Below are 230,686 nucleotides of genomic sequence, written 5' to 3' on the forward strand. Positions count from 1 at the left end.
CGAATTCCATTTTTCTTCCCGCGAAGAACTTGCCCGGTTTAGAGAACAGGAGATGCGCAGTGCCTGCTCGATTTTGGGTGTAGCCGATATTACGCTGTATCGTTATCCTGACGGCGGACTGCAGGAGATAGAGCCGAGGAAGTTGGCGGAGCGTATCGCTTCGACGATTGTGGAGCTGCGGCCGGACGCAATCGTGACCTTCCCGCCTGATGGAGTCACAGGACATCCCGACCATATCGCGATATCCGCAGCGACGCTTATGGCAGCGGAACTGGCGGAGGCGCATTATCCAGTGGATAAGCAGCCATCGCTCTATTATACGTCAATCCCGCATTATTACGATTACTGCAAGGATTCGGGTCCGAAGGACAAGTGCCCCATTTCAGCACGGATTGATATTAGCGATTATCGCCAGCATAAGGGGAAGGCGCTGCAGGCGTATCGCAGCCAGATTTACTCCGTGAACCGGGCCTATCCAGGAGTTATGGAGGATGATTATTCCGTCATTTGCAATTATGAATTTTATACGTTAGTTCGCGAGAACGGTCAGCCTAGACAGAAGAAGACGGCACTGCCGCTGGATGAGCTGCCGATGCTGGATTTGATTGACTAAAGTCTAGGTAGTTGATTCTTTTCCGTGAATTTCAGATTCCATCACATCAGCATATAGATGATACAAGCAAAGAAGCTGACCTCTTTGAAGAAGGAGGGCCAGCTTCTTTGTTCTTAGCAGGCTATTTTCAACCTCAATTTCTAAATAAACTTCCGTGAAACCTTCTTGCCATCGTAGGTGAACAGGACCTGCTTGTCATCGACGGTCGTCTCGACGTGAACCGGCTTGCCCCACAGGGTATATACATAAGGCAGGGTACGTTCGACGTATTTCAAATCCAGCTCCACGGCTTCATATTGGTGTACGAGATAGAGCTCGCCAGAGCGCTGGTAATCGCCATCCTCAACTGTAATGTAGGGGAAGCCGCCGTTGACGCGCGAATAGACGAGCTGATCGCGGATGTTCTGCCACGACTTGTCGGTAATTTTCCACTCCGGCCCCTTCTTCTCGAAGATGTATAGATCCAGCTCCTCGGTCAGCTTCTTCGTCAAATAATTGCGAAGGAATGACTGATCCGATTCCAGTTCACGCACTTCAAATATTTTGGCCCGGCCCTGACCAGGTTGACGTCCATACCGCTCTTGCTCTTCCTTCGTTGGCTCATCCCAGCGCTTCTCAATATCCTCGAACAGTTTGATGCCAAGGTAATAAGGGTTCAAGCTATGGCGCGACGGCTGTACGACAGAACTGTTCAGCTTCGCATACTCGACTGTTTCTTCGCTAGTTAGATCCAGCTCTCGTATAATCCGCTGATGCCAATAGGAAGCCCAGCCCTCGTTCATAATCTTCGTCTCGATCTGCGGCCAGAAGTAGAGCATCTCGTCGCGCAGCATGGACATAATATCGCGCTGCCAATCCTCAAGCACAGACGAGAATTGCTGTATGAACCAGATGATATCCTTCTCCGGCTCCGGAGGGAAGGGGCGATTTGACATGTCATGCAGGCTGAACTTGGATGACTTGGAGGCTTGGCTTCGTTTGTCTAATTCCCACAGGTCATCGTACCGTCCAGGCTCGCTTGGTTGTGCCTCGCGCAGTTCGCGCAGCTTCGCCTCCATATAGCGTTCCTTATCCAGATTGCGCGGCTTGATGACATTTGGATCGATATGCTCCTGAATGCCGAGTACCGCGTCGATGAAGCTCTCAACCGCCTGAGTGCCATACTCCATTTCATATTGATTGACACGTTCAGCCGTGACGGACATGCTGTCTACCATATTGCGGTTCGTGGCTGAGAACCGGGCGTTATTTTTGAAGAAGTCACAGTGGGCAAGCACATGCGCTACGATCAGCTTGTTTTGGATAAGTGAATTGCCTTCCAGCAGGAAGGCGTAGCACGGATTGGAATTAATGACGAGCTCGTAGATTTTGCTTAACCCGAAGTCGTATTGCATTTTCATCTTGTGAAAAGTCTTGCCGAAGCTCCAGTGGCTGAAACGTGTGGGCATACCGTATGCTCCAAAGGTATATATGATGTCGGCCGGGCAGATTTCATAGCGCATCGGATAGAAATCGAGCCCGAAGCCTTCGGCGATTTCGGTAATTTCGTCGATGGCATACTCCAGCTCCTGCATGTTATTTGCACTCATGTACGGCTACCTCCCGGCTGTTTTTTGAAAAAGTGCTTCAGCGCCCGGTACACCTCTCCCTTTTCCTTAATGACGTAGTGCATAAAGTTGGGTAGCTGGATATTGCGGTAAGCCGACATTAGGGTGCTGCTGCGGTTGTATTGGTTAACCTCACCGTATCCGAACATGTTGGCTTTCTTTAATATTTGGCCAATCAGCTTCACACAGCGATCGTTATCGCTCGTCAAGTTGTCACCGTCTGAGAAGTGAAACGGATAAATATTGTAGCTGGACGGTGGATAGCGTGTATCGATAATCTCAAGCGCCTTCACATAAGCGGATGAACAGATCGTGCCGCCGCTCTCTCCGCGTGTAAAGAATTCATCCTCGGTTACTTCCTTTGCCTCGGTATGGTGAGCGATGAATACCAGTTCGACCTTCTCGTACTGCTTGCGCAAGAAGCGTGTCATCCAGAAGAAGAAGCTGCGCGCACAATATTTCTCGAAGCTGCCCATCGATCCCGAGGTGTCCATCATCGCAATAATAACGGCGCTTGATTGAGGCTTAATAATTTCCTCCCATGTCTTGTACCGCAGATCGTCAGGACTAATGTGATGAATGCCAGGCTTGCCAGTGAGCGCGTTGCGCCGCAAATTTTCGAGGATCGTCCGCTTCTTGTCAATGTTGGACATGATGCCCTTCTTGCGAATGTCATTGAATCGAATGTCGGTAACCTCGACTTCCTCCTTATCCTTCTGCTGCAAGTTGGGCAGCTCCAATTCATCGAACAGCAGGTTTTCGAGATCTTCGATACTGATCTCCGCTTCAATGATGTCGGCACCGGCTTGATCTCCTGCCTGCTTGCCCTTGCCTTGCCCTTGTGAGCTGCTGTCCGTGCCGAGCACATCCCCAACCTGACTGTCTCCGTCCCCTTGACCGACGTGCTTCTTCTTATTGAAGTTATAGACGAATCGGAATTCGTCCAGACTGCGAATAGGGACTTTAATGATTTGTTTGCCATCTGACATAATAATATTCTCTTCAGTAACGAGATCGGGCAGATTCTGCTTTATCGCTTCACGCACCCTCTGCTGATGGCGTGCTTGATCTTGATAGCCTTTGCGATGGAGCGACCAGTCCTCGCGGGACACAATGAACGTCCGTTCGTTCAATGGCTGACACCTCCTGTTGGACGTATTAACTAATAGTTCGTGTTCAAAAAAGCCGGTTTTCAGCAACGAGAAAGTTGGATGAAGCTAGGGCCTGAGGAGCGGAGCGTACGTTTTGGGTACATGAGCACCGGAAGGTCCGGCTGAATTCAAGATTCGATGCCGAGTCCACTTCATGATTTGCTTCGTGATCAAAAGCGGACTTTTTGAACAACCTCTAATGACCTTTGCTGCTTGTTATGATCAATATATTCACGGGTTGCTAGGATAATGAAACGAGAGATGCACGCGTTCATTGAACTGAGGAAGCAGATTGAGGATCGGCTCATTCACTTATGATTGAGGTCTGGCAAGCAGGATGTGATACAATACAAGGTACTTAATTCTTATTTCATGAGTAACTTGAGGAAGTAGAAAGGGAGGTGCATGCGATGACAGCAGGCTCCAAGGAAGACGTAGAAGGACTGAAGGAGATTGGAAGGATTGTAGCATTGACCATCCAAGAGATGAAGAAGAATGCACGTGCGGGCATGACGACAAAGCAACTGGATGAGATAGGTGGGGAAGTGCTGAAGCGCCATGGTGCTGTATCCGCACCGATGAAGGCTTTTAAATTTCCTGGGCATTCTTGCATCAGTGTGAATACAGAGGTTGCCCATGGGATTCCAGGCAAGAAAGTGCTGCGGCCTGGTGATTTAATTAATGTAGATGTATGCGCAGAAAAGAACGGCTATGTTGCGGATTCGGGCCAGTCGTTCCAACTTGCTCCTCACAGCACGGAAATTACGGAACTGTGTCAATACACGCATGATACGATGATGAAGGTCATCTCTTCATTGAAGCATGGAGTAAAGCTGAACACGATTGGGAAAATGTTCGAGGAAGCTGCTGATCAAGGCGGATATACCGTAATTCAAAACTTGTGCTCTCATGGTGTGGGGAGAGCTGTGCATGAAGAGCCAAGTATTCTGCCGATTTACAATCGACTCGATACAAGAATCCTGAAGGAAGGCATGGTTATTACGATCGAGCCATTCCTGTCCACAGGCGCGGACTATGCGGTGAAGCAGGCAGACGGCTGGACATTAAGCACGCCTGATGGCAGTGTAGCTGCGCAATTCGAGCATACGATTATTATTACGAAGCAAGATCCGATCATTATCACAGTTGCATAGAAGCATCAGAACGATCTAGACTTTCGTCCGGTAAGAGGACGATAGTTCTGGATCGTATTTTTTTACTCGTTGAGTAGATCCTGACTGTGATACAATCCGTGTTTTTCAAGAAAAGGGGGAGCAGGAAAGGAAGGCATGTTTGACATGAAACCAATAGGTGTCATATAATGAACACTAATATGAAACCAAATGGTTTCGTAATAATGTCGATCTCGTTAGCACATGCTGACAGATATCGAATAGTTGGAGGAATAACATCTATGACAAATCATGCTTCTCAATCATCTCTCGATATTCAAAAAACAATTACGTTGCAAGCGCCGATCCAGAAGGTATGGGATGCGGTAGCTACATCGGAAGGCATTGCAGCCTGGTTCATGCCGAATGATTTCCAGCCTGAGCTTGGCTACGAATTTCACCTGAATGCGGGCCCCTTTGGAAACTCGCCATGCAAGGTTACAGAACTCGATCCTCCGAACCGCTTGTCATTCCGCTGGGGGAAGGATTGGACATTGACATTTGCCTTGGCTGAAGTTGATGGGAAGACGGAATTTACGCTCATTCATTCTGGATGGGATCCGGAGGGGATTACGGAGTTCGGCGAGACGCATACCGTTGTACGCGAGCGCATGAACAATGGCTGGGACGGATTGGTTCAGAAGCTTCGTTCTATCATCGAGGCGTAAGATGGGGTCATCCGCACCGAAGCATGATGTGTTCCAAGCGATTGCTGATCCTACACGCCGCAAGCTGCTGCAGCTGCTCGCAGATCAGGAACTTCCGGTCACGGTGATTAGCGGACATTTCCCGATGAGCCGGACTGCCGTATCCAAGCATTTGCGTATTCTGGCCGAAGCGGGACTCGTTAAGGATCGGAAAATTGGCAGAGAGGTTAGATACCGGCTGGATCCGGATCCACTGCTGGAATTGAAGCGTTGGCTAGCCTATTATGATCGTTATTGGGATAACAAGCTGTCTATGCTCCAGCATTATGTGGAAAGCTCAGGTGATTCAGGTCGCTCTGAAGGTAATGTCGGAATGCAGGAGCGATCAGACAGCAGTGAGGAATAATACTATTGGTTAGATCGCTAATGCAGGATATTCCTTACAAGTAATTTCTGCATGAAGGAAAGGACATCATCAACCGCAGTGACCTGCTAAGTAGCGAGCAGGATGCTGCGGTTATTTTTTTGTTGACAATCTAAAATAGACTTTTTCTAACAAAAATTTGAAAATAACCGATATATACAATGTATGACTTTGAGGGGTGGTGTGCACTTATTTTTGTCCCAATGGGAGCGATTCATTTACATGGATCGTTATCTTGTGGATGTGGGTACTGTGCTGGATGTTCTGTTATCAAAGTCATATCCGGCATTCCTGCTTCTCGATATGATTACATCATTAATGATGAGGTTGATTGAGATGGAAACAAAACAAGGGCAAGGTGAAATGCTGCCATCACCCTCGCGCCGTAAAGAGAACCACAAGCAGGAAGGGCCAAGAATCAAACGAGAAAAACGGACTGTTCTGCTCATGCTCCGCATATATTGTCATCATCATACACTGGAGCTGAATCCACATTCCGAGAACCGTTCAGAGCAATACGGATTATGCCCTAGCTGCGCTGATTTGCTTGCCTATGCTTGGAAGCGTCTTACCTATTGCCGCTTCGGAGAGCGCAAGACGACATGTGAACGGTGTGCTGTTCATTGCTATAAGCAAGACAAGCGTGATGCCATCAAACTCGTCATGCGGGAAGTAGGCCCTAAAATGCTGGTTAAGCATCCGATTGTCGCATTCCGTCATGTATGGGATAACCTTCGCGCCCCTGAAGGTGGTAAATAAAATCCCCCATCTCAGAATGCTCTATAGGATCATATTTGTAAGTGGAAAAACAGCAATAATTCAGATAATATATAATCGTATCGAATATAGTTAAAAATTGCCGAAATGTGGCTTGAAGGAGCGAACATCATGTTGCGACGCTATACGATTATAGGAAGTACAAATATGCTGTTATCCGTCGCTCTCGGTGCATTCGGAGCGCATGTCATGAAGGGGTTGTTGACACCTGAGCGGATGGCTACTTTTGAAACAGCTGTTCAATACCATATGGCGCACGCGCTTGGATTGCTTCTTATTGCGATATTGGCGGATAAATTGGCGGATCAGAAGAAGGTCGCATTGTCAGCTCGGCTGATATGGATCGGTATTATTGTGTTCTCGGGCAGCTTGTATCTGCTGTGCTTCACAGGAATTAAAATGTTAGGAGCGATTACACCGATTGGAGGAGTGGCATTCATCGCTGGTTGGTTGATGCTTGCTCTTGCTGCTCGTCGATGAGTGTTCGTACTGACTCCAACGCTGGAAGGAAGATACTTAGTGAGTGACCGTAAGGTACAGAATGAACGGCAATTGCAGAAGCGGGATCGCTCAATTCGATATGCTTTATATGTAATGGCTGTCTCTTTAATTACGGCAATCGTATGTACGGGGTGGGCTGTGCTGCAGTTGGAGGGATTGGCGCGATTGTGGGTGCTGATTCTGCTTACAGCGATGCTTGGATATGCTGCAGCTGCTAAGATTAGATCCTCACACTATCAACGGTTTGGAGTAGCACATAATCTGATTAGCACGATTGAGCCGCAAGCTGTCTCTGTTCAGCCAATATGGAAGTCTTATTACGATCACCTGCCTGTTCCGATGCTGTTTGTCCGTCACGATGGCAAGGTTGTCGGCATGAACCCAGCGTTCCAAGAGGTAACCGGTTTCGATGGGTCGCTCATCACTATCGGACAATGGATGGAGGAACAAGCTTGCTCGAAGCTGATTCAGGCCATGGATCAAGTAACAAGCGGGGGCGAGATCGAGCTGGAATTGGTCGGATGCTCGAAGGATGGCTTCCCGCAAGACTGGCTCATTCGAATGACGCAGCTTCCGGGACTGACTCATTGCCCAGAAGAGGAAGCCATTTTCTCAGTAAGTCTTCGAGACGCGAGTCCAAATCGATATATGGAAGAACGGATTCGCTACATGGCCTATTATGATGATATGACCGGCTTGCCGAATCGTCGAATGTTCATGCAACGGCTGGAAGAATCGCTAGAGATGGCTGCTCATGCCTCGTTTTCTATTGCGGTGCTGTACATGGATCTTGATCGGTTTAAGCGCATTAACGATACATTTGGTACTGATTTTGGCGATATGCTCCTCATGCAGATTGCCGACAGACTGCTGCGCTCGATGACTGAGAATGATGTCATTGCTCGCATGGAGGGGGATGAATTCATCTGCTTCATGACGAACGCAGGATCAGAGGAGGAAGTGAAGGAGCGTGTACGCCAACTGTTGTCGGTGTTTGAGGAGCCGTTCGAATTGAACGATATCCCCGTTCATGTGACGATGAGCATAGGCGTGAAGCTTATTCATGAAGATATGCGCATTCATGATGCAGGTCTGGCCGTTCAGCAGGCAGACTACGCTTTGTCTCGGGTGAAGGAACTGGGGAAGAACGGATATCTATTCTTCGTTCCAGAGATGAATGATCGTCCGCTTGAGCGTATTACACTGGAGCATGACATGCGCAAGGCGCTGACAAGAGGGGAATTCGAGCTCTATTACCAGCCGCAGGTAGATATGTCGACCTACCGAATTGTCGGGATGGAGGCACTTGTGCGCTGGAACCATCCGGAGCGAGGTCTCATTCCGCCAGGAGAATTTATCTCCTTGGCTGAAGAGAATGGCTTCATTGTAGCCCTCGGGACATGGATTATGGAAGAAGCCTGCAGACAGAATAAGCAGTGGCAAGATAAAGGCCTTGAACGTATACCGGTATCCGTTAATTTGTCAGTAAGGCAGTTCGAAATGAACAATTTGACGGAGACGGTACAGGAGGTACTGCAGCGAACAGGGCTGGAACCGCAATACCTTGACCTGGAAATTACGGAGAGCATGACGATGGAAGTATCGCGTGCGTCACAGACCTTGCGCAAGTTGAAAGATATGGGCGTAGCGATTAGTATTGATGATTTCGGAACGGGTTACAGCTCACTGCATTATTTGAAGAACTTTCCGATACACCGCCTCAAGATTGATCGCTCCTTTGTGCGTGATTTGCAGCAAGATCCGAATGATGCTGCCATCGTATCGGCGATTATTGCACTCGGGCACAATATGAATATGCAAGTTATTGCAGAAGGTGTAGAGACGAAGGAACAGCTTGTCTTCTTGCAAAATAATCAATGTGACAATATACAGGGCTATTACTTCAGCCCTCCGCTGCCACGCAGTGGGTTCGAATCTCTGTTCCGCAGATATTCGCTGCAATCAGGAAGCGATGCAATGCTTCGTACATAAGTGAATAACAGATATTCAACAGCCGCAATAGGAGTCGACTGATCTGACTTCATTGCGGCTGTTGTTGTTTGTTCATGTGTTATTGAGTTTAGGGCTGCATATCTTCGATCTCATTCAGGTTGAATGCGTACACTTGCTTCTCATCAACATGGTATACGTTCAGCAGCTGATTTGAGGCGTCATAATTGAGGATACGGCAGGGGAGATTCAATGTGATGCCTTTTCCTTTGTTAATGCGCAAACGTAATAAACGATTCTGTTCGATGTAGCTTCGGAGCTGATTCTCGACATCTTGAAGCCGGGCATCATTGGATTGCTGTTGGCTTGGCTCCGTATATTCGGCAGCTGCGGTGCGTGCTGGCTTGTTCATAGTTGCCATTGATTCTGGTGATTGTGCGGTCGCACCCCGCTTGTTATTTGTTCTCGGTGAGGAATTATCCACACGGTGATCAGCAGCTGCGGAGCTTGAATGGGCTGCGCGAACTGCCAGCTTGCCAAACGGTGACTGCTTGATATTGCGCTGCTGCATGGCTTCGGCAAGCTCCAACAAGGAACCGAGCTCATTACCGGATTGAACGCGTGCGTCCAGTACGTCGGGGTGTTGATGCAGCAATTGCAGCAAAGCTTCTAGCGCAGCCACGTTGGATTCGCCTTGTACAAGGATGTCAACATTGAACTTGAAGACGGATTGTTGAGATGAAGTAGGATAAAGCATTGTCAGTAATTCCTCCAACCTGGACATTTTGCCTAGATAAATACATTATAATACGGTATAAATTCCGACAAATATAGTTCTTTAGAACTAAATATCGTTTTGCGGGCACATACGCGCCAAAAAGACGGCGATTGCATAAGATGATACCATCCTGTAAGTCAGAAGGAGGCATTCAAAGTGATACGGTTAATACCCATGAAAATTGGTGAGAGAACCGTGCTAGGCGTTGAAGTGCTGCTGCCCAAAACGACACTTCTATCGATCTCCACCGATAAAGGCTATATTATGTGCGGTGCGCTTGATGTAGGGCTGCTCAATACGAAGCTGCATGATCGAGGGATCATCGCAGGACGCGCAGTCGGGGTACGGACACTGGAGCAGTTGCTTGAAGCTCCGCTTGAATCCATCACTCACGAAGCTGAGCGTCTCGGTATTACAGTTGGCATGAAGGGCAGCGATGCTTTGAACCTCATGTTCTAAGGCACTTCTAAATTAAGCTGTATGATCAATGCGCAGGGGACGCATAATATTGAAGTATTCCGATGTTTTATGTATCAAGCGTCATAGCTGATTTGAAGCAGCTTGCGTTACACTTATGACCTCTAGTCCTTATGGGACGCCGTGTTGCGATGATTCATTTCACGTGGACACGGGTACATATATATAGTAGGCCAGCAGAATAAAGTTGCAAGGAATCGATGAGAAATAGGGTAGAAAAGATTGGCAATCAACATTTGTACAAGAAAGACTTGAAAAATAGTTAATATTAATTTAGAATTATTATTAATAAGAAATTGATATCAATTAGGAGGCGTTTTGATCATGGCAAATAACGAAAAACTTCAATCTCTGTTGAATCAGCAAGTAGCGAACTTGAACGTATTGTATGTGAAACTTCATAACTACCATTGGTATGTAAAAGGTCCTCTGTTCTTCACGCTGCATGAGAAGTTCGAAGAGTTCTATAATGAAATCACAGCGAAAATGGATGATGTTGCGGAACGCTTGCTCACAATTGGGGGCAGACCATATGCTACTGTGAAGCAGTATTTGGAGCATACAACATTGCAAGAAGCGACAGGCAGCGAAACAGCAGAAGAAATGGTGAAGCAGCTTGTTAAAGACTTCAATCAATTGATAGCAGAATGCGGCGAAGCACAAGAAGCAGCGCAAGCTGCTGGGGACGAGCCTACAAATGACTTGTTCATCGGCATTCAATCTGACCTAGAGAAGCATGTATGGATGTTGAATGCATTCCTTGCATAAGGAATGGCGGATACAAATTTCGATACGTAAATGAAAATCATATAAGCGCATCCTGAAAAGGGTGCGCTTTTTACTGAAATTATATATAAATTGGTAAAACGATGATGCTCTAGCTAATAGGGCGCTTTTCTATAGAAATAGGGGGCTGTTATGCAAGAGGTATAAAGAGAGAGGACAGGGCGCTGGTTGATTTATACAAATGATTGTTTTAAAATTATATTGAGAATCAATGATAATCATTTTATAATGATTATAATGTGATAAATCTTATAGCGTGGATAAAGATTACTTGTTCTTTCAGTATACATCTTTTCTACAAATCCATCAATCTGGAGGTTACAACACAATGTCAACTCAATTCGTCATTAATGGTTTGAAGGCGACCATTGAAGGTAAAGAGATTCTGAAAGGAATCAACCTTGAAATGAAGGGCGGCGAGGTACATGCTATCATGGGTCCTAACGGAACTGGTAAAAGTACACTCGCTTCTGCTTTGATGGGGCATCCAAAATATGAAGTAACAGAAGGTTCTGCTACATTGAACGGTGAAGATTTGCTTGAGATGGAAGTTGACGAGCGCGCTCGCGCAGGTCTGTTCCTTGCTATGCAATATCCAAGCGAGATCGCAGGTGTAACGAACTCTGACTTCTTGCGCAGTGCCATCAATGCACGCCGCGGCGAAGGCAACGAAATCTCCTTGATCAAGTTCATTCGCCAAATGGAAGGCAAAATGAAAGAGCTTGAGATGAACGAAGAGTTCGCTCATCGTTACTTGAACGAAGGCTTCTCCGGCGGGGAGAAGAAGCGCAACGAAATCTTGCAAATGATGATGCTCGATCCGAAAATCGTAGTATTGGACGAAATCGATTCCGGTCTGGATATCGACGCCTTGAAGATCGTTGCAAATGGTGTAAATGCGATGCGCAGCGAAGAGCGCGGATTCTTGGTTATTACGCACTATCAACGTTTGCTGAACTATGTGAAGCCTGATTTCGTACACGTTATGATGCAAGGCCGCATCGTGAAATCCGGCGGACCTGAACTGGCTGAGCGCCTTGAGGCAGAAGGCTACGACTGGGTGAAGGAAGAACTCGGCATTACAGACGAAACAGTTGGACAAGACGAGTAATTCATTCTAGCAAACGATTGACAGGAGGAGCGATAGACCGATGAGCACGAATACGACATTGCCAGTGAGCCGTGAAGCGGTCGCAGCGCTTTCGAGCCGCAAGAGTGAGCCGGCATGGCTTGCTGAATTGCGCTTGCAGGCGTTGGATCAAGCAGCGGGACTGGATTATCCGATATTTGAGAAAACAAAAATTGAACGTTGGGACCTAAGTGCATATGGTGAACATGTAGATGGTCAATTGGCATCTACATTTGCTACTATTCCAGCAGAAGCTCGCAATATTCTAACAGGGGATGAGTCTTCCGAGCAGGTTGACAACGTGCTGGTTCAGCACAATTCCAGTGTTATTTATCGTCAGCTGCAAGCTGAATTGGCAGCGAAGGGTGTTATCTTCACAGACTTGGAGACGGCTGTTCGTGAGCACGAAGACTTGGTGAAGCCTCATTTGATGCAAGCTCTGAAGGCTGATGAGCATCAATTGGCAGCTGTACATGCTGCAGTATGGAATGGCGGCGTATTCTTGTACGTGCCTAAAAATGTAGAAGTGGATATTCCGCTTCAGGCTGTATTCTATACAGACAATGCAAAGGCTACATTTGCACCGCATGTGTTGATCGTGGCGGATGTGAACAGTCGCGTGAACTACGTAGACAACTACGTATCTGGATCTTCTTCTGATGCTTATGTCCATAATGGTGTAGTAGAAGTGTTTGTTAAATCCGGTGCGAAGGTAACTTATGCATCTGTCCATCATTTGGATGAGAAGGCTACGGATATCGCGATTCGTCGCGCAATTGTTGAGAATGACGGCCGCATTGAGTGGATTGTTGGTGAAATGCACAACGGTAACGCTGCGTCCGAGACGAACTCGATCCTGAAGGGGAACGGTTCTACTTCCGATACAAAAGTAATATGCGTAGGAAATGGCGAGCAAAAGCTGAACATTACGACGAAAGCCGTACACTTCGGCAAGAGCTCTGACAGCCAAATGATTACGCGCGCGGTTATGCGTGAATCTGCTTCCTCGATCATCAACGGAATTACGAAGATCGAGAAGGGAGCAACAAAAGCGAACGGTGAGCAAACCGAGCGCGTGCTCATGCTGAGCCCGAAAGCTCGTGGTGACGCCAACCCAATCTTGCTTATCGATGAGGACGATGTAACAGCGGGTCATGCTGCTTCTGCTGGTCAAGTGAACCAGGAGCAAGTACATTACATGATGTCGCGCGGTATTGCTCGTGAAGAGGCGGAGAACTTGATTATCCGCGGTTTCTTGGCGCCAGTTGTAGCTGAGCTGCCAAGTGAGCACCTGCAGCAATTGCTGAAGCGTTACATCGAAAGGAAGCTGGGACAATGATTGGACGCGAGCTTCGTGAGCAATTTCCGATCCTAAATCAGGAAATTAATGGTCATCCGTTGGTGTATTTAGACAGTGCGGCAACTTCACAGAAGCCGAGGTCCGTAATTGATGCGATACAAGCGTATTATGAGAAGGACAACTCGAACGTACATCGCGGCGTCCATACGCTCGGTTCCCGGGCGACAGACGCTTACGAAGGTGCGCGGGAGAAAGTTGCCCGGTTCATTAATGCGGCACGCACGGAAGAGATTGTGTTTACACGCGGGACGACATCTGCGCTTAATCTCGTTGCATCGTCCTATGGACGCAGCGTATGCAGGGAAGGCGATGAAATCGTAATAACGCAAATGGAACATCACAGCAATTTCATTCCGTGGCAGCAGGTCGCGAAGGCGACAGGGGCTGCATTGAAATTTATCCCGATGCAGGAAGATGGCACACTCTTGCTGTCTGATGTGGAGCAGACGATTACAGATCGGACGAAGATTGTATCGATTGCTTATGCATCCAATGTACTCGGAATCGTGAATCCAGTGAAGCAGATCGCGGAGATTGCACATCGTCACGGTGCTGTAATCGTAGTTGACGGCGCACAGAGCACGCCGCATATGAGGATCGATGTTCAGGATCTGGATTGCGACTTCTACGCATTGTCAGGGCATAAAATGTGCGGACCGACTGGAATCGGGGCATTATATGGGAAGATGGCGCTGCTTGAGAAGATGGAACCAATCGAATTCGGTGGTGAAATGATCGATTTTGTCGAGTTATATGATTCGACATGGAAGGATGTCCCTGCTCGATTTGAGGCAGGAACACCGATCATTGCGGGGGCTGTTGGACTTGGCGCCGCGATTGATTTTCTGAACGAAGTAGGGCTGGACAATATTCATAAGCATGAAATGCAACTGGGCGCGTATGCGGTCGAGCGCTTGTCTGAGATTGAGGGACTCTCGATCTACGGCCCTCGCAGCGAACGGATTGGGCTGGTTACATTCAATTTGGATGATGTCCATCCTCATGATCTAGCTACTGTTCTGGATGCGAAGGGGATTGCGGTACGTGCCGGACATCACTGCTGCCAACCGCTTATGCGATGGCTTAAGGTAAGTGCTTCGGCGCGCGCAAGTTTCTACTTGTACAACACGGAAGCAGACATTGACCGGTTGGCGGAAGCCTTGCGGGAAACGAAGGAGTATTTCAGCGATGCAATTGGATGATCTGTATCGTCGAGTCATCATGGATCACTACAAGAAGCCGCGAAACCGCGGCACGTTCGAGGATGACACGGTTACGGTTGACCTGAATAACCCGACTTGTGGAGATCGCATATCACTGCAGCTTAAGCTGAATGATGGCATTGTTGAGGATGCCCGATTCACAGGCGAAGGCTGCTCGATTAGCATGTCTAGTGCGTCAATGATGACAGAAGCGGTTAAAGGTAAGACGTTGGAGCAGGCACATGAATTGGCTGAGCGATTCTCTGCCCTGGTTAAAGGCGAGGACGCTGCGTTTGATGAATATGAAGATATCGAGGCTCTGTCCGGCGTGAACAAATTCCCGGCTCGCATCAAGTGTGCGACATTGGCTTGGAACGCGCTGCGCAAAGGGATCGAGAAGCCTGAATAGGCGATCAAGTGCGAGGTTCGCACGAAGGAGGTACAACAACAATGGCGAAGAAAATGCCTGAAATGGAAGAATACAAGTATGGCTTTCGCGATAATCACCAAGCAGTCTTCCAATCCGGTAAAGGGCTGACGCCGGAGATCGTTACCGAGATCTCCCGTATTAAGGGTGAGCCTGACTGGATGCTGGAATTCCGCTTGAAGTCGCTTGAGCAATTTAACAAAATGACAATGCCTCGTTGGGGCGGCGATTTGGATGAGCTGGACTTCAACGACATTCAATACTATGTGCGTCCTTCTGAGAAGCAAGGAAAGACATGGGAAGAAGTTCCGACTGAAATTAAAGAAACATTCGATAAGCTCGGTATTCCGGAAGCGGAACAGAAGTTCCTTGCCGGTGTATCTGCTCAGTATGAATCTGAGGTTGTCTATCACAGCATGCAGAAGGATCTCGAAGAGCAGGGCGTAATCTTTATGGATACGGACACAGCGCTTCGTGAGCATCCGGAGATTTTCCGTGAGCACTTCGCATCTGTTGTTCCTCCAGCGGACAACAAGTTCGCTGCCTTGAACAGTGCAGTATGGTCGGGCGGAAGCTTCATCTACGTGCCTAAAGGCGTGAAGTGTGAAATTCCGTTGCAAGCTTACTTCCGTATCAACTCCGAGAACATGGGTCAGTTTGAGCGTACGCTGATTATCGCTGATGAAGACAGCTTCGTGCATTACGTTGAAGGCTGTACAGCGCCTATCTACAGCACGAATTCCCTTCACAGTGCGGTTGTTGAGATTATCGTGAAGAAAAATGCGCGTGTTCGTTATACAACAATCCAAAACTGGGCGCCAAACATCTACAACCTGGTTACAAAGCGTGCCGTTGCAGAAGAAAATGCGAACATGGAGTGGGTTGACGGGAACATCGGCTCCAAGCTGACTATGAAATACCCAGCTGTCATCTTGAAAGGCCGCGGAGCAAAAGGCTCTGTGTTGTCCATTGCGGTAGCAGGTAAAGGCCAGCATCAGGATGCGGGTGCGAAGATGATTCACTTGGCTCCAGATACAACGTCGACAATCATCTCGAAATCCATCTCGAAGCATGGCGGTAAGGTTTCGTATCGCGGCTTGACTTCGTTCGGTCGTGATTCTGATGGTGCAAAATCAAACGTAAAATGTGATACATTGATCTTGGATAACGAGTCTACGTCCGATACGATTCCATACAACGAGATTCGCAATGACAATATCCAACTGGAGCATGAAGCGACTGTATCCAAGGTATCCGAGGATCAGCTCTTCTATCTGATGAGCCGCGGCTTGTCTGAAGATGAAGCGACTCAAATGATCGTTATGGGCTTCATCGAGCCGTTCACGAAGGAGCTCCCGATGGAATATGCCGTTGAGATGAATAGATTGATCAAGTTCGAAATGGAAGGCTCTATCGGTTAATGACTGCTTCTGCAGTCTGCCAATCGGCCTAACCTTCATAAGATTGTAGTCAGATACGTGCTCATTTGTTTGCTGTACATGGTACAGCAGGCAAGAGCACGTATTTTTTTGTGTGCTGATAGGCCTTATTGCGTTTCATTCCTCATTGTCTGTTCCCGTTTTTGCTGCATCCGCATGGTACACCCCAAATATGGCATACTAATCCCTATGCTGATGTTCAACTTGCTTGCAGCGGGTTCGCATCTATGTATTTCACTACGCAACAGGAGGATTGGAAATGGTGGACCCTATCCAACAGGAGCGAAAGTTGCGGCACATTCGTCGCAAGCACAGATTCCGTATCATGATGTTATTAGGCGGTATGGTAGTATGTCTACTTGCACCAGCCAATGCACATTCCATGTCCGTAGCATCACAAATCGACGCCCATCATGAGAGTGCGCCAGCTCGCAGAGATCGTGCCTATTATGAAGGGCGAGGAGATATCGTCTGGGAAGTGCCGTCTGCCGGCAAGCGGATTGCACTCACCTTTGATGATGGTCCTGATCCAACCCGCACTCCGGTTATCTTAGACCTGTTAAAGCAGTATAATGCCAAGGCTACCTTCTTCGTCGTAGGATGGAGGGTAAAGTCGCACCAAGAATTAGTGAAGCGCACAGTTCGTGAAGGACATGAAATTGCGAACCATACGTATCATCATAAATATTTTCGCAAGGGTGTAACGAAGGCCGAAATTGAAGAGGAAATTATGAAGGCGCATCGAGTGATTGAAGAGGTAACAGGTACGCCGCCTCAATTGTTCCGGCCACCTGGCGGGTATTATAATGAGCGGCTTGTAGAAATTGCACGGGAGAAGGGGTACCGCGTTATTTTATGGTCGTGGCATCAGGATACGAAGGATTGGCGTTCTCCAGGAGTAGATCGAATTGTCAATAAGGTGCTTGGACATGCAAGAAACGGTGACATCGTACTGATGCACGACTTAGTAGAAGGAAGCACACAGACCATTCAGGCACTGAAGAAAATACTGCCCGAATTGAAGCGGCGGGGCTATTCATTTGTCACCGTTTCTGAATTAATGGCGCACCGTGTCAAGGCGAAGACTTCCTAAGTTCATGTGCCTATCAGGCTAGAAGGGCGTGCAATGGCTTGACTGATCGCATCGGACAGAACAGCGAACTCCTCAATCGAGAACGTGTCCTCTCGGCGATTCGTTTCAATATGTGCTGAAGCGAGCGCTCCTGTCAGTCTGTCCCACAGCGAAAGGCACCATAAGTGTACGCATCATCATGTCATGTCAGTAAGTTACATGTACACTTCTTCAATATGAAGATCGCGGCATTGTGTCAAATCAACGAAACGATTATCAATTTGCACGAGCGGCCGGAAAAATTCAGTCTGATGATTCATGATGATTGTTCCGGTTCGCCCGTCGCTTAGGCGTGCCTGCTTATGGATGAAGTTAGGCAGCATATGGCGAATGAAGGTATGAACAATGTGGGGATCAAGTCCGCTGTAGCTCATCGAATCAAGCTCTTTCAGAACCGTAAATAAATCCTGCTTGTCCCGATAAATTCGTGTAGACGTCATGGAGCTATACACATCAGCAACTGCGATGATACGTGCTGTCGGATGGATCTCCTGCTCAGCAGCACCATAAGGGTAACCGCTTCCATCTAAGCGTTCATGATGCTGGAGGGCTGCCATCGCGAGCCAATTGTCGCTATAGGAGGAACGGATGATTTCATAGCCGATCACAGTATGCGACTTCATCTCTTCGAACTCCGAGCTCGTCAGCTGTCCAGGCTTGAGTAGGATCGACTTGTGAATGCGACTCTTGCCGATGTCATGCAGAAATCCTGCCTTGCATATGCGCTCCGCATCCTCTTCTCCGTAATGCATCCACTTGGCCAAATAGTAAGACAGCATGCCGACCTGTACGGAATGCTGGTACGTATAATTATCTTTCGAGTCCAGCAGAAGCAAGAGGGATACAACATCACGCTGCTTCTCCATCTGTTGAATAAGCGGTGTGATGGACGATTGTACAAGCTCATCCTGCAGAAATCCGTGCTGGATAACATCCTGAAAGATGCTCTCCACATTTCGAGTTGCCTCCATGTAGCCTTTCTGCATTTCCTCATGAACGATATGATTTGAACTTGGCGGCACATTGATCTGGGGTGGGGATACAGCCTCTTCATCGGTGAGTGGTCTTGCTTCGATGTCTACCATATCCATGTGATGACGAATAAGTAGGGCGATGTCCCTATGCTTCATAACGGTTCCAGCAGACAGAACCAACAGCCCTCTATCATTGAAAATATCCTTCGTGAGAATGTCCCCTTCGTGAATTTGCGTGACATGAATCCGCACCAAATGTCTCACCCTTCTAGTCATTTTGTACTACATGTATCATTTATCATATCAAAGCCAGTCACAAGATAACAGTAACATTTTCCAGGAAAATGTGAAGAATTGGTGCTGAAATGTTCCCTCTGCTCGTATACAAAGAACAAGATACTTTGTCCGAACGTGAAATGCTCGCAATCATTCAAATCATCATGCTGAGTATTTCTACGTATGGGGGAAATGAGGGGTTTAGCCATGTTCTATGTCATTGTTGCAATTGTACTGGGCATCGTGGAGGGACTGACAGAATTCATACCTGTCTCATCAACAGGTCATATGATATTGACGACGAAGCTGATGGGGATTGAGGAGCAGGCCAACTGGCTCAAGACATTCGAAATTGTCATTCAATTGGGGGCGACCTTAGCCATGACGGTTGTGTATTGGGATCGCATATTGGAGATGCTGGGATTGCGCAAGCGAACCGTACAGCAAGGTCATGTCATCTGTCCTCGTCTGAATCTGCTTCATGTCATTATTGGAATAGCGCCTGCATTAGCGGTGGCCTATATAGCGAAAGACCATATTAAGCAATTATTTGACAGCACGGAAGCGGTGTTATGGGCGCTTGTAGTCGGCGGTGCATTTATGTGGTTCGCAGAATGGTATGGGTCTCGCAGACAACCCTCGGCGAACACGATCGATGAAATTAGTTATAAGCAGGCCTTTTCAATAGGACTCTTTCAAATATTGTCTGTGCTGTGGCCAGGGTTTTCCCGATCAGGCTCTACCATGTCAGGTGGTATGTTGAGCGGTGTCAGCTACCGGGCATCTGCTGATTTTTCCTTTCTTATTGCGATTCCCATTATGTGTGCGGCAAGCGGCTATGAACTGCTCCAAAATTATAAGATGTTTACACTCGATATTTTCGCTTTTTTTGTACTTGGTTTCTTAGTATCCTTTGTTGTAGCCTATGTGATTGTTGTTGCCTTCCTCAAGCATATTCAGCGGATTAAGCTTCGTCACTTTGCGATATATCGCTTTGTTCTCGCAGCATTATTCTGGTACTTCATGATGTAGCAGATATTAGATATTGAACATTCATGAATATCTCTGTGTGAAGTTCTGAGTATTTCTGATAGGATCATTTCGAGGCATTTAGAATGTCAGTAAATTTCAGAAGTATGCAACAGTTGTGTGCTTTTATTCATCCAATTTACTTGGAAGGTGGAGAAGGGCGGGAGTGAAATCTGCCATATTTTCTACGTAAACAAAGGAATGTACGGTAGTGACTCGCTAGTCTAGCGAGAATTTGATATGATTAATTCGATGCATTTTAAGTGAATGTAAATATCATAACTTCAGGGGTTGACTCTGCTTGCGATGGGTACCTATACAAGCGTGCCGAGCTGGCATGCGATTAGCAAAACAAATATATAATGAAGAAGGTCTAGTGCTGCTCAAGGAGCAAGTAGAGCTTAATACCGCGTATATTCAGCGCTTGGAAGCGATGGGCGTATCATACGTATATGTAGAAGATGATCGGACAGAAGGTATTCATGCGCCGGATGTGTTGAGCGATGAGACACGAAGGCTGGCTAATATGACGATTCGCAAGCAATTCAAGCAATTGATTGATGAAGCCATGACACGGAAGCGTGCTGCCTCGAATTCTACATTGAATCGCGAGTTTTTCGATGTATTGGATGCCATCATTGGCGATTTGTATGGCAACCATAAGGCGATGGTAATGCTGAATGATATGCAGACAACTGATCATTATTTGTTTCGACATTCCCTTAATGTGTGTGTATATACGACCCTGCTAGGACTTCATCACGGATATCCCCGCAATGAACTGCGGACATTGAGCATGGGGGCGCTCCTTCATGACATTGGCAAGACGCAGATTAATCTCGAAGTATTGAACAAGCCAGGTTCGTTGTCTGATGCTGAATTTGCACATATGAAGCAGCATGCGGAGATAGGATACCGCATGTTGAAGGATGAGCCGAACATTCCGCTTCTGGCAGCGCACTGTGCTTATCAGCACCATGAGCGGTTGAACGGTTCTGGCTATCCGCGCGGCATTAAGTCGCCGGATATTCATGAATATGCGAAGTGGATTGGGATTACGGATTCATATGATGCGATGACAACCCATCGTGTATACCGTAAGGCAATGCTTCCACATGAAGCACTTGAAATTTTGTATACCGGATCAGGGACACAATACGAGCAAGGTATGCTGGAATTGTTCAGAGACCGTATGGCTGTCTATCCGATAGGAATGTCCATTCATTTGAATACAGGCGAGACATGCGTTGTTGCCCGCATTCATGCTGAGTGTCCACAACGACCAGTTGTAAGAGTACTGTACGACGCTGATGGCAATCCATTGAAGACCCCTCATGAGATCGATCTATCCAAGAAACTCCACGTTATGATCGTGGGCTATCACGCAGCTGATTAATGAGCGCGTAGGCAACACACAACGAAGCAAGTAAGCTCAGCACTTATTCATTATTATCATATTCCCTTTATTCAGTCTACAAGTGAGCAGGGGGTTCAACACGTGAGGGAAACAGCCAGAACAGGTTGGTTGTGGCACTGGGGAAAGTGGATGTATCGTTGGCGTCATGGGGTATTGATCATATGGACGCTTCTATTTGCAATGGCTTCGATATTGGCTATACAAGTGCCTTCCATGCTTAAGGATAATGGGTTTACGCCGACAGGAAGCGAATCTTATGTAGGATATGAGCTGCTGCGTGATGGGCTTGGTCTCTCTTCTACGACGATGGATATTGTCTATGAGAGCAGCGACGGCAGGTCGCTATTGACGAAAGAATCGATACAGCAGATTGAACGTTCCCTTACTGAATTGAAGCAGAATTCATCCGTCGGTGACGTTCAGCTGCGGACTCAGGATAGAACGGGAGTGCGTAGCGATGTAGTTGCTGCACATGTCCGTCTTAATATGGATACGGATGAAGCGCTGGATCGATATACCGATCTGCGTAAGCTTATTTCCGACATCCCGTTCGCGAAGGCCTATGTGACTGGTGCGACACCGGTCTACTATGATATTCAGACTGCGAGCAAGAACGATATTGTGAAGTCGGAACTAATCGGATTGCCAATCGCGCTGATCGTCTTATTGTTCGTCTTCGGAACATGGCTTGCGGGATTCCTTCCGCTCATTATCGGGCTGTTCAGTGTGACAACTACGCTCGGAATTATTTATGGAATTGCTCAGCTAACAGATACGTTAAGCAATTTTTTGCCGAATATGGTGTCCATGTTGGGACTAGCTGTTGGCATTGATTATGCGCTCTTCATTGTAAGCAGATTCCGAGAGGAACTTGCCAAGCAATCTTCTGTTGAGCAGGCTGTCGCCATGACGGCGCAGACCGCGGGCCAGTCCATTTTATTTTCTGGTGTTGCGGTGCTGATCGGCTTAATTGCTATGCTGTTTATTGATTTATCCTTGTTCCGCTCGTTGTGCATTGGTGGAGTTATCGTCGTCATGATGTCAGTTATAGCGGGGAACACGCTTCTTCTGTCACTATTAAGTGTACTCGGCGATAAGGTGAACAAGTTCCCTATCATTCCTGCCCGGTGGAGAAGTGCGGAGAAGACGAGTGGCAGTGAACTATGGAGCCGTATTGCGCATGGTGTGATGAAGCATCCCGTAGGGATCGTTCTGCTGCTCACAACTGCATTGGCTGCTTGTGCATGGCCGATAGGCAGCATGAAGATTGGGATACCGGATGCAGAGATGCTGCCGCCGAAGTACGAATCGCGCTACGGTGCAGAATTGATGAGAGAAGCTTATGATGAGCAGGCGTTGAATCCAATTCAAATCGTTGTGGAGACGGACAAGCCCTATTCTTCTATCGAGACGATACAAGCGATTCAAGGGCTAGCATCCCGTATTCAACTTATAGAGGGTGTACAGCGTGTTGATAGCTATGTGGATGCATTAGCTCAGTTGAATATTACAGGAGCTGAAGCGCAGGCAGCGGCGTTGTCCCGCCCAGAAGTTCGCACACAGATGGAGGCGAAGCTGCCGCTTCGTGACAAGATGCTTGTGGTGCAAGTGATTCTGAGGCCTGACATGAAGGGTGATGCTGCGTTCAAGGTAGTGGACGAGCTGCGTCAGATAGATTCAGGTTCGGGATTGAGCAGGAAGTATGTAACCGGAGGGCCAGCGGTTCAGCATGATATCATTGAACGCATCACGGCTGCGCTTCCGTATGTGATCGCGTTTATTTTTATCGTGACCTACATCGTGCTCTTCGTCGCATTCCGCTCGGTTCTTCTGCCGCTGAAGGCGGTCATCATGAACATGCTGAGCCTTGGCGCAAGTCTTGGCATTGTCGTCCTTGTCTTCCAGCATGGCTATTTAGCTGATCTATTGCATGTAACGTCAACAGGAATGGTGGTGGCGATGCTTCCTGTCATCATTTTTTGTGTCGTGTTCGGCATATCTATGGATTATGAGGTGTTCTTGCTGTCACGGATTGCGGAAGAGTATGATCGAACGAAGGACAATGAGCACAGCACCGCTCAAGGGCTGATGAAGACAGGCAGTATTATTACAAGTGCTGCTTTCATCTTGATTGTTGTTGTTGGTGCGTTTATTTTCACCGATAACGAGATGATGAAGGCTATCGGGCTTGGGCTTGCAGTATCTGTATTTTTGGATGCAACACTCATACGTGTTCTGCTCGTTCCTGCATTTATGAAGCTGATGGGGCATGCCAATTGGTGGGTCCCAAGCATGTTTCGACGCAAGGAACGGCGAAGTATGCTATAAATAAGTAAGCAATTATTTTCTGCAATAAAGATTGTAAGCAGGCAACTAGAAAGTTAGGTGGAATGAATCATGAATCAATTGCAAGCGGAGAAGGCAGCGAATACGGAGCAAAGAGGAACAGTAGGTCTTAAAACAATTAGTCCAGCCTACGATCCATGGGATCCGATTCGTTCTTTGCAGCAATATGGCCGTCATCTATTGACGAGTGTGGAAATGACTGTGGCCCAGGCATGCAATATGCGCTGCGAGCACTGCGCAGTAGGACACACACTCGTCGCAAATGAGCCTCCCAAGCTGCCGCTTGATCTAATGCTTCAACGTCTTGAAGAGGTTGAGCACTTGGAGACGATAAGCATTACCGGCGGTGAGCCGATGTTCCACGAGAAGACGGTCAAGGAGTATATCGTTCCTCTGTTAAAATACGCACGTGAGCGCGGGGTACGTTCCCAGATCAACTCGAACTTGACGATGGACATGCGCAGATACGAGATGGTTGCTCCCTATTTGGATGTCATGCATATTTCATTCAACTACACATGTATGGAGGACTTCCATGCAGTCGGCTTCACGCACAGCAGCCACGAAGTCAAATCTGGGGCCGCAGGTCGACTGTATGAGCGCATGATCGAGAATACACGCAAGCTGAGTGAGGCAGGCATGTATATTTCCGCGGAATCGATGGTCAACTATCGGACGCATGACAAGTTAAGCGAAATTCATCAGATCATCGATGAAATGGGATGCAAGCGACATGAGGTTCACCCGATGTACCCGAGCTCCTTCGCGGAGAACTTGCCGGTGCTTCCAATCGAACAATTGCGTACCTCTATTCATCGGTTGCTGGATACTCGCAATAAGGACATGTGGATGTTGTTCGGCACGCTGCCGTTCTTCTCCTGTAATTCGAATGAGGAGGATCAAGCGCTGCTCCGCCGCCTCCATAGGGAACCAATGGTGACTGTGCGCAACGATCCGGATGGCCGCAATCGATTGAATGTCAACTTGTTTAGCGGGGATATCTATGTTACGGACTTTGCAGATATTCCAGCGTTCGGCAGCATCTACTCAGGCAAGCTTGACGATACATTCAATGCTTGGCTGAATGAACATCCGCTCTCCAGAACGGTGGATTGCCATTGTCCGCAAGCATCCTGCTGCGGGCCGAACTTGCTCGTTGCGGATATGTACTATCGAGGTGTTAATTTCAAAGAACGGACAGCGGTGATGTCTTAGTTCATCCATAAGGAAGCGGGTGGGTTCATTGTACCCACCCGCTTCTCTTAACGGGATTGCTGCTCCAAATGATTCGCAATCAGCTTACCATGATGGCGGCCAGACTCTATAAATATCTCATTGGCATCCCGGCCTGATGAGATGACTCCAGCTACATACAATCCAGGGACATTCGTCTCCATCGTATCAGGATCGAATATCGGTTTCTCGCGATCGCTCTGCAGCTCAATTCCGCTAGCAGTCAGCATCGTTCGATCCGGTCTGAATCCGGTCAAGGCGAGGACGAAGTCGCTTGCGATGACATCCGTGCCCCCCTCATTACGCTCAATATGAACCTTATCAGGTTCGATGCCTACAACTCGAGAATGATAGTGCATGTCAATATGTCCCTTCGCGATCATACTCTCGAAAATGGGACGTACCCATGGCTTAATATGAGCAGTTAACTCATCACCGCGGTATACAACCGTCACCTTAGCTCCAACTCGCATAAGTTCAAGTGCAGCATCAACGGCTGAATTGTTGCCGCCAATAATAACAACATTCATCCCGGCATAAGGGTGAGCTTCTTGGAAATAGTGCGATACATGCGGAAGTGTCTCTCCTGGGATCCCAAGCATGTTCGGATGATCAAAATACCCTGTTGCAATGACTACATAACGCGCGCGGTGCGAGCTGGATAAGCCGCTGCGTGTCGTAGAATGGACGGTGAACGTGCCATCCTCTTCTTTGTGAACGTGCTTTACTTCTTCATAAGATCGAATTCGCAGCTGATATCGCTCCGCAACTTTGCGGTAGTAGACAAGTGCTTCATCCCGGTAGGGCTTGTCGTGCGGGCTGGCGAATGGCATGCCGCCGATCTCGAGCATTTCCGGTGTACTGAAAAATTGCAAATGGGTAGGATAACGATATATTGAGTTCACAACACAGTGCTTCTCAATGATGAGCGGATTCATACCAATCCGTTGTAATTCTATAGCAGCGGACAGTCCACATGGACCCGCGCCGATGATGATCGCCTGTTCCAATTGATTCGCCTCCGTATGACTAGTTGGTTGCTGTATAATCCAGTGCCTAGTATATTCAACATCCTTATCATATCGAACGTGAAGAGAATTGGCTATCCTCATCCTGACATATTGATTACAAAACATTTACAATATTACTAATGATTCGACGATCGATGTTGTGTACAATGATGTATAGTCTGTGCAATGTCAACCATAGAATTGGAGGGAAAGTAATGACTACAATTTCTGACGTATCTCGTACTGCGAGTACTTTGAAGCGCCCGGAGGCGATGATTTTTGATATGGATGGAACGCTGTTCAAGACAGAGACGTTGTTGATTCCGGCGTACCACAGAACATTTGACCAGCTTCGCAATGAGGGACTGTTCGAAGGGCCAACCCCGCCGGAGGAGCGCATCTTAAGCTCTCTTGGTATGCTGCTTGCAGATATTTGGGAGCGGGTTATGCCAGAGTCCAGCGAAGAGGCAAGACTGCGCGCAGATGATCTGCTGCTCGAAAATGAGTTGAAGGGCTTGCAAGAGGGTGGGACGGAGCTGTACCCGCAAGTGGAGGAAACACTTGCCAAATTGCGAGAAGCTGGTGTAAAGTTATTTGTGGCAAGTAATGGGTTGGAAGAATATGTGCAAGGTGTAGCTGCTGCGCACGGATTGACCGAGCTATTCACGGAGCTGTATAGTGCTGGAGGCCGGCAGACTTCGACGAAGGTGGAGCTTGTAGAGCTTCTGTTGAAGGAGCATGGTATCTCCTCAGCATGGATGGTTGGTGATCGCTCTTCAGACGTGGAGGCCGGCAAAGAAAATGGACAGACGGTTATCGGCTGTCAATATGCAGGTTTCGGTGCGGACGAAGAGTTGAAGGGCTCGGACGTTCTTATCCATAACTTCGATGAGTTGCTGGAATTGTATGCTTCATCGGAACAATAACAACAATTAACAATTACTGAAGGGAAGACAATAATGAAGAAGTAACGTAAGCATGTACCGTGGTGGGCCAGGCCGCCTCCATTGTTCATAGTAGTTGAACCAACAATGCGTTCGCGCGTAACTACTATTTAAACAATATGGAGGCTGATTGGAATGAGTAAACCTGAGATGAATGTTGCTATCGTATGTGGACCGGATTGTGATATGGAGACGCAAGCGCTTCGAGCTACCTTGGAGTACTTTGGAGCTCGGGTGTTCATGTATTGGGTAGGAAGACCGAATGACTTTATCGATGTATTATCCGGCAAGGATCTGTTCCCTAATACGGATCTCGTCATTTTGAACTTTCATGGCGACGAGGGCCGCTTTGTGATGCCTGAGATTGGGGACGAGGTATATGAGGAAGGGGAGCCGCGTGGTGATTTCGGCAGCGAGGCAGTTAGGCAATTTGCCAAGCTCGATGGCCGGACGGTCGTCTGCAACGGATGTGATCTGGGCAATAAGGAGATGGCCGAGGCATTCTTGGATGGTGGCTGCCAGACTTATATTGGGCCTGATGATTATCCATATGGGAACAGCACGTTGATGTTCGTCACCCGTTTCTGTTATGAACTGATCCAGAACAAACGAAGCGTTCAGCAGGCTTATGAACTCGCTCGTACCGCGGACGAAGATACGATGATGTATCAACTGTATACGAAGTAAGAGAGGAGATGCCGCACACTTGTGCGGCATCTTTGCTATGTATGTGAACATAAATAGGGTTGACCCAAGTGGTGAGTAGGGGTAAGATGGATGGAAAACTTTAGGGAGGCGGGGATGAATGATTCGTATGATGAAACCCAAAAGATTGAAGCAAGGCTCGAAACTTGCGGTGATATCTCCATCGAGTGGACTCCCATACTTATTTCCAGAAACCTTCGAGCTTGGGCTGAGCAACCTGCGGGAGATGTTCGGATTTGACATCATCGAAATGCCGACAGCTAGGATGGAGCCGACTGAATTGTATCGCTATCCAGAGCTGCGAGCGCAGGATATCAACCGATGCTTCGGTGATTCAAGCATCGACGGCATCATTTGTTCCATTGGCGGTTATGAATCAATTCGAATATTGCCCTATTTGGATACTGAAATCATCATGAACAATCCAAAGTTCATTATGGGATTTTCCGATGCAACAACGTTCCTCTCGTACTTGAATCAGCTCGGAATGATCACCTTCTACGGCCCATCAATATTGGCGGGAATAGCCCAATTGAAGCATCTGCCTGAAGCGTATTCAGAGCATCTTCGTGATTTCTTCTTCTCGGATCAATTTCCCTACAACTATGCTCCATATCGTCGGTGGACCAACGGATACAAGGATTGGGGCAATCTCGATACACTTGGAGAGTGCCAGGAATTTTACCCTAATGGGGATGGATGGAGGTTCTTGCAAGGAAGTTCTGTCCAGCAGGGTGAAGTATGGGGCGGCTGTATTGAAGTACTGGAATTTATGAAATCGACAACGTACTGGCCTGATCCATCGTTCTGGGACAATAAGATTCTCTGCTTCGAAACTTCTGAGGAGAAGCCTTCACCGATGCATGTAGGCTACATGCTGCGCAACTATGGGATGCAGGGTGTGTATGAGAAGGTGAAGGGAATTATATTCGGTAGAGCCAAGGACTATAGTGAGGAAGAAAATAAACAATTGTACGACATTATCGTCAATATTGTAGAAGGGGAATTCGGTGCCGGAGATCTGCCAATTGTTGTGAACTTCGACTTCGGCCATACGGATCCGAAGCTTATCTTGCCATTAGGCGGAAGAGTGGAGCTTCGCCCTCATACCAATGAGGTAGTGCTTCTCGAAAACCCATTTCGTGACTAGATGCGAACAACCCACATCACCGTATCCATAGGTACGCGCGATGTGGGTTGAGCGCTATTATTTTATTTCTGGTCTTTACCGGATGAGAGTGCTCCTTCAACAATGGAGATAGCCGCATCTCCTTGGCGCTTCCCCTTCTGGCGATATAGCCATGATGCATATTCCATTGGCCGTGCGATTGCATTCCGATAAGTATCCCGATCCCCGATTCGATGGAACACTTCCCGTGCAGGCTTCGGATTTACTTCGAGCAGCCATACTTGCCCCTTGCGGTCGATCGCGAGATCCAGTGCCAATTCACATAAGGCTCCATATTTCTCTTCTAGGAACTGTGCGATCTCGAGACTGATCCTCTCTGCGTCATCCTTCACTTCTGCAATTCGATGCTCATCGCCTATCCATCTGCGGAGCAGTTCATCCATCCGAACCGCCTCGCCGCCGCCATGCAGGTTGGACGTGATGCTTTTATTTGCTCCAACCCGACCCGCACAGCCTGTCACTTCCCATTTGCCTTCGCCATTTTTTTGCACGAGCATGCGATAATCATGCACGCGTCCGTTCGGCAGCTTCAATGCAATCCCTTGTTGGACGAGATAACGGTCTCTAGCTCTCCAGGCAGCCAGTTTCCTTGCTAGTTGGCCAATCGTGAGCTTCTGCGGACGAATAATCCGGCGCTGATGATCACGCCCTTGTACGAATACGGTGGTGGGATTGAGAGACGAACGCTCGATACGCATAATGCCCCTTCCACCTGTACCGTTTATCGGCTTTAAATAGATTAAGGAATGAGAGCGCAGCATACTCTGCAGATCCTGCATTGACTGATATAAGCGGGTAGTTGGCAAGTGCCCCTTGACCGAAGGGACGGTCGACAGCACCTGGTGAATCGTCCATTTGTTGCGCAGCGGCCGATTTAAGAACAGCAGGTGATTGTACTTGCTGCGGAATCGGCGAAGCTGAGTGAAGCGATGGCTGTTTTGGAGACGGCATCGATCAAATATCATATTCGGAAAACGCGTCCATTTCCGTGTCCAGCGCCTCGTTTCTGGATGATAACACATGGCGTGAATGCGTCGGTGTTGGTCATCAACATCCTGTGGAGTGAACACATACACGTCGAGTCCTATTTTTTTGCCGGCAGTGATCATGCGCTGATAGATGAGGCGCTCTTCCAGATGCTTTCGTTCATTCAAGTATAGCGTCAATATACCGAGTGTCGGTTGACTCAAGCTGTATCACCTTCTTCCCGTCCCTTATCCGCCTAATTTGGCAAGATATTGGCAGTATTGAAATATACGCTCGAGCGAACGTTGGCGGATATGAGGCTCATCGAACTTCATCGGTTTGGCATTTGCTTCGAAGAACCAAATGCTTCCGCCAGCATCGACACCTAAATCCATAGACATCTCTCCATGTAGATGCCCGGATGCACGCTCGATCTGTCTTGCGATAATCAGCGAAGCATGTCTGGCACGAATCATGATGCGCTTAGATTGCTCATTACCGAACACAGAGATTAAGAGCTTCTCCGGGTCGTCTATACTACCGCCGCGAGGCACATGTGTCGTAATGCTCATTGTACCTGCGACACGTGCGCCCACGCCTGTAACCTCCCATTGTCCCCGGCCGTTCTTCTGAATCAGGACACGAAGGTCGAAGGGGCGACGATTGCTGGCAGCAAGTGGAATGCCTTGTTGCACAATATAGTCGTGAGCGCCGGCTTCCTTACGGATACGGCTCCAAAGCTTTGAGATTGTAGCGCATTTATACGATACGCTCTTCTTTTTTTCCTGGATCTTCAGACGGTACTTGAGTGCCTTGGTATGATTCACGCGAAGAGTCATAATCCCTGCGCCTGCTTTGCCGGATTCCGGCTTCAAGAACAAGTAAGGATGTTTATGCAGCATTTTACCTAATGCGGCCGAGGTTTTCAGCCGTCTGGTTGAAGGGATATACTTTTTCGTAATTTTTGATTTTTTCAGCCATTCGAATAAGTGCCATTTATTGAAAAAGTATGGGTTGAACAACTTGATCGAAGGATGTGCGAGCACCTCTTTAATCTTGCTGCGAACCGCTGGAAGACTCTCATCCTCACGAAGGGGGATGCGATTATAGATAACGTGCGGAAGCGGGAACCACTCCTGCTTCCACACATTATTCTCATAGGAATAACCGATGACACGCTTCGCGTGAAGCTTCAAATCCCGAACTGTTAGAAGAAAAACAGTAAACCCCATTTCTCTCCCCTTTTTGATAATATCAGCAAAATTATCTCGGTTGCCGCGGAAGTACTCTCTGTCATCATCCATCGTTAGAATTGCAATGACAGGTGTTTGTGCTGCTTGTTCGTTCCCACTCACGTGATCTCCCCCCTGCGGAATTTGCTTAGGTACAGGCAGTGATCCAAGATATGTTCAATGGAAGCTTGCCCTTCATTCTTAAGGGAAGGGTGCTTGAATATCGAGCGTCCCGGCTTCGCATTTGCCTCGAACATCCAGACCTGCTCATCACGGTCAATCCCAATATCGAAGCCAAGCTCTCCGATCAAATGCGGATGATTGCGCTCAATTGCTTCCGCCAACTGGATTGCGATCTTCCTCGCCTTGTCGAGCACTTCGTCTGAGCGTTCTCCGAATGCACGTTGAAGTGCCTGGGAAGGAGTCATGAGTCTACCGCCATTTTTGACGTGAGTGGTTACACTGCCTTTGCCGGCCTTCTTGGCGCCTATGCCCACCACCGCCCACTTGTTATCTCCGTTCTTATGCATATGGAAACGGAAATCAATCGGACATCCGTCGATCTCGATAAGACGAACGCCCTGTTGAATGACATAATTGCGTAGGCTGCGTCCGTGTCTCGCTTCGAGCATGCGCATCAGACTGGAGAAGGAGCGGAAGCGAAGGAGTACGTTCTTGCCATTTGAAGTATACCGGGCGAAGAACCCCTTCTTCGGCAAGTAGGTCAGCCGATAGATACCGATGCCAAGACTGCCTCCAGAAGGCTTATAATACGCAAACTGATGTCGTTCCAGCATGGTTCGGATTGTGTCTGATGATGGATTCATGATGGATTCAGGAACATGCTGATTGGCTTCTAATTCATTCTTGAGCAGGGCATATACATCCGATTTATTGAAGAAGCTCCAGTTGAAGAACGGGATTTTTTTGCGTGTGAACCGTTCACGAAGCGTATTGTAAGAGCCGGATGTTTCGGCACGTCTGCTAGGCAAGCGGTTGTATACGACATCAGGCAGCGGTACGGTTCGCCTTATCCAGCCCCCCGAAGGACCAAGAAAATAGCCAAGCACCGTATCGTTATTCCAATTAATGTCGCGGGGAGCGAATGCGAACACATATGCTTTCTTATTGCCTGTGCGAAGGATCTGTCTAATAAATCCTGTACGGCTGCCGAAGGGAGTTGAAGATGAGCGGGACGTTCCGTCAGACATTATGCCAATGAGAGGGCCGATATGAATGTCGCCTTCAGCTTCATTCAGCAGATATACAGATCCAGATTTAGGGACGCGTACGGCTGAGCGTAATCCTGCCGTTACATAGAGATGCTTGCCGGGCTTCTGGATCGGTCTGACTGAAGCTGGAATGATCGTCTTTCCGAGCCTGAGCCGTACCGATCTTTTGCCGGCAAGTTTGAGCTGTTTTAATAAGGAGTTGGATACATATAAAATTTTTTCGGAATTTGGCGTCAAATGGACGTTGCATACCGTCAAACTCATGAACTGACCCTCCTAAGGTACCGAACCAACACATGGCGTGCGTACAAGATGGGATTTTCCACTGATTGCAGGGCAGCTTCGTATTCTTCGGTGTGTCTGAATACGGATCTGCCAGGTTTGGAATTGACCTCGAGCAGCCAAGGGCGAGCCTTGAGGTCAATTCCATAGTCGAGGCCGATCTCGCTTATTCGCCCATATTGGGCTTCCAGAAGCGGTGGAATGTATTCGCTGTACGTACTCAGTTGTTCTATAAGCCGATGAACATGATTCGGTTCGAATTGGCTTTCCAAGAATGGTATGACCGAGACGGCGCGACCGCCTCCGTGCAGATTAGATGTGACGCTGTCAGGCTGGCCGACCCTTGCTGCCATACCGGTTAGAACCCAATGGCCGTTTCCGTTTTTTTGCATAAGAACACGGACATCGAACGGCTCTCCTTCTTGGGTAACCAATGATAAATAGGGTTGTATGACAAATCTGCGCTTGCCGACAAATTGTTCGATCCAAGCGAATCCTTCCTGAGGCCGGGAGAAGCTGTGTTGTATGGGATGATTATCGTCGTCCCTTCCACGAAGCTCCAAAGTGCCGGGAAGAGCAGTTGATATCGAATCAGTCTTCTCCTTATCGTTGTCGCGGTAGCGAACATGCAATGTAGACTTTCCATGAGTGCCGCCATGTGGCTTCAGAAATAGGCCGCCATGATAACGATTCAACAGAGCTGCGAGACTGGAGATGCCTACGTACAACCGAGTGGGAGGCAGTATAGGAGACAGGGATGAATCCTTGCGCATTGAACGATAGATATCCCATTTTCCTCGTAAGCCGATGCCGAGAAGCGTGACGTTCGCCAACTGCTTCATACGGGTGATGGCAGCTTGTGTTTTACGGTATTGCTGCGGATTGCTGTAGGAGCATCTGTCATAAGCGAGCCGGGGAAGGGGGAATGTACGCCGTTCCCATCCTGACTTCCCATATACAAATGCATGAACGGTGCAGTCACCCCAATGTATCCATAACGGGGAGAACACGATAACACGGATACCGTGCTTACGACCGGCAATACAAAGTTTGCGGCAGTAGTCCGCTTCCGCAAATGGCAGCGTTCCTGTGCCTTCACATTGCAGAACGCCAAGCGTCAGCGCAGAAGGTTCTGACATGTTCATTGCTGCCACCTCCTTAGATCCCGGTTAGAAATCGAGAGTAATCCACGATTTTGCGCACAGAGGGCCGTATTTTTCGATCGCCTAAAGGCGTGTTGTCGTTTTTGGATGGTTTGGAATTGACCTCGAGGAGCCAGACCTTCCCCGAGTTATCTACAGCAAGATCGATGCCGAGCTCACCGAAATGAGCGGGAATATAAGTGTCTACACCTTGAGCGATGTCAAGTGCAGCTCGCCTCAGCCGTGCACTTACATCATTCTTCACCGAAGGAGGCAGGTTCGTACGGAATATGGCTTCCTTCACGGTACTGAGTGAGCCGCCGCGTGCCAGGTTGGATACAAAGTGCTGATTGCTCGCAATGCGGGCGACGATCGAAGTGATCGTCCATTTGCCGGAAGCGTTCTTCTGGACGAGTGCTCGGAAATCCACCGGACGCCTACTATGATCGATTAGCGTCAGTCCCTGCTGAATTTGGTAGTGGTTCGTTTTCAACTTGCCAGATAAGCTGGAGAAGACCTTAGTAAGACTGCTAAACTGCTGTCGTTTTGTTCCGTTTAAGGTGGAATATAAGGCTTGATAACTGTGATCCGGGAGCCGGGTGATGCGAATAATGCCTTTGCCAAGGCTGCCGCGTGCGGGCTTTAAGAACACAGTGGTATAACGGCTGCACATGCTTTTTAAGGTGGAGAAGGTACGGAGCGAGTAAGACTCCGGCAAATACTTGGATAGCTCTGCATGAGGTCTGAGTGCTTCGAACACTTCTGTTTTATCCAAGAATTTTTCATTGAAGACAACGGACTGATATCGCGATTTTACTTCTTTCATAAAATGCTGTACGCTAGGTTTGTTCTCCAGCTTGCGTGACGTCAATCGGTTGTTGATAATATCCGGTATCGGCATCGTAACTCGTTGCCAGCTACCATTGGTATTGACCCACGCTTTGACGTTGTGGAGGTCTTGGATATGATCGGGTGTGAAGAAGCATACCCATGCTCCTTGGAGCTGGCATGCATCGACCAATTCCTTGCAGAAAGAGGTAATAGAACCGAATGGCTTATCCGGCATGCTCGGATAATCACGGCTTACTAATACACCAATAAGCGGTCCAAGGCTCAAGATTTGGCTCGATGTCTTGTAGGCCGCACGCAGTGACTGGCCGTTCGTCAGCCCCATCTTTCGTGCAAGTGAGTGATTCATTCGTAGCCCGTCGAAGCGGGAGACGGATATTACTGTCACGCGCTGCTTGAAGGAACCGAACTTCAGAGTCAGCGGCTGGTTGACAGGAACCTTCCACAGCTTGACATAAGCCTCTCCCAACATGAGCACATCGTCTTGCAAGAGGCTGGAGCTGATCAACTGGAGCGTCACTTTTGATTTAGACATGGAGGTTCTCCTTCCAACAACAACTTGCAGTCATTCATACGATCCCATCTGCATGGGTCGATACAGATAGACCGTATACGTTAATTCATCATATGAGGACATATTTCCCTTGGTGATTGACCTATTGAAGGAAATAAAAAGGGGGAATAGACATGCCGGTATGGCTGTTTATCAGTTTTAGTGTTGTCGTTGCTGCTATCGTAGGTGGGGTTACCAACCATTTTGCGATCAAAATGCTTTTTCATCCGCGCAAAGCCATGTATATTGGCCGCTGGCGCATACCATTTACACCAGGACTTATTCCGAAGCGCAGAGAGGATATTGCCGCTTCTTTCGGTGACGTTGTAGCCGAATATTTAGTTACAAGTGATGGGCTCCGTACGATGCTGAATAGGCCCGATACTCGTGAGAAGGCGACAGAAACGGTTCTGCGCATGACTCAGAATTGGTCGGAAGATGACAGAACGGTCAAAGAGTGGGCGGTCAAGTTGTTTCCGGATAAGGAATGGGATGAGATTCGGGATCAATCTGCGCATCGATTGCAGGAATGGACGGCAAATGGGGTTAAGAAGTGGCTCGAGGGGAAAGGCTGGGATGAGCGCCCTCTGATTGAATGGCTTCCTGAAGGGTGGGAGCAGTCATCTGCGAAATGGGCAGACAAAGCCGCAGCTGTGATGCTGTCATCGTTCGAGAAGGAATTGACCTCGTTGCAGGGACAACTGCTCATGACGAAGCTGGCGAAGGATGTCATTGATCGTGCCTCAGGTTTCTTTGGCGCTATGGCAGCGATATTTGTGGATGAGGATAAGCTCGTAACCAAGATGATGCCTGTGCTCGTCGAACAGCTTCGCTCGCCTAAAGTTCGCGCGACCGTTGCAGGTTTCATTTTATCGAAACTTGGTGAATGGCTACAAGAGACACCTGCTCAGATTGTTCGCTCGTGGACGGATATACCCGAAGAGACGAATTCCCTTGATTATATTGCGAGCCAAGCCGCTGCGATGATTCAGTGGCCGAAGCGGATCGATCGACTTGGCGAGATTCAGCCGGCGCATCTGGTTGGCAAGTATGAAGCAGTGTGGAGCGGCTATATTCCACGAGCTGTGGAGGCAGCATTTGCGCTATTGGATCGCAATCTGGACGCTATTGTTCGCGCAGCCCGCTTGCAGGAAGTGGTACGCACTCAGGTGGAGCAATTCCCGATTGAACGTCTGGAGACGATCATTTTAAGTGTGTCGGGCAAGGAGTTCCGAGCAATTACATGGCTGGGGGCTTTGCTTGGAGGTATTATTGGATTGGTGCAGGCTTTTGTTCTGTTAGCTGTCGGATAAACGTCATATTTGGATGAGGACAGTAATATGGAACTATGATATGCTGAAGATTGTATTTTTTGCGGGAGGTAATGAATGATGAGCGTATACGACAAAGCGCACGACTTGGCACGTGCATTGCAGTCCTCTGAAGAGGCCAAAGCTGTAGAAGAAGCAATGATAGCAGTGGATGCGAACCCTGAAGGCAAGCAGATGCTGGATGATTTCCGTGCACGTCAGATGGATATGCAGCAAAAGATGATGACAGGTGAAATGCCAGATCAAGAAGAGATGGAAAAGATGGAGAAATTGTTCCAAGTGATCAGCATGAATGCGGATATTGCGAAGCTGTTCGATGCTGAACGCCGCCTTGCCGTTGTCATTCAAGATGTGAATAAGATCGTCTCTGAATCGCTAGGCCACCTGTATCAATAAGGACAAGAAAGAAGTCATGGGATTCATATAACCGGCATACGCTCTAGTATAGGACAAGAATAGAGATGATGCTTCAGATATCACGGCTCGTCTCAAGTAAGGAGCGTAACGGGATGAAAACGGAACATCATACGGCTATTGTGAAACCACGGAATAACTGGAAGCATGTCATATCCATCATACTGGTTGTAGCGATGCTGATTTATGTATTGCCTACATTGAGCTTCAAGGATGGCTGGACAGCAGCTTCGACGTTCGGCGTTGTATGGATTGCGTTTGCGTTGTTGATTGTGGCTGCTCATTTGCACCGCTTGCTGCGGGTGGATGAGGAGACGGAACAGCGTCTGCAGAAGATTAAGCGTGAGAAATATAGACGCCTGGAAGAGCGTATGAAGCGGCAGCCAGCCAGGTTGAAGTAAGCACAATAGCTGACGAATAGAGTCTCTCCATTAGGAGAGGCTCTATTTTTTTGGTTCTGAACCGCTGATTACGGTCATAATTGTGACATTGTGGGGCAGGAGAAGCATCGCTGAAGTGTTGGAAACAGCATTACTTTTTTTGAGTTGGCATTTGGAATATTTGTCTTGGAAAATGGGTTTCATTGGGAAAAAATTTAAAAATTGAAATTTGAAAAAGGCTAAGATATAATACTCACATCTGTCAAATGGGAACCGTATTAACAAAATGGTCATTCGGTCAATAAGGAGGTGACAGCGTGAATAGTATTCGTTTTTTCTGGTCGGAATTCGTGGCGAATATCCGTACCAAAGATGTGCTTGTACCCGTTTTGGGCCTGCTCATTATCCCGCTGCTGTATTGCGGCGTATATCTGGTTGCGAATTGGGATCCTTATAGCAATGTCAAGCATATGCCTGTCGCTGTCGTCAACGAGGATCGACCGGTGATGTACGAAGGGAAAGAGATTGCCATCGGCAGAGAGCTGATCGAGAAGCTGCGCGATAATGAGAAGGTAGAGTTTCATTTTGTAAGCAGGCAGGAAGCGGAACGGGGATTAAGCGAGAACAAGTTCTACTTGATGATCCGCATCCCTGAACAAATGTCGCATAATGCAACGACGATCCTTGATCCGCACCCGCAGCCGATGAACCTGATATACACAGAGAACAGCAGTTATAACTTTATTTCGGGACAGATCTCAGATAAAGTAGTGCAGAACATCAAGGCAGAATTGTCGCGAAAGGTAACGGAAACATATGTTGAGCAAATGTTCAATGCGATTGACAAAGTAGCGGATGGATTGAATGCTGCTAGTGAAGGTGCGAGCCAAATTGAGCAAGGCTTAGGCCAGCTAGGTGAGGGGATTGAGAGGTTCCGCGATGAATTGAATGCGGCGGTCGATTCGAAGACCTCTCAGGCTGGAACGATGGTGGAACGTGCCTTGGAGGAGAACAAAGAGAAGCTTGATCAGATGATTCATAAGGAAATCGATGAAGCGATCCGCAGCAATAAACCGAAGATGATGGATAAGATTCATCGTGAAATTGATACGCAATCTGATAAGTATTATGATATCGTGCACGATTCGCTGCATATCAAAATTGACGAGCTTGTTCGCACCAAATCTATGCCGGCTAAGGAAAAAGTACATGAACAAATTGATCTGCAAGCTAACAAGTATGGTGAGCAAATTCGGGAGAATATGCATAAAGAAATTGATCATGCTTATGAAGCGAACTTGAACAATGTACTGGCGAAGATCAGCAAGGAGCTTGATGATTCGATAACGAAGATGGAGCCTGCAGCTCGTGCCAAGATGCATACCATCATCGATAATGAGTACAGCAAGCTCGACAGCACGATTCGTTCGTCCATTCATCGCTACATTGATGAGAAGGTGGATGCGATCTTTGACGGTGCAATTCAGCGTGGCAAGGATGAGATGAACAAGATCCACGAGGATTTGAAAATACTTGAGGAGAAGCTTAAGCCCTTTGAAGAACAGATTCCGCCTGCTATGAAACCGCAGTGGGATGAGTTGAAGAAGAAACTGGGGGATGCTCGTGCGAAGGTCGAGGATCGCTTGAACGGCGATAATCTGTTGGCGCTCAAGAATAAGGTGAAGCAGGATCTAACGGAGCTTGCGGATAGAGAGCTGAGCAAGGTGGGAAGTTCGCTTGTGAAGAAGCTGCACGAGGCAGCGGATCAGAAGTTCGATGAAGTCTTCCCACAGATACGCTCCATGGCGAACCGCATGGTGATTGCGAAGGCGAATGAATTGGCTCCTCAACTGCGAGACAAGGCGCATGAGCTTGCAGAAAATATGTATCAGCAGAAGTCGAAGCAGCTAGTCGATACGCTGCATACGCTTGTTGATGAGAAATGGAAGGAATACGAGCCGAAAGTCGTTAACGGCATTCATCATAAAGTAAATGATGAGTTGAACCGATTGGCGCCAGAGATTACGAAGAAGCTGCATAAGGCAGCGGACGACAAAGTAAATGCGATGGAGCCTATGGCGCGTGATATGCTGCATAATTTGGCGGATATGAAGCTGAATGAAGCAGCCAGTCATGTGCAGAAGGTTATGTTCCAGAAGATGAGTAATATGCTGAATCAGGTAGAGAAGGCCAAGGCCTCGATTAACGACGGATTTGCGATGCTTTTAGATGGTCAGAAGCGACTGCAAGATGGAGGCGCAGAGCTGCGCGACAAGCTGAGAGAAGGTGCAGAGAAGGCGATGCAGCACCCGACCGACAAAACGTATGAGATGATCTCATCTCCGGTAGGCAGTGACAAGCTGGATAATCATGACGTCACAACGTATGGCGTTGGTATGGCCCCGTATTTCTTATCGCTTGGATTCTTCGTGGGTGCACTTATGTTCTCCATGGTCTATCCGTTGAAACAAACAAGCGGGAGGCCCCCATCTGGTATGGCTTGGATGGTAAGTAAATTTGGCTTTATGACAGTCGAGAGCATTCTGCAAGTGATCATCTGCGGTACAGTTGTACTTACGGTCATTACCCTGCCTGTAACCAATATACCGATGTTCTTCCTTGTATGCTTGACAACGAGCTTAACCTTCTTTGCCTTGATCCAATTTTTCATTACGACGTTTGGCAATGTAGGCCGGTTTATCATTATTATTTTGCTCGTGCTGCAGTTGTCTTCAACGGCAGGAACGTTCCCAATTGAGCTGACACCGCCATTTTTCCAAATGCTTCATCCATGGCTTCCGATGACGTACACAATACGGGCTTTCCGTGGTGTTATCTCACTAGGTGATATGAGCTATGTATGGATGAATCTCGGATTCCTGTCGGTGTACATTGGACTCGCACTGGCAGCAAGCAGCTTGTCGTTCCAAATGTTCTATCGCAAGCTGGTGAACAAGGAGAAGGCAGATTCATCCGCAGTGATTGCGGGATAAGGCTGTGTATTCCCTCGTATGCTTAGCTAACAAGCTGGTATCTGAATCGTCAGATGCCAGCTTGTTTATTTTGCAGTTACCTATAAATATATGGTAAACTAAGCACAGAATACAACAGTTCGGGATATAGGGGTGTAACAGATGGATGGCCATGATGCGACGCTAACGAAGCACGAACAATTGCTGCAGCATATTGAAAGTTTGAAGCCGGGGACGAAAATATCGGTTCGTAAGTTGGCGAAGGAAATGGGCGTTAGTGAGGGAACCGCCTATCGTGCCGTGAAGGAAGCAGAGAGCATCGGGATCGTCGTCACGAAGGAACGTATTGGCACGGTTCGGGTAGAGAAGAAGCCGCGCAATATGTCCGAACAGCTGACATTCGGTGAAGTTGTCGATATTTTAGGCGGTCATGTTCTTGGCGGAAGCCGCGGTCTGATGAAGACGCTGAACAAATACGTCATCGGCGCGATGAAGCTGGATGCCATGGCTCGTTATATTGATGCAGGGAGCTTGCTCATTGTCGGGAACCGCGAGGATGCTCATCGTCTTGCGCTTCAGCATGGAGCAGGTGTACTTATAACGGGTGGATTCGGAACAAGCCGAGAGGTGAAGCTGCTGGCCGATGCGCTGGACTTGCCAATTATCTCTTCGAAGTACGATACATTTACGGTCGGCTCTATGATCAACCGCGCGCTGTTCGACCGGTTAATTAAGAAGAAGATTATGATCGTTGAAGACATCGTTACAGCGAAAGACAAAATGATTGTGCTGCGTCCATCCAGCACAGTTGGCGACTTCCAACGACTGCGTGATGAGACAAGTCATACTCGATTTCCCGTCGTAGACGAGTGGTACCGGGTTATTGGTATGATTACATACAAGGATGTGCTGGGGGCTGAACCAGACACGAGCATTGAAAAGCTCTATACGCGGAGTCCGATCACGGCTACGCTGCAGACGACGCTCGCTTCGGCAGCGCATACGATGGTGTGGGAGGGCGTTGAACTGCTCCCGATCGTTGATCGCAACCGCAAGCTCATTGCTGTAGTGACCAGGCGGCAGGTGCTGCAGGCGATGCGTGATGCCCGTAAGGAGCCGCATCTCGGGGAGACGTTCGATGACCTGATATGGAATGGGTTCGAAGAAGAGCGGGACGATAAGGGGCAGCTCTTTTTCCGTGGTGTCATCACACCACAGATGGTGAATGGATTCGGTTCTGTATCGGAGGGCATCTTATCCACCATTATGACGCAGGCCGCTTTGCGGGCGGTGAAGGATGTTCGCAGCTATGATCACGTTATGGAGAATATGACAACTTATTACGTCCGCCCGCTTCAAATCGAGGATATCGTTACGCTGCATCCGGAATTTATCGAGATGAGCCGCAAGTTTTGCAAGCTGGAATTGTCCATCCGCCACGGAGAGCATCTCGTCGCCAAAGCAATGATGACCGCACAGTCGATCGATCACGACTAGCGCACAGCTATGCACCGCAGTAGGGACTTAATGTTTCGGAGAGAGAATGTATGTCTAGTTGTCTAATCCAAATGAATACGCAAAGAGCAACTGGGACTTAGGTATATGGATAGGGATACTTCACGACGAGCAAATAAATGGGATTGCCTCTGCTGCTGTAACGCGGCATATGAGAGGCAATCCCATTTTGTTGATGAGGCGATTATTTTTTACCTGCGGAATAGATGGCTTGATAATGGCTGTGATTGCGCAGCCCAGCGAACAAATTGAATAATCCGATTACGAGCAGTACAGCTCCTACAATGACTCTAACTGTCGATGCTGTGAACATGAAAATTTGGATCGTTGCGATGAGCAGCAGCATAATTCCCATACACATATTCATTCTAGCCGCATACAAGCCACGAAGCGCTGTGGCCTGCTCACGTCTTGAACGAAAGCTGTAATACACAGACATTCCTGAAGTCACACAAATCAGGATAATGAGCACCCATTGGATAGTTTCCATCGATTAAGCAACTCTCCTTCTTTGACAATATGGAAACGAATACAATCTAAACTCCTTTATATTACCATATTCCAGGGGGCTGTCCTACAAGATTTAGTGGGATGCCTAAGCGAGTGATGATTCTCTTAAGGGGATGTTGGTACATAAGGATGTACATCAATCCACACATGAAGCACTCCTTCGGTGACGAGCATTGTTCGGAGCTGAACCGTGTAGTCCTTGTCATTCACGTCGGGATATATTTTACGGGACAATAGCCCTTCCACAAGCTTGCTGTACTCATCAATTTTGAATACGTTGCGTCCCTTCAATACGGCTAAGTCCTTGAGCAAGCGCCGTCGCAGTTCCATTTCATCTGCTTGCGGGATGCTAGTGTCGTTCTGCTGTTTGTAGATGTGCAGGTCGATGCTTTTAATAATGGTTTTCCGATTTTTGTAGCGAAGCAAGTCTTCCGTTTCAGCCTTGTAATGGGCAAGACGGTCGCGCAGATCAATATTGATCATCATGACCTCATTAAATTGACGCAAATAGACCGCATGGTAGATTCCCGCACCGATGACGCTGCCGACAATAATGAGTGCGAGATTGCTGAGCCATAATGGGGTTGTACGCTGGCGCATCGTGCAAGCTCCTTCCTTCCCTTGACTCCTTTACGCGATGTTATGCGCGATTCCGGCGTAAGAAGTGGTTGATGCAGAATGAAATCGGTGGTGTATTGCGTTATACGCGTTCCCGGCAAATCCAGTGAACGAGCTCTGTGCTGAGGTGAGCTCCCAAGAATGATACGAAAATGAAGATAAGCTGCTTAAAGACTGGATTCAAGTTGCCCATCCAGAAGTTGCTCTCGATGACTCGGATCGGGTCGATCGTTCCACCTACGGCAGCTACGACTGCCCATATTTTAAGATGCTCCGCAATATGGCGCATCGTATCAGAAGGGGGTTGAAGAGCGATGACGGACCCTATGCCCGCCAGTATGGCACCTCCGAGTACAATGCCGAAGGCGATGAAGAAATCGAGAAGTGCTTTCGAGAGAAATGAACCCATCGTAACGCCCCTTTTCACATAGAATTGCCCTTTGTACATGTATAGGACTTGCTGGCGGAATTATGATACAATAAGAGACGAAAATATGTTCGTATAACATGGCAGGTTGAAGGAGTGAATGGTATGGATCAGTTCGTGCATTTGCACGTGCATAGTGAATACAGCTTGCTCGACGGAGCAGCGCGTATTGAAGCGCTTGCTGCACGAGCAGCCGCATGCGGAATGAAGGCGCTAGCCCTCACGGATCATGGGGTGATGTACGGAATCATTCCTTTCTATAAAGCATGTATGTCGCATGGCATTAAACCCATTATTGGCGTGGAAGCGTATGTAACGACAGGAGCGCTCCAGGAGAAGGTATCGCGCAAGGAACAGCCTATTTATCATTTCATATTGCTGGCGAAGAATGAGCAGGGATACCGCAATTTGATGAAGATTTGCTCGGTAGGGCACTTGGAGGGATTTCATTATAAGCCTCGTGTCGATATGGATACGCTCCGCAAATACGCAGATGGGATAATCGCGCTAAGCGCTTGCCTTGGCGGCGAGGTGTCGCAGCATGTGCTTCATGGCAATGAAGAGGCAGCGCGCAGCGCGGTAGAACGATATAAGGATATTTTCCGTGATGGATTTTATATTGAGCTGCAGGACCATGGCCTTCCGGAACAGAAGAAGGTTAACATTGGCCTTATAGCTTTAAGTGAGCAGACGGGCGTTCCGCTCGTTGCAACGAATGATGTGCACTATTTGCAGCAGGAAGATGCAGCGATGCAGGATGTCCTTATTTGCATAGGTACGGGGAAGTCGGTTGAGGATGAGGGGCGGATGCGCATGCATACCGACCAGATGTACTTTAAGTCGCAGGAAGAGATGGCGGCATTGTTCCGTCATGTCCCGGAAGCGGTTGCGAATACGGCTCGTATTGCGGAGCAGTGCAATGTGACGCTCGACTTCGGAGGGCATGTCCTTCCCGCCTATCATCCGCTCCCTGAAGGCATGAATGCAGGACAGTATGTGCGACAATTGTGCGAAGAGGGGCTGACGAGCCGCTATCAAGCACTGCCGGAATGGCAGGATGAAGCCTTCCAGCGAGAGGCGAGAGAGAGGCTTGTCTATGAGCTGAATACGATTGAGAATATGGGATTCTCTGATTACTTCCTTATCGTGTGGGATTTCATTCGCTTCTCCCATGAACAAGGCATTATGACAGGTCCCGGACGGGGCTCGTCAGCGGGTAGTCTTGTGGCATATTGTTTGCGGATTACGAATGTCGATCCGCTCAAGTATCATTTATTGTTCGAGCGATTTTTGAATCCGGAACGGGTGACGATGCCTGATATCGATATTGACTTCAATGATGAGCGGCGTGATGAGGTTATTGCTTATGTTGCGAATAAGTACGGCCATGACCGCGTGGCGCAGATTATTACGTTCGGTACGATGGCTGCGCGGGCAGCGGTGCGGGATGTCGGCAGGGCATTGAATGTGCCTTATAACGATACGGATCGGGTAGCGAAGCTGATTCCGAATCAACTCGGAGTCACGCTTGAGAAGGCATTGCGGGCAAGCAGCGAGCTAAGCAGTTGGAGAGAACGTGATTCGCGCATACGCGAGCTTATTGATATGGCATCTAAGGTAGAAGGCATGCCGCGCCACGCATCAACCCATGCAGCAGGTGTTGTCATCAGTGAGGAGCCGTTAACGCATTATGTCCCCCTGCAGGCAGGAACCGAGAATATTGCTCTCACCCAATACTCGATGGAAAATTTAGAATCGATCGGCTTGCTGAAGATGGATTTCCTCGGCTTGCGAACATTGTCGATTATTGAACGAACCTTAGAATGGGTCAATCTTCGCGGCGATGAACCGCTTGATCTAGGCATGATTGATGATGCGGATGAGGCGACCTATGAACTGTTGTGCCGAGGGGATACGACAGGGTTGTTCCAGCTTGAATCAGCTGGCGTACGGCGTGTTCTGCGAGAACTGAAGCCATCTGTATTTGAAGATATCGTATCCGTGCTTGCGTTGTATCGTCCGGGTCCAATGGAGTTCATCCCGAACTATATTCATAGCAAGCATGGGTTGAAAGCTGTCGAATATCCCCATCCCGATCTGAAGCCAATCCTGCAGGATACGTACGGGATTATTGTCTATCAAGAGCAGATTATGCATATCGCCTCCAGAATGGCAGGCTTCTCTCTTGGAGAAGCGGATTTGCTGCGGCGCGCGGTCTCGAAGAAGAAGCGGGAAGTGCTTGATCAAGAGCGGCGTCATTTCGTAGAAGGCAGTCTGAATCAAGGGTATACGGAAGTGGAAGCAAATCGGGTGTACGATATGATCGTTCGCTTCGCTGATTATGGATTCCCACGGGCTCACGCAGCTGCATACGGCGTGCTAGCCTTCCAGACTGCCTATTTGAAGGCTCACTATCCAACAGAATTTATGGCGTCCATGCTGACAGCGAATATGGGAAGCCATCGGAAGATTGCAGAGTACATTGAAGATTGTCGAAGAATAGGCATAACGGTATCGCCTCCGGATGTTAATGAAAGCTATGTTCGCTTTACGCCCGTTGATGGCGCAATTCGCTTCGGCCTTGGCGCGATTAAGAATGTGGGTACGCTTGCGATAGAGAGCATATTGAAACAGCGACAGGAGAAGCCATTTGCAGATTTGCTCGATTTCTGTCAGCGAGTTGATCTTCGGGTGTGCAATCGCAGAGTCATTGAATCGCTTATTCAAGCGGGGGCATTCGATTCACTTCCAGGTCATCGGGCACAGCTATTGGCCATGCTGGATGAGGCCTTGGATGCGGCTGCGAAATGGCGTAAGGAAAGAGAGGATCTTCAAATTCAATTGTTCGGCTTCGTCGAAGTAAACAATTGGACGATTGATTATCCGAATATACCGCCGTTCGCTATGGCAGAGCAGCTGGAGCTGGAGCGCGAGCTGCTCGGATTATACTTATCCGGTCATCCGCTGGATGACCATGCGCAGCTGCTGGAGTCCTCCGAGACGGATCGGCTTGTTGATTTGCATGAGGTACCGGACGAGAGTGAGTGTACCGTTGCCGGGATGGTTGTGTCGCTTCGAACGATAATGACGAAGAAGGGCAAGCCGATGGCATTCATTGAAATTGAGGATCGAATCGAGCGGGCTGAAGTGGTGCTGTTCCCCGAAGTGTGGCGCCGATCAGAGCCGTTGATTGGGAAGGGAGCATTGATTGCGCTGCGGGCGAAGGTGCAGCGTCAGGACGAAGGCTACAAGCTGCTTGCTGACGAGGTTGTACCGCTTGAGCCCCATGCGATTGCTGCGTTGACGAAGCGTGCTGCCCATCGCAGACGCTCCTCTGAGACGCGTGGTGGGCAAGCTTCTCAGTCGCGCATGGCCGGCGAACAACCGTCTGGACGAAGCCCGAATCAACGAGAGGCGGCGGTCAACCTACAACGTGGTGCTGAAGCGGCTGCCGACATGAACCGAGATGCGGGCAGCATGTCTGCGGATAGGACGGATAGGAGTTCATCCGCAGCTCGTCTGCGGAACACAGCACAGGGTGGGGGAACCGAAGCTCCTGCTTCCAGAACGAGTGGGCGCCAATCACAGCGACAGCGAGTATATATTAAGATTACAGCCGATCATGAGCGGCCAGATCTGCTGCAACAGCTGAAGGAACTCTTGAAGTCGCAGCCAGGGCCGCTGCCGACTGTATTGTTCTATGAGCGAGAACAGCAATTGCGGGCGCTTAGCGAGGCATATTCGCTGAAGCCGTCGCCGGATCTGTTCAAGCGGATCGAATCAATGTTCGGTGCAGGAACCGTACGCGTCAAATAACAAATGTCAGGGATCGAATCTCCTCCCGCAAGTAGCACAATTCCTTATCATCTCGCATAGAGTGGTCATACGCCCTATTCACGGGTAGGTGAAGTTGAAGGGGCGAAGGGAGGGGACGCCATGACATTCAATATGGCGGAACAATGGCTTGTTAAGCGCGGCGTATCACTTGAATCCATCGCGGAGATTGTGCTCCATCTTCAGCAGCCATACAATGCAGCGTTGACGCTGGAGGATTGTCTGGACAGCGTACGAGCCGTAACTCGCAAGCGCGAAGTTCAATATACGCTCATTACAGGCATTGCATTGGATTTGCTTGCCGAGCAGAAGCTGCTGCCGGAGCCGCTTCAAGCGATTATGGAGACGGATGAATCCTTGTATGGTGTTGATGAGACACTTGCTCTTGGCATTACGAGCGTATATGGAATGATCGGCCTCACCAGCTTCGGATACTTGGATAAGGCCAAGCTTGGCATCATTCATCAGCTCAATTCGGATCGTACGCGAATTCATGTTTTTCTAGATGATATTGTAGCCGGATTAGCTGCTGCTGCGTCAGCTAGAATTGCCCATCACGATAAGCGTGCTCAGCAGTATGGCGAGGGTGGAGCCTGCAAGCTTGACGATAAGAATGCAAATTCTTAAAGAATACGAATAGCCGAGATAGGATAAGGCTTGGCGCTGGTTCATCATTGCTTATTGGGCAGTGCATTGCAGCAAGTCTGTTGGAATTTGTTGCGATGAAATTGACAATTATGATATCATAATGGCATTATATGAGCCGTTTCTGGAACGTTAGGGGGGTCAATCGCGCGTGTGGACTGTTATCTACATCGCACCGACTGCCAATTTAGCAGATAAGATTCAGCGCAAGCTGACCGAGGAAGGATTCCTTATTCAGATCCGTCCAATCCATCTGTCTAAACAACAGTTTGAAATTCTAGTGCCTTCCGGAGAAGTTGAAGAGGTTCAGGAAGTGCTTAATTCGATCTTGCATGCATGATGCGGCTGATGAATGACGATGTTATCGTTCAAACAGCCGATTTTTGTTGTCTATGGTTAGGACAATCTCTAGTATGAAGCAATAGGATGATGTCCTGTATTTCAACTGGAGAAATCACGCCTAAAGAGGTGTATCGGGTGTTTAAAGACTTATTTCAAAAGAAAAAGTACGCAACGGTGCCGTCCGGATCTGTACACGATGACCGTCCCAAACGCGAAATACCCGAAGGTTTGATGAATAAATGTCCAAAATGTGGCTCGATTCAATATCATAAAGAGCTGGAGAAAAACCTGAAGGTATGTACGCAATGCGGGCATCATATGCGCTTGAATGCAAGGGAGCGCATTGAGATGACTTTGGATGAAGGCCGATTTTTTGAATATGATGCGGATATCGTATCCGCAGATCCGCTTGCTTTTCCAGAATATAAGGACAAGCTGGAACAGCAAAGAGCGAAATCCGGCATGGATGAAGCTGTTATTACGGGCGAGGGGACAATTGGAGGATTTCCGGTTGTCGTAGCTGTGATGAGCTTCGATTTCTTCACTGGCAGCATGGGTTCGGCAACAGGAGAAAAAATTACACGAGCTATTGAAACTGCTATGCAGAAACAATATCCGTTAGTCATCTTCTCTACATCTGGCGGCGCAAGAATGCAGGAGAGCATCTTGAGTCTGATGCAGATGGCCAAGACAAGTGCAGCGCTTGGGAAATTCCATGAAGCAGGCGGATTCTATATTTCGGTATTCACGGATCCGACTATGGGTGGAGTGTCTGCAAGCTTCGCTATGCTTGGCGACATCATTATAGCTGAGCCTGGGGCAAGAGTAGGCTTTGCTGGCCGTCTCGTAATCGAGCAGACGATTCGTCAGAAGCTTCCGGAAGAATTCCAAACGGCTGAATTCAATCAGAAGCATGGACAAATCGATCTGGTTGTGCAGCGCAAGGACATGAAGTCCACGTTGGCGAAACTTATCGATCTGCATACGGTGAAAGGGGATGTAGCTCATGGCGAATGAACTTCCGTTCGAGCAACCTTTGGTGGAGTTGAAGCAGAAGATTGCTGAATTAAAACGGTTCGGCGACGAGAAGCAAATTGACTTTACTGAAGAAATCGCCCGGTTGGAGGAGCGTTACGCCAAGTTAGCGGCAGAGATCTATGCTAGCATCTCCCCATCGCAGAAAATGCACTTGGCGAGACACCAACAGCGACCAACCACACTGGATTTTGTTCAGCATATATTTACTGATTTCATTGAGCTTCATGGTGACCGACTGTTCGGCAACGATCTTGCTATTGTGGGCGGATTGGCGCGACTGAACGGGGTGCCGGTAACGGTAATCGGACATCAGCGGGGCAAGGATACTAAGGACAACATTGCAAGATTCTTCGGCAGCCCGCATCCAGAAGGCTTCCGTAAGGCACTTAGGCTCATGCATCAAGCGGACAAGTTCGGTCGTCCGATCATTACTTTCATCGATACGAAGGGTGCATATCCAGGCAATACAGCTGAGGAACGAGGACAATCAGAAGCTATTGCACGCAATTTGCGGGATATGGCCATGTTCGGCGTGCCAATTATTTGCGTCGTCATCGGTGAAGGTGGAAGCGGCGGCGCGCTCGCGCTCGGCGTAGGCAACCGAGTTCTTATGTTGGAGAATGCAATCTATTCATGCATTTCCCCGAACGGTGCTGCATCTATCCTCTGGAAGGATGCGTCCAAAGCCGACCAAGCAGCAGAAGCGATGAAGATTACAGCTTCTGACCTGAAGGAACTCAATGTGATCGAGGAGATCATTCCAGAGCCTCAAGGCGGTGCGCATAAGGATGTTGAAGCGGCCTCTGCCAACATGAAAGATGCGCTCTGGCGTCATCTGACCGAGCTGATGGGGATGTCCCCAGAGCAGCTTCGCGAAGATAGATATGACAAATTTCGCAATATTGGCGAGTTCGGCATTCTGCAGCACGGATAAGTTCAGTGGCGTCTGTGTCCTGAATCCCGCGTCCTGACAGGGATGACACGGTTTTCATAAGTCAATTGACTTAAAATATCGTTCACTGGTAAAACTTATAAATATGATTATCTTCATATACAAATTTTATTGAGTATAGTAAATTAGATAGTTGAGAGCCTTGTTTTTAGCAATACAATATAGAGATACAGAGAGACACACATAATTGGAGGAAGCCCATATGCGTAAAACAAAAATCGTCTGTACTATCGGTCCTTCCAGCGAATCTTTAGAGAACACTAAAAAATTGATTATGGCTGGCATGAACGTTGCTCGTCTCAATTTTTCACATGGTGATTTTGAAGAGCATGGCAACCGAATCAAAAACATTCGTCAAGCATCCCAAGAATTGAACAAAACGGTTGCAATTCTCCTTGATACGAAAGGCCCTGAAATTCGTACAGGTAAGCTTGCTGTTGACTCCGTTGACCTCGTTGAAGACGAGTTCATCACATTGACAACAGAAGAGATCCTTGGCGATAAAGACCGCATCTCCGTAACTTACGAGAACTTGCCTCGTGACGTTGAAGTCGGTTCCACAATCTTGATCGATGACGGCCTCGTTGGTTTGACGGTTGTTGAGATTCAAGGTACAGAAATCAAATGTAAAATCGTTAACGGCGGCACAATCAAGAGCAAAAAAGGCGTTAACGTTCCTGGTGTGAAAATTTCCTTGCCAGGTATTACAGAAAAAGACGCGAACGACATCCGCTTCGGTATCGAGCAAGGCGTTGATTTCATCGCTGCTTCGTTCGTTCGTAAAGAGCAAGACGTTTTGGAAATTCGTGAATTGCTTGAGAAGCACAATGCAACTCATATCCAAATCATTTCCAAAATCGAAAACCAAGAAGGCGTAGACAACCTGGATGCAATCCTGGAAGCGTCTGACGGCTTGATGGTTGCTCGTGGTGACCTTGGCGTTGAAATTCCAGCTGAAGAAGTTCCACTCGTTCAGAAGCGTATGATCGAGAAGTGCAACTTGGCTGGCAAGCCAGTTATCACAGCTACACAAATGCTTGATTCCATGCAACGCAACCCACGTCCTACACGTGCGGAAGCAAGTGACGTGGCAAACGCAATCTTCGACGGTACGGATGCAATCATGTTGTCCGGTGAAACAGCTGCTGGTAAATACCCAGTTGAATCCGTATTGACAATGTCCCGTATCGCTGAAAAAGCTGAATCTGCGCTTGAATACCGTGAAATCTTGGTAAAACAAAGCTCGAGACAGCAAGCTACAGTTACTGATGCAATCAGCCAAGCAGTTGCTAACACAGCTCTTGATCTGGATGCAAAGGCAATCATCAGCTCTACACAAACAGGCTACACAGCGCGTATGGTATCCAAATACCGTCCGAAAGCTCCAATCATCGCTGTGACTCCTTCTGAGCAAGTAATGCGTGGTTTGTCCTTGACTTGGGGTGTTACTCCAGTTAAAGTCGATCAAGCTACTTCTACAGACGAAATGTTCGACGTTGCTGTTGCAGGCGGCGTGAAGACAGGCATCGTTGCAGAAGGCGACTTGGTTGTGATCACAGCTGGTGTTCCTACAAGCTGTGCAGGTTCTACAAACCTTGTTAAAGTAAGCCAAATCGGACAAGGCCGTTGCTAATAAGAATAGGCCTATCCAATTGAATATAGAAGCAATACCAGACAAGAGCAATGGTTGAACCATTGCTCTTGCTGTATTTGTGAACGTACCCTCGAATGCGCTACAATGGAGGAGGAATGAAGATGTATCATGACGCTAGGGAAGAAGATCAATCGGTATGGTTTGGTTATCCGCTGCGTGTTCGCTATCAAGAGACAGATCGAATGAATGTCGTATTCCATGGCAACTATGTGACGTGGTTCGAAGTCGGAAGAACGGAATGGATTCGAGCTCTCGGTATGAACTATCGGGATCTTGAAGCAAGAGGGCTGCTGCTCCCTGTGGTCGATTTGCAGGTGAGGTTCAAGCGTCCCGCATACTATGATGATCGAGTGATGGTATATACTCGCTTGATGCAGCTGTCGCCTCTCCGGTTGACATTTGAGTCACAAGTATGCAGGATAGAGGGCGGTACAGACACAGGCCTGCCTGAAGCAGGCTGGGTCTCTAAGCCATCCGGCAAGCTGCTCGTGGAAGGAACAACTACTCTTGCTTGGCTGAATGCGGATTGGCGGCCTATTCGTCTTGAGCGGGAAGCGGAAGATGTATGGTCATTGCTGGAGCGAATGCGCCCGACCTCTTAATTCATCTTCAGTATGAAGGATGTTGATTTCTCCATTTCAAGAGATGGATGGGAATGATTCTACTTAGAATGTCATCCATGAGAGTTGCATGATTGTAATGCAAGATGCAATGCATAAGTCATTATGCAAGGGAGGGAATGGTTCTTGAATCCGATGGTATGGGTACTCATTACTCTGACATTAATTCCTGCACTGGAAGTGTACGGTTTCGTACTGATGAGCAACTGGGTAGGGGGCTGGAATACGTTCCTGTTGATATTGCTTACCGGGGTTATCGGAGCAGTAATTGCGCGCTACGAAGGGAATCAAGTGTTGGCAGAAGCTCAGAAGCAGATGCAGGCAGGGCAAATTCCAGGACGTTCTGCGGTAGAAGGCCTATGTATTCTTGCAGGAGGAATCTTACTGCTTACACCGGGATTCTTTACGGATATTATTGGCTTCACACTTGTATTTCCGCTGACTAGACCGATCTATCGGCACTATCTGCTTAAGTGGTTGGAGAAAAAGATGAAGGACGGAAATTTTATTTATTTCCGCCGTTTCTAAACTTGAAATATACACGCCCGCTGAATGGTGAAGAACCATGTGGCGGGCGTTTTTGTGTACATTTGAACAGTGCGTTTTTTATTTTCTGCCGCTGATAATATACGTCTGTAAATCCAGAAAGACATTTGCTCGCTTCATGGCAGACAGCAGAACGAGGGAAACGGGACCGACAATAAGTCCGAGGAAGCCGAACAACTGCATGCCGACGAACATGGCAATTAGCATGAGGAGCGGATCAAGACCGACTGTTGACGCCAGTACCTTCGGCTCCATAATCTGCCTCGTGAGCAGGACGATGGCATATACGATAAGTAAGCCGATGCCAAGCGAACCTTGGTCAACGGCAAAGCAGTATACAATCCATGGAATCATGACAGCACCGACACCAAGGTACGGCAGCAAATCGATAATGCCGACGAGAAGGCCTATGGTGATTGCATAATCCACGCGCAGAACAATGAGTCCTGTTGTAATGATGAACATCGTAATGGAAATCAGAAATAACTGGGCTCGCAAGTAACCGAATAGGGCCTGCTTCAGATCGCCCCAGATCGTACGCATGGATTGATTAATGGAGGCAGGCATGGCACGTGCAGGGATGCCCATCCAACGCGACCAGTCCTTGCTTATGAAGAAGGCGGATAAGAGAATGATGATTGAGATGGATGCCACATTTGGAAGACTGGACAAGAGACGGACGATCGCATCCAGAAAAGAGGTGATGAAGTTGGTGATCACTGTCGTTATCTTTTCTGCAGTGCTCGATAAGTTACTGTTGATCGAGCCTTGAAGATTTGGATTATCTTTGTATAAGGAGCCAAGCGTTTCAAGAAATGTGCGAACCTTATCATTTTCGAACAGCTGAATAAAGAATTCCCTCCATAGACGGAGAAAATGATCCATAGAATTGGACAGATTATAAACCTCTCTCACCACACGCGTAACTACCGCTGCCGCAACCGTTAGCATCGACGTAATGAACAGGGTCAAGCATATCGTAACACTTAGCCAGCGCGGCATGCGGAACTGTTCTGACATCCACTCAACAACGGGATTGAGCATTAGAGCGATCAGCCAGGCAATGAGAAACGGATAGAGCAGGGGGACTAATAGATAGCAGGATAAGAGTATAAGTATACCAACGGTCAATACCCACCCTCCGCGAAGAATACGCTTGATGATGTGCTGCTCCATGATCTCAATCACCTCCATGAATCCTACTGTAAATCCTCGGTTTCCCAGCACGTCCGATCTGGGAGGACGACCCTCTCTATATGCTATGCGCCATACCCAATTTCCTTGATTTTTTCTTTTTATCCTCAATGATTTCAAGGTGTTTAAAAAACGTTTATACCTCTGATAAAGCATTTCTATCCATATTTTTCAACTGAAACCGTTCACATTTCCGACATTATCCATTATCATCTTAATAGAAAAACTTGCCTTTTTTTCCGGGGCGGAATACTTCGAAACACATCGAGATAACACAGGGAAAAGAAAGATGGGATGGTATTAGGTTACATATGCAAAGGAGAGAGGGCAGATGACAGCAACGAAAGGTTTGGAAGGCATAGTTGCAACGACTTCTTCTATTAGCTCAATCATCGATGGTGTGCTAACATACCGCGGTTATAATATCGACGATTTGGCCGATCATACGACATTCGAAGAAGTTGTTCATTTATTGTGGTTCGGCAAGCTGCCAAATCAAGAGGAACTTTCGGAGTTACGCACTCGTCTGGAGAAGAGCGCTGCAATTCCTTCAGCCGTTGTTGAACAAATGAAATTGTATCCGTCAGACGCGAATACGATGGCTGTTCTCCGAACTGCGATTTCTGCATTGGCTCTGTATGATGAGCAAGCGAATGACACGGGGCATGACGCTAATGTACATAAAGCCATTGCGCTGCAAGCACAGTTACCAACTGTGGTCGCGGCTTTTGCACGCGTTCGTGCAGGGAAGGAGCCGATTTCTCCGAAACCGGGTCATTCCATCGCTTATAATTTCCTATATATGTTAACTGGCGAGGAGCCTTCCGATAGCGCTGTATCTGCTATGGACAAGGCGCTTGTCCTTCATGCGGATCATGAACTGAACGCCTCTACATTCGCTGCCCGGGTTACGGTTGCCACCTTGTCGGATATGTACTCCGGTGTTGTATCGGCAATCGGCGCGCTGAAGGGGCCGCTGCATGGGGGAGCCAATGAAGCGGTTATGGTGATGCTGGAGGAGATTGCTGACCTTGATCGTGTTGATGATTATATTCAGTCCAAGCTTGACAACAAGGAGAAGATTATGGGCTTCGGACACCGTGTGTATAAGAACGGGGATCCTCGGGCGAAGCATCTGCAGAAGATGTCCCGTGAGCTTGGAGAAGCGTGTCAAGATATGAAGCTGTATGATATGTCGACACGCATTGAGTCTCTCGTTACTGGACAGAAGGGACTGAAGCCGAACGTTGACTTCTATTCAGCATCTGTCTATACCATGCTGGGCATTCCGAGAGACTTGTTCACGCCAATCTTTGCAATCAGCCGCGTATCCGGCTGGACAGCGCACATTTTGGAGCAGTTGGACAATAACCGTATCATTCGACCGCGTGCAGAGTATACAGGCCCATCCAGTCAGTTATTTATCCCGATTCAAGAACGGTAATTATCAACTCAATTGAGATAAATGTAGAAGTTTTTGAAAACATAGGTTGTCTTACAAATTGACGGGTTGCTACAATAGAAGAGTAGCTCCCGTTAGCTGTTTGTGTGACAATGAAATTGAAGGAGGAACATCTGTGATTCAATTGGACAAATTTGCACCACCAACCGAAGGCGAGAAAATTAAGATTGAGGATGGCAAGCTCCAAGTTCCTGTTCATCCAATTATCCCGTTCATTGAAGGGGATGGCACAGGTCGTGATATTTGGCGCGCATCCAAGCGTGTATTGGATGCAGCTGTTGAGAAGGCATACAACGGCGAACGCAAACTTGCATGGTATGAAGTATTCGCTGGCGAGAAGGCATTCAATGAATACGGTGAATGGCTGCCGAATGATACGCTGGAAGCCATTCGCGAGTACATTGTAGCGATTAAAGGTCCATTGACGACGCCAATCGGCGGCGGCATTCGCTCTCTGAACGTTGCACTTCGCCAAGAGCTTGATCTGTACGTGTGCTTGCGTCCAGTACGTTATTTCGATGGTGTTCCTTCTCCTGTTAAGCATCCTGAGCTGGTTGATATGGTTATTTTCCGTGAGAATACGGAAGACATCTACGCTGGCATCGAGTATGCTTCCGGATCGGAAGACGTGAAGAAAGTGATTCAATTCCTCCAAGAAGAAATGGGAGTGAAGAAGATCCGCTTCCCTGAGACATCAGGTATCGGCATTAAGCCTGTATCCTCCGATGGCTCCAAGCGTCTTGTCCGTGCTGCGATCGAATATGCGATCAAGCATAACCGCAAGAGCGTGACGATCGTACACAAGGGGAACATTATGAAGTTCACCGAGGGTGCGTTCAAGAACTGGGGTTATGAAGTGGCGGAGCAAGAATTCGCAGAGCACACATTCACATGGGGACAATATGACCGCATCAAAGAGGCTGAAGGCACGGAAGCGGCTAACAAGGCGCAAGCAGAAGCTGAAGCGGCTGGCAAGGTCATTATTAAGGATGCAATTGCAGATATCGCATTGCAGCAAGTATTGACTCGTCCGAAGGAATTCGATGTCATCGCGACATTAAACTTGAACGGCGATTACTTGTCTGATGCATTGGCTGCTCAAGTTGGCGGCATCGGCATCGCACCTGGAGCGAACATCAACTATGTGACAGGACATGCGATCTTCGAAGCAACGCACGGAACTGCTCCGAAATATGCAGATAAAGACGTAGTAAACCCAGGTTCTGTTATTCTGTCTGGTGTTATGATGCTTGAGCATCTTGGCTGGCAGGAAGCTGCAGACCTCATCTATAAAGGCATGGCAAACGCCATCAACAGCAAGACTGTCACTTATGATTTTGCGCGTCTGATGGAAAACGCGACAGAAGTAAAATGCTCGGAGTTTGCTGACCACATCATCAATCATTTGAACTAGGAGGTCGAATCCGAATGGCTATTCGACGCAACAAGATCACAGTCGTTGGTGCTGGTTTCACTGGAGCGACAACTGCTCTTATGTTGGCTCAGAAAGAACTTGGAGATGTTGTATTAGTAGATATTCCTCAGTTGGAGAATCCGACGAAGGGCAAGGCGCTTGATATGTTGGAGGCTGGCCCGGTTCAAGGCTTTGACAGCCGAATTACAGGAACATCGAACTATGCAGACACGCAAGATTCCGATATCGTCATCATTACAGCAGGGATAGCTCGCAAGCCTGGTATGAGCCGTGATGATTTGGTGACTACGAACGCGAGCATTGTGAAGTCGGTATGTGAGAATGTGAAGGCTTATTGCCCGAATGCCTACGTGATTATTTTGAGTAATCCGGTAGATGCAATGACATTTGCTGCTTTTGAAGCACTTGGATTCCCTAAAAATCGCGTAATCGGCCAATCCGGCGTTCTGGATACCGCTCGCTACTGTACATTCATTGCAGAAGAATTGAACGTATCCGTAGAAGATGTGCGCGGCGTTGTGCTTGGAGGTCATGGGGATGATATGGTACCGCTCGTTCGTTATACGAGCGCAGGCGGAGTACCGATTGAGAGCCTCATTCCACAAGAACGAATTGCAGAAATTGTACAGCGTACACGTGTAGGCGGCGGTGAAATTGTCAATTTGCTTGGCAACGGAAGTGCTTACTACGCACCAGCTGCTTCCATCGTGCAAATGGCGGAAGCCATTTTGAAAGACAAAAAACGGATTCTCCCGGTCATCGCATACCTCGAAGGGGAATACGGTTATGACGCTTTATTTATGGGCGTACTGGCTGTACTCGGTGGAGATGGTATAGAGAAAGTGATCGAGATCGAACTGACGCCAGAAGAGAAGGCTGCACTGGATGAGTCGGCCGAATCTGTCCGTAACGTTATTCAAGTGGTCGCTGGAGAACGTGTATAATGCAATGATTCCATTATTTATGAGCATTGTGACAAATCTCATAGAAATATCAAGAAAGACATCGAATATTTCGGTGTCTTTCTTTGTGTTAGTAAGTAAATTTTAGTATAATGGAACGAAGATTGAACCATATCATGTCTATGGAGGGAATGTATTTCATGTACAGTGCCTTTAGTCTTTTGCACATTTTAGGTGCAGTAGCAATGGGGTTCTATGCCATTGTTCCATTTATCGTAGGGAAATTAAACAAGTTGTCTACAGCAGGACAAGAGGGGCTGCTCGTGGGCGTGGGAACGGCGAATCGTCTGGGACAGTATTTCTTAATCGTTCAGTTCATAACAGGCGGTTATCTCATGAGCCAAGCGAAGTACAGTGTGCTCTGGATGGTATTGACAACGGTTGTCTTCCTGGCGATTGCTGCATTTAGCGGCATCATGGGCAAGCAAATTAAGCTTGCAGCGCAGTCCGCAAAAAGCGGTAAAGCGGATGCAGCAGCTACAGGCAAGGTTCGCACTTTCAGTACGCTTATCTTCGTATTGTTCATCGTCATTGTGCTTCTGATGGTTTATAGCTATAAGTTTATTACGGTAACGGCAGGATAATAGAATCGCCCGGTCAGACTTACGTCTAGCCGGGCGATTTTTTTGTTTTTTTGTTTGAATCACCTGATGAATGGTCTAAGATCGTTTACGCGTACTTATCCAACCTTAGTCAATGAGCGATACAGCCTGATCGTCTTCTTTACTGAAAAAGGAGCCGGTCATAATATAGCGCCATACATCCCTGAACACATGAGCTTTCTGCAACGCAGTAAGCACGACGAGAGCGAGGATCCCAATAATGATGCCGGGTACGCCAAACAGCTTCAAACCACCATAAAGAAAAATGAGAAGCAGAAGCGGATTCAGTCCAATGCTGTCCCCGTATACTTTCGGTTCAAAGGCGTGCCGAGTAACGAGAATAATAGGCCACATAATGAGCAGTCCTGTTCCTAAAAATACATTTCCTTCAACATAGGCGAATACAGCCCATGGCACAACGATAGCAGGGATGCCGACTAATGGAATCAGGTCTACAATGCCGCCAATAAGCGCGATGGTGAATGCATATTCTACTCCGAGTACAAGCAAGCCAAGAAAGAAGACAAATGCGGTAATACTGGAGAGAATAATATGGCCCTTAATATATCCGAACACGGCGTTCTGCAAATCACTTGTCACGACGCCAAGAGAGCGGCGTACCCGTTCAGGAATGAGTGTGTTGCTTTTGGATGAAATCGTATTCCACTGTTTGCTGATTAAGAATGTAGCTACCAAGACAATGACTGTGATGACCGCAAGCTTAGGCAGGAATAAGACGGTAGCTTTCAAGAAATGAAACAAGTAGGTGACAATTAACGTTCCTCCGCTAGCAATCGTACCTGTGTATTTTGACAGCGATGATTTCAAATCTGCAAAATTGAATGTATCATTCATGTCGGTGAGAAAATGCTGGAACTCCGCAGAATAGAAATAGGCTTCAGCCTGTATTCTCCATTCCACAATCTGATTCTGTACGATTCCCATAATATGCCATGATTCGGAAATGATCTTCGTCGTGAATAGGTACAGAATTCCTGCGATGATGGCTGCGAAGAGCAGTAGGGCCGTCATCACGGCGAATCCACGGCGGAACTTCCAACGCTTCTCCAAAAAACGAACGATTGGATTCATCATGTAAGCAAGCAGCCAGGCAATCAGAAACGGGCAAATGATCGAAAAACCGAAATAGAATACCGCTGTAAACGCAGCAATGATCAGTAGCACCCATGTTGCTCGGAAGATGCGGTGAACGAGAGTAGGATTAAAAATAGGCATTCATGACTTCCTTTCTATGAAATCAATCTGTGGTGTTGGTATTTCCATTATTGTAACAAACACATGAATTCATACTCGACTTCACATATGTGTCTATGACATCAGCTCTTAGGTATGCTCTTCTTCATCCGATAGAGATATTTCATCCAAAGTCATGTTGAAGCTCGGAGCGAGCGTAGTCAGGAAATATTGTACCTCTGGCATATTCAGCTGCTTCAGCTTCTGTTCCGTCTGGCGCTTGGCGACTTCGAACTCGCGATTGCCTGCAGCTAGCTCACTGATGCATTTAACGTAGGCATCCAGTAGATCGGCTGCCTTCACATAACTCCGCAACTCATGATCTCCTTGCGGATCTATGAGGGGCGTGTAGATGCTTTGCAGTTCGGGAGGAATCATGCCGACCAAGCGTTCGGCGGCCAACTGTTCAATTTCACGGAAATTGTTCAGCAGTCGGCTGTTGTGGTGCTTGACAGGAGTAGGAATGTCGCCTGTAAATACTTCGGTAGCATCATGAAATAAGGCCAATGCTACAGCTTGCCCGGTGTCTACTTGTTTATGGAACACCTCATTAGCAATCGTACACAGCATATGGGTAGTCATGGCAACATGGAAGGTATGCTCCGCAACATTCTCTTTGTCTGTATTTCGCATGAGACTCCAGCGTTCGATATGCTTGAGCCGGTACATATAGGCGAGAAAATGATGGGGTTTGGTTGTTGAATTCTCAGTTGTACTCATAGGTTCCTTCCTTTCAGGGGGATATCTAGACGCTCTACAATTGCAGCAATCAGTTGACTTCGGATTGTCGCAGGAGATAGGCGTGGAAAATGCTTCGATTAGGTGCACGCCTTGTGATATTATAATAGCATTGGAACTCATTTGACGAAATTGTAACAAAGACTACTTCCCGTTGCTTCCGAGATCTGCATCAAGAACACTCATTTCCCGGGATGATTAGAGATGAGAGGAGCAAGTTCATGATGACATCATTTTTGCAGAGTGTGTACGATTTAATTGTAGAAACGTCTACAAATTTGCCAGGGGATGTACGGCGCGCGATTCAAGAGGCACAGGCACAAGAGGATGCTGCAACGCGTTCCGGCTTGTCCTTGAGCACAATCGCTCGGAATATCACCATGGCTGAGAAAAATGTGTCGCCGATATGTCAGGACACAGGCATGCCAACCTTTATTGTACATACACCCATTGGAGCGAATCAAATCCAAATGAAGAAAGACATTCGCGAAGCGATTAGCCGCGCAACGAAAGAGGGCAAGCTTCGTACGAATTCAGTTGATTCCTTAACAGGAGCGAACAGCGGAGATAACTTAGGACCGGGCACGCCGGTCATCCACTTCGAGCAATGGGAACGTGAAGATATTGAAGTGAAGCTGATACTCAAGGGTGGCGGATGTGAGAATAAGAACATTCAATACAGCCTCCCTGCGGAATTGGAAGGGCTCGGCAAGGCAGGCCGTGATCTGGACGGCATTCGCAAGTGTATCCTGCATGCTGTCTATCAGGCTCAAGGGCAGGGCTGCAGTGCAGGCTTCATCGGTGTTGGCATCGGTGGCGACCGAACGACTGGATACGAGCTTGCGAAGCATCAACTGTTCCGTAAGGCAGATGATGTGAATCCTCATTCTGATTTGGCACAGCTGGAGCAATATATTATGGAGAAAGCTAACGAACTCGGGATTGGAACGATGGGCTTCGGCGGTGAGGTCACCCTGCTCGGATGTAAAATTGGCGTGATGAACCGTCTTCCAGCAAGCTTCTTCGTATCTGTTGCGTACAACTGCTGGGCATTCCGTCGTCAGGGCGTAATTATCGACAGCGATTCGGGAGCGATCCGCGAATGGATATATGAGCGTGGAACAGAGGTAGCTATGGCAGCTTCACAGAAATCAGAGAACTCTGGACAAGTCGCAGCTGCTTCTGAGCAAGGAGAGAGTCGTCAAGTCGTGCTGACAACTCCAATTACGGAGGAAGCGATTCGTTCCTTGCGTGTGGGCGATGTTGTCATTATAAATGGGGAGATGCACACTGGCCGTGACGCCCTTCATAAGTACTTGATGGATCATGATGCTCCGGTTGATTTGAATGGGGCAGTTATCTACCACTGCGGCCCTGTCATGCTGAAGGATGAGGAAGGCTGGCATGTCAAGGCTGCTGGTCCGACGACGAGTATTCGCGAAGAGCCTTACCAAGGTGATATTATGAAGAAATTCGGCATCCGTGCTGTTATCGGCAAAGGCGGGATGGGAGCGAAGACTCTGGCTGCCTTGCAGGAGCATGGCGGGGTGTACTTGAATGCAATTGGCGGTGCTGCGCAATATTATGCAGAGTGCATCAAGCGTGTAAATGGCGTTGACTATATGGAATTTGGTATTCCAGAAGCGATGTGGCATTTGGACGTAGAAGGATTTGCAGCAATTGTTACGATGGATTCCCATGGGAACAGCTTGCATGCAGATGTAGATCGGAGTTCGCTTGAGAAGCTTTCTCAGTTCAAGGCTCCAGTATTCTAATGAATCGAAAAATAAAGTTCGATCGTAATATCGGTCTGATCGTGAACGATTGGTTCGAACGGTATATGTACTTGCTTATCCCCAGCTGCTTGGTGCTGGGGGTTCTTTGTAGTGAGCCGTTGCTTCCGTTCGTGCCCTACGTTCCGTGGATGTTCGGACTTGTTACTTTCGTTATGGGGCTAGGATGTGGACGCCGTGATGTGATGGGAGCCTTTCGGCATCCGGTTCTATTCGCGGCCGTATTCATTCTGACGCATATCATCTCACCGATCGCAGCCTATGGGATAGGCACGCTTCTGTTCGGTGCAGGATCATCTTATACGGCTGGACTCGTTCTGTTCACGATTATCCCGTTAGGGATATCTTCTGTGCTGTGGGTGGAGATGGCGAGAGAATCTGTCCCTCTGATGTTGGCTCTAGTGGTCATGGACTCACTGCTTAGCCCCATCGTTGTTCCCGCATCGCTGTCTGCGATGTTCGGGGCTACCATTGCATTCGATGTATGGGCGATGCTGCTTGATTTGCTGTGGATTATTGTGGTTCCGACCGCAGCAGGCATTTGCATATATGAATGGACAGGAGGCAAGGCCAAGGCATCTGCTGCGCCCGTGCTTCTGCCTGCATCGAAGGCTGCATTTGTTGGTGTTGTACTCTTGAATGCAGCAGCGATTGGCCCCTATGTGCGGGCATGGGGGAGTGAGGCAATAGGGCTGTTCTTCGTCGTGCTGCTGCTCGTTGCCGTCTGTTATGCACTAGGCTGGGGATTGAGCTTTATGTTCAAGCGCAGCGGCACAGCAATTCAGGGGACATTGGGCTTCGCTTCAGGGATGCGCAATATCTCTCTTGGTCTAGTGCTAGCGATGAGGTACTTCGGGCCGGAAACAGCCGTTGCTGTTGTACTCGCCATATTGATTCAGCAGCCAGCTGCCACCGTGTATCACGCAATTTTACAAAAGATTAATAAACTTTCTGCTGGTCAAACGGAAAAGGGATAAGTAGGATTAATACGTAGACAGTAACAACAATGAATTGAAGCAGAGAGAAGGAGTAGAACCATGTCACGTTTTCGCACAAGGTTGACCTTTGTGTTTGTCTTGCTTATCGGTATTTCAGTGCTAACAGCGGGCATTTATATGGCATCTACATTCAAGACGAGTCATATTCGGCAGCTTGAGCAAAATATGTCCCGGGAAATTATGCTCATCGAACAGACCTTGGTCTGGAAGCAGGGAAACCGCTTCGAAGAGCTTGCCAGCTACTACACAGACTGGGCTCGCAAGCTTCATGATAGTGCTGATGCAAGGGTTACGTTCATACTGAAGGATGGAACCGTTGTCGGAGATTCTGACCGTCCAGTAGCTGAGTTGGATAATCACTTGAACAGAGAGGAGATCGCTGCTGCGAAGAAGGATGGACTAGGCTCCAAAATTCGCTATAGCGATACCCTTCGGCAAAATATGCTGTATGTTGCTAGTCCTGTTCATACTCCAGACTTCGATGGCTACGTACGCTTAGCGATGAGTCTGGCAGATGTAGAGAGCAGTGTACGAGAGTTGTGGGCTTATCTGTCGATAGGGCTCGCTATATTGTTCCTTGTCGCAGCTATTGTCAGCTATCGAATAGCGTATAACATGACACGGCCAATTGAGAATATGACCCGCGTCGCGATGCGTATCGCGCAGATGGACTATCGGGCACGAACTCAATCTGTCGGGAAAGATGAGATCGGGCAGCTTGGATCTGCGATTAATGCGATGGCTGATAGTCTGCAGGTTCAAATGTCGGAAATTCGCGAGAAGGAAAGCCGCCTTCAGGCAGTGCTTGAACATATGATTAATGGCATTGTTATGATTGATGCTCAGGGCCAAGTTGGTCTGTTGAATCGCAAGGCGGAGCATATATTGGGCATTAAGAGCACCGAGTGGATCGGACGTACCTTCGAGGATGTTCGAGCGCCACATGAGATGCAGCAAATGACTGCAGAGGTGCTGGAACGCAAAGTAGCGAGTCATGATGAAATTACACTGTATTATCCAGAAGAACGTCTGCTTGATGTGAGTGTAGTGCCCGTTTACTTCACAGACAATGAATGGGCAGGTGTACTGCTTGTCATGCAGGATGTATCTACAATTCGGCGTCTTGAACGAATGAGAAGTGAATTCGTGGCCAATGTGTCCCATGAATTGAAGACACCGATTGCTGCGGTGAAGGGATTCGCGGAGACCTTAATGAATGGCGCGATGAATGACCCAGAGATAGCAACGTCGTTCCTGCAGATCATCCATGATGAGAGTGAGCGGTTGAATCGCCTAATCGGCGATATATTGGAGCTGTCTAAGATAGAGTCGAAGCGGGTGCCGCTGCAATACTCCCCGGTTCAGGTCGATCTGTTCTTGGAGAAGACGGTGGAGATGCTCCAGAAGGAAGCTGACAAGAAGCGAATAGAAGTTCTTCTGAGTACAGAACAAGATATGTATGTGGAGGCTGATGAGGATCGATTCCGTCAGATTGTGCTCAATCTCTTGTCGAATGCGATTAATTACACGCCAGAAGGCGGTCATGTAAAAATTGTAGCAATGCCGATTGAACATAGCGACAACGGGGAAGCAGAGTGGATTCGTCTGACTATATCCGATACTGGCATCGGTATTCCGAAGAAGGATTTGCCGCGCATATTTGAACGGTTCTATCGTGTTGATAAGGCACGGTCTCGCAGTTCCGGAGGAACTGGCCTAGGCTTGTCCATCGTGAAGCATCTCGTTGATGCTCATCATGGATTAATTCGCGTAGACAGTGAACTTGGGGTGGGTACGACGTTCACGATCGAGTTGCCAGTCGTGCAAGATATTCAGATGCTATCGAATAGTGTAAAGTAGGCCACGCGATGAGATCGGCTGCCTTTCATTAATTTTCAACATTTTCAAAAAATGCTTGGTCAACATCACATGATATATGTTACGATAATGTTGAGAAACGATGAAGAAAGACGATTACGTATAATCGATTCGACTTTCGGAGGAAGATTATGTCAGAGATTAAAGTATTGGTAGTTGAAGATGAACCGACACTGGCGCGACTGCTGTCCTACAACCTGACTTTGGAAGGGTATGAGACAACGGTTGTCGATCATGGGACTCAGGGCTTGCAGATGGCGCTCCATCGCAAATTTGATCTTATCGTTCTAGATATTATGCTTCCGGGAATGAACGGTTTCGAAATATTGTCGCGAGTAAGACAGGCAGGGATTCGTACCCCAGTGATTGTTCTAACTGCTCGAAATGCGGAGGAAGAGGTCGTACAAGGTCTGAAGTGTGGTGCTGATGACTATATTACGAAGCCTTTCGGTGTTGCAGAGCTGTTGGCAAGAGTGGGAGCGGTGCTAAGACGGACATCGAGTGACGGAACCGGATTGACATTGTCCGAAGAGTCTGATGACAAGATGATTGCACTTGGCGATCTGCGGATTTATCCAGAGAAGTATGAGGTTACGCTTCATAATGATCTCATTCCACTGCGGCCTAAGGAATTTGAAGTATTGTTATATTTAGTACAGCGCCCTGGAACCGTAGTAACAAGAGATGACCTGATGAACGCCGTATGGGGGTTTGACTATATTGGCGGACAGCGGACAGTAGATGTGCATGTCAGCTCTCTTCGCAAGAAGCTGGAGATGAATCAACAATCTGTGCAGATTGATTCGATTCGTGGCGTGGGCTACAAGCTTGTCGTTCATAAGAAGCAGGGTGTGCTTCCATCTTAGGTTGCATGAGAATTAGAATATGGAATTTTTAATATAGTAGGGCTGTCCCGTCACATCCGATGTGATTATGGGGCAGCCCTATTTTTCTTTTGTTGATCTAATCAACCATCCAGTATTTACATTATCAATAATATAGATTATTATTAACCTATGTTACTAGTAACCTAATGAGGTGTTTTTCGATGTCGATCAAATATGCAATTCTGGGGCTTCTGAGCTGGAAGCCGGCTTCCGGATATGAATTGAAGAAGATTTTTGAGGACTCATCAGCGATGTATTGGTCCGGCAATAACAATCAAATCTATAAGTCGCTTGTTCAGCTATTGGATAATGGCCTAGTCACTAACGAAATCAAGCATCAGGAAAGTTCCCCATCCAAAAAAATTTACAGCATTACAGATGAGGGAATGCTCCGATTAAAAGAATGGGTGCTTGAGGAACCTGAACTTCCCGAGCTTAAGAATACATTCCTTATCCAATTGGCATGGGCAGACCAACTAGACGACGAGGAATTATACGATCTGCTGGATCGGTATGAGGACAGGATCAACATGCAGCTCGTCTATCAGCAAGAAAAAATGAATCGTGGACTCCAAGAGCCGAATCGAAATGAGCGGGAAGCCTTTTTGTGGAATAAAATTTCTGAGAATCTATTGTCCAGCTATCTCAATGAACTGAAATGGGTGCAGGGAATTCGCATGGAGCTTAAGGGAAGAAAACAAATGAAGGAGAGAATGACCATGAACTATAAACTCGTCGAAAACGAAACGAAGCCATATATCGAATTGATTGCAAGCGACACACCGTTAAGTACGGAGCAGGATGCTGTGGATTTGATTGCCTTGTGCAAGGAACATGATGTTGAGCTGCTTCTGGTACACGGGGAAGCTCTTGCGGGGGAGTTCTTCAGTCTTAGAACGGGCGTAGCGGGAAGAATGATTCAAAAGTTTACGAACTACCATGTGAAGACAGCTGTCATCATTCCCGATCCATCGTTAAATAGAGGCCGCTTTAAGGAAATGGTGGGAGAATCCAATCGCAGCAATCATTTCGGGGTCTTTGAAACTCGGGAAGATGCGGAGAGCTGGCTTATTCAGTAACGGTGAATCGACGGTTAGGGGGTGTAGGAGACAATGAATATGTCATTCTCAGAATGGCAGGTATGTAAGTCGCGATTTTGACGAGGCCTCGCTGATATACGATACCTGGTATCGTACGACATGATGAAGCAACGCCTCAAGAGCAGGATGTTCGAAGGCTGTTTTCTTGTAGTGGATCACTACATAGGAGACAGCTTTTTTATATTGAACGAAGTCTAAGTGTAGATGAGAAGAGATTCCTTTAGGGGAAATTTAGGTTGAAATTGGTGAGCCGTGGTTTGACGATTCGGACCTGGAACCGGAGATCGGGTTAAGTGAGCCGCATGCAAGAGTAAATGTGAATGCAAATGTAAATACAAATGCAAATGAAGAAGGAACAGGGAAGCAGTCGCAATGGTAAACCATGGTGAGGAATGATCCGGATATGTTATTGGTATTCTACAGAAGCTACTGGGCTCATATAGCCTAGTGTTCCATGGCTTCGGTGTTTATTGTACCCGTTCACATAATCATTACAGTTTCAGATACTGAAGGCTATTTGTATTTCTCTTTGATCAATTTAACAAAAATGGAAAGTGGATGGTCAAGGCTATAAATAGTGGATGGTTACAAATGGAATCTTAAGTGTTAATTTGTAGTTAAATAATTATTTGAACTTAAATAATTATAAATAATTACAAAAGGAGAAATTTATTGTGGGAAATTATCCTAAATATCGCGCAGCAGCTGTCCAGGCTGCACCTGTATACTTGGATTTAGATGCAACAGTTGAAAAATCTTGCAAATTGATTGCTGAAGCAGCATCTAATGATGCAAAATTAGTTGCTTTTCCCGAAGCTTTTCTTCCCGGTTATCCTTGGTTTGCATTTATTGGTCATCCAGAATATACAAAAAAATTCTATCATGATCTCTACAAAAATGCAGTTGAGATTCCTAGCTTAGCTATTCAAAAAATCAGTGAAGCAGCTAGAAAACACGAAACTTACGTATGTATTTCTTGTAGTGAAAAAGATGGTGGATCTTTATATTTAACTCAACTATGGTTTAATCCCAAGGGGGATTTAATCGGAAAACATCGAAAAATGAGAGCGTCTGTTGCTGAAAGACTTATATGGGGAGACGGAAGTGGAAGCTTGATGCCAGTATTTAAAACGGAGCTTGGTAATTTGGGTGGACTGATGTGCTGGGAACACCAGGTTCCTTTAAATCTGCTTGCAATGAATTCACAAAATGAACAAGTACATGTAGCCTCCTGGCCAGGGTACTTTGATGATGAAATCTCAAGTCGATACTATGCTATTTCAACTCAAACCTTTGTTTTAATGACATCATCTATATATTCGGAAGAAATGAAAAGTATGATTTGTTTAACACCTGAACAAAAAGAATACTTCGATACATTTAAGAGTGGACATACTTGTATTTATGGACCTGATGGAGAACCAATTAGCGAAATGATTCCTGCAGAAACAGAAGGAATCGCTTATGCTGATATAGATCTAGAAAAAATAATTGATTATAAATATTACATCGATCCTGCTGGTCACTATTCTAACCAAAGCTTAAGTATGAATTTCAATCAAAGTCCTACACCTGTTGTTCGTAAGTTTGGAGATAACGAGACTAAGAAAATTACTTATGAGGAAATCAATCTACAGATTGGCAGTCGAAACTTTTTAGGTGAAAATGCTTCCTTGTAAATATTATGAGTGAGTTTTACTTATGAATTTTGTCACGCTCCCAAAGCAAAGAAGTACACCAATATTTTGTTTTCCTTTTTAGGACAAGGCTGGATTCTTTTATCAAAAGATAGAATAGGTCCAATATGGTCAATAATTATAAATGATTAGATATAATGTTAGACATTTTATTAGTGAAAATAAAAATGGATAGAGCTTTCAGAATACATCTGAATCTCTATCCATTTTTTTGATCATTTACAATTACATTTGAGTTTGTAAAAAGTACTAGTTATTATTAGTGATCGAGCTATCGTGTCTTTAATGACAATTATTTATGCTGGTTTTTATCTCGACTTAAAGTGACGGAGTCGCTGGCTGCACTTGGAGGTTAGTCGGTGAGGATGTGTCCGCTGATTCCACTTCCCTGCATATGGTTGTTATATGAATTACGAGCCTCCTTGAATTTGCTTTCACCTTCATAAATCCACATCTTGTCATCATAGTCTTCTGCGATAAACCAGATAAACTCATCTTGATTAAAGTATTCAAAATACTTATATGTTGAACCTACAAATCCAACAGAATAATTAGTCTCTTTAAGTCTATTCCATCCCCAATGTAATCCTTGTGAATAATGCGTTTTTGTTAAAAAATGATCTTCAATATTATCTAAAATACTTCTCTACTGGTCTTTCCTAACTTCAAACAGCTTATCCCTCGGAATTGAAAGTTTCTTTGATACTTATTTTGCGCAGAATAAGAGTGAGCGTATGCTTGAGTAACATCAACACGCTATGCAAAATGAAACTTTTTCCATAATAAATCGTCTATACTTCTATATGAGGAAGAGGTGAATATGATGAAACCCCTGTCAAAAATTGTGTTGTGTACTGCCCTTGGAACGATGATTGCTTTAGGAACGGCTTATGCAGGATCTAATTTGAATCTACTTATCAATGGACATGACGTTGTGACGGAAAAGCTGGATCTTCAAGTCAAAGACGGCAAAGTGCTTGTTCCGATCGATCGTCTTGCGGAAGAATTTAAAGGCAAGGCGGTTTACGATGCTGATAAGAATGAAGTTCAAGTGACGCTGCCGGATTCCGCTCAACAAGTGATTCAGATCGAACGTTTGGAAGCGGCGATGATCCCCTCTACAGCAAAAGAAGCCTTAGATACTTGGGTCAAAGGCATTCAGACTCGCAATGGAGCGCTGCAATTCGCTGTTTTCTCGCCTGAACTACGTTCCAAAACCAAGAAAGAATTCGAAGATTACTACTGGAATACGGGCGGCTCCAGTCCGCATATGTCTGAGATCGATAATCTCAAAACAAAATCTCTGAATAAAACGACGACTCAGTTCTCATTCGATTATGGCCTTGTTGCTTCCAATTGGAAAGGCAAGGGCTCTGCGGTTGTCACCGTACAAAAACTTACATCCAAAGGTCATGAAGGTTGGTTTATTACGAATATTAAAATGAAAGACCCGAGCGATACAGGTATCACGATCGGTGTCGAACCGTTAAAGAAATAATTGATCCCAAAATGATATATCGAACTAAAGCCTCTAAGAGCCCTGACACCCTGTTGTCAGGGTTTTTATTTATAATCAAGCTTATAAGAAAATCAAACGATGTCATAACTTTCTGATCGTCCCGCTAGTCAGCTGTGGGCAAAACCAGACAAAAGTATTGTGAAAATACGTAAAACCCGGCATCTGAACGACGCCGGGTTGGCATTATGCTATTTTTCGAAATTACTTTGTGATTTTTTCAAGGATAGGCATAATCGCAATTGGCGGAAGCGATAGAAACACCGCTTTGTAATAAACCCCAACTAAACCTAACCTATGCTTTTTTTCATGCATCTCTTTTGATGCTCCAGTATGTAAATGTCTAGAAGCTGGCTAATTTGGACGACTTCGTCATCGATAAGATTATTCTTTTGGTTCACGAGGCAGGTTAGTTCATGCCTGAGTCCATCAATTTTATTTAATAGATCATCACAGTATACAATAGTCCGTCACCTCAGATTAGGGGGAATAATGGGCGCCCTTTCTTTACTATTAGTATACAGTGTGTCTATTGAATTCTAATAAAAGGGATTAAAGGGAAACTTTTTAAAATAAAAAAAGAGTACCAAGTTGGCACTCTTACCATGGGTGTGTTCCTCCAGAACCCCCAAATGAATACGAAAAATCAGTTATCCCAATGATGATTGAGCAAAATAGACCGCTATATAGTACTGCCTTCAAACGTTTCACATGAACCCCTCCAATTTATGTTCTTTAGCTGCGCTTCGTTTATAATATGTATTCAATTTTGCTAATGTGGATATGGGCATGTCAAGGTTTTGTTGCAGATGGTTATGCACGATTTGATTCATGCATTCTTTTTCTTGTTCTGTGTCATTGATTTTTGCGTAGTGCAGCGCGCTCTCCAGGAAATCAGATATCCCTTTGTCGAGATCGTCTACGGCAATGAAATATTCAGCTCGGTGATAATAATATTCGGCTAGTTGCGAGATTATGTTGGGGTTATTCATGCTGATGGTTTGTGGACATATTGGGTATGCAAGCAATTGTTCTATTTCATCGAACTGGTTATTATGTAAATATAGTCTCATTAACTGATTGATGGCTAGTGGTGCATCATTTTGGTTGCACGTTTCCAAAAAGGAGCTAAGCTGTGTGATAGCTACCGAGGAGTTCCCCCTTTTCGCGTTAAGCAATGCTCCCATAAGAACAGAATTTGCCTTGATGTGTGGGTAGTCATATTTTTCATACTGCCCTGAGTAATATTCGGACTTGTCGTAGTCCTCAAGATAGAAATAAGAGTCGCGCAATATGCCAAGCGCATTGATGTAGTACCAATTGTCTGCATCTGCTTCTTGGAGTACATGAAGGCAGAGATCAATGCTCTCCTGGTATAAAAATAAATTTAATGCGTGAATTCCTAATTTGTAATACAGAATGATTCTGTCCTCGCAGCTTAAAAAATGGGCGTATTCCACAATATATTTGCGTCCATTGTAAACCGTACGGAGCCGTGTAAAATCATCCCGTTCGATGAGGTACACCTGGAGCAAACCTTGTGCTAGGAACGGCATGATGCCGTGATCGCGTGAGTAGTCAACGATCAATTGGTATAATGCCAAGCGAATTTCCTTGTGTTCCACTGAAGCTGTGAAGCTATATAGGCGTTCGACTAAGGAGTGGCTGTCGTCGCTTGGTGATTCCAGAAATTTGGCTCCTACTGTTCGTGCCAGTTCGGCGGAGCCTGAATGTTGGATCACGTCCTGCAGTATATGCAGCCGCATTTCTGCTCGTTTGTCCACACTTAAGTACAGTTCGACAACCGTATCCAACGGGATGTGCAGTGCTTCGACAAGCGGACGGAGCGTCGTATATTCCGGCCTCTTGACGTCTTCGTTTTCGATTTTCGATATTGTGCCTTTATGAACGCCGGATGTTTCTGATAATTGCGCTAAAGTCATGCCGCTATTACGCCTATAACTATGTATTAATTCGCCGATGGACAATATCTGTGCCATCCTGTATGCACCTACTCTCATTTTCAATCATAACCTCCTATATTTTACCATACAATATGTCGAATGGGAATGTTTGGATTACCTGGATGGGATCAAAAGTTAAAAAAATGTCGATATATTGCGTAGGGGACTAATCAGTTCCATTAATGAAAAGAACCTTGCCCGTACGGTGGCAAGGTTCTCCATGGATGATGCGAGAGACAGCGATCTAAATATCATCCTCATTCATGTCTCGTGAGCCCCAATAAAATAGGGCAATGACGAAAGCAATAACAATAATGAACGGGGCATAAAAGATTAAAAATTGATTCATCTGCTCTGTGCTCCTTTATATTTAACATAGCACTGCGCGACATTCATATCTGTCGCTTCATCCGCTGCATGCATTGCATGAATGCCTTCTCATCCTATCAAATATGCTTCTTGCCCGACCGTCCACCTGTGCCATTCTTGATCCCCTTCACATAGTTCGCGTCGAACAGGAACAGGCGAAGAAGCAGGAAGAGGGAAGGCAGCAGAATGAGCAGTCCAAGGACGAATACAACGATCAGCGCATAGGCCATGGCCGGATTCGTGACATGCTCATAGACATTGATGTAGGGGTAGAGCACATAAGGCAAATGTGCCGAACCGTATCCGAACCATGCGAACCCGAATTGTAAGATGACACATAGAAACGCTAAGCCATAACGGCGTCTTCTCCATACATAATAGACGGCGATGACGAAGAACAGGAAGGACAGAACGAACATCCATGCCCGATCCAACATATTGGCAAAGTGCTCCGCATTATGACCCTGAATCGCGTAGAACACGAACAAGCTGGCTAGGATGGTGGGCGCGGACCACATCAGGGCATATTTGCGCACGATGTTGAGTGCCCCTTCATCCTCAGCTTTGGATGCATAGTACGTCAGGAACATGGCGGAAATGTACAACACGCTGACAAGAGCGAGCACAATAACGGAATAGGGATAGATGTTAGTGAACAGGCTCAGGAACTGGAATGAAATGCTGCCGTCAGCCCCCTCCGAGATATACCCTCCTTCAGAAATAGCGAGCACGGTGGACAGCGCAGCGGGAATAAGCCATCCACTGACTCCATATAGAAACAGGTAGATACGATTACTCTTAATCCCATATGTGCTAAAGGCATAGTACGATCCTCGTATGGCAAGCAGAATGAGCGCTAGACTGCCCGGGACGAGCAGTGCTGTTCCATAGTAGTACGCGGAATCGGGGAAGAATCCAACCAAGCCGATATAGAAGAAGACTAAGAACACATTCGTCACTTCCCATACTGGGGACAAGTAGCGCTCAATCACGTTATGGATTATATGACGCTTGCCCGTTACCGAGCTGACATAACTGAAGAATCCTGCCCCGAAGTCGATGGACGCAACAAGCAGATAGCCGAACAGGAAGATCCATAGAACGGTGATGCCGACTAATTCGTAACTCATTTCTTCCCTCCTCCTTCCCAGCCAAGTGCCTTAATTTCGTCTTCAGCAGGGTTATGCTTGAACATGCGAATGAGCACCCGAATGGCTGTCACTGTAATGACAAGATAGAGCAGCGTGAAGAGCCACAGCATTGTATCCACGTGATTGGATGTTGTTGCGCCCTCGGCCACGGTCATGACTTTCCATAGAATCCAAGGCTGACGTCCAATTTCAGCGAACATCCATCCGAATTCGATAGCCAACACCGAGAGCGGAGCGCCAAGCACAACGGCTCTTAGCAGCAGACGATTATGCGGCTTTTTCAGACTTTGCCGGCGATTGCGCATGAACCAGATGACATACCATAGGGACACGACTGTTAAATACATGCCGATAAACACCATGGAGTCGAAGAAGTAGTGGGATGCCTTAAGCGGAGGTCTCTCCTCCACGGGCACTTCGTTCAATCCCTTCACGACCGTATCGGGGGTGCCGCCTGCTAATATGCTCAAGGCAAATGGGATATGAAATCCGTATTTCACCTCATTATTTTCGGTAAGAATGCCGCCGAAGACGAGCTCAGCATGGGACTTCGTCTCGAAGTGCCATTCTGCTGCCGCCAGCTTCTCAGGCTGATATTCATGCAAATACTTGCCTGAGAAGTCGCCGATGACGGCTGTTGCGACAGAGAAGAGAAGGGCGGTCACCATCGACATGCGGAGCGCTTTTTTGTAATACGCGTGAGTGCGGCCGCGCAGCAGAGACATCGCTGAGATGGCTGCCATAATGAAGGCGCAAGTCACATAGGCGGTCGCGAGCACATGTCCAACTTTCGTCGGCATGGCAGGATTGAACATCGCTACGATGGGTTCAATATTCGTCATTTTCCCGTTCACCAGATCAAATCCGCGTGGTGCATTCATAAAGCCGTTAACAGCCGTAATGAAGAAGGCAGAGGCTGAGGAGCCTATAGCGACCGGAACGAGCAGAAGAAAATGATAGATGCGATTCGGGAAGCGATCCCAGGTGTATAAATAGATGCCTAGAAAGATGGCTTCCACAAAGAACGCGAATGTCTCCATGAATAAAGGCAAAGCGATAGCCTGTCCTGCAACCCTCATAAAGTTCGGCCACAACAAGCTCAACTGTAGACCGATGCATGTCCCTGTTACGACGCCTACAGCTACAGTAACTGTGAACCCGCGAGCCCAGCGGCGCGCCATAAGCAGATAATAAGAGTCGCCTCGCTTAATGCCGATCCATTCCGCAAGTGCAATCATTAACGGCATGCCGACACCAATAGTGGCGTATACGATATGTACGAACAGTGTTAGCCCGGTAAGTATGCGGCTGAAAATAACCGGATCATAGGTGAGCATGTGAGGTCAACACTCCTTCAAATATAAGTTCCGATCGTTCAGAATAGCCTTCGCAAGAAGGACAGCAGCATGATCGCGCCAACAACAAAGCAGACGACGATAAGCATTTTTTCTTGCTTTCTTATTTTTTCAATATGGTTGTTATCAGATCCCATTCATAGTCCCTCCCTTTTATCCCGAGAGAACGATCCCCGAAAAATAGGTTTGCCCTTGAAAAAGCTCCTAGTGAAATGATGCCCGTTTTTTCGATGTCTATGATGAAATCGTGAAAGTTAGTCTTATCAAGATATGAAAATGAGGAAAAGTCGATTTACAAAATCTTAAAACACGCAATATGGCAGCATTAACATTACCGTGCTACATTGGGACTAAAGACCGATAACAGGACTAGAGTAGGAGTGGGAGCTTATGACGATGTTGCTAACGAAGATGGAAGTAAGACGAGAGGGAGCGAATCGACAATCCATAATGAAGAGAGAGTATGAGGATCTCATTCAATTCGCACCGATCATTCTTGCCAGCACCACCATTGAAGAAGCGGATCAACGATTTCGAGAGGATGGCTCGCTGCGCTGCCTTGTCATAGGAAATGAACATTCTGAACCGATTGGCATTGTGATGCGGGAGAGATTCCATGAAAAAATGAGCAAGCGGTTCTCTCCTGCACTTTATTACGAAAAACCAATTGTACGCGTAATGGATAATGAGGCACTCATTGTCGAATGCGGTATTGAAACTGAACAACTATTGGATATGTCAGCGTCCCGTTCTGAGGAACGAATGTACGACAGTATTGGGGTCACACGTGGGGGTAAATATGTCGGAATACTCACCTCCAAGCAGTTGTCATCCTTATCCAATCAAATACGACTCGAAGCGAAGCAGAAGGAATCGGAGGTTATTATGTCCACGCGGGGAGCATTGCACAGCATATTAACAGAAACAGAGCATGTCCGCCAAGCTTCAGCAGATGGCAAATCGCACGCAGATCGGATGATCGACGAAACATTGACGGGAAAGACTGTGCTTGATCAGGTATCTTCAGCATTTCAACAGGTGTCAATACGTGTGGAGAGCCAGGCAAGACAAACAAAGAAATTGACAGAGCATACAACAGCGGTGGCGGATGCCGTCAGCGTTATTCGCTCATGGTCGGATTCTTGTCATATGCTGGCGCTCAATGCATCCATTGAAGCTGCGCGTGCAGGGGAGCATGGGCGCGGGTTCGAGGTGGTTGCGTCCGAGGTGCGCAAGTTGGCTTCGTTAACCAAGGCAGCCACGGAGCAAATCGATGAGACGCTCCATCAGATGATGGAAGCTTTAACGCTGACGATTACGACTGGCGATCAAGCTCATTCCGAAGTGAATACGACGCTTGAAGGCTTGAACGCTGCCTTGTCCAAGTTCGAGCAACTGTTCCGTGCCATAGCAGAAAATCGCAATCGATTGGATCAAGTAGATGCTTACGCAGCACGCATGGCTGTGACAGCGAATGAGGCAAATCGACAGTTACAGACAATGTCAGCGCAAGATTGATTTTTTTACATTCCGTTAACAAATAAACCAAACAGTCTTAACAAACAGCCATTAACATACTAGATGTGAGACAAACAACGAATACATTACAACACAACACATGGGAATCAATCAAAAGGAGTGGATTGTCTTGAAAAAATGGGGAAAACAAATCATGATGCTCACGCTCGTAGCAGCGTTGACAGTAGTATTGGCTGCTTGTGGAGGCAAGAAGGATGATGCTTCTGCAAATCAAGGAAACAACGCGGCAACAACGGAAACGAACAATTCGGCGAAGGAAACGACTAGCCCTGAGAAGTTGACAGGCACGATCGAAATAGATGGATCCAGCACAGTATATCCAATCGCAGAAGCGATTGCAGAAGAGTTCGGCAAAGAGAACGGCGAAGTACGCGTATCGGTTGGTACAGCAGGTACAGGCGGCGGTTTCAAACGCTTCATTAATAGTGAGACAGCAATCAGCAACGCTTCTCGTCCAATCAAAGAAAAAGAAGCAGCTGCTGCAAAAGAAAAAGGGATCGACTACTTGGAATTGTCTGTGGCCTATGATGGCTTGTCCATCGTAGTGAATAAGGACAACACTTGGGTGGATCACATTACAACAGATGAACTGAAGAAAATCTATGAGCCTAACTCGAAAGTAAAAACATGGGCTGACGTTCGTGCAGGATGGCCAGCAGAAGATATTAAAATCTATTCGCCGGATACAAACCACGGCACATTCGACTACTTCACTGAAGAAATCAACGGCAAAGCACAAGAGAGCCGCAATGACAAGCAAATCACATTCAGTGCCGATACGAATGCTATCGTGCAAGGGGTATCTGGTGATAAGAACGCTATGGGCTACTTCGGATTCTCTTACTACGAAGAGAACCAAGACAAGCTGAAGCTAATACCAGTTGACGGCGGCAAAGGCGCAATCGCTCCTTCTGAAGAGACAATTAAAGATGGAAGTTATGCACCACTGTCCCGCCCGCTCTTCATCTATGTGAACAAGAAGAAGCTGGAGCAGCCAGAAGTGAAAGCATTCGTTGATTACTATATGAAAAATGTAGGCAACATCGCGAAGGAAGTCGGATACGTTGCACTTCCACAAGAAAAATACGATGAGCAAATGAACTTGTTGAAATAAGAGAAGTACTGACTTCGGCTTCGGTTATAGTCAGCATCATACTAGCAGTGAAATGTGATGTCTCTCCAAAAACAGATGTTTGAGGCATCACATTTTCACGAAGTCAATGTTAACGAATTGTAAAAGAACGCAAAGAGAGGTTAGGGCTATGCAGGGTAATCTCCCGCAGCGAGAGACGACGATATCATTCAAAAATGGCAAAGTACATGTAACCGATAAAATTGTTCCGATTTTATTATTTCTATGTGCCGCTTTGTCTGTAGCGACAACCATCGGGATTGTTTACACGCTCTTTTCTGAAACGTTCTCTTTCTTGAAGCAAGTCAAGATTACAGAATTCTTGTTCGGTACAACGTGGAGCCCGCTCATATCACCGAAGTCCTTCGGCATCCTGCCGCTGCTAGGTGGTACGTTAATGATTACGGTTATTGCTTGTCTGGTTGCGATACCGATTGGACTTGCAAGTGCAATCTACTTGAGCGAATATGCACCTACTCGTGTTCGCAAAATTGTGAAGCCGATTCTTGAAGTATTGGCTGGTATCCCAACGATTGTCTACGGTTATTTTGCTCTGACCTTCGTTACGCCATTATTGAAATTTATTTTCCCATCGACGGGAATGTTCAATGCGTTAAGCGCAGGTCTTGTTGTCGGGATTATGATTATTCCGATGGTCTCTTCCTTGTCTGAGGATGCGATGTCGGCAGTACCGCGCAGCTTGCGAAATGGGGCATATGCACTCGGGGCAACAAGATTTGAGGTTGCGTTGAAAATTGTGGTTCCAGCAGCTTTCTCGGGTATCGTATCATCCGCTGTACTTGCCTTCTCGCGCGCAATTGGCGAGACGATGATTGTAACGATTGCTGCAGGTGCAACACCGCATTTGACCTGGAATCCGCTGGAGAGCATCCAGACGATGACGGCTTATATTGTACAGGTCAGCATGGGAGATACACCGCATGGATCCATTGAGTATGGAACGATCTTTGCTGTTGGTATGACCTTGTTCGTGATTACGTTCCTGCTTAATATTTTGGCGCTGTGGGTGGCAAGACGCTTCAGGGAGGAGTACTAAGCTAATGAGTATGTTTCAAGATGCAAACCGCAAACAGATTGGTACCCGCCGGAAGGTAGACCTTGTGCTTCATATCCTGTTCCTAGTGGCAACTTCTATCGGTATTATTGCGCTAATGGCCTTGCTGATTCAGATAATGATGGATGGATTGTCTCGATTGAACCTTGATCTATTTACGAATTACCCTTCGCGAATGGCTGCGAAGGCTGGGATGAAATCAGCAATTGTCGGTTCCATTTACATGGTGCTTATTATGGCTCCTATCTCGTTCGTCCTCGGCGTAGGAGCGGCGATCTATCTTGAGGAATACGCGAAGAAGAATAGGCTAACACGGTTAATTCAACTGAATATTAGTACGTTGGCCGGGGTTCCATCCATTGTGTACGGGATATTGGGATTAACAATTTTCGTACGCGGATTGGCTCTGGAACGCAGCTTGCTCTCCGGAGCGCTTACGATGACGCTGCTCGTGCTGCCGATTATTATCGTGTCTGCACAGGAAGCCATCCGTGCAGTACCTAGGGCGCGCCGGGATGCTTCATTCGCTCTCGGTGCAACGAAATGGCAGACGGTATCCCGTTCTGTGCTTCCGTCTTCGATTTCCAGTATTATGACAGGCGTTATCTTGGCATTGTCCCGGGCAATCGGGGAGACAGCACCGCTCGTTATGATTGGGGCATTGACTTTCGTTGCGTTTCTGCCAGAGAGCATTATGGATCAGTTTACCGTTATGCCGATTCAAATCTTCAACTGGGTATCTAGACCGCAACTTGCATTCCATGAACTGGCTGCAGCAGGCATCATCGTGCTTCTGGCGCTGCTTATCATTATGAATATCTCAGCAGTTATTCTACGCAATAAATATCAGAAACATATTTAAGGAGACGATAGTATGAGCACAGCGACTGCCTTACAGACGTTAATCGACATTAAGAACTTAAACTTGTACTACGGTACGTATCATGCCTTGAAAAATGTCACTATGACGATTCCGGAGAAGGCAGTCACTGCGTTCATCGGGCCGTCCGGCTGCGGGAAATCCACGTTGCTTCGTACATTGAACCGCATGAACGACATGATCATAGGCACGCGTATTGAAGGCACAGTTGCGATTGGCGGGACAGATATCTACAGCAACGAAGTTGATGTGGAAACACTTCGCAAAAAAGTAGGTATGGTATTCCAGCAGCCGAACCCATTTCCGAAGTCGATTTATGACAACATTGCTTACGGCCCGCGTCTTCATGGCATTCGCAGCAAAGCGAAGCTGGATGAGATTGTTGAGCAGAGCTTGAAGCAAGCTGTGCTGTGGGATGAAGTAAAGGACTACTTGAAGCGCTCTGCCTTCGGCTTGTCTGGTGGTCAGCAGCAGCGTCTCTGTATCGCGCGCGCATTGGCAGTCAACCCTGACATTCTGCTGATGGACGAGGCAACTTCGGCCTTGGATCCAATCTCTACGCTGAAGATTGAAGAGCTTGTTCAAGAGCTGAAGCATAAGTACACGATTGTTATGGTTACGCACAATATGCATCAAGCTGCTCGTGTATCGGATCAGACGGTGTTCTTCTTGAACGGAGAAGTCGTTGAATTCGATAATACGGAGAAATTGTTCTCGAATCCTACTGATAAGCGGACAGAGGATTACATTACAGGTCGCTTCGGCTAAATTTGATAAGAAGGATAAGGAGTGTAGCTGCAAATGATCAAGCGGAGAGAGTTCGACTTGGCCTTAGAAGAACTAAGTACATTGCTTGAAGAGATGGGGACGCGAGTAGAGCGTGCCTTGTCGGAATCAATTGAAGCGTTGAAAAATATGGATGTCGAGCGTGCCAAGCGGATCATTTCCGAGGATGTTGAGCTGAATCGCATTGAGGAGAAAATTATCGATCTGGGATCGAAGTTGATTTTGACACAGCAGCCTGTTGCGAAGGATTTGCGCCGCATTCTCGTTTCCTTCCGCATCTCCAATGATCTGGAGCGGATGGGAGATCTGTCGATTGACGTAGCGAAGGTTGTGCTGCGCATGGAAGGCCAGACGCTCATGAAGCCGTTGATCGACTTGCCTCGCATGGCGGAGACGGTACAGCTCATGATCAGGGAGTCGATTCAAGCTTACATTAAGGAAGACGTGAATCTTGCTTACAAAATGGCGAAGGACGATGACCTCGTCGACCAGTTGTACAGCCAGATCTTCCGAGAGCTGTTGACGTACGTTGTGGAGAATCCGCAAAATGCATCTCAGGCGATGCTGCTTACCTTCGTCGGACGCTACATCGAACGGATTGCCGACCATGCGACTAACATCGGTGAGGCGGTCGTCTATCTTGTGACGAACCAACGCCCTGATCTGAATAATTAATCTTACGGAATCATTGATGAATATGTCATCTTATTCTCCATCCTCCAACCGACCGCGGATCACCCGGTCGGTTATTTTTTTCCCATAATATCATCATTTTCTTTTCTAGTACTGGCTATGCTATCATGAAGGTAGAGAATGGATTGAGGTGCATGAATCAATGGATAAATGGATCATTATTGACGGCAACAATATTATTTACCGCGCTTTCTTTGCAATGCCTCCTCTGACGAATGCTCAAGGATTACATACAAATGCTGTATACGGATTCACAACGATGCTTCTTCGCGTTATTGAAGAAGAGAAGCCGACCCACTTGCTGGTTGCATTTGATGCTGGCAAGGAGACATTCCGACATGGAGATTACAAGGACTATAAGGGCGGTCGGGAGAAGACGCCTTCTGAGCTGTCAGAGCAGTTCCCTGTCTTGAAGCAGCTCCTTGATGCGCTTGGTGTTCCTCATTTCGAGATGAGCGGATACGAGGCGGATGATATTATCGGTACCTTGACTCGCGAAGCGAATGAGCAAGGAATTGAGATGGCGGTTGTGAGCGGGGATAAGGACATGCTCCAGCTTGCTTCTGATCAGGTTACGATCCTGCTCACGCGCAAGGGTGTGACGGAGATTGAGAAATATACACCGGCAGCCTTGCAGGAGAAGTATGGCATTGAGCCATTACAAATTATTGATATGAAGGGCCTAATGGGCGATTCCTCGGACAATATTCCGGGTGTGCCCGGTATTGGAGAGAAGACGGCTCTTAAGCTGCTGCATCAATTCGGCAGCGTAGAGAGTGTGCTTGAGCATGTGGACGAGCTGAAGGGCAAGATGAAGGAGAACCTCATCAATCATGCTGAAGACGCACGCATGAGCAAGAAGCTTGCAACGATCTTCCGTGAGGTGCCGCTGGAGAAGAGCCATGAGGAGATGGCGTATCATGGCATTAAGGCGGACACGGCGATTCCGATGCTGCAGAAGCTCGAGTTCAAGTCGATTATTGAGCGTATGGAGAAGATCGGGCTGATCGAGGGCGGCACGGTTGCATCAGCACCTGCTGATGAAGAGCTGTCTGAGGATACATTGAACGTGCAGCTCGTGAATGGCGATTTCAGTGGGTTGAAGCAGATAATTGCTTCCGCGGATACAATCATCGTGGAAGCGCATGGAGACAATCCACATCAAGCAGAGCTTATTGGTGTGCTTATCGCGGAAGAGGAGTCCAACTGGTTCTTGACCCGTGAGGAGCTTCTATCTGACGAGGCACAGTTCGTGCGGGAATGGATTGCGGATCAAGGTAAGCAGAAGAGCGGCTACGATATGCATTATGCGGAATTGGTGCTGCATTGGACAGGCGTTCCCTATGATGGCTCCGCATTCGATGCCCAGCTTGCTTCCTATGTGCTCAACCCTGATGATGCGGCACTGTCCCTTCAAGCGATTGCGGAGAAGTACGGCTTGTCGTCTAGCCCGACGGATGAAGAAGTGTACGGGAAGGGCGCCAAGTTCAAGGTTCCTGAACTGGAGACCGTTGCGCTGCACGCTGCTCGCAAGGGCAAGCTTGTACGCCAGCTGAAGCCTGTGATGGAGCAATTGCTCCAGGAGCAGGAAATGAACCGGCTTTATTTTGAACTGGAGCTTCCATTGTCTCGCGTTCTGGCACAGATGGAGAAGACCGGGATTCAAGTCGATACAGATGCGCTGAATCAATTAGGTACGCAGTTTACGGAACAAATTGAGACGACAATGAAGCGTATTTACGAGCTCGCGGGTACGGAGTTTAATGTTGGATCGCCGAAGCAGCTCGGTGAGATCCTATTCGATAAGCTCGGACTTCCAGTCATCAAGAAGACGAAGACCGGATATTCCACAGATGCGGAAGTATTGGAGAAGCTGGAGCCTTACCACGAGATCATTCCACTGATTCTGCATTACCGTCAAATGACGAAGCTCCAATCGACGTATATTGAAGGATTACTGAAGGAAGTGCGCAAGGAAACGGGCAATGTCCACACTTATTTCCGCCAGACCATTACTGCGACTGGACGCTTAAGCAGCCAATACCCGAACCTGCAGAATATTCCTGTTCGGCTTGAGGAAGGACGCAAGATTCGTCAGGCGTTTGTTCCTTCGGAGAAGGGATGGCATATCGTTGCTGCCGACTACTCTCAGATTGAGCTTCGTGTATTGGCTCATATCTCGGGAGACGAGAAGCTGAAGGAAGCTTTCCTTCATGACATGGACATTCATACGAAGACCGCGATGGACGTATTCGGTGTGTCTCCTGAGCAGGTTGACGCCAACATGCGCCGTTCGGCGAAGGCGGTTAACTTCGGAATTGTATACGGGATTAGTGATTACGGACTGTCTCAGAACTTGAATATTACGCGCAAGGAAGCAGCACAGTTTATCGAGCAGTATTTTGCTGTATTCCAAGGTGTTAAGCAGTATATGGAAGACATCGTGAAGCTCGCTCGCCAAGACGGCTATGTGAAGACAATGCTGGAGCGCAGACGGTACTTGAAGGATATTCATGCTTCTAATTTCAATCTGCGTTCATTCGCAGAGCGGACGGCGATGAATACTCCAATTCAAGGAACAGCCGCAGATATTATTAAGCTCGCTATGGTTCAGATGGATGCTCGTATGCGCGAAGCGGGAATGAAGAGCCGCATGCTGCTGCAAGTACACGATGAATTGGTATTCGAGGTTCCGGATGAAGAGATGGAGACGATGTTGAAGCTTGTTCCTGAAGTAATGGAATCGGCTATTGAGCTCTGTGTTCCGCTGCGAGCAGATGTAAACAGCGGCGAGAATTGGTATGAAGCGAAGTAGAACGTAAGCCAAGCGGTGAGCGAGGATGATGTAATAACCGCCAAGCCTACATGAGAGCGGCTTTTTCGGTATAATGAAAATATCAAGAGGTGATTGGACATGCCGGAATTGCCGGAAGTAGAAACAGTCAAACAAACATTGAATACATTGGTCGCTGGAAAGCGGATTGAGCGGGTAACGGTTACGCTGCCTCGTATTATCCAGCGGCCGTCAGAAATAGAGCAATTTTGTGATGCATTGAAGGGTCACACGATCGAACGGGTTGAACGCAGGGGCAAGTTCTTGCGGATCCTGCTGGATGGGCTTGTTCTTGTATCCCATCTGCGTATGGAAGGACGCTACGGCGTATATGCTGCTAATGAGCCAGTTGAGAAGCATACGCATGTTATTTTCCATTTCGATGACGGTACCGAGCTGCGTTATAAGGATGTCCGCCAATTCGGCACGATGCATCTATTCGCAGCAGGAGAGGAATGGGAGCAGCCTCCTCTTCATAAGCTGGGAGTAGAGCCCTTGTCTCCTGAATTTACTGTCGAACGCTTCGCAGAAGCGATGAGAAGACGGCGCAGCTTTATTAAGCCAGTCCTGCTGAACCAGCACATCGTAGTAGGAATCGGAAATATTTATGTGGATGAAGCTCTGTTCAGAGCAGGCATTCACCCGAATCGTGCGGCAGATGAGCTTACGGATGAAGAGTACGCGCTTCTGCATCGCGCGATTATTGATACCCTTAAGGAAGCGGTTGAAGCTGGCGGCTCCTCTATCAAGTCATATGTGAATGGCCAAGGGGAAATGGGGATGTTCCAGCATCAGCTGCAAATGTATGGACGTCAAGGGCAACCTTGTGTTCAATGCGGCAGTATCATTGAGAAGACAGTAGTTGGCGGTCGGGGTACCCATTACTGCCCGGTATGCCAGCATCGTTCTCAGTAATGGAATCTAGGTAAGCTGAAAAGTTGAATAAGCACTCTTATCCACTCTTGCCCATATGATATGGTAAATCGGGATTCCTGAGCTGTGAGTTGTACGCTAGTCTGCACTTGCTCGGGAACTGCCTAGCGGGAGGGAACGGTAGTTGCTTATTCATACAGTGTCTTTGTTCATCCTGGCTTTTGCATTGAGTCTGGATAGCTTCGGTGTAGGAATGACCTACGGATTGCGCCGGCTCCGCATCCCTTGGACTTCAATTGCTGTCATTGCGTGCTGCTCTGGGCTGGTCATTCTACTGTCGATGCAAGTGGGCAACTTGCTTATTCAGTATGTATCTCCTGCTGTAGCTCAGTGGATAGGTTCACTTATTCTTGTCGGGATTGGCTGTTGGGCTATCCTGCAGCTGCTTCGCTCATCGCAAGATGAGGATGCTCGGTTGGATCAGATAGCAAGCAGTGAACATGCGGCAGCAGATCAGATGCATGTATCAGCAGTTGTTCAATCCTCTTCAGTTCCATCTATTCCGATGGGGGATGAGCCGCGGCAAGTGGTGCACATTCAATTGAAGAGTCTGGGCGTTGTCATTCAAATATTGAAGACTCCAAGCGCTGCGGACATGGATCGTTCAGGCACCATTAGTGCAGTAGAGGCTGCATGGCTTGGAGTCGCGTTGTCGTTGGATGCATTTGGAGCGGGTATAGGAGCTGCGCTGTTAGGCTATCCTGCACTCATGACCGCGATTGTTATCGCCTTATTCAGCGGCATATTTCTGCGATTCGGCATTCATATTGGGATTGCATTCGCAGGCGCGCGATGGATTGGGAAGCTGTCATTTGTGCCAGGCCTGATGCTAATTATAATGGGGATTATTAAGCTGCTGACGTAAGCGGCATTATTATAGAATGAGGTGAAGGCATGAACATCGGGTTAACCGGAGGCATCGCTTCCGGCAAGAGCACCGTCTCCCGATTACTAGTGGAGCGAGGCGCTCTGCTGGTTGATGCTGATAAGATTGCCAGGGAAGTCGTTCTCCCTGGCAGTCCCGTGTTGGAACAAATTGCGGTGCATTTCGGATCGGACATGCTGCTTGCGGACGGAACGCTCAATCGGAAGCGATTAGGGGAGGTTGTCTTTGCAGATGAGACAAGTCGCAAAGCGTTAGAAAGCATCACCCACCCGGCTATCCGGAAGGAAATCCAGCGTCAAATGCATCGATATGAGACGGACTATCCAGAACGTCTTGTTGTCGTTGATATTCCGCTCCTGTATGAGTCAGGTCTAAGCGAGATGTTCGATTCGATATTGGTAGTGTATGTTCCAAAAAGTGTTCAATTACAGCGTCTAATGGAACGGGACGGTTGGAGCGAGCGCGAAGCTGAACAGAGGCTGAATGCTCAGTGGAGTATGGAGAAAAAGCGAGAGCTGGCGGACATTATTATCGACAATAGCGGTTCGCTGGAAGATACGATCAAGCAGCTCGACCATTTCTGGTCGGAGAAAGGCTTGCCATGAATCGTATGATGAAAATGCTCCGCAAAAAGAGAGTGCTATTGATGTTGTTTTTGGGCATGCTGTTCTTGCTGTTCGTTCAGTCGCAATGGCTGGGGAGATGGATGTACCCGATAGCATATGAAGACGAGATCCGCAAATATGCAGCTCAATATGATGTAGATCCTCTGCTTGTGGCTGCTATCATTCGAGTGGAGACGAACTTCCAAGCGGGGCGCGAATCTCGCAAGGGAGCGATTGGAGTCATGCAGCTGATGCCGGAAACGGCCACATGGGCGATGGAGCAGTTGAAGATGAATAATCGTTGGTCTTTGGACGAATTGAAAAATACGGCCGACCCGAATATTCTTATTGGCACATGGTATCTAAAATCGCTGCATAAGCAATTCAATGAGAATTGGATAGCGGCGATCGCTGCTTACAACGCGGGTCCCGGCAATGTGAACAAATGGATTCGCAACAAAGTATGGGACGGCAGCTATGACACAGCCAAGCAGCAAATTCCATATGGGGAAACAAAGTTGTACGTACAGCGTGTTATCCATTATTATGATAAGTATAAAAACATCTATCCGAAAATGAAGTAGAATGAAGAAGAAGCATCGGACAAGCCGATACCGTTATCGCGCATGATGTCCGACGCTTCTTCCGTCATTATTTGTATTGACCTGCAAGAGATTGTTCAGCGATTTGGACAAGGCGCTTCGTGATGTAACCCCCGATAGAACCCGTGTCACGAGTTGCCATGTTGCCATAGTATCCGTCAGATGGGATGGCAATGCCCAACTCTTGTGCGATCTCGAACTTCATTTGTTCAAGAGCTGCAGTCGCTTGAGGTACGACCAAGTTGTTGCTGGAACGATTGTTTTGGCTCATTTGATTCACCTCCTTGCGGTTGGTAATTGTATTGTGTGCATTCTTTCAAAGATCATTACAGGTAACCACTGGTAACTTTTTAAAAAGTGAATTGTGATAAACATCAAGAGTAGAACGGAGGAACGAAAATGAAGTGTCCTTATTGTGACCACTTAGGAACAAAGGTACTTGATTCTCGTCCAGCGAACGACAATAAGTCTATTCGCCGCAGGCGGGAGTGCGAGCTGTGCAGCAGACGCTTTACTACATTCGAGATGGTGGAGGAGACTCCGCTCATCGTTATTAAGAAGGATGGAAGCAGGGAAGAGTTCAGTAGGGATAAGATGCTGCGCGGACTTATTCGTGCCTGTGAGAAGCGTCCCGTATCTGTGGAACGGCTGGAGATGATTGCTTCGGAGGTCGAGAAGCAGCTGCGCGATACCGCCCATGCGGAGGTAGACAGCCGTGTCATCGGTGATTTCGTCATGGAGCAGCTCTATCCAGTAGATGAAGTTGCTTATGTGCGGTTCGCATCGGTCTATCGTCAGTTCAAGGATATCAGCATGTTTATGAAGGAACTGAATCATCTTCTGTCGAAGAACGCCCTTGGCGAACACTCAGATAAATAGTTTAAACAAGCTCGGAAAACCCCTCAAGCAGTAAACTGTTTGAGGGGTTCTTTGTATTTTATCGAGCAATCAAGTGTGGATTGATGGATAGGTGCAGATCTACATTGCAGACGACTTTCCATCGTAGCGGGCATTTTCCCCGATTTGAGGAGCCAGAGCGCTATCTTGATATTGTTAGTGAGTTTTTCGTGCAAATAAAAACTCCCTCAAACATTTGAGGGAGAATAGACGTTAAAAAATAATTCTTCTACGGGTGTCAAGCAGCACGATAGCAAGGAGATCGAAGAGCACCAACGGCAAGATGAAAGGGAAAAATGAAGTGTGTACTTTTCCCGCATGCTTTACGGAGTTGACCTTTAAGTACACTCTCTTTTTATCTACTTTCACGATGGTGCCTGTATATACGTTACCGTTTTTGGCCTTTATCTTAACGAATTTTTTCAAGTACTTTACACTTTTGGAGTAATGAGGGGATAACGTCTTAGACGTGATCTTCTTAGGCGTGATTTTTTTAGGCATAGAAAGACCTCCTTTTCGCATAATAGCGGAACACACAATGTGCTTAGATATGTTATGCACGATGTACGAAAAGGGTGTCATAATGTGTCACAATTGTCCCTGATACCATTGTACGAACCCGAGTTTCCAGGATACGTAGTAGCATAATGCGATTCCGCCTAGCAGAAGGAAAAGCAAGATCCAATCCTTCCAGGTGACTCGAAGCTTCACATAATAAGTTCTTCCACGTCGGCCTGTGAATCCCTTCGATATCATGGCGGCAGCTACACGCTCCGACTTGCGAATAGCTGAAGCGAGCAGTGGAATCGCATAACGTTTCCATGCCCGCAGCTTGCTCTTCCAGCCGTGCTCCCGTTCTATGCCTCGCATGCGGTGCGCATCCTGTATGATGCGCAGTTCTTCCTTGAAGAAGGGGAGGAAGCGATAGCCTGCCAGAATGCCGTATGCCCATTTGGGCGGCAGCTTGCACTGCTGCATCAGGCTCAGCATGAATCGCACAGGATCTGTCGTCAAGATGAAGATGAGCGACAAGGCGGAGAAGATAAGCACTCTTAGTCCGAGTGAGATTGCCTGCTGGAACGTGGCCTCCGTAATGATGAACGACCCCCACTGCCATAGAATGGCACTTGAAGCGGGATCGGCAGAACGCGGGAAGACGAGGGCCGTCCACACGTAGCCGATGCCCATAATGAGGAAGGGGCAGAAGCTAAGCAGCCATTTACGCCATGATATGTTCCCCAATAGGAATGTAAATAGAACGATGTAGACAAGGGCTGCAAGCGGTGTAACCGGATCGAACGTCAACGACAGCATTATAACCGCTATAATGATCGCAAGCCCCTTAATGCTTGGATTCCAATCACGGAGTATCAGGATGATCTCCTCCTTCGATACCTGACGTCTGTGCAAGTAGGCGAGATGCCACCGCGAAGTTCATCGGCATACGCAGATGACACTTCTCCACGAGCTCAGGGTGCTCACTCCACAGCTTGGAAGGGCTGCCGTCAAACCGTATGCAACCTTCATCTAGCACAATAATTCGGTCGGCATAGGTCTGAACCCACTCCATATCATGCGTGATCATCAGGACAGTAGCGCCTGCTTGGGTTCGTGCTTGCAGGGTGTCCATCAGCTGCTTGGATGTATAAGCGTCTTGTCCATATGTCGGCTCATCGCATAACAATAGCTGTTGGCTGTCGGTAAGAACGGAAGCGACACTAAGTCTTCGCTTCTGTCCTTGGCTGATGGAGAAGGGATTGGCATTGGCAACCTTGTTCAAGCGGAAGCGTGTCAAGGCTTCTCCGACATGCTGCTGTACTTCTTCTTCGCTCAGAAGCTGCAAGCGCATCCCGAATGCAAGTTCATCGAACACGGTATCAGTAATGAACTGATGCTCTGGATTCTGGAATACATATCCGATGAAGGCTCTCAGCTCCCGCTCCGCATATCGATGAAGAGGCATGCCATTCAGAATGATTTGACCTTCATCCGGCTGTGTCAATCCAGACAAGAGGGAGGCGAGGGTAGACTTCCCAGCTCCGTTTGGGCCGACAAGTGCTACCCATTCCCCTGCATGCAGAGTAAGGGACACGTGATCAAGGATTACTCTTCCTTTACGCCGATAGACAAGGTCGTGCGCTTGCAGGACTTCCTCAGGCTTTCGTGGGGAATCGTTAGATTGAGCTGATGTTAGGATGCGCATTGCATCCTGCTGTACGCATTCAGGCAGCGACAGCAGCAGCTTCAAGAGATCTTCGTCTGTGAGTGCAGGGTCTGCGGCTGTGAGACGCTGACGAACGAACTGATCATCATAATTGCTGAAATCGCAAATATTGCTACTATCGTCATCGTTGTTGCTATCGCTACTGTTGCTGTGATTAAACCACTCACGGATGAATTGCTGCAGTTCCAGCGCTTGCGGAAGCCAGATACCGCGTGACTTGGCTTCAGCTGCATGATGCTTGAAGTAGGAGACAGGAAGACCGTCAAAGACGAGGGCTCCAGCCTCATCCATCACGAGCAGGCGATCCGTCATGCCGATCCAATCGTCCAATTGATGCTCAATGATAAGCAGAGCCATCCCTTCCTTGCGTGCCAGTTCTGAAATGAGTACAGCAAATTGATGTCTTGTACACGGATCGAGATTCGATGTAGGCTCATCCAACACAAGCATGTGCACGCGAAGGGCTAGAGCGCAGGCAAGAGCCAGCTTCTGTTTCATGCCTCCTGACAGCTCGTGGATATACGCATGTCGCCATCCGAGCAATCCTACCTTTTCTAATACCTCTTGAATCATGGATTCCATCTCAGTTCGAGGGCAATCCCGATTTTCTAGGCAAAAGGCTATTTCTTCTTCTACACGCAGCATACAGAACTGACTTTCGAAATCTTGAAATACAATTCCGATATGCTGGGCCGCTTCACCGGAATCGTACTGTTCGATTGGCTTGCCATACAGATGGACACTGCCTTCAACGAGACTGTCTATTGCATGTGGATACAGCCCGGTAAGGCAAAAGGCTAGCGAGCTCTTGCCGCAGCCGCTTGGGCCTAGCAGCAGAACGGTTTCCCCCTCATGCAGGGTGACATTGATGTTGGATAAGACAGGCTCGCCTTCGGTCTCGAAGGCGAGTGTCAGATCAGTGGCTTCCAGTGTAATAAGAGTTCCATGCTCGACGTCACGTTGTATATTCAATTGTGCTGGGTACTTGGGAATGAGAAGCGCTGGGCTTGCCATGTTATCGTTGCCCCTTTGCAATTGGGAAGCTTCTCAGAACTCCTGTATTGGCCAAGGCGTCCGCAATCCATTTGCCAAGCAGACCTGAGATGAGTGCGCCACTTATACAGCGAACGACGAACATCGCGATGATGAGACCAACAGAGTAGGCCGCATAACCGCTGCGGAAATACCCCCACGCGAAGCTGAATACAGCGGAGCCCACCCCAGCCAGCATGAGCACTTTGGTTGAATAATTCCGATATCTTGTAGCGGCAAATACGGCTTCGGCGCCTAAACCTTGAATAAGGGCGGATACAATCAAAATAGGTCCTACGGCGTTGCCGATTAATACCTCAACCAATCCAGCGACTGTCTCTGAAATGACGGCAGCCCCCGGTTTGCGGATGATATAGGTGGCGATGATCGATACGATAAACCAAATGCCGAAGATGACTTCATATCCCATCGGCCCCATAAAGCCAACAAGCACATTGCCTATTTGCAAGAAGAGCAGATAAATGACGGCAAACACAACAGATAATGAACTGAGAACGACGATATCTCGTAATTTCCATTGGCTGTTTCGCGAATTCATGAACATTCCTCTTTTCTTAAAACGATGATCGGATGAGTCCGTTGGGTTTGTAGCTTGCATTTTTGAATTTCTTTTTCTTCAGCTGCTACCTTGTGGAAGGGCTGTTGGCTGACATCGTAGTTGTCATCACCACATGGGACTTGTCTGATTTTCTCGCCCGATTAAACGCGTTCTCAAGTGTAGCAAATACTCGCTGTGCATCTCCTTCTAAGCGGCTTGCATAATGAGCGCTCTCATCGAAAGTGCCTTCTTCCTTAGCAAGGCCAATGATCTCATAGATCGTATCCATGTAATCTGCTGTTCCGAGCGGGTAGAGAGCAAAATGAGCAGCGATCTTGAGAGGAATCGCTTGATATCGTTCCGCATTCATTCGAATTTCGTCCGTACTCATGAAGGCATCTCCTTGTGTGTCGCCCGGACAGCCAACAGAGAACGTAGCATTCAGCACAACATGTTCTCCACTTGCCGCGCTATGTAAATAGATAGACTGTACGACATCGAATACATGTTCACTGCGCCCACGAACCCAGGTGCTGACATCATCGGTATGGCACCATACCTTAGACATATCTGTGTCTCGCAACGCTCCTAAAATAAGTTCAACGAAGCGATCGCTCATCGGATAGATGGAAAAGCGACAACCAACGATGCGGCTCGTGCCGCAAGATAACTGACTCATAACTTATATCCTCCCAGACGAATCAAATTGTGGCCAGCAGACAACAAAAAAACTGCACCGTGAGTCGGTGCAGTTGCGCTTGAGGATACAAGGGTATGACATGGCTTCATGCAATGACGAACATGACGAAGCCGCAGCTTATATCAATCAGTCGACTACACTTCCCCACGCTAGTATTATCTAGTTCGGGTTATAAGGGTTAACAGCGTTGCCGCTGTCTCTCAGCTTGTTACAGCACCCCTAGTGTTCGAATTCACTATGCAGTTGTTCCATTGTTCATATGCTTGACAGCTTTCATTATACACGGGATGATCCGTTTGTAAAGGGTGCAATACCAAAAGGGATACTTCAAACTGGAGCTTAATATTGCAATGGGCTAGATCCGGGCATACAAACGATCCGTGGTATCGCAGTCTGAAGGTGATACCCGACATCGTGAAGGGACTCTAGTCCTCCGTAATAGTCAACGTGATTTGAAACAAGGTATGGTAACACTGATCCTGCGTTAATTCAATCGTGCCATCATGGAGCGTTATGATTTTTTTGCAAATGGCGAGACCTAATCCTGTACTGTCTTTAATCGGGCCGTCGCCACGGATGAATTCTTCGAAAATATGTTCCTTGATCGGCTCCTGAACGCCAATTCCGTCGTCTCCGATCCACAGTATAACGTTTCCTTCTTGTCGTGCACATGAGACATAGAGCACCGTTCCCGCTGGATTATATCGCAGTGTATTGCTAATTAAGTTGGTGATGACGCGACTCATATGAATCTTGTCCATCTTGACATAGAGCGGCTCTTCCGGGATATGTGCTTCAAGCTCAAATCCCTTCTCTTCTATTTCCGGATAAAATTCCGCCACGAGCTGCTGGAACCATTTCGTAATGTTCACTTTCTCTTTGCTCAATTCCGTATGCTTGTCATCCAGCTTCGCCAGTTCAAATAGGTCTTTAATCAAATTGGCCATATAAGCTGACTTATCGTAAATGTATTGAATATATTTGCGGGTATCTTTGTCTTCCAATGCCTGATTGTCCAACAGGAGCTGCGAATAACCGTAAATCGAAGTAATCGGCGTCTTCAAATCATGCGATAGATGCAGCAGCATGTTTCGCTTATTGTTCTCGGCAGCTTCCTTCTCGGCAGAAGTACGCTGCAGACGTTCAGCCATGCCGTTAAACGCCTCTTGTATTTCCGCGAATTCCTGTTCGGCTGAGTAATGAAGCCGCTTCGTGTAATTGAAGTGCTCCATCTCTTTGATGCCTTCCAAGATTTGCCGCAGCGGCTTTTTCACTTGTCTAACCGAATAGCGGGCGTAAAAGTAAAGCAGGATAAACAATAAAATAGCTAATAATGCAGCAAAGATCGTTGTCGCAGTTGATAATTTCAACAAGCGTTCAGGAATTTTCCACAGCAATACATAAGATTCGCCGTTCGGCCCTTTTGCTTGATAAGCATGATAGGAGATTGCATCATCGTTTCGCTCTACATCCATTTTGGCATACATTTGGCCGTCTTCGTAATGCTTGATGTTGTCCTCTTTGTTTCCTTTGACAAAAATGATTTCGCCTGACTCATTCACGATTTCGAACCAGCCGCCATACTTGTTCAGCAAATGCGCACTGATGTTATGGAAAGGGTACCGATAAATATCCGTTCCATTAATTTGAGCAACGACCAGTTCATCGATATAACGCCTCATAAATAGGTTCGTGCTTAGGAGAGCTACAATGATCGCTGCGATCATCAGGACGCAGATCACTGCATAATTTCGAAAAAATACCCGTTTTAAGGGACGTCGACCGGAGAGGTTATTTGCTTTTTTCAAAACGGTAGCCTAACCCCCTAATCGTAATGAGATGAACAGGCTTTCTCGGATTATCCTCAATTTTCTCGCGGATTTTGCTTATGTACACCATAATTAAATTTTCGTCTCCGATGTATTCCTCGCCCCATACTTGCTCGTAAATATGGGCTTTGGTTAATACTCTGCCAGCCTCTCTCATAAGGAGCTCCACAATCTTGAACTCGTATGATGTCAATTCTTTTTGGATGCCGGACTTGAACAGTTGGCAGCTCCTTATATTCAGCCTCACATCTCCGATTTCGATAACCTCTTGCTCCTGCATATCCACCTTGGCAAAGGAGTCGATTCGCCTAAACAGCGCTTGCACGCGGCTGACGACTTCCAGCGGATTGAAGGGCTTGCCCACATAATCGTCCGCCCCGAGCTGCAAGCCATATATTTTGTCCATATCGTCAGACTTGGCGGAAATAAAGAGGAACGGAATTTGCGAATTGTGCCGCGTCCTTTTGAGCAATTCCAAGCCATCCATGTGCGGCATCATAATATCGGCGATAACCATGTCGATAGACTTCTCTTGCAGCACAGCTAGCGCTTCCACACCATTACTGGCCGAAGCTATAGCATATCCCTGGTTAGTCAAATAGATGGTCAACAGTTCGCGAATTTCGGCTTCGTCGTCTATGATGAGAATGGTTTTCATTTGTTGTTTCACCTCTAGGAATGCAACAATAACTCCCGATCAACTTGGGGCTTAACGCAGGTTGATCGGGAGTTGTGCGAATTATAATAAATTGTCGGCAAACTTAGACAGTATTGCTGCAGCTTCTTGCTTCAGCATCGGTTTTTTCGAATGATAATCGAAAGTACCGTCTTTGCCTTTGGCGACCTCAGGCCCGAATAATTGCTTGACGATGACGAACTGAACGCCATCCAGCGCCCAAGTATCGGTGGACCCTCTAAGCATGGCTTTTTTCGGTTCGGTGCCGATGTGGTTGACAGCCATACGCCATATAATAGTCGCTGCTTCCTGACGCGTCAACAATTCCTTAGGACGGAATTTGCCGCTTTCCGGCTTCTGAATGACGCCAAGCTCGTACGCAGCTTGTATTTCTTTAGCAGACGCACTGTCGGATATATCTGTGAAAGCAGGCTTGCTCTTAGATGGCGACACCCCGGCCCATCGGATAAACCAGCCGATGAACTGTTCCCGCGTAATGGCTTGATCAGGCAGGAAGCGGTTGTCGTCGCTGTCATCATGAATGACGTTCAATTGGCGCAGATGATAGATGAAAGGCGCATACACATGGTCTTTGCCAACATCCTGATATTGATGTGCGACAGACAGCTTTTCAGCCCAGCTATCCGATTTCTGATCGTAATACAATGCTTGCACTTCGCCGCTGTCATTTAACTTGAATGCAGCTTTTACGCCTTGTTCATCTTGGAAAAGCAGGGGCTCGATTTCACGGAGCACATGCTCTCCTAGCGGATCTTTCACGATAAGCTTGCCGTCCTCGGCACGAACGCGAGAGGTCCACATCCGATTCCGCAAGTCGCTGTACATTCCTTCAAATTTTTCCAACGATTGTGCTGCTTGCTCGTGTGGAGCCTGAGCGCCATCTTTCTTCGGGTAATAATGATCCATGAATGCTTCCAACAATTCCTTGCGGAACTCAACATCTTTATTTACCGTAACGAAGAAGCCAACCTTCTCATCAGGAATCAACCACATATTGCTGTGATACCCGGCCATATCCCCGGATTTCTCAATCATATAACGTCCGTTGTAAAGCTGCTGATTGGAGTATTCGAATCCGTAGGCCATGTTCGGCAGCTTCTCATGCACGGCAAGCTGAGGTTTATGCATTTCCGCTGCCGTTTCTTTTTTCAGAATCGTTGCATCTCCCAGCTTGCCGCCGTTCAGATGGGCGATCATAAATTTGGCCATATCAGCGCCTGTAGAAAGCATGCCGCCGCCTGGAAGTTCTGTCGGAACGGTTGCGTAAGTAGGAATCGCTTCTCCCATCAAGCTATAAGGAACAGCCAAATCTTTTTGGATTTCCGGTGTTAAACGAAAATCACTGCTTGCCATGCCAATCGGTTTGAAAATATGATCCTGCACGTATTTTCCAAATGGCTGTTTGCTCACTTGCTCTACAACGTAACCTTGGATCGTAAAGCCTAAATTGTCATAGCGGTAGTACTCGCCGGGCTTGCGGATTACTGTAGGCGTATTGTCCGACACATATTGCTTGATCGATACTTCCTGAGTTAAGTCGTCCGTAGATAATTCCGAACCGTCCCCGAATTCGAACCCGGTAGAATTCGTCATTAAGTGCTTCGTCGTTAGGGGAGAGCCGGTCTTATTAGGGATTTTAATATCTCCCAAGTATGCAGACAAATCTTTGTTCAAATCGATTTCCCCTTGCTCTGCTAATTGCATCACGGCTGTGGCGGTGATTACCTTGGAAAGCGAAGCGACGCGGAACACAGTCCGATCCGGATCGACCGGCAGCTTCTTTTCAACGTTCGCATAGCCGTAACCTTTCTTTAACAGCACCTTATCGCCTTTGACGACGACGAACGCAGCTCCTGCCATACTGTCCTTAATTTCCGGACGGCTAAAAAATTCATCGGCAAATTGCTCGACTTCGTTTGGATCTTGCGGTCCTATGTTTACGGGCGCAGCTGCCGATACCTTCGATAATGTACCCGTACCGCTCAGCAAGCCGGTTACGACGGTGAAGGTCAGTGCAATGGCCGTCACGCGCTTTGAAAATATGCTCATTGTTTGCTCTCTCCTCTGTATCATTTTCGTGCATCATTAGAATAGAGGAGCAAACTTAATCCAGATTCTATGTAACCTTAATGTAAAGTGAAATTTTCGATGAACAACAGCATCTTAGGGGAGGGGACATGGGATGCAACAAAAAAACGGCATTCTCTGCCGTTTTGATCACATAATTGGTGGGTTCTGAGGGGTTCGAACCCTCGACCTGATGATTAAGAGTCAACTGCTCTACCAACTGAGCTAAGAACCCATATGATAACTGGGTTCAAGGGGGATTGCTGCATCCCGATTGAACGAAGCTGTTTAAGAAGTGCCTTGTTCCTTAACACCCCTTAAGTATAGACCTCTACAGGCGATTCGTAAAATAGAATTAAGGGGGTTATCCGTGGATATTCAAGGATATCCCCTTCTCTGCTAAGGGTGTAGTATGACTCTGTTAGGAATACTTCCATTTCCCGTATCATGCGATAAGGAGCAGGGATTTAGTTCTCTACTCTTTACCGTACATGTTTACATTGTATGTTCATATGTTTTTTCAGTTATCCAAATTGTTGAAGGCTGCATATTGAGTGACCACCCATGGTGACCATCTGCTGAACATTAGCTGCAAGGTTATCCATCTGCTGCGTATTTGAAATTTAGGTGCGGCGCATATACGCGCGGACGGTGAGTGGGGCAAAGATGGCTACAATGACCATAGCGCACAGGAGAGTGAGGCCAAATTCAATGCCGATCGTGCCTTGATTGGCGAGCTCACGTACAGCACTTACTAAATGGGTGATTGGGTTGATATTAGCAAACCATTGAAGCCAATCTGGCATCGTATTGACCGGTACGTACGCATTAGAGAGAAAGGTGAGCGGGAACAGCACCATCATGGCAATCCCTTGTACGCTAGCTGCTGTACGAGCAATGACGCCGAAGAAGGCAAAAATCCAGCTGACTGCCCAGGAGCATGCAATGACAAGCAAGCCGGCGATTGCGACATAACCTAGGCCTCCGGCTGGGTGATAGCCCATTAAGTAGCCCATCACGAAGGTGAGTACGGTTGCAATGGCAAAGCGGATCGTATCTGCCAGAAGGGCTCCCGCCAAAGGCGCAATACGCGCGATCGGAAGTGACTTGAAGCGGTCGAATACGCCTTTATCCATATCTTCACGCAATTGGACACCAGTGGCGACGGCACTTGTAATGACCGTCTGAACAAGAATGCCGGGGATAATGATTGGTAAGTAATCATGTACATTTCCTGAGATTGCCCCGCCAAATATATAGGTGAACATGAGGGTAAACAAAATGGGCTGAATGGTTACATCGAACAATTGCTCGGGGGTACGCTTTATTTTGAGCAGCCCACGATAGGCCATTGTCATTGAATTACGTAGTGACTGACCGAAGCTGGCATAGTTTTTTAATTGCTGGTGGGGGCTCTTATTTACGGTTGCATTGCTCATACTCGTGCCTCCTCTCTAACGTTCATGCGTTCGGTATTGTGGATCGCGTTCGTGTTCTCTATAGCACCCGACGAGCTGTTCCCAGTGATGGTTAGAAATACTTCGTCAAGTGTAGGTTTTTGTACACTGATTTCGGCAAGTCGAATTTCTTGGTTGCGAAAAGCGATCAACAGGTCTGTTACTTGGTCGGCGTCGGCCATCGGTGCAGTAATCGTTCCAGCTTCGGCGGTTACATTGGAGCGGACTTGAAGTACTTGCTCTACGATTGTACGCGCATCGGCGATATCTTTTTCATGTTGAAGCCTTAAATGCAGCGACGACGTTCCAACGGAAGCCTTAAGTTCATCCACGGTGCCTTCTGCGACAACTTGGCCGCGGTCGATAACCGCGATACGATCTGCCAACTGATCGGCTTCATCGAGGTATTGTGTGGTGAGGAGCACGGTTGAGCCTGTGTCGACCAAACGGCGAATCGTATCCCACATCTGTGAGCGCGTACGCGGATCCAGCCCTGTTGTCGGTTCATCCAAAAAGATGAGCGGGGGCTGAGCAATGAGGCTTGCAGCCAAATCAAGTCTGCGTCGCATGCCTCCGGAGAAGTTCTTGAGCGGCCGCTTGGCTGCCTCTGACAAGCCAAACTCCTCTAACAAGTCAGCAGCCTTGCGCCGCGCTTCCGCACGACCTAGACCGAGCAGCCGCGAGAAGATAATGAGGTTCTCGGTAGCGCTTAGGGACTCGTCAACCGATGCGTATTGTCCTGTGACCCCAATTAATTGACGGACGATATGGGATTCCTTCACGACATCGTGTCCGAAGATCCGTGCCTCGCCAGCATCCTGACGCAATAATGTAGCTAACATGCGAATCGTCGTTGTCTTCCCTGCTCCATTCGGACCCAGGACTCCGTATATCGAACCAGCACGAACGTTCAAGTCTACGCCATCGACAGCGCGATTGTCTCCGAATGTTTTGACGAGCCCACGGGCTTGAACAGCCCATTCACTGCTGCTCGAACCTGCTATGTTGAAATTATTGTTCATTTCCATTTCTCCTTACTTCAAGATGGAATGTTTGCACTCGTTTTTTAGTCTATTTGCATTGTAAAAGTAATTTACAGCCTGATAAACCTTCTGTGGAATGGTTTTCCAGTCAGTCTGTAGACCGATAAACAACGGGGAAGATGAAGCCTTGTTATGAGCACAAAGAAACACGCCTAACCAACAGCGTGTTATCTAGGATAAATGTTATTCAATAAGGAGGTAGATAATGAATGGATTAGTGTGCTTGTGTTCGGTATATGCTCGATACGAGCGTATGTCCTAGAATGATGTTCGCAATGATGATGATATGATCATTTTGGAGGATGTATGTATAGACTTCGGGAAAATTGTCATTTGAGAGACTTAATCCAAGAAGTGCTCCTATACCTCCAAAGCATACAATTGGGATGACGATGATGTAGACGAAGTTATACACAAGGGTGTGCTTCGAGGGGGGGAAGAAAAGGGAATATCTTCGTTAGAGAATACAATGATATCCATTTCGAGTCAATTGATAATGAAATCGATGTAACAAAAAACACGACTCAACGGATTATCTACTTTGAACAGTTTAATGAAAAAGAAAGATAAATAGAGAAAAAAGAAGGAATGATGTCTAAGTGCTTCCTATTGCTATGAAATTGTTAAAAAGAAGTAGAAAATAATCTACCAAGGCCAATAATAGGAATTTGCAGGAAATTGTGTTGAGGTAGTATAATAATTTGGCATACAAAAATATGGGGCCATAGCTCAGCTGGGAGAGTGCTTCGCTGGCAGCGAAGAGGTCAGGGGTTCGATCCCCCTTGGCTCCACCAAATAAATAATAAATGCAGCCGATGGGCTGCTTTTTTTATTATGGTGGATTGCAAAAGGGGGCGAACCCCGGGGGTCGTCCGCGCGCAAGGAGCCAAAGGCGAGAGAGCACGGCGTCCCATTCTACCTCTAAGGTAGTCATCGTTGAGTGAGCTTCGACAGCAAGAATAATCAGGAATGGTACATCCCGTAAAGGATGGAGCGAGGATTGCGAGCGTAATCACCTTGGCTCCACCAAATGTATAAATCGTACACGATCCAATGGGTCGTGTTTTTTTGCATTGGTGGAGTATAAGAAGGGGGAGCGAACCCGGGTTCGTCCGCGCGCAGGGAACCGAAGGAGAGAGAGCACGGCGTCCCATTCTACCACTAAGGCAGTCATCGTCGAATCAGCTTCGATAGCAGAACAATCAGGAATGGGACATCCCGTAAAGGATGAAGCGAGCATTGCAAGCGTAATCACCTAGGCTCCACCAAATGTATAAATCGTACACGATCCAATGGGTTGTGTTTTTGCATTGGTGGTAAGAAGGGGGAGCGAACCCCGGGTTCGTAAGCGCGCAAGAGCCGAAGGCGAGAGAGCACGGCGTCCCATTCCACCTCTAAGGTAGTCTAACTACTTGAAGATAAAGAGAAGGAATGGTACTCTAGGATGAAAATCGCGATAATTATACATAGTATGTAATTTGATAGGAGGATGTGTTATCAAAAAGCTTTTACTTAAGAGATTGCCATTGATCTCACTTGGAGTTATGGCTTATATACTGACAAAATACGCGCAGAACCATCAGGATTGGGCAGAAAAATACAGTAGGTCTGTATATCCGATATTGTCAAAAACAGTAGGATTTGTACCTTCTTGGGTCAAATTTTCTGTTAGTGAATGGCTCGTAGTGTTGGTTGTGTTACTTTTGCTATTTTATATAGGTTATTATGTGCGCAAGGTTATCATGAGTAAAGGTGCACGTAGGATGGTAGTTTATCGTGGTACTCTAGGAATAGTTGCAATCTGTAGCGTGATATATTTTTGCTATACTGTTTTGGGTGGAATAAACTATCACAGATATTCTTTTTTGTCCTATACCGAATATCAAGAGGGAAACTACAGCGAGGACGAACTAGTGAAGTTGTGTAAGTCACTTGCTGTTGAAATGGAATTGGCAAGGGAAAAGTTAGAGGATACTGCTCTTTTGGCTCAAGTACCAGATAATTTTAATTATTATGCACAACACGCAGTGCTGTCGATGCAAATGTTATCAAAGAAATATCCTGTTTTGGAGCATTCTTTATATTCAACACCAAAACCAGTGGTGATGTCAAAACTAATGTCGCGTGCAGGGATACACGGTATTTTTGTCCCTTTTACTTTTGAATCCAATATTAATGTTAATGTGCCAGTTTTCTTAGTGCCTGCTACTATGGCACATGAATTGGCACATCAGAGTGGTTTTATGCATGAGGATGAGGCAAATTTTATAGCTTATCTGGCATGTAAGCAGCAGGATGATCCAATGATACTCTACAGTGGTTTTTTTCTAGCGTTTGATTATTCTATATCAGCACTAAAGAAAGTTGATTCAGATCAGGCGTCTGATATAATGTCCAGTCTGTCCAAGGCGGTGCAGCATGACATAGTACAAAATGAGCAGTATCGGGATAAGTATGAGGGTGTTATTTCGAGTATTTCAAGAATTGTAAATGACTTATATCTGAAGGCGAATAATCAGACAGACGGTTTGAATAGCTATAGTGGTATGGTAAATTTGTTGCTGGCAGAGCAGCGAGGAATAGAGAAGTATCATTAAATAAAGTATAGATATTATTAGGAGTGAAATAAACAAAATAAAAGTATTTCCCATTCCATATGCTGGAGCGTCGGTAAATGTATATTGTGAATGGAAAAAACTACTGCCGGATAGATATGAATTGTGTATATGTGAATTGGCTGGAAGAGGAACTCGATTCACAGAGCCTTGCTACCAGTCTGTTGGTGAAGCAAGTGAAGATATCGCAAAAAGAATAAGTGAACAACATCCATTAATACTAAATCTTCTAAATGCTCTGCCATATTAGGATATTTTGCAGCTATTATACGAACTGAGACGAAGGAACTGGAGTACAAGGACTACGTTATAATAAACGTCCTGAAAACGATGATCGATAAAGATGTAATTTATCAATAAGTGTGATAAGATCATTCTGGGAATTCCGTCCAATAGTATATTTTAGGAGGTTTAAAATGATGAAAAAGCAGGTCATTGTTGTATCACTTGTTTTTGCTCTTACCTCTTTGTTAATTGGGGGAGCATTTGCTAGTGGGAAAATTTCAATTGTTGTAAACGGTCGAACAGTACCTACTGACGTTTCGCCTCGCAATGTTGATGGAAGAGTCATGGTTCCTATTAGTACGATTTCTAAGGCATTAGGTGCTGATGTGTCTTGGGATTCTAAAAAACAAACAGTAATTATTAATCAGAAAAGCGGAACTTCGGTTTCTACTCCTGATCTATGGAATGAAAAATTAAATCTGACTGGGGGACAATGGGCAGACATCGTATCTTTAATTAATAAGTATTTCGTTACATATGATTCAAGGGATGAAGAAGCTTGGAAAAAAACAATAGCCTCTAGTTACTTGAATAACGGTTCAATCGAACTACCAGGAGGAGGAGTATATCCTTCCATTTTAGAGTTGAAAATAGTAGATGCTAAAAAAATAGTAGATGCTAAAAGAAAAGGGGAAGGTAGGAGCGATGGAGACCAATACAAAGTACGTGTAAAAATAGTTCATTACATGAACTTATCCACACCATTTGTGGCTGAATGGGACTTTGATGTAGCTCCATATATGAGCAAGGGATACCTGATAGATTATGCAAACATAATCAGTGATACCCAATTAAAGAATTATACCGTTTTCCCTGGTTTAACATTCCAAGATGTTTCTGAATAAATATTATATTTATGATATGTAATGAAGCCCATAGCTTATCGGGGAATTTCCTATAAGCTATGGGTTTTCCTTTTTTTTTTAGCGTACTTTCGATAGCTATTTCTGACAAATTTGGAACATTTCGCCTCAATGTACAAACTAAAGGATGTGAATCACTTATAGTTCCGCAGGAGAAAACATCGCCAAAGGTCAGACGATCCCTGCCGAAGTGATGAACCAATGGATGAACAGTCCGGGACGGCGTACCAACATCCATATACAAAACGGCTACAATCAATATCTAGTTAAGTTAATTTCAGGATATTTCTGCTTAATTTCGTTCATTTTATTATCGGTGATTCCCTTTAAATTTTTATCAAAGAAGCTCAGTGACATTTCGTTAATCAACTGAAAAATCGCGGGTACATCTGCTCCTGGTTCATTAATGATCGGCGAAACGGCTGCTAAGTCAGTGAAACTGCCATGACTCGTTTTAGGAATTATTGCGGTATACACGCCAGGTTTTTCAATGGTTTTATTTCTCAAGTAGGCTTCCACAAACAACTCATCCCGATTTCCTGGTTCCCGGCTGTTTGCCTCTTTCATAAGCTTAATCGAAGCCTCGGCATTCATCAGCATTAACGGCTTTCCAGGACCATCTTTCGGCATAGGGTCACCATACAATCCGCCATCCATATCAATGGCAGCTTTGATTCTATCATCCTTTACCAACATTTGTGCTGAAGTGGCACCACCAAAAGAATGACCTAACATACCTATATGGTCATAGTCTATTAACTTAGCGATCGGCTTAAATTTATCGTCAAAATCAGCTTTGGTTACTTCATCTAGCACAAATGCGGCATCCTGCTCCCAAAGTTTAATCCGATTGTTTAAAAAAGTGATTGTATTTTCAATAGGTGTAAAATCAACCCGATCTCCATCCGGGAAAACGGTTGTTGCCGCATCGCCTGTAAAGTTAAGAGCAACGATTACATAACCATGACTCGCCAGCTCTTCCAACTGAAAGGTGTTTTGTTGACTGTATAGGCTCATACCATGTGCAAACAATAACAGTGGGAATTTCTTTGTTGCTTGTAAGGGTGTGGCGTCTGTAAACGAATGTGTTTCGGTCAATCCCAAATGAGTGGTTGCGATATAAGGGAATCCCTGTGTAGCTGATATTTGTTTCGTTAATGCATCAATATTCTTATTATAAGGAGCAGGAGAGCCTGACCCTTTTTCGGCTGGATAATAAACCTGTACCATCAATTCACGATATACTTGACTATTTGGAACAACAAATTCTTTTCGATTCTGATCAACAAGATGAAAGGCTTGCGTACCTACCGTATATTCTCCCGTAGGCTTTGGAAATGTGAGCAGGGGAAAAATCGTCGGTAAAGCAATCATGGCAGCAGCCGCGGCAACAATACCTGCCCCTTTTAAAATTCTCACTCCCCTTTTTTTTGATACATTCGTGTTGCGTGGTTTGATAAAAACCTGCAGGGTCAAAAGCACTGTTACGATATAAGCGGGTATCAAGCGCCAGTTGGCCCCGATTGCAAGGATAGTTGCAAATAAGGCTATATGAATAACCGATAAAATGATGACATTATACTTGGTAACACCACGCTGCTTAAAAAGAAGTAAGATGCTTGATACGATCAGTATAGCTACAAAAATAATCTCTACGTTTCTCACCATAGAACCTCCATTTCATATACATACATTTGAATGTATGCGGGTAAAATTTTTTACATTCATTTGAATGTAAAATGGCAAAATAATAAACTACTCAATGTAGTTTATTGTTCCTGTACGTTATCAAACAACTCCAGAAAAACATTTTTCAATTCTTCATTGACTATAGGCATGCCAATTCTTTCAAACATTAGGGCGATATGCTCAATTTTCTGAACAAATTCCTCGCGGCTGACGTGAAAGATTCCTGGATTCATCCAGATATCAAAAAGCATTGTAAAAATTTCTGCTGTTTGCTTTGGATAAGCAACTTGGATCGAACCGTCTTTATTACCTTCTTCAATGACTTTGTGAATGCCTGGCGCAACAACTCTCATACCTTCTGTAATCCGACTAAAAACAAACTCAGCTGAAATCATTTCGCCAGAAATGGTCGAATGGTCACCGTTTTTTATACTTTGCAGAATCGAATACGTGATTCCTTTTCTTAAACGATCTAAGGCATTTACGTTTTCTAAATCATCAATATGAGTAAAAACATCTTGCTGGATCATCATCTCTTTGGTAACGGACTGAATGATGTCTGAGATTGATTTGAAATGATGATAGAAAGCACCTCGAGTAATGTCTCCTACATCATCTACAATATCCTGAATCGTTACATTGTTCCAGCCTTTAAGCGTAAATAGTCTAACTGCAGATTCCATAATTCTTTTTCGTGTAATTTCCGGAAATTTATTTCTGGCCATTTTATTTCTCCTACACATACATTTAAATGTATCTAAATGATAAGCGAAGCCCTCAGCTATGTCAACTTGGGCCTAATAGGAGTCTGTCACTCAGCACGGAGGCACTTTTTCTTTGATCAACTTTCAATTGTGTAATGATAAAGAAGAAGATATCGTCCAATCGGATAAACCCATGAATGAATAAGATATTACAGGGCTGACTTTTTACTTAATATCTGAATTTATTAAAGGGAGAGTATGTATGATTCGAAAATATTCGACTGGACCGCTAAATAATCTAACGGAGAAAGACAAGATTGTATCTAAAGATATTGCTGTGAACTCGATAAACCAGCATCAACATAAAAATGCTAGAGTAAGAATCAAAGTGTTTGCATTAAACGGAAAGAAGAAATTGATTCATAACGTTGTATTTACTGTGAAACCGAATGCATCCACATTCAATAGCTTTTTTGTGGGAAATACGAAGCAGTATGAAGTTCAATTTATTACAAATCAATCGAAAGTTCAATTTGCATCGTTTGGGATTAGTCCGAAAGATCGTTATGTTGCCGCGCATCGAGTAATTAACAGTGAATTAACAAGAATCGTATGAGGATGACTTCTCATAATTTCTATCGATCTAGGTGCTTTCTTGAAAAGATGTGTTCGCTAAGCCAGTTATTGTTCTTGGCTCAATTTAAACGCCTAAGTGGGGTTTCCAATCTTAGGCGTTGTTCTTTATGTCGGACACATTTCTCCACTTCCTTCAGATGAATAGTCGCGGTTCTCGGACATGGACTGAAAAGTAATTAGGAAATCCGGTTCTAGCAAGATGAATACATAATTAAGGATTTCGAATGGTTGGTTTGCTCATGTTTAAGATGGAGCGAGCATTGCGTGCGAGCGCGATCACCTTGGCTAACCAAATATAAAAGTCCATCCACCTGAAAAGGTGGATTTTTTGGTTTTTATCAGAGCACGTTTGTCATCCCAAACATATTATTTATAGATGAATGTCATTAGATGAGGCTTTAAGCAGTACTATTCTGCATGAAATCGGAGTTGAAAAAATGGATAGAAAAAAAACAAAATTGACCGCGAAAATCATAAAGCCAGAGGATGCAAGGCATGATGAGAAGCGCGGGAACGCAGACAAAGCTATTCGAAGGGCGAAATATTGGGGTTTTCCAGTTCGAATGAGGAATTCAGGGATTTATCGAGGCAAAGGGGTACCTGAAAAAAACAATAAAATTTTTTTCAATAATGAGAAGAATCCCGTAAAGAAGATATATCAAGATGATCACAGCATACTTAATCATCCGATTGGGCCGAGTGCCAACCGATTAATTGGTCAGGGGACAAAAGTTCATGCCAAAGGGAGTATTACTGATGTTCCGGGTATCCTAGTGGGGCACGCAGAGGATAGAAGCGGTCGTACCGGTTGCACGGTTATTTTGTACCCTGAAGGTGCAGTTCCTGGTGTGGATGTCAGAGGCGGTTATCCGGGTACGGAACAGACAGATGCGATTAAACCCGGAACTTCAACGGATCTTATACAGGGGGTTCTTCTTACGGGCGGCAGCAACTTCGGTCTTGCGGCAACAGCAGGTGTCGTGAACTGGCTTGCAGAGAATGGGTACGGTACCCCGACAGATGTTGGACCGCTCCCTACTGTGCCTGCGGCTGTTATTTTTGACCTTTATTATGCGAAAGGCTCCCCCAGGCCTGACGCACAGTTGGGCTACAAGGCAGCACAAGCTGCGAAGTCCGGTGCCGTGGCGCAAGGCAGTGTTGGTGCTGGAGCGGGTGCGACGGTAGGGAAAATCTACGGTACGCCGATGAAGGGCGGGGTTGGAACCGCCTCTTGGCAAATTCCGGGCGGTCCTATAGTAGCCGCTATTGTAGTCGTCAATGCCCTCGGAGATATTTGGAATAATGATCATATCATAGCTGGGGCGCTCGAGCCTGATGGTAAATTCGTTAACCAAACTCGGGCAATTCTTGAAGGAATACCACCAATGCCGATCTCGACCCGGAGCAGAAGCACAACCATCGCTGTCATCGCAACCACTGCAAAACTAGACAAAGCCGAGGCAGGGAGGGTTGCGACACTCGCCCATGACGGAATGGCGCGGGCGATTTCCCCGGTGCATATTCAAGGTGATGGGGACACTGTATTCTGCATAGCTACCGGAACCGATACTAGCGGGCTTATTGGTAATGCCGCCGTGACCGCAGTCGGCACCGTCGCAGCGGTGGTGCTTGAGCAGGCCATCGTCAGAGGAGTAAAGGCAGCCCAAGCAGAAATGAAACATCAACAAAGTAAGAAGTGAAATGAGGTTTCGATCACTTCCAAACTATTCATTCAAACAGCAAAAATGGGCTGAGGACAAGATCCTCAACCCATTTTGTCAACAACCCCTTCTAGACATGGGACTATTTACGTAAAATTCCTATCACTCTTATCTATTAGTGCAACATTTAGGGAATTCCATGTGATTCAAGTTAACTACTTATCCTGATTAAGTTGAGCTCGCAACACGTCTTGGCCAGTTGCAATGGCACCGTCCCTAAGGGCAGTTACGATTCTCCCAAAAACAATATCAACGGGTTGGTTTTCGTCATTTACTGCATCGAGAAGATGTTTGCCGATGTTGTTAGCGCCGCTTTTTAAAGTTGAATCAAGGAAACTCTTGAAAAATTCTTTGTGTTTATCAGACATGTATCTCACCCCCTTCCGATAATACGGCTATCCCCCTGAGGTATAGTCTGATAGGATTCGACTTACTGCTAGCGTCGACGAACTAACATCAGGAGTGGTTTAGAAGGAGAGATATTTCTCTTCTTTTTCTAAGGCCATTTCATGCACCAGCTATTTGGCTTTTTCTTTCGCACGTCTTTTTGCACGATCCTTCGCCCGATCTTTCGCGCGTTCTTTCGCGCGTTCTTTCGCGCGTTCTTTCGCGCGTTCTTTCGCACGTCTTTTTGCACGATCCTTCGCCCGATCCTTCGCACGATCCTTCGCACGATCCTTCGCCCGATCTTTCGCGCGTTCTTTCGCGCGTTCTTTCGCGCGTTCTTTCACACGTTCTTTCGCGCGTTCTTTCACACGTTTTTTCACGCGTTCTTTCACACGTTTTTTCACGCGTTCTTTCACACGTTTCTCCGCACGTTCTTTCGCCCGTTCCTTCGCACGTTCTTTCGCACGTTCCTCCGCGCGTTCTTCCACATGCTCATTCACACGTTCTTCCGCATGCTCATTCGCACGTTCTTCCACATGTTCCTTCACACGTTCTTCCGCATGCTCATTCGCACGTTCTTCCACATGCTCCTTCTCATGTTCCTTCGCCCGTTCTTTCGCCCGTTCTTCCGCCCGTTCTCTCGCCCGTTCTTCCGCCCGTTCTCTCGCCCGTTCTTCTGCGCGTTCTATTGCACGTTCTTTCGCCCGTTCTTTCGCCCGTTCTTCTGCACGTTCTTTTGCCCGTCTTTTCGCGCGTTCTTCTGCCTTTTCTTTTGCTTTTTCATTCTCCTTTTCATTACCAAACCAAGCAAGGAGGGCGTTTCCTACAGTTCGAGTAGCTTCAATCAAGATGGAAGAAGGGCCTTTGTTTGGTATTTTTTCAACTGCTGGTTTTCCTTCTAGCTCTTGCAGCTTTTGCTTGGATAGCTGCTTCCATGCCGAATTTTGTGTTTGACTCTCCAATTTTCTAAAGTACGTAGCCGCGTCTTGGTTCTGGCCTATCTTAGTGTAAGCCTCACCGAGTTCATAGATGAGTTCCAATTGTTTTTCGGTGTCAAGCGTGTCAGATGGTGTATTGAGGACGTGGGTGAAATCTTCAATCACCGTCTTCGTCCGATGGAAGTACTGCTCTGGGAGATTGTAAGAGGACTTGCCGCGAAGCAGTCGGATCGTACTGTCGTGTGGGTCGGCGGCTACCGCATTGTCGAGCATTTTCAATCCCTGTTTTGACCATTTCAATTTATCAGATGCCTCTGTTTTATCTCTTGCAATCAATATCATGGTGCTGCCATAGTAAGCACCAACAAGAGGATGATCTGGATCATCGACGTGCAGCTGTTCTAAAATCTGATGTGCTTCTTGAACAGCAGCCGCACTCCCAGCTACGCCATCCAGATACAGTTGGATAGCTAGGGTGAGTCTTTCATTGAACGGGTCAGACGGAGTAGACACCTGATCTGACACGGAATTTAGAACAGATTCGGTCAATGAAGCATGATCATCGCTCGATGTTGAAGTCTCATTTAAGTCTGAGCCTTCCATATCGCTGGGATTAAGGTTTGTCACTCAATTCATCCTCTCTGTACTCATGCATGAACACATTGCTCGCTTGCATGATTCTAATCATCTTTTTTCTTTGGATACATGGAGGCAAGACGCTGTGAGACTTCATTCGCCTTGGCGGGATTGCCGCTATTTTGGTAGGCTTTGCTCAGCTTTCGAAGTACTCTTCTGACTTGATTGTGGGTAAGGTAATTTGAATCTTGTTGATAACGGTCAAGGAGGAATGTGAAGTCCTCGATCGCTATTCTCGAAGAATAGAAATAAGACTCCGGCAGATGCAGGCAGACACTTCCGCGTAAGAGGCGAATTTCTTTTTCGTTGGGATCCATTTCTACTGCTTGATTCAATACCTCCAGACTCTCGAGTGCTTTTTCTTCTTTCTCAACAAGTTTGACGGCATCACGTGATAAGAGGGCTAATGAACTACCGTAATAGGCTTCAATAAGCGCATGATGAGGCTGGGTCTCACGGAGCCTTAAAAGCTTCTCATGCGCTCTTTTCGCTGCCTGTTTGTCTCCATCAACTCCATCTTGAAGAAGCTTTTTTGCGATCTTGAATTGTTTTTCAGGAGTGCTGTCAGATGACATGTATGCCTAACCTCCAATTTGCTTCGCCATTCATTTGAAAGTCGAGTCCCTCTACGCCAACAACTCATGATTTCGAAGGTTATATAATTGCTACGATATGCGAGTCCCTACTGCATTGATTGGATGAAAAAATCAGTTTTCAGAAGATATACAGTTGTCCGAGTCAAGGGTGACATTGCCTGCATTTCATATAAGGATGACTTGGAGGGATGGGGAGTACAAAAAACATTGAGAGAATGCTAGACGAATAACATGCCGCAGGTGTGGACTGAAAATGGTTAGGAGGATTTTTATGAAAGCACAAACCCATAAAATGAAGGTAACCGTGGACGAACATACATCCCATCTAGAACAATTCAAAGCATTTTTCACGAAATTGGATGAGGATGGAAGCACCATTGAGAAGCTGCCTCGGCAAAAAATTGAAGAGTATCAGTTACAAGCAATTAACGCCACGCTTGCTCATGTTTGGGACCGCAATGAATATTATCGTTCAAAGCTGGAAGAAGCAGGCTTTACAGTGCCGGAGATTGAAAGCCTGGAGCAATTAACAAATGTACCGCTATTGAATAAAGACGTCATTCGAGGCGATAAGCAGAAGATCTTATGTGTGGATCCGAAAGAAATCGGGCAGGTTCACCTTACGAGCGGTACTTCGGGAAAGCCTATTTATACCTCGTACTCGTTAGCTGATCAGTATGTCTATGATTTGCTCCCGAAATATTTGGAATTGTTTAAGGAAACGGATGTTGATGTGGTAGCCGTCGCCTTGCCTTATGAATTTGCTCTGCCTGGTCTTGGGTTTCAGCGGTTGTTTCAGTTTGCATTTGGAACGGCAGTACTGTCACTTGGCAAAGGCGGTTACATGGCTCCCGTCGATAAGTCATTAGAATTGATGAAGGAGTTCCAAGCTACCATTCTGACTACGACGCCCTCTTATGCGGCGCTTTTGGCTGAAGAAAGCGAGCGGTTCGGCATCAAAATAGGTGAAGACATACGATTGAAAAAAATAGTGCTTACAGGTGAAGGCTGCTCCTATAAATTCCGTGAGCGTTTGGAAAAATGGTGGGGATGCGAAGTATCCTTCTTCTACGGATCGACCGAATGTGGCGTCGTCGCGGTCGAATGCAGTGAGCACAAAGGTTATCACGTGATGGAGGGACATGTAAAAGTCGAAATTATTAATCCAGTTACGCAGGAAAAGCTCCCTTACGGCAAGACGGGAGAAATCGTTGTAACGACGCTGTTGCGCGAGGCCATGCCAATGGTGCGTTATCGCAGTGGGGACATCGGATATTTACAGAAATCCAAATGTGATTGCGGTCTCACGATGGACGTCCTTCATTTGAGAGGAAGAATGGAAAGCATGATTCGATTGGGGGATGAAGACTACTCACCGTTCCTATTAGAACAATTTTTGATGGAAATTCCAGATGTGGGTATGTGGTATCACTTCAAATTGAATCAGGGATCATTCAAGATTGAAGCCGAACCGTTTCGGACGGAATTAACAGATGAGCAATTGGCAACGAAAATCCGGAAGCATATGACGGAGCGAATCGGCATTGATTGCGAAGTGGTAATCAGACATGATATTCCTCGGACTTTTGGCAAAGCAACGCGAATATTCACGTAAGACAGTTAGGAGCATGGGGCCAAGGATTCGCATTAACCATCCTAAAGCGCCGTGTTACGCCGAGAGGAGGTGCCCTTATGACCGATATTCAGAGGGAGCGGGAGGAGAAGTTCAAGAATTTATTAGTACGCCTATTAAAATCCCCTCTATATCAGGATCGATTAGCGAACTATAACATCGATGATATCGGGATGGAGCACATTCAAACACTGCCCTTGACAACGAAAGAAGATCTCCGGAATGCCGGTACTTTCGGACACCTAGCTGTCGAAATGAGTAAGATTGCCCAATACCACGAATCCACGGGTACAACCGGAGAACCTTCCGCTTCTTGGTTCACGCATGAAGATATGCGAGTAGGCGGAAGACAGCTTCAGGAATGCGGAGTCCGATTAACAGCGGATGATCTTGTGCTGATTCGATTCCCGTATGCCCTGGCGCTGCCCGCCTTCTTAATGCAGCAAGCTGCTTGGCAGACAGGAGCAGGGGTTGTACCTGCAAGCGGACGTACGGTAGTTACACCATATCCGAGAGTATTAAGTCTTATGAAGCGCCTACAAGTTACCGTATTAGCGGGGCTTCCGCGCGAAATGGAGCTTCTGGCTGAGACAGCGCGTCTCATTGGTTTGGATGTGAACACAGAATTACCAGCGCTACGGGCTATATGCGTTGCTGGTGAGTTAATGAGCGAGAAACGCAAAGAGCATATCGAGAGGCTGTGGGGTGTACCCGTTTTTAATATGTATGGTTCGACTGAAACCGCGAATATTGCAACCATGTGTGAGTATGGATCGATGCATATCGTGGAGCAGGATTTTTACGTGGAAGTGCTGCATGAAGATGGTTCAGGCCCTGTTGCTCAAGGAGAAAGAGGGTTTGCGGCGATAACAACGCTCACACATCAAGCTTCTCCTCTGTTGCGATACTTTAATGAAGATATTATCTCCGTCGAACCTTCCAGGTGTGCTTGTGGGCGAGCAATGGGCAAGTTGATGCATTACGGTAGAAGTAAGGATCGAATCGTAATCGGTGATACGATTCTAGATGCTTATGACATCCAAGAAGCTGTCTATTCGTTGACACCTGCCCCAGATGCGTGGAAGGTATTGGAGCAAGAAGAGGGATTGTACGTTCTTCTTGATTCGCACGATGCTGGACAATGGAGTAGGGAGGACATCCAAACTCGATTAGCTGAAAAGCTTCATTTACCAATCACCCTTCAAATCATTACCGACGCAACGCTTCTCGATCGAGTTGGGCTCGTGAATAACGCGCCATCGACCAAACCGGTATATATCCAGAAGCGAAATAAAATCTAAGCTGATGAGGGAAAGGCTGCAGTCAATTGTGAAAAAGAGGGGTGTACTCGTATTGAGCGACAAATGGAAACAATTAATTACGCAATGGGATGGAATTAACCAACAATTGCTTGATCTGATGAACGAACGTGCACGAATGGCTGCGGAAATCGTTCAAGAAAAGAATAAGCAGGGCATTTCACATGCGGAGCCAGTTGGCAACCAACAACTACTGAAAGAGCTTGCTACCCATTCTTTGGCGAATCCTGAAATAAAAAAAGAGGCTCCTGCCGAGCGCAAGCTTCTCGTTAGCCGCCAGCATAAGAGTGAGGATACCGTTATTCAAGTAAATCATACTAAAATCGGCGGCTCTTCGCCTATTATTGTCGCTGGCCCCTGCTCTATTGAAAGCAGAGATCAGCTGCTTACCGTTGCTTCCGCAATGAGGAATGCCGGCATTACCGTCTTACGAGGAGGCGCGTATAAACCGAGAACATCACCGTATGATTTCCAAGGCCTTGGTGAAGAAGGATTGAAAATCATGAAGGAAGTGGCTGATGAGACGGGGATGGTGACGATCAGTGAGATCATGAGCCCTATGCATATTGACACGGCAGCTCGTTACATTGACATCTTTCAGATTGGTGCCCGCAATATGCATAACTTTGATTTGCTGAAAGCCGTTGGCCAAACTCAAAAGCCTGTCTTGTTGAAACGCGGTCTCTCCGCCACGCTCGAGGAATTCGTATTTGCGGCTGAATATTTGCTATCCAGCGGGAATAACCAAGTTATGTTAATTGAGCGCGGAATTCGCACCTACGAGAAATGGACGCGTAATACACTCGATATTTCTGCTGTTCCGATATTGAAACAAGAGACCCATCTCCCCGTTCTCGTGGATGTTACCCATGCGACTGGTCGTAAGGATATTATGCTTCCATGCGCGAAAGCAGCGTTAGCGGCTGGCGCGGACGGTATTATGGTCGAAGTGCATCCGAATCCGCAGGTTGCACTTTCTGATGCGAAGCAGCAGTTGAATCTTGACGAATTTCACACCTTTTTGCAGGGTCTCCGCGATTCCGGTCTCTATCGTTAGCAGCAAGTTATCATACCAGAAGTTGCTGTACACAGGTTATATATCAACACGAGCTGACATACGGCTAATGGAGGTAACTGTATGACAGATACCGATGGCAAGGACTCGCAGTATGCGGGGAAAGCATTGGACTTTTTGCAGAAACTGATTTTCGATTTGCTATTAGTGACAGATGGAAGGACAACAGATTTGCTGGAAACCTTGTTGGATGAAAAGATGCTCGTAACGGTCATTCGACAAGAGCAATTGAATGAAGTACCTGCTGATTATCAAGTGGACTCCTCTGACGCTCCTTTATATCTGAGAGAATCATTATTGATAAGCGACAAAAGTGATTTTATCGTTTCTCACAATATTGCAATCGTGAATTCAAAGTACGTACCCGCTTCTTTGTTTGAGAGTATTGCTCATAGACAAGAGGGGATTGGCAAAGCAATCAGCTCGATGGGATTACAATCCTATAGGAAAGTGGTTGATTCTGGGCTCAAGGGCGAAGAAGAGGCTGTTGATCTGTTCCGAAAGCCTCTCAATCTTCGTATCCCTGATCTGCACACTACAATCCCTTATAAGAGATATGACATCTATTTTCAGGTATTTCCAGGGATTCATATGCTTGAATATTTTAATCCAGAAGTCATTAGATACCGAGTAAACAAGGTTCTCAATTCCAAAATGGAGGGATAAAACATGAGTGAGGAAATGAAAGAACAGAAATCGACGGACAAAGAGGAAAAAGAAAAGGCGAAAGAGCAGGCTAAACTTGAGAAGAAAGCAAAGAAAAAAGAAGAAAAGAAAGAAAAGGAGAGACTGAAAGAACAGAAGGAGATTGAGAAAAAAGCTAAGAAAAAAGAAGAAAAGCAGGCAAAAGAGCAAGCAAAGAAGCAAGAAAAAGCACAAAAGGAGCAAGAAAAGGCACAAAAGGAGCAAGAAAAGGCACAAAAAGAGATTGATAAAGAGCAGCGTGAAAAAGAAAAAAAGGAAAAAGAAAAAGAAAAAAAAGCAAAAGAGAAGGAAAATAAAGAGTAATAAATACATGAAAATGTAATAGGGACTGCTTTCTTATTATCGTTGAAGGAAGTGGTCCTATGTTTTCTCAATAATTCAAACCATGCTCTCGTAGCAGATGCGTGTCCAACTCAAAAAAACCTCTGGTCAATAACGTACGTTCATCAACCGAGAGGAGAAAACACGAAACAGAGAGTCAATCCTTTTATTTAATTGTAGCGATGGCAAAATTCACTTTCTCTCCATATTGTTTTTCTGACTGTTTTTCATTTGTTCGGCGAATTCCATACCTGAATTCACCAAATGTTCACTGGCATGTTGTACGCCAATTTTAACGGCTGCGAACAGCTTTCCAGCAGGAATATCGGATGGTTGATCCGCATCCTCCATCGCTTCAATAATTTGCTTCTCTGCCACATTCGCGCCGCTTTTCACCGCTACGGAATAGGTATTGGCGAAGTGTAAAAATCCGTTCTTCACATCACTAAAGAACTTCGACATCCCTTGATTACTCGTTGTCAATTGTGTCATCTCCATTCTAAAATCATCTAATTCGGTGGTCTCTCTTGCTCATCATTGACTTGCAATTCTTTTTCTTTAGATAATTGCTCACTTGTCGAAACACTTTCCAAAGGTGCTTTTGGATCATCCTTTAGCATTGGAGCTGGCTGAACTTGGATGGTTCGTTCTTTTCTATCCATGAAAAATTTTAATATTGCAACAATGACTCCGACCAGAAGGACAAATGTCAGTACACCGGCTAGGGTTAGTCCGAGAATAAAGATTACACGATCAGCAAAGCCCATTTCCTTCCTATCCATGTCAATACTCACATCCTCTCACAATAGTCCAGTATATGTATGGGGTGCCTCGATAATATGGACACATGAGCACCCTCCAGCGTAATTCCACGATTGTCTATTCCATAAGGAGGATAAAGAATGAATTTCACTTTATTTCGAAATGTAGCTTGTCTGTTCTTGGTTGGATCACTTATGATCTCCCTGCAAACGCAAAACTACATATTGATGAGTTTATGGGTATTCTGTACTGGTTTGCTTTTCATTTACAAGCCAATGCGATCATTTCTCCTGACAACGATAGGTTTGGGGGCCGGATTTGCTCTCTATTTATTCATAAACTCAAGTTGGATTCACGATTTGGAGCCCAAAGAATGGCATATCCTTCTCAACAGATTGTCACTGATTTGTATCCTCATTCCCTTGCTTGTCTTAGCGCGTATTCAAAAATTACCTTTTATGCTGTATGCGAAAAAACCGCTTTGGAACGAGCGGATAGATATACCATTTATTTGGTCGGGCTTCCGTCAATCCAAAGTTAAGGTTTTCTTGCCCGTCGCAATTGCAGCGACTTCTGTAGCTTTTATGCCGTTTGTGATTCGAAACGGATGGGGACACGTGCAAGAGATTTGGTTATTCGCGCTCGCTTTTTCATTCATAAATGTGTTGGAGGAGATCATCTGGCGAGGGGTGCTTCTTAGCCAGTTCTCTGAACAATTAGGTGATAGGTGGGCAGTAATTGTGACTAGCGCAGGGTTTGGTTTACAGCACTATTCCCTTGGATTTGCTTGGGGCGCTTGCATCGCCTTTGCGCTGGGGGGGCTGTATTTCGGAGGAATTACGATCAAATCCAACAGCCTCATTCCTGTCGTAGTCTGGCATACGTGGATGAATGTTCTTATGATTTTCAGTGGTCTGCTCTTATAGCCGCGAGCGGTACTAACATGCGTTCACAGCTAGGAAAGGGAAGATAAAAAAATTTTTAGAAAATGGAGGGTTATTCAAATTTACAATGAATAAATGGTATAATTAGGTTGCTTTGTTGAGAGGAGAAAAAGGGCAGGAAGTTTATGCTGCAAGGCATAACAAAAACTCCCTTCCCGCACGAGGCAGTAAGAGAGTTTGTATTTCTGCTTATATTCAGTGAACGAATCCGAACGGATGAATCGTTGTGCGATTTACTTAGCCAGCAGTTCAGGCAAGTTGATCTGCTCGTCAAGTTGGTCTGCGAAGCGACTCATGCATTTGCAAATGAAGTCCTTGCGGCAAATCGGGCATGGAATAGTAAGCAGTCTGCTAACATGTTTGGCACCGTGATTATAAAAGACGCGGCATAGCGTACCATCTTGCAATTTTACTTTTACTTGATAAAGGTTATCGGCATCGTTGCGTTCGATTAACGTTTTTTCCTTTACAATCGGTTCATAGGTCACGTTGGCTTCACCTGCATCCTTAAATTTTTTGCAAGTAACATATTATGTTGTTTGGGCTCGTTTGTCAATTTATTTCTTCACGAAGGGTGGAAAATTCCATATTCCAAAAATTAAGTATTTTCATTTGTCTTGCAGATGGTGATACATATAGTGAGCGAATGACTTTGAGACAAAATTGGAGGAGCCCACCATGCATGAAGACGACACAGAATTCAAGCATCTTAGTGAACTAATTGAAAAGAGAAACGAACTGCAAAATGAAATTAACTCCATACTTGCGCGAATGACGATGAAGCAGGAGGAGCGGGTGTCCAAACTTGCTGAGAGTATTTCCGCTTCACACAAACGCAAATAAGCCTTTCTCATAATCTTAACCAATGTTCACCTCTATATTCATAGCAGAATGCCAGGAGGTTGATAATTATATGATAAGGTACTCTGACTTAGAATCATCGGGCCACGCTTCAGTTGAAATGGGAGGAGAGCAGCAGAACGTGATGATGCCGAGAATCGAGCAAATAGTGCATGGCAATCATCCAAGGGTGACCCTCGCGCATTGGCACTCGCATTGGGAAATCAATCGTGTCGCTGGGGGCAACGGCCTATATATCATTAACGGAACACAGTATACGATCCAGCAGGGCGACATTGTGCTTATCCCACCTCAGCAATTGCATCGGGTATGCGGGACAGATCAGCTGCTGCTGGAAGCGTTTCATCTTGAGACGCCTCACCAGATGAATGGTTGGTGGGCCGAAGATATGAGTTCCGTAATACATCGTATCGGACAAACTGTGCCACATGTCCTGTATCGGTCTATGCCGCAATGCGGATTGCTATCCGAAGTGTTGATGGATGTGAAGCAAGAGCTGGCTCAGAGGGAGTTTGGCTATGTATCTATCGTTCAAGCACAATACATGCGGCTGCTGACGCTGCTAAGCAGATATGCTAGCAGACCCCTCTCTAGCTATACTCCTGCGCCATCTAGAGGTGTGCAGACGGTGAAAGAGGTCATACGCGTTATGGAAGGTCAACTAGCCTTTCCATGGACGTTGAAGAAGCTCTCTGATTTGGCACATTTAAGCCCATCCCGATTCAGTGCGTTGTTCCAACAGACGGTAGGCACATCACCACTGGATTATCTCATCAGGCTTCGATTGACATATGCAGCTCAGTTATTAACCTCTTCGAATGAAAAAATCATCGAGATTGCCGCAGAAAGTGGCTTCCGCAACCTGTCCAACTTCAATCGACTATTCAAGGATCACTTCCAAATGTCACCTAGTGAACTGCGAGATACGAATGAACAGCTAGAAGCGTAATATTATTTTTTACATGGATATATTCTCCTCAAGACACAAGAGATGTCATTTTACACTTATTTGATGTTCATTGAATTGTCACATTTACAAAATTTGCTTCCGAAATTTACAAGAATGTATTGAGAGAAATAGGAAAGATTTTGTAATATGAGAAGTGATGAATGTAACTGACGAAGGGGCGTAGAACTGTTATGCAGAAATGGGCTATGTTCATTTTGTTCAGCATTGCGTGCCTGCTTGCCGCTGGCTTGATGCTGTTCAATATGCCGAAGCCGGAGGTCGAGGAGGCAGCTCCTGAGGGAGTCACTCTAGTTAAGCTTGTGGCAACGAGTGATTTTAAGTTCGACCAACCGGAGTATAAAGTGAAGGCTGGGGAGAAGGTTCGCATGAAGCTTGTGAACAAATCCGGCTTGCATGGTGCTGAAATTAAAGATTTAGGTATTGATCTGAAGGATGGCCAAATGGAAAAGGATGTTGTATTTGAGAAACCAGGCAAATATGAAATCCATTGTTCGGTTATGTGCGGAACAGGCCATGATGATATGAAATCGGTTCTTATTGTAGAATAATACGTTTCAGTTGAGAGAAGGGGCTGGCAAGCTCCTTTTTTTCATGCCGCAGGCAGGAACAGGAGATTGATCACCTACGCCGAATGTAGTAATGGGACGGAAGACTTCGGCTTTGAGGGATGAAGTAGAAGTCGACATTCCGCGTTATACGCTATACCATCTCAGGGGAGGGCTAACGAATGTATTACGTGAACATGGAGCAGATCGAGCAGCGTCTTGATTTTATACCGAATCTCATACAGACAGTAGAGCAGATTATAGCGAAATGGGACGGAAGTCTACATAGCTCGTTCGCGCAGGAACGTGCGCTGCACATCGCGATCGAGATTATAACCGATGTCGGCAGCTTGCTTATTGACGGATTCTTGATGCGTGATGCGAGCAGCTATGAGGATATCGTCGAGATTATTGCTCAGGAACAAGCGGTATCACCTGAGCTTCATGCGTCATTGCTTCAGCTTGTTGTCTTGCGCAGGGCGCTGGTTCAAGATTATATCGCTTGGGAGAGAGGGGCGATACATCCTCAGCTGTCCAGCCTCCCTGTATGGCTGCCAGAATTCGCTCAATCTGTTCGCCACTTCATAACGAAAGAACTGGCACTGAAATAATTCATGTATGGGATCTGAGGCAAGGTTGTTGTCTGTATGGGAGTGATGCGATACAATGACGATACGATGACAACCAAAGTTAAGGTGGTTACATGAAGCAACCAGTACGCAAATTATCCACACGTGAAGAGATTATGGGCTTACTCAAGACAAATGGAGCTATGTCTGTTGCTCAGCTTGCCAAGCAGCTGGAGATGACAGAGATGGGGGTAAGACGGCACTTATATGCCATGCAGCAGGATCATTTGCTGGACACCGAAATGGTTCGTCAGCAGATGGGTCGTCCCTTGCAAATGTATCGCTTGTCTGATACGGGTGACGAACGATTTCCGAAGCAATATCATCAGCTTATATTAGATCTGCTTCAAGAAATGGAATCTTGGCAGGATGAGAATAGTGTCCAACGTCTGTTCGAAGGCAGAAAACAGTCGATGCTGGAAAAATACACACCCCTTGTCCAAGGCAAGAATTTTGAAGCACGATTAGAAGCGCTTGGTCACATCCAAGACTCAAATGGATATATGGTAGAGACGGAGCAAGCAGACGATGGAAGCTGGCTCCTGCATGAGTACAATTGTCCGATCGCACAAGTCGCTCAGCAATATAAAGAACCGTGTGCTTGTGAACTAGCATTGTTCCGGGATTTACTGGATAGTGATGTAGAACGGACAGAATGCCTTGCTGAGCGGGGTCAGCGCTGTACGTACAAGATTCGTCCTCGAACAGACAAGCAGGAATAAATGGAATGAGTTCAGCGCACACCGTTGCACAGCCGTATTCCTGCATATGTTAGGTAGATGTAGGCAGATCCCTCAGGGGTCTGTCTTTTTGTGCTGCACAGGACAGGCATACCCAAAAAGTACAGGCATGGTTGTGTCAATACGAGCCCAACTTCCTTATACTGTCAATACGACATGGGCATGTGCCCGGTTGATTTCACAGCTAAGGAGGGGAGACGATGACGGAATGGAGCATCTTGTTGGCTGCTATTGCTTGGAGTGCTGTATGTATAGCTGCTATCGTTCTGATTATCCGTGGGATGCGCACATTGGGGAAGGCAGACGCTAGTTTGGATGAAGGGAAGCAATTAGCTCACCAGCTCCAAGTGTTGACGCGTCGTGCTGAGGATGTGCTGAAGGAAACAGAACAGACAGTAGGAACGGTCAAGGAGTGGACACATGAATTGCAGCGTGCCCGGGATATCATTCAACGAGGAAATGATGCATTGGAGCGAATTATATCTCATGCTAGCCAGCAAGGTACGGAATCTGCAGGGAAGCAGCGATTGACGGATATCCTCCAGCTATTTGAGCTAGGATGCTCTATATGGGCCTCCATTCAAGGGAAGCTATCTGGGCGCTCTCCTAGCTCGTCTACATCTCCTAGCTCGGAGAAATAGACCGGGAACTGAGTGATGAGGAGGAAGGAAAGATGAGCAATAAGAAGTTTTGGATAGGGGCATTAATCGGAAGTGTGATTGGATCGGTATCGGCATTGCTGTTCGCACCGAAGAGCGGTCGCGAGCTGCGCAAAGATATTGCAGAGGGTGCACAGCAGGTCAGTGAACGGACACAGGAGTGGGCAAGGCAGGTTGGAGAGCAGACAGACGAGTTGATTTCATCCGCCAAGGGCAAGGTTGCATCCTTCAAGCAAGGCTTCAGCTCATGGAAACAGCGGAATTCAGAAGAGGCGCAAATCGCGGCCATTTCAAGCTTATCTGCTGAACAAACAGCAGAACCGACAGCAGAACCGACTGAGGAATGGAATGAGGAAGCAGAGGCGGAAGTGAACGTGCAGGATGGGGAGAATAAGGAAGAAGTACAATAGCCGCAAGGAGACATTAGCAGCGTTTATTGTTAAAAATCCCTACCACTTTATGCGAAAGCAATGAGATGGTAGGGATCATTGTGTTTTCAAATACGTCTAATTACGTTGATTACCACTTGGATGGATCGATATCACCCGGATTCAACCCTTCCCAAATGTTGGGGATGTTCGCTTCTTCAGGATGTTCAAAAATTAAAAATGCAGTAGGCAAGTAACGTTCGCCATATTGGCTTGATGGTGAATTTTTGATGACGCCGTCCTTCTCGACAAGTACAGTAGACGAGCCTCCGTCCAAGTTAGCAGCGATGATTGCGCCATTCTCGAGCATAATTTTTTGGCAGTCGTATAAGTCGGCCCCGATACTATGAGGCTGGCGGCCATCAATAACAAGGAATAAAATTGCTCCATCCTCACGCTGCCCCATTACCGTCCGAGGTGCAATTCCCCAACCGTCCGCATGATTGCGGATTTGCCCCTTGCCGTTCACGATCATGCGAGGCTGGAAGGTAACTGCTTCTTTTACCCCCATGTCGAGCAGCTCGCTCACCGAGAAGTTACCGGCGACCATTTTCCCATCCTTATCTATCCCTACAATTTGTGTATTTTTCTTGCCTACTCCGTTGTAATATAACTTGCCGTCGTTGATGACGACTCCGATTGGTTTGAAGCCATTGCCTTCCCAGTTCGGATCAGCGAATCCACCGCCATTGACTCCTGCAAGGGCACCAGTACGTTTTACCATGCTAGAGACCTTCTCGCCTCTTCCGGCCTTGCCGGGAACGCCAATTCGAATTTTGGATGGATCGTTCACTATCATCAGATACCCACTGAACGAAGCACCGGTAGCGCCTGTACCACTTACTTCCTTATATTCGATGAGTGGTTTTTTGGTTTGTTCAGCAATGGAAGGCTTCTTGATATCAATCGTGGCTTTCTCATCTCCCATTCGCTCGAAGTTCTTCCAATACTCTTGGACACGCTTGTCTAATTCGGCCTGACCAATAATATACTTGGCCCAATGTCGATGCTGCGTCGTGATTAGTGTATCGGCAATCAAGAACCGCATATCTGTACCGGAAGGGGTCAGGAATAACCATCCGGCGCCAAGGGAGCAAATTAGGATGAAGATAGCCGCAACCATGCGCAGAATGCGCCATACAGATCGTTTCTTCCTCGGCTTCCCTTGCTTGGGATTGCTAGTCCGCTGTTTTGCCCGAATTGCGTGGCGCGGAGGCAACGCTCGATTCTTATTGTGTTTGGAGATAGAACGCTCCGTTTGCATCTTTTTCAACCCTTTCTGATTTGTCTCCACCTATTAATGACGTTTTTTGGAAGCAAAAAGTTTCGCACCGTGTTTTGCCAGTACTAGATGACTTGAACCTTGTCCTTCTTACTGATAAGATCGAGGTACGTTTTATTTAAAGAATACATATGGTAAGTAAGGTCAGTCAATCAAGAGACGAAGGAAGCGGTGTATTCGTGCAGCAAGCTATAGCCATGCTCGATTCGGGTGTCGGTGGGTTGACAGTTGTCAAAGAAGTGATGCGTCAACTGCCGCGGGAGAAAGTCATCTATTTCGGTGATACAGCCCGTTCGCCTTATGGTCCTCGTACTGCCGAGGAAGTAAGGCTGTTCACCCGTCAAATCGTAGATTATCTTATTCAATTTCAGCCTAAAATGATCGTAATTGCATGCAATACAGCGACAGCCGTAGCATTGGAATATATTCGAGCATACGTGTCCATTCCTGTAATCGGAGTCATTCATCCAGGTGCCCGTGCGGCGCTGTCCGCTACCAATAGCGGCTATGTCGGTGTTATCGGAACAGAAGGCACAATCCGCAGTGGCGCATATGAACAAGCATTGAAGCGGCTGTCTCCTCATGTTGAAGTAGTCAGTCAAGCTTGTCCTCGTCTAGCTCCTCTTGTTGAGAGGGGGATGTTCAGAAACAGTGAATCGACCTCTGATGTTGTACGCGAGTCACTCGAACAGTTGCAGAATGTACCTATTGATACTCTCATTTTAGGTTGCACCCATTATCCATTCCTGTCCGATTCTATCCAAGATGCGATTGGGCCTAAGGTACAATTAATAAACTCAGCGGAAGAGACAGCTCGCGAGATCAGTACGATTTTGCAGGACAAAAGCCAGTTGGCGAATACGGAAGCAGTACCGGTTCATCAGTTTTTCTGCAGCGGCGATCCGGAAATATTCCAGAATATCGCCCGCCAGTGGCTTGGCGAGCAGATTCAGGCTACTCCAGTCATTTGGCAAATTCCTAAAATCATGTAATCCAAAATCATTCAATGAGAAACATGAACTTATATATGATCATGATATTTGAGGGCGTTCCTTTGAGCAGATAGTCTGCCAGATAGGAACGTCTTCTCTGTGTTACGACCTAGGGATGATCATCCTTGAAGTTATGAACCTCTATCCCGCCGCATATGCTCAACCAATAACGAATTGGGAGAGGAGCGACAATCGTGGCTGTTCCTTATCTAGTGCAAAAAGGGGATACCTATCTTCGTATTTGTGCACGTTACGGCATCCAACTGCATGCGTTGATGAACGCCAACCCTCAGCTGCGCTTAGAGGGATACGCAATTCCCGGACAAGTAATTGATATTCCGGAGCTTCCGTTTAATAAGTATGTTGTGCAGGCAAAAGACACGTTCTATCATATCGCTCAGCGATTCCAAGTATCGACACAGCGACTCGCCGAAGCGAATCCAACCATTGATCCGAGGAGAATCATACAAGGGCAATTGATGCTAATTCCTTTCGAGTGGAGTAGGGAATGGGAGAGGAAGACCACCGAATACGGTTATGGTCAGTTAGTACGAGACATTCATCATTTGCAGAACAGTTATCCCTTCGTCCGCGTTGAGCAGATCGGAATGAGTGTGCTGGGGAAGCCGATTCCCGCAATTGTAATCGGCAACGGTACTGTGCCCGTACATGCGAATGGTTCTGTACATGCGAATGAATGGATTACATCGGCGCTATTGATGCAATTTGCCGAAGATTATGCAAGAGCCTACGACAGTGGCGGGGCATGGAACGGGTGGGATCCCCTTGCTGCGTATGAGCGAACGACATTGTGGATCGTACCGATGACGAATCCTGATGGGGTAGAGCTTGTGCAAGAAGGAATCTCCCCGAATCACCCGTTCTACAATTCGATTATGGAATGGAATCAAGGCTCTCGCAGATTCCATCGTTGGAAAGCCAATATTCGCGGGATTGATCTCAATGATCAGTTCCCTGCCTTTTGGGAGGAAGAACAAGCCCGAAGGGGTGTGTATTCGCCAGCACCTCTCAACTATGGTGGGACGAGGCCGCTGTCTGAGCCGGAAGCAGCTGCGCTGGCGGGATTATCCGAGCGGATTCCATTTGAACTAGCTCTGTCCTTCCATACGCAAGGACAGGAAATATATTGGAACTATCGTGATTTCGAACCAGATGAATCCTTAGCGTGGGCAGAACGATTCCAGAGGGCGAGTGGATATCGGGCAGTGAAGTTGTCAGGCAGCGATGCAGGCTATAAGGATTGGTTCATACAGCGCTACAGGAAGCCTGGTTTCACGATTGAAGTTGGCAACGGTATTAGTCCACTACCGCTCGATGACTTCGATGGAATGTATCGGGAAGTCGCCGCTATCATGAAGGAAGCGCTGCTTCCATAGCGAAGGCAACGATAATGAAGGACACGCAAGGGCATTGCTGCTTGCTGCTGTATGATCTCTGATTCGCTACGCACACTAACAGCAGGAGGTGTGTAACCATTGGCGAATCCAACTCCACGCAGTCCACAACGGCGACCACGTCCTAAGCGATCTTGGCAGAGGCTGTGGCTGCTTCTCAGTTCGGTGCCAAGATTACTGACATCGAAGCGTGTTCCTTTTTGGGAGAAGGCAGTATTTGTAGGTGCAATTGTTATCTACTGGTTGATTCCGGTAGATTTGATTCCATTTATGCCGATTGATGACATTATTCTCACCTTGATTCTGCTGCCTTGGTTTTCCAAACGTGCCCTAAAGTATGAAGATCCGAACCTAAAATGACGGAATGTGACGCAAAAGGTTGCTTCTCGCCCCAGGTTCCCGTACAATGACATAGAGGTTGGCGAACGCAACAATTTCATTGCGAAAGTACAACAAGACAATGGGGTAAAGCGGAGTGAAGAACAATGGCGAACGATATTCGTATTTGTGATAAATGTCGGCATATCAAAATGAAAACTTTTTTGCCGAAAGTTAAAAATCTGGATCCGGCATCGGATATCAAGATAGGCTGTAAGTCATACTGTGGGCATTGTGCCAAGCGAGTGTTCATCTATATCAATGGGCGATATGTTACTGCACCAACGGAGGATGAAGCTATCGAGAAGGCGAAGCCTTTTGTGAAATAGTAAGTTTTTAACCGCATAGAAAAAGCTGCGAAGCGATATCCTAACGTTAGAGACAACTCTCTGTTGGGAACAAACAGTCCATACTCTGGCGAAGGAGGCTCGCAGCATGTCCAAATATGACTCAAGCTTGCAATCGCAAAACCCGATTTCGCAAGCGCAGAACGCAGTCAAGACAGCGCACAACGCTGTATCTCAAGCAATGTCACATCCTTCGGACCAATCCGTCTATCAGGCGGAGCAATCTCTTCAACACGCTGAGCGTGCCGTACAACAGGCAGCAGACAGCGATAATCCACATCCGGTCCAATTAGCTGAAGAAATGCTTGCAGCGGAGCAATCCCGGTTGAATTCCATTGGTGCAGACCAACTGGATTCCTTTGAGGGATAGGTGTACGCAATTTATTGTCTTTATCGTCATGATGTTTGTTCTTGTCCCGGACTATGTCTGGGATTTTTTTGCCCTTCCATCGCCGACATCAAGTCTTAGCATCTGGGAGTGAGGTTATGGTATTTGGTATATCAGTAGTAGTTATATTAGCGTTTGTTATTTGGGGGTTCCTGTCCCCAGAGAGCCTATCCACGCAATCTAGCGCAGCCTTGTCATTTACGACAGAGCGGTTTGGATGGTTCTACCTGATTACAGCGCTAATCATTTTAGTCTTCTGTCTTTATCTTGCATTTGGCAAGTTCGGACACATTACACTAGGCAACGATGATGACGATCCGGAATACTCTAATATTTCTTGGTTCGCCATGCTGTTCAGTGCTGGTATGGGGATCGGGCTCGTATTCTGGGGGGTGGCCGAACCCATCAGCCATTACATAAATCCGCCAACGCTAAAAGGGATGACGCCAGGTGCTGCGAATGAAGCGCTGCGCTATTCCTTCTTCCATTGGGGATTGCATCCTTGGGGCATTTATACACTTGTCTCGCTGGGAATCGCCTACTTTACGTTCCGAAAAGGCCATAATGGCTTGATCAGTTGGACTTTTGAGCCATTGCTTGGCGATCGGGTAAAGGGGCCAATTGGTAAAACAATCGACATATTGGCGATTATTGCAACGGCCTTTGGGGTAGCAACATCGCTAGGTCTCGGTGCGATGCAAATTAATGGTGGACTTGCCCACACATTCGGTATTCCGAGCAATGCAACGGTGCAGGTCATCATTATCGCGATTGTAACGGTGTTGTTCCTTGCTTCTGCAGTGTCGGGACTGGACAAGGGAATTCGTATTCTCAGCAATACGAATTTACTTATTGCGTTAGGCTTGCTCTTGTTCACTTTGCTGCTGGGTCCAACATCCTTTATTTTTGATTCCTTTACTACGACGCTTGGCGGTTACTTGCAAAATATTATTCAGATGAGTCTGCGGCTGACGCCGTTCACAGAAGATTCCTGGGTAGCAAGCTGGACCTTGTTCTATTGGTCGTGGTGGATAGCGTGGGCGCCATTTGTCGGTTCGTTTATTGCGCGTGTCTCTAGGGGGAGAACGATTAAGGAATTCGTACTAGGAACAATGCTGTTGCCGAGTGGATTCAGCTTTATTTGGTTCTCCGTATTCGGTGCTACGGGTCTGAAGCTGGAAATGTTCGATGGACTTCCAATCGTAGAGTCGGTCAAGGCGGATATTACGTCAGCATTGTTTGTAACACTGGATGCTCTGCCGTTTGGAAGTTATATTGCCATTCTGGCGACGCTGCTGATTATTACCTTCTTCGTTACATCAGCAGATTCCGCAACCTTCGTGCTCGGGATGATGTCGACGAACGGGAATCCGAATCCAAGTGCGCTGATTAAAATTGCATGGGGTTTATTCCAGTCCCTTATCGCAGTTGTTCTGCTGCTCGGAGGCGGCTTGGAGGCATTGCAGACCGCATCCATTCTTACAGCCCTGCCATTTGCCGTCATTCTGCTCGGGATGTGTCTGTCCATAACGAAGGCGCTTCGCAAAGAGGAGCGGGACTACCGCTTGAAGGAGAAGCGCAGACGGCGCAAGGTTGATAAGCTGTTGGAGCAGGAGGATTTACTGTAAACACTGCACTACATGATGTCTGTGCACCTTGGTTCACGGTCAGCAAGAAGATACAAGAAGAGCCGCTTGCGATGATGAAATGCTCCCTGTCAAGTAGACAGTGTAAAAAAACAAAAATCGTTCGTTTATTTTCCTCAGCTCGGTTTAACAGAGCTGAGGATTTTTCATTATGCAGCTCGTCGGTATTCGTTAGGTGACAAGCCATCCAAACGCTCTGTGTAGCGGTGATTGTTGTAGTAGTGAATATATTTGCTAACATCGCTGAGGACATCTTCATAGGTATCAAACTTTGCAAGATAATAGCTTTCTGACTTGTAAGTACCCCAAAATCGTTCAATAGGTTGGTTGTCCAAACATCGGCTCACACGAGACATGCTTTTCCTAAATCCGTATTTTACATGGAGTCGGTTATACTCATGAGACGTGTACTGGAAGCCTCTGTCGCTCTGTAGAAGTGGGGATACGCCAGGGTTCTTCGCGTAAGCCCTTTTTAGCGTGTCCATCACGAGTTTATTATTGTTAGAATGGCCTAATACCCATGAGACAATGGAATTATCATATACATCAATAATGGCACTCAAATAGGCCTTGCGCCCATTCCCATACTTCAGTTCTGTCACATCTGTACACCATTTTGAATTAGGGGAATTGGCATCAAAGTTACGGTTCATTACATTTTCAGCTACATGGATCTCCGAGGTCTTCACATAACTTGGTCGCTTTCTGCGAATGACCGCTTTGAGCCCAAGAGCACACATGATTCGGTAATAACGCTTTTTGTTGTATTTCTTTTTGAGCTTTCGGTTTAATTGCGTGCGCATTTGACGATAGCCAAGTATCCCTTTTCGCTTGTCATATCGAAGCTTCACTTCTTTGGCTAACGCACGAACTTCAAGTTCCATGGCAGATGGTTTCCATGTTAACCACTTGTAATAGGCAGATCGAGCAACTCCAGCTAACGTACACAACTTCGTAATTGCGTAACCTTTTTCTTTGTTCAGTTCTTGAATCACTTGATACAAGTTTCCTTGTCGAACGAGGGTTAGCGTTGATTTCGTCGCTTGATCTCCGCTAACTTTTTTGCGAAGGCATTCTCCATCTGTAGGTATTCATTTCGCGCTTCCAGCTCTTTAATCCGCAGCTTAAGACGTTCATGCTCATCTAGTTCTTCTACAGGCTTTTTGCGACCGCGATTGTCCTTAAGAGCATCCTCACGGCCTGCTTGATATTTCCGAACCCAGGTGTACACCTGCTGATAAGATACACCGTACTTTTCGATCGCTTTTTGATAAGCCAACCCATTAGCGATTGTATATTGAACAATTTCAATGCGTTCTTCGAAAGTTGTTTTACGTCCTTTGTTCATATGAGATAGTCCTTTTCCTTTATGTGTAGGTTTCAATTCTATCTCATTAGTATACTTGGTAATCCATTTCCCCAAAACACTTCTACTCGAAATACGATGCTTCTTTGTCGCCTCTTCTACAGAACAATGACCAGACAATACATCGTTAACTGCAGCTAGCTTCAATTCCTTTGAGTACGATCTCCATGTATTCGATCGCTTTAACCCATGCAAACCATCTTCTCTATATTTCCTTATCCATTCTTTAACTGTGTGATAGCTAATACCTAGCTGATTCGCTTCATAGTTTGGATTTGATTTGTGCTCTAAGCATCGCTGAACGACATGTACTTTTGTTTCAAAAGAAATTGAACTTATTTTGGACATCAGAAAAACTCCCATCACTGTAGCAGTAGAAACTTTTATTTTTTCTACTGTCTACTATGATGGGAGCATATCATGATGCAGCGGCTCTTTTCGTTGTTTATTTTATTTCTTACGTTCACGCAATTGTTTAATTGCGTTGTTCATAATGACCTGATCTGAGATGTGAAGTCGGTTCTGCGCTTCTGCCGCGAATGGCTGGCACGCAGCTACATCAGTTGGCTGGCGTGTCCCATAATCATAGCAGGTACCGTGTTCGAGCAGTCCGTCAGCAGACGGTACATAATATATATTGCCGTTTGTGAATGAGCCATTACGGAAGACGACTAAGCGATTTGCTGAGTTCAGCAGATTTTGCCCCATGAGGTGCTTATCGCTTGCATCGATTCCGAGCCAATGCAAGAGCGTCGGCTCAACATCTAGCTGACCGCTCACGGTATCATAGGTACCTGCATTTGCTCCATCAGGCAAGTGCACGATAAGTGGCACTTGGTTTTTCATTTCAAGCATATCGAAATCACTGATCTCATGACCAAGCATGCGAGCAAGCGGTTCGCGATCTTCAATCGAATTATCATGATCCCCGTACATCATCCAAATTGTCTTATCCCATAGACCGCGTTGCTTCAAATCTTCAATCATTTCGCCCAGCGCTGCATCTACGTAATGGATAGCCTGCAAATAGTCGCCAAAGATCGTGTCCTGATATGGATCGACATTCAGCTCCTGTTTATCTGCTGGCAGCTTGTACGGATGATGGCTGGTCAGCGTAATAAGGAAGCTATAGAATGGAGATTTGCCGTCTGCCATGTGCGCTACGGATTGGTGCAGGAATGACTTATCACCAAGTGACCACCCAAGCGGCTCGTCTATCTTATAATCGGTACGGCTCATAAAGGTGTCGTATCCCATATTGCTGTACATAATATATCGATTCCAGAACCCCGCATCATAGGCATGATACGCACCAGTGGAATATCCTGACGATTTCAGAATAGATGGCAGCGAATCATACGTTTGATCTGGATAACGGATAAAGACAGAACCGGTTGGCAATGGGTGAAGGCTTGCGTTCACACCAAAGTCTGCATCTGACGTCCGACCTTGTCCGGTTTGATGGGAGAAACGACTGAAGTACATGCTCTCTTTCAACAGCTTGTTCAAATTCGGTGTAATCTCTTGTCCGTTGAAGGACTTGCCGATGACAAAATTCTCAAAAGCTTCTGCCTGCACAATAATGACATTGCTGCCCTTATATTTGCCGAAAGAGGCAGGCGGGCCTTGCAGCTTCGCACGGTGATCGTCGAACCAATGCTGCGCCTTATCCAGTTCTTCTTCGCTAAGCTTATTTCCGCCGAACCATTTCAATTCCGCATAGCGGTACACATCATACCCATGAAATCCGAACAGCCCTGTTATGTTATAGATGGAAGCATTCCACCAATTGCTCGAGAAGACGCCGGATGCCCATGTTGTCGTTGCTTGATGTATCGGCACAGCCATCATTAATGCGCCTATGACAAGGCTAAGAATATAGGTGATTAAGCGACTCACCCATGCCGGTCGACGGCGCCGTTCACTGCTAAGCGAGTATCCACTCCGATGTTCCCGGCGTTCCTTGGACAGTACTCTGAAATACATGATCGTTAATGGAATAACGATGATCCAATCGATGAATAGCCAGATGTCCCCGATATGGATCAAGGATGCGATACTGTCGCCAAGCGAACTAACTTGTCCAGCTTGCAGCAGCACCGGTACTGTGATGAAGTCTTGAAAATAACGAAAGTATACCAAGTCGGAAAAGATAAGAATTGTAAGTAGTACATTGAGCACAAGCAGTACTATTGTACGCCAGCGCTTGGACAGCCAGAACGTCCAACCGGCGATAAGGATAACAGCGCCAAGTGCGACGAAAAAGTCGGGCGTGGTCATTGTCATATAGGGAATCGATAGCGTTCGATCGAACCAAAATAGCTTCCACATCATGAAGACAATGAACCATACCATATCGAATCGTCCGAATATGGACGAGAAAGAAAGACGACGGCTTGAGTTGTGGTACGAGCCATACATAGACGAATTCATACTTTCATCCTTTCTGTACTTCTACTTATTCAAACAATCTTCATCATACCAGATTTTACGATAATGTAATAATTGAAAAAGAAGGTACCTGTTACAGTAGTGGACTTCGTTTATATATTTACCAATTATTTAAAAATGGAGGTATTTTCGTCAACGTTTCTATCCGATGGATTCGATAAAAAAAGCCGCCTCATCCTAATCGAGTGATGTACAACTCGATTGGATAGAGGCGGCCTCCGATTAAAATTAAGACTGTTGCTCCGGACGCGGCTTGCGTGGTGGGAGCGGGCCCATGTATTGATAAAACTGGCATTCGATATTGCCGTTGAACAGCTTGCGGCGTTTCGTTGCTGGATCGCCGATTCGATGTTCGAACTGGCGGTTTGGACTGATGACGAACATCGACCATGTCGGAAGCGTCTTATAGACGAAGCCGAGCTGGCGGATCATGCGGTCGACTTCTTCCTGCTCACTTAAGCGTTCCCCGTACGGCGGGTTCGTCAATATGACGCCGTAATCTCCGGTAGGCTTAGCCTGTGCAACCGGTGCAACACGGAACTGGATCTCACGACCGAAGCCGGCGCTCTTCGCTGCTGCCTCAGCTAGGCGAATCGCTTCCGGATCAATGTCAGAGCCCATGATCTGCAGTTCAATATCGTCCCGAACAGCATCGAATGCTTCATCTCGTGCTTCTTCCCAGTATGATTCGCCGATGACGGACCATGCTTCACTGGAGAAGGTGCGGCGAAGTCCGGGGGCTACATTCCATCCAATCATAGCTGCCTCGATGAGCAGTGTGCCGGAGCCGCAGAATGGGTCATACAGCGGCCGCTCTGGATTCCAGCGGCTAAGCTGAACAAGTGCAGCGGCCATTGTTTCTTTGAGCGGGGCTTTCCCAGTCAGCTGCTTGCGATACCCACGCTTATGGAGTCCAGGCCCTGTTGTGTCTAATGTAATGGTAGCGATATCGTTAAGCAGGGATACCTCAATCCGGTATAACGGCCCTGTTTCCTCAAACCACTCAATATGGTACTGCTGCTTTAATTTATCAACAACTGCCTTCTTCACGATGCCTTGGCAGGCAGGCACACTGGACAGCTGGGATTTGTGTGAGCGTCCATCAACCGGGAATTCGCCGTGAGCCGGAATCCAATCATGCCAGTCAATGGCCTTGGTTCCTTCAAATAGCTCATCGAAGGTACGGGCAGGGAATTGTCCCATCTTAATAAGTATGCGATCCGCGGAGCGCAGCCATAAATTGGCGCGGCACACATCCAGCGGGCCGCCAGTGAAATTGACGCGTCCGTTCTCGGTTTGGGTTTCATATCCTAGTTGCTGCAATTCGCGTGCGACGACGGATTCCAGCCCCATCGGCGTAGTTGCGATTAACGACCAAGGTCGATTCATTGTTCTCATTCAACTCCGTTTTCTCGTCTGACTTGTACTCATATGGCATTCATCATATCATAAAAAGCAGGAGGTTGTGAAAATGTCTAATGAAGCGGTTGAAACATATTTGGAACAGCTCTATAAGAAGGATCATGAATTAGAGAGGATTAAGGAAAATATTCGGCAACATGGCTTGCCTGATATATCCGTGCACGAAGGGTACGGAAGATTGCTGACCATGCTTGTAAGTATGTCAGGGGGCAAGGATGTACTGGAAATTGGAGCCCTAGGCGGTTATAGCGGCTGCTGTCTGCTTCGCGGAATGCCGTCAGACGGCAAGCTGGTATCGCTTGAATTGCGTCAGGATTATGCGGATATTGCCAAGAACAACTTGACAGAAGCGGGATACGGAAGTCAAGTGGAATATAGAGTCGGTGAAGCGATGAACGCCTTGGCTGAACTAGAGAAGGAGCAGGCAAGATTTGACTTCTTCTTTATTGATGCGGACAAAGGAAACTACCCGAACTACTTGGAGTATGCGATACGGTTGGCTAGACCGGGCGCCATTATTGCAGGAGATAACTTGATGCTGCGTGGACGCACCCTCGATGAATCCAAGCAAGGGCCAGCTGTACAGGCTATGCGTCTCTTCAATGAGAGAATTGCTCAGGATGAACGCCTGATCAGCACGCTGCTGCCTGCCTATGACGGCTTGGCGCTCGCGATTGTTCGATAACCGTAATTTGGTGCATGAATTCCGCAGCCGAAGCCCTAAAATCATGCGTGAAGCCGTTCCTTCTTATGTTATAATATGTGACAGCAATTAGACTATGAAGGATGGATCATGATATGAAATCGGGAGAACAATGGACGTCCAAGCTTGGATTCATACTGGCTTCTGCCGGAGCCGCTATTGGTCTCGGAGCTATATGGAAGTTTCCGAATGTAGTCGCAACGAGCGGCGGCGGAGCCTTCTTTCTTGTATTTATCTTGTTTACATTCGGTATCGGTCTTCCGCTGCTCCTTGCCGAATTTCTTATCGGTCGTGGAACAGGCAAGGAAGCCGTGTCCGCTTATCGGGATCTGGCGCCGAACAGCCGTTGGCACTGGGTCGGATATCTCGGAATGGCAACATGCTCGCTGCTGCTCTCCTTTTATAGTGTAGTAGGCGGGTGGATTGTCCTGTATTTCCTTCGTTCGGTAAGTGGTACATTGCTGGAGAACGGACGAGATTACGGGCAGCTGTTCTCGCAAACCTCAGCAGATCCGTGGTTTGCGGTATTGTCACAGGGCGCCTTTATGCTGTTGACGATAATCGTCGTGTCCAAAGGGGTTACGGCGGGCATCGAGCGTGCAAGCCGTATATTAATGCCAGGATTGTTCGTGTTGTTCCTGGTGCTGATTGTGCGTTCCTTGACGCTGCCTGGAATGTATGAAGGTATTGTATACTTTTTGAAGCCTGACTTCAGCAAGCTGTCCTCGGAAGCACTGCTGAATGCACTGGGGCAGTCGTTCTTCTGCTTGAGCGTAGGCGGTTCTTGTATGGTGACCTACAGCTCCTATTTGAAGAAGGGGGAATCGCTTGGCAAGCCTGCACTGTCTGTCGTTGGCTTAAATGTGATGACCTCATTCATGGCGGGAATCGCCATCTTCCCTGCATTGTTCGCGTTGGGGATGAAGCCAGTGGACGGGCCTGGGTTGCTGTTCGTGACTTTGCCAAATGTATTTGAGCAGCTTCCGTACGGCAGTGTATTTATAGCGGTCTTCCTCGCTTTGTTCCTGTTCGCAACACTAACATCAGCGTTCTCGCTGCTTGAGATCGTTGTCGCTGCCTTCTCGCATCATGATGCAGTACGTAGAAAGCGAATGTGCTGGTTGTTTGGCACGATTATTTTCGTGCTCGGCGTGCCATCCGCACTGTCGTTCGGAATAGGCAGCGAGCTGACATGGTTGAACAAGAATGTATTCGAGTGGGCAGACTTTGCGGTAACGAATGTGATGCTTCCACTGGGGGTACTGCTTATTTCCTTATTTGTCGGCTTCCGATACCCTCGGGAGCGATTGAAGGAAGAATGGAGCACAATGCCATCAATGTGGCATAAGGGTCTACTGTTATATGTAGTGCTGCTGCGCTACGTTCTGCCAATTATCGTAGGTATTGTGTTTTTGCACGGAATGAATTGGCTTCCGTTCTAAGGTACAACAATCACAGATTAGGCAACAAGCAAGATGAGATGATGACAACGAGAAAGAACGGTTGCAGGAGGAATTCATGAAGGGTAATGAGCAGTGGACTTCGAAGATTGGATTTATATTGGCCTCGGCGGGATCGGCCATTGGCCTCGGAGCGATATGGAAGTTCCCGAATGTCGTCGCCACTAGCGGTGGCGGGGCATTTTTACTTCTGTTTCTTATTTTTACATTAGGCATTGGCTTGCCGCTGCTCCTTGCAGAATTTGTGATCGGTCGTGGAACAGGCAAGGAAGCAATCGGTGCATATAAAGAAATTGCGCCGGGCACGCGTTGGCATTGGACAGGATATTTAGGGATGGGAACTTGTTTCCTGCTGCTCTCCTTCTACAGTGTGGTGGGAGGCTGGATTCTACTGTATTTGGCCCGTGGTATTGTAGGGGGACTGCTCGTAGAAGGCAGAAATTATGATGAGCTGTTTGCGCAGACAGTCTCCAATCCATGGACTGCAGTCATGGCGCAGCTATCCTTCATGCTGATTACGATTGTCGTCGTCGGTCAAGGGATTAAATCAGGTATTGAGCGAGCAAGCCGCATCTTGATGCCAGGGCTGTTCATCCTGTTTCTTGTCCTCATTCTTCGATCGCTGACACTTCCGGGGATGACGGAAGGGCTTGAGTACTTCCTTATGCCAGACTTCAGCAAGCTGACCGGACAAGCTATTCTGAATGCGCTCGGACAGTCCTTCTTCTGCCTCAGTGTCGGTGTATCTGTTATGGTCACATACAGCTCTTACCTGAACAAGAAGGAGTCGTTGGTGAAATCTGCGACGTCGGTCGTTAGCTTGAACGTGTTGACTTCGATTATGGCGGGAATCGCGATTTTTCCAGCGTTGTTCGCATTGGGGATGAAGCCGCAGGAAGGTCCAGGTCTGCTGTTTGGCACGCTTCCAGCACTGTTCGAGCAAATGCCTTACGGCGGAATTTTTATTACGTTGTTCTTGGCGCTTTTCTTATTCGCGGCATTGACTTCCGCATTTTCGATGTTGGAAATCTTGGTGTCGGGCTTCTCGCGCGGGAATAAAATCAATCGGAAACGATTAAGTGTGCTGTTTGGTATCTTGATCTTTTTGGCCGGTGTACCTTCTGCGTTGTCCTTCGGCGTACTGTCCGAAGTTCAGCTATTCGGCTTGACGATCTTCGAAGCTGCTGACTACGCAGTAACGAATATTTTGATGCCGCTCGGCGTACTGCTAATCGCATTATTCGTCGGCTATCGATTCCCTAAGGATCGGTTGAAGGAGGAGTTCCGTACAGAAGCAGCATGGTGGCAGAAGGGGCTTGCCCTATATGTGATGCTGTTGCGTTATGTCATTCCGATTGTCATTCTGCTCGTATTCTTGAACCTGCTGCACATTGTATAAGAAATCATAGTAATCTAAGAAAACAGAACATACACCCCTCCGGCCTGCATGCCGGAGGGGTGTTCATTTATGTGCTAAATGAGACCAATCGCTTGCAGACCATTCCGAATTCCGTCTTCATTATTTGAGGATGTCACATAATTAGCATGTATCTGAATATCATCGGATGCGTTCCCCATCGCCACACCAGTGCCAACGAATTTGAGCATTTCAATATCGTTCGTACCATCGCCAAAAGCATAGCAATGTTCTCGAGAGAATCCGGCATGCTCGATCATCTTTTGCAGCCCAACAGCTTTTGTTGTATTGGCATGTAGGAAGTCTACTGCGTAGGTGCCCCAGCGATACTGCTGATAATCAGGGAAGTGTGCGGCGTATTCCATTCCATCCTGCTCATTGCAGAATAGTAAGATTTGATAAACGGGCTTATTTGAATCACTGGCCTGTCGAACCGGCAGTCGATCGATTTGGAACTGCTTTAGCGCCTCGGCAAATGTAGTCTGCTTCATGGACTTCTGCATGGCATCCGCCTGCAAGTAGACGAGAGGATGGTTGCGCTCATCGGCCATTGTGGTTAAACGGTCAACTTCAGCAGCTGGAATCGGATTATCATGGATAACTTGTCCTTCAAAGACGACATACTGTCCGTTCATGGACACGAAGGATTGGATATTGAGCTCCTCGCATACCCACTTGAAGGATGCAGGACAGCGGCCGGTTGCAATCGCTGTATATATGCCGGACTGCTGGAGCTGCGTGATAGCCTGCTTCGTAGAAGGATCGATCCGCTTCTGTTCATTCAATAATGTTCCGTCTATGTCAAAAAATACGATGCTTCTTGTCATCATTTATCTCTCCTTCTTCATGCTGCTCGGCTGCGAGCCGTTCTGCCGTAACGCCCTCTTCCATGAGACGAAGCAATGCTGTACGTGCTTCATCACATGCATCGGTTACGCCAGCAGATAACGGCTACAGCTATAACGTAACAGATGAAATGCATTTCATAGCAAGCTTTTTTTACTTTTTTTCAGACAACGGTTACCATGCGTTATAATAAAGAGTGCGATGGATGAATGAGGGGGATTACGTATATGGCGAATATTAAGCAGATTGCGGAGCTATCGGGGGTATCCGTCACCACGGTATCCCGTGTATTGAACAATCATCCCTATGTGAGTCAGGAGAAGCGTGAGGCCGTCATGCAGGTGGTCGAGCAGCTTGATTACAGTCAAAATTTCAATGCGGTTCATCTAGTCAAAGGGAGAACACAGATGATTGGCATCCTGCTTCCGTGCATGGATATGCCTTTCTTCTCCAGTTTCATGACGGGATTGGCAGATGAAGCGCTGAAACATAAATATAACCTCGTATTTTTTCAAACGGATTATAACGAGGAAGAAGAGCTGCGCGCGCTTCATATGTTGAAGCGTAGACAAATTGATGGACTGATTATTGTATCGAAGGATTTATCATGGGATACGATTGAGGAGTACGCACACTATGGGCCGATTGTGTCGTTAGAGCATGCTGGCAATCGCCCGATCACCTCGATCAGCTTCGATTACTATGGAAGCTACAGCTATGCCATGCGCTATCTAATCGATAAAGGTCATCGACATATCGGGATATCAGTCTGTAGGGAGTATAGTTACAATAGTTCAATCCGCTTGCAGGCCTATATGGATGCCCTGCGGGATGTTGGTGTAACACCTGATGAGGATTGGATGTTCTATCGAAGCAGTAATATACAGCATGGGGCTGAGGTGCTGCAGAGGTGGATTGCCATGGATAATCGTCCGACCGCTATTATTGCTTCTGGCGATGAAGTTGCGGCTGGGATTATATTGGAGGGAAGGAAGCGGGACATCTATGTACCGGAACATCTGTCCCTGATAAGCTGTGAGAACTTCCCTATGGCGGCAGTAATCGGCGTAACTTCGATTGATTATCGCAACGAAGAGGCTGGTGCTGCCATGTTCCAGGCTTGCTATACCCGCATAATGCAGCCAGAAGCGATGCCAGAGCAGCATATTATGCGTTTTGAGTTCGTAGAGCGAAGCTCGGTGGCGAGTCTAATATAGAACAAGACCCAGGGCATCCCTGGGTCTTGTTGGCGATATTCTCGTTATGTCTGAAGCCTATTGAGGTAACTGGCATGCTGCTGTGACCTATTCTTGAACTGCTTATGGACGACTACTCAAATGGAACACGTGCTTCGCTAACACTACGGACGGACTTGTGCACGTGTACTGCCGTACAACGAGAAGCGAGTCCACACAGTATTGATAAGCAATAACGCTCCCGACATAATAAAGATTCCCTCTATTCCGATCACGCCGGAGACCAGTCCTCCGACGATTGGCCCAACCATATTGCCTAGTGCCAGTGTGCTGCTGTTGAAGCTGTAAGCTCGGCTTTCCATTCCGTCAGGCGTATATTTGCGAATAAGCGAGTTGACGGAAGGGAGAAGACCTCCCATAAATATGCCAAGCACGAATCGTACGGCAGCAAGCTGCCATACTTGATTGACGAATGCCTGAGGGATTAAGGAGCAGGCTGCACCAATAAGACAGACGGTCAAGATGCGATGCGACCCGATCCTATCACTAAGCTTCCCGAGTATCGGCGAGCATATCATATTGGATAGACCGGTAACCGCACTGACAATGCCCGCGAGCAGCGCAAGATCTTTCTGTGACCCATGCAGCTCTTGTACATAGAGCGGAAGCAGCGACATGGGGCTTAGCATTGCAAATTGAAGTAGGAAGGTTACAGCCAATAACGACTTCAATTGCGGGATGCGAGCCAATTCCTTGAAGCCCTCGAGTACAGACTTTTCGGCTGCGTCGGTTGCCTTCTCGCGGTCGAATGATTCCTTCACCATGAACATCGTCAGCAAGGTCGCGAGGAAGAGCAAGGTGCCTGTAATGTAGAAGATAGGGCGATATCCGACCCAATCGGCTAGAACGCCGCCAATCAGTGGACCCAAGATAGATCCGGCAACGACGCCGGATTGAAGCACACCCATCGCGAAGCCCATTCGTTCCTTCGGTGTCGTTGACGATACGAGGGCAACGGCGGCAGGGTTGAACCCGGAAATGGTTCCGTTCAGCATGCGAAGCAGCAGGAGGTGCCAAGGCGTCTGCGCAAGCCCCATTAACGCGGTTACTGCCGCCATTCCGAATCCAGAGCGGAGCAGCATTACTTTACGACCGTACTTGTCGGCAAATTTCCCCCAAATTGGCTGGAAGATGAATGAAGTGAAGAAGTTCGCAGCAAATATAAAACCCGACCAGAGTGCGATTTGATGGGTATCTGTTAGCCCGATATCATGCTGCAAATATAAAGCGAGAAACGGTGTTACCATGGTCATTCCCGCCATGGCAAGAAATGAACCGAACCATAAAATGATGAGATTTAGTTTCCATTGCTGCATATATCCTGTTCACCACTTTCTTAGGTCACGGTCCGTCCGATGTGCCAGCAACTGGTATCAGTATACCATATTGTACTATAACAATGTTGTCATATTGAAAGGTGTCGTGCCAATCAATCTTACACCTCGTTAATTTTCGTGAAACTCACTGTGCACCGTATGTTGGATTTCGCAAATCGCTCCGGCCATTCTTCCCCTTTATAAGCGGGTTACCCGATTTTATTGCGCACATGCATGCCTACTCCGAGGCAATCGGTCCGATTCTCCTGCAGAAAGTGAATGACTTGCTCATACTTGCGCTGAAGCTCTTTGGCAATGTTTGTTGAAGTGCCGACTTTATTGTTGCCGAGCTCGTTCAATGAAGAGGTGGTGGCTCCTTTGATGGTTAACACGATTTCCACCTCCGGATGGGGATCTGTTCGAAGGACTCGAATTTCCCTTCTGACTTGAGCGTTCTCAATAATAAGCGGCTGGGTGGTGTTGAGATGCTTCTCAGCGATATACAGTGGGGCAGTCATCCGGTTATGACGCATAGTAAGCATGAAGGCAGCTAAACGCAGAAAGCGAATAAAAACGCAGAAATGCCATCTCTCATATGCGTCCCCTGTTGATGCGAAGAATTCCAAGAAACGTGCAGGAGCCGCCATCACGGAAGGGCTGTTATCCGTAATTAGCGCGATTTTGCCAAGCGATAGACAACTAGCAATTGCATCAGGCCGTTCTGTATCGTACCAATGCGGGAAAAATGAGTACGGCGAATTCTCCAAATATTTTGCAACTGTATTTCCATCCATCACTTCATCCATTTGAAGGAACTGAAGTCGGCGCAAGTGCAGACTTATCCACTTTCCCTTCCAAGTAAACCAGGTAAACGTATTGAGTACATTTGTGTCCGATGTCTATTTGCTTCACTTTGAGGTGAGTTGTGCGCAAACGCTGGCGCAAGAGAGTGATGTTGGTGCACGCATCTTCGATGAAGGCGTCGTGTGGGCCCGTGATTAAGGTTTCTCGCTCTGTAACGCCAACGGGTCTAGTCGGGGCGCCTCCAGAGGCAACGGTATAACAGTTTTGAACGGTATACCGCATTCCAATACGGAAGTGATGAAACAGCGTTCGCTTGCTGCTGGACTAGGCTCATTGACGGCTTGCCATGTGGACAACATTCGCATAATGCTCACATCAGTTGGGTTATCCTCGAAGAAAGAGGTCACAATTTGTTGGAACTGCCTTCAATCAAGCAGGCGGTCAAAGTAATATAGCGTTACTTCTCCGTCAGCATAAGAACGCACGGGTTAAGTCATCGCAATCATGGAACGCGTCATTCAGCTGCTGAAGCCAGTCCATAAGTGCTGTCCCTCCTATGTGTCCCTAATCCATGAGCATATGATGTGCAACATTATAAATTTTATGAAGGTAAGGTTGTCTCGAACGTGTCCATGTTCAAATTTCAATACGCAGAATTAACGCAGAGAAGTGGTGGAATATCGGCAAAGGAGGGGCATGTATGATAAAATGTCAAAGTCTGTTCATTTCCGGACGTCGATTGTCAACAGATTGTCATAGCTTCGAGAGATGGTCTGGTTGTGGTCGTTCTGGAAAACGGGCATAATGGAAGCGTCAGGTTGTAACAATTTGCACAATACCGTTCGTTCGGAGGGTATCTATGACTTATAATGATCGTTTTATCCGCGCATGCCGCAAACAATCAGTAGATCGCTTGCCAGTATGGTATATGCGCCAGGCGGGTCGCTATGATCCGGAGTATCGCAAGATTAAGGAGAAGTACAGCTTACTTGAAATATGCCGCCAGCCAGACTTGGCAGCGGAAGTGACGATGATGCCAGTGAAGAAGCTTGGTGTCGATGCCGCTATCCTCTATTCAGACATCATGAATCCAGTCGCATCGATGGGTATTGATTTCGATATTGTAGCGCAGGTTGGTCCAGTTATTCATAATCCGATCCGCACTGCTAAGGATGTTGAGCGCTTGAAGCCAGTTGATCCAGAAGGAGATCTTGGGCATATTCTCGAGACAATTCGGATACTGGACGCGGAGCTGAACGTACCGTTGATTACATTTGCGGGAGCACCGTTCACGATTGCGAGCTATCTCATTGAGGGACGGCCATCGAAGTCCTATATTCGGACGAAGACGATGATGTATGAAGCGCCGGAAGTATGGTTCGCTCTTATGGACAAGCTGGGCGATATGGTTATTCGCTATATTCGAGCTCAGATTGCGAATGGGGGCAAGGCATTCCAGTTATTTGACAGCTGGGTGGGTTCCTTGTCGCCACGTGATTACGTGAGATATGTCCTCCCTGTTATGGAACGGATATATTCTGAATTATCTGATTTGGGTGTGCCAAGCATCTACTTCCCAGGCGTTAGCTCAGGTGAGCTGCTGCCGTATTTGCATGGGCTGAAGGCTGATGTGATCGGACTGGATTGGCGTGTGTCGATTGCAGAAGGTCGCAAGCGCTTGGCTGGCAAATATGCGGTGCAAGGCAATCTTGATCCGTACCTGCTGACCGGTCCGATGGACATTATTCAACGTGAAGCGGCTCATATTATAGACGAAGGCGTGAAGGAGCCAGGTTATATATTCAACCTTGGACACGGACTATTCCCAGAGGCATCGCTAGACAAGCTGAAGCAATTAACGGAATTTGTTCACTCGTACTCGGCTGAAGCCATTGTTTCTCGTAAATAGAACTTGGCAGTAAATCACGATGGAGGTGGCGCATGAGTAAGAGAAGAGTAGGCGTCCTCGTCATGTCTTACGGGACACCACGCAGCATGGAAGAAATCGAACCCTATTACACGCACATCCGGAGAGGAAATCCGCCTTCAGCCGAGCAGCTTGCTGAACTGCAAGAGCGCTATGAAGCAATTGTAGGCGGTGTATTTCCACTTCGTGAGCATACGGATCGTCAAGTCGCTGGCTTGCAGCTTGCTTTGGATCGACTCACGGAAGATACAAATGTACAGTATATGTGCTATCAAGGGTTGAAGCATGTTCAGCCTTATATAGAAGACGGCGTAGCAGCAATGGCGCACGACGGTATTACGGAGGCCGTAAGTATTGTACTGGCTCCGCATTACTCCGTGATGAGTGTCGGCGGCTACAATAAACGAGCTCAGGAAGAGGCGGAGAAGCACGGTATCCGGATGAAATGTGTGAATAGCTATCATCTGCATCCGGAACTTATTGATGCGCTTGCGGAGCGAGTGAATGAGCAGCTGGATGCATTCGTACAGGAAGGAGTGGATCGTGAAGCGGTTGAGGTGCTGTTCAGCGCCCACAGCTTGCCGGCACGAATACTGGAGATGAACGATCCGTATCCAGATGAATTGAATGCAACAGCTGCAGCTATAGCCAAGCAGTGTGGCTTGAAGGATAGCCAATGGCGCTTTACATGGCAAAGTGCAGGCCAGACTGCAACACCATGGCTTGGCCCAGATATATTAGACACGCTGTCCACTGTTGCGGACGAGGGAACCAAGTGGGTGCTGTCTGCACCGATCGGATTCGTATCCGATCATTTGGAAGTCCTGTATGATCTGGACATTGAAGCACTTCAGAATGCACAGAACTTGCAGCTTGGCTTCAAGCGCATTCGCATGTTGAACGACGATCCACAATTCATGTCGGTATTGGCCGACACGATTATGAAATTGGATCAATAGGGAGCTAGAGAAAGAAGGGGCGTAACATGAACTGTTCGCGGGATCTGGTCATCATCGGCGGGGGAATAACGGGGTTGTCCGCTGCCTACTACGCGGCAAAGAAGGCGGAAGAGAACGGACGAACTCTGAATATAACTATCATTGAGCAAGCAACACGACTTGGAGGCAAGATCGAGACCTTGCGCAAGGATGGATGTGTTATCGAGAAGGGACCGGATTCCTTTCTCGCCCGTAAGATGCCGATGATCGATTTAGCACGCGATCTCGGACTGGAGACGGAGCTTGTAGCTACGAATCCACATGCCAAGAAGACATACATTGTAAGGCGGGGGGTTATGCATCGCATGCCGCCAGGCCTTATTCTTGGAATTCCTACTGAGCTTACTCCATTCGCGAAGACAGGCCTTATTTCTGTCATGGGCAAACTGCGAGCGTTGATGGATTTGTTCAAGAAGCCGCGTATGTCGACTGAGGATGAGTCGCTAGGCTCATTCTTGGAGCGGCGATTAGGTCATGAAGTGATGGAGCACATTGCGGAGCCGCTGCTTGCCGGCATCTATGCAGGGGATATGAGCAAGTTGAGCTTGCAGCAGACGTTCCCGCAATTTGCCGAAGTAGAACGGAAGTATGGGAGTCTTATCAAGGGAATGATGGCAAGTCGGAAGGCTGGACAGAATCTCCCTGGATTGCCGGATGTGGCAAGAGGCTCCACCTTCTTAACGTTCCGCAGCGGACTAACCTCACTTGTTGAGCGCTTGGAGGATGTGCTGCGAGAATTGAAGGTGAATGTTCAATTGGGCGTGAGTGCTGACCGATTCGAGAAGATGGAAGATGGCCGCTATCGCATCCATCTCCATGATGGGAGCCAGATAGAGACGTCCTCAATCGTGGTCACAACACCATCGTACCATGCTTCGACCTTCTTAGAGGGACATGTGGATACATCTGCACTACGGGCGATTGAACATGTATCGGTTGCCAATGTTGTCAGTGTATTCGAACGCAGTGTGGTGAAGAAGCCGATGGATGGAACTGGCTTCCTCATCTCACGCAAAGAGAAGCGAGCCATAACGGCTTGCACATGGACATCGATCAAGTGGCCCCATACTTCAAGAGGGGATAAGCTTATCGTTCGCTGCTACATTGGGCGAGCGGGAGATGAGGAGCGTGTCGACTGGCCGGATGAAGCGCTGAAGCGCACGGTTCGCAATGAATTGCGAGACCTTATGGGAATTACATCCGAGCCGGAGTTCGTAGAGGTTACGAGACTGAAGCACTCGATGCCGCAATATCCGGTAGGACATGTGCAGGCGATTCAGAAGCTGCGCGCGTCAGTTGGAACTCAATTGCCAGGTGTATTTCTTGCGGGTCAACCCTATGAAGGGGTTGGAATGCCAGACTGTATTCACAGCGGGCGAATGGCGGGTGAACAGTCCGTTGCAATCTTAGCTAAGACTGCTTCAGAGAACGGCATGCCGACAGCATGTGCGAGCAGCATGGCCTGAACGCTTGCAGAAGCTTGCAGTTCTTGACATACTGCCATTGTAAAATGAGTGCGATATCGTACGTATATAACAGATCGTGATAATTAGGAGGTCGTGTATGAACACGGCCTCTTTTTTTGTATTGTTCATGCGGTGCAAATTGGTGCAGAAAGATATATGTCTGCCCATGAGACTAAATAACATCTGCTGGAACTAGAACTAGAACTAGAACTAGAACTAGAACTGGAACTGGTTGGACTTAGAATGTAGTTCATTCGTTCCTCGTTTGGGTATAGGCAGAGTAGAGGGAGTTGAAAATGCTTCTTTGCCGAGGCTATCGTACCCTTGTTATAATAGAATTAGCATGTATTGGATCTAACCATACAAAAAAATGAACATACGAAGGAGGGCTTATGGAGCTATCAAGAACGGAACGTCACAAGCAGCAGCGAGAGCAGCGTCAGAACAGGAAGCGGAGAGCTGTATGGGGATACAGTGTTCTAGGTATCATCATCATTGCAGCAGCGCTGTTTGCATGGCAGGGGAAGTTGTTCGATTTGGGTGGAACGGAAGCGCAGGATGGAATAACAGCTCCTGTCGGAGATAAGCAAGGGACAGGCGGACAAGATCAGACCGCAGAAGGTGCGGATGACTCGAAGGATTCTAAGGACGCCAATGCGGATGATGCAACAGCAGTGCCGGATGATAAGAAGGAGCCGACAGTTCGTCTAGCCTTCGTAGGTGACATGATGATGTCAGGTCGCGTTGAGGATGTTGTGAAGGATAAAGGGTATGACTTCCCTTATTATTATGCGAAGTCACTGCTGCAGGATGCGGATCTTGCGATTGGAAATTTGGAGACGCCGCTCACGACTGGTGGTTCTCCAGCAGACAACAAACTGTTTGTATACAAATCGTCTCCGAAGATGGCACAGGCAATGGCTGAGGCCGGAATCGATATTGTCAATTTGGCCAATAATCATTCGATGGATCAAGGTGAAGAAGGGCTGCTTGATACATTTAAAGCATTAAAATCTGCTAACATTGCTTACATAGGAGCTGGAAACAATTCCAAAGAAGCCTATACGCCGCATATTGTAGAGCGCAATGGCATTAAACTGGCATTCTTAGGACTTAGTCGAGTCATTCCGGACGACACCTGGTATGCGTGGAAGAACAAGCCTGGAGTAGCAACAACCTATGAAGGGACGAAGGAGCGGGCGGCAGAAGCAATCAAGTCCGCCAAGAAGGAAGCGGATATTGTTGTCGTGATTGCGCATTGGGGAGAAGAACGGACGGACGAGCCGAATGCGAAGCAGAAGGAGCTGGCGAAGCTGTTCGTGGATTCCGGAGCAGACCTCATCGTTGGCGGCCATCCCCATGTCGTGCAGGGCTTCGAGCAGCAAAAAAACAGCTGGATTGCATACTCAATGGGCAACTTTATTTTTACGCAAGCAGAAAACCCAAAAACCTGGGAAACGATGGCGCTTCAAGCGGAATGCAAGAAGGATGGGAAGTGCGAGCTTAAGATGACCCCGTTCTTTACAAACGTAGGGCAAGCTATTCCACTCGAAGGTGAACGAGGGCAGAAGCTAATGAAACGGGTGCAGGAAATATCCCCGGGCGTCCAGATCGATCAGGGCGGGAACATTCGGAAGAAATCATAGCTTATACTTATCATAATGAATTGCATATGAAGTGGGGGAAAAACGGATGAACATGAATCCAGTAAAGTCGCAATTTACAGGAGAGATAGATCCTTCTAATATTCGTAATGTGTATTGCATTGGCCGTAATTACCGCATGCATGCTGCCGAGCTTGGCAACGAGGTTCCGCAAGAGCCAATGGTATTTATGAAGCCATCTCATGCGGTTCATAGCGTAGCAGAAGGGACACTGCTGCCCCTTCCGCTGCATCTGGGAGCCGTTCACCATGAGTTAGAGCTTGTCCTGCATATCGGAACAACCGTGCAGCCAGGCATGACTGCAGATGAGGCAGTTGACGGCTATGCGCTGGGCATTGATTTTACGCTGCGTGATGTTCAGGATGTGTTGAAGCGCAAGGGTCATCCGTGGATGGCGGCGAAGGGGGTGCTGCATTCTGCCCCGATTACACACTTCCTTCCGTATCCAGGAACTGAGGCATTGCTCGATTCGCCATTCAGCCTTCTACGCAATGGAGAAGCTGTTCAATCCGGTACAGCACGGGACATGCTGTTCTCTATCGATGTGCTTATCAACCACATTGCCGAGCATTATGGGCTAGGTGCAGGCGACATCATCTTTACAGGCACACCAGCCGGTGTAGGGCCGATAGAAGAGCATGATGAATTGGTGCTTAAACTTGGTGAAGAATTGGTTGGCAGCTGTCGCATTACAGCCAAGCCTCCTGTTGAGCGGTGATGGTATGGTAGAACGTAAGGAGGGCTACAATGCTCCATCGTTGGATTGAACTCGGGCTTAGCATCAATCCGTGGTTGATCGGATTTATCGGCAGCGCTGCTGTAGCAGGAACAGCCCTGTGGAAGCGTGCATTAACACGATCCGGGGCTGCTGCAGCCGTGATCATGGGTACGATTTATTATAGCTGCGGTGATCTTGTCTGGTTTGGCTTGCTGCTTACTTTCTTCATATCTTCGACCTTCTGGTCGAAATGGAAGAAACGGAAGAAGGCCCATCTGGATCAGATTTATGAGAAGACAGGCGAGCGTGATGCTGGACAAGTATTCGCGAATGGTGGAATTGGGATGCTGCTATGCATCGTCAATTTCATTTGGCCGAGTCCCTATTGGCTGTGGCTGTTCATTGGGGTAATGGCGACCGTGAATGCAGATACATGGGCAACCGAAATTGGCAGCCTGAGCCGTCGATTACCACGCTCACTGTTAAGTGGCAAGCAAGTCGAAGCGGGTACTTCAGGGGCGATATCACTCCTCGGAACCCTGGCGTCGGTTGCAGGCGCGTTCACGATTGGAATGGCGGCAATGTGCTTGATGATCCTGCAGCATGCAATCATAGGCCAAGAGCCTGTTGAAGGATTGAATTGGACCTATTTCCTGATTATCATAGTCGCAGCATCAATTGGCGGTACTGCAGGCGCATTAGTCGATTCCCTGCTGGGGGCAACTATCCAAGCAGGATATCAATGCAACGCTTGCGGGGCGTCGACTGAGCGGCTTATGCACTGCGGTGCAGCAACCAAGCACATCCGCGGCCTATCCTGGTTAAATAATGATAACGTGAACTTGCTTGCTTCTTGTGCCGGCGGGCTGATGTCTATTGTTGTCATTCTGCTGTTATAGGCGAAAAGAGTTGATCAATTGTCATGCAATTGAAATCGACAACATTCCTGTCTCATGTTATAGTCGAAGCAGAATGTAAGTAACCATGGCAGCAGCGTACAAGGAGGTGAACCGAGTGAGTTATGGACAGGGTGACAAGCTGCAGTTGATTATGGACGCGGCTTATGAACTCTTCGGTTCGAATGGTTTTTATGAAACGAAAATGTCGGATATAGCTGACAAGGCAGGTATTGCCAAAGGAACGCTATATTTATATTTCGAGAGCAAAGAGCAGCTGTTTACCGTAATGATGATGCAAGGCTTTGAGCAATTTCTGCAAGAGTTGGATCAGGGGCTTCTTGAGCGGGACTCCTTGGAGGGAAGTCTAGGTTTCGTTGCCGAGCATCATTTGGAATATTATTATAATCGCAGGGAGTATACGAAGTTGTTCTTCAAGGCGCCAAATAAGGATCCGGAAATGATGGAGGCGCTGTGCAACTTCATGAAGAGTTATGTACAGCGAATCGCAAGCTCGATGGAGGATTTCAATTTGCCAGATCCTCTCCTTCATGCCAAATCATTTATCGGTATGCTCGATATGCTCAAGATGGATATATTATTTAATCCGACTTTTTCTAACCAGGATTTGCGGCAGCGGATTCAGTTCGCATCTGAGTTGTTTGTGAATGGCTGTAAGCAGGGCATACCGCTCTAGCAGCTTCATACCTGATCGCGTGCAAGGGGGGAACCGTAGGTTCTCCTCTTTCGATGATGGGAGAGGAGATAGGCGGATAAATCTGCACTCTATACTGTTGACAGCTATTTGCAATCTGGATGTGTCTACGGGTTAGGAAAAAGGTTATAAGGGGATGAAGTAAGCTTAGTTCGCTTGCAGCTTCACCTTCGTTATAGATGGCTGATGCTTGATTGGAGGAACGGAATTCATGCATGTAATGACGATTGAACAGCTAGGTAAAAGTTATGGGGACAAAACTTTATTTAAAGATGTATCATTCGGAATCGAAGAAGGGGATCGATTCGGAATTGTTGGGGTAAATGGGACGGGGAAATCTACATTCCTTCGTACGATTATGGGATTAGAGCCCGTTGAGGAAGGCAAGATCATGGTTGGCAGCCGCGTTCGGGTTCAATTTGTGCCGCAGGAGCCGGAATTTGATCCTAATGCAACTGTATTGGATCAGGTGATGGGTGGGGATGCCCCAGAAATGGTCGCAATCCGGACGTATACCGCGTGCTTGGAAGCAGCATCTTCCCAACCGAATGATGAGCAAGTACAGCATCGCTTGGTACGCGCGAGTGACGACATGGATCGCCTCCAGGCTTGGCAGCTTGAGAGCGATGCGAAGACGATCCTGTCCCGTCTGGGGATTCAGCGCTTCGATGCCCGAATGGGCGATCTCTCAGGTGGCCAGCGTAAGCGTGTGGCGCTTGCGTCAGCACTTATTCATCCTTCGGATCTTCTGCTGCTGGACGAACCTACGAACCATATTGATAATGAGACCGTAGCGTGGTTGGAATCATTGCTTCAGAAGCGCAGCGGTGCATTGATTATGATTACGCATGATCGCTATTTCCTCGATCGCGTCGCGAATCGCATGATTGAATTAGATCAAGGACGCGCGTATTTCTATGAAGCGAATTATACGCGTTTCCTTGAATTGAAGGCAGATCGTGAGGCGCGTGAAGCAGCCTCGGAGGATAAGCGTCAGAATTTGCTCCGTAATGAGCTGGCATGGATTCGGCGCGGGGCACAGGCTCGGTCGACGAAGCAGAAGGCGCGAATTCAGCGCTTTGAGGAATTACAGGCCGATAACCCTGCTGCGAAGAACGGTCAAGTGGAGATATCTGCGATGTCTGCACGGCTAGGGAAGAAGATCATGGAGATTGAGTCTCTGGGATGTTCGATTGAGGGACGGGAGCTGTTCAAGGATCTCAGCTACATCGCAGTTCCAGGGGATCGCATTGGTATCATAGGGCCAAATGGAAGCGGCAAGTCGACATTGCTTCGTGTCATTGCAGGCAAGCGCGAACCTCAGCAAGGGACAATTGTGCTCGGTCCTACGGTTCGGATTGGATTCTTCACACAAGAACATGAAGAGATGGATGAATCCCTTCGTGTCATCGAATATATACGTGAGGGAGCAGAGACCGTGCAAACCGCCGAGGGGTATACCGTAACGGCTGCACAAATGCTCGAACGGTTCATGTTCAGCCCTACAATGCAATGGACATTGATTGGCAAGCTGTCCGGTGGTGAGAAGCGACGCCTTCAACTGCTTCGTATCTTGATGGAAGCGCCGAATGTGCTGCTCCTTGACGAGCCTACGAATGACTTGGATGTACAGACACTTGCTGTGCTGGAACAGTATTTGGATGACTTCCCTGGCGTTGTTATTACGGTATCTCATGATCGTTACTTCTTAGATCGAGTGGCAGAACGTATTTGGTCGTTTGAGAACGGTCGTGTCTCCCAGCATGTTGGCAATTACTCCGAATATATGGAATGGAGAGCTAAGCATGCACATGCGGCGAATACAGAAGGCGGCACGCCAACAGTGAAGACAGGAACTGCTGCAGATCCTGCGGGCCGATCGGAGCGCAAGCCTAAGCTCAAGATGTCATACAAGGAAGAGCGGGAGTATGAACAGATTGAGGAACGAATCATGGAAGCGGAAAGCAATATTGAACGTATCCAGCAAGATATGGAACAAGCGTTCAATGATTCAGTACGCTTGCAGGAGCTGATGAAGGAAGATGCGGAGGCTCAGAAGCTCTTGGAGCATTTGATGGAGAGATGGACTTATTTAAGCGAGCTAGCGGAGCAAATCGAGGCTGAGAAGTCGAAATAATGCTGCTGGTTCGAGTGAATGTGAATACACCATAGTTCATCGATGATTATAGCGATCGAAGCAACTACGATGGAATATCAGCGGAGTGAAGGGAAGCGTTCGTATGATGGGGAAGTATGAACCAGCACCACATGATATAGTGATATATCCTAGTAAGCGCAAGTTAATCGTCATGTTCCTATGTTCCATAGTGTTTATTGCGATTGGAATGGTCATGCTCATGCAAAATGAAGGTGGAGTCGTGTTTCTAGGGGGAGTAAGTGTCGTATTTTTCGGTATGAGCGGTGTATATTGCGCATACCGCATGTTAGTCCCTAAGCCAGCTGTCATCCTGACAGCGGATGCCTTCTATGATCAAGCCTCGCTTGGGGCAGCAGGGAGAGTATCGTGGTCAGAGGTAGAAGAAATTAAAGTGTACGATATGATGGGCCAATCCTTCCTGGGAGTGAAGATGGCCAATCCGGAAGAATTCCTTGCTCGGTGTCCAGGCTGGAAACGTTCGCTCATGTCAGCGAACCGAGCATTCGTTGATACGCAGATCAACATCCCAAAGGTTGGCATTCGAGACTCGCTGGAGCAAGTGGCTCAAGAGATGCTCGTACGCTGGGATCGTGCCAAGTCGCAACATACTTTGGCGAATAAGAGAAGAGCAGGTAACCTCAGTGGGTAGTCCCCATGTGAGGTTCCTGCTCTTTTTTTCGTACGGCAAACCGTTCAACAATTCTGCCGATTAATCGCAATTCATACTGTTATTCATCTTCGCCAATCTTGACGATGGCTCTCCCAGATGATTGGCCCTGGAGCAACTGGTTGAGATAGCTAGGGACATCAGTCAGCTGCAATTCATGAATCCAGTTCGGGGTATGGGTGAATGACTTCCACTCCGCCGCGATTCGTGACCAGAGGCGGACACGATCTGTACTCGGTACGAATACAGAATCGATGCCATATAAGGCGGTCCCTCTCAGAATAAATGGGAAGACAGAAGCCGGCAAAGTTCCACCAGCCGTCATTCCTGTTGCGGCCACAGCCCCGCCGTAATGGAGGGACGCTAGGACAGAGGCAAGAATCGCGCCGCCACAGACGTCGATCGCTCCTGCCCAGCGCTGCTTATCGAGAGCCCGAGGCCGCTCTGGAAGAAGTTCCTCACGTGCAACAATCTGCTTGGCACCAAGAGAACGAAGTAACTCTTCATACTGAGCTTTACCTGTAGAAGCGGCAACCTCATATCCGAGCTGTGCCAGCATAGAGACTGCGATGGAGCCGACTCCGCCTGTCGCACCAGTAACAAGGATAGGGCCTTTATCAGTTGTAATACCATGGCGTTCTATCCGTTCGACAGCGAGAGCAGCAGTGAGACCCGCTGTGCCGAATATCATCGCTTCCCTTAGGCTGAGCAAATCGGGGAGTGGAACGATCCAATCGCCTGGTACGCGGACAATCTCACTGAGACCGCCCGTATGGGTTACGCCTAGCCCATATCCCGTTACTAGTACACGCTGTCCTGCCGAATATCGTTTATCCTCTGATTCAATGATGACCCCAGATACATCAATTCCGGGGATGAAGGGGTATGATTTTACGATATTTCCTGTTGGCGAGCAGGCAAGCGCGTCTTTGTAGTTCAATCCAGAATACGCGGTACGAATCGTTACGGTTCCCGCTGACAATTGCTCGGGGGTACATTGTTGAACACTTACATCCAGCGTCCCATCCGTTTGCTGGTTAATCCATAACGCTGCAAATTGCTGTTTCATCTTACCTTCGAACCTCCCTTTCATTCCATGCTGCTTATGTGTAATTAGGTAGAAGACAGGCTGATATCACTCGCTTCAGAGTTGACATTTAGACAGCATTTATTATAAGGGATCAGGTTCTTATTCCTCTGTGATGTATGCAGCAATCAAGCGTGCTGTATTGATTACTGCCCGCTGATGAGTGCGTTCCATCGCATGTGAGGCATGAACGCCTGGCCCAATTAAGGCAGCACGGATGTTGTTGCCACCGCGAAGCGCAGCTGAAGCATCGGAACCATAGTGAGGGTAAATATCAACTGCATGCTCGATTCCCTCTCGTTCTGCCAGAGCAATAAGAGTGCCCGTCATCATATAGTCGTAAGGCCCGGATGAATCTTTCGCACAGATGGACACGTCCGTCTCCTTGCAAGACAGATCATCGCCCATAGCTCCCATATCAACAGCAAGCATCTCCGTTATTTCCTGGGGAATGTAGGATGCGCCATGTCCGATTTCTTCGTAATTCGTAATGAAAATGACAATATCGTGCTTTGGCTGCCATGCGTGGCGCTTCATGCTCTCCAGCAATCCGAATAAGGCAGCTACACTAGCTTTGTCATCCAGATGGCGCGACTTAATAAATCCATTTGGCAAGTGTACAGGACGTGCGTCAAATGAAACGTAATCACCTGTGCGAATGCCAAGTTCCTCGGTATCTTTCTTGGTATGTACAAGCTCATCGATGCGCACAATCATGTTCTTCTCTTCACGTGCGTATTCGCGTGCGTCGCTGTATACATGCACGGAAGGGTGGTTCGTCATAATTGTTCCTGTGTATGTACGACCGTCACGAGTATGTATGTGGCAATATTCATTCTCCATGGAACTAGACATATATCCGCCTAGGGAAGTTAAGCGAAGTGTGCCATCAGCATGGATGGATCGTACCATAGCACCCAGCGTGTCGACATGGGCAGACAATCCGATGACTTTGTTCGAATCGTGCTTCTCTCCTGCTACCTTAATGACGCCACAGCCTTTTTGAGTCTGCTCGAATGCGTATCCGAGTTGTTCCGCTTCACGGCCAATGCGGGCCATAATATGGTGGGTATAGCCTGTTGGACTCGGTGTATTAAGCAATTCGAGCAGGAAGGAAGTTACGTAATTTTCGTCAATTATCGCTTGGAAGGGTTGTGATGAAATAGTTGAATGATCAGGTGCAGTCATGACTGTATTCCTCCTTGATATGATAAATGGGTACGATTTAATCGCTAAACGCTAAATACCAGTGTTAATCAGTGTTAATGTTAATGCAAATACTAGTTCTGAGACTAGTACTAATGTAAGTACTAATGTAAGTACTAATTCAAGTACTGATGCAAGTACTAATGCAAGTACTAATACAAGTACTGATGCAAGTACTAATACAAGTACTGATGCAAGTACTGGTGCTAGTGATCAATCTTGCTCGAATTGGCTGTGCTTGATGTGAGTCCTGTTAAATCCTCATTTGTCGTGCTGTCGCCATGAGGATGCAATTCTTCCAGGTTGTTTGTCGATTCATGATTCTCGAACAAGCTAGTGTCAGCGTCGCCTGTATATTGAGCAAGCTGATGCTCCAATTGCTTAATCTTCTTCTGGGAGCGGAACTGCAGGTAGATGCTGTATGAACCGACAATTACAGCTCCAAGCAGGGTGCAGCCCAAAATGAGAAGAATGAGCGGTACATCGAACGTGCCGAACAAGAGATTCACTTGTACTGGATTCACGTTAATGACTGCAAATATCGCCGTAATGAGCGCAAATATAAGTCCTGCTAGCAGGGACCATTGAATACGCATTGCAGGTAGCCTCCTTACCATTATGTTTATGTATCTATTCTCAGTATAATGTTCGACTTCATTCGCCACAAGTTGAATGGTTGCTCCAATCAAATATTTTCATTATGGAATAAGGATTCATAATACAGACATGTCATGATATGATCATGGGAGGAATGATCTGGAAGTGAATGGAGGGACATTCATGAATACGAGGAAGGCAGACGTTGTCATTATTGGTGGAGGGCTTGGGGGAACGCTGGCAGCTTGGACACTGGCGAATCGGGGCCTAGAAGTGATCATGACAGAAGAGACGGACTGGATTGGCGGCCAGCTTACCAGTCAAGCAGTTCCACCAGATGAACACCCATGGATTGAACAAACAGGATGTACTGCTGCTTATCGAGTATTCCGCAATCAGATTCGGAGTTATTATGCTGCACTTGTGAAGCCGGAGCTGCTGCAGGATCGAGATGCATACGACAATACTTTCAATCCGGGGAATGGATGGGTAAGCCGGCTGTGTCACGAGCCGAATGTTGCGCATGATCTGCTGCAAGCGTGGCTTCGCCCTCATGTTGAGGAAGGGCGTCTGCACATTTTGTATCATACGGTTCCGCTTGAAGCGCACACACAAGGCGATGCCGTACAAGACATCACCGTGCTCAATCGAATTACAGGAGAGAAGACAGTACTCACTGGACAATATTACGTAGATGCAACAGAATGTGGTGACGTGCTGCCGCTCGCAGGTGTTGAATATATCGTTGGTGCTGAATCACAGCAGATGACAGGGGAGCCTCATGCGCTAACAGAAGCAGACCCAGCTGATTTGCAAGCGTTTACAGTAGTGATGTCGCTGGAGAAGCTGGATGCCAACGCCGCTGAACACAATGAGCTGATTGCCAAGCCGGCAAGTTATGATTGGTGGAGGCGCTTTCACCATGAAGGATCGCCTTATCCTTTGTTAAGTTGGTGGGATACAAAGCCGAATGCGACTCATGAATTGCGCAAGTTCATTTGCATGCCCGACGGTATAGACCCGCTGCCTCTGTGGACGTATCGCCGTACTGTGGACGCATCGCAGTTTCGGGACGGCCATTATGAGGGAGATCTGTCCTTAATTAATTGGCCGCAAAATGATTATTCCATTGCATCTCCTGTTGAGATGAGTTATGAAGAGCGGGATGCGATTGTTGAGGAGGCTAAGCAGTTAAGCTTGTCTCTGTTATACTGGCTTCAGACAGAAGCGCCACGTGAAGATGGTGGAGTAGGGTACCCCGAATTCCGCTTGTATCGCCCATCTGTCGGCACTGATGATGGTCTTGCTAAGTCGGCTTACATTCGTGAATCGAGAAGAATTCATGCCTTATATACGATAACGGAACATGATGTGAGCAAGGAGCTTCGCAAGGGGCAGGGACTAGGTATTCGTCGATATGAGGATAGTGTAGGAGTAGGGCATTATTCTATGGATTTGCATACAACAACCAAGACTGGACGAAGCTGCTATATTCCGACCTTGCCTTATGAAATTCCACTTGGATCTCTCATTCCGAAGCGGGTCACGAATGTTCTGCCTGCTTGCAAAAATATCGGTACGACTCAGCTTACTAACGGGTGCTATCGCTTGCATCCAACCGAATGGAATATTGGAGAATCCGTCGGTCACTTGATCGCTTATTCGATTGAGCAAGGGATCATTCCGCGCAAGGTCTATGAGGATAAGCAGCATCTCAGCGCTTATCAAGCGGAGCTGGATGGGGCAGGCGTACAGCGAAGCTGGCCGTTCGATGGAACCGAAATCACATAGCGCAGCTATATCAACTTCTTCGCTTCTTACCTATTAGCACGCATCGTGTCCCTAGGTTTACTCAATTTGATACAAGAGTGAATGTGACAGGATAGCTGACAAAAAAAGAGACGCCCAGACAGCAGTTAGTTAGGCTGTCTAGCGTCTCTTTTACATTTATTTTGCTGCGAGCTGTTCCATCTCTTTGATAAGGGATTCAAGCAAGCTCATGCCTTCTTCGATTGGCTTCGGAGTGGACATATCGACGCCGGCCTTCTTCAGAATGTTGATCGAGAAGTCGCTGCCGCCGCTCTTCAAGAAGCCTGTGTAACGATCGACTGCCGGTTGACCTTCTTCGAGAATTTGCTTCGCGAAGCTTTGTGCAGCCGAGAAGCCTGTCGCGTATTTGAACACGTAGAAGCTTGTATAGAAGTGAGGAATACGTGCCCATTCCATCTCGATATCTTTGTCGATGACCATGTCATCTCCGTAGTACTTCTTATTCAAGTCATAGTACACGTCACAGAGGAGCTGCGGTGTCAGTGCTTCACCTTTCTCAGCGTGATCATGGATAATCATCTCGAATTCAGCGAACATCGTCTGACGGAATACAGTTGTACGGAATTGATCGATGTAGTATGCAAGCAGATACATCTTTTCTTTCTTATCCGTTGTCTTCTTCAGCATATAATCCATGAGCAGCGCTTCATTCAATGTGGAAGCAACCTCTGCCAAGAAGATGGTGTACTGCGCGTCACGATATGGCAGGTTGTTGTCCGAATGGTACGAATGCAGTGCGTGACCCATTTCATGTGTCAATGTGAACATGCTGTTCAAATTGTCTTTATGGTTCAACAGCACGTAAGGGTGCGTGCCGTATGCGCCCCAGCTGTATGCGCCAGTACGCTTGCCTTCATTTTCATAAACGTCAATCCATCCGTTGTCGAAACCATCTTGAAGCACATTCAGATACGATTCACCAAGCGGCTTCAAGCTTTCCTTAACAGTTGCCTTCGCTTCTTCGAATGTAATATTCATGTCGAACTCATCGACAACCGGAGCGAATAGGTCGTACATATGTAGTTCCTTCACACCCAGAAGCTGCTTGCGAAGCTTCATGTAGCGGTGCATAAGCGGCAAGTGCTTGTGGATCGTGTCAATCAGATTCGTATATACTTCCTTCGGAATGTTGTCGCCGTACAGATACATTTCCAATGTGGAAGGGTATTTGCGTGCGCGAGAATAGAACAGGTTCTTCTGTACGTTCGCATTGAGTGTAGAAGCAACTGTATTGCGAAGCTTGCGATATGTACCGTATACGCCTTCAAAAGCAGCCTTGCGAACTTCGCTGTTGCGGCTTTCAAGGAATTGAATGTAGCGGCCATGTGTCAGCTCTACATCCTTGCCGTTCTCGTCCTTAATCGTTGGGAACTTCATGTCGGCATTGTTCAGCATGCTGTAAATGGTCTCAGGCGCCTTGGACATGCTTCCAACTTGCGCGAGCAGCGCTTCTTCTTGCTTGGACAGAATATGTGCCTTTTGGCGCTGCATTTCAGTCAACGTGAAGCGGTAAGCAGCCAGCTTCGGTTCTTGAATGAAGGCATTCAATTGCTCATCAGACAAGGACAGAACTTCAGGCGTAATGAAAGAGAGAGCCTCCCCAACTGTTACGCTTAATTGCTTGGCCTTCTCGGACAATGCCTGATATCCAGGTTCCGCTGTGTCTTCATGATGGCGCATGCTCGCATATACGTACAGGCGCTCTGTATGTAGGGAAATATCGTCTTCCAGCTCAAAGCAATTCTTCAGTGCTTCCGCATCATTCAACTTGCCTTGATATTGCTTCATTTTATCCAACAGCTGGTTAACCAGCGAGAATTCTTTGTCCCATTCTGCTTGTGATCCGAATAAGTCCTCCAATTTCCAGCGGACATCCTGTGGGACTTCTGAACGTTTCCATACTTGTTCCATATGTACCCTCCTTATATATTGATATTGCGATAATGGCTTCACTGTCGCTTGCTTGTAACTAGCGGCTGTTGAAGCAGACAGTAGGCTGGTCACCATGATGGCAGAGGTGACCAGCCCGATAACCAATTGGCGTGTCGTGGCCATATATCCCCCTCCGGTAGCGTTGCCGTGCGGCAATGGTGCTGTGTGCACTCACCGATTAATCTGTAGGGTAGTATGACCAGAGAACGCCAAACTATTTGTTGCGGGCGGCTGTGCTTGTTCGTTGGAGAAGCTAACTGCCGAGCGCAAAGAAAGAATAGACAATTAGGAAGAAGGCGAATGTAATCAAGCATAATGCAGTAATTGCCAACGGCCTGCGCAGCTTCTCTGGCAGCGTGTCTCTCTTCCAGACTAGGATCACTCCAAGTGAAAATGCAAGCAAAACAAAAATAAGGTTCGTTGATGAATTCATAAGCATCCTGCCTTTATACTTGCTTGAATTTGTCCATGATCTCGTTCCATTCTTCTTCCTTGCCTACGTAATCTTCTTTAGGAAAGCGTTGTTCAGCCCAATGCATCAAGGCCGGACGGCTCAAGAAGTTATGGCATTCTTCTCCCCATTGTTCGGATATTTCACGCAATACGATATAACGGCCTTGTACTTCAACCGTAAGCATATTCCAGTTATCCTTTTTATAAATAACATGTTTCTTCATCATAATTTGGTTCCCTCGTTTCTTGGTGCAGGGCACTGTCACTCTAAGTTGTAAGCGGTATTGCCAAGCAGTTCGTCTTACCGATCATGATACCTTAGCCATTAAATGAAATCAAATCTGATTTCACTGGAAAACCGCAATATTGATCACATTATTTGCAATTTTTTTAGAAATCTTTTTTTGTGGGAAAAGTTGCGTTTGACTTTTTGCTTAAGTATAATATTACTATTCGCCTGTCAGGGCGAAGAAGTGAGGAGGTTTTGACTTTGAAAGGTACTGTAAAATGGTTTAACGCAGAAAAAGGCTACGGATTTATCCAAGTGGAAAACGGCGAAGACGTATTCGTTCATTTCTCCGCAATCCAAGGCGACGGTTTCAAAACACTTGACGAAGGCCAAGAAGTAGAGTTCGATATTACTGAAGGCAATCGCGGTGCGCAAGCAGCTAATGTCATTAAATTATAATGAATTGTCCCGTTAAGGGCTGTCATTTATAAATAGTGCACTAGCAACGCCAAGCAGCCATGTTCATGTTGAGCATGGCTGCTTTTTTATGTTCTCATTTGATCGCAGTAGCCTGAACCTATTATTTTGTTATTCTGTACCCTGTTTGTTCATAGGCTTGTTCTTAATGATATGCTCGATCCGAGAGTCTTGGATTTAATTAAGATAGAATACCGCTGTTCACGAGCCGCGCAAGTTGCCTCGGAGACAGTGTCTCACAGTTGAATGGGATCACTTGCAGGCTGAATGACATGTCCATGCACTTCAATTCATGCTCAGGGAGCGCTCTCGGGCCGCAGCTGTTGCTACCAAGACCATTCTGTGCTTTGTCCAGATGAAGAACAATATCGCTTCGAGGCACTAGATCAGCATGATGGGCGGCATTCTCCAAGTCCATGACCGAGTAACGATGGGCGCTAAAGTCAAAGGTGTCCACTCCAGAACTGCTTGTAAAGAATAGTCCTGTGCCTTGAGCGTTCACAAAAGATACCCATCTTGTATCTGTACGATTGCCATTCTCCTGCGGCTTCTCGTATGCGACCATAAGATCATCGACCTTCGCTTCGTACCAGCCAATTGCAGCTGCTTGCTTGCTGTCGACATAGCTTTCGCCTGGACCGCGTCCATACCAGCTGCAGGAATTCAAGCCGGCAGGGATGCCAAGCTCGCAGCCAAAACGAGGGAGAACCTCTGGATGGCATCCTTCAGGCCGTACGTCAATGTGCAGCTGTATGATCCCATTTCCTTGTATGGTCATGATCTGCTCACAGGCCAATCCCCACATGAAGGCAGGTGCTCCTAACCGGAAGCAGGTCGTTACGGTAATCATCCCCTCTGCTGCGCGTGATGAATCGATGGTCACCTGTTTTATCCGTTCCTTCAATTGATGTAGTCGAGCATTCCGCCAATCCGTCCCTAGATAGCGATCATTATCGATAACGGCACGCCATAATTGAAGGCGGGGACTGCCAGTTAGCAAATCTGTATTATGGAAACGCCAAGAGAGAAGGCTTCCGTCTGACCGATTGATCACCATAGTAAAGCTGCTGCCTGTAAGGATGAGGCTAGCTCCTTGGTCATGGATCGAAATGGGCTTCAGCGACATCATGCCTGCAGGGGCAGTATTAATACCGAAGCCGGATGTCAGGCTGCGCTTAGACGATGATATGGTAGAGGAAGCTGCTGTCTCCTGTATGCAATCGGTATGCTGTAGCTGAAGAACCTGCGAAGGCTCAAGCTCAAATTGAGCCCATGCCACTTCATGACCCACAGGAAGCCAGGGGATTGTGCCATAAGTGCCGCTACCCGAACGGAAGGAGAACCGAAGCCACATATGCTGAAATGCCGGTTCAGATATCGTATGGCCGAACGCGGCTCGAATCGCTGTCCGCGCATCCCACCGCCATGCAGCGCGCTCACGTGGAGGTACTTCGGGTACCTCGAATGTCCCTTCGGCAATTAGTTCACCATCGGCAATGATGGAATAGTGACCGCGCAAGCATGATAATGGAAGGAAGTCGTACCGGTTCTCGATGATATATTCTCCTGGTTCGCTGCTGGCATAGACTTTGACAGGCTCGATCGCTTTTTTGTATTCATGCAGAGCGGGCCACGGCTTACGGTCTCCGTCGATGAGTCCATTCAAGCAGAAGTTTCCGTCATGAATAAGCTCGCCGAAGTCACCACCATACGCCATTTCTTGGCGGCCATCCTCTCGCTCACGCCGAATGCCTTGATCGACCCAATCCCAGACGAACGCACCTTGCAGCTTCGGGTAGCGATAGAACATTTCCACGTAGTCCTTAAGCGCTCCCGGTCCGTTGCCCATTGCATGCGCGAATTCACATAAAATATACGGACGATCGTCATCAGACTGGACAACCTTCTCAATGGCTTCGAGTGTTGGGTACATCGTCGAGCGGATGCCGAGTTCAAGCATGTTGCTCCAATCGCCTTCGTAATGAACGGGGCGAGTCGGATCATATTGCTGTGCCCACTCAGCCATGGCTGCATGATTGGGCCCGCAGCCGGATTCATTGCCAAGCGACCACATGATGACGCTCGGCGCATTTTTGTCACGGATTACCATCCGCTGCATTCGCTCCACATAGGCCTGTTTCCACGTCTCATCCTCACTGAGCAGTGACCAACACCCGGCAGCTTGAAATCCATGTGTTTCCAAGTCCGCTTCGTCGATTACGTATAGCCCTGCCTCATCACATAAGGCGTAGAAGTGCGGATCATTCGGGTAGTGTGAGGTCCGAACAGCATTCAAGTTGAACTGCTTCATTAAGCGCACATCTTCGACCATTGTGGCATAGGGAACCGCACGTCCATGATCCGGATGGAATTCATGCCGATTGACGCCCTTGAACATGATGGCCTTCCCGTTTACGAGAAGATTCGTACCGGTAAGCTTCACTTCTCTGAATCCGATTCGCTGCGAGATTACTTGAATGACCTCTTGGTTCTTGTCTCGAAGCTCCAGCACGAGATGATACAAATAAGGGGTCTCCGCTGACCATAGTGTAGGGGCTTCTACGGTAGTGCTTACCCGGATGATTGGCTCTGATTGCTGGCATCGATCACATACCAAGATTGTGTTCGTCGGTGAAATTGGCTGGCGGGCAGCATTCAATAATGTCCATGCAAATGTATGTGACTGCGCAGCCTCCTCGCTGATGCAGAGCTCGACATCAACGTCCAGTTGAGCACGCTCACCATTGTCGAGCAGGTGCGTGCGAACCGTAAAGTCCCACATATGCTCCGTCGGGAAGGCCAGCAAATACACATCGCGGAAAATACCGCTTAACCACCACATATCCTGATCTTCCAGATAGGAGCCGTCGCACCATTGGTATACTTGAACGGTAATTTGATTCATACCTTGCTGAAGCGCGGGACGGATGTCGAATTCAGCAGGAATGCGGCTTCCTTGACTGTAGCCAATATAGTGCCCGTTCACCCATACTCGAAATGCGCTGTCCACACCTTCGAATCGAAGGATGACCCGCTGCTCCATCCAGCTTGGCTCCATCCAAAAAGTCCTGCGGTACGTTCCTGTAGGATTCTCATGGGGAACAAAGGGCGGTTCAACTGGGAACGGATAGAGGATATTCGTATATTCTGGTTTTCCGTAGCCGTGCATTTGCCAATTCGAAGGTACCGGAATCTCGTCCCACTCGGAATCATCGTACTGGGGCATCCAGCACGCTGCCGGTGCTTGCTCGGGACTCGCTGCGTAGCTGAATTTCCAGGTACCGCTCAGCTGCTGGAAATAGGCCGATGCACCGCGCTCGTACGTCAATGCTTCGGAGGCGCTTGCACAAGGAATGAAGTAGGCACGGTCATGGAGGCGTTGTTGATGCAATACAGTAGGTGATTGCAATAATTCATTCAGTGTTAATGAAGCTTGTTCATTGTGCGGATCTACCAGGTTCATTTGTTCTACTGACATTCTCATCTTCCCTTCAAATGCTATAGACTCAATATCACGATATGAATGTAAAAGGCTATTGATTGTATATATGTTAAAATGAAAAAAGACGCTCAATCAATCTAACGATTTTATTTGAAATAACAATATATGAAACTCGAAACAGGTGAAGTCGATGCAGCATTTTCATTTTCCAATGATAAGCGAGCGTGATCGGTCACTGCCACTCGTTGTAACCACGGTAGGAAGCTGGGTAAGCCAACAGGAAATTGTGCGACTGAGCGGATATCCTGATTACCAGTGGCTGCAATGCACGTCCGGCCGCGGCGAGTTCTGGTGGAAGGGGATGAACGAGCCTATCGTTGTTGAGACTGGGCAGGGTGTTATCTTATTTCCCCATATACCGCATGAATATAGGCCAATTGAGGAGCCGTGGGGAATCTATTGGTTTGGATTTCAAGGAAGCTTATCGCAGGAGCTGCTGACTGCGGCTCAATTGTATCAATCGACAAGGATTACTCCAATGAACCCTGAGCTCACGCTAGAGCCAATCAAGAGGGCGATTGCTCTATTGAACCGATCCTCGTTCAATGAGGGACAAGGCACAATGCTGTCAGGACTTGCCTATGAGCTGATTATGGCGTGGACTCAATCCGGATGGGAGACTCTGGTCAGGGAAGGGCGGCACGTGGATAATGATCCGTTAACGCCGTTGTTGGAGTGGATTCAAGAACATGTTCATCAGGAGCTTACACTTCAGCAGATGGCCGACCAGATAGGTGTTACTCCGCAATATGTATGCAAGCTGTTTCGAAGAACACTTGATATGCGGCCGCTTCAATATGTGATACGTCTGCGGATTCGTAAGTCGAAGCAGCTTCTACTCGCTTACCCGAGGCTGTCTGTCCAGCAGGTGGGACAGGAGGTTGGCTTCATGCACACGAGTTATTTCATTCATCGATTCAAGCAGCAAGAGGGAATGACGCCAGTCCAGTTCCGTCTCCTTCATGCGGGGAAACTGATGGGTGATCATCGTGTATTTGATGCTACGGAAGTGAATGGAACATAGATCCGGCAGTAATATCAGATCTTATAGTAGGAATAATACGAATCTCCCAAAAGAGAAGCCCCTTGCTCCGCCACAGTTATTGTGGGGAGCTAAGGGGCTTCATGTGCTATTGGTACGTGGACATGCCCTGTTATTCAATGATGCGCAGTATCTCTTCGACCGGCTTGCGTGGGAGCTTGGCCGGTGTTTCCAGCGGATAGCCGAGTGCAAGCACCATGTTGACCTGGCGGTCTTCTGGAATGTCAAGCAGTGACTTGATTGCATCAGCAGCCAGTAGGACAGGGCCAGTCATTGGACAGGTAGCCAAGCCCTGCGCATGAGCGGCCAGCATCAGATTTTGAATGGCCAAGCAGCTGCTCTTAATGCCCTCTTCTTCCCATACCGCAGTCGGCACCAGTTGAATCGGATCGAAGATGCGCTCACGGAATTTCGAAGTGTAAGGCGTCGCTAAGCATACAATGAGTGCTGGTGCGTCTGAGAAGGCCGTTGCATAGGGCCCGAAGGACTTGAGCAGCATTCTCGCTTCCTTGTTTAATCCTTGCTCTTCCGCTATTTGAGCCTTGGCATGCAGTGCATCCCATGTAAGCTGCTCGATTTGCTTGATCATCGAACGATTCACAACGGCGATGAACTCCCATGTTTGGGAGTTTGTGTCGCTTGGCGCGTAACGCGCACAATCCACAAGCTCTTTAATGTCGTCGACAGACACTGGACGTTCATCGTAGCGACGAACGCTGCGGCGCCCATGAATGACTTCCTTTATTGTCTCATACGTTGTTGTCATATTGGTGACCCTCCACCGAACGAGTAGTATGATTGCTTTAAGACCTTGTATTAAGACCTACTACTATTATACGGTACAGTTGAAAAAATGCAATTAGCTGTGTCTGCTGGACGCTTGGATTGTCGCTGTTTCACTATGACGGGCAATGATAGCCATAGTTATAAAGCCGAGGCAGGCTATAAATGAGAACCCTGCTGCAACCTCATATAGCACATCCTTGCCGAAGGATTGCATTAAGATTCCACCGAAAGTTCCGCTTATGAGCCCTGCGATGCTGGACCAGACGATCGTATACAGTGCAAGCCCTGTTGAACGATATTCGTCAGGAATGACACGGCTTATATAGCGAACGGCAACGAAATAAAAGATCCCGAATGACACGCTGTGCAGCAACTGCGTAGAAACAATCCATGTTGGATCTTGCAGCACTGCAATAAGCAGAAGCCGAATGGTATATGTTAACCCGGAGAATGCTAATAGCGGCAGTTCCTTGAATTTCTCCCCATAGGCATTCAATAAGAAGAAGATTGGAATTTCACTAAGCGCTGAGAGCATCCAAGCCCATCCAACCAAAGATTCATCTGCCCCAATCTGGGACAATGACAATCCGAGGAAGGCTTCATTCAGACGATGCCCGATGGCAAGCAGCAGCACGAACAGGAAGAACAATAGTACTTCTCGCTGCCGCAGGACAACCCACAGTCCGGACAGTTCCATCTTCTTCATCATGGCGCGCTTATCAGTAAGGGGGAAGGCAAGCCCCAGCGACAGCAAGCCAAGCAGAACAATGACCCATATGCTGTACGAAGCGCCTACCGAGCGTAATATGAATCCGAATAAAAGTGCAGATACCGCGAAACCGATCGATCCAAAAACACGAATGCCGATAAAGCTCTTGCCTTGAGCCTGTGCAGTCATAATCGCGAAGCTGTCGTTCAATGGATATATCGGAAAGTAAAAGAAATAAAAGCAAACGAGAAGCAGAGCAACCAACCCGTACGAGGATACTTGAGCAAGTGCCACAGATAATACGATTTGTGCGACCAACAACGTGATGAGCACTTTTTTCAACGTACCGAGTTTATCGCTGGTTACGCCCCAGAATAGGTTGGAAATGATAGAGATGAGCGGTCCAATGGAATAGAGAAGCCCGATCTGGACACTTGTAAACTGCAATGATTTGTAGTAGAGCGGCAAATACGATACAACGACCGAAGAGGTCATAAAGATCATAAATGTAAAGGCGCGCAGCCAATGCGCTTCTGTGTTCCGGGGTGCCGGATACGCCATGCGTGTTCCCTCCATGAAGTAGATGAATGTGTATAAATCGGAGTTGTCAATTGAGCAAGTAAAAATGGAATAATCCCTAGTATAGCATGCTTCCTGTGGATTGGGGCGGTTTCGTCATTTACATCCTCGCAAGCGGCATGGTACATTAACAGCATTAATGATGCATCCTATTTACCGGAGGTGCGGCAGCATGGTGAATGATTGGTTCGAATTCGACGAACGGCTTGGTATTGAAGTGCCCATAGTTGAGGATTCTTGGGATGGAATGAGCTGGGACGAACAAGTGCTCATTATGGACAAGTGGGAACACACTCGCGGCAGAATTCCCGACCGTATTAAAGAGCTGGAACGTACGATTGTTTTGAAGCAGAATGCGCTGAATGAGGAGGAGCAATTTGAGGCTTCCTGCCGGCTGAATAGCGAGATCGCAGAGCTTGCTTCGCAAATTATCGATTTGAATTTGTGGTACCGGGTTCATCAGGACGTAGATGCCAAAAATCACCACTAGTGAATATCGCATGCAATCGTTTGTGCAATTAGTCACTTCGTAATATAATAGGTGTGGTTAAAATGGGTACTCAATAAGTGTGAGTAACATCATCTCGTAGAAGTTGACCTACACAGAGGACGGAGGATTTTCTTGAATCAGGTGAGGCAACGCCGTACGCGAGCTCCGAAAGAGCCGCTCGGACTCATGTACCGCGTATATAAGTATATATTGCCGGGGGTTCGTCAATCGTTGGCAAGCTGGCAGACGCGGGCTGAACGAATTCCGAACGAGGAGCTGCGCAAGCAGGCGCTCGCGAGCATCGCTAGCAAGCAATTTCATTGTGAGGGCGGTGCTGTATACGCTGCGGCTAGGTTAGATGTACGCCATATATTGATCCCGCTCATTGTTGCTTTTCAGACGATCAGTGACTATTTGGACAACCTGTGCGACCGAAGCACCTCGATGGATGCGGAGGATTTCCGCTTGCTCCATCAGGCTATGCTGGATGCGGTCCAACCGGACGAACCGCTCAAAGACTATTATGCGCTCCGTGATGATCAAGAGGACGGGGGCTATTTGCGTGATCTAGTACAGACGTGCAGAGATAGTATTGCTTCGCTGCCGGCGTATGGAATCGCACAGCCGCATATTGTTCGTCTCGTCGGACTGTATACAGACCTTCAGGTGTACAAGCATATTCACCCGGATTCCCGGGAGCAGGCGCTGCTGGATTGGTGGAGTCTGCATGAATCGGCTTATACGGAGCTGGGCTGGAATGAATTCGCTGCGGCGACCGGCTCCACACTAGGTGTGTTCCAGTTATTTTTGGCTGCGGCGGACGAGAGTCTGACGCAAGCAGATGCAGACCGCATTCTAGAGGCATATTTTCCATATGTATGTGGACTGCATATTATGTTAGATTATTTAATTGACCAAGAAGAAGATCGTGCCGGCGGAGACTTGAATTTCTGCAATTATTACGACGATCAGAGCTTGGTCGTGAACCGGATTGGCCACTTTGCAGACCTTGCAACGGTGCGAGTTAGCTCACTGCCGGATGGACGATTTCATCGTATGATTATAGAAGGGCTGCTAGCTCTATATTTATCAGATCCGAAAGTAAGGGAACAGGCCGCGGTTCAACAAGTATCCAAGCGTCTCATGAAGAATAGTCCGCTTATGCGATTATTTTTCTGGTTGAACAGTCTTTGGATACGTAAACATATGTATTGAGGATTATGAGGGAGGAAACGAATCATGTCTGCTGTAAAAAAGATTGCCGTATTGACAAGCGGCGGAGACTCACAAGGTATGAACGCTGCAATCCGATCAGTAGTGCGTGCAGCTATATTCAATGGAATTGAGGTTTATGGAGTTCAGCGCGGCTATCAAGGGTTATTGAACGAAGATATTCGCCCAATGGATATTCGCAGTGTAGGTGACATCATTCAACGTGGCGGAACGATTCTGCAATCCGCTCGCTGCCAAGAGTTCAGAACTCCAGAAGGCCAGCAAAAGGGTGCAGACATTTTGCGCAAGCACGGCATCGATGGCTTGATTGTTATCGGTGGCGACGGTTCCTATCAAGGTGCGAACAAGTTGAGCAAGCTTGGCATCAAGACAATGGGTCTGCCAGGAACAATTGATAATGATATTTCCTTTACAGATTATACAATTGGCTTCGACACAGCTGTCAGCATCGTAGTTGACGCAGTAAACAAGCTTCGCGATACGATGAGCTCCCACGAGCGTTCTTCCGTCGTAGAAGTGATGGGTCGCCATTGTGGAGATATAGCGCTGTATGCAGGTCTTGCTAGTGGTGCGGAATCGATTCTTGTACCTGAGGTTGACCATAACATCGATGAAGTTGCAGGTCGTATGCGTGAGAACTTCGAATGCGGCAAGCGCCACAGCATCGTTATCGTCGCGGAAGGTGTTGGACGCGGTGAAGATGTCGCGAACGCCATCATTGAACGCTGCCCAACTGTTGAGCCGCGCGTTACGGTTCTCGGTCATATTCAGCGCGGTGGTTCCCCAACAGCGTTCGACCGTATCTTGGCAAGCCGTCTAGGCGACTTCGCAGTTCGCCAGCTGATAGAAGGCGAATCCGGCAAGGCTTGCGGTATGATTAAGGGGGAGCTGGTCGCAACCGACATCGATCTTGTTGTGAACACGAAGAAGGAATTCAATATGGAGCTGTACGAATTGGCTTCACGTCTATGTCAATAAGACGCTGCTGGTTCACGCAGCTTTGGATAAGCCCGGCAAAGCCGCATCATGCGGTTGGCCGGGTTTTTTTGTATATTTGCAAGATGTGCGGAGGAGGGATAAATGATTTCAATTGATGTGACATCTTGACGCATGATTCCGGTTTTATGTATGATGTGCGATAGGGAAGGGGATGGAAAAATGTACATATATCGGTTGGAAGCGTCCTCGACGCAAGGAACGTTCGTATGTGTGCTGACAGCTGATACAGAAGAACAAGCATTTCTGCAAGCAGAAGCACATTTCGAGCGGGAGATCCCGGGTGTTACTTGGGAGGGCTTGACTTTGCTAGAGAAGAAACGCTGCGTGAATGGCAGCGGATATATCATCCCCGTTCGAGATTAATAGACGTAATAGACGCTTGTCAGCCGAATGATGATGGAAGGGGAGTGCGATCATGCGCATCGTATGTATTTCTGGCAGCAATCGTAAAGAAGCAACAAGCACGAAGCTTGTTCGTTATCTAGCAGCAAGTATTCAGGAGAAAGGCCATGAGGCGCAAGTCATTGATCTCAATGAACTGCAGCTTCCTCTCTACTGCCCAGACGATGCAGAACAGCATACGAATGTAAAGCTGTTAAGAGAGTCGGTTCTCGCAGCTGATGCCATTGTGTTGGCTACACCTGAGTATCACGGGAGTATATCCGGCGTACTGAAGAACGCGCTCGATTATTTGAGCTTTGACTATTTCAACAATAAGGTCGTTTTGTCGGTCAGCTCTGCTGGTGGTGCGGTTGGTATCAGTTCATTGACGCATTTACAGACAATCGTTCGCAATGTGCACGGAATTAACTGTCCAGAATGGATTTCCATCGGCGGCGATGCAAGACAATTCACAGCAGAAGGGCAGCCTGTTCAGGAGCAAGTGATTCAACGAGTTCAGAAGACGTTGAACTATTTCTTGAATCTGTCTGCGAGCACTCGTGAGCTTGCATAAGCAATTGATGTAGTATGAAGTACCAGCACCTCAGGCAGGCACAAGGATACGCTTGTGCAGGGAGGCACGTGAGGGTGTCAAAGTATACCCCGCCCCACTGCTTCCCGATAAGGTGTTCGTGTTTGTGTGAACGCTACAATAACTCCCAGCATAACCCGCCCTCGGTTACCGATTATCATTTCTTCTACTCCATCTGGATACAATCTAGTCTTTCATCTCAATAAGCTTAATCTGCTTTTATATTTTCACATTTGTGTCAAGTTTGATTGGTCTATTACGTAGTAATAGATATACATCAGTTGGGATGGCAACAAGAGGGACAAGCCCTAACAATCAGAGAAGCGGGGGATGCCTTTGGTGTGATGCGAGAAACATTGGTCAAACTTGCGCGTCTATAACATGCCAGCGTGGCAACAAATACGAATGATGAGAAGGAGACGCGTATATGAGAGTAAAGACAAGTTTCTTTTCCGTTAGCGCCATACTTTTAGTTGTAGTGTTTGTATTGATTGGTTGTTCAGGTTCACCTTCAAAGGGTGAGGGTTGGGTTAGCACTAATTTCTCGCAGCAAGAAGCAGATAATTTGCAAAAACAGGTGGATGAAGGCCATAAGCCTGGACTAACAGACTGGCAGCAAGTATCAAGAGAGTATCTCAATACACAAGAAGGCCTCGTTGTTAATGAAGACATTGATGTGAAGCTTATTGTAGATGAGAAAGCCAAGAAAGTTGTCCAATACACACTCAAAGACGGGAGAAGCATTCAGCTAGAGCTCATCCAACCGAGTAAAGAAGGTCCTTCTGGCATATTTGTCGTAAGCCGGTATCGTTTTGCGAGTAATGAATAAGCACGGATTACATGCCATGAAATATGGAGGCGAAGCTTATGTTAAAAAGGAATATGACCATCATGTTGCTTTTTACTCTCATTTTGTCTCTCTTTGCTTCGACGGGATCTGCTTATGGAAATGCAACTGATGAACAATCGAACCCACTGCTGGACAGCAAGGAAGTATTGAATTATTTATTTTGGACCAAGGACGACAAGCTGAAGGCGGATGTAGCTTCACTTCAGTCGGCTCTGGGATTGTCCGATCAGCAAATGACACAACTAAAGGATATGGGGCTCAAAGAACGTAATTCAGCCAGAGCACTGCAGCTGCAGGCGCAGTCGCTAACGGTGGACAGCTATAACGCGAAGGCAGACACCTTATTTCAAGTACGGAATGCTGCCTTACAGAGTCTGCTCCAAGATAAGCACATTGCCTTCGAAGAATGGGTGACGAAGTGGTGGGCAGACGAGAAAGAATATAGAAATACATGGTTGAAGACAAAATACGGTGCAAATGCTGACGTACCGCGAATCTCTGGAATTTTTGCAACTCAATATGATCCAGATATAAGCGGCTCCTATGAGGTCGCACTGCCTGATAAATATATTAAATTTGCGAATAAAGGCTGGATTAGTAATATCCCAGTCCAATTGCGAGGGACGTATGGCAATCCGAAGTATGTAGTCAATGTTTATAATCCAAATACGGTTAAGTTTGCCCTTGGTGTAGAAGTGAAGGATGTTGGCCCTTGGAATGTCGATGATAATTACTGGGATACTGCCAACGGAAGCAATCCTAGGCGATTCGGCTCTGGATTAGCATTGGGTACTCCTGCTTCAACAGCTGCCTATTATAACAATTGGAACAATGGCAAGGATTCACAGGGTCGCAAGGTGCTCAATCCTGCCGGGATCGATTTGTCGCCAGGCGTTGCTGCAACGTTAGGTCTTGCCACAAACGAAAATGCTTGGGTCGACGTAAGATATGAATATTTGCCTTAAGAAACGAGAGGAAGAGTCATGATTACAAGTAACAGATAACATATACGTTGGGGAGCCATTATTCTGCCTGCAGGATTTTGGCTCTTTTTGTTGTGGAGAGTGATATCGAATGTTCGTAATAAGGGAGTGAATCAACTTAACATCAGTGTGGAAACAACTTGTTTACTTAGCGATTAGAGGGTAATAGATAGAATGTTGTCATACATGGATTAAACCTAATTTTGTTATATATTATACCAAAAAAAATTTTCAAGAAAAGAGTTGACTTTAGTATAAAATGGAATTATTCTGAACTTGCAAGTGGGAAACAAACCAAATTATGGAGGTGAATCAAATGGCATTTTCAGTTGAAAAAGAAGGCGAAGAAGGCGGATCCAAGACAATCAACATTTTCTGTTAAGCACTCATCCCCAACGATTACAAAATAGGCTCCAGCCTATTTTGTAATCGTTTACATTTATTTGAACCAAGGATATCCTACTGAATCGCTTGCACTAATGAGCAGGACAGTTATCCATATAGTAATAACAACAACAATGCTGAGCGAGAACATATTTCTCAATTTGGTAGGTATTTTAAATAGCTGCGGAGGGATTCAATTGGTATTAAGAGGAGATATAACGATCCAGGACAGCAGCACGCTCAAGGCATCTCGTTTCAATGTTCGTGTCGCAGACGGTGAATATTTGCGTCTATATAATTCATATACCGGGAAAATAAGTAAGTTCACTGGTGGAGAGGCAGAGATTGTTGATGAGCTGTTGAAAGTCAGGGACCTCGAGGCAGTAGAGTCGCAAGATGAGATCCGCAGTGGGTTAATTCAACATTTACAAAATAAAGGTTTCTTAGTTAAGAATCGAGTGAATGAATTTCAGCTGGCAACTGCGCAAAAGTACAATATGTTAGCTGAGAACCGTATGCTTCAGTTAATAATACTGCCAAATGAGGATTGCAACTTCCGTTGTACTTACTGTTATGAAGACTTTCTGAAGTCCGAAATGAAGGAATCAGTGCAACAAGGAATATTGAACTTTTTGGAGAGAAACGTAAAAAATTATAGCCGGCTGCTCATTAGCTGGTTTGGCGGGGAGCCGCTCAAATCATTCGATGTCATAAAGCGTATGTCTGCTCCAATTAAGGAGATTTGCGCCAAATACAACGTGCAATATCACGCCAATATCACAACGAATGGCTATTTGCTTAATAGTGAGACTTTCGAGGAACTGCTAGAGATGAATGTGAGAAGCTTTCAAATCACATTGGATGGGACTGCGGAAACGCATGACAGTTATCGAGTTGGCCGATTTGGAGAGAAGACATTTGATACGATCTTCTCGAATTTATTGAAGATGAAGCAAAGCGATAAACCATTCCATGTTGTACTGCGTTCCAATATCAATCAAGAAGTGTCGACTGTGATGGATAACTATATTTCGTTAGTCAGCAGTGCATTTGTTGACGATCCCCGTTTCATGCTGCATTTCGTGCCGATACAGAATTTGAAAGGGGAACAGACAGCTGACATCCATTTATGCGATACGAAAATGCTGTTTCCGTTCTATGAGAAAGCGAAAGAAGAAGGATTTAATTTCGATTTCTACAAGCAATATTTGCGTCCAGGAGGTTCTGAATGCTATGCCTCCAGTCCATCCTCATGTGTAATCGGGTCTGACGGGATGATCTACAAATGCACAGTTGCGTTCAATAATCCAATGAATCATGTAGGCGATATTCTTGAAAATGGGGATATGGTCATTGATCAAGAGAAATGGAGCTTGTGGGTTACAGGCGGAGTCAATGAGGATGCTTCTTGCACCAAATGCTTCTTCAGACCATCATGCCAGGGGAATGCATGCCCGCTCGAACGAATTGAGACTGGCGCAACACCGTGTCCTCCAGTCAAGAAGAGTATTAAGAAGTACATTACACTAGTAAATGAGGATTATGCTTATGAGCCGAGCGTATAACAAAATCTTAATAGGGATTACAGGTACAATTGGCGCCTTGAACGTACATAACTATATTTTCGCGCTTAAAGGCCGCTTTCAGTGTCAATTGGATATTGTCGTTACCGATAATGCCAAGCAGTTCGTGTCTACGCTTGCACTAGCCAATTTGTGCGATCATGTCTATGATGATCTATTTACGACAAATCTCAAAGCTCCGCATGTCAACGCTGTTCAGGATGCCGACATCTTCCTCATACTTCCCGCATCTGCAGACTTCTTGGCCAAGATGGCGCACGGGATGGCAGACGATCTGTTAAGCTGCTGCGTATTGAACTATACGAACCCGATATACATCGCCCCGAATATGAATAACACCATGTGGAATCAGCCGAGCGTGCAGCGGAACGTGGAAATTCTCAAGACGGATGGACATCTGTTCGTTAATGTACAGGCAGAGGGATATAAAGCTTCAAGCGGAACCTATACCGGTTCAGATGCCGCTCTTCCGCAACCGGAAGAGTTGATTCAGTTGATCTTGCATGAAGAATCCAGAATGAATGAGCCTGCCTATGAATACAACAACTAATCTCCGTAGCAACAGGAACTACATGCTGCTGCTGACCGCCGCAATTCTAGTCAGTCCTGGGTATTATATTTACATTGTTGCTGTCGAATGGCTGACAGTGACCTTATTTGACTCGCGCAGTTATTTGGGTTTGATCCTTTTCTCCTCTTCCGGTGCGAGACTGCTGTTCATGATATACGGCGGAGTAATCGCAGATCGCGTCAATCGAAAGATCATTATCCTCTCATCGCAATGGATGAAGGTGCTCTCAATCGGGGTACTGCTGACGATGTACTGGCTGGATATGATCACCCCGTTATTCCTTATCATCGTCTCCTTCTTGTTCGGTGTGCTGGATGCATTTGCTGGCCCGGCCTATGACTCTGTTATTACGTCAATCATTGATAAAAAGGCTTACCAGAGAGGCAACGCGCTGCTTCGTATGGCTAATCAGTACAGTTTAATCATAGGTCCCTTAATCAGCAGCACGTTTATTATTACAATAGGCTTTTCCGGTGTCTTTCTATTCAGTCTTATTTCTATCATTATTTCGACTACGCTTATATCCTTTATTCGGATTCAATCGCATGATTCCAGCACACCAAGAAAATCAAAGTGGAGGGAATTGACTTCCTCCTTCGAATATATTCGTACACATCGCGCATTACCCACGTTAATGGCAATTGGATTCATCATGAATTTTTTTGTGACTGGTCCAATGGGGGTAATGCTTCCGATTTTGGCTAAGGATATTTTCAAGGGGAACGCAGTTGTGTTAGCCCTGTTAGAGGTCTCGCTGGGAGTCGGATTTATATTGGGATCCGTTATTGTATCGCTGCGAAAGTCTTTCGCAAGACCGGGAATTGTTATTTTATGCTCGTTGTTTCTAATCGTTATTGCTTACACGTCACTCGGATATGTGCATCATTTAGTCGTGTCTATGCTTGTATTGTTCACGATTGGAGTGTTGATTCAGGTTATGAATATCCCATTGTTCACTTACATTCATTCAAGTACTCCCCATCATATGATAGGGAAAGTAATGAGTATCTTCATATCGATTGTAACCGGATTAACACCGCTTTCTTACGCATTCGTTGCCTATTTGCTGCATGCTGGGATAGGTATCCAGCTTGTTGTGCGTATTTTTGGGATATTTTTGTTAGTCATTGTATTTGGTGCGATGACGCGGCCGGCATTGCGTCAATTAAGCTATACAGATTCGGAGACAAGCAAAGAGCAGGAACATGTGCAACAGCAGACCTTGTCCAATTAGTCAAAAAGAGAGATGAAGGATTAGACCCGTCCTTGCTGGACGGGTTAATACTTTGTGATTACATGGAAATGAACGCTTTAAAGATTGAATAGCGTTTGATTACTCCCCGTTCTGTTATGGAGCGGGGTTGTTATGCTGCGAGTACCGCCAGTATACAGGAGCACAACAGCAGCGGAATCGAGTACAAATATAATATTTTGCTGGACCATTGGTTTGTGCGAATCAATTCAGCATATTCATGCAGGGCCATTCTCTTTTTGGGCTGCCCAGACGACGATATGTTACTGGAATCGTAATGAAGCGCCTGTTCTTTTTCCTTCTCCTTGCGATGGAGATGATAGCTCAATGATTTAAAAAAGCCGATGTTCCGCACGTAAGCAAGCAAGGCGATCAATAGGTATATAAGACCGATGATGAAGAAGGAATTCGACAGGTTTATAAGCAGGGAATTATGACCGTTTAAGATGGAATAACCAGCTGTAAATAAGAGGGTTACAACAAGCAGCAGTCGTTTCATGGCGAAAATCCTTTCCCTTTAAACTCGCTCGTATCTAGATGTGTTGGAGGATTCTGATGTGACGAGTGAGAAGATATTTTGATGTGATGACTAGGAATGATTCGGCATAATCCATCATTTATCCTCCTATTTCTGCATTTCCTTGAGTATTCTAAGGGATATTCTGTGATTTAACTGTTGACTATGGGTATTTAGTTTGATAGATTTATAAAAAAAACTATACCATAATTTACCTCACAAGTATGCATTTGATCGTTGTCGATTCGTGGTATATACGCATATATAGCAACCGACAAGTAATGATCTTCCTCAATGAATCGGCTCTCAGTCTAGTATCAAACCTACAACAATGTGAACGCATCCATCCAATCCAAAGGTACATTATTTCACAAGGTGTCAATTTTGTTGGCATAATCGACCCAATATTCTTTTTCCTTTGTTACCCACATATTTTACATAATGAATTGAAAAAAATGAGAAAATCAGGAGGGGATTGTATGAAGCTGCCAAAAAAACCGTTCTTGGTTGTTTTGGCTATCATGATGATGCTTACGTTCGCGGGTTGCACGAGCGGGAGCGGGAATGCCGGACAAGAGAATCAGGGAAGTAAAGAGAATGAAGGTAAGGTTGCGACAGAGTCGAAAGGCACTGCAAGCGATAAGCCGAAAGTCTTGCGGCTTGCGACGATGTCCGCGGATACGTTCAACCAGCACACATCCAACAGTGCCGAAACTACGGATATGATGAAATATATTTATGGAAATTTATTGGAGATTATTTATGACGAACCAACGGACAATATAAAATTTGTTGGCAATCATGCAGTTGATTTACCAACGACAACGGATAATAAAGTATGGACGTTCAAGTTAAAAGAAGGATTGAAGTGGACGGACGGCACGCCGATCAATGCTAAAACTTATGAATACTCCTATAAAATGCTGCTTGATCCGAAGCTTGCTAATAAGAACTCATACGTATTATTTGACGATATCCCTATTGTAAACGCTAACAAATACTTTAAGGGTGAAGCCAAATGGGAAGATGTCGGAATTAAGGCTAAAGACGATACCACGCTGGAACTCACGCTGGAATCAGAATTGCCGGAAATTGACATTTATAGCAACTTTACCGTCACTGCAAATTCGCCTACATCTCCCGTTCACGAGAAATTGTATGAGAGCGGCATGAAGCCCGATCGCAGCGAAACGACATACGGAACTACGGTAGAGCAGGTTCCTTCTTCCGGGACGTATCGCTTGACCGAGTGGGTACGCGACCAGCATCACACATTCGAGAAAAATCCAGATGCCCCATTGGCGGCTATCTATAAGCCTGATCGCATCGAGACACGTGTTGTAACGGAAAGCTCGACTCGCGTTCAACTGTGGGAAAAGGGCGAAATTGACTCGGTATCAATTAGCGGCGAACAATTTGACAAATACGGCGAAGATCCGCGGGTCGTCTATACAGAAGCTGACGGTGTATGGGGCTTCTATATAAACTCTGAATCGGACAGCAACCCGATTTTGAAAAACAACGATTTCCGCAAAGCACTGTACTATGGTCTCGATCGCGATAAAATTACCAAGGGCATTTTCAAAACGTTCAAATCGGCACCGTATTATATTTCTACGATATGTATTGTTGGAGACTATACAGAGGGCAAGCGCTATCGCGATTCCGAAGAAGGGAAGCTAGCCGTAGCTCCAGGAACAGGCTACGAGCCAGATAAAGCGAAGGAATTCTTTGAAAAGGCGTATCAGGCGAACGGCAGCAAGAAAATAACGATTGAAATCACCTACTTCGATGCGCAGGAAACGATGAAGCGCACGGCAGAAGTGACGCAAGAAATGTACGAAAATTTGTTTGGCAAGGATAAGTTGGCCATTAAGCTCAGAGCGATGCCACCGAGATCCGCTTATGACGCTTACAAAGAAGGAAAGTACGAGCTGGGTATCGGCTCGATGACGCAAAATGCGTTCAACCCGTGGAGCAGCTTGAAGGTGTGGACGAAGGACTTCCCGAACCGTAACCATAGATTTAGCAGCGACGCGTTCGACGCATTGCAGAAGCGCACTACGACAGGCGATTTGCTGCTGAAGCCAGAGGAACGACTGAAGGCATTGGGGGAAATGGAGAAAATGCTAGCCGATTACGTGCCGCAAATTCCAGTCTTCCAAAACAATAATGCTGTCATCTATCTAGATCGTATTCATTTGGCTACAAAAGGGAAGTATTTCCCTGAAGTCAGGTTTGCCATCCTGCAAGCAGACATTGTCGACTAATACCAGAACAGAGGAGGCCTTGCGGCTGCGCAAGGTCTCCTACCTTGCGGAAAAGGAGTTCCAGGCTTATGTTACGATACATATCGCAAAGACTCATTGCCATGGCTATTACTCTATTTCTTATCATTAGCCTGCTATTCTTTCTAATTCATGCTATGCCCGGTAGCATCGTAGACGATCCGTTATTGCCTAAGGACATTCGGGAACGGGTGGAAGCCAAATATCATTTGGATAAGCCGCTAATTGTTCAATACGTATATTTCCTGGGGGATTTCCTTACTTTCAATTTCGGAGATTCGCTTAAAGTCCAGCCTAAGGTTCCGGTATTTAATATTATTAAGGAAAAACTTCCGATCACGATTCAGTTAAATATATTGGCGCTTATATTTACGATCCCAATAGGCATTATGTGCGGAATCATCGCGGCATTAAAGAAGAATACGATGACCGATCACGGGATCAATATGATGGTCGTGCTGTTTATTTCGGTGCCCTCCTTCGTATTTGCAGCGTTGTTGCAATATGTGGTGGCTTTCAAGTGGGATCTTCTTCCGATCTTGCTGTCGACGGATCAAGGGATCACTTGGGATAAGTTTAAATCTATGATTTTACCGGTACTGGCGTTGTCCTTTGGTGAAATAGCAATCATAACCCGGTATTTGCGCGCCGAATTATGCGAAACAATTAATTCGGATTATATGCTGTTGGCAAGAATGAAGGGCCTATCGCATATGCAGGCTACCGTGCGCCACGCGATTCGCAACTCGTTCATTCCGCTCTCCAATATCCTTATACCGATGATTTTCTCCATATTGTCGGGAGCGATCGTAATCGAGAACATTTTCAGCGTGCCGGGTCTCGGCTCCTTGTCCGTGAACTCGATCAATTCATTGGATCATCCGCTTACGATTGCTGTTATGTTCTTCTATTCCATAATCGCTCTTATCAGCATCTTGATCGTGGATTTATCATATGGAATTATTGACCCGCGCATTCGAATGGGAGGGAAGAAGTAATGAAGACGAGCCAGAATACGGAGCCCAACATGGAACGGAACCCATTCGAATTCGTTCAACGGGACAAGCCTATCGCGGACGAGAAATTCGAAGGCAAGGCAATTGGATTTTTACAAGATGCGTTATTGCGATTCCGCAGGAATAAAGCTTCTACCATCGCGGCGATTGTGATTGGCATTATCATTCTGCTTGCGATCATTGCTCCAATGATCAGTTCATACACTTACCGTGAACAGCATATTGATTGGAGCTTGCTGCCCCCGCGTGTCCCGGTGCTGGAGAAGCTGGGGATTTGGGATGGAACGAAAGTGATGGACGTGAAAAAAACGAGCATGGAAGAAAAATATAAAGGCTCGATCGTGAAAGTGCTTAAAGAGTATGAAGTCGACTACCGCGGCAACAAAATTCCAATGGTGCAAGCAAAAGTTGATATGTATCAGTTAAAAGAGGCCAAAGATAAATATTTCTGGATGGGTACTGATGCATTGGGGCGTGATCAATGGACGCGGTTATGGAAGGGTACCCGCATTTCGTTGATTATCGGGTTTATGGCCGTGACCATCAATATGCTGATTGGTCTTACATATGGTTCGATTTCCGGGTATTATGGCGGAGCGGTCGATATGATTATGCAGCGGATTATTGAGATTTTGAGTGGAATACCTGGCTTAGTCGTCGTAATTCTATTTGTCATGCTCATGGGTGCAGGTATAACTCCGTTAATATTAGCGATGGTGATTACGGGCTGGATTGGCATGAGCCGCATGATTCGGGCGCAGTTCTATAAACATAAAGGTCAGGAATATGTATTGGCATCCCGGACGATGGGAGCGCGGGATCGTTTATTGATTTTCCGGCACATTATGCCAAACGCAATCGGCCCGATCATTACGCAAGCGACGCTCGCGATTCCAGGGGCTATTTTTACAGAGGCATTTCTCTCTTATTTGGGACTCGGTATCGCTGCTCCCGAACCTTCCATTGGCGGCTTGCTGTCAGAAGGTCAGAAGGTGCTGCTCGAGCATCCTCACTTGACGCTATTTCCTGCAATTGTCATTTCGATCTTGATGTTGTCGTTCAATATGTTCGGCAACGGCTTGCGGGATGCATTCGATCCAACTTTGAGAGGCCAAGAATAATAGCGAATAGCGGGGGGAGCTAGGATGACGACACACAACGATATGATTCTTCAAGTTAATGATCTGCATATCTCGTTCAAAACGTTCGCGGGAAAGGTGCAGGCCGTGCGCGGAGTCGACTTTGAATTGCACAAAGGCGAGACACTGGCTATCGTCGGTGAGTCCGGATCAGGGAAATCCGTAACGAACAAAGCGATCGTCGGGATATTATCGAAAAATGCCGTTATTGAACGCGGCAGTATCCTATATCATGGACAAGATGTGACGAAATATACGGAGAAACAGTTTACCGAAATTCGCGGTTCTAAAATTGCAATGATCTTCCAGGATCCGCTTTCGTCTCTAAATCCGGTAATGAAGATTGGCAAACAGATTATGGAGGCGCTTCGTTCACAGCAGCTAAGCAAAGCGGATGCCAAAGTCAAAGCGCTGGAGCTGATGGAGGCAGTAGGCATTCCGAATGCGGAGAAGCGATTCGATCAATATCCGTTCCAGTTCTCCGGCGGAATGCGTCAGCGTATCGTCATTGCTATTGCTCTTGCATGCGATCCGGAGGTACTGATATGTGACGAGCCGACGACGGCGCTTGATGTCACGATTCAGGCGCAAATTCTCGATCTGATTAAGGAAATCCAGAAGGAACGGCAGTTGTCCGTCATATTCATTACGCACGATCTTGGGGTGGTGGCTAACGTCGCTGATCGCGTGGCCGTGATGTATGCGGGCAAAATCGTCGAACATGGAACGGTGGACGAGATTTTCTACAATCCGAAGCATCCTTATACTTGGAGCTTGCTTGTGTCCATGCCTGATCTGGGCACGAGCTCATCCGATGAATTGCTAGTCATACCAGGAACGCCTCCCAATATGCTGCATCCGCCCAAAGGAGATGCCTTTGCTCCACGCAACCGATATGCGATGCATATTGACTTCGAGGAAGAGCCGCCGATGTACAGGATAAGCGACACGCATTATGCCGCGACGTGGCTTCTCCATCCGAATGCGCCGAAGGTGGAGCTTCCGGATGTATTGAAGAGACGAATTGAGCAGCAAACGGGAAGGCTGGTGCGATAAGGTGACGAATGTAATCACTCGCGATCCGGTGCTGGAAGTTAAGCATTTAAAGCAATATTTCAGCAGCGGCTTTGGTAGAAAAAAAACAGTGGTCAAAGCGGTCGATGACATTAGTTTTACAGTGTATCGCGGCGAAACGTTTGGGCTTGTAGGTGAATCCGGCTGCGGCAAGACGACAACGGGCAGAACGATTATCCGTCTGTATGAGCCTACGGATGGAGAAATTTATTTTAATGGAACACTCATTTCAGGGGCATTGACCAAGGAAATTAAAAAAGAAGTGACGCGCGGCATGCAAATGATCTTTCAGGATCCAATCGCATCACTGAATCCTCGTATGACCGTGAAGGAAATAATTGCGGAGGGCTTGAAAATTAATAAGCTTTGCCGTAGTGAGCAGGAAAGCATGGATATGGTCTATGAAATCTTGGAGACCGTTGGGTTAACCCGGGAACACGCGAGTCGTTATCCGCATGAATTCTCAGGAGGGCAGCGACAGCGGATTGGAATTGCGAGAGCGTTAATTACGAGTCCCGATCTTGTTATTGCGGATGAACCGATATCTGCGCTCGATGTATCGATTCAGGCGCAGGTATTGAATTTGCTCAATCGGCTTCGGAAGAAGCTTGGGCTTACCATTTTGTTCATCGCCCATGACCTGTCTGTCGTTAAATACTTCTCAGATCGGATTGGCGTTATGTATAATGGGAAGATTGTGGAATTAGCCAAGGCTGATGATCTATATCGGCAACCAATCCACCCGTATACGAAATCCCTGCTCTCAGCCATTCCTCATCCAGATCCGCACTACGAGCGGAATCGCCAACGCATATATTATAGTCCGAGTATTCATAACTATGATGTGGAGAGTCCAAGCTTAGTTGAAATAAAGCCGGGGCATTATGTGTTCGCTTCTCCATCTGAAGTTGAGAAGTATAAGCAAGAGATGACTCTATAATCAATAAACGATGCGCATTTTCGCATAGTATGTCCACATCCAGCGTAGAGCATCCAAGTCATTCCGATGTAATTATAAATTTTATTCGCATAAGAAAGCCCGTCCAAGTAAATGGACGGGCTTTCTTATATCGCTGACAACGATTCATATGTACGTCTGGCAACCGAGCGGCTTACCTATTTTTCGGCCTTCGGAAATTCCCGATGACACCAGCAGTCTCCACAATATTTACAAAAGCTTTAGGGTCATTTTCACGAATAACACGTTTTAACTCGGTCAATTCATAACGTGTAGTAACGGTCATCAACATGTCTTTCTCAATATCGGTAAATGCACCTGTGGTTTTTATAACGGTAACTCCATGCGGCAAGACCAGCAGCTTGTTAATAAGTGCTTCCTTGTTCCTCGTAATAATGAACACCGTTACCTTGTAGTGGTTAATATAGATGGTGCCGATTACTTTGCCGGTCGTAAAAATGGAGACCATGGAGTAAAGCGCCAGTTCCCACTCATTCGATAAATATCCATGGGTTACAATAACAGCCGCGTTCATTCCAACCAGAATGTTCGAGATTGAGAAATCGCGATATCTGGTTACAATTGAACCGATAATGTCAAATCCACCTGATGAGCCGCCTACTCGTAGGGATATCCCGCTTCCGATACCTACTAGTGTGCCCCCAAATACAGCAGATAAAAGCGGTTCGTTGGCAACAGCTTCAACTGGGAAGACGGATATGAAGTAAGTTGTCGCGACGACACTTAGTAAACTATATCCAATAAAGCGTTTGCCAAGCACGAACCAGCCCCATATGATTAGCGGTAAATTATAGGCGAAATATAAAATGCTCGGATTCCAATGAGTCAAGTAATTCGTTACGAGCGATAATCCAGATACGCCGCCACTAAGCAGATGGTGGGGCATTAAGAACAAATTAAATGATGCAGCGATGAGCGCTGCCCCGGCAATTAACATGATGAAATCAAAAATTCGTTTCAAGCAATGTCACCTCAAAACGTAGTATTAGTTAGTTCGGATCTGGTATTCTTCAATATTTTTGTGTTATAATATTCTGGATATTCTTGAGTAGGCTTTAGTTACCAACGATGTACATGAATTTGACGCGGAGTTCACGCTACACAATAAGAGTGTCCCTCCGCATTGTATATGAGAAGACGGTTGACTGAAAGTGCCATTCGTCACCATTGTCGCGCTACTTAAGAATACAGATAAGGCTGTGGATTGTCCACAATGAAGGAGTATGAATATTTTGAAGACATTTGCAGAATTTGGCTTGGAGCCGAAAGTGCTTCAGGCGATTACGGAATTAGGGTTCGAAGAATCGACTCCAATCCAAGAGAAAGCGATACCTGTAGCGATGACCGGACGAGACCTTATCGGACAAGCGCAGACGGGTACGGGGAAGACGGCGGCTTTCGGTATCCCGTTGATCTCGAAGATTGACCCAACAGAAGAACGTGTAAAAGCATTGGTTATGACTCCAACGCGCGAATTGGCGATCCAAGTTGCTGAGGAAATCGGCAAATTGACTCGTTTCAAAGGCGTTCGTTCCTTGCCGATTTATGGCGGACAAGATATTGGACGACAAATCCGTGCTTTGAAAAAACACCCACAAATTATTATCGGTACACCAGGTCGTTTGCTTGACCACATCAACCGCAAGACGATTCGTCTCGATGATGTTGCAACAGTTGTATTGGATGAAGCAGATGAAATGCTGGATATGGGCTTCATGGAAGATATCACTTCCATCTTGAGCCTAGTACCTGAACAACGCCAGACAATGCTCTTCTCCGCTACGATGCCACCGAACATCCAAAAGCTTGCTAATCAATTCCTTCGCGAGCCAGAACATGTATCGGTTATGCCTAAGCATGTAAGTGCTCCACTCATTGAACAAGCATACATTGAAGTCCCTGAACGTGTGAAGTTCGATGCATTGAGCCGCTTGCTCGATATGGAATCTCCAGAGCTTGCGATCGTATTCGGCCGTACGAAGCGTCGTGTAGACGAGTTGTCTGAGGCATTGCAGAAGCGTGGTTATTCTGCAGATGGTTTGCATGGCGATTTGTCCCAAAACCAACGTGATACGGTTATGCGCAAGTTCCGTGACGGCAGCATTGATGTTCTCGTTGCGACTGACGTAGCTGCACGTGGTTTGGACGTTTCTGGTGTAACACATGTAATTAACTTTGACTTGCCGCAAGATCCGGAATCTTATGTACACCGTATCGGCCGTACGGGTCGTGCTGGTAAAGAAGGTAGCGCATGGTCTTTCGTAACGCCTCGTGAAATTGACCATTTGCACTTCATCGAGCGTGTAACTCGTCATCGTATTCCACGCAAGCCGATTCCTAGCCTTGCAGAAGCAATCGAAGGGAAGCAACGTATCATTGCAGATCGTATTCTTGATGTTCTCAAGGATGGCGAGCTAAATGAATACAAAGGAATCTCCATTGAATTGTTGGAGCAATACGACTCCGTACAATTGTTGTCTGCTGCATTCAAGATGCTGACAGGGGATAAGAAGGATGTTTCTATCAACTTGACTCCTGAAGATCCAATCCGTGCGAAGCGTCGCAAGCCAGACCTTCGTTCTAGCGGACGCAAGATGTCTGCACCTTACAACCGCAATGGTCGTTCCGGTGGCGGACGTGACTATCGTGGAGGACGCGATGGTGGACGTGATGGTGGACGTGATGGCAACCGTGGCGGGTACAACCGCGACGGACGTGGCGAGCGTTATGGCCGCAGCGATTCCCGCGACCGCAACAACAATGGTGGTGGCGATCGCCGCCCAAGACGTTTTAACAACGACGAGAACCGTAATAAGCGCGACGAGTAGGACGAGGCACATTCGAATGATGAATGTCTTCCGTTGATCATAGAGACCGCCCCAGTTGGAGCGGTCTTTTTTGCATGTCAAGGATGATTAGCGTGAATCCGAATTGCTGCAACAGTTCATTATATAAAAGAGCGACTTATAATAACCAACAAAATAAACAAGACAAGAATCACCCCTGTGGAAGTAAAACCAAAACCACAGCCACAGCTTCCACAGCTTCCACAGCTACCTCCAAAACCTAATTGCCCCATACGGGAACCTCCTTTAACACTGCGATGTTTGGTGTTTTCACTTAATATCCTATGCGGAGTCCCTTTTCTCGCTGTAGACACGAACCTAATTGGATACAAAATAGGCACTGGCACTAAGGTAGCAATTTGTATTATAGTAGTAGAGACAGGATGATGAGGGGGAATGACCTTTGGAATTTCGAGGGATTATGGGCGGCTTTTACCGCATTTCAGAATGGATCATGCGTTTTTCGGTCACGAACATATTGTGGCTTATCTGTTCGTCACCTTTTTTTATTTTTTTATTCATGAAGCTGATGGTTGATCAGCAGAACTTTATCAATGAATCCATTACGATGAATTGGGCGATGGGACTTGTGGCACCGTTTACATTGTTCCCAGCGACAGCTGCGATGTTCTCCGTTGCGCGGAAGTGGATCATGGGGGACACGGACGTAAAGCTCCTGCGTACCTTCTTTAAATCATACAAAGATAATTATAAGCAGGCGATGGTAGGCGGTATCTTCTACACGCTGCTGTTCGTTATTATGTATATCGACTATTACGTGTATATGACTGAGTTGAAGTCTATGCAGTTTATCGGGTATGCAATGCTAGGTTTGCTGATATTGCTGTTCGTTTCACTGTTTAACTTCTTCTCGATGGTTGCACATTTACAAGCAAAAACAACACATATTATGAAGAACAGTGTGCTGTTAACGATTTTCACTCCTGTTAGCAGTATCGTAACGATTGTATTGAGCTGCATCATTTTATACTTTAGCTTGACGAAATGGCCAGTTCTATTGTTCTTCTTCACAGGTTCACTTATTGCATACTTATCTTACTTCAACTTCAATAACGCCTTTACGAAGATTCAGGACAAGTACCAGCGCATGGTGGCTGCTCAGGAAGGTGAAGGTGAAGAAGCGGCTGATACAGAGAACGGCGAGACATCAGAGGCTGCGCAATTGGATGGAGAACAAGCGGGGAGCACGACTAACAAGCAGTAAGAGAACTAGAACTTGCATTGCATTGAAGAAATGTGATATGATGTTGATCCTAACGGATGAACTAGAATGTTTGGGTAGCTTTTTAAGAGTTTATCCGCTACTGAATGGTAAGAAATACGCAAGGCGCAAGGTTTACAATACGTGAACAACACAGTATAATAAACAATACATCCTGCGATGTACGTGTAGGCTTACGTTGTTTTGAACCAATGTTTGTTTCTAGGGAGTTCAACATCTAAGTATCGCTGGCAAGCCCTCTCCGAAGGGAAGTCAAACGTACTTATGCGAGCACCCACCTGCGAGAGCGGGTTCAGAAGCATAGGAGCTGAACGGCATAGGCGGGTTTTCTTTCTAACGAATCACCTTCTTTCGTGAATGACTTCATGGGAGGAGGTGTTTTCTTTTTCTATGTAAATCCTCTTTCGTATCCTTACGAACAATGTTACACTATAGATAAGTGAGCATCGGCTGTCTAGAAAAAGGAGGAACACACTCTTGTCACTCAAACGTGTACTGGTCGGTATCGTTCGCAGTTTTGAATCGAGCGGCGATCGTGCAAAGGACCCTAAATTGAAAACGCATTATTATCAAATGTCCCGAGAGAAAGCTTGGGGTGAAGTTACATCCACGCTAAAGAAAATTCAAGGGTACAAAGTGTTGCATGAGGTGTCTTCTGTAGGCGAGATTACGCTAGAGAAGAGAACAATGACGGGGCGGACGATGGATATAACCGTATCTGTCATTAACGTAGGACCAAACAAGACCGCAATAGATATCTATTCCGCGTCTCGCGGTGGACTTGGTGATTTTGGAGCGAACTATCGTGTTATTCTTGATTTGTATGCCATATTGGACAAGAAGTTGGCATCTTACAAAATGAATAGCTAATGAGCGGATGTGAAGGTAGTAGCGGGCGCCGTAGGGCGATATATGAATACTCGTTGATAGGATCATGAAGCGAGAGAGGAGCCTTCACTCTTCTCTCGCTTTTACTCTAGTTGATTTGTGTCGCGGTGTTACAGAAGCGCTTGGACAGCAGCCAATGCTTGCTCATAACTAGGGTGCTCTGTCATCTCGCTAACATATTCAACATAACGGATCGTATTATCGGCATCCACTACGAAGATGGAGCGCATATCGAGGTGTAATTCCTTAATCAGCACACCGTAAGATTTGCCGAAGTTGTTGTCCTTGTAGTCAGACAGCATGACGACATTGTCCACACCGGCTGCTCCGCACCAGCGAGCTTGTGCCATTGGGAGGTCAACACTCACGGTAATAATTGCGGCTTTGTCGCCAAGCTTGGAAGCTTCCTCGTTAAAGCGGCGCGTCTGCGCATCGCAAACACCTGTATCGATGGATGGGATTACACTGATCAATTTTACTTTACCAGCGAATTGTTCAAGCCCAACTACATCAACAAGCGATTTATTCAATTGGAATTCAGGCGCTTTATCGCCTACTTTAAGTTCAGGGCCGATCAATGTGATAGGATTTCCTTTTAATGTTGCCACACCTGTACGTTCTGCGGACATGGTTGGTAGCCTCCTTCTTACATATCATGCACATAATTGGTAAACCTATTGTCCATTATACGGTTTGCACATAAGGTTGTCCAATGTCGCTTCGTGATGAATTCGCTACACGATTGAGAATGATTCCGAGTAGCCGATTACATGGTTGGGGCAAGTACGCCTATGAATGTGAACTGGCAGGTGAAAGTGAGGAGAAACTCGATGATTTTTATTCGGTACGAGAATTGGCGCACCTATGTAAAAAGCTACCCGATTACAACGCTGCTTATCATCGCCAATATCGTGATGTTTATCGTGCTGATGGCTAGTGGTGGTACAAATGGTGAAAATCTATTTCGACATGGGGCAATCTGGAAGGTAGAGCCGTTCAATAAGGAGACATGGCGCATTGCCGCTGCCATGTTCCTGCATGGTGGGTTTGAGCATTTGTTGTTTAATATGTTCGCCTTATTTGTCTTTGCACCGCCGCTCGAACAGATGATGGGATCGTTCAAGTATGCCGTCCTGTATGTCATAAGTGGATTGCTAGGGAATGCGACTGCACTGTGGCTATCGGAATGGGGGACACTTGCGGTTGGAGCATCAGGTGCAATATACGGCATTTACGGGGCCTATTTGTTTATTGCCCTGTTCCGGCGTCAGACACTTGATGAGGCATCCCGTCGAACATTGCTTATAATATTAGGGATTGGTATTGTTCAATCCTTTGTCATTCAAGGCATCAGCTGGAGTGCCCATTTGGGTGGCTTAGCCGCTGGATTTGTCGTGTATGGTGTATTAAGGCTTATCCGGTGAGCAGAGCTTGCATATCATACAGCTCTTGTCCAGAGGGTAGTGATGCACTCCTCTTGAATTGCAGGTAGAAAATGAAATTGATGAAATAGCATAATTGACAGAACGGAGCGAGAAGTCGTGGAACTTAGGCAATTGCACTACTTTGTGAAAGTGGCGCAAAAAGAGCATGTCACGCAAGCTGCTGAAGAACTGCATGTGGCGCAATCCGCCGTCAGCCGGCAAATCCATCAACTAGAGGAAGAACTAGGTGTTAAGTTGTTCCTTCAGAAGGGACGGAACCTTCAGTTAACACCTGTTGGTCAATTGTTCTGCAAGCGGGCGGAGGAAATCTTGAAGGATCTTGAGCGATCGATTCAAGAAGTGCAAGAGTTTATGGATCCAGAGTTGGGGGAAGTTCGGATTGGGTTCCCGCATAGTCTAGGTGTGCATCTCATTCCTAGCATTGTAGCAGAATTCCGCAAGCGTCATCCGAATGTAAAGTTTCGTTTCAAGCAAGGCATGTATCCGTCACTAATACGGGATATCGTATCCGGCGAAGTGGATCTCGCGTTCATTTCTCCTTTCCCGAAGGAGTGTGAGCATGTAACCGGAGAGATTGTGTTGACCGAGGAATTGTTTGCAATCTTGCCTCCAAATCACCCGTTGTCGAATGAACAAGAAATCACATTGACGCAGCTGAAAGAAGATACTTTTGTTCTGTTTAGTCCAGGGTATTCCCTACGTCCCATTGTATGGGATGCTTGCATCGAAGCGGGCTTTACGCCGCGTATTGGCTTCGAAGGTGAGGAGACTGAAACCATAAGGGGACTTGTCGCTGCTGGTATGGGAGTGAGTTTATTGCCGGACATGGCGCTTCAACATACTTCTGAGCTGCAGCCTGCCAGAGTACGGGTTGCAAAGCCGGAAGTAACGAGAACAATAGGCATCATACGCCGATCAGGGGAGAAATTGCCTCTTGTCGCGCATACATTCCATGCCTTTTTACTTCAATATTTTGCTCAGCACGACTTACAGCAACTAGCTAAAACAGCGGCGGCTTCATCTTCTGCTAGTTCATCATAAATAGGCTTGTCATGATACAGAAGAGCCCCATTCCATGCGTATCCGCATAGGAATGGGGCTCTTCGATTCTTGGATCAATGGCTCACGTTCGAGATTAGTCGTTGCGATTTGTAAAGATCATAATGTACTTCAATAGTTCCAGTACAGAAATGGCAGCTGCTGCAACGTAGGTTAATGCCGCTGCGTTAAGAACCTTCGCTACGCCACGCTCTTCTTCGTTCGTTACGAATCCTTCAGCAATCATTAGATCGCGTGCACGTCTGCTTGCATCGAACTCAACTGGCAAGGTAACAAGCTGGAACAATACCGCTGCAGAGAAGAAAATAATCCCTAACAGAATCAAATTGCTCCATTGGAAGAGGAAGCCTGCGATCAACATGAAAGGCGCAATACCAGATGAGAAATTAACTAATGGGAACATGCGATGGCGCAGAACAAGCATCGGATAGGACTGCTGGTGCTGAATCGCATGGCCGATTTCATGGCATGCTACTGAGATTGCAGAGATTGAGTTCTCATAATATACGGGTTCGGACAAACGTACAACACGGTTAATCGGGTCGTAATGGTCAGTAAGCGCACCTTGAATCGGCTCGATTGGAACATCATGCAGGCCATTCGCGTCCAGCATGCGGCGCGCTGCCTCGTAACCGGTTAGACCACTCATTGCTCTTACTTGAGCAAAGCGTTGAAAGGTTCCTTTAACGCGGAACTGCGCCCAAATTGAGAGCCCAAAAGCGATTAGAATCAAGAAATCCATCGGGTGAAAAAATAGCATGTACAAACCTCCTAAACATCAAGAGTACGGTCAAGCAGCAATCTGACTTACATCATAAAGTGATTGTTGCCCTTATCGATCAATGTGAGCAGTACCTCTACACAAGCCGCGCTTTGAGCTGCGAGACGATTGAACAATGACTGCGCTTGTGTTGGTTTGAGCTTATCCAGCATTGGGCTGAGCTCTTTTGCTTCACGTTCGAGCTTTTGCAAATGGATTTGCAATTCGGTAAGTCGTTCTTCCAATTCACGTTCTGCAGTCACGCTGTTCAATTGCGAGAAGTAAAGCTTGATTTCATCGAGACTATACTTTTCTTGTTTTAATTGATTAATACGTTCGATTCGTTCAATCGTTTCATGACTGTACAGACGATAGTTTGTATTTGTGCGCTTCACCGGTTCAATCAGGCCTATCGTCGTGTAATAGTCAATCGTTCGTTGACTTACATTCGCGGCGCGTGCCAGCTCTCCGATTCGTATTAACTTGTTAGTAGCCCCCATCGTCATCACCTCACTTATTCATTCTATGATACAAGATTGCAAACCATACAGTCAAACGTTATGGTTCTGAAATTCCTGTTTGAACATGGCATTTATATGACAATTTACATTCTTTCCTGGAGCAGAGTTCAACTTAGCGAGAAATGGCAGAAAGGAGCGGCCATAGGATGGTGTCCGCTCCGAGACTTCGCTTATCTTATTTAGGGGATGATGGGAATGATCATTGAACCTTCGCATCCGGCTTAATAAAGAGACAGACGAGTACGAGGGCAATGATGGATAGAGCTGTCACCGAAATAAAAATGATCTGATGTGACTTGCTCATCATCCAAGTGAACAGGGGAGGACCCAGGGCTACGCCGAAAAATCGCAGGCTGCTGTATAGCGATGTAATCATGCCGCGCTCAGCCTTCTCCACGCTGCCCGTAATCATCGTATTGAGACAAGGCAGCAGCATGCCAGTACCTATACTACTTATTGTAATTAACGCAATAAACCAATAGACCTGCTTATGGAACATAATGGTGAGTCCCAATGACAGAGACATAAGTACAAGCCCGATGATCATCATTCGCCGGATAAGTATGCCGTTCTTTTTGATTACGCTGCCTGTGATAAATGCAGTCGTCACAATGCCAAGCAAAGGGATTGCCAGTACAAGACCCTTCACAACGCCTTGGATGGAATACGGCTTTTCCTCTAATATATCGGATAGATAAATCAAAATGCCAAACAAAATGAATAAGGCGAGCGACCCTGCAAAAAATGCGGGGATGAGCCACCGTCCCATTTTCTTAAATATGGAGCCGACATTATGCAAATAAGTTTTGAGTGGGGTTGGCTCCTTTTGTCGTTTGGGTTCTTTAATGAGCCAGATAATGGCCACAAGCGAGAGCGCGCAAAAACATGGGAATGCAAAAAAAGGAGCGGTCCATGTCCAGAGAGCAAGCGCAGCGCCAAGAATCGGACTAATAACTTTGCCAGCTCCGTTCGATGCTTCAATTAAGCCCATGGCTTTGCTCTCTTCAGCATCCTTATACAAATCCCCTACGAGAGCCATGGCGATAGGTGCAGTTCCTGCTGCACCCAAGCCTTGAACTGCTCGTGAACTAATGAGCAGTGGATAGGAGTTCCACAACGCGCCAAGGCCGGTGAACACCCCGGCAATCCCATAGATGAGAAGACCAGGTATGATAATCTTCTTGCGGCCATAGCGATCGGATAAGTATCCAGCGACCGGGATAATAATGGCGGCAGACAGTGAGAACAAGGTGATGATGAAGCTTGTCTGCAGGGAAGTTAATCCGAGATTGCGCTTCACCTCGGGCAGAATGGGCACGAGCATGGAATTGCCCAATACCATAACAAGCGGGACAGTTGCTAACGCTGCATATTCAATCCATAATGGCCTTGATTGTTGAGATGCCATATATCATCTTTCCTTCGCGAGTAGTCATATTTCATTCGTCGTTACTGTGCCCGCATAATTAGGTTGGCATACGTAAGTTTGCTCAGAAAGCTATTGTGGGGAATCGTATTTTTGCTGGAAAAAGGGTACAATATGAACACGGAACAAGACGCGAACAAGGAGAATCAAGAATGAAAAAAAGTCTAATATTGCTTGTAGTGAGTGTTGCGCTCATTGGAATCGCGATATGGAACAATTACGATAAGTCAGACACTACCGCCTCCATGAATGACACACCGACTAAGATTGGCGGACAAGTAGGGCAGTTAGCACCGTCCATATCACTGGATGTGCTTGGCGGTCAGAATCCGATTACAGTTGGTGGCAAGCAGGATAAGCCGATTTTTGTAAACTTCTGGGCTTCATGGTGCGATCCATGCAAGGCAGAGGCACCTGATTTAGTGAAGCTGCATGATAAATACAAGGATAAGCTGTTGATGGTATCGATCAATGTGACCGCTCATGATACGGAGGAAGGAGCCAAAGAATTCGTGTCTGCCTTTGGATTGACGAATCCAGTGCTCTTGGATACCGCGGGGAAAGCTTTCAAGGCGTATAACGGAATTGGATTTCCTACCAATGTATTGCTGGATAAGAATGGGGTAATCCGGCAGCGTTACGATGGCATAAGACCTCCAGCTGAATTAGAAAAAGCGATTCAACAAGTCATAGAGGAATAAAAAAAACGAAAAACGAAAAATGAAAACAGCCGTAACCTCTTCGTTAAAGGGGTTATGGCTGTTTTCGTATTCCGGATATATCGCATTTTATTAGTGATTGACGAGTCCGACTTGTTCTTTGCGTTCAGCCGATGTAGCGACTTTCTCTTGACCGATGAGTGCATAACGAATACTGTCAATAAGTGCTTCCCAGCTCGCTTCGATGACGTTGCTAGAGACGCCAACCGTACTCCATGTATTGCGCGAGTCTGTTGATTCGATAAGCACGCGTACCTTGGCAGCCGTCGTATTATTCTCATCGAGCACCCTAACCTTGTAATCGGTGAGGTGCATGTCGGCGATGGAAGGGTAGTGACGGCTCAGTGCTTTGCGCAATGCGCTGTCGAGAGCGTTCACAGGACCGTTGCCTTCTGCAGCCATGTAGATCGACTCGTCATCAATTTGCAGCTTCACAATCGCTTCCGATACAACGGAGCGTAATGAAGATTTTTCAACTAGTATTTTGAAAGATTCGAATGTAAATGGATCTTCAGCTTGACCTGTAGCCTGGCGCAACAACAGCTCCAACGAAGCGTCAGCACCTTCGAATTGATATCCCTGATGCTCAAGCTCCTTGATTTTCTCCATAATGGCCCTCGTTTCAGGCTTCGTAGGGTCAAGCTCATAGCCCAATTGTTGTGCTTTGGATAGTACATTGCTCTGACCTGCTAGTTCTGAGACGAGAATTCGCTGCTTGTTGCCAACCAGCTCAGGCACGATATGCTCGTAGGTACGGGCATCCTTCATAATCGCGGACACGTGGATTCCACCCTTGTGGGCGAAGGCTGCATTGCCGACATAAGGCTGATTCACAGGCATCGTGACGTTGGCAATTTCGCTGATATAGCGTGCAGCAGGCGTCAACGATTGTAGTTGCTCTGCGTTAACACAAGAATAGCCCATCTTCAATTGAAGTGTTGGGATGATCGAGCACAAATTAGCATTGCCGCATCTCTCGCCATATCCGTTAATGGTGCCCTGCACTTGGGTAACACCCGCCTCTACCGCAGCAAGTGTGTTCGCGACAGCAAGCTCACAATCATTATGAGTATGAATGCCGAGTTTCACATGGACGTGATTGTATACGTCACGAATAATACTGCCGATCTCGCCAGGAAGCGTTCCGCCATTCGTATCGCACATAACGACCCAATCAACTCCGGCTTCTTGCGCCTTGCATAGTACAGCAAGCGCATATTCTGTATTGTTCTTGTATCCGTCGAAGAAGTGCTCAGCATCCAACATGACTTCAAGCCCTGCTCGCTTCAGATAGGCGATGGAATCATAGATCATAGCTAGGTTCTCATCCAGCGTAGTTTGCAGCGCAGTGTGTACGTGGAAGTCCCATGACTTCCCGACAAGCGTTGCGGCAGGAACGTTCGCTTCGATTATCCGATTAAGGTTCGAATCCTGTTCGGCCATTGAGTCTTTGCGGCGAGTGCTGCCGAATGCGGTTAGCTTCGCATTCCATGAATATGCCGCTACTCGTTTGAAAAATTCAATATCCTTGCCATTGCTGCCTGGAATGCCGCCTTCAATGTATGTGACGCCAAGCGCATCAAGTTTGCGCGCGATCTTGATCTTATCGTCTGCAGACAAGCTAATCCCTTCGCCTTGGGTGCCGTCGCGAAGTGTAGTGTCAAAAATAGAAATGACTTTCGACATTCTCGGAACCTCCTTCAGTTTTGCAAGGATGAATATGGAAATAACTATTTCCCTATTATAGCACTGCTTTTTTGCTTGTATAGACGTATTTTCATAAATGAATCACTGTTTTTTTTCCAACGGGAGTCTTGAAAGAGGCTTGCAACCGATCAGAGATATCGGTAAGCTTAGGAATTAGGAAGAACAATTGTTCGAATAGATGAATTGATCGATTAACGAAGATGTATAAATTTTACAATTAAATTATGGATGAGAGGTATCATTAATATGTTAGGAAGGAGGACAGTGTATGAACGAGAACGAAACCTCGCGTGATAACATACAACAATATTATCCGACCAAGGGTCGCGTCATTCTGCATCTCGATATGAATGCTTTCTATTGCTCTGTACATGCCGCAGAGGAGCCGGAGAAGTATCTGGGGAAGCCAACAGCGGTTGCAGGAAGTATGGAATTGCGCAAGGGGATCATTGTTACTTGTTCTTATGCAGCCCGTAAGCTTGGTATTCGAACAGGAATGCATGTGAAGCAGGCGATGCGGCTATGTCCTCACTTGATTGTCATTCGTCCAGATTTTTATTTATATCGGAAGTACTCGAGAGCCTTTATAGACATTGCGCGCAGCTATACCCCACTGGTGGAAGTGGTATCGATTGATGAGTGTTATATGGATATTACTGGATCCAAAATATTCGGAACACCGCTCGATATCGCGAACGAACTTCAGACGCGAATCCGGGAAGAATTAAATTTGCCCTGCTCTATAGGTGTCGCGCCTAATAAGCTGCTGGCGAAGATGGCCTCTGATATGAAGAAGCCAAACGGCATAACGATCCTTCGAATCCGAGATGTACCTCAGCAATTGTGGCACAGGCCATGCGGGGAGTTGTTCGGCATTGGGCGGAAGACTGCAGATAAGCTGTCACGGGCAGGAATACGAACCATCGGAGAGCTTGCCCATGCTGATGAGGGGAGACTTGTTTCTTTATTTGGCATACAGGGACATTGGATGAAGCAGGCGGCACATGGTTTGGACGACGGGCAGGTGAAGGCGGAACGCGAACAGAGCAAATCGATCGGTCATACGACCACTTTGCCTAGGGATGTGGAATCGAAGGAAGAAGTAAGAAGGGTTCTGCTGAACTTGGCTGATCAAGTTGCTCGTCGGATCAGGAAGCAGAAGTTGATGGCGCAAACGGTGCAGCTTACGATTCGTAATCCGGAGATGAAGACGATTACGAGGTCGAGCACGCTTCAAGGGCCGACAGATGATGCGGACATCTTGTTGGATGAAGCATGGAAGCTCTATGAACGACATTGGACTTCAGGCAGCCCTATTCGACTGCTGGGGATTACAGGTCAAAATCTAGTACCGAAGCAAGAGGCAGCCGTTCAGTTGGATCTGTTCGACTTCGAGCGGCAGCCGAAGCGGGAGCAATTGATAGAGACGATGGATCGGATTCGAGATAAATATGGAGAGAATGCGATTGTTACGTTAGGAATGATAGGGGATGATCCATCCTCATTGCTTCGCAACCATCGTGTACGAGGGACTTCACTCCAGACGGATACGCTGCATGAATCAGGGGACGAATAATAATTTCCAAATCATTTAAAAAAGTTGGAAATCGTTTGAATTCCAAGCTTGTTTGTATTATATTGATAACGGAGGAACCAAGAAGATCTGTAACATTACAGGAGGGAACTAACCAATGGCAAAATATACTTGGGTTGATAAAGACACATGCATCGCTTGTGGCGCATGTGGAGCTACTGCACCTGACATTTACGACTACGACGATGAAGGTATCGCAGAAGTTATTTATGAAGGTGATAACAACCAAGGGGTAACCGCTATCCCTGACGATCTGTTCGACGATCTGCAAGATGCTGCAGATGGCTGCCCAACAGATTCTATTAAGATTGCGGACGCACCATTTAACTAACCTACTGCAAGCTGTATACTCACATAGAGAGAGAATACCTACACGATCCCCGCGCCTCCCGCGGGGATTTTATTATATCTGCTCACCCCATCTAATTACTGCGTCAAAGCGAAAATTCGCAAAATTCGACAAAATTCAACTTGAAATTGCCCATATCATCGTATACGCTCATACAATATGATAGATTAAATATAGCAGAGTATATCAAACTGTAATTCTCAATATATGGGTTCATGCCTTCAAATGAAGCAGGTGATATCGAAATGAAAAAATTTGCCGTCCCGTCATTGGTTGTTATGATACTGACGATGGTTACGGTATATGGGTATAGTAATGGGACAGGCGGCGTGTTTCATATGGCAGAGCAGGCATTTCGTGATGCCTTGCGTACGAAGAGTATTGAAGAACGCCAACCAGATGATCGAATTAAGATGATTACGATTGACGAGCCTTCCTTGGCACAGATGGGCTCTTTCCCATGGCCACGATCCCATTATGCTGAATTAAGCGCGAAGCTGATGAAGGCTGGAGCTAGAGCGGTCATCATCGATATACTTATGCTAGATCCTTCCCAGAATGAGAGGGACGACCGAACCTTATCTGAGCAATTGAATACATACCCAACCATTTATTTACCCGTGCAAGTATCCCTTCTTCCCTTACAGGAACATGCGGATTCCCTTCGGGCGGAAAGTGTGGAACGGCCTCCATCCTCCATTCAAATTGGTGAAAGTCAGCTTGGACATGTGAATGTATTGCCTGATGGAGATGGTGTTATCCGAAAAATCTGTCTTGGCATTCCGGATGAGCGGGGAAGTATGATTCCCTCAATTGATATTTTAGCGGCGAATCAGCTGCTGCCGGAAAATGAACAGATTTCATGGGATGAGACAAGTGGAACATGGTATAGAGGAGCAAAGCGAATTCCAACTGATGATCGTGGGCAAGCTGCTTTTGATTATTTCTCTTCTATATATGGAAGCAGTGAGGAGGACGTGGACGGATATGACCGTCAGTCATTCGCTGATGTATGGAATGGCACGGTTGATCCTTCTTATTATAAGGATTCTGTCGTGCTGATAGGTCCATATGCTGCGTCTTTGAGCGACCGGCATATGACACCGCTTAGTCGATCCATGACATTGTATGGTGTTGAGATTCACGCGAATATGGTTCAATCCCTGGTAGAAGGCCGCTTCTATAAGGAAGCGCCAATCGCATGGAACGTTCTTGCCTTGTTCATTGGCATTGGTGCCGTAGTCTGGAGTGCATCGCGAATTCGGGGAATTCGAGGGGCGGCAGCTGCTATAGGCATCGTCTTGGTATTTACGCTCGTATGGATTGGGATTTACGAGAGCGGCTCCGTCTTCATTCCTTACTTTACCGAATTGTGCGGAATGGGGGCTTCTTATATTCTCATTGTCGCTTACCGTGGTCGGGAGGAACGGAGAGCAAGACAGCATGTTGAAGATCTATTCGGCAGATATGTATCACCCTCCGTGGTAACGAAGCTGTTGGAATCACATGAGCCTGTTAAGGCAGGTGGGGTACGCACGGATATTACAGTGATGTTCATTGATGTTAGAGGATTTACCCCATTGTCAGAACGATTGGCACCAGAGTCAACGCTTCAGCTCTTGAATCAATATTTGCATCTGTGCGCTGACACGATATTTAAGCACAATGGGACATTAGATAAATTTATGGGTGATGGCGTTATGGCGATCTTCGGAGCTCCATATCACCTTGATAATCATGCGGATCATGCAGTGCGTGCCGCATTAGAGCTTCAGCGCTGTGCTGAGGAATTGCGTGCACGGCTAGCGGAAGGTATTGAGCTTAGTGATCGATTTGGGATCGGCATTGGCATTCAGAGTGGGGAAGCGATTGTGGGCAATGTTGGTTCAGAGAAGCTACGCTTGGACTACACGGCGATTGGAGATAGCGTCAATGTGGCTTCACGCTTAGAATCAAGGGCTTTACCAGGGCAAATCGTAGTTGGGGAAGGTACGTACGTGCGAATATGCAATCGCTTCGACCTGGCAAAGATTGGACCCCTCCAATTAAAGGGGAAGTCCGAAGAAGTAATGGCATATGAAGTGTTATCAGAACGAGAATGAGTCAGAACGAAGGGGATCCGTCAGTATGTTCATGCTGACGTTGTCTGACACCTGAATTATATGTGATGTAAGGAGAGCATGGAGGAATGCAAATGAAACGCTTGTTGCAAAGCAGCCTCGCCTGTATGGTTGTATTTTTCACTCTATTTGGAACTGGATCATGGGGAACCGTGTACGGCGCAGAGGCTCCTGCCAAAGCTGTACGAGTAGGTGTTGTGAAGGAATGGAAGGGCAGTGTATACGTAACGAAGGCAGGAGGGGACAAGGCGATCCAAGTGTTCAAGAAGATGAGCATTAATCAAGGTGATCGTCTTCTCACGGGAGATAAATCACGCATTGTTATTCAATTGGCCGGTGGGGATAAAGATGATGAGCTGACCATTGGGGCGAGTGCAGATGTTAGTTTTACAGAACTAAAAAAGGACGGCGGTGTAAAAACACGCATCGGTGTATGGGCTGGCTCTGTATTTGCCAAGGTGAAGTCGATTGCGGGAACCGATGATCGGTTCGTCCTTGAGACGCCGACGACTGTTATGGCGGTGCGCGGAACACAATTTGGGGTTAAAGTACATCCGTTCAATGGACTGACCCAGTTGTATGTTACAGCCGGTACGGTACGTACCGAGTACCCAATCAAGATAAGCAGCGATGCTGGTTCTCTTGACAATCGGCAAGGGACGAAGCTAGATTCAACATTTGGCAGAAGCAAGGTCGTAACGATAGGCCATCATGATGTATTTCCGGCACAGACTGCGGCGTTCTCGGAATCTGAGCAGGGCATTGGAATGAAATATGGATACGCGGATGCGATAACATTGCTGGATCAATGGGACATGGCCATTGTTCAGGCGATGATTGCGGGTGCGTCAGATGCAGAAGATGAGAATAAAGCGATGAGGACTCATTGGTTAGCGGAAAAGTGTGAAGCAGTACAAAAGCAGTTGCGCTCTTGTGATGCACTTCGATCGTATGGCTTGCTGCAGGGAAAATACGGTGGGATTCTGCCGATTGGATCCATTCAGATGATCGGTGATATTTTGAACAGCGGCAAGAGTGAATCGATTCTGTTTGAGACTCGAGCAGCCCATAATGTGAGTAATTTTATTGCATATGTGATCCGTACTGCGGTTGAACATGGCAAGCTGACCGAACAGGAGGCAAATCAGACTGGGCTGCCATGGAAAACAGCCAAGCTCATGTTGACAAAGGAGGAAGGTCAGCAGCAGTCTCTTATACGTAAGCATGTTGAAGAACAGGTTAAGCTGGGAGTGCTCCAAGAAAATGTGTCTCTTCCTAAGGAAGGAAGCAATCACTCGCTTGAAGAGCAGCGGATGGCTGCGGAGTTTGAAGAGCTGGCCAAAATAGAAAAGAACTACGAGGACTCTCTTGGTTCGGAGCATGCAAAACAGCAATTTAAAGAAAATCTGCAAAATGCCCGCTTGGAAGTATGCCAGAATGCGTACGAAAACCGAGTTTGTCAAGAAGCGGACAAAAATAAAGGCGATACCCAGGGTGGAAAAATGAATCCTAATCCGAATACGCCAGATCCAAGTAAGCCGGATCCAAGCAAACCAGATCCGAAGCCAGATCCAAAACCGGATCCGAAGCCAGACCCAGGCCCAGACCCAAAGCCAGATCCGAAACCAGATCCGAAACCAGATCCGAAACCAGATCCGAAACCACAGGAGCATGTTCTCGAACTGGCTGCCAATGTAGATCAGGTCAAGCCAAATGAGGATTTCGTTGTGTCGGCAGTACTGAAGCGACTAACATCACCGATTCCTGCGGCAACACTGCAATTTACAATCAAGGTAGCTGGAGCTGAGATAGACAAAGCTCAATTGCTGAGTCATCCGGATACATATCGTGATGGCGGGGGCAAATTTCGAATTGCACACCTCCCTGGAGATTATCAGTCGAGCAATAGTGTGGATTCGGTAGTGACGGCAGGCAACCTGATTACGTACCGTATTATGATGACTAAAGCTGGACATGTGACGCTAAGCAGTGACGACACGCTCATTAAGCTGCCTTATAAAAAGGATGGCAGCAAAGACCCAGTTACATTGGAACTATCCAATGTTCGTTTCTATGATGAGAAAGGTGCGCTGCTGCAAGTCAATAAAATGGAGAAACCACTTGAGATTAAGGTTACTCCGTAAAGATTGAAGGAGATAGTGGAGATGAAAGTAGGACTAGTAACAGGGAAATTCCGCCTTGCCGTCACCTTTATGCTGATAGCGAGCACTGCATCGGTGGCATCATCTGCCGAGGTTTATGCAGCAGCCTCATCGTTGAACAAGAATTCTGATCAGACGCAAGCATTTGAACGCTTTACTTCCCCAGCGATCGAGATGGGCGCATGGAAGTCTGCATCACATTGGTACGAAACGGTTTACTTATCAGGCAGCGCGCTGGCCAAAAAACCAGAAGAGAGCCTACAATTCCCTTCTGGAATTGTATCCGAAGGGAAATCGGTTTTTGTTGCAGACACACGCAATCAGGTCATCCGACGACTGGACGTAAATGGGCGGATATTGGCGACAATAGGCATGAGGAATACGAAGGGATGGAAAGACGGGAACGATATTCAAGCTCAATTCGATCAGCCGATTGGAATGGCAGCGGATAAGAAGGGGAATCTGTACGTAGCTGATGCAGGCAATCATATTATTCGTAAAATTGATCGAAATGGGAATGTATCAACTGTAGCCGGCGATGGCATTCCTGGATGGAAGGATGGCGAAGCGGGGCAGGCGCGCTTCTATTCGCCGCGTGCAATTGCAGTAGCGGATGACGGGTCTATCTATGTGGCTGATGCATTAAATCATGTCATTCGACGGATTGATGCCAATGGTTCGGTCACGACATTGACGGCCCGTTCTTCTCGAATCGTCGAATATTCCCCTGGAGCTGTAACTGGAGCTGGAGATTATAAGGATGGCAAGCTCGCTGAGGCAAAGTTCAATGAACCAAGTGGGATTGCAATGATGCGTGATGGCAAGTTAGCCGTTGCGGATACTGGAAATCAGCGTATTCGTGTGATTGATTTGAAGCAGGGGAATGTATCCACCATTGCTGGGAGCAGCTCAACTGCAGCTTATACAGCACCGAACGTCCAGCAAGTGTTGTATGCATCTGGTGGATATCGCGACGGCGCTGCTACAGGATCGTTATTCAACAATCCTTCAGGAATTGCAATTACGGAGGAAAATGGGATTGTAGTCGCTGATAGATGGAACCATGTTGTCCGATATATATATAAGGGAGAGGTCGTTACACTAAGCGGACAAGCTGGCAAGAGCGGCGACGTAGACGGGATTACCTCGTACGCCAAGCTACACGAGCCTACAGCAGTTGCTGTGCTTGCGAACGGGTCAATCGCTGTGACGGATGCGTTTAACAATGCAATTCGTCTCATTCGCCGTTATGAACTCCCAGAGGGAATTATGGGATCTTCGGGGCAGCCGCGGGCATCCCAGGTACAGCTTGTCTATAATCGCTTGCGTCTGGACTCGGATACAGCGCCGATGATTAAAGATGATAGAACCTACTTGCCTCTGAGGGTTCTATCTGAAACCTTGGGGTATAAGACGGTATGGCGTGCAGACAAGCGTGTGATTCTTCAGCTTGGAGATAGCAGTTTCGATCTGCGTCCGGGGAGCAGTCAAGTCAATGTGACAGACAATGGCACATCATCCGTCTCGAAGCTGCCAGCAGCCCCATTTATCCAAAATGGCAGGATTCTAGTACCTGTCCGATTCGTAGCTGAACAATTCGGCTTCGATGTACAGTGGGTTGCACAAGCTCGAGCAGTTGTAGTAAGAGACCGAATCTTCCTGCGCTACGCGGCAACAGGCTCGTATTTGCCGCCACAGCGAATTACAGCTAAGTAAGTTGCTGAAGGGAGGAATGTGATTGACGTCTTCATCAGATGGAAATCATCCACTCGGATCGAAGAAAGACCAAGCTTACATGAAAGAATATATTGAGGCGCATCCAGATAATCGGATGGCCTGGTACTTGCTCGGGAAACAGTATGAGCGAAATGGCGAACAAGGCAAGGCGAAATACTGCTTTAAGCAAGCAGGGGATATTTATCATGCATTCGAGAATGTACCACGTCCTTCTGAACAAATAGAGGAACTGCTGGCGCAAACGCAAATGCAGCAAACCGTGTCGTCCTCGCCGCGGAAGGTGAGAAACCGGGTGGGGGCAGCAATTTTGGTATTCCTTCTACTCGGCTCGATAGCGGGAGAGGTGAATGCGCCTTCCCGATTGCACCCAGCCATTACTGATGAGGGAATAGAAGCAGCGGGTGATGATACGTCTTCTTCGAGAGCCGGGAATCATCACCTAGTTGGTACCCCTGCTCTCTCTACTCAGATAGGCATTCTTGTTCCTGAACATGACAATGCAGCCTTCGGTCAAGCCCTGAGGCATACAGAGCATTTCGCCTCTGGGACTGGTCATGTTCACTATTTGCTGAATATTCGTGTTCAGCAGAATTGGTGGATGTGGGAGCCGCCCTTGCGTCCCGACAATCGGTTGACATCCGATTCGGATGGCAGACGGATCGTGATTACTCCGCTGCAGGGCAAGCAGTGCAAATGTGAGGCAGAGCGCTCCCAGGCACAATCCTTTGTTCAGCAATGGATGCCTAGGAGTGTAGAACGGCTAGTGGCGAAGTCAGCACTGACGGCGGCCTTGCATACGAAGGATCAACCGCCGAAGCAATTGGCTGCCCTAGCAGGCAAATACCCGAACAATATCGTGTCCGGTATTACGCCGCAGATTGCAAGTGCCTATGAAGAAGTATCTGCTTCATTTATAGCTCGGATGAAGAACGCCAAGCAGGCAGCCCCGAAAAAGGCTAAGCAGCAGGCGCTGAATCAGATATGGAGCGATGAGGTAGATCCGTTCAGAGAGCCTCTACGAATTCTGGTAGATAAGAAGCGACATCGGCTTGCGGTTGTAAGCGGGAATATAATGGTTAGAAATTACAAAGTTGGCCTTGGCGGCAAACGAACCCCGTTAGGAACCTTCCGGATTTCTGAAAAGGTAGTCGATCCAAACGGGTCATCTACTGGAGATTTTGGCAGCAGGGGAATGACCCTATCGGATACCTTATATGCGATCCATGGCACGAATGAGCCGGAAAGCATTGGGAGAGATAAGTCGCTTGGCTGTGTACGGATGGGGAAGGAAGATGTTGAAGAATTATTCGATATGGTGCCGATGGGGACAGAGGTCGTAATCGGCTCTGATATATTGCCCGATGAACTGCTTGTACCGGATAAGGAGGGCCGCTACCGGCTCAAATTGAGCCCAAATCAGGACAATCCGAACAAGAAATATCGCTGGCTGTAATCGTACATCCTTGCACACCTGTGGAGAAAAAGAAGAGCCGGAATTCACAAGCATAACTTGGAATCCGGCTCTTTCCCATAAATTACTATGATTACATGCTCATCCATTCGCAATAAGCAGCGTTGAGACAATTATGACAAATAGCAAGATAACCCCGCCGATCCAATAGATCGCCTTCTTGTTTACTTCTTCAGTATGCTTGGCTGGCATAGATGGGGATTTGCGTTTCACTGCCATAGGTCATCACCTTTCTTACGATTCTAGCTTCTATATGCCTATTGTAATCGTTTTCGTAAGGTTTGACCAGTCAAGGTTGGTTGACATATGTACTTTTCTTTTGCGCGAGAAACCTTTAAACTAGGACATGGAGCCTTTTTATGCCCGCCAAGAATTCTCCAACGCATTGTCTTGTGATTGAGAGAATAAGACTTGCGTGGTACGGTAACTATACGATGTTGTCAGTAACCATGGCTTACATGTATGGCACAATGAACGGAGTGGAACCTTTGTTATATCGCAACATAGCTAAACCGGTATTTTTCAAATTAGATCCTGAAAAAGCTCATCACCTGGTTATAGGTGGCATGGCGAAAGCGACGAAGGTGCCAGGTGCACTAGCCATGATGCGTGGGATGTATGGTGTGAAGGCAGATCCAGCCCTGACGACCTCTTTGTTCGGTCTCACATTCCACAGTCCAATTGGACTAGCAGCAGGACTTGATAAAAATGCGGAGGCTGTCCGCGGATTCTCATCCATTGGCTTTGGATTTATGGAAGTGGGCACTGTCACGCCGAAGGGACAGCCTGGTAATGAGAAACCACGTATGTTCCGGCTTCCTCCCGATGAAGCGTTAATCAATCGAATGGGCTTCAATAATGAAGGAACAGAAGCAATGCGCGAGCGATTGGCTGCGATTAAGGATCGACCAATTCCGGTATGGGTCAATATCGGTAAAAATAAAGCAACACCAAATGATAAGGCGCATGAAGACTACTTGAAGTGCATACAAACGATGTATAATGTTGCAGATTTGTTCGTCGTCAATATCAGCTCGCCGAACACGCCTGACTTGCGGAATCTGCAGCATGGCGATGAGCTGAAGGCACTGCTCAGTCTGGTCGTTGATGAGATGAATCGTCAGAATGCTGCACATGGTCAGAACAAATCCATTCTCGTCAAAATTGCACCGGACGTATCTGATAGTGAATTGGAGAGCATGACCGAGACGATTGTGCAGAGTGGAGTGTCAGGAATAATTGCCACAAATACTACCTTGTCACGGATGGGTGCAACCCATGTCCATCGATTGGAGAACGGGGGATTGAGCGGTAAGCCGCTGACGGAACGCTCGACTGAGGTCGTATCGCAAATCTATCGCATGACAAAGGGAACCATCCCAATCGTAGGGTCGGGTGGCGTATTCACTGCCGAAGATGCATATCGGAAAATACGTGCTGGAGCGAGTCTGGTGGAAATATATACGGGTCTCATTTATAAGGGGCCAGGAATAAACCGTGAGCTAGCTTCGGGCTTGAAGCGACTGATGAAGCAGGACGGATTCAAGCATATCTCAGAAGCTATCGGGGCTGATCATCGATAAGAATGGTCGTATAGTGAAAAGGCATAGGTTCACTGAACGAGTGGTTGGAATGGACAGGAGGCGTACAAATGGACGGAAGAGATTGGGGAAATTTTTTGCTGCCTTATGCACAGGCCGTCGAAGAGCTGAAGGTCAAGTTCAAAACGTTGCGAACTGAATTGAAGAAGCGAGAAGAATATTCACCTATCGAGTTCGTAACGGGTCGGGTGAAGAGAATTTCTAGCATCCTTGAGAAAGCGAAGCGCCTCGAGGTGCCTCTTAATCAATTGGAGCAGGGAATTGAAGATATCGCTGGGATTCGAATTATGTGCCAATTCGTCGATGATATTCATCGCGTGGCTCAATTGATTCGGAATCGACAAGACATGAAGGTCGTATATGAAAAGGACTACATTACCAATTATAAGGAAAGCGGCTATCGCAGCTTCCATATGATTATCGAATATCCGGTTCAAACGGCGCTCGGCCAGAAAATGATTTTGGGTGAGATCCAAATCCGTACATTGGCCATGAATTTCTGGGCAACGATTGAACATTCATTGAATTATAAATATAAGGACAGCTTGCCTGAGGAGGTCCGTCTGCGTCTGAAGACAGCGGCTGAGGCGGCGTTCGTACTAGACAACGAAATGTCCAGTATCCGTCAGGAAATTCTCGTCGCGCAGCAGAGCTTCGAGGACAAGTCGAAGATTGTACAGAAATGCTTGTCCTTTATCCAAGAGTTGTATTATTCCCACCGTATTTCTGAGGCGATTCAATTCCAGAACCGCTTCAATGAAGTATGGGAGAAGGATGATATTACAGAGTTGAAGCAATTAGAGGAAGAGATCACGAGTGCACTGGAGAGAGCGAAGAAGAACGGAAATATTCAGCTATGAATATCGAGTCGGCTCTCCCTTATGACAGGCTGTATATTCAGTTCATCAAGCTGTTCAATGAAGAACGGGATTATTATCAATGCCATGATGTCATGGAAGAGTTATGGCTTGAAGAGGGGCGCAAGCCGCTGCTTCAAGGGCTGCTTCAGGTAGCAGTGGGGCTGCATCATTTCCAGAACGGCAATCGTCCTGGAGCGATTAAGCTGCTGACCGCAGCACTTCAGAAGCTGGATGCCTATCCAGATATCATATTGGGGATCGACTTGCAGCAGCTTCGTAACGATTCTGAAGAGACCTTGGACGAATTGCGCAATTGCGACGGGAGTTTGCCTCCATTTCAAAATCTTACGATTCGAATCGTGGATAAGGAGCTCGGTGCGCTCATTGAGTGCTGCGAGCTGCCTTCCTTACATGAATAAGACAAGTTGAATATCGTGACATATTGATGTTAGAAGAAGAGAAGAACACCATTTTGGGGCAAGGCCTGAAGTGGTGTTCTTCTCTACATAAACGGATCCCGTTACGAATTAAGCAATAACAATGATGCCTTGAGAATTCGTAGGACCAATCAGCAGAGTATCTTCCGGCAAAAACGTTCTGGTGAATGTCAATGTCAATAAGAAGGTACCACCCACTGGAATGCATTGGTGGGTGTTAAAGAACGTTGTTAAATCCAAATCAAGCGATATTACAGGTGGAGCCAGAACCAATTGTTTTGCTTCGAATGTTGTTTGAATCTTTAATGATGCAAGCATAGGCGGAATTCCAAGGCTATTTTTAGTTTGAATGTGGAGGTCGCATAAACTTTGACTAATGCCGTTTTGAAGCACGAGTTGAAATGTGTTTCTGCCTAAAAGCAATTCATCCAAATCGTTGAATATCAGCGTTCTGTTAAACAAGATCGTCATCTCTTCACCCCCAATCTTGCCGGTCTGCAAAATTAATATATGAGAAGTTGAATGCGCTGGCTTGTATGGATACACCGTATGCGATAGTTTTATGTAAAATTGGTTCTACAGCTTACAGGAGAGCATGCGCTCGTGTAATGAAGCGTGCCGATGTTATTTTACTGGAGGACTGGAATAACAATAACGATAGAAGTCGATTTCCGACTGTAGAGACTTTTGTTTTCCGTTCTGCTAACCTGTATAATATGTGGAAATAAGCTTCATATTTTGGTTCATAAAGGAGACAAATAATGGATTTGCCCCCGAGTATCAGCTTTATTCTAGTAGCAATACTGATTATCCTTACCGGCTTTTTTGTAGCCACAGAGTTTGCAATTATTAAAATCCGATCCAGCCGTGTAGATCAACTGGTTCTGGAAGGGCGCAAGAATGCACTTGCGGTCAAGCAAGTGACGAGCAATCTGGATGGATATCTGTCCGCCTGTCAGCTGGGAATTACGATTACGGCGCTTGGACTTGGTTGGCTCGGTGAACCTTCCATTGAGAAGGTGCTTCATCCGGTATTTGAGTGGTTGTCTGTTCCACAGCAAGCTGCTTCGATCCTTTCCTTTTTGATTGCATTCATCGTCATTACATTTCTACATGTTGTGGTTGGTGAGCTTGCGCCGAAGACGCTTGCGATCCAGAAGTCGGAGAAGATCAGCTTGTTGTTCGCTAGACCGATCATTTGGTTCCACAAAGTGATGTACCCGTTCATTTGGTTGTTGAACAGTTCTGCGAATGGATTTATCCGCATGTTCGGTCTGAAGCCTGCGAAGGAGCAAGAAGAGGCCCACTCTGAAGAAGAGCTGCAGATTATTCTGAATGAAAGCTATGAAAGTGGTAAAATCAATAAAACGGAATTCGGTTATGTGAGCCGCATATTTGCATTTGACGAATTGCTGGCCAAGGAAATTATGGTTCCGCGAACGGACATGATTTGCTTGCAGGAGGAACTGCCTGTAGAGGAGAGCATTCCAGTCATGAAGCGGGAACAGTATACCCGATATCCGATTATTCGTGGAAGCAAGGATTTCATTGTGGGCATGATCAACACGAAGCAGTTGTTCCTGCAATATGATGAAGCGGCTAATAAGAAGCTATCTGACATCATGCTGCCCGTTCTCACCGTTTCGGAGTCTACTCCGATCAATCAGCTCCTTAAGCGAATGCAGAAAGAAAGCACGCATATGGCGATCCTAATTGATGAATATGGTGGAACATCCGGTATGATCACGATTGAAGATATATTGGAAGAAATCGTTGGCGATATCCGTGATGAATTTGACAAGGAAGAACGCCCTGAAATTGAACAATTGGATGAGCATACCTATATATTTGATGGGAAAGTGCTGCTTACGGATGTAAATAGCTTGCTCTCCACTGAGCTTGAGCACGAGGATATCGATACTATCGGAGGATGGCTGTACGATCGGATGCCGGATTGCAAGAAGGGCTCTAAGCTCGAATGGAACGGTATTCAATTCACTGTGCTGGAGAGAGAGAAGCATCGAATCCGCAAAGTCCAGATCGCATCAGGACAATGGAATCAGTTATTTGAACAAGAAGATGTGCAAGCGGAGCAATCTTCACTGTAATAGAGAAGAAGCACCCTTCGGAACCTTTCTTTGCGGTTCTGCAGGGTGCTTCCTCTATTTTATCGAACTCATATTGAATGATCTCATTGTGAATTACAAACTTGTAGGTTTAGTGGCATCGATTATTGCAGCACGACCGTATCGCCTTCCTTCAATCCTTCCAATACCTCTGTTTTCTCACTTGTTTCGAGACCAACTTTTATCTCTTTTCGTTCGATTTGGCCATTGCCTTTATCGATATTAACAAAGACGCTCTCTTTTTCCCGCATAACGGCAACAGTTGGCACAACGATCGCATTTTCTTTCCGTTGTGTCTCAATTTGTCCAGTAAGGCTGAGACCGGCAATCAGGTTCTCATTGGCATCGAGTCCGATGATGACTTCAAATTGAGCGGGCTGATTGTTATTGCGTTGTTCCTCGGATACCGCCTTTGCGAATTTGGACACTTTCAGCACTTTCCCTTTGATCTTGACGTTCTTCATGGCGTTCATTTTTACTTCAACGGCCATGTCAGGCTTAATGCGGAATACATCCTGTTCGCCAACTAGCGTAACGAGCTGCAATTTCTTCAGTTCTACGATTTTGCCGACACGTTCATTCTCTTTCAGTGCTTGTGGAATTTTGTTCGGATCATCGTATAGGAAAATCCCTGGCGAAGGTGCAATATAATTGGCTACATCTACCTTCTTCTGCTTCTGAGCGATTTCCTTTCGTTGAATATCAATGGTTACATTGTTCAGCTCTTGCTGAAGCTTCGCCGTTTCTTTCTCGACGAATTTCTTCTTCACTTCGGCTTCCGTGGAAGGGAGCGCTTGATCTTCTTCGCTTAGCGCGGATTGATATTGTGCGAGCTGCGTTTCAAGCTTCTGTTTTTGAATTACAGCTTCAGCTTGTGCAATTTCATTCAACAGTACACTTGGATCGAGACGGAAGATAGTTTCGCCCTTCTTCACCTGCTGCCCATCCTTTACAGCCCATTGCTTCACTTCTGCACCGAATGGCGCATACACGATCGTTTCCTTTTCATATGTGGATTTACCCTTTACTTCAATATGATTCACAAGTGTTTCCTTCGTAACCGGGAAGGTGATCGCACCCGCATTGTCCATCGGAAGCTCTGGCTGTGGTGGGTTAGCAAAACGATACAATCCAAAGCTGATGCCGCCTAAAATAAGTATGATAATTGACCATTTCAATATCGGTTTTATTTTCGATTTCATTTGGTAAATGTCCTCCTCTATGTGGAACAGCTCTACAGACAACGCAAAAATGATGGCTGTTAGTCGCGCTTAATGGCGGTAAGAGCATCGGTACGAGAGGCGCTGACTGCTGGATAAATGCCCGACAGAATGCCTGTTACGATTGCAAATGTAATTCCGATCGGAATATTAGAGTAGGAGATGAAGATAATCGCATCCCCCGTACTTTCGGACATTGTACTTGCTGTAACCCCGTTAATGCCCCATACGATCCAGTAGGACAGCATAACGCCAATCAATCCACCAACCAATCCGAGCAGAGCCGCCTCAATGATGAACATGTTGCGAATCTGTCTTAGATTCGCACCGAGCACCTTCATAATGCCGATTTGGCGGCGGCGTTGATACGTGGACATTGTCATTGCCACCACAATCGAGATGGAGGCGATGAAAAGAACGAAAATGCCGATTCCAAGAGCAATCGTCTTGACGATTGCGAAGTTCTCCTGCAGTCGATCCTTTTGATGGAGGTTTGTCTGCGTGTTTAACGTTAACTTTTTAATTTGCTTCTCAACTTGTTCTACATTCGCTTGGTCGTCTACTTTTACGATGACATTGTTGTATGTACCTTGTTCTGCACTGCCGTCATTCATGTGCAGCTCCTGCATCAGCATTTTGCCGGTTTCAAGAGATACGTACAGCTTCTTATCGTAAGCTACCTGATTCTCACTTACACCGTTTGGCTTCTTCAATACAGCAGACACGCGAAGCGGGGAGCTCATATAGGTCTTGCTATCCCCGTTCATCAGCATCGTCTTGAGACGAAGTTGACGTTGATACATCGCTGTAGGAATACGGTTTAGGTTGTTATACTGCTCCATCAAGGAGTCGTCGTACGGATTGTTCGACAATTGCTCCATCAGGTTATCCATCGTCTCTTGGTCAATAAGTCCGAGAGTGGCTCCATAGCTCAATACGACGGTACCATCAAGGTCTGAAGGGGATCCCTGCATAAACTTATTGTCAAATTCAGTTAACGAATTGAGCTCTGTCGCAAATACCTCAATTCCAGTCCGACGATCATCCATCGTATACATTTCCAAATAGCCGAATTGCTGGAATGGCGCAACAGCCTTGACATGAGGGATGTTGCGAATGACCTCAATTTTCTGGGCTGTAATCTTTCCGCGCTCAATACTCTCGTCATCCGCACCTTTTGCCTGCTGTCCGCTGTTTTTTCCTTGATTTCCACCTTGGCTGACCCCGGTATTTGGTGTTACCGTAATCTCGTCCATTTTCAAGTACGTGTTCAACTGTTTCTCTGCAAACGTCTGTGCAGATTCTCCGACACTCATCGCAATAATAATAGCGGCACAGCCAATTGATATTCCCGCTGCACATAATCCGGTTACGACCTTCCGTCTCTTCAACTGATCCCATGAAAGATGGAGGTAGTCTCGTACTCTCACGACTGCTCACCTCCAACGGGCTGAAGGATTTTATCCTCCGGAACAGCTTCTTCTGCTATTATCGAATTCAAGCGTGTGCGCGATCCATCTTCGATCAATACGCCGTCCTTCAACGTAATAATCCGCTTCGTTTGTTCAGCCACTTCCATTTCGTGGGTAACGATGATGAAGGTGGTGTCAACGGTTTCGTTCAAGTTTTTCAGGATTGCAATGATTTCTTCTTCTGTACGTGTATCCAAATTACCGGTAGGCTCGTCCGCAAAAATAACCGATGGCTCGGTAATAAGAGAGCGTGCAATACTGACACGCTGCTGCTGTCCACCAGACAATTGGGAAGGGAACAGCTCAGCCTTGTCAGGAATACCGACTTGTTCAAGCAGGCGCAGCGATTTTTGTTTCCGCTCCGATGGACGAATTCCTTGAAAAATAAGCGGGAGCTCTACATTTTCACGTACAGTTAAATTGGCTATTAGCTCATACGCTTGAAAAATGAATCCGATGTGCTTGCGTCGAAATTCAGCGAGTGAGTTCTCGTTTAGTTTCACAATGTCCTGATCTGCAATATAGATGCTTCCTTCAGTTGGCTTCATTAAGCCTGCCATTAAGTTAAGCAATGTTGACTTACCAGAACCTGAGCTGCCGAGCAGTGCAACCATCTCGCCGCGCTTCACTTCGAAATTGATGGAATGCAGTACTTGGGTGGTTTCGGGGCCGTTCTTAAATGAGTGTGATAGGCCTTCGACACGTAACATTCGGCTCCTCCTTTCTATCTACTTCTTTGATTAAATATGTATCGAGCCAGCGCATAACAGTGTTCCATACGATGATTATAAGGGAAAGTTTCTCTCTTGACTGCATTGTGACAATAATGTAAGGGGGAGGGAAAATGCTGTCACCTAAATCGATGACATGTCGATTCGTTGTGATAAGCGCAGCTGGCATGGTATGCTGTAAGAGCACGGCTCAGAATAGCTTGTGCACAATGCATACGAGAAGATAGGAACGAAGAATGAACACAAGCACACCGTGCAGCATGGAGGTGAGCATGCGGTGGCAAAAAAGATAAGGCTGGACAAACTATTAGGGCATATGGGCTGCGGCAGTCGCTCCGAGATTAAAAAATGGGCGAAGATTGGCCTAATTCAAGTCAATGGACGGGTAATTAAGGACAGCGGCTTGCAGGTGGATCCCGATGCAGATGAAGTGCTGCTGGATGGCGAACAGATTCGCTATCGTGAATTTGTATATATTATGTTGAATAAGCCGCAAGGCGTAATATCTGCTACGGAAGATATACGGGAACGGACGGTGATTGATCTGCTCCCTGAAGAACTGCGGCACTTCGAGCCTTTCCCAGTAGGTCGGCTGGACAAAGATACAGAGGGCTTGCTGCTGCTTACAAATGACGGCAAGCTGGCGCATGAGCTGCTGTCTCCGAAGAAGCACGTCCCGAAGACCTATGTGGCTACCGTTAGAGGACGGGTTGACAGCAAGGATGGAGAAGCATTTCAACAAGGAGTAGAGCTGGATGATGGATATATGACGAAGCCAGCTCATCTTGTCATACGTGGCCATGAGGAGCAATCCGATGGAACCGTGCACTCCTTCATCGAACTGACGATTACGGAAGGGAAGTTTCATCAGGTGAAGCGAATGTTCGAGTCGGTCGGCAAGCAAGTCATTTATTTGAAGCGAATTCGAATGGGCGAACTGGAATTGGATTCGGCTCTTAAGCTCGGTCAGTGGAGAGAGTGTACGGAAGAAGAGCTTACCTTGCTCCAACGACAGCAGCAATAGCAACAATATCAGCAATACTAACCATAGCAACAACTGGATAGGACTGCTTTACACTTACGAATATCATACTGTTCATACGATACAGAAGATAGAGATGAGAGGGAGAAATCAGTGATGAATTATCGCATCGTGGCTTTAGATATGGATGGAACTCTGCTTCATGACGATCATACGCTGTCCAGCGCGAATGCGGAGGCGATTCGCAAGGCTGCGGCACAAGGTATGGAGATTGTGCTGTGTACGGGAAGAAGTCCGATCAGTACGCTTCCTTATTTAGAGCAAATCGGACTAGAGGGTGTTGTCATTACCCATAATGGTGCAGCTACCATTGCTTCAGAAGGGCGCAGAGTGCTCCACCGCTTCGATATCCCGAGCGCTGGCTTGGAGCCTTATATTCAATATTGCCGTGAGAACGGAGTTCACTTTGATATCAATACAGCTTTTGATCTCTATGTGGACAAGCTGAATGAGTTGACCCCGGAGATGCTGGATCTATACCGTCAATTCCTGATTGAGCCGAAGCAGTTCCCAGGTTGGACGGGCTTGACTGATGCTCCTGTGAAGCTGACGATGAGCGGGCATAAGGAAGAGATAGATCGAGTGGAACATGAATTGAATCAATGGACACATGAGCACAACTTTATTCGCTCAGGAGACTACTTTATCGATATTATGCATAAGGATGCAACGAAGGGAAATGCACTCAAGCAGCTTGCTGCTATGCGCGGCGTACCTCGTGAGCAGGTATTGGCTATCGGCAACTATTATAATGATATGACGATGATTCAATTCGCTGGCTTGGGCGTGGCTATGGACAATTCTCCGCTTGAAGTAAAGGCTGCCGCACAGGAAGTTACACTGTCGAACAACGAGGATGGAGTGGCGGCAACTTTGCTTAAGTATTGTAAATAGCTGTACCCAGCCCTAGAGAAAATTGTACTGGAGCTATGCTGGAATTGGTTCCGTGCGAGCACCCATACAATGATTCGCTCATGTGAACCACTGTCCTTGCACAATCGAAGCTTCTCTCAGGAGCATTCTATTGTGCAAGATCAGTGGTTTTTTTATTTGCACGAAGCTGTTCTTGTAAGGTAATCTACTTTATTTGCGCAATCCTTTTGGATAATGGTTCTTTAACTGGCCTCCTGATGCTTTGCCGAAGCCAATTGGCAATCCGTCTATTGCGACAAGTGTCCATCCCTTCAGATTCGCATTTTCTCCTTCAAGAAGCAGAGCTTCACCTCGCAAATAGGCTTCCGCGGCCGGATCTTCCACATCATATGAGATGGATTGAGCAGCTACCTCTGAAGAACTGCAGAACATCGCGAGTGCATGGGCGGGCTCAATACGATTCTTGCGTATATGAGCGAGATGCAGACCGGCACGAGGGATGCGGAGCCCTTGGAGTGTCTCTCCACTTCGTAGTGCTTGAACAGCTGATTCATTGCCCTGCGGCAGCCAATAGAGTTCTTCCCCGAACAGCAAGGGCATTCCTTGAGGCAAGTGAATCCCAGGTAGGAACTCTTTCATCCAAGCCTCAAACTGTGTAAATGCCGTCTGCGCTTCGTTGGAGCGGGTTCCACCTCCCTTGCGGGTAGTCTTGCCGCGACGGCTAGTAGAGCTAGTGGAAGCAATTGATTCCGAGTCGCCCTCCTGTAGCTGCAACACGGCTACAAAATGTCCTTCTCCTTCAGAGTGATGAGGCCAAATTCGCTCCATGCGAATCAACTTGAACTGGTCGTAATGCTGAAGCCATTTTTCAATGATCCCTTCATTTTCCTGATGGTTGAAAGTGCAGGTGGAATAGGCAATCGTCCCGCCGGGCTTCAACATCGTTACTGCTGCCTGAATAATATCCCATTGCCGTGCTGCGCACATGGCAACATGCTCAGGAGACCACTCCTTGATAGCATCGTTATCTTTACGAAACATGCCTTCACCCGAGCATGGGGCATCGAGCATAATCCGATCGAAGGCTTGCGGGAACTTAACAACTAGCGCATGTGGATCGGATTGGGTGACGATCGTGTTGGGGATCCCCATTCGCTCGATATTTTCGGCTAATATTTTGGCGCGCTGTGGATGAATCTCATTGGAGATGAGGACACCTTCACCTCGCATCCGTCCTGCAATGTGGGTAGATTTCCCTCCAGGCGCAGCGGCCAAATCCAAGATGAATTCGCCTGGCTGTGGATCAAGCAGGACTACTGCAGACATTGCAGAGGGCTCTTGAATATAATAGAGGCCTGCTGCATGATACGGGTGCTTGCCAGGACGCGAGCTCTCTTCGTAATAGTATCCTTCCTCGCACCAAGGCACGGGGCGCAGCTGAAATAGCTTCTCTGAGCGCGAGCGAGCGTCAGGATGTGTCAGCCACTTCACGGGATTAGCACGCAGTCCGAAGGTTCGCGGCTCTGTATAGCTTTGCAAAAATGCATCCCCATCCTTAGGGAGCATCTGCTTCATCTGCTCAATATAAGCTTGAGGCAATGAGTAGTTTGTTTTTTCTAGGGACATGTTACAGCTCCTTTCCGAATGGGTATAAGTAATCAGCATTGTATAGTTTACCGGACTGCTGGCCTTCGATGCAACGTTGAATCTTTAGGGAATAACCGCATGAAATCTCTTATTCATCATTGTGATTTTCTAGTAGTGATTGGAGGTACAGGTTACAATAATGTAAGACATTTTTGCGAAACGTCATAGTAAGCTTGTACGTATGGAGTATGTGGTAGGATTCGGGGTTGGAAAGATCAACTCATGGATACAATTTGACTAGGGGAAGCTAGAGATACGCATCTACGAGAACAACCAGGTAAGACAGGAGAAAGGAGCGGATGAATGGTGAATGATGTCGTTGTTGAACTACAAAACGTCACGAAAAAGATAAAAGGAAAAACGATTATCGATGATTTGTCATTCAGTGTGCGTCGCGGTGAAGTATATGGATTCCTTGGCCCGAACGGAGCAGGGAAGACGACGACGATCCGGATGATGGTCGGCCTGATGTCGATGACTTCTGGAAATATTGTAATAGAGGGGCATAATATTCGAACCGACCGCGCGAAGGCGATGGCTCATGTTGGCGCGATTGTCGAAAACCCAGAGCTTTACAAATTTATGACCGGACGCAAAAATTTGCAGCACTTCGTACGTATGAGCGGGAAGCCGATTACGGAGGAGCGCATTAAGGAAATTGTGAAGCTGGTAGATTTGGAAAATGCGCTGGACAAGAAAGTTAAGACGTACTCCCTAGGGATGCGCCAAAGGCTGGGTGTTGCGCAGGCTCTGCTTCATAACCCATCCATTTTGATATTGGATGAGCCTACGAATGGTCTAGATCCCGCCGGTATACGTGAACTGCGTGATTATTTGCGCCATCTCGCGAAGAAGGAAAATATCTCGATTCTCGTATCCAGTCACTTATTGTCCGAGATTGAACTCATGTGTGATCGAGTGCTCATCATTCAGAACGGTAAGTTTGTCGGGGAACGATCGCTTGATCCGAATGAAGAGGGCGAACAATCTCAAGCAATGGCAATTCGATTCGTGGTCGACGATGCCGCGAAAGCGATGGAAGTGCTGGCATCTACAGCTTGGAAGGCAAGTGTAGAGGAAGACAGTGCAGTTAAAGTTGAACTGATGCATGACGAGGTTCCTACAGCCGTACAGAAGTTCGTTCAAGCGGGTGTTCTCATTTATGAGGTGCGCACAGTGGCGCCTACATTAGAGGAGACGTTCTTGTCCATGACGAAAGGGGGACGTATTGAATGAGATACTTCGTATCCCTTGTGCAAAATGAATGGATGAAGGCGAACAGCAAGCGCCAAGTGCCTTATTTTTACGCGTTTATCGCGGTTATTACGTTAATTGTAGCTGCTGCAATGCGGTTCTTTATTTTCAAAAGTGATCCATATCCATATATGGCTTTTGTGAGCGACGTCAACTTCTTGTTCAGCTCCCTCATTGGCATCTTTATCATGGTCGTCGCTGCACAAATCGTTACCGACGAGTATCGAGATGGAACGATTAAGCAGTTGTTGATAAGACCGGCAAGCCGCACAACGGTACTTACCTCTAAGATGGTTACTGTAGTACTCATCTTGTTGTCGGTGTATGTATTCACGGTCATTTGCAGTGTTGTGATCGGAATGATCTTCTTCAGCTTCATGTCAGCAGATGTTACACTGGCGTCCATATTGAAAGATATCGTCTTCCGAATTCCAGATGTACTGTTCTATGCACTGCTTGCGATGACAGCAGCTGTGCTGACACGCAGCTTGGGTCTGGCAATTACCGTGCCGATTGTGATGAAGTCAGTCGTTGGAGCGGGGATATACTTCTTCTCTGGCAAGCCGTGGTACAAGTATTTAATTTTCCCGAATTTGAACTGGCAGCCGTATTTCAACGGTGGAGACAATCTTCCATTTAAAGAAGCGAGCTTCGGTTTCAGTGTTACGATTTTTGCCGTGTATATGATCGTGCTTCTTGGCTTGTCCCTCATCATTTTCAACAAAAGAGACGTACAATAGAATAGCGCTCAATCTGGAACAACGGACAACGCCTTCCCTTGCATGGAGATGCAGGAGAAGGCGTTGTTTATTGTTAGGACATATTGCCCGAGGCTTTCTGGATATGGAGATAATTTGTGACTAGATTTTTGCCATGAGTTTTGGAATAGTACATCGCCTGATCCGCTTCTCGTACAATATCATCTGAAGTCATATATTTGCGCAGCGTACTATGACCGATGCTAAGGGTTACCGTTGTCTCCTGTTCTACGCGATGCCGGATTGACTCAGCGATTTGCTCGGTACGGGCATTGCGATGCGTAATCAGCGCCACTAGTTCCTCGCCTCCGAATCGGCCAGGTACGCCATAGTCCTCCACCTCTTCCCGAATAATCAGAGACACTTGCTTCAAGATTTCGTCTGCTTGATCATGACCATATGTATCGTTGACTTTCTTGAAATTGTCGATATCGCAAAAAATAAATGAAATTTTGTACTCGTTGCGGATATATTGCTGCATCACTTTCATAATATGTCTTCGATTGAATAGACCTGTCAACCCATCCGTAATGGAAGTGCGATAAGTCATATGAAGCAGTTCGACCACGCGCTCGAACAAGATGAAGAACAATAGGGAGTAATAGGCGAGTGGGAGTAGCCGTTCCAACAGGAACAGCTGATTGTTATTGTATGTAAACAGCAAGGCATTCATAGATGTAAGCAAAATCGTGGCAAAGTAAGCTGCTAAGCTGCATATATAAGTGATACGCTGTCCGATTCTGGGTGCTACCCACACATAACAAAACAGCGTTGCGAACATAAGATATAGAAGCAGTGGCCATGCGTTAGCGATGGTAGGTGTGATGTTCGTGTCAAAAGGAATAGACAGCATCGTCGCAATTGGGATGACCAGCAGCATTGCTGAGAAGCGAACCCGATATCCTCGAGTAGGCCTCTTGTAGAGCCGGTATATCGCCATGTTCACGAGAACAAAGGAAAACGCTTGCAAGGTCGCGCCACCGACAAACCAGTTATAAATATGAGGGTTCCACTCCAGCAATGGCAGACGAATCACATCAGTCAGACGTTCCACCGCCATAAGGAATAAGGAGATAACGAGCAAAATATATGCTGGTGATCGCTGACGGATATAAAGACGAATCGCCATCAGAATCATAATAAATGTAATGTAAAGGATACAGGAAGACACTGATCCCATCACATTGTTCACTTCAGAAAGGGAATTAGCCAAATGAGTCATGAATGACAGCTCCATTGGGAAGGTTCTTTACTGAAACATATGTTCTAATATATCATAAAGGTTGAATGGCGAAAAGCGCGAACAAGAAGGAGGCGCTCGCATGAATATTTTGCAAGCATTGTTTTTTCCGCCTGAACAGCCTGGAGGGGTATCCTCCATGATTCCATATATACTTGATCGATTTCAATCGCCCCACTGGGAGATGGAGATCTTTTCGCTGCCGAAGCGAATACGGGGCAAAGGGCAGGAAGAAGTCCATTTTCATACTTTCGATTGGAAGCAGTACGGGGATAGTTCGATTGTGCAGAAATATGTTCAAACGTATCGCGACTATGTCTGGTGGTCGAAGCTGCGACTTACGAATCGCTATGATCTGATACATGCACATCATCCCATTGTAGGACTTGTAATGAAGCAGTTGTACCCGGATACACCTGTAATTATGACCGTTCACTCTAGCTTTGAACAAGAGCTTATCTTAAATGGAAAGATTGAACCCAATGGACCGGAGCATCAATTTCTAACATCCTTATACCGTGAGTTGGAGTCTCAAGTGGATGAGATGATGACGGTGTCCGATTCTTTCCGGACGTATCTGAAGGCTTATGTTCATGATGCGGATCGAATAGAGGTTCTGCCGAATGGATTTGATGAGAAGCGATTCAAGCCGATCGCCCATGATAATGCAGTGCCTCAACTCATCACGATGTGCCGCTTAGTCCCTGCCAAAGGGCTCGATGTACTGCTACAGGCATGTGCAGAGCTAAAGCGGCGGGGTCATGCTTATGTACTTCATATTATCGGCGATGGGCCGATTCGGGAGGATCTAGAGCAGCTCGCACAGGAGCTGTCTATATATGATGAGACGATATTTTACGGCTATATGCTTCATCCCGAGGAGTTTATGCCGTTCTTCGATATTTTCGTATTACCATCGCGGGCAGAAGCATTCGGTTCTGTATTCGCTGAGGCGGCGCTATGCTGGCTTTCTCTTATTGGAACGAATGTTGGCGGGATAGCAGAGCAGATTGAAGACGGGGTGAATGGACTGCTTGTACCGCCAGATGATCCGACTGCGCTCTGTAATGCGCTGGAGAGAGCAATGATGGATGGATCATTCCGCTATGAACTTGCGCGGGCTGCGTGGGCAAAGGCGAAGCAAACCTATTCGCTAACACGTATCGTGAATGAATTGAAGCGCAAATATTTACATTATCAATTGAAGCGGGGGTGAGGCATTGATTCCGTTTCGTTTTCTACATGCGGCGGATTTGCATGTTGATAGCCCCTTCCGCGGTCTACAAGTCCTGCCGGATAAGCTGAAGGGAGAAGTTCAGGAATCAACGTTCGCTGCCTGGGACAATCTCGTACGGTTAGCAATTCGTGCGAAGGTAGACTTTGTTGTCATTAGCGGTGATTTATACGATGGCAGAGATCGCTCGCTTAAGGCGCAGTGGAGGCTTCAGCGGGGGATGGAGCAGCTTCAGGATAAGCAGATTCCCGTGTATATCATTCATGGGAATCACGATCCACTTCATCGCGAGGTGAGGTGGGAGTGGCCAAGCAATGTGACCGTTTTCCCTACGGATAAACCACAAGCCGTTATTGTTCCGAATAAGAATGCCTCGCCGGTAGCGGTTATATGCGGCATGTCTTATGCAGACATGGCAGTTTACGAGAATTTGGCAGCGATGTATCCCAGTCGTCCTGAAAGGAATGCTGTGCAAGCGTGGAATGGCCTTTCCCCGGATGAGGAATGTACGGTGTATGCAGATAGCGTAGAGGAGAGCACACATAGGAGTCAACAGACAGTTGCAGCTAATGAACTGTTCCGCATCGGTCTGCTTCATGGAACGGTTGATGGAAGTGCAGAACACGATCCCTACGCACCATGCTCCAAGAGAGAGCTTGTGGAAAAGGGATATGATTATTGGGCGCTAGGCCATATTCATAAGAGAGAAGTGCTGCACGAGTCTCCTTATATTGTATATCCCGGCAATACACAAGGCAGGCATGTAAAAGAAACAGGTGCGAAAGGCTGCTACTTGGTTAATGTGAATGAGCTTGGTGATGTCAACCTGCAATTCGAAACATTGGACACGGTTCGCTGGCGTCAGGAGCAGATCGATGTTAGTGGGATAAGTTCACTTCAATCTATCATGCAGCTGCTTGATGAGAAGATGGCAGCTTGGAAAGGTGAAGAGGGGGAGCGATTAACGCTGATTCGTGTGGAACTGACCGGACGAACGCCCTTGTATGCCTCGCTGCAGCAGGAATCCTTCACCGAACAATGGAGGGAAGCATGGCAAGCACAAGAGCTTGACCATGCTTCTTATGAAGAGGTGTCAGGGATTCTGTGGCCAATCGCACTTCGCATCAGCTGTACACCTGATATTGATATTGAGCAGTGGGAGGCGACTGATAGCTTCCCAGGAGACTTGATCCGAATAGCGAGTCAGGCACAACAGCATGATACAGCTAGAGAAGCGCTGATTCAGGAAGCATTGGAGACACTTCTGCAGCAGCCACGCTTGCGGAATTGGCTTGCCTCCCAATCCAGCGAGACACAGGAGGAATGGGTGCGGGAAGCGATGCTGTTAGCCGTGGAGTGGCTCCAGAGCGGGGTGAAGCGTCCATGAAAATATTACAGATTCACCTTATGGGGTATGGAGGATTCCGTGATGCGGTAATCCCGCTTGCGGAACGCGGTTCGAATATGGGGATTACGCTGCTCTATGGACCTAATGAGGCAGGGAAGAGTACGATTACCTATTTTATTCGGGACATGCTGTATGGATTGCCGAAGCGGAGAAGCAGCCATACCCGATATGTACCGAGCGAAGGGGCTGTATATGGGGGACGGATGAGCGTGCTCGATCGAAGTGGTGCCGAATGGACGATTGAGCGGTGGGAGCGGGATGGTTCGCTCCATACGAGTATCCGTAAGGTGTCTGCAACAGGAGTTCTGACAGATATCAGCCAATCTCAATTGGAGGATGAACTGTTAGGGGGATTGAATGCGGGACTCTTCTGCCGCTTATTTGGCATAACACTAGATGAGCTGCAGGAGCTGCAAACGCTGCAGGATGACGAGGTTGGGGCCTATTTATATGATACAGGGCTGTATGGCGGCAGAGGGATAACTGAGGCGGAGCGTTGGCTGCAGCAATCGATGGATGGACTGTTTCGGCCGAGGGGCCGCAATCAGTTGATCAACCAGACCCTTCATACGATGGACAAGCTAGAACGAGTTCAGCGAGAAGCGCATCGTCATGCGGGAAAGCTAAGTGAGTTAGAAGAGCAGTTGACTCGAATAGAGCTAGAACTGAATCAGTGTGTAGAGCAGCGAATTGTACAACGGGAGGAACTGGCTAAGGCTGAACGCGCAAGCGGCGTGGCCGATACGTGGATTCGCTATATAGCCGCCAAGCAAGAGCTGGATGAACAGCCGACAGATCTGTCAATAAGGCTGCCTGAGCTTGCTGCCCAGTGGCGGGAGCTTGATCGGAAGCTTGATGATACGGAAGCTGCTTGCAGAGGAATCGAAGAGAAGCGGCAAGCAGCAGCTGACCGTAAGAAAGGGAAGGAGCCGTTCAAACAGCTGCTAGATCTGGAGTCGGAGACACGCCGGCTTGCGCAGTTGACGGATACCGTCCAACATTGGCGAGAAGCAGCCGGAGAGGCTGAAGTGGAATGCAATGCTGCCGAAGCTGAATTATGGCGGCTCTCTCGTCAGACGGATTCATCATGGACACCGGAGATGCTGCTGGCGAGCAAGACTTCCTCCTACTTGGAGCAGGCACAGTTGGCAGAGAGACGTGCGGATTCGTGTCGTCTCGCAATCGCGCAATCAGAAGCCGGGATGGAACATGCAGTCCGTGAGGCAGAGCTTGCGACCAAAGAGTACGACGATGCCAAGATGCAGCTCAAACGCTGTGAGACGGCTGGAGTGAATGGCAGTGGCTTTGCCCCAAACGAGGGAAGCGCAGTAGATATCGCATGCGCAGAGCAATCATTAGCAGATGCGGTGCGGGTGTGGAATGCTTCAAGTGACGGCAAGGAGCATGTTCCTACACCGGAACGAGTACATAACGAATCCTATTCTCGAAGGAACCGCAATGCACCGCGTCCGCAGAAGTTTGCGCACTCCCGCATTATCTATGGATTTGGATTAGGTGTAGTGCTGCTGGCTGCCGGGCTCGGGTGGATGGCACAGCAATGGCTAATGGCTCTCGTCATTGCCTTGGTAGGCCTAGCAGCTACCGCTGTAATGGCATATGTATCTTCACAATCTCCACCGCATTCTTCAGACAAAGCGGATGTGATGGCGCGTAGCGAGAGTGCGCAAGATGGATTGGAACATGCAATCCGTGTGCATGCTGAGGCGCTCCGTCAATTATTGCAGCCCTATCTCTCTAGCACAGCACGCAGTATACCCGATGCTGGCATCGATGAACTAAGAAGGACTGCGCAAGAGGTTGGAGCCTGGCATCGTGAACGATTACATGTACAAGAACGCTGTCGTTCTCTGTATGAGACGGTGATTGTGACTGAACGACGCTGTCGACTGCTTACAGCGGAACTGGATGCTGCGCATAAGAAAGAAGAAGGGCGTCTACGCGATTGGCATGCATGGCTCGATCAAGAGAATCTTCCAGAACGACTCACCCCTGCGGGTGTAAAGGAACATTGCAGAAGGTGGGAACAAGCCGAAGAAGTGGAGCAGCAGCGTCATCGCGCGGCTGTGAAGCATGCGCGCCTGCTTGGCCAGCTGGAATTGTTCGAGCAGGATTGCAACAGCTTGCTGCATACCGCACAGCATCTGATCACAACTCGAGCTCAACAAGCGATGAAGGCGAATGACACTGGTTCGTGGAAAGAAGGAACTGAAGCTGTATTTCAATACGGAGTCGCTGCTCATGATGAGGGCGTGGAGCTTCTGACAGGATCAATGATAGGTGGATTATTCCGTCTGCTGGAGCGAATCGAGCGTGAACAGGCTATCGAGCAGGAATATCAGCAATTGTTGCTTCACAGCAGTTCCTTAGATGATGAGTGGAAGGAGAAGCACATTCATGCCAGTCAGATGCAGGAGACGATGAATAAGCTTCTTCTGGAAGCCGGTGTGAACACTGGTTTTGAATTGCTGCATTGTGCTGATGCGTACAACTATAAGCTTGAGCTGGAGCGGCAGGTTCGGGAGCTGGAAGCAGTGCTGTATCGCGGAGGAGAACGCACGGCATTTCGACCAATGGAGGAACTGCTGATTCAGTATGATGGACGTGAGCTCGAGCAGCGATGTATTTCCATCGCACGTCAAATGGAACAGCTGGATACACGGATTCGAGAGCTGGAAGGACGCAAGGGAAGATTGGAGCAGGAGCTGGAGAGGTTGAAGCAAGAGGTGGAGGGGGCTTCCCATCACCAGGAAATTGCGCTGCAGGAATCGAAGCTTGACGAGCAAGCGTCCCGTTATGCAATTCTGGCGCTTGCCAAGACACTCATGCTGCATACTCGCAGATTGTATGAGGAGGAGAAACAGCCTGCTGTACTGAAACGTGCTGCCCATTATATGGAGCAGATGAGTGCTGGGCGATATACTCGCGTGCTGATTCCCTTCGGTGAGAAGACGATCGCGCTGGCAAGGCCGGATGGTCAGGTAGTATGGAGTCACCATTTCAGTAGAGGAACTGCAGAGCAGGTATATCTGGCTATTCGATTTGCGCTTGCAGAAGCGCTAACGAACCGGGCATCCGTGCCATTTGTGCTGGATGATATTCTAGTCAACTTCGATCAGGAACGGCTAGGATTGGCAGCGAAGGCGCTTATTGCGCTCTCCGATTCGCATCATGTCATGATGACGACTTGCCATCCTCATGTCGTTGATTTGATAAAGCGTGAATTGCCGGAAGTGCGGTTGATTGAAATGCAACGATTGGCATATAGCTCTTAAGCATAGGCGCGGTTCCCTCCAGTAGAGGGACTGCGCCTTATTTGCACCTAGATATAAGGTTCACTGTTGTTAGCTCTCAGGCGGAGAAGTTGGATGCTTCTGACGTGCAGGCTGCAATGGCAGCGCTGCAGGAAATGGAGCGTCGGTCGGCGGACGATGAGTATGAGTCGGACGCTGTCCAGATGAACGAATTAGCAGGTATATCCATGCAAGGCTGAACACTCCAAATATTGGATACAAGTGAGATACCAGCGGCTTGAAGCCGAATTGACTGAACAGAAAGCAAAATAGCATGATCATGATAATAAGGAGCTTCGGATGAATTCCTGTACGTTGATGCATCTGCAGGGTAATCCCATACACATCGGCAACGTAGGTTGTAAAGATCTCGGAAAAAATAAGCATGACATAAATCAATTGAATGAATACGCCAAGTCCGGATGCAATATGGCCCATGGGAATATCGAATTGCGTAATACCGGGCATGTACACAGCCAACGCAAAATGTCCGGAAAGCAGCATTAATCCAATTAGTAAGCCTCCGATAATGCCCCCAAGTTGAATCACTCTTTTGTTCGGCATCGAAGCTCCAAGCGGGACGAGAACTGCTTGCGCCATTGCTAAATTAAAGGCGCCATACAAGAGCGGCGCACTCCATGCTGCATAGAAGGCCTTGTCTGTGCTCAGCGTTAGCGCTTGAGCAGCATTTGGCATTTGGATGGTATGAATGATGATGAACAAGGTAAACGTAAGCATTGTAGGTGCGACGATGGAGTTCAGCTTCAAGATGGCGCCCATGCCCCGGCTGACGAACCAATAGGAACTAACCAATGTAAGCAGCAGACCAATCTGGTAATTCAAATGCAAATACTCCACGAACACGGATCCTGCTCCTGCCAGCATTACACTATTGACGCAAATAATAATGACCATCGTGAATAGACTGACTGCTCCGCCAATCCGATCTCCGAACAGCATGCGATTAATGTCCTCATAGGATCGAGCCTTGATGTCATGAGACAGGAGCATCAGCTTCGTGCCCAGCCAGATGAACAGCACTGTCGACAATGCGATGGTAAAGGGAGCCCACCACCCATAAGCTGTGAAAAATTGCAATATTTCCTGTCCGGTCGCAAACCCTGCCCCCACGACGGTTCCAATATACGTGAATGCAATTTGCATAACTAACACTGCTTTTCTCAACGTTAAGACGCCTCCTTGCCAGCCAGGCTTGTACGCATTACTATAAAATATGAGCAAGTAGGTTCGGACATGACTGCATGGTTATGATAAAATAGATATCGAATTACGGGAGGGGGGCTTACGGTGCAGACAGTCATGTGGGCGCTGTCCAATTATGGATACATAGCTTTATTTATGTTGCTTGCGCTAGGCATCATCGGCATCCCTGTACCGGATGAGACGCTGATGGTCTTTGTAGGCAGCTTGACTGTAAATGGCCCATTTCAATACGCACCTGCCTTCGCTGTCTGTCTTGCGGGGAGTATGACCGGGATGTTCATCAGTTATATAGTCGGTCGTCGGGTGGGGAAGCCCTTGCTGGATCGGTACGGGAAGAAGTTGAAGTTGACGCCGAAGCGAGTTGAACGAACAGAGCGCTGGTTTCAGAAATATGGAAGTTGGAGTATTGTGTTCGGCTATTTCGTGCCGGGACTTCGTCATTTGACTTGTTATTTGGCGGGGATGTCCAGAATGAAATGGACAACTTATCTTTTTGCGGCTGGATCAGGTGCATTATTGTGGGTGGCTACATTTCTAACGATTGGACATATTGTGGGAAATCATTGGCGTGATGCGGTGCGATGGCTTCACTCGAAGGGGAACCCGATTCTGTTTGGTGGTCTTGTAGTGCTTGCGGTAGGAGGCACTATCACATACTTTATTATTCGTTATCGGATGCGAACCAATAAAACGCCTTGACTCCACGTGGAATCAAGGCGTTTTATTTATTATAGAGTCCATTATACGCGTTCGTTGGAAAATAGCTTAACTGCTTGGATCTTGTTTGTCGTCGGATCCAGATCAAGTCTCAACAAGCAGTTCTTTAATTCATAGCTCCACACATAATCTGTATCATGATCTGGACGTCCGAGCACCTTAGAGGCGGTAGCTTCACTGTCTCCAATTGTTAAGCCCTGGATTCCTGTCGAGGTATCCTCGCCAGATACTTCAACAAATATGATTCGCCCATCCTGCTTGCATCCGTAAGAGAAGCCTTCGTATTGATACACGTCAATTGGATCGGTATCATCCATGACATAATGCTCCTCAGGTTCTCCCCATAGCTCCTTAACTGCGGCATTGTTCGAAGCGAGCACAATGCCTTTCAATTGAGGGTGTGCACGATCAAAAGCTTGATCCGTATATGTAGAATCACCGTTATGAGAGGATTGGCTCTTTGGTGATGCAATTTCGGTTTTCTCGTTTTGTTTCCCTACAGGCTTGCGTTCATCTGGCTTCACCTGAGAATCTTTCTGGTGCGAATAAGGTGTATCCGTTTCAATTGGGGGGATGCTGTGCTCCTGTGAGGTGCATCCTTGAAGCAGCCACGTCATCATGACTGCGGCCAGTACAATGGTTATACTGCGTTGCCGAGTAGATCGCCACATCGTAAATCCTCCTCTACCGCCTCGCGACGGGCCTAGAACATATTACCCTATATACGGAATTTGAATCAATTGCCAATTTGGACGTTATGAACTAGTTATCAACAGTAAATAATAAAAAATAAGCAAAAATAACCCTCTTATATAGTTAGACGCTTCAAAGCTCCATTTAGTTTCAGTTGATGAAAAGAATTGTCTGCTTTTCTCCATTCACCACTTTGACATATAATAAAAGATAAGATGGTGAGAGGGGGCAACGCAGATGGTGGATGAACGAACGGCTCGCTTTTTGGAAGAAAAAGTGACGGAGGCTAAAAACCATTTTGAACGGGCACTAGCATGCAAACACACGGAATTCGATGATTTGTACCCGTATATGATCGAACACCCTCAATTTTTCTGGTACAAAAGGTATGTCGCTTGGTCAGAATTGCTGACGATCGTAAAGCTGTGCGATCAGCTGCAGGTGGGCTGGACAGGGAAATTTACCGCGCAACAAGTTGCGTATATTAACAAGCGTGTCATGTCTGCCAAGGTATTGGACTATTGGTTTGAAACGAACGATACGAAGGAACATGTGGGCTATTGAGATGAAGCATGCGTATGTGCGAGGCCTGCTATGATGGCAGGCCTTGCATGTTGTACATAGCGGAGGTGTGAAGTACACGATGATGGAGGAAGCGGAGCTTGATCGTTATCGAGTGGAAGGAACATTTGTCAGAGTCATTAGGGACATACTGGAGATGAATGATGTTCGAGGATTCGTGGTTGCATGGGATGATGAGTATGTCATGATTCGCAAGCGGAATCGGCGTGTTGTGAAGCTGAGTCGCAGCTATATGATTCAACCTGCAGATGAGCCAAGAACAGTCCCTGAGACTTGATCGGATAAACTGGAATACTGCAAGGCAGCGGGGAGGGAAACCTGCCAGCTGCCTTGCAGCAGAAATAAGAAGATATCCTTGCAAAAAGTTTATAAAAGTGTTGACGATCCTATAATGACGTGATATTATATTCCTTGTCGCCAGGAAAACAACTTAGCGACTCAATCGGAAGTAATTAAATATGCGGTCGTGGCGGAATTGGCAGACGCGCTAGATTCAGGTTCTAGTGGTAGCAATATC

General features: G+C 47.0%; 215 protein-coding genes, 3 tRNA genes, 1 other RNA gene, 2 pseudogenes and 1 riboswitch (2 of these 222 cut by a window edge). Of the genes and pseudogenes, 143 read left to right on the forward strand and 78 right to left on the reverse strand.

The window, feature by feature from the left end:
* Positions 1–613 carry the 3' portion of a PIG-L deacetylase family protein gene (locus RQP50_RS04060; protein WP_315743437.1) on the forward strand. It extends 140 nt beyond the left edge of the window, so 613 of the gene's 753 nt are visible here — the last part of the coding sequence; its start codon lies off the left edge, out of view; the stop codon is at positions 611–613.
* A 140-nt stretch (positions 614–753) separates the two neighbouring features.
* Here RQP50_RS04060 and RQP50_RS04065 read toward each other — a convergent pair whose 3' ends face one another.
* Positions 754–2,202, reverse strand: a complete 1,449-nt coding sequence (locus RQP50_RS04065; RefSeq protein ID WP_315743439.1) for a SpoVR family protein — start codon at positions 2,200–2,202, stop codon at positions 754–756.
* Complete coding sequence (gene yhbH / locus RQP50_RS04070) at positions 2,199–3,353, reverse strand: sporulation protein YhbH (RefSeq protein ID WP_021254161.1); 1,155 nt, start codon at positions 3,351–3,353, stop codon at positions 2,199–2,201. The genes RQP50_RS04065 and yhbH overlap by 4 nt, the downstream gene beginning before the upstream one ends.
* A 428-nt stretch (positions 3,354–3,781) precedes the next feature.
* Here yhbH and map point away from each other — a divergent pair, with 428 nt between their 5' ends.
* From map to RQP50_RS04100, 6 genes are all read left to right on the forward strand, one after another.
* The gene (map, locus tag RQP50_RS04075; RefSeq protein WP_072731514.1) at positions 3,782–4,525 is read left to right on the forward strand and encodes a type I methionyl aminopeptidase; all 744 of its coding nucleotides are present in this window, start codon (positions 3,782–3,784) and stop codon (positions 4,523–4,525) included.
* Between the two features lie 260 nt (positions 4,526–4,785).
* Entirely contained in the window at positions 4,786–5,211 is a 426-nt protein-coding gene (locus RQP50_RS04080) for an SRPBCC family protein (RefSeq protein ID WP_021259039.1), read from the forward strand.
* 1 nt (position 5,212) lies between these two features.
* A complete protein-coding gene (locus RQP50_RS04085) occupies positions 5,213–5,596 on the forward strand; it encodes an ArsR/SmtB family transcription factor (protein ID WP_072731512.1) in 384 nt (127 codons plus the stop codon).
* Positions 5,597–5,836: 240 nt separating this feature from the next.
* The gene (locus tag RQP50_RS04090) at positions 5,837–6,373 is read left to right on the forward strand and encodes a nitrous oxide-stimulated promoter family protein (RefSeq protein WP_227775099.1); all 537 of its coding nucleotides are present in this window, start codon (positions 5,837–5,839) and stop codon (positions 6,371–6,373) included.
* A 129-nt stretch (positions 6,374–6,502) separates the two neighbouring features.
* The gene (locus RQP50_RS04095) at positions 6,503–6,871 is read left to right on the forward strand and encodes a DUF423 domain-containing protein (protein WP_315743450.1); all 369 of its coding nucleotides are present in this window, start codon (positions 6,503–6,505) and stop codon (positions 6,869–6,871) included.
* Between the two features lie 39 nt (positions 6,872–6,910).
* Positions 6,911–8,884 (forward strand): sensor domain-containing protein, encoded by a 1,974-nt coding sequence (locus RQP50_RS04100; protein WP_315743452.1) that lies wholly within the window; start codon positions 6,911–6,913, stop codon positions 8,882–8,884.
* A gap of 88 nt (positions 8,885–8,972) precedes the next feature.
* Here the strand turns inward: RQP50_RS04100 and RQP50_RS04105 are convergent, their stop codons facing one another.
* The gene (locus tag RQP50_RS04105; protein ID WP_072731511.1) at positions 8,973–9,599 is read right to left on the reverse strand and encodes a hypothetical protein; all 627 of its coding nucleotides are present in this window, start codon (positions 9,597–9,599) and stop codon (positions 8,973–8,975) included.
* A 177-nt stretch (positions 9,600–9,776) separates the two neighbouring features.
* Here RQP50_RS04105 and RQP50_RS04110 point away from each other — a divergent pair, with 177 nt between their 5' ends.
* The 8 genes from RQP50_RS04110 to RQP50_RS04145 all read left to right on the forward strand — a co-directional run bounded on the left by RQP50_RS04110 (position 9,777) and on the right by RQP50_RS04145 (position 17,533).
* Positions 9,777–10,079 (forward strand): YunC family protein, encoded by a 303-nt coding sequence (locus RQP50_RS04110; RefSeq protein WP_072731509.1) that lies wholly within the window; start codon positions 9,777–9,779, stop codon positions 10,077–10,079.
* Positions 10,080–10,421: 342 nt separating this feature from the next.
* Positions 10,422–10,865 (forward strand): Dps family protein, encoded by a 444-nt coding sequence (locus RQP50_RS04115; RefSeq protein ID WP_021259033.1) that lies wholly within the window; start codon positions 10,422–10,424, stop codon positions 10,863–10,865.
* A gap of 346 nt (positions 10,866–11,211) precedes the next feature.
* Positions 11,212–11,994: a Fe-S cluster assembly ATPase SufC gene (sufC, locus tag RQP50_RS04120; RefSeq protein ID WP_021254151.1), complete on the forward strand. Its 783-nt coding sequence runs from the start codon at positions 11,212–11,214 to the stop codon at positions 11,992–11,994.
* Positions 11,995–12,034: 40 nt separating this feature from the next.
* A complete protein-coding gene (gene sufD / locus RQP50_RS04125) occupies positions 12,035–13,351 on the forward strand; it encodes a Fe-S cluster assembly protein SufD (RefSeq protein ID WP_315743457.1) in 1,317 nt (438 codons plus the stop codon).
* Positions 13,348–14,574, forward strand: coding sequence for a cysteine desulfurase (locus RQP50_RS04130; RefSeq protein ID WP_315743459.1), 1,227 nt, complete (start codon positions 13,348–13,350; stop codon positions 14,572–14,574). The genes sufD and RQP50_RS04130 overlap by 4 nt, the downstream gene beginning before the upstream one ends.
* Complete coding sequence (gene sufU / locus RQP50_RS04135; RefSeq protein WP_065292100.1) at positions 14,561–14,983, forward strand: Fe-S cluster assembly sulfur transfer protein SufU; 423 nt, start codon at positions 14,561–14,563, stop codon at positions 14,981–14,983. The genes RQP50_RS04130 and sufU overlap by 14 nt, the downstream gene beginning before the upstream one ends.
* A 41-nt stretch (positions 14,984–15,024) precedes the next feature.
* Complete coding sequence (sufB, locus tag RQP50_RS04140) at positions 15,025–16,422, forward strand: Fe-S cluster assembly protein SufB (RefSeq protein WP_021252192.1); 1,398 nt, start codon at positions 15,025–15,027, stop codon at positions 16,420–16,422.
* Between the two features lie 400 nt (positions 16,423–16,822).
* A complete protein-coding gene (locus RQP50_RS04145) occupies positions 16,823–17,533 on the forward strand; it encodes a polysaccharide deacetylase family protein (RefSeq protein WP_051249834.1) in 711 nt (236 codons plus the stop codon).
* Between the two features lie 194 nt (positions 17,534–17,727).
* Here RQP50_RS04145 and RQP50_RS04150 read toward each other — a convergent pair whose 3' ends face one another.
* Positions 17,728–18,798, reverse strand: coding sequence for an HD-GYP domain-containing protein (locus RQP50_RS04150; RefSeq protein WP_315743465.1), 1,071 nt, complete (start codon positions 18,796–18,798; stop codon positions 17,728–17,730).
* 231 nt (positions 18,799–19,029) lie between these two features.
* On the opposite strand from RQP50_RS04150, the gene RQP50_RS04155 reads away from it, so the two are divergent.
* From RQP50_RS04155 to yfkAB, 4 genes are all read left to right on the forward strand, one after another.
* Positions 19,030–19,854 (forward strand): undecaprenyl-diphosphate phosphatase, encoded by an 825-nt coding sequence (locus RQP50_RS04155; RefSeq protein WP_315743466.1) that lies wholly within the window; start codon positions 19,030–19,032, stop codon positions 19,852–19,854.
* 298 nt (positions 19,855–20,152) lie between these two features.
* Entirely contained in the window at positions 20,153–21,247 is a 1,095-nt protein-coding gene (locus RQP50_RS04160) for an HD-GYP domain-containing protein (protein ID WP_072731501.1), read from the forward strand.
* A gap of 102 nt (positions 21,248–21,349) precedes the next feature.
* Positions 21,350–23,596, forward strand: a complete 2,247-nt coding sequence (locus RQP50_RS04165; RefSeq protein WP_315743467.1) for an MMPL family transporter — start codon at positions 21,350–21,352, stop codon at positions 23,594–23,596.
* A gap of 69 nt (positions 23,597–23,665) precedes the next feature.
* The gene (yfkAB, locus tag RQP50_RS04170; RefSeq protein WP_021252186.1) at positions 23,666–24,829 is read left to right on the forward strand and encodes a radical SAM/CxCxxxxC motif protein YfkAB; all 1,164 of its coding nucleotides are present in this window, start codon (positions 23,666–23,668) and stop codon (positions 24,827–24,829) included.
* 47 nt (positions 24,830–24,876) lie between these two features.
* Here yfkAB and RQP50_RS04175 read toward each other — a convergent pair whose 3' ends face one another.
* Complete coding sequence (locus tag RQP50_RS04175; protein ID WP_072731499.1) at positions 24,877–25,857, reverse strand: YpdA family putative bacillithiol disulfide reductase; 981 nt, start codon at positions 25,855–25,857, stop codon at positions 24,877–24,879.
* 215 nt (positions 25,858–26,072) lie between these two features.
* Here RQP50_RS04175 and RQP50_RS04180 point away from each other — a divergent pair, with 215 nt between their 5' ends.
* The 3 genes from RQP50_RS04180 to RQP50_RS04190 all read left to right on the forward strand — a co-directional run bounded on the left by RQP50_RS04180 (position 26,073) and on the right by RQP50_RS04190 (position 28,656).
* Positions 26,073–26,783 (forward strand): HAD family hydrolase, encoded by a 711-nt coding sequence (locus RQP50_RS04180; protein WP_072731498.1) that lies wholly within the window; start codon positions 26,073–26,075, stop codon positions 26,781–26,783.
* A gap of 153 nt (positions 26,784–26,936) precedes the next feature.
* On the forward strand, positions 26,937–27,488 hold the full coding sequence (locus RQP50_RS04185; protein ID WP_315743470.1) for a delta-aminolevulinic acid dehydratase: 552 nt from the start codon (positions 26,937–26,939) through the stop codon (positions 27,486–27,488).
* A gap of 118 nt (positions 27,489–27,606) precedes the next feature.
* A complete protein-coding gene (locus RQP50_RS04190; protein ID WP_315743472.1) occupies positions 27,607–28,656 on the forward strand; it encodes a S66 family peptidase in 1,050 nt (349 codons plus the stop codon).
* A gap of 62 nt (positions 28,657–28,718) precedes the next feature.
* Here the strand turns inward: RQP50_RS04190 and RQP50_RS04195 are convergent, their stop codons facing one another.
* Genes RQP50_RS04195 through RQP50_RS04215 form a run of 5 tightly spaced genes read right to left on the reverse strand, consistent with a single transcriptional unit; the run spans position 28,719 to position 34,933 of the window.
* The gene (locus tag RQP50_RS04195) at positions 28,719–29,885 is read right to left on the reverse strand and encodes a YheC/YheD family endospore coat-associated protein (RefSeq protein WP_072731496.1); all 1,167 of its coding nucleotides are present in this window, start codon (positions 29,883–29,885) and stop codon (positions 28,719–28,721) included.
* 24 nt (positions 29,886–29,909) lie between these two features.
* Positions 29,910–31,016, reverse strand: a complete 1,107-nt coding sequence (locus RQP50_RS04200) for a YheC/YheD family endospore coat-associated protein (protein WP_315743476.1) — start codon at positions 31,014–31,016, stop codon at positions 29,910–29,912.
* The gene (locus RQP50_RS04205; RefSeq protein ID WP_072731490.1) at positions 31,013–32,389 is read right to left on the reverse strand and encodes a YheC/YheD family endospore coat-associated protein; all 1,377 of its coding nucleotides are present in this window, start codon (positions 32,387–32,389) and stop codon (positions 31,013–31,015) included. The genes RQP50_RS04200 and RQP50_RS04205 overlap by 4 nt, the downstream gene beginning before the upstream one ends.
* Entirely contained in the window at positions 32,386–33,552 is a 1,167-nt protein-coding gene (locus RQP50_RS04210; RefSeq protein ID WP_315743478.1) for a YheC/YheD family endospore coat-associated protein, read from the reverse strand. The genes RQP50_RS04205 and RQP50_RS04210 overlap by 4 nt, the downstream gene beginning before the upstream one ends.
* A 13-nt stretch (positions 33,553–33,565) precedes the next feature.
* A complete protein-coding gene (locus RQP50_RS04215) occupies positions 33,566–34,933 on the reverse strand; it encodes a YheC/YheD family endospore coat-associated protein (protein ID WP_072731487.1) in 1,368 nt (455 codons plus the stop codon).
* Between the two features lie 152 nt (positions 34,934–35,085).
* Between RQP50_RS04215 and RQP50_RS04220 the strand changes: the two genes are divergently transcribed.
* The 5 genes from RQP50_RS04220 to RQP50_RS04240 all read left to right on the forward strand — a co-directional run bounded on the left by RQP50_RS04220 (position 35,086) and on the right by RQP50_RS04240 (position 41,545).
* Positions 35,086–36,264 carry a DUF445 domain-containing protein gene (locus tag RQP50_RS04220; protein ID WP_072731486.1) on the forward strand — a complete coding sequence of 393 codons (1,179 nt, stop codon included), beginning with the start codon at positions 35,086–35,088 and terminating at the stop codon, positions 36,262–36,264.
* A gap of 78 nt (positions 36,265–36,342) precedes the next feature.
* Positions 36,343–36,678, forward strand: a complete 336-nt coding sequence (locus RQP50_RS04225; protein ID WP_072731485.1) for a YlbF family regulator — start codon at positions 36,343–36,345, stop codon at positions 36,676–36,678.
* A gap of 113 nt (positions 36,679–36,791) precedes the next feature.
* Positions 36,792–37,097, forward strand: coding sequence for a hypothetical protein (locus RQP50_RS04230; RefSeq protein WP_072731483.1), 306 nt, complete (start codon positions 36,792–36,794; stop codon positions 37,095–37,097).
* 296 nt (positions 37,098–37,393) lie between these two features.
* Entirely contained in the window at positions 37,394–40,069 is a 2,676-nt protein-coding gene (locus RQP50_RS04235) for a YhgE/Pip domain-containing protein (RefSeq protein ID WP_315743483.1), read from the forward strand.
* Between the two features lie 141 nt (positions 40,070–40,210).
* Positions 40,211–41,545, forward strand: a complete 1,335-nt coding sequence (locus RQP50_RS04240) for a DRTGG domain-containing protein (RefSeq protein WP_072731480.1) — start codon at positions 40,211–40,213, stop codon at positions 41,543–41,545.
* Positions 41,546–41,747: 202 nt separating this feature from the next.
* On the opposite strand, the gene RQP50_RS04245 is transcribed toward RQP50_RS04240, so the two are convergent.
* From RQP50_RS04245 to RQP50_RS04255, 3 genes are all read right to left on the reverse strand, one after another.
* Positions 41,748–42,053: a YtpI family protein gene (locus RQP50_RS04245; RefSeq protein WP_021252171.1), complete on the reverse strand. Its 306-nt coding sequence runs from the start codon at positions 42,051–42,053 to the stop codon at positions 41,748–41,750.
* Positions 42,054–42,178: 125 nt separating this feature from the next.
* Positions 42,179–42,673, reverse strand: a complete 495-nt coding sequence (locus RQP50_RS04250; RefSeq protein ID WP_315743487.1) for a hypothetical protein — start codon at positions 42,671–42,673, stop codon at positions 42,179–42,181.
* A 100-nt stretch (positions 42,674–42,773) separates the two neighbouring features.
* Positions 42,774–43,100: a YtrH family sporulation protein gene (locus RQP50_RS04255; protein ID WP_072731478.1), complete on the reverse strand. Its 327-nt coding sequence runs from the start codon at positions 43,098–43,100 to the stop codon at positions 42,774–42,776.
* Positions 43,101–43,223: 123 nt separating this feature from the next.
* On the opposite strand from RQP50_RS04255, the gene RQP50_RS04260 reads away from it, so the two are divergent.
* The 8 genes from RQP50_RS04260 to RQP50_RS04295 all read left to right on the forward strand — a co-directional run bounded on the left by RQP50_RS04260 (position 43,224) and on the right by RQP50_RS04295 (position 52,731).
* Positions 43,224–46,934 carry a DNA polymerase III subunit alpha gene (locus tag RQP50_RS04260; protein ID WP_315743492.1) on the forward strand — a complete coding sequence of 1,237 codons (3,711 nt, stop codon included), beginning with the start codon at positions 43,224–43,226 and terminating at the stop codon, positions 46,932–46,934.
* A gap of 120 nt (positions 46,935–47,054) precedes the next feature.
* Positions 47,055–47,579, forward strand: coding sequence for a phosphatidylglycerophosphatase A family protein (locus tag RQP50_RS04265; protein WP_090512249.1), 525 nt, complete (start codon positions 47,055–47,057; stop codon positions 47,577–47,579).
* 169 nt (positions 47,580–47,748) lie between these two features.
* Positions 47,749–47,937, forward strand: a complete 189-nt coding sequence (locus RQP50_RS04270) for a hypothetical protein (RefSeq protein WP_021252166.1) — start codon at positions 47,749–47,751, stop codon at positions 47,935–47,937.
* Between the two features lie 137 nt (positions 47,938–48,074).
* Positions 48,075–48,956 (forward strand): acetyl-CoA carboxylase, carboxyltransferase subunit beta, encoded by an 882-nt coding sequence (gene accD, locus RQP50_RS04275; protein WP_021259003.1) that lies wholly within the window; start codon positions 48,075–48,077, stop codon positions 48,954–48,956.
* Positions 48,946–49,911, forward strand: a complete 966-nt coding sequence (locus tag RQP50_RS04280; RefSeq protein ID WP_021252164.1) for an acetyl-CoA carboxylase carboxyltransferase subunit alpha — start codon at positions 48,946–48,948, stop codon at positions 49,909–49,911. The genes accD and RQP50_RS04280 overlap by 11 nt, the downstream gene beginning before the upstream one ends.
* A gap of 220 nt (positions 49,912–50,131) precedes the next feature.
* Positions 50,132–51,562 carry a pyruvate kinase gene (gene pyk, locus RQP50_RS04285; protein ID WP_021252163.1) on the forward strand — a complete coding sequence of 477 codons (1,431 nt, stop codon included), beginning with the start codon at positions 50,132–50,134 and terminating at the stop codon, positions 51,560–51,562.
* A gap of 122 nt (positions 51,563–51,684) precedes the next feature.
* Positions 51,685–52,185 carry an acyl-CoA thioesterase gene (locus tag RQP50_RS04290; protein ID WP_315743501.1) on the forward strand — a complete coding sequence of 167 codons (501 nt, stop codon included), beginning with the start codon at positions 51,685–51,687 and terminating at the stop codon, positions 52,183–52,185.
* A gap of 153 nt (positions 52,186–52,338) precedes the next feature.
* Entirely contained in the window at positions 52,339–52,731 is a 393-nt protein-coding gene (locus RQP50_RS04295; RefSeq protein WP_036590083.1) for an FxsA family protein, read from the forward strand.
* A gap of 78 nt (positions 52,732–52,809) precedes the next feature.
* Here the strand turns inward: RQP50_RS04295 and ytvI (RQP50_RS04300) are convergent, their stop codons facing one another.
* Complete coding sequence (ytvI, locus tag RQP50_RS04300) at positions 52,810–53,925, reverse strand: sporulation integral membrane protein YtvI (RefSeq protein WP_021252160.1); 1,116 nt, start codon at positions 53,923–53,925, stop codon at positions 52,810–52,812.
* A gap of 349 nt (positions 53,926–54,274) precedes the next feature.
* Here ytvI (RQP50_RS04300) and citZ point away from each other — a divergent pair, with 349 nt between their 5' ends.
* The 4 genes from citZ (at position 54,275) to RQP50_RS04320 (ending at position 58,386) form a co-directional block, all read left to right on the forward strand.
* On the forward strand, positions 54,275–55,387 hold the full coding sequence (gene citZ / locus RQP50_RS04305; RefSeq protein WP_072731473.1) for a citrate synthase: 1,113 nt from the start codon (positions 54,275–54,277) through the stop codon (positions 55,385–55,387).
* A gap of 133 nt (positions 55,388–55,520) precedes the next feature.
* Positions 55,521–56,819, forward strand: a complete 1,299-nt coding sequence (gene icd / locus RQP50_RS04310; RefSeq protein WP_021252158.1) for an NADP-dependent isocitrate dehydrogenase — start codon at positions 55,521–55,523, stop codon at positions 56,817–56,819.
* Positions 56,820–56,833: 14 nt separating this feature from the next.
* Positions 56,834–57,784: a malate dehydrogenase gene (mdh, locus tag RQP50_RS04315; RefSeq protein ID WP_072731472.1), complete on the forward strand. Its 951-nt coding sequence runs from the start codon at positions 56,834–56,836 to the stop codon at positions 57,782–57,784.
* Between the two features lie 158 nt (positions 57,785–57,942).
* Positions 57,943–58,386, forward strand: coding sequence for a hypothetical protein (locus RQP50_RS04320; RefSeq protein ID WP_021258995.1), 444 nt, complete (start codon positions 57,943–57,945; stop codon positions 58,384–58,386).
* Between the two features lie 105 nt (positions 58,387–58,491).
* Here the strand turns inward: RQP50_RS04320 and ytvI (RQP50_RS04325) are convergent, their stop codons facing one another.
* Positions 58,492–59,640: a sporulation integral membrane protein YtvI gene (ytvI, locus tag RQP50_RS04325; RefSeq protein WP_315743506.1), complete on the reverse strand. Its 1,149-nt coding sequence runs from the start codon at positions 59,638–59,640 to the stop codon at positions 58,492–58,494.
* Positions 59,641–59,748: 108 nt separating this feature from the next.
* Positions 59,749–60,378: a 5'-deoxynucleotidase gene (gene yfbR, locus RQP50_RS04330; protein ID WP_021252154.1), complete on the reverse strand. Its 630-nt coding sequence runs from the start codon at positions 60,376–60,378 to the stop codon at positions 59,749–59,751.
* A 242-nt stretch (positions 60,379–60,620) separates the two neighbouring features.
* On the opposite strand from yfbR, the gene RQP50_RS04335 reads away from it, so the two are divergent.
* The 5 genes from RQP50_RS04335 to RQP50_RS04355 all read left to right on the forward strand — a co-directional run bounded on the left by RQP50_RS04335 (position 60,621) and on the right by RQP50_RS04355 (position 67,031).
* Positions 60,621–62,171, forward strand: a complete 1,551-nt coding sequence (locus tag RQP50_RS04335; protein WP_021252153.1) for a fumarate hydratase — start codon at positions 60,621–60,623, stop codon at positions 62,169–62,171.
* Complete coding sequence (locus tag RQP50_RS04340; RefSeq protein ID WP_072731469.1) at positions 62,171–63,166, forward strand: bile acid:sodium symporter family protein; 996 nt, start codon at positions 62,171–62,173, stop codon at positions 63,164–63,166. Before RQP50_RS04335 ends, RQP50_RS04340 begins: the two co-directional genes overlap by 1 nt.
* A 60-nt stretch (positions 63,167–63,226) precedes the next feature.
* The gene (gene pnpS, locus RQP50_RS04345; protein ID WP_315743509.1) at positions 63,227–65,047 is read left to right on the forward strand and encodes a two-component system histidine kinase PnpS; all 1,821 of its coding nucleotides are present in this window, start codon (positions 63,227–63,229) and stop codon (positions 65,045–65,047) included.
* 149 nt (positions 65,048–65,196) lie between these two features.
* Positions 65,197–65,931 (forward strand): response regulator transcription factor, encoded by a 735-nt coding sequence (locus RQP50_RS04350; protein ID WP_021252150.1) that lies wholly within the window; start codon positions 65,197–65,199, stop codon positions 65,929–65,931.
* A gap of 182 nt (positions 65,932–66,113) precedes the next feature.
* Positions 66,114–67,031, forward strand: a complete 918-nt coding sequence (locus tag RQP50_RS04355) for a DUF4180 domain-containing protein (RefSeq protein ID WP_315743511.1) — start codon at positions 66,114–66,116, stop codon at positions 67,029–67,031.
* A gap of 427 nt (positions 67,032–67,458) precedes the next feature.
* Here the strand turns inward: RQP50_RS04355 and RQP50_RS29250 are convergent.
* Positions 67,459–67,539 (reverse strand): annotated as a pseudogene (locus RQP50_RS29250) (hypothetical protein); the annotation flags it as partial.
* A 184-nt stretch (positions 67,540–67,723) separates the two neighbouring features.
* On the opposite strand from RQP50_RS29250, the gene RQP50_RS04360 reads away from it, so the two are divergent.
* Positions 67,724–68,731, forward strand: a complete 1,008-nt coding sequence (locus RQP50_RS04360; protein ID WP_315744564.1) for a carbon-nitrogen hydrolase family protein — start codon at positions 67,724–67,726, stop codon at positions 68,729–68,731.
* A gap of 370 nt (positions 68,732–69,101) precedes the next feature.
* Here RQP50_RS04360 and RQP50_RS29255 read toward each other — a convergent pair whose 3' ends face one another.
* Positions 69,102–69,389, reverse strand: a complete 288-nt coding sequence (locus RQP50_RS29255) for a DUF6756 family protein (protein ID WP_394358360.1) — start codon at positions 69,387–69,389, stop codon at positions 69,102–69,104.
* 180 nt (positions 69,390–69,569) lie between these two features.
* On the opposite strand from RQP50_RS29255, the gene RQP50_RS04365 reads away from it, so the two are divergent.
* Positions 69,570–70,247, forward strand: coding sequence for a hypothetical protein (locus RQP50_RS04365; protein WP_315743513.1), 678 nt, complete (start codon positions 69,570–69,572; stop codon positions 70,245–70,247).
* A 308-nt stretch (positions 70,248–70,555) separates the two neighbouring features.
* On the opposite strand, the gene RQP50_RS04370 is transcribed toward RQP50_RS04365, so the two are convergent.
* From RQP50_RS04370 to RQP50_RS04385, 5 genes are all read right to left on the reverse strand, one after another.
* The gene (locus tag RQP50_RS04370) at positions 70,556–70,729 is read right to left on the reverse strand and encodes an aspartyl-phosphate phosphatase Spo0E family protein (protein ID WP_315744566.1); all 174 of its coding nucleotides are present in this window, start codon (positions 70,727–70,729) and stop codon (positions 70,556–70,558) included.
* 243 nt (positions 70,730–70,972) lie between these two features.
* Positions 70,973–72,286 carry a helix-turn-helix domain-containing protein gene (locus RQP50_RS04375; RefSeq protein WP_315744568.1) on the reverse strand — a complete coding sequence of 438 codons (1,314 nt, stop codon included), beginning with the start codon at positions 72,284–72,286 and terminating at the stop codon, positions 70,973–70,975.
* A 187-nt stretch (positions 72,287–72,473) separates the two neighbouring features.
* Positions 72,474–72,578 carry a cytochrome bd oxidase small subunit CydS gene (gene cydS, locus RQP50_RS29260; protein ID WP_394358340.1) on the reverse strand — a complete coding sequence of 35 codons (105 nt, stop codon included), beginning with the start codon at positions 72,576–72,578 and terminating at the stop codon, positions 72,474–72,476.
* A gap of 97 nt (positions 72,579–72,675) precedes the next feature.
* Entirely contained in the window at positions 72,676–73,728 is a 1,053-nt protein-coding gene (locus tag RQP50_RS04380; RefSeq protein ID WP_315743515.1) for a cytochrome d ubiquinol oxidase subunit II, read from the reverse strand.
* Positions 73,725–75,086, reverse strand: a complete 1,362-nt coding sequence (locus tag RQP50_RS04385) for a cytochrome ubiquinol oxidase subunit I (protein WP_174808212.1) — start codon at positions 75,084–75,086, stop codon at positions 73,725–73,727. Before RQP50_RS04385 ends, RQP50_RS04380 begins: the two co-directional genes overlap by 4 nt.
* 408 nt (positions 75,087–75,494) lie before the next feature.
* Between RQP50_RS04385 and RQP50_RS04390 the strand changes: the two genes are divergently transcribed.
* The 11 genes from RQP50_RS04390 to RQP50_RS04440 all read left to right on the forward strand — a co-directional run bounded on the left by RQP50_RS04390 (position 75,495) and on the right by RQP50_RS04440 (position 87,050).
* Positions 75,495–76,622 carry a methyl-accepting chemotaxis protein gene (locus RQP50_RS04390; protein WP_315743520.1) on the forward strand — a complete coding sequence of 376 codons (1,128 nt, stop codon included), beginning with the start codon at positions 75,495–75,497 and terminating at the stop codon, positions 76,620–76,622.
* Positions 76,623–76,752: 130 nt separating this feature from the next.
* Positions 76,753–77,757, forward strand: a complete 1,005-nt coding sequence (locus RQP50_RS04395; protein WP_028533816.1) for a PstS family phosphate ABC transporter substrate-binding protein — start codon at positions 76,753–76,755, stop codon at positions 77,755–77,757.
* Positions 77,758–77,905: 148 nt separating this feature from the next.
* On the forward strand, positions 77,906–78,832 hold the full coding sequence (gene pstC, locus RQP50_RS04400) for a phosphate ABC transporter permease subunit PstC (protein WP_021252120.1): 927 nt from the start codon (positions 77,906–77,908) through the stop codon (positions 78,830–78,832).
* Between the two features lie 4 nt (positions 78,833–78,836).
* Complete coding sequence (pstA, locus tag RQP50_RS04405) at positions 78,837–79,712, forward strand: phosphate ABC transporter permease PstA (RefSeq protein WP_028533817.1); 876 nt, start codon at positions 78,837–78,839, stop codon at positions 79,710–79,712.
* Between the two features lie 12 nt (positions 79,713–79,724).
* The gene (gene pstB / locus RQP50_RS04410; protein WP_072731436.1) at positions 79,725–80,498 is read left to right on the forward strand and encodes a phosphate ABC transporter ATP-binding protein PstB; all 774 of its coding nucleotides are present in this window, start codon (positions 79,725–79,727) and stop codon (positions 80,496–80,498) included.
* A 33-nt stretch (positions 80,499–80,531) separates the two neighbouring features.
* On the forward strand, positions 80,532–81,191 hold the full coding sequence (gene phoU / locus RQP50_RS04415; protein WP_072731434.1) for a phosphate signaling complex protein PhoU: 660 nt from the start codon (positions 80,532–80,534) through the stop codon (positions 81,189–81,191).
* Positions 81,192–81,351: 160 nt separating this feature from the next.
* Positions 81,352–84,024, forward strand: coding sequence for a DNA polymerase I (gene polA, locus RQP50_RS04420; RefSeq protein ID WP_315743529.1), 2,673 nt, complete (start codon positions 81,352–81,354; stop codon positions 84,022–84,024).
* A 99-nt stretch (positions 84,025–84,123) separates the two neighbouring features.
* A complete protein-coding gene (mutM, locus tag RQP50_RS04425; RefSeq protein ID WP_315743531.1) occupies positions 84,124–84,957 on the forward strand; it encodes a DNA-formamidopyrimidine glycosylase in 834 nt (277 codons plus the stop codon).
* 142 nt (positions 84,958–85,099) lie between these two features.
* Positions 85,100–85,840 carry an MntP/YtaF family protein gene (locus RQP50_RS04430; RefSeq protein ID WP_315743533.1) on the forward strand — a complete coding sequence of 247 codons (741 nt, stop codon included), beginning with the start codon at positions 85,100–85,102 and terminating at the stop codon, positions 85,838–85,840.
* Positions 85,841–85,869: 29 nt separating this feature from the next.
* Positions 85,870–86,466, forward strand: a complete 597-nt coding sequence (coaE, locus tag RQP50_RS04435) for a dephospho-CoA kinase (RefSeq protein WP_315743535.1) — start codon at positions 85,870–85,872, stop codon at positions 86,464–86,466.
* Entirely contained in the window at positions 86,463–87,050 is a 588-nt protein-coding gene (locus RQP50_RS04440) for a lytic transglycosylase domain-containing protein (RefSeq protein WP_315743537.1), read from the forward strand. Before coaE ends, RQP50_RS04440 begins: the two co-directional genes overlap by 4 nt.
* 67 nt (positions 87,051–87,117) lie before the next feature.
* Here the strand turns inward: RQP50_RS04440 and RQP50_RS04445 are convergent, their stop codons facing one another.
* Positions 87,118–87,339: an alpha/beta-type small acid-soluble spore protein gene (locus RQP50_RS04445; protein ID WP_021252111.1), complete on the reverse strand. Its 222-nt coding sequence runs from the start codon at positions 87,337–87,339 to the stop codon at positions 87,118–87,120.
* Positions 87,340–87,467: 128 nt separating this feature from the next.
* Between RQP50_RS04445 and nrdR the strand changes: the two genes are divergently transcribed.
* Entirely contained in the window at positions 87,468–87,947 is a 480-nt protein-coding gene (gene nrdR / locus RQP50_RS04450) for a transcriptional regulator NrdR (protein ID WP_021252110.1), read from the forward strand.
* Between the two features lie 231 nt (positions 87,948–88,178).
* Here the strand turns inward: nrdR and RQP50_RS04455 are convergent, their stop codons facing one another.
* The 11 genes from RQP50_RS04455 to RQP50_RS04505 form a co-directional block, all read right to left on the reverse strand.
* A complete protein-coding gene (locus RQP50_RS04455) occupies positions 88,179–88,466 on the reverse strand; it encodes a hypothetical protein (protein ID WP_072729812.1) in 288 nt (95 codons plus the stop codon).
* Between the two features lie 87 nt (positions 88,467–88,553).
* Complete coding sequence (locus RQP50_RS04460) at positions 88,554–89,339, reverse strand: energy-coupling factor transporter transmembrane component T family protein (protein ID WP_394358361.1); 786 nt, start codon at positions 89,337–89,339, stop codon at positions 88,554–88,556.
* Positions 89,326–91,203 carry an ABC transporter ATP-binding protein gene (locus RQP50_RS04465; protein ID WP_315743545.1) on the reverse strand — a complete coding sequence of 626 codons (1,878 nt, stop codon included), beginning with the start codon at positions 91,201–91,203 and terminating at the stop codon, positions 89,326–89,328. Before RQP50_RS04465 ends, RQP50_RS04460 begins: the two co-directional genes overlap by 14 nt.
* A 1-nt stretch (position 91,204) precedes the next feature.
* Complete coding sequence (locus RQP50_RS04470) at positions 91,205–91,780, reverse strand: ECF transporter S component (RefSeq protein ID WP_065293580.1); 576 nt, start codon at positions 91,778–91,780, stop codon at positions 91,205–91,207.
* Positions 91,781–91,865: 85 nt separating this feature from the next.
* Entirely contained in the window at positions 91,866–92,459 is a 594-nt protein-coding gene (locus tag RQP50_RS04475; RefSeq protein WP_315743548.1) for a YkoF family thiamine/hydroxymethylpyrimidine-binding protein, read from the reverse strand.
* Between the two features lie 145 nt (positions 92,460–92,604).
* Positions 92,605–92,711: riboswitch (TPP riboswitch) on the reverse strand.
* A 194-nt stretch (positions 92,712–92,905) separates the two neighbouring features.
* Positions 92,906–94,288, reverse strand: a complete 1,383-nt coding sequence (locus RQP50_RS04480) for a HAMP domain-containing sensor histidine kinase (RefSeq protein ID WP_315743550.1) — start codon at positions 94,286–94,288, stop codon at positions 92,906–92,908.
* A complete protein-coding gene (locus RQP50_RS04485; protein WP_315743552.1) occupies positions 94,272–94,967 on the reverse strand; it encodes a response regulator transcription factor in 696 nt (231 codons plus the stop codon). Before RQP50_RS04485 ends, RQP50_RS04480 begins: the two co-directional genes overlap by 17 nt.
* A gap of 81 nt (positions 94,968–95,048) precedes the next feature.
* Positions 95,049–97,055: a serine hydrolase gene (locus RQP50_RS04490; RefSeq protein WP_315743554.1), complete on the reverse strand. Its 2,007-nt coding sequence runs from the start codon at positions 97,053–97,055 to the stop codon at positions 95,049–95,051.
* A 177-nt stretch (positions 97,056–97,232) separates the two neighbouring features.
* Positions 97,233–97,308 (reverse strand) — tRNA-Lys (locus RQP50_RS04495).
* Positions 97,309–97,696: 388 nt separating this feature from the next.
* Positions 97,697–98,512, reverse strand: a complete 816-nt coding sequence (locus RQP50_RS04500; RefSeq protein ID WP_021252101.1) for an ABC transporter permease — start codon at positions 98,510–98,512, stop codon at positions 97,697–97,699.
* Positions 98,509–99,552, reverse strand: coding sequence for an ATP-binding cassette domain-containing protein (locus tag RQP50_RS04505; protein WP_072729805.1), 1,044 nt, complete (start codon positions 99,550–99,552; stop codon positions 98,509–98,511). The genes RQP50_RS04500 and RQP50_RS04505 overlap by 4 nt, the downstream gene beginning before the upstream one ends.
* A gap of 739 nt (positions 99,553–100,291) precedes the next feature.
* Between RQP50_RS04505 and RQP50_RS04510 the strand changes: the two genes are divergently transcribed.
* The 5 genes and pseudogenes from RQP50_RS04510 to RQP50_RS04530 form a co-directional block, all read left to right on the forward strand.
* Positions 100,292–100,367: transfer RNA gene (locus RQP50_RS04510), tRNA-Ala, on the forward strand.
* A 732-nt stretch (positions 100,368–101,099) separates the two neighbouring features.
* Complete coding sequence (locus tag RQP50_RS04515; RefSeq protein ID WP_315743557.1) at positions 101,100–102,170, forward strand: DUF3810 domain-containing protein; 1,071 nt, start codon at positions 101,100–101,102, stop codon at positions 102,168–102,170.
* Positions 102,171–102,247: 77 nt separating this feature from the next.
* A complete protein-coding gene (locus tag RQP50_RS29430) occupies positions 102,248–102,388 on the forward strand; it encodes a hypothetical protein (protein WP_155987359.1) in 141 nt (46 codons plus the stop codon).
* Between the two features lie 216 nt (positions 102,389–102,604).
* Entirely contained in the window at positions 102,605–103,318 is a 714-nt protein-coding gene (locus tag RQP50_RS04525) for a copper amine oxidase N-terminal domain-containing protein (RefSeq protein WP_315743559.1), read from the forward strand.
* A gap of 151 nt (positions 103,319–103,469) precedes the next feature.
* Positions 103,470–103,572 (forward strand): annotated as a pseudogene (locus RQP50_RS04530) (CAP domain-containing protein); the annotation flags it as partial.
* A 19-nt stretch (positions 103,573–103,591) separates the two neighbouring features.
* On the opposite strand, the gene RQP50_RS04535 reads toward RQP50_RS04530, so the two are convergent.
* Both RQP50_RS04535 and RQP50_RS04540 read right to left on the reverse strand, forming a co-directional pair.
* The gene (locus RQP50_RS04535) at positions 103,592–105,004 is read right to left on the reverse strand and encodes an alpha/beta hydrolase family protein (RefSeq protein ID WP_315743561.1); all 1,413 of its coding nucleotides are present in this window, start codon (positions 105,002–105,004) and stop codon (positions 103,592–103,594) included.
* A 101-nt stretch (positions 105,005–105,105) separates the two neighbouring features.
* Positions 105,106–105,750, reverse strand: a complete 645-nt coding sequence (locus RQP50_RS04540; protein WP_315743563.1) for a TetR/AcrR family transcriptional regulator — start codon at positions 105,748–105,750, stop codon at positions 105,106–105,108.
* 241 nt (positions 105,751–105,991) lie between these two features.
* On the opposite strand from RQP50_RS04540, the gene RQP50_RS04545 reads away from it, so the two are divergent.
* Positions 105,992–106,345, forward strand: a complete 354-nt coding sequence (locus RQP50_RS04545; RefSeq protein ID WP_052648887.1) for a hypothetical protein — start codon at positions 105,992–105,994, stop codon at positions 106,343–106,345.
* A 457-nt stretch (positions 106,346–106,802) separates the two neighbouring features.
* Positions 106,803–108,065 (forward strand): P1 family peptidase, encoded by a 1,263-nt coding sequence (locus RQP50_RS04550; protein WP_315743566.1) that lies wholly within the window; start codon positions 106,803–106,805, stop codon positions 108,063–108,065.
* Between the two features lie 176 nt (positions 108,066–108,241).
* Here the strand turns inward: RQP50_RS04550 and RQP50_RS04555 are convergent, their stop codons facing one another.
* The 3 genes from RQP50_RS04555 to RQP50_RS04565 form a co-directional block, all read right to left on the reverse strand.
* Positions 108,242–108,454, reverse strand: a complete 213-nt coding sequence (locus tag RQP50_RS04555; protein ID WP_021259718.1) for a hypothetical protein — start codon at positions 108,452–108,454, stop codon at positions 108,242–108,244.
* A 150-nt stretch (positions 108,455–108,604) separates the two neighbouring features.
* Positions 108,605–110,038 (reverse strand): hypothetical protein, encoded by a 1,434-nt coding sequence (locus RQP50_RS04560; protein WP_315743569.1) that lies wholly within the window; start codon positions 110,036–110,038, stop codon positions 108,605–108,607.
* A gap of 53 nt (positions 110,039–110,091) precedes the next feature.
* The gene (locus RQP50_RS04565) at positions 110,092–110,622 is read right to left on the reverse strand and encodes a tetratricopeptide repeat protein (RefSeq protein ID WP_315743571.1); all 531 of its coding nucleotides are present in this window, start codon (positions 110,620–110,622) and stop codon (positions 110,092–110,094) included.
* Positions 110,623–110,914: 292 nt separating this feature from the next.
* Between RQP50_RS04565 and RQP50_RS04570 the strand changes: the two genes are divergently transcribed.
* From RQP50_RS04570 to RQP50_RS04590, 5 genes are all read left to right on the forward strand, one after another.
* Positions 110,915–112,258: a phenylacetate--CoA ligase family protein gene (locus RQP50_RS04570; protein WP_315743573.1), complete on the forward strand. Its 1,344-nt coding sequence runs from the start codon at positions 110,915–110,917 to the stop codon at positions 112,256–112,258.
* A 77-nt stretch (positions 112,259–112,335) separates the two neighbouring features.
* On the forward strand, positions 112,336–113,577 hold the full coding sequence (locus tag RQP50_RS04575; protein WP_315743575.1) for a phenylacetate--CoA ligase family protein: 1,242 nt from the start codon (positions 112,336–112,338) through the stop codon (positions 113,575–113,577).
* Between the two features lie 52 nt (positions 113,578–113,629).
* On the forward strand, positions 113,630–114,652 hold the full coding sequence (locus RQP50_RS04580; protein WP_175560733.1) for a bifunctional 3-deoxy-7-phosphoheptulonate synthase/chorismate mutase: 1,023 nt from the start codon (positions 113,630–113,632) through the stop codon (positions 114,650–114,652).
* Between the two features lie 81 nt (positions 114,653–114,733).
* Positions 114,734–115,336 (forward strand): 4-hydroxybenzoate synthetase, encoded by a 603-nt coding sequence (locus tag RQP50_RS04585; protein ID WP_315743579.1) that lies wholly within the window; start codon positions 114,734–114,736, stop codon positions 115,334–115,336.
* Between the two features lie 3 nt (positions 115,337–115,339).
* The gene (locus RQP50_RS04590; protein WP_315743581.1) at positions 115,340–115,678 is read left to right on the forward strand and encodes a hypothetical protein; all 339 of its coding nucleotides are present in this window, start codon (positions 115,340–115,342) and stop codon (positions 115,676–115,678) included.
* Between the two features lie 210 nt (positions 115,679–115,888).
* Here RQP50_RS04590 and RQP50_RS04595 read toward each other — a convergent pair whose 3' ends face one another.
* Positions 115,889–116,179, reverse strand: coding sequence for a hypothetical protein (locus RQP50_RS04595; RefSeq protein ID WP_315743583.1), 291 nt, complete (start codon positions 116,177–116,179; stop codon positions 115,889–115,891).
* A gap of 26 nt (positions 116,180–116,205) precedes the next feature.
* On the reverse strand, positions 116,206–116,478 hold the full coding sequence (locus RQP50_RS04600; protein ID WP_315743584.1) for a hypothetical protein: 273 nt from the start codon (positions 116,476–116,478) through the stop codon (positions 116,206–116,208).
* Between the two features lie 120 nt (positions 116,479–116,598).
* Here RQP50_RS04600 and RQP50_RS04605 point away from each other — a divergent pair, with 120 nt between their 5' ends.
* Positions 116,599–117,384, forward strand: coding sequence for a CPBP family intramembrane glutamic endopeptidase (locus RQP50_RS04605; RefSeq protein WP_315743586.1), 786 nt, complete (start codon positions 116,599–116,601; stop codon positions 117,382–117,384).
* A 251-nt stretch (positions 117,385–117,635) separates the two neighbouring features.
* On the opposite strand, the gene RQP50_RS04610 is transcribed toward RQP50_RS04605, so the two are convergent.
* Entirely contained in the window at positions 117,636–117,890 is a 255-nt protein-coding gene (locus tag RQP50_RS04610; RefSeq protein ID WP_021253290.1) for a hypothetical protein, read from the reverse strand.
* 190 nt (positions 117,891–118,080) lie between these two features.
* Between RQP50_RS04610 and RQP50_RS04615 the strand changes: the two genes are divergently transcribed.
* From RQP50_RS04615 to RQP50_RS04645, 7 genes are all read left to right on the forward strand, one after another.
* A complete protein-coding gene (locus RQP50_RS04615; protein ID WP_155987360.1) occupies positions 118,081–118,245 on the forward strand; it encodes a hypothetical protein in 165 nt (54 codons plus the stop codon).
* A gap of 70 nt (positions 118,246–118,315) precedes the next feature.
* Positions 118,316–119,212, forward strand: a complete 897-nt coding sequence (locus tag RQP50_RS04620; RefSeq protein ID WP_315743595.1) for an AraC family transcriptional regulator — start codon at positions 118,316–118,318, stop codon at positions 119,210–119,212.
* Between the two features lie 191 nt (positions 119,213–119,403).
* Complete coding sequence (locus RQP50_RS04625) at positions 119,404–119,781, forward strand: cupredoxin domain-containing protein (protein WP_142544200.1); 378 nt, start codon at positions 119,404–119,406, stop codon at positions 119,779–119,781.
* 179 nt (positions 119,782–119,960) lie between these two features.
* Positions 119,961–120,389, forward strand: coding sequence for a DUF86 domain-containing protein (locus tag RQP50_RS04630; RefSeq protein ID WP_021253287.1), 429 nt, complete (start codon positions 119,961–119,963; stop codon positions 120,387–120,389).
* 92 nt (positions 120,390–120,481) lie between these two features.
* The gene (locus tag RQP50_RS04635; RefSeq protein ID WP_028533838.1) at positions 120,482–121,129 is read left to right on the forward strand and encodes a helix-turn-helix transcriptional regulator; all 648 of its coding nucleotides are present in this window, start codon (positions 120,482–120,484) and stop codon (positions 121,127–121,129) included.
* Positions 121,130–121,347: 218 nt separating this feature from the next.
* On the forward strand, positions 121,348–121,788 hold the full coding sequence (locus RQP50_RS04640) for a DUF948 domain-containing protein (protein ID WP_028533839.1): 441 nt from the start codon (positions 121,348–121,350) through the stop codon (positions 121,786–121,788).
* A 32-nt stretch (positions 121,789–121,820) separates the two neighbouring features.
* The gene (locus RQP50_RS04645; RefSeq protein ID WP_315743602.1) at positions 121,821–122,216 is read left to right on the forward strand and encodes a YtxH domain-containing protein; all 396 of its coding nucleotides are present in this window, start codon (positions 121,821–121,823) and stop codon (positions 122,214–122,216) included.
* A 109-nt stretch (positions 122,217–122,325) separates the two neighbouring features.
* On the opposite strand, the gene RQP50_RS04650 is transcribed toward RQP50_RS04645, so the two are convergent.
* On the reverse strand, positions 122,326–123,498 hold the full coding sequence (locus tag RQP50_RS04650; RefSeq protein WP_021253283.1) for a phosphodiester glycosidase family protein: 1,173 nt from the start codon (positions 123,496–123,498) through the stop codon (positions 122,326–122,328).
* A 197-nt stretch (positions 123,499–123,695) separates the two neighbouring features.
* Between RQP50_RS04650 and racE the strand changes: the two genes are divergently transcribed.
* The 6 genes from racE (at position 123,696) to RQP50_RS04680 (ending at position 128,664) form a co-directional block, all read left to right on the forward strand.
* The gene (gene racE / locus RQP50_RS04655) at positions 123,696–124,508 is read left to right on the forward strand and encodes a glutamate racemase (RefSeq protein WP_021253282.1); all 813 of its coding nucleotides are present in this window, start codon (positions 123,696–123,698) and stop codon (positions 124,506–124,508) included.
* 194 nt (positions 124,509–124,702) lie between these two features.
* The gene (locus RQP50_RS04660) at positions 124,703–125,905 is read left to right on the forward strand and encodes a M14 family zinc carboxypeptidase (RefSeq protein ID WP_315743605.1); all 1,203 of its coding nucleotides are present in this window, start codon (positions 124,703–124,705) and stop codon (positions 125,903–125,905) included.
* 99 nt (positions 125,906–126,004) lie between these two features.
* Positions 126,005–126,283: a YkvA family protein gene (locus RQP50_RS04665; protein ID WP_081820002.1), complete on the forward strand. Its 279-nt coding sequence runs from the start codon at positions 126,005–126,007 to the stop codon at positions 126,281–126,283.
* Between the two features lie 125 nt (positions 126,284–126,408).
* Positions 126,409–126,630 carry a DUF1450 domain-containing protein gene (locus RQP50_RS04670; protein WP_072729790.1) on the forward strand — a complete coding sequence of 74 codons (222 nt, stop codon included), beginning with the start codon at positions 126,409–126,411 and terminating at the stop codon, positions 126,628–126,630.
* Positions 126,631–126,736: 106 nt separating this feature from the next.
* Positions 126,737–127,018: a hypothetical protein gene (locus RQP50_RS04675; protein WP_005545996.1), complete on the forward strand. Its 282-nt coding sequence runs from the start codon at positions 126,737–126,739 to the stop codon at positions 127,016–127,018.
* 116 nt (positions 127,019–127,134) lie between these two features.
* The gene (locus tag RQP50_RS04680) at positions 127,135–128,664 is read left to right on the forward strand and encodes a glycine betaine uptake BCCT transporter (RefSeq protein WP_021253277.1); all 1,530 of its coding nucleotides are present in this window, start codon (positions 127,135–127,137) and stop codon (positions 128,662–128,664) included.
* Positions 128,665–128,831: 167 nt separating this feature from the next.
* Here RQP50_RS04680 and RQP50_RS04685 read toward each other — a convergent pair whose 3' ends face one another.
* From RQP50_RS04685 to RQP50_RS04700, 4 genes are all read right to left on the reverse strand, one after another.
* Positions 128,832–129,773 (reverse strand): IS3 family transposase, encoded by a 942-nt coding sequence (locus RQP50_RS04685; RefSeq protein ID WP_139295358.1) that lies wholly within the window; start codon positions 129,771–129,773, stop codon positions 128,832–128,834.
* On the reverse strand, positions 129,707–130,396 hold the full coding sequence (locus RQP50_RS04690; RefSeq protein WP_072729789.1) for a helix-turn-helix domain-containing protein: 690 nt from the start codon (positions 130,394–130,396) through the stop codon (positions 129,707–129,709). Before RQP50_RS04690 ends, RQP50_RS04685 begins: the two co-directional genes overlap by 67 nt.
* Before the next feature lie 102 nt (positions 130,397–130,498).
* Positions 130,499–132,481 (reverse strand): LTA synthase family protein, encoded by a 1,983-nt coding sequence (locus RQP50_RS04695; RefSeq protein WP_083545166.1) that lies wholly within the window; start codon positions 132,479–132,481, stop codon positions 130,499–130,501.
* Between the two features lie 246 nt (positions 132,482–132,727).
* Positions 132,728–133,888, reverse strand: a complete 1,161-nt coding sequence (locus RQP50_RS04700) for a THUMP domain-containing class I SAM-dependent RNA methyltransferase (protein WP_021253275.1) — start codon at positions 133,886–133,888, stop codon at positions 132,728–132,730.
* An 82-nt stretch (positions 133,889–133,970) separates the two neighbouring features.
* On the opposite strand from RQP50_RS04700, the gene RQP50_RS04705 reads away from it, so the two are divergent.
* From RQP50_RS04705 to RQP50_RS04715, 3 genes are all read left to right on the forward strand, one after another.
* On the forward strand, positions 133,971–134,606 hold the full coding sequence (locus RQP50_RS04705) for an O-methyltransferase (protein WP_072729788.1): 636 nt from the start codon (positions 133,971–133,973) through the stop codon (positions 134,604–134,606).
* 113 nt (positions 134,607–134,719) lie between these two features.
* Positions 134,720–136,066: a sodium-dependent transporter gene (locus RQP50_RS04710; RefSeq protein WP_315743617.1), complete on the forward strand. Its 1,347-nt coding sequence runs from the start codon at positions 134,720–134,722 to the stop codon at positions 136,064–136,066.
* A 76-nt stretch (positions 136,067–136,142) separates the two neighbouring features.
* Complete coding sequence (locus RQP50_RS04715) at positions 136,143–137,483, forward strand: sodium-dependent transporter (protein WP_315743619.1); 1,341 nt, start codon at positions 136,143–136,145, stop codon at positions 137,481–137,483.
* Between the two features lie 74 nt (positions 137,484–137,557).
* On the opposite strand, the gene RQP50_RS04720 is transcribed toward RQP50_RS04715, so the two are convergent.
* Positions 137,558–138,331, reverse strand: a complete 774-nt coding sequence (locus tag RQP50_RS04720; RefSeq protein ID WP_315743620.1) for a Cof-type HAD-IIB family hydrolase — start codon at positions 138,329–138,331, stop codon at positions 137,558–137,560.
* A 243-nt stretch (positions 138,332–138,574) separates the two neighbouring features.
* Between RQP50_RS04720 and RQP50_RS04725 the strand changes: the two genes are divergently transcribed.
* The gene (locus RQP50_RS04725) at positions 138,575–139,564 is read left to right on the forward strand and encodes a LacI family DNA-binding transcriptional regulator (protein ID WP_315743622.1); all 990 of its coding nucleotides are present in this window, start codon (positions 138,575–138,577) and stop codon (positions 139,562–139,564) included.
* 143 nt (positions 139,565–139,707) lie between these two features.
* On the opposite strand, the gene RQP50_RS04730 is transcribed toward RQP50_RS04725, so the two are convergent.
* From RQP50_RS04730 to RQP50_RS29265, 3 genes are all read right to left on the reverse strand, one after another.
* Complete coding sequence (locus tag RQP50_RS04730) at positions 139,708–140,919, reverse strand: MFS transporter (protein ID WP_021253269.1); 1,212 nt, start codon at positions 140,917–140,919, stop codon at positions 139,708–139,710.
* A gap of 209 nt (positions 140,920–141,128) precedes the next feature.
* The gene (locus RQP50_RS04735) at positions 141,129–141,749 is read right to left on the reverse strand and encodes a spore germination protein (protein WP_315743624.1); all 621 of its coding nucleotides are present in this window, start codon (positions 141,747–141,749) and stop codon (positions 141,129–141,131) included.
* A complete protein-coding gene (locus tag RQP50_RS29265; protein ID WP_394358342.1) occupies positions 141,718–142,005 on the reverse strand; it encodes a spore germination protein in 288 nt (95 codons plus the stop codon). Before RQP50_RS29265 ends, RQP50_RS04735 begins: the two co-directional genes overlap by 32 nt.
* A 577-nt stretch (positions 142,006–142,582) precedes the next feature.
* Between RQP50_RS29265 and hemE the strand changes: the two genes are divergently transcribed.
* The 9 genes from hemE (at position 142,583) to RQP50_RS04780 (ending at position 152,914) form a co-directional block, all read left to right on the forward strand.
* Positions 142,583–143,632 (forward strand): uroporphyrinogen decarboxylase, encoded by a 1,050-nt coding sequence (hemE, locus tag RQP50_RS04740; RefSeq protein WP_315743625.1) that lies wholly within the window; start codon positions 142,583–142,585, stop codon positions 143,630–143,632.
* 32 nt (positions 143,633–143,664) lie between these two features.
* Positions 143,665–144,609 carry a ferrochelatase gene (gene hemH / locus RQP50_RS04745; RefSeq protein ID WP_315743627.1) on the forward strand — a complete coding sequence of 315 codons (945 nt, stop codon included), beginning with the start codon at positions 143,665–143,667 and terminating at the stop codon, positions 144,607–144,609.
* Between the two features lie 26 nt (positions 144,610–144,635).
* Entirely contained in the window at positions 144,636–146,114 is a 1,479-nt protein-coding gene (gene hemG / locus RQP50_RS04750; protein WP_315743629.1) for a protoporphyrinogen oxidase, read from the forward strand.
* 392 nt (positions 146,115–146,506) lie between these two features.
* A complete protein-coding gene (locus RQP50_RS04755; protein WP_072729778.1) occupies positions 146,507–147,760 on the forward strand; it encodes a CapA family protein in 1,254 nt (417 codons plus the stop codon).
* A gap of 52 nt (positions 147,761–147,812) precedes the next feature.
* Complete coding sequence (locus RQP50_RS04760) at positions 147,813–148,496, forward strand: fumarylacetoacetate hydrolase family protein (protein ID WP_072729831.1); 684 nt, start codon at positions 147,813–147,815, stop codon at positions 148,494–148,496.
* 29 nt (positions 148,497–148,525) lie between these two features.
* Positions 148,526–149,395, forward strand: a complete 870-nt coding sequence (locus RQP50_RS04765) for a DUF92 domain-containing protein (protein ID WP_072729777.1) — start codon at positions 148,526–148,528, stop codon at positions 149,393–149,395.
* Between the two features lie 115 nt (positions 149,396–149,510).
* A complete protein-coding gene (locus tag RQP50_RS04770; protein WP_028533850.1) occupies positions 149,511–150,089 on the forward strand; it encodes a TetR/AcrR family transcriptional regulator in 579 nt (192 codons plus the stop codon).
* 229 nt (positions 150,090–150,318) lie between these two features.
* The gene (locus RQP50_RS04775; RefSeq protein ID WP_315743634.1) at positions 150,319–152,244 is read left to right on the forward strand and encodes an ABC-F family ATP-binding cassette domain-containing protein; all 1,926 of its coding nucleotides are present in this window, start codon (positions 150,319–150,321) and stop codon (positions 152,242–152,244) included.
* 103 nt (positions 152,245–152,347) lie between these two features.
* Positions 152,348–152,914, forward strand: coding sequence for an STM3941 family protein (locus RQP50_RS04780; RefSeq protein ID WP_315743636.1), 567 nt, complete (start codon positions 152,348–152,350; stop codon positions 152,912–152,914).
* Between the two features lie 79 nt (positions 152,915–152,993).
* Here the strand turns inward: RQP50_RS04780 and RQP50_RS04785 are convergent, their stop codons facing one another.
* The 3 genes from RQP50_RS04785 to RQP50_RS04795 form a co-directional block, all read right to left on the reverse strand.
* On the reverse strand, positions 152,994–154,001 hold the full coding sequence (locus RQP50_RS04785; RefSeq protein WP_315743638.1) for an oxidoreductase: 1,008 nt from the start codon (positions 153,999–154,001) through the stop codon (positions 152,994–152,996).
* A gap of 120 nt (positions 154,002–154,121) precedes the next feature.
* Positions 154,122–155,207 (reverse strand): M42 family metallopeptidase, encoded by a 1,086-nt coding sequence (locus RQP50_RS04790; protein ID WP_072729772.1) that lies wholly within the window; start codon positions 155,205–155,207, stop codon positions 154,122–154,124.
* Between the two features lie 224 nt (positions 155,208–155,431).
* Positions 155,432–155,821, reverse strand: a complete 390-nt coding sequence (locus RQP50_RS04795) for a LapA family protein (protein ID WP_072729771.1) — start codon at positions 155,819–155,821, stop codon at positions 155,432–155,434.
* Between the two features lie 184 nt (positions 155,822–156,005).
* Between RQP50_RS04795 and RQP50_RS04800 the strand changes: the two genes are divergently transcribed.
* Entirely contained in the window at positions 156,006–157,613 is a 1,608-nt protein-coding gene (locus RQP50_RS04800) for an FAD-dependent oxidoreductase (protein ID WP_072729770.1), read from the forward strand.
* Between the two features lie 156 nt (positions 157,614–157,769).
* On the opposite strand, the gene pepF is transcribed toward RQP50_RS04800, so the two are convergent.
* The 3 genes from pepF to RQP50_RS04815 all read right to left on the reverse strand — a co-directional run bounded on the left by pepF (position 157,770) and on the right by RQP50_RS04815 (position 160,264).
* On the reverse strand, positions 157,770–159,563 hold the full coding sequence (pepF, locus tag RQP50_RS04805) for an oligoendopeptidase F (protein WP_174810925.1): 1,794 nt from the start codon (positions 159,561–159,563) through the stop codon (positions 157,770–157,772).
* 274 nt (positions 159,564–159,837) lie between these two features.
* Positions 159,838–160,017, reverse strand: a complete 180-nt coding sequence (locus RQP50_RS04810; RefSeq protein ID WP_072729768.1) for a hypothetical protein — start codon at positions 160,015–160,017, stop codon at positions 159,838–159,840.
* Between the two features lie 13 nt (positions 160,018–160,030).
* The gene (locus tag RQP50_RS04815; protein WP_021253250.1) at positions 160,031–160,264 is read right to left on the reverse strand and encodes a hypothetical protein; all 234 of its coding nucleotides are present in this window, start codon (positions 160,262–160,264) and stop codon (positions 160,031–160,033) included.
* A 263-nt stretch (positions 160,265–160,527) separates the two neighbouring features.
* Here RQP50_RS04815 and RQP50_RS04820 point away from each other — a divergent pair, with 263 nt between their 5' ends.
* A complete protein-coding gene (locus RQP50_RS04820) occupies positions 160,528–160,725 on the forward strand; it encodes a cold shock domain-containing protein (RefSeq protein WP_005546053.1) in 198 nt (65 codons plus the stop codon).
* 199 nt (positions 160,726–160,924) lie between these two features.
* Here the strand turns inward: RQP50_RS04820 and RQP50_RS04825 are convergent, their stop codons facing one another.
* On the reverse strand, positions 160,925–164,221 hold the full coding sequence (locus RQP50_RS04825) for a glycoside hydrolase family 2 TIM barrel-domain containing protein (protein WP_315743641.1): 3,297 nt from the start codon (positions 164,219–164,221) through the stop codon (positions 160,925–160,927).
* Positions 164,222–164,375: 154 nt separating this feature from the next.
* On the opposite strand from RQP50_RS04825, the gene RQP50_RS04830 reads away from it, so the two are divergent.
* Complete coding sequence (locus tag RQP50_RS04830; RefSeq protein ID WP_072729767.1) at positions 164,376–165,269, forward strand: helix-turn-helix transcriptional regulator; 894 nt, start codon at positions 164,376–164,378, stop codon at positions 165,267–165,269.
* Positions 165,270–165,399: 130 nt separating this feature from the next.
* Here RQP50_RS04830 and RQP50_RS04835 read toward each other — a convergent pair whose 3' ends face one another.
* Together RQP50_RS04835 and RQP50_RS04840 are read right to left on the reverse strand one after the other, a co-directional pair.
* Positions 165,400–166,053, reverse strand: coding sequence for a nitroreductase family protein (locus RQP50_RS04835; RefSeq protein ID WP_021253246.1), 654 nt, complete (start codon positions 166,051–166,053; stop codon positions 165,400–165,402).
* Between the two features lie 93 nt (positions 166,054–166,146).
* Complete coding sequence (locus RQP50_RS04840; RefSeq protein WP_315743644.1) at positions 166,147–167,343, reverse strand: MFS transporter; 1,197 nt, start codon at positions 167,341–167,343, stop codon at positions 166,147–166,149.
* A gap of 190 nt (positions 167,344–167,533) precedes the next feature.
* Here RQP50_RS04840 and RQP50_RS04845 point away from each other — a divergent pair, with 190 nt between their 5' ends.
* The 10 genes from RQP50_RS04845 (at position 167,534) to RQP50_RS04890 (ending at position 176,661) form a co-directional block, all read left to right on the forward strand.
* On the forward strand, positions 167,534–167,851 hold the full coding sequence (locus RQP50_RS04845) for a hypothetical protein (protein ID WP_021253244.1): 318 nt from the start codon (positions 167,534–167,536) through the stop codon (positions 167,849–167,851).
* Positions 167,852–167,983: 132 nt separating this feature from the next.
* Positions 167,984–169,066, forward strand: a complete 1,083-nt coding sequence (locus RQP50_RS04850; RefSeq protein WP_021253243.1) for a tetraprenyl-beta-curcumene synthase family protein — start codon at positions 167,984–167,986, stop codon at positions 169,064–169,066.
* Between the two features lie 24 nt (positions 169,067–169,090).
* Positions 169,091–170,062 (forward strand): 6-phosphofructokinase, encoded by a 972-nt coding sequence (gene pfkA, locus RQP50_RS04855; protein ID WP_028533856.1) that lies wholly within the window; start codon positions 169,091–169,093, stop codon positions 170,060–170,062.
* Positions 170,063–170,242: 180 nt separating this feature from the next.
* A complete protein-coding gene (locus tag RQP50_RS04860; RefSeq protein WP_044354322.1) occupies positions 170,243–170,446 on the forward strand; it encodes a DUF3906 family protein in 204 nt (67 codons plus the stop codon).
* 52 nt (positions 170,447–170,498) lie between these two features.
* Positions 170,499–171,038, forward strand: coding sequence for an NADPH-dependent FMN reductase (locus RQP50_RS04865; protein WP_072729765.1), 540 nt, complete (start codon positions 170,499–170,501; stop codon positions 171,036–171,038).
* Positions 171,039–171,483: 445 nt separating this feature from the next.
* The gene (locus tag RQP50_RS04870) at positions 171,484–171,885 is read left to right on the forward strand and encodes a hypothetical protein (protein ID WP_065293990.1); all 402 of its coding nucleotides are present in this window, start codon (positions 171,484–171,486) and stop codon (positions 171,883–171,885) included.
* Positions 171,886–171,923: 38 nt separating this feature from the next.
* A complete protein-coding gene (locus RQP50_RS04875) occupies positions 171,924–172,871 on the forward strand; it encodes a hypothetical protein (RefSeq protein ID WP_072729763.1) in 948 nt (315 codons plus the stop codon).
* A 599-nt stretch (positions 172,872–173,470) separates the two neighbouring features.
* The gene (locus RQP50_RS04880; RefSeq protein ID WP_072729762.1) at positions 173,471–174,838 is read left to right on the forward strand and encodes a radical SAM/SPASM domain-containing protein; all 1,368 of its coding nucleotides are present in this window, start codon (positions 173,471–173,473) and stop codon (positions 174,836–174,838) included.
* The gene (locus tag RQP50_RS04885) at positions 174,822–175,406 is read left to right on the forward strand and encodes a flavoprotein (RefSeq protein WP_021253236.1); all 585 of its coding nucleotides are present in this window, start codon (positions 174,822–174,824) and stop codon (positions 175,404–175,406) included. The genes RQP50_RS04880 and RQP50_RS04885 overlap by 17 nt, the downstream gene beginning before the upstream one ends.
* Positions 175,390–176,661, forward strand: a complete 1,272-nt coding sequence (locus RQP50_RS04890; RefSeq protein ID WP_315743658.1) for an MFS transporter — start codon at positions 175,390–175,392, stop codon at positions 176,659–176,661. The genes RQP50_RS04885 and RQP50_RS04890 overlap by 17 nt, the downstream gene beginning before the upstream one ends.
* 130 nt (positions 176,662–176,791) lie before the next feature.
* Here the strand turns inward: RQP50_RS04890 and RQP50_RS04895 are convergent, their stop codons facing one another.
* Positions 176,792–177,178 (reverse strand): DUF3899 domain-containing protein, encoded by a 387-nt coding sequence (locus RQP50_RS04895; protein WP_315743660.1) that lies wholly within the window; start codon positions 177,176–177,178, stop codon positions 176,792–176,794.
* Between the two features lie 497 nt (positions 177,179–177,675).
* On the opposite strand from RQP50_RS04895, the gene RQP50_RS04900 reads away from it, so the two are divergent.
* From RQP50_RS04900 to RQP50_RS04920, 5 genes are all read left to right on the forward strand, one after another.
* Positions 177,676–179,466 (forward strand): peptide ABC transporter substrate-binding protein, encoded by a 1,791-nt coding sequence (locus tag RQP50_RS04900; protein WP_072729759.1) that lies wholly within the window; start codon positions 177,676–177,678, stop codon positions 179,464–179,466.
* A gap of 68 nt (positions 179,467–179,534) precedes the next feature.
* Positions 179,535–180,482 (forward strand): ABC transporter permease, encoded by a 948-nt coding sequence (locus RQP50_RS04905; RefSeq protein ID WP_072729758.1) that lies wholly within the window; start codon positions 179,535–179,537, stop codon positions 180,480–180,482.
* Positions 180,482–181,621, forward strand: a complete 1,140-nt coding sequence (locus tag RQP50_RS04910; protein WP_072729757.1) for an ABC transporter permease — start codon at positions 180,482–180,484, stop codon at positions 181,619–181,621. Before RQP50_RS04905 ends, RQP50_RS04910 begins: the two co-directional genes overlap by 1 nt.
* Before the next feature lie 24 nt (positions 181,622–181,645).
* Positions 181,646–182,695, forward strand: coding sequence for an ABC transporter ATP-binding protein (locus RQP50_RS04915; RefSeq protein ID WP_072729756.1), 1,050 nt, complete (start codon positions 181,646–181,648; stop codon positions 182,693–182,695).
* A gap of 13 nt (positions 182,696–182,708) precedes the next feature.
* Positions 182,709–183,653 carry an ABC transporter ATP-binding protein gene (locus tag RQP50_RS04920; protein WP_028533861.1) on the forward strand — a complete coding sequence of 315 codons (945 nt, stop codon included), beginning with the start codon at positions 182,709–182,711 and terminating at the stop codon, positions 183,651–183,653.
* A gap of 172 nt (positions 183,654–183,825) precedes the next feature.
* Here RQP50_RS04920 and RQP50_RS04925 read toward each other — a convergent pair whose 3' ends face one another.
* Positions 183,826–184,629, reverse strand: a complete 804-nt coding sequence (locus RQP50_RS04925; RefSeq protein ID WP_394358362.1) for a YitT family protein — start codon at positions 184,627–184,629, stop codon at positions 183,826–183,828.
* 295 nt (positions 184,630–184,924) lie between these two features.
* Here RQP50_RS04925 and RQP50_RS04930 point away from each other — a divergent pair, with 295 nt between their 5' ends.
* Positions 184,925–186,520, forward strand: coding sequence for a DEAD/DEAH box helicase (locus RQP50_RS04930; protein ID WP_315743666.1), 1,596 nt, complete (start codon positions 184,925–184,927; stop codon positions 186,518–186,520).
* 119 nt (positions 186,521–186,639) lie between these two features.
* Here the strand turns inward: RQP50_RS04930 and RQP50_RS04935 are convergent, their stop codons facing one another.
* Positions 186,640–186,771: a sporulation protein YjcZ gene (locus RQP50_RS04935; protein WP_315743668.1), complete on the reverse strand. Its 132-nt coding sequence runs from the start codon at positions 186,769–186,771 to the stop codon at positions 186,640–186,642.
* Positions 186,772–186,941: 170 nt separating this feature from the next.
* Here RQP50_RS04935 and RQP50_RS04940 point away from each other — a divergent pair, with 170 nt between their 5' ends.
* From RQP50_RS04940 to RQP50_RS04950, 3 genes are all read left to right on the forward strand, one after another.
* Entirely contained in the window at positions 186,942–187,763 is an 822-nt protein-coding gene (locus tag RQP50_RS04940) for a YesL family protein (RefSeq protein ID WP_315743670.1), read from the forward strand.
* A gap of 166 nt (positions 187,764–187,929) precedes the next feature.
* A non-coding RNA gene (gene ssrS, locus RQP50_RS04945) (6S RNA) lies at positions 187,930–188,112 on the forward strand.
* A 146-nt stretch (positions 188,113–188,258) separates the two neighbouring features.
* On the forward strand, positions 188,259–188,651 hold the full coding sequence (locus tag RQP50_RS04950) for a DUF1499 domain-containing protein (RefSeq protein ID WP_005546086.1): 393 nt from the start codon (positions 188,259–188,261) through the stop codon (positions 188,649–188,651).
* A 128-nt stretch (positions 188,652–188,779) separates the two neighbouring features.
* On the opposite strand, the gene tpx is transcribed toward RQP50_RS04950, so the two are convergent.
* Positions 188,780–189,298 (reverse strand): thiol peroxidase, encoded by a 519-nt coding sequence (gene tpx, locus RQP50_RS04955; protein ID WP_021253225.1) that lies wholly within the window; start codon positions 189,296–189,298, stop codon positions 188,780–188,782.
* A gap of 201 nt (positions 189,299–189,499) precedes the next feature.
* Between tpx and RQP50_RS04960 the strand changes: the two genes are divergently transcribed.
* On the forward strand, positions 189,500–190,093 hold the full coding sequence (locus tag RQP50_RS04960; RefSeq protein ID WP_021253224.1) for a rhomboid family intramembrane serine protease: 594 nt from the start codon (positions 189,500–189,502) through the stop codon (positions 190,091–190,093).
* Between the two features lie 117 nt (positions 190,094–190,210).
* On the forward strand, positions 190,211–191,155 hold the full coding sequence (locus RQP50_RS04965) for a LysR family transcriptional regulator (protein ID WP_072729754.1): 945 nt from the start codon (positions 190,211–190,213) through the stop codon (positions 191,153–191,155).
* Between the two features lie 94 nt (positions 191,156–191,249).
* Here RQP50_RS04965 and RQP50_RS04970 read toward each other — a convergent pair whose 3' ends face one another.
* The 3 genes from RQP50_RS04970 to RQP50_RS04980 all read right to left on the reverse strand — a co-directional run bounded on the left by RQP50_RS04970 (position 191,250) and on the right by RQP50_RS04980 (position 193,862).
* A complete protein-coding gene (locus RQP50_RS04970; protein WP_021253222.1) occupies positions 191,250–191,933 on the reverse strand; it encodes a zinc metallopeptidase in 684 nt (227 codons plus the stop codon).
* 47 nt (positions 191,934–191,980) lie between these two features.
* Positions 191,981–192,433, reverse strand: a complete 453-nt coding sequence (locus RQP50_RS04975) for a helix-turn-helix domain-containing protein (RefSeq protein WP_021253221.1) — start codon at positions 192,431–192,433, stop codon at positions 191,981–191,983.
* Between the two features lie 220 nt (positions 192,434–192,653).
* The gene (locus tag RQP50_RS04980; RefSeq protein WP_021253220.1) at positions 192,654–193,862 is read right to left on the reverse strand and encodes an MFS transporter; all 1,209 of its coding nucleotides are present in this window, start codon (positions 193,860–193,862) and stop codon (positions 192,654–192,656) included.
* A 170-nt stretch (positions 193,863–194,032) separates the two neighbouring features.
* On the opposite strand from RQP50_RS04980, the gene RQP50_RS04985 reads away from it, so the two are divergent.
* Positions 194,033–194,581 carry a TlpA family protein disulfide reductase gene (locus tag RQP50_RS04985; protein WP_072729753.1) on the forward strand — a complete coding sequence of 183 codons (549 nt, stop codon included), beginning with the start codon at positions 194,033–194,035 and terminating at the stop codon, positions 194,579–194,581.
* 90 nt (positions 194,582–194,671) lie between these two features.
* Here RQP50_RS04985 and cimA read toward each other — a convergent pair whose 3' ends face one another.
* A complete protein-coding gene (cimA, locus tag RQP50_RS04990; protein ID WP_072729752.1) occupies positions 194,672–196,285 on the reverse strand; it encodes a citramalate synthase in 1,614 nt (537 codons plus the stop codon).
* 289 nt (positions 196,286–196,574) lie between these two features.
* Between cimA and RQP50_RS04995 the strand changes: the two genes are divergently transcribed.
* The 6 genes from RQP50_RS04995 (at position 196,575) to RQP50_RS05020 (ending at position 205,721) form a co-directional block, all read left to right on the forward strand.
* Positions 196,575–197,882: a DNA polymerase IV gene (locus RQP50_RS04995; protein ID WP_072729751.1), complete on the forward strand. Its 1,308-nt coding sequence runs from the start codon at positions 196,575–196,577 to the stop codon at positions 197,880–197,882.
* 115 nt (positions 197,883–197,997) lie between these two features.
* Complete coding sequence (locus RQP50_RS05000; protein ID WP_021253216.1) at positions 197,998–198,231, forward strand: ferredoxin; 234 nt, start codon at positions 197,998–198,000, stop codon at positions 198,229–198,231.
* Between the two features lie 263 nt (positions 198,232–198,494).
* Positions 198,495–200,351 carry a CHASE2 domain-containing protein gene (locus RQP50_RS05005; protein WP_072729750.1) on the forward strand — a complete coding sequence of 619 codons (1,857 nt, stop codon included), beginning with the start codon at positions 198,495–198,497 and terminating at the stop codon, positions 200,349–200,351.
* Positions 200,352–200,443: 92 nt separating this feature from the next.
* On the forward strand, positions 200,444–202,513 hold the full coding sequence (locus RQP50_RS05010; protein ID WP_315743680.1) for a FecR family protein: 2,070 nt from the start codon (positions 200,444–200,446) through the stop codon (positions 202,511–202,513).
* A gap of 21 nt (positions 202,514–202,534) precedes the next feature.
* Positions 202,535–204,247, forward strand: a complete 1,713-nt coding sequence (locus tag RQP50_RS05015; protein ID WP_315743681.1) for a stalk domain-containing protein — start codon at positions 202,535–202,537, stop codon at positions 204,245–204,247.
* Positions 204,248–204,269: 22 nt separating this feature from the next.
* A complete protein-coding gene (locus tag RQP50_RS05020; RefSeq protein WP_083545159.1) occupies positions 204,270–205,721 on the forward strand; it encodes a L,D-transpeptidase in 1,452 nt (483 codons plus the stop codon).
* A 99-nt stretch (positions 205,722–205,820) separates the two neighbouring features.
* On the opposite strand, the gene RQP50_RS05025 is transcribed toward RQP50_RS05020, so the two are convergent.
* Positions 205,821–205,958 (reverse strand): hypothetical protein, encoded by a 138-nt coding sequence (locus RQP50_RS05025; protein ID WP_172619537.1) that lies wholly within the window; start codon positions 205,956–205,958, stop codon positions 205,821–205,823.
* Positions 205,959–206,227: 269 nt separating this feature from the next.
* Here RQP50_RS05025 and RQP50_RS05030 point away from each other — a divergent pair, with 269 nt between their 5' ends.
* From RQP50_RS05030 to RQP50_RS05040, 3 genes are all read left to right on the forward strand, one after another.
* Positions 206,228–207,322 carry a quinone-dependent dihydroorotate dehydrogenase gene (locus RQP50_RS05030; RefSeq protein WP_315744575.1) on the forward strand — a complete coding sequence of 365 codons (1,095 nt, stop codon included), beginning with the start codon at positions 206,228–206,230 and terminating at the stop codon, positions 207,320–207,322.
* Positions 207,323–207,390: 68 nt separating this feature from the next.
* Positions 207,391–208,200: a GTP pyrophosphokinase gene (locus RQP50_RS05035; protein ID WP_072729747.1), complete on the forward strand. Its 810-nt coding sequence runs from the start codon at positions 207,391–207,393 to the stop codon at positions 208,198–208,200.
* The gene (locus tag RQP50_RS05040) at positions 208,197–208,619 is read left to right on the forward strand and encodes a DUF309 domain-containing protein (protein WP_072729746.1); all 423 of its coding nucleotides are present in this window, start codon (positions 208,197–208,199) and stop codon (positions 208,617–208,619) included. Before RQP50_RS05035 ends, RQP50_RS05040 begins: the two co-directional genes overlap by 4 nt.
* 108 nt (positions 208,620–208,727) lie before the next feature.
* On the opposite strand, the gene RQP50_RS05045 is transcribed toward RQP50_RS05040, so the two are convergent.
* Positions 208,728–209,108 (reverse strand): hypothetical protein, encoded by a 381-nt coding sequence (locus RQP50_RS05045; RefSeq protein ID WP_072729745.1) that lies wholly within the window; start codon positions 209,106–209,108, stop codon positions 208,728–208,730.
* 290 nt (positions 209,109–209,398) lie between these two features.
* Here RQP50_RS05045 and RQP50_RS05050 point away from each other — a divergent pair, with 290 nt between their 5' ends.
* Positions 209,399–210,745, forward strand: a complete 1,347-nt coding sequence (locus RQP50_RS05050) for a hemolysin family protein (protein ID WP_021253207.1) — start codon at positions 209,399–209,401, stop codon at positions 210,743–210,745.
* A gap of 122 nt (positions 210,746–210,867) precedes the next feature.
* On the opposite strand, the gene RQP50_RS05055 is transcribed toward RQP50_RS05050, so the two are convergent.
* The 3 genes from RQP50_RS05055 to RQP50_RS05065 all read right to left on the reverse strand — a co-directional run bounded on the left by RQP50_RS05055 (position 210,868) and on the right by RQP50_RS05065 (position 214,165).
* Positions 210,868–211,953 carry an efflux RND transporter periplasmic adaptor subunit gene (locus RQP50_RS05055; RefSeq protein ID WP_370510426.1) on the reverse strand — a complete coding sequence of 362 codons (1,086 nt, stop codon included), beginning with the start codon at positions 211,951–211,953 and terminating at the stop codon, positions 210,868–210,870.
* Between the two features lie 71 nt (positions 211,954–212,024).
* Positions 212,025–213,413, reverse strand: a complete 1,389-nt coding sequence (locus RQP50_RS05060; RefSeq protein WP_065293566.1) for an ABC transporter permease — start codon at positions 213,411–213,413, stop codon at positions 212,025–212,027.
* Positions 213,410–214,165: an ABC transporter ATP-binding protein gene (locus tag RQP50_RS05065; protein ID WP_072729742.1), complete on the reverse strand. Its 756-nt coding sequence runs from the start codon at positions 214,163–214,165 to the stop codon at positions 213,410–213,412. Before RQP50_RS05065 ends, RQP50_RS05060 begins: the two co-directional genes overlap by 4 nt.
* A gap of 298 nt (positions 214,166–214,463) precedes the next feature.
* Between RQP50_RS05065 and RQP50_RS05070 the strand changes: the two genes are divergently transcribed.
* Together RQP50_RS05070 and RQP50_RS05075 are read left to right on the forward strand one after the other, a co-directional pair.
* On the forward strand, positions 214,464–215,210 hold the full coding sequence (locus tag RQP50_RS05070; protein WP_315743690.1) for a pseudouridine synthase: 747 nt from the start codon (positions 214,464–214,466) through the stop codon (positions 215,208–215,210).
* A 114-nt stretch (positions 215,211–215,324) separates the two neighbouring features.
* Positions 215,325–216,122, forward strand: coding sequence for a Cof-type HAD-IIB family hydrolase (locus tag RQP50_RS05075; protein ID WP_065293565.1), 798 nt, complete (start codon positions 215,325–215,327; stop codon positions 216,120–216,122).
* A 189-nt stretch (positions 216,123–216,311) separates the two neighbouring features.
* Here the strand turns inward: RQP50_RS05075 and RQP50_RS05080 are convergent, their stop codons facing one another.
* Positions 216,312–217,727, reverse strand: coding sequence for an RsmB/NOP family class I SAM-dependent RNA methyltransferase (locus tag RQP50_RS05080; protein WP_315743691.1), 1,416 nt, complete (start codon positions 217,725–217,727; stop codon positions 216,312–216,314).
* Between the two features lie 327 nt (positions 217,728–218,054).
* Here RQP50_RS05080 and RQP50_RS05085 point away from each other — a divergent pair, with 327 nt between their 5' ends.
* Together RQP50_RS05085 and RQP50_RS05090 are read left to right on the forward strand one after the other, a co-directional pair.
* Complete coding sequence (locus RQP50_RS05085) at positions 218,055–218,984, forward strand: ABC transporter ATP-binding protein (protein ID WP_036590707.1); 930 nt, start codon at positions 218,055–218,057, stop codon at positions 218,982–218,984.
* The gene (locus tag RQP50_RS05090; protein ID WP_021253199.1) at positions 218,981–219,742 is read left to right on the forward strand and encodes an ABC transporter permease; all 762 of its coding nucleotides are present in this window, start codon (positions 218,981–218,983) and stop codon (positions 219,740–219,742) included. The genes RQP50_RS05085 and RQP50_RS05090 overlap by 4 nt, the downstream gene beginning before the upstream one ends.
* Positions 219,743–219,815: 73 nt before the next feature.
* Here RQP50_RS05090 and RQP50_RS05095 read toward each other — a convergent pair whose 3' ends face one another.
* Positions 219,816–220,982: a GGDEF domain-containing protein gene (locus RQP50_RS05095; protein ID WP_142544254.1), complete on the reverse strand. Its 1,167-nt coding sequence runs from the start codon at positions 220,980–220,982 to the stop codon at positions 219,816–219,818.
* A 100-nt stretch (positions 220,983–221,082) separates the two neighbouring features.
* On the opposite strand from RQP50_RS05095, the gene RQP50_RS05100 reads away from it, so the two are divergent.
* Genes RQP50_RS05100 through RQP50_RS05110 form a run of 3 tightly spaced genes read left to right on the forward strand, consistent with a single transcriptional unit; the run spans position 221,083 to position 226,935 of the window.
* Entirely contained in the window at positions 221,083–222,216 is a 1,134-nt protein-coding gene (locus tag RQP50_RS05100; protein ID WP_072729739.1) for a glycosyltransferase family 4 protein, read from the forward strand.
* 4 nt (positions 222,217–222,220) lie between these two features.
* Complete coding sequence (locus tag RQP50_RS05105) at positions 222,221–223,621, forward strand: metallophosphoesterase family protein (RefSeq protein WP_315743696.1); 1,401 nt, start codon at positions 222,221–222,223, stop codon at positions 223,619–223,621.
* Positions 223,558–226,935, forward strand: a complete 3,378-nt coding sequence (locus tag RQP50_RS05110; RefSeq protein WP_315743698.1) for an AAA family ATPase — start codon at positions 223,558–223,560, stop codon at positions 226,933–226,935. The genes RQP50_RS05105 and RQP50_RS05110 overlap by 64 nt, the downstream gene beginning before the upstream one ends.
* Positions 226,936–227,004: 69 nt before the next feature.
* Here the strand turns inward: RQP50_RS05110 and RQP50_RS05115 are convergent, their stop codons facing one another.
* Positions 227,005–228,138 (reverse strand): YkvI family membrane protein, encoded by a 1,134-nt coding sequence (locus RQP50_RS05115; protein WP_227774713.1) that lies wholly within the window; start codon positions 228,136–228,138, stop codon positions 227,005–227,007.
* Positions 228,139–228,261: 123 nt separating this feature from the next.
* Here RQP50_RS05115 and RQP50_RS05120 point away from each other — a divergent pair, with 123 nt between their 5' ends.
* Positions 228,262–228,876, forward strand: a complete 615-nt coding sequence (locus tag RQP50_RS05120; protein ID WP_174810535.1) for a DedA family protein — start codon at positions 228,262–228,264, stop codon at positions 228,874–228,876.
* 41 nt (positions 228,877–228,917) lie between these two features.
* Here the strand turns inward: RQP50_RS05120 and RQP50_RS05125 are convergent, their stop codons facing one another.
* The gene (locus RQP50_RS05125; protein ID WP_072729736.1) at positions 228,918–229,565 is read right to left on the reverse strand and encodes a DNA uptake lipoprotein; all 648 of its coding nucleotides are present in this window, start codon (positions 229,563–229,565) and stop codon (positions 228,918–228,920) included.
* Positions 229,566–229,824: 259 nt separating this feature from the next.
* Between RQP50_RS05125 and RQP50_RS05130 the strand changes: the two genes are divergently transcribed.
* The 3 genes from RQP50_RS05130 to RQP50_RS05140 all read left to right on the forward strand — a co-directional run.
* On the forward strand, positions 229,825–230,151 hold the full coding sequence (locus RQP50_RS05130; RefSeq protein WP_072729735.1) for a hypothetical protein: 327 nt from the start codon (positions 229,825–229,827) through the stop codon (positions 230,149–230,151).
* Positions 230,152–230,230: 79 nt separating this feature from the next.
* Entirely contained in the window at positions 230,231–230,446 is a 216-nt protein-coding gene (locus tag RQP50_RS05135; RefSeq protein ID WP_072729734.1) for a hypothetical protein, read from the forward strand.
* Between the two features lie 183 nt (positions 230,447–230,629).
* Positions 230,630–230,686 (forward strand) — tRNA-Leu (locus RQP50_RS05140); it runs 30 nt beyond the window's last position.

The organism is Paenibacillus suaedae (assembly GCF_032337355.1).
Classification (GTDB): domain Bacteria; phylum Bacillota; class Bacilli; order Paenibacillales; family Paenibacillaceae; genus Paenibacillus_B; species Paenibacillus_B suaedae.

Bases quoted from the DNA above. Each gene is read 5' to 3' on its own strand.
- RQP50_RS04065 (WP_315743439.1), bottom strand. From the start codon at position 2,202: ATGAGTGCAAATAACATGCAGGAGCTGGAGTATGCCATCGACGAAATT.
- map (WP_072731514.1), top strand. From the start codon at position 3,782: ATGACAGCAGGCTCCAAGGAAGACGTAGAAGGACTGAAGGAGATTGGA.
- RQP50_RS04080 (WP_021259039.1), top strand. From the start codon at position 4,786: ATGACAAATCATGCTTCTCAATCATCTCTCGATATTCAAAAAACAATT.
- RQP50_RS04085 (WP_072731512.1), top strand. From the start codon at position 5,213: ATGGGGTCATCCGCACCGAAGCATGATGTGTTCCAAGCGATTGCTGAT.
- RQP50_RS04090 (WP_227775099.1), top strand. From the start codon at position 5,837: ATGGATCGTTATCTTGTGGATGTGGGTACTGTGCTGGATGTTCTGTTA.
- RQP50_RS04095 (WP_315743450.1), top strand. From the start codon at position 6,503: ATGTTGCGACGCTATACGATTATAGGAAGTACAAATATGCTGTTATCC.
- RQP50_RS04105 (WP_072731511.1), bottom strand. From the start codon at position 9,599: ATGCTTTATCCTACTTCATCTCAACAATCCGTCTTCAAGTTCAATGTT.
- RQP50_RS04115 (WP_021259033.1), top strand. From the start codon at position 10,422: ATGGCAAATAACGAAAAACTTCAATCTCTGTTGAATCAGCAAGTAGCG.
- sufC (WP_021254151.1), top strand. From the start codon at position 11,212: ATGTCAACTCAATTCGTCATTAATGGTTTGAAGGCGACCATTGAAGGT.
- sufD (WP_315743457.1), top strand. From the start codon at position 12,035: ATGAGCACGAATACGACATTGCCAGTGAGCCGTGAAGCGGTCGCAGCG.
- RQP50_RS04130 (WP_315743459.1), top strand. From the start codon at position 13,348: ATGATTGGACGCGAGCTTCGTGAGCAATTTCCGATCCTAAATCAGGAA.
- sufU (WP_065292100.1), top strand. From the start codon at position 14,561: ATGCAATTGGATGATCTGTATCGTCGAGTCATCATGGATCACTACAAG.
- sufB (WP_021252192.1), top strand. From the start codon at position 15,025: ATGGCGAAGAAAATGCCTGAAATGGAAGAATACAAGTATGGCTTTCGC.
- RQP50_RS04145 (WP_051249834.1), top strand. From the start codon at position 16,823: ATGTCCGTAGCATCACAAATCGACGCCCATCATGAGAGTGCGCCAGCT.
- RQP50_RS04155 (WP_315743466.1), top strand. From the start codon at position 19,030: ATGTTCTATGTCATTGTTGCAATTGTACTGGGCATCGTGGAGGGACTG.
- yfkAB (WP_021252186.1), top strand. From the start codon at position 23,666: ATGAATCAATTGCAAGCGGAGAAGGCAGCGAATACGGAGCAAAGAGGA.
- RQP50_RS04180 (WP_072731498.1), top strand. From the start codon at position 26,073: ATGACTACAATTTCTGACGTATCTCGTACTGCGAGTACTTTGAAGCGC.
- RQP50_RS04185 (WP_315743470.1), top strand. From the start codon at position 26,937: ATGAGTAAACCTGAGATGAATGTTGCTATCGTATGTGGACCGGATTGT.
- RQP50_RS04190 (WP_315743472.1), top strand. From the start codon at position 27,607: ATGATTCGTATGATGAAACCCAAAAGATTGAAGCAAGGCTCGAAACTT.
- RQP50_RS04205 (WP_072731490.1), bottom strand. From the start codon at position 32,389: ATGAGTTTGACGGTATGCAACGTCCATTTGACGCCAAATTCCGAAAAA.
- RQP50_RS04210 (WP_315743478.1), bottom strand. From the start codon at position 33,552: ATGAACATGTCAGAACCTTCTGCGCTGACGCTTGGCGTTCTGCAATGT.
- RQP50_RS04215 (WP_072731487.1), bottom strand. From the start codon at position 34,933: ATGTCTAAATCAAAAGTGACGCTCCAGTTGATCAGCTCCAGCCTCTTG.
- RQP50_RS04220 (WP_072731486.1), top strand. From the start codon at position 35,086: ATGCCGGTATGGCTGTTTATCAGTTTTAGTGTTGTCGTTGCTGCTATC.
- RQP50_RS04225 (WP_072731485.1), top strand. From the start codon at position 36,343: ATGAGCGTATACGACAAAGCGCACGACTTGGCACGTGCATTGCAGTCC.
- RQP50_RS04230 (WP_072731483.1), top strand. From the start codon at position 36,792: ATGAAAACGGAACATCATACGGCTATTGTGAAACCACGGAATAACTGG.
- RQP50_RS04240 (WP_072731480.1), top strand. From the start codon at position 40,211: ATGGATGGCCATGATGCGACGCTAACGAAGCACGAACAATTGCTGCAG.
- RQP50_RS04245 (WP_021252171.1), bottom strand. From the start codon at position 42,053: ATGGAAACTATCCAATGGGTGCTCATTATCCTGATTTGTGTGACTTCA.
- RQP50_RS04250 (WP_315743487.1), bottom strand. From the start codon at position 42,673: ATGCGCCAGCGTACAACCCCATTATGGCTCAGCAATCTCGCACTCATT.
- RQP50_RS04255 (WP_072731478.1), bottom strand. From the start codon at position 43,100: ATGGGTTCATTTCTCTCGAAAGCACTTCTCGATTTCTTCATCGCCTTC.
- RQP50_RS04260 (WP_315743492.1), top strand. From the start codon at position 43,224: ATGGATCAGTTCGTGCATTTGCACGTGCATAGTGAATACAGCTTGCTC.
- RQP50_RS04265 (WP_090512249.1), top strand. From the start codon at position 47,055: ATGACATTCAATATGGCGGAACAATGGCTTGTTAAGCGCGGCGTATCA.
- RQP50_RS04280 (WP_021252164.1), top strand. From the start codon at position 48,946: ATGGCGAATGAACTTCCGTTCGAGCAACCTTTGGTGGAGTTGAAGCAG.
- pyk (WP_021252163.1), top strand. From the start codon at position 50,132: ATGCGTAAAACAAAAATCGTCTGTACTATCGGTCCTTCCAGCGAATCT.
- RQP50_RS04290 (WP_315743501.1), top strand. From the start codon at position 51,685: ATGTATCATGACGCTAGGGAAGAAGATCAATCGGTATGGTTTGGTTAT.
- RQP50_RS04295 (WP_036590083.1), top strand. From the start codon at position 52,339: ATGGTATGGGTACTCATTACTCTGACATTAATTCCTGCACTGGAAGTG.
- ytvI (WP_021252160.1), bottom strand. From the start codon at position 53,925: ATGGAGCAGCACATCATCAAGCGTATTCTTCGCGGAGGGTGGGTATTG.
- citZ (WP_072731473.1), top strand. From the start codon at position 54,275: ATGACAGCAACGAAAGGTTTGGAAGGCATAGTTGCAACGACTTCTTCT.
- mdh (WP_072731472.1), top strand. From the start codon at position 56,834: ATGGCTATTCGACGCAACAAGATCACAGTCGTTGGTGCTGGTTTCACT.
- RQP50_RS04320 (WP_021258995.1), top strand. From the start codon at position 57,943: ATGTACAGTGCCTTTAGTCTTTTGCACATTTTAGGTGCAGTAGCAATG.
- ytvI (WP_315743506.1), bottom strand. From the start codon at position 59,640: ATGCCTATTTTTAATCCTACTCTCGTTCACCGCATCTTCCGAGCAACA.
- yfbR (WP_021252154.1), bottom strand. From the start codon at position 60,378: ATGAGTACAACTGAGAATTCAACAACCAAACCCCATCATTTTCTCGCC.
- RQP50_RS04335 (WP_021252153.1), top strand. From the start codon at position 60,621: ATGACATCATTTTTGCAGAGTGTGTACGATTTAATTGTAGAAACGTCT.
- RQP50_RS04340 (WP_072731469.1), top strand. From the start codon at position 62,171: ATGAATCGAAAAATAAAGTTCGATCGTAATATCGGTCTGATCGTGAAC.
- pnpS (WP_315743509.1), top strand. From the start codon at position 63,227: ATGTCACGTTTTCGCACAAGGTTGACCTTTGTGTTTGTCTTGCTTATC.
- RQP50_RS04350 (WP_021252150.1), top strand. From the start codon at position 65,197: ATGTCAGAGATTAAAGTATTGGTAGTTGAAGATGAACCGACACTGGCG.
- RQP50_RS04355 (WP_315743511.1), top strand. From the start codon at position 66,114: ATGTCGATCAAATATGCAATTCTGGGGCTTCTGAGCTGGAAGCCGGCT.
- RQP50_RS04365 (WP_315743513.1), top strand. From the start codon at position 69,570: ATGATGAAACCCCTGTCAAAAATTGTGTTGTGTACTGCCCTTGGAACG.
- RQP50_RS04375 (WP_315744568.1), bottom strand. From the start codon at position 72,286: ATGAGAGTAGGTGCATACAGGATGGCACAGATATTGTCCATCGGCGAA.
- cydS (WP_394358340.1), bottom strand. From the start codon at position 72,578: ATGAATCAATTTTTAATCTTTTATGCCCCGTTCATTATTGTTATTGCT.
- RQP50_RS04380 (WP_315743515.1), bottom strand. From the start codon at position 73,728: ATGAGTTACGAATTAGTCGGCATCACCGTTCTATGGATCTTCCTGTTC.
- RQP50_RS04385 (WP_174808212.1), bottom strand. From the start codon at position 75,086: ATGCTCACCTATGATCCGGTTATTTTCAGCCGCATACTTACCGGGCTA.
- RQP50_RS04390 (WP_315743520.1), top strand. From the start codon at position 75,495: ATGACGATGTTGCTAACGAAGATGGAAGTAAGACGAGAGGGAGCGAAT.
- pstC (WP_021252120.1), top strand. From the start codon at position 77,906: ATGCAGGGTAATCTCCCGCAGCGAGAGACGACGATATCATTCAAAAAT.
- pstA (WP_028533817.1), top strand. From the start codon at position 78,837: ATGAGTATGTTTCAAGATGCAAACCGCAAACAGATTGGTACCCGCCGG.
- pstB (WP_072731436.1), top strand. From the start codon at position 79,725: ATGAGCACAGCGACTGCCTTACAGACGTTAATCGACATTAAGAACTTA.
- phoU (WP_072731434.1), top strand. From the start codon at position 80,532: ATGATCAAGCGGAGAGAGTTCGACTTGGCCTTAGAAGAACTAAGTACA.
- polA (WP_315743529.1), top strand. From the start codon at position 81,352: ATGGATAAATGGATCATTATTGACGGCAACAATATTATTTACCGCGCT.
- mutM (WP_315743531.1), top strand. From the start codon at position 84,124: ATGCCGGAATTGCCGGAAGTAGAAACAGTCAAACAAACATTGAATACA.
- coaE (WP_315743535.1), top strand. From the start codon at position 85,870: ATGAACATCGGGTTAACCGGAGGCATCGCTTCCGGCAAGAGCACCGTC.
- RQP50_RS04440 (WP_315743537.1), top strand. From the start codon at position 86,463: ATGAATCGTATGATGAAAATGCTCCGCAAAAAGAGAGTGCTATTGATG.
- RQP50_RS04445 (WP_021252111.1), bottom strand. From the start codon at position 87,339: ATGAGCCAAAACAATCGTTCCAGCAACAACTTGGTCGTACCTCAAGCG.
- nrdR (WP_021252110.1), top strand. From the start codon at position 87,468: ATGAAGTGTCCTTATTGTGACCACTTAGGAACAAAGGTACTTGATTCT.
- RQP50_RS04455 (WP_072729812.1), bottom strand. From the start codon at position 88,466: ATGCCTAAAAAAATCACGCCTAAGAAGATCACGTCTAAGACGTTATCC.
- RQP50_RS04465 (WP_315743545.1), bottom strand. From the start codon at position 91,203: ATGGCAAGCCCAGCGCTTCTCATTCCCAAGTACCCAGCACAATTGAAT.
- RQP50_RS04470 (WP_065293580.1), bottom strand. From the start codon at position 91,780: ATGAATTCGCGAAACAGCCAATGGAAATTACGAGATATCGTCGTTCTC.
- RQP50_RS04475 (WP_315743548.1), bottom strand. From the start codon at position 92,459: ATGAGTCAGTTATCTTGCGGCACGAGCCGCATCGTTGGTTGTCGCTTT.
- RQP50_RS04485 (WP_315743552.1), bottom strand. From the start codon at position 94,967: ATGAAAACCATTCTCATCATAGACGACGAAGCCGAAATTCGCGAACTG.
- RQP50_RS04490 (WP_315743554.1), bottom strand. From the start codon at position 97,055: ATGAGCATATTTTCAAAGCGCGTGACGGCCATTGCACTGACCTTCACC.
- RQP50_RS04500 (WP_021252101.1), bottom strand. From the start codon at position 98,512: ATGAGCAATGCAACCGTAAATAAGAGCCCCCACCAGCAATTAAAAAAC.
- RQP50_RS04505 (WP_072729805.1), bottom strand. From the start codon at position 99,552: ATGAACAATAATTTCAACATAGCAGGTTCGAGCAGCAGTGAATGGGCT.
- RQP50_RS29430 (WP_155987359.1), top strand. From the start codon at position 102,248: ATGTATATTGTGAATGGAAAAAACTACTGCCGGATAGATATGAATTGT.
- RQP50_RS04525 (WP_315743559.1), top strand. From the start codon at position 102,605: ATGATGAAAAAGCAGGTCATTGTTGTATCACTTGTTTTTGCTCTTACC.
- RQP50_RS04535 (WP_315743561.1), bottom strand. From the start codon at position 105,004: ATGGTGAGAAACGTAGAGATTATTTTTGTAGCTATACTGATCGTATCA.
- RQP50_RS04540 (WP_315743563.1), bottom strand. From the start codon at position 105,750: ATGGCCAGAAATAAATTTCCGGAAATTACACGAAAAAGAATTATGGAA.
- RQP50_RS04545 (WP_052648887.1), top strand. From the start codon at position 105,992: ATGATTCGAAAATATTCGACTGGACCGCTAAATAATCTAACGGAGAAA.
- RQP50_RS04550 (WP_315743566.1), top strand. From the start codon at position 106,803: ATGGATAGAAAAAAAACAAAATTGACCGCGAAAATCATAAAGCCAGAG.
- RQP50_RS04555 (WP_021259718.1), bottom strand. From the start codon at position 108,454: ATGTCTGATAAACACAAAGAATTTTTCAAGAGTTTCCTTGATTCAACT.
- RQP50_RS04565 (WP_315743571.1), bottom strand. From the start codon at position 110,622: ATGTCATCTGACAGCACTCCTGAAAAACAATTCAAGATCGCAAAAAAG.
- RQP50_RS04570 (WP_315743573.1), top strand. From the start codon at position 110,915: ATGAAAGCACAAACCCATAAAATGAAGGTAACCGTGGACGAACATACA.
- RQP50_RS04575 (WP_315743575.1), top strand. From the start codon at position 112,336: ATGACCGATATTCAGAGGGAGCGGGAGGAGAAGTTCAAGAATTTATTA.
- RQP50_RS04585 (WP_315743579.1), top strand. From the start codon at position 114,734: ATGACAGATACCGATGGCAAGGACTCGCAGTATGCGGGGAAAGCATTG.
- RQP50_RS04590 (WP_315743581.1), top strand. From the start codon at position 115,340: ATGAGTGAGGAAATGAAAGAACAGAAATCGACGGACAAAGAGGAAAAA.
- RQP50_RS04600 (WP_315743584.1), bottom strand. From the start codon at position 116,478: ATGGATAGGAAGGAAATGGGCTTTGCTGATCGTGTAATCTTTATTCTC.
- RQP50_RS04605 (WP_315743586.1), top strand. From the start codon at position 116,599: ATGAATTTCACTTTATTTCGAAATGTAGCTTGTCTGTTCTTGGTTGGA.
- RQP50_RS04615 (WP_155987360.1), top strand. From the start codon at position 118,081: ATGCATGAAGACGACACAGAATTCAAGCATCTTAGTGAACTAATTGAA.
- RQP50_RS04620 (WP_315743595.1), top strand. From the start codon at position 118,316: ATGATAAGGTACTCTGACTTAGAATCATCGGGCCACGCTTCAGTTGAA.
- RQP50_RS04625 (WP_142544200.1), top strand. From the start codon at position 119,404: ATGCAGAAATGGGCTATGTTCATTTTGTTCAGCATTGCGTGCCTGCTT.
- RQP50_RS04630 (WP_021253287.1), top strand. From the start codon at position 119,961: ATGTATTACGTGAACATGGAGCAGATCGAGCAGCGTCTTGATTTTATA.
- RQP50_RS04635 (WP_028533838.1), top strand. From the start codon at position 120,482: ATGAAGCAACCAGTACGCAAATTATCCACACGTGAAGAGATTATGGGC.
- RQP50_RS04640 (WP_028533839.1), top strand. From the start codon at position 121,348: ATGACGGAATGGAGCATCTTGTTGGCTGCTATTGCTTGGAGTGCTGTA.
- RQP50_RS04645 (WP_315743602.1), top strand. From the start codon at position 121,821: ATGAGCAATAAGAAGTTTTGGATAGGGGCATTAATCGGAAGTGTGATT.
- RQP50_RS04650 (WP_021253283.1), bottom strand. From the start codon at position 123,498: ATGCAAACGGAGCGTTCTATCTCCAAACACAATAAGAATCGAGCGTTG.
- RQP50_RS04670 (WP_072729790.1), top strand. From the start codon at position 126,409: ATGGCGAACGATATTCGTATTTGTGATAAATGTCGGCATATCAAAATG.
- RQP50_RS04675 (WP_005545996.1), top strand. From the start codon at position 126,737: ATGTCCAAATATGACTCAAGCTTGCAATCGCAAAACCCGATTTCGCAA.
- RQP50_RS04680 (WP_021253277.1), top strand. From the start codon at position 127,135: ATGGTATTTGGTATATCAGTAGTAGTTATATTAGCGTTTGTTATTTGG.
- RQP50_RS04690 (WP_072729789.1), bottom strand. From the start codon at position 130,396: ATGTCCAAAATAAGTTCAATTTCTTTTGAAACAAAAGTACATGTCGTT.
- RQP50_RS04695 (WP_083545166.1), bottom strand. From the start codon at position 132,481: ATGAATTCGTCTATGTATGGCTCGTACCACAACTCAAGCCGTCGTCTT.
- RQP50_RS04700 (WP_021253275.1), bottom strand. From the start codon at position 133,888: ATGAATCGACCTTGGTCGTTAATCGCAACTACGCCGATGGGGCTGGAA.
- RQP50_RS04705 (WP_072729788.1), top strand. From the start codon at position 133,971: ATGTCTAATGAAGCGGTTGAAACATATTTGGAACAGCTCTATAAGAAG.
- RQP50_RS04710 (WP_315743617.1), top strand. From the start codon at position 134,720: ATGAAATCGGGAGAACAATGGACGTCCAAGCTTGGATTCATACTGGCT.
- RQP50_RS04715 (WP_315743619.1), top strand. From the start codon at position 136,143: ATGAAGGGTAATGAGCAGTGGACTTCGAAGATTGGATTTATATTGGCC.
- RQP50_RS04720 (WP_315743620.1), bottom strand. From the start codon at position 138,331: ATGATGACAAGAAGCATCGTATTTTTTGACATAGACGGAACATTATTG.
- RQP50_RS04725 (WP_315743622.1), top strand. From the start codon at position 138,575: ATGGCGAATATTAAGCAGATTGCGGAGCTATCGGGGGTATCCGTCACC.
- RQP50_RS04730 (WP_021253269.1), bottom strand. From the start codon at position 140,919: ATGCAGCAATGGAAACTAAATCTCATCATTTTATGGTTCGGTTCATTT.
- RQP50_RS29265 (WP_394358342.1), bottom strand. From the start codon at position 142,005: ATGCGGTATACCGTTCAAAACTGTTATACCGTTGCCTCTGGAGGCGCC.
- hemE (WP_315743625.1), top strand. From the start codon at position 142,583: ATGACTTATAATGATCGTTTTATCCGCGCATGCCGCAAACAATCAGTA.
- hemH (WP_315743627.1), top strand. From the start codon at position 143,665: ATGAGTAAGAGAAGAGTAGGCGTCCTCGTCATGTCTTACGGGACACCA.
- hemG (WP_315743629.1), top strand. From the start codon at position 144,636: ATGAACTGTTCGCGGGATCTGGTCATCATCGGCGGGGGAATAACGGGG.
- RQP50_RS04755 (WP_072729778.1), top strand. From the start codon at position 146,507: ATGGAGCTATCAAGAACGGAACGTCACAAGCAGCAGCGAGAGCAGCGT.
- RQP50_RS04760 (WP_072729831.1), top strand. From the start codon at position 147,813: ATGAATCCAGTAAAGTCGCAATTTACAGGAGAGATAGATCCTTCTAAT.
- RQP50_RS04765 (WP_072729777.1), top strand. From the start codon at position 148,526: ATGCTCCATCGTTGGATTGAACTCGGGCTTAGCATCAATCCGTGGTTG.
- RQP50_RS04775 (WP_315743634.1), top strand. From the start codon at position 150,319: ATGCATGTAATGACGATTGAACAGCTAGGTAAAAGTTATGGGGACAAA.
- RQP50_RS04780 (WP_315743636.1), top strand. From the start codon at position 152,348: ATGATGGGGAAGTATGAACCAGCACCACATGATATAGTGATATATCCT.
- RQP50_RS04785 (WP_315743638.1), bottom strand. From the start codon at position 154,001: ATGAAACAGCAATTTGCAGCGTTATGGATTAACCAGCAAACGGATGGG.
- RQP50_RS04790 (WP_072729772.1), bottom strand. From the start codon at position 155,207: ATGACTGCACCTGATCATTCAACTATTTCATCACAACCCTTCCAAGCG.
- RQP50_RS04795 (WP_072729771.1), bottom strand. From the start codon at position 155,821: ATGCGTATTCAATGGTCCCTGCTAGCAGGACTTATATTTGCGCTCATT.
- RQP50_RS04800 (WP_072729770.1), top strand. From the start codon at position 156,006: ATGAATACGAGGAAGGCAGACGTTGTCATTATTGGTGGAGGGCTTGGG.
- pepF (WP_174810925.1), bottom strand. From the start codon at position 159,563: ATGGAACAAGTATGGAAACGTTCAGAAGTCCCACAGGATGTCCGCTGG.
- RQP50_RS04810 (WP_072729768.1), bottom strand. From the start codon at position 160,017: ATGAATTCATCAACGAACCTTATTTTTGTTTTGCTTGCATTTTCACTT.
- RQP50_RS04815 (WP_021253250.1), bottom strand. From the start codon at position 160,264: ATGATGAAGAAACATGTTATTTATAAAAAGGATAACTGGAATATGCTT.
- RQP50_RS04825 (WP_315743641.1), bottom strand. From the start codon at position 164,221: ATGTCAGTAGAACAAATGAACCTGGTAGATCCGCACAATGAACAAGCT.
- RQP50_RS04830 (WP_072729767.1), top strand. From the start codon at position 164,376: ATGCAGCATTTTCATTTTCCAATGATAAGCGAGCGTGATCGGTCACTG.
- RQP50_RS04835 (WP_021253246.1), bottom strand. From the start codon at position 166,053: ATGACAACAACGTATGAGACAATAAAGGAAGTCATTCATGGGCGCCGC.
- RQP50_RS04840 (WP_315743644.1), bottom strand. From the start codon at position 167,343: ATGGCGTATCCGGCACCCCGGAACACAGAAGCGCATTGGCTGCGCGCC.
- RQP50_RS04845 (WP_021253244.1), top strand. From the start codon at position 167,534: ATGGTGAATGATTGGTTCGAATTCGACGAACGGCTTGGTATTGAAGTG.
- pfkA (WP_028533856.1), top strand. From the start codon at position 169,091: ATGTCTGCTGTAAAAAAGATTGCCGTATTGACAAGCGGCGGAGACTCA.
- RQP50_RS04860 (WP_044354322.1), top strand. From the start codon at position 170,243: ATGTACATATATCGGTTGGAAGCGTCCTCGACGCAAGGAACGTTCGTA.
- RQP50_RS04865 (WP_072729765.1), top strand. From the start codon at position 170,499: ATGCGCATCGTATGTATTTCTGGCAGCAATCGTAAAGAAGCAACAAGC.
- RQP50_RS04870 (WP_065293990.1), top strand. From the start codon at position 171,484: ATGAGAGTAAAGACAAGTTTCTTTTCCGTTAGCGCCATACTTTTAGTT.
- RQP50_RS04875 (WP_072729763.1), top strand. From the start codon at position 171,924: ATGTTAAAAAGGAATATGACCATCATGTTGCTTTTTACTCTCATTTTG.
- RQP50_RS04885 (WP_021253236.1), top strand. From the start codon at position 174,822: ATGAGCCGAGCGTATAACAAAATCTTAATAGGGATTACAGGTACAATT.
- RQP50_RS04890 (WP_315743658.1), top strand. From the start codon at position 175,390: ATGAATACAACAACTAATCTCCGTAGCAACAGGAACTACATGCTGCTG.
- RQP50_RS04895 (WP_315743660.1), bottom strand. From the start codon at position 177,178: ATGAAACGACTGCTGCTTGTTGTAACCCTCTTATTTACAGCTGGTTAT.
- RQP50_RS04900 (WP_072729759.1), top strand. From the start codon at position 177,676: ATGAAGCTGCCAAAAAAACCGTTCTTGGTTGTTTTGGCTATCATGATG.
- RQP50_RS04905 (WP_072729758.1), top strand. From the start codon at position 179,535: ATGTTACGATACATATCGCAAAGACTCATTGCCATGGCTATTACTCTA.
- RQP50_RS04910 (WP_072729757.1), top strand. From the start codon at position 180,482: ATGAAGACGAGCCAGAATACGGAGCCCAACATGGAACGGAACCCATTC.
- RQP50_RS04915 (WP_072729756.1), top strand. From the start codon at position 181,646: ATGACGACACACAACGATATGATTCTTCAAGTTAATGATCTGCATATC.
- RQP50_RS04925 (WP_394358362.1), bottom strand. From the start codon at position 184,629: ATGTTAATTGCCGGGGCAGCGCTCATCGCTGCATCATTTAATTTGTTC.
- RQP50_RS04935 (WP_315743668.1), bottom strand. From the start codon at position 186,771: ATGGGGCAATTAGGTTTTGGAGGTAGCTGTGGAAGCTGTGGAAGCTGT.
- tpx (WP_021253225.1), bottom strand. From the start codon at position 189,298: ATGTCCGCAGAACGTACAGGTGTGGCAACATTAAAAGGAAATCCTATC.
- RQP50_RS04960 (WP_021253224.1), top strand. From the start codon at position 189,500: ATGATTTTTATTCGGTACGAGAATTGGCGCACCTATGTAAAAAGCTAC.
- RQP50_RS04970 (WP_021253222.1), bottom strand. From the start codon at position 191,933: ATGCTATTTTTTCACCCGATGGATTTCTTGATTCTAATCGCTTTTGGG.
- RQP50_RS04975 (WP_021253221.1), bottom strand. From the start codon at position 192,433: ATGGGGGCTACTAACAAGTTAATACGAATCGGAGAGCTGGCACGCGCC.
- RQP50_RS04980 (WP_021253220.1), bottom strand. From the start codon at position 193,862: ATGGCATCTCAACAATCAAGGCCATTATGGATTGAATATGCAGCGTTA.
- RQP50_RS04985 (WP_072729753.1), top strand. From the start codon at position 194,033: ATGAAAAAAAGTCTAATATTGCTTGTAGTGAGTGTTGCGCTCATTGGA.
- cimA (WP_072729752.1), bottom strand. From the start codon at position 196,285: ATGTCGAAAGTCATTTCTATTTTTGACACTACACTTCGCGACGGCACC.
- RQP50_RS04995 (WP_072729751.1), top strand. From the start codon at position 196,575: ATGAACGAGAACGAAACCTCGCGTGATAACATACAACAATATTATCCG.
- RQP50_RS05000 (WP_021253216.1), top strand. From the start codon at position 197,998: ATGGCAAAATATACTTGGGTTGATAAAGACACATGCATCGCTTGTGGC.
- RQP50_RS05005 (WP_072729750.1), top strand. From the start codon at position 198,495: ATGAAAAAATTTGCCGTCCCGTCATTGGTTGTTATGATACTGACGATG.
- RQP50_RS05010 (WP_315743680.1), top strand. From the start codon at position 200,444: ATGAAACGCTTGTTGCAAAGCAGCCTCGCCTGTATGGTTGTATTTTTC.
- RQP50_RS05015 (WP_315743681.1), top strand. From the start codon at position 202,535: ATGAAAGTAGGACTAGTAACAGGGAAATTCCGCCTTGCCGTCACCTTT.
- RQP50_RS05025 (WP_172619537.1), bottom strand. From the start codon at position 205,958: ATGGCAGTGAAACGCAAATCCCCATCTATGCCAGCCAAGCATACTGAA.
- RQP50_RS05035 (WP_072729747.1), top strand. From the start codon at position 207,391: ATGGACGGAAGAGATTGGGGAAATTTTTTGCTGCCTTATGCACAGGCC.
- RQP50_RS05040 (WP_072729746.1), top strand. From the start codon at position 208,197: ATGAATATCGAGTCGGCTCTCCCTTATGACAGGCTGTATATTCAGTTC.
- RQP50_RS05045 (WP_072729745.1), bottom strand. From the start codon at position 209,108: ATGACGATCTTGTTTAACAGAACGCTGATATTCAACGATTTGGATGAA.
- RQP50_RS05050 (WP_021253207.1), top strand. From the start codon at position 209,399: ATGGATTTGCCCCCGAGTATCAGCTTTATTCTAGTAGCAATACTGATT.
- RQP50_RS05065 (WP_072729742.1), bottom strand. From the start codon at position 214,165: ATGTTACGTGTCGAAGGCCTATCACACTCATTTAAGAACGGCCCCGAA.
- RQP50_RS05075 (WP_065293565.1), top strand. From the start codon at position 215,325: ATGAATTATCGCATCGTGGCTTTAGATATGGATGGAACTCTGCTTCAT.
- RQP50_RS05080 (WP_315743691.1), bottom strand. From the start codon at position 217,727: ATGTCCCTAGAAAAAACAAACTACTCATTGCCTCAAGCTTATATTGAG.
- RQP50_RS05090 (WP_021253199.1), top strand. From the start codon at position 218,981: ATGAGATACTTCGTATCCCTTGTGCAAAATGAATGGATGAAGGCGAAC.
- RQP50_RS05095 (WP_142544254.1), bottom strand. From the start codon at position 220,982: ATGACTCATTTGGCTAATTCCCTTTCTGAAGTGAACAATGTGATGGGA.
- RQP50_RS05100 (WP_072729739.1), top strand. From the start codon at position 221,083: ATGAATATTTTGCAAGCATTGTTTTTTCCGCCTGAACAGCCTGGAGGG.
- RQP50_RS05110 (WP_315743698.1), top strand. From the start codon at position 223,558: ATGGGTGCGGGAAGCGATGCTGTTAGCCGTGGAGTGGCTCCAGAGCGG.
- RQP50_RS05125 (WP_072729736.1), bottom strand. From the start codon at position 229,565: ATGTGGCGATCTACTCGGCAACGCAGTATAACCATTGTACTGGCCGCA.
- RQP50_RS05130 (WP_072729735.1), top strand. From the start codon at position 229,825: ATGGTGGATGAACGAACGGCTCGCTTTTTGGAAGAAAAAGTGACGGAG.
- RQP50_RS05135 (WP_072729734.1), top strand. From the start codon at position 230,231: ATGATGGAGGAAGCGGAGCTTGATCGTTATCGAGTGGAAGGAACATTT.